We start from the raw sequence: 230,686 nt of genomic DNA on the forward strand, positions 1-230,686 counted from the left end.
GAGGTAGTAGCCCAGGATGGTGACCATGCCGTAGAACGAGAACCGTTCCCACAGCTCGACGCCGAACAGATTCGCCAGACCGATGGGATGACCGAACAGGGTCCGTTCGGAGACCGGTTTCGCGTGGTGAGCTACCTCTGACATGAACCAGACCCTCCCATATTGGGCAATCTGACAGCAACCTCAACTGTTGACCCGCGTCACAAACTCCAGAGCAAATGCACAGGTCAAAGCACCCTTGGCAAGGGTCTTCAGTTTGCCAGGCAATGGCCCCGCCAAGGACCCTGACCAGCGGCGAGTCGCTCTCGAACGGGATATGCCCGGTTTACCAGCTTCGAATCGGAAGCCCGCACGGAAATGCCGTCAGCCCGAATCCGAAAGCGGGCCGCGGTGATACGACCAGCCACTCGGTACCCGCCGAGATCGCGCGGCCGCATACGCCAGCTTCCGTCGGCCGGACCGCCCGAGCACCGCGACCGAGGTTGGATGCGGGTCAGACGATGGAGAGGGCGATGCCGTCCAGGATGTCGTGCTCGCTGATGATCAGCTCGGAGACTCCGGCTCGCCGCGCCAGCTCATCGGCAAGTACCTCGGCGATCACCGCACCGCCGCCGATCACATCGACCCGGCCGGGATGCATGGGACCCAGTGCGGCCCGCTCCTCGTGGCTCATGCCGATCAGCAGATCGCTGACCCGGCGCACCTCGCTCAGCGGCAGGCGGGTGAGATGCACCTTCTCCGAATCATATTCGGGCAGGTCGAGTGCGACCGCGGCCAGCGTGGTCATGGTGCCGGCCACGCCCACCCAGGTGCGCGCCCGCTCCACCGGCACCACGCCGAAGGCCTGCGCCAAACGCTCGGAGGCGAAGAAGCGCGCCGACGCGACCTCTTCGCGTGTAGGCGGATTGCCGAGCAGGCAGCGTTCGGTGATCCGCACACAGCCGATATCGGCCGAATACGCGGACTGCACGCCGTCACTGTCGCCCAGCACCACCTCGGTGGAACCGCCGCCCAGATCCACAACCACGAAAGGGCCGTCTTCACTGGACAATTCGCCGACCGCACCGGCGAAGGACAGCCGCGCTTCCTCATCGCCGGTAATGACCTCGGCCTGCGCACCCTCCACGACCCGGCCGAGTTCGACGCCCGTCATGGTGAAGAAATCCTCGCGATTGCTCGCATCCCGGGTCGCGGAGGTGGCGGTCATCCGCACCCGCGTGACACCGTGCTCGATCATGAGATCCACATAGTCGTGCAGTGCGACCCGGGTGCGCTCGATGGCTTCGAGATTCAGCGCACCGGTGGCGTCCACGCCCTGGCCGAGCCGGACGATCCGCATTTCCCGATGCACATCGGTGAGATGCGCGCCGCGCGTCTCGTCCCGGGTGGCATCGGCGATCAGTAGTCGAATGGAGTTGGTGCCGCAATCGACGGCGGCGATCCGTTCACTCATTACGCACCTTCTGAGTTCGCCTCGTGGTCCGCACCGGCCGGGTACTTCGGCCAGTCTGCCGGAATCGCCTTGCCGCGCAACCCGTGTTCGGCGGCGGCGGCCACCGCCTCGTCACCGAGCGGATTCACCCCCGGCCCCTTGGCCAGCGCATGGGCGATGAGGACATGCAGGCATTTGACCCGATCCGGCATACCGCCACCGGCGAAATCCGTGCCGAGATCCTCGATGGCATTGCGCTCGGCCAGGTAGCTCTCGTACGCGGCGCGGTATCCGGCCGCCAATTCGGTGTCGCGGGTGAGCCGTTCGGTCATATCGCGCATGAGACCCGTGGTCTCCAACCGGCTGGCCTCGGCGGTGAGCCGCGGGTCGGTCAGGTAGTACAGGGTCGGAAAGGGCGTGCCGTCGGGCAGTTTCGGCGCGGTCTTCACGACCGCGGGCAGCCCGTCCGGGGTGTGGTACGCAATGGCGAGTACGCCGCGCGGCTCCCGGCCCAGTTGCTTGGCGACGATCTCGAGATCCCGCTCGCTGGGCTGACCGGGGTTCTCGGATGTGGTCACCTGGGTTGTCCTTCCTCGACTGGGGCAGGCGGATTCGGCGGTGGTGGCGCCGGATCCGCGGGTGGGGCGGCGGCGGGTTGCGGCGCGGAAATACTGCGCCACAGCTCCGTGTACCAGGGATCTGGTTCCCGCGCCTTCGCGGGCTGGGTCGGAATGGCCGGCTGGTCTATGCCGGGGATCTGCACGATATAGGGGGTCTCGCCGGGCATGACCAGCCGCAGCCGGTCGCGCGCCTCGGACTTGATGTAGGCCGGATCCTGTTGCTGCGCACGGCGATCGCGCAGGCGCGCCACATCGTCCTGCAATTGCTCACGCTGCGAGGCGAGTTCGGCGGCATCGGCGCGCTGGGTGAAATACGTGCGCAGCGGCACCGCCAGGGTGAGTGCGAGCCCGCACAGCACCGCGGCCAGCAGTACGGCGCGACCGGTGGACATGCCGAGGATCTGGCGTTCGTGCCGTTCCGTTTTCGCCCGCGCGGTGCGCTTCGAAGTGGCCGCCTTCGCGGCCGAACGCCGCTTGGGAGCGGCGGCACCGGTGGCGGACGCGGCGGACTCGGCCCGCTTGGTACTGGTTCGAGGCTTGGCGGTGCGCGACGGGCGGCGGTCACCGCGTCCTGCCGGACTGGTACCGCGCGCCCGTCGCTCCGTCATTTCACACCCCGAAACTCAGCCGATTGTCCCAACCTTCGGGGATCGATTATTCAGCCTTCGAACGCGAAACGCGGGAAGGCGACATCTCCGGCGTAGCGCGCCGAGTCACCGAGCGCGTCTTCGATGCGCAGCAGCTGGTTGTACTTGGCAACCCGCTCCGAGCGCGCCGGGGCGCCGGTCTTGATCTGACCGGAGCCGACGGCGACCGCCAGATCGGCGATGGTGGTGTCCTCGGTCTCGCCGGACCGGTGGCTCATCATCGTCTTGTAGCCGTTGCGGTGCGCGAGATCGACCGCGTCCAGCGTCTCGGTCAGCGTGCCGATCTGGTTGACCTTCACCAGCAGCGCGTTGGCGGCGCCCTTGGCGATGCCCTCTTCCAGGCGCTCCGGGTTGGTGACGAACAGATCGTCGCCGACCAGCTGCACCTTGTCGCCGATGGAGTCGGTCAGCGCGACCCAGCCGTCCCAGTCGTCCTCCGACAGCGGATCCTCGATGGAGACGATCGGGAACTGGGTGATGAGCTCGGCGTAGAACTCGTTCATCTCGGCGGCGGTGCGGACCGCGCCCTCGAACTTGTAACCCTCACCGGCGGTGTAGAACTCGGTGGCGGCCACATCGAGCGCGAGCGCGATATCGGTGCCCAGCTTGTAGCCGGCCTTGTCGATGGCGATGGCGATCAGATCCAGCGCGGCGCGGGTGCCCGCGACGTCCGGCGCGAAGCCGCCCTCATCGCCCAGACCGGTGGACAGGCCCTGCGCCTTGAGCACCGACTTGAGCGAGTGGTAGACCTCGGTGCCCCAGCGCAGCGCCTCCTTGAAGGTGGGCGCGCCGATCGGGGCGATCATGAACTCCTGGACGTCGACGCCGGTATCGGCGTGCGCACCACCATTGAGGATGTTCATCATGGGAACGGGCAGCACATGGGCGTTCGGTCCGCCGATGTAGCGGAACAGCTCCAGGCCCGAGGATTCGGCGGCGGCGCGCGCCACGGCGAGCGAAACACCCAGCAGGGCATTCGCGCCCAGGCGCGACTTGTCCGGGGTGCCGTCCAGATCCAGCAGGGTCTGGTCGACGGTGCGCTGCTCGACGGCGTCCAGGCCGATCACGGCCGGCGCGATCTCGTCCAGCACGGCCTCGACGGCCTTCTGCACACCCTTGCCGTTGTAACGGTCACCACCGTCACGGAGCTCCACGGCCTCGTGCTCACCGGTGGACGCACCGGACGGCACGGCCGCGCGAGTGAGGGTGCCGTCGTCGAGAGCGATCTCGACCTCGACAGTGGGGTTGCCACGCGAATCCAGGATCTCGCGAGCTCCGACCTGTTCGATGATGGCCACGAAACGACACTCCTTTGGCTGCTTACCCGGCAGGTCGCACGGCAGTCCCGTGCGATCCCGAGCCTAACGTGTAGATGCTGATGGGACACATCCCCCCGTCAGCCTCGCACCCCCACACGCGGCCTCGCACTCCCGGTGACCGCGTGTCGCGGTGTGAGCGACCCGAATTCGAGGTCAGGCCCGGCGGCCGACGCTGTACGCGGCGGCGCGGTAGCGGACCGTGCTCATGTAAGTCGTGGACTGGTTGTAGGTGAGCAGCGCCTGCTGCCAGCCGGGGGCGCCGGTGAGGTCACCGCCGCTGGCGCAGAGGTAGCGCGCGGCGGTGAGCGCCGCATCGTCGATATTGTCCGGATCGGCAATGCCGTCACCGTTCGCGTCCATGCCCCAGCGCTGCCAGGTCTCGGGGATGAATTGGAACGGGCCCATGGCCCGGACGGGATTGCCGTCGGCGTCCACGATCTTGGCGACGCCGGGCGAACCGTCCAGGGCCCGGCCCCGGATCGGCGGCGTCACCTTGCCGTCGTCGGCGACGTGCGCCCCGCTGTGCGTGCCGTGCTGACTCTCGACACTGGCGATGGCGGCGACGGTGGTCCACCCGATGCCGCATTCCGGGCGTGAGCGCGCCATGAGCGCGGCGGCATATCCGTAGGCCTCCAACGCGACCACGCCGATGCCGAGCGAGCCGGACTGCTCCTGCGCCCAGGAGTGCAGCTGAATCGCGCTGCGCCCCGGCGCATCCAGATCGATGAGCGGCAGCGGCGCGCCCGCACCGGGCGGCATGCTGTCCGGGACAGGCGTGAGATTGACTGTGCCGCAACCCGCCAGCAGCACGAGAGCGGCCGCCGTGACCATCAGGCCGGCGCGGTTCAGAGTGGCGCCGACACCGGCCTGTTTGGAACGCACTCCATACATCATCCAGGTAGTTCGGATTTCCTTCCACGAACGTGAACGGACGCTTGTTCGAGTCGCCCGGATCGATATGGGTCGGTTACCCTCCCGGCTAGTCTTTGATGCTTATCAGCTATCGTCGAACACACCCATTAGGTAAGCCTTGCCAAATTTCTCGTGGCCGGATACCTTCCCTCGGGAAGCTGAAACCCGCATGTCACCCCTGAAGCCAGGAAGGCATCCCCTTGGTGAAAAGCGTTCTCTCTGAACGTAAGACGTTTCACCCTTCGAAACTCGAACGACGCGAACTCCCGGACTCCGCCGGACACGCGGTCCGCGCGCTGGCTGATGAGATCGCCGTCACACTGGGTCCCAGCCCGGCGATAGCGACCACGCTCACCGACCCGGACCTGCTGCACCACATCGACGCCCGCTATCTCGAACTCCCCGAGGCCGTGCACCGGGCCATGCGCGCGCCCGCCACCGATGCGGGCGTCACGGTTGTCGGCCGGCTACCGCTGCGCGACGACGAACTCGGGCATACGCCCCTGGATTGGCGGCAGGCCGCGGCCTGGGCCGGGGACCCCGGGCGGCGGTCCTCCTCCTATGCCCTCGACATCACCATGCTGCTGCTGGCGCGCTGCGCGGGTGAGCCCTTCGGCTGGCAGGGGCAGCAGGGCGGACGGCTGGTCAACAACATCGTGCCCTCCCCCGGACACGAGCACGAGCAGTCCGGGGCGAGCAGTACCGCACTGCTGAGCCCGCACTCCGAGGACGCCTTCCATCCGCGGCGCGCCAATCTGCTGATGCTCGGCTGCCTGCGCAATCCGGATGAGGTCGGCACCACCGTGTCCTCGGTGCGGCAGGTGGAACTGGATGCGGCACAGCGGGAACGGCTCAGCCGGCGCGAGCTGCCGATCCTGCCGGACGTCTCCTACGGCGCCGATTTCCCGGACGAGCCCGCGCCCCCGATCGCCACCCTCGGCGACGAGGACGGACGGCTGACCCTGCGCTTCGATCCCGCGTACACGCCGCTCGACGAGGCCGATCCCGAATTCCGTTCCGCCTACGACCATTTGGCGGTGGAACTCGAAAGGGTGTGCATCACCGCCGCTTTGGCCCCCGGAGAACTGCTGCTGGTGGACAATGACGTGGTGGTGCACGGCCGGGTGCCGTTCACCCCCCGCTACAACGGCACCGACCGCTGGCTCAAGCGCGTGAACATCCGGCTGCCGCAGCGTCGTCGCGCTGCGGCCGAGGCCGCCGAGAGCGGCTACGGCCAGCGGGTGGTGGCGCCATTCCGGACGATCCGAGGTAACCGCAGGTGAATACCCGACCGACCCCGCTGCGCGTACTCAGCCGCAGCGATCTCGCGGATGTGCCGATCAGTCCCGCCGAGGTGGTGCGCGCCGTCGAGGACGCGTATCTCGCCTTCGCGGCGGGAGATTCGGATAATCCGCGCAAGCTCAGCGTCGCGCATCCGGACGGCTGGTCCGTGGCCTACGCCATGCTCGGCCGGGACGGCCGCCGCCGGGTGGTCGCCATGAAGACCTCGTACAAGTTCGATCCGCACCACGACCGCAGCACCAAGCGGTACTACACCACCATCACGCTCTACGACGACGCCACCGGTATGCCGCTGGCCATGATGGATTGCGCGCGCGTCGGAGCGCTGCGCACGCCGGCGGTATCGGCGCTGCTGGTGCGCGAGACGGCCCGGCCCGGGGCGCGCAGTGTGCTGCTCATCGGCACCGGCACCCAGGGGCGCAATGCGCTGCCGCATCTGCTGGCCGCCAATCCGCAGCTGAATCGGCTGATGCTGTACGGCACCCATCCCGAGGGGCTGGAATCGGTGTATCAGCAACTGCGACAGCATCATCCACAGGCCGAGCTGGAACTGGTCAGTGACCCGCACGCCGCCGCCCGCACCGCCGATGTCGTGCTGGCGACCGCCGGGCCCGGCACGCGGGTCAGCATCGAGGCCAAGGATCTCGCACCCGGCGCGACCGTGGTGCTGGTCGGTTACGGCCTGGCGCCCTCCACGCTCACCGAGGCGGATCGCGTAATCGCCACCAGCGCTGAGCAAATGACGCTGACGGGCACCGATATGGCGGGCCCGGACGGGCGGCTGCGACAGGTCGACGCCGAGCTACCGCAGATCCTCGATCGCCGCGCCGTCGGCCGCCGCACCGACGACGAACGCATCTTCGTCTACAACAGCGGTCTGGTGCTCACCGATATCGCGGTCGCGCACGCCCTGGCCACCCGCGCCATTGCCGAAGGCCGCGGAACGGAGGTGCCGCTGTGGGACTGACCGGCCTGCAGCCCGGCATCTCCACCATAACGGCGGCGCCCATGCCCGCCCATCGCGACGAGTGGGAAGAGCGTTTGCTGGCACACCCGACACTGCTGCGCGATATCGCCGAAAGTGTCGGCGGACCGTTCCACCTCATGTATCCGGCCCGAGTTGCCATGAATATCAAAGCCTTTCAACAGGTATTCGCCGGTAAAGGCGTGGTGGGCGCCATCTACTACGGCAAGAAGGCCAATAAGTCGCCCGCCGTGGTGCGCGCCTGCGCGGAAAACGGTGCGGGCGTGGATGTCTCCAGTGCGGGGGAATTCCGGGCGGCGCTGGCCGGGGGCGTACTCGGTCGCGACCTCATGGTCACGGGCCCGGCGAAATCGCAGGAATTGCTTTTACTGGCCGCACGGCACCGCGCCCTGGTCGCCATCGACGATCTCGACGAACTCGCCCGGCTGAGCGCCCTCGGGAGTGCTCATGGCGCCCTCGGCGGCGCCCAGGCGGGCGCTCGCGCGCTATTGCGGGTGCTGCCGCCCGGGTCGGCAAGTCGCTTCGGCATGACCGGCGATGAACTCGATCTGGCGCTGACCCTGATCGATGCCGATTCGATTCGACTGGAGGGCTTCAGTTTTCATCTCCGGGGCTATGCGGTCGCCGATCGCGCCGCACTCGCCTCGACGCTGATCGCCCGCTGCCGGGAGGCCCGCGGCCTGGGCCACCCCGTCACCACGCTGTCCATCGGCGGCGGTTTCGGAGTGGACTATGTGCCCGCCGCCGCGTGGGCCGCCTTCCGCGAGGGAGTGAATCCGCGCTGGTTTCACAGTGACCGTGCGCCGCAACCGGATTCGTACTACCCGTATCACTGCCCGGTGCCGGGCCCGGCCATGCTGGCGGCCATTCTCGAGTACGAGGATCTGGGAGATCGGCTGCGCGCGGCCGGGATTCGGATCGCCATCGAGCCCGGCCGGGCTCTGCTGGATCGCGCCGGCAGCACCGTCTTCCAGGTGCAGGGCGCGAAAACCCGTACCGCACACGGTCACCCGTACCGCATCCTGACCGTGAACGGCACCAGTCTCAGCCTCTCCGAGCAGTGGTTCGACAGCGAATACCTGCCGGATCCGGTGCTGTGGCCACAGCGCCCGGGCAGTGTGAGCCCGACCTGTGTCGGCGGCTCCTCCTGCCTGGAGGAGGACATGCTCAGTTGGCGGCGCATTCCGCTCCCCCGGCCCGCAGTAACGGACGATCTACTCATTTACCCCAATACGGCCGGTTATCAGATGGACAGCAATGAATCGGCCTTTCACGATCAGCCGATTCCCCCTAAAGTCGTATTGCATAACGTCACCGGGGAGCGGCATTTCGAATGGGAGCTCGACTCCCCCAACTGAAAAGCTGCGCTTTCCGGACATCGCTCAATCGCCCGAAATCGGGTGGACTATTGTTGCGCTGAGCTTCGATCGACTGCGTTGAACAGCACGTATCCGCATAACACCGATCGCGAGGAGATACTTTCATGCCGGTTGTCACGACGCGCGTGACAGACCTTATCGGCCACACCCCACTGTTCGAGCTGGCGGCCACGGACACCGGCACCCGGCTGTTCCTGAAGCTCGAGAACATGAACCCCACCGGTGCCGCGAAAATCCGAATGGCCAAGGCCATGATCGACGATGCGGAAGCGCGCGGATTGCTGCGCCCCGGTGGGCACATCATCGAATCCACTTCCGGGAATACGGGTCTGGGGCTGGCGGTTATCGCCGCCGAACGCGGGTACCGCTTTACCGCGGTGGTGGACCATCACGCCTGCCGCGACAAACTACGCACAATGAAAGCCATGGGCACGGAACTGATTTTCGTCTCCGGAGGCGATGCCGACGGCCTCTCCACCTCGGCGCGGGAAGACCTCGCCGAGCACATGGCGCTGGACGAATGCGCGGCGGCATTGCGGGAGGGCCGCGAGCCCAACACGTACTTCACCGAGCAGCACAACAACGATGCCAATCCGCTCGGGTACTACGTGCTCGCCGAGGAATTGCTTGCCGATCTCGGGCGCGTGGATGCGCTGATTTCCGCTGTGGGGACCGGTGGTTCGCTGTTCGGGACGGCGCGGCGGCTGCGCGAACTGGGCCGCGAGCCGCTGCTGTACGGGGTCGAGCCGGTGGGTTCGATCGCCTTCGGCGGGCCGGGTGGGCCGTACTGGCAGTCGGGGACCGGGACGCCGGAGGGCGCCGATCCGGGCAAGACCGTCGCCGAGGATCTGAGCATGCTCGAGGACGGGGTGAAGGTCTCCGATGTGGAGGCGTTCGCCGCCACCCGGGTGCTGGCCACCAAGCTCGGACTCATGATCGGCGGTTCCGCGGGTGGTTCCATCTACGCCGCGCTGGAGCGGATGGACGAATTCCCGGCCGGGTCCACGGTGGTCACCATTGTGGGCGACGGCGGGGAGAAGTATCTCGACACCGTCTTCGACGACTTCTGGATGAGCGAGCGGAATCTGCTCGATCCGGCCACCGAGACCAAGGTCGCGGAGATGCTGGATCGCTACGCGCCGGCGCGCGGCCGCCGGGCTGCCACGCCGCCTGCTGACGGTACGCACACGATTCTGGTGCCGGAGCCCGCCGAGGCGTTCGCGAGCGGGGCCACGGCCAAATGATTTACGGCCCTCGGCAATCCGATGGGCGGCAGCTGACCTCGCTGGCCATTCCCATCGCCTTGACGCAGCTCGCCCAGGTCGCGGTCTCGACCACGAATATCGCGCTGATGGGCACGCTCGGCGTGCGGCAGGTGGCGGCGGGCGGCCTGGCGCTGGTGCTGTTCAACCAGATTCGCACCATGTGCGTCGGATTGATCACCGGCACCGGCAATCAGGTCGCCACCGTGGTCAGTCACGCCGGCAAGCGCACCGGCGGCCGGGCCGCGGCCGCGGACGAGGTCCGGGAGGTGGTGCGGTCCAGCTTCCTGATCGCGACCATTGCCGGAATCCTCGGCGGCGCACTGCTGATCGGACTCGGCTGGGCCTTGCGCTGGCTCGGTCAGGACGCCTCGGTGCTGGCCGAGGCGCGGCCCATGATGGTCGCGCTGGCGCCGGGGTTGTTGCCCTGCCTGTGGTTTCAGGTGCTGCGGCAATACACCGTCGGCATGCAGCGGCCGCAGGCCCTGCTGCTGGTGACGCTCGGATCGGTGGCGCTGAATGTGGCGCTGGCGCTGGCCTTCATGCACGGCTGGGCGTTCCTGCCGGATCTCGGGCTGACCGGTGTCGGCGTCGCCACCTCACTGGTCTTCCTGATCACCTTCGGGGTGTTCTGGACCATGGTGCACCGGGATCCGAAACTCGGCGCCACACTGCCGGTGCGGATGTGGCCGGTGCAGTGGGCGACCGTGCGCGATGAACTGCGGCTGGGTACACCCATCGCGCTCACCTACGGTTCCGAGGCCGGCATGTTCTCGGTGCTGGCGCTGGTGATGGGCAGTCTCGGCGCGGCAGCGCTGGCGGCGCACAATGTCGTCTACCAAATCGTCTACATCGTGTTCCAGGTGGCGATCGGGTTGTCGCACGGCGCTTCGATTCTGGTGAGCATGGCGGTGGCGCGCGACGAATTCGGGCATGCGCGCTCGGTGGCGTGGCTGGCGCTGCGCTATGCCGCGGTGGTCGCGGCGCTCACCGGCATCGTCTATGTGGCGGCGCCGGACTGGGTGCTCTGGCCGTTCCTGGACGACACCGATGCCGCGACCGTCTCGCTGGCGCACGGGCTGCTGCTCATCGCCATCGTGCTGCAGTTCTTCGACGCCGCCCAGAACATCGGCGTGGGCCTGCTGCGCGGCCTCAAAGACACCCGGGCAGGTTTCCGGCTGTCGCTGGTGGGGTATTGGATTGTGGGATTGCCCACGGCATTGCTGCTCGCCTTCCCCTTGCATCTGGGCGCGGCGGGCGTGTGGTGGGGCCTGACCGCCGGTCTGGCCACCACAGCTGCCCTGATGCTGCGCCGCTACTTCACGCTGCTCCACGCGCGTGAGCAGGAGCATCCCCGAGTGCTGGCGGGTAGCCTCGGACACTGAGTTGACACATAAACCTCACCTCCCCGCAAGCATGCCGTCATTGACCGTGGGCACTCTGAACTAAAAGGCTTCGCTATTCTGGCGGACGGAATCAGCAAGCTGAGGGCACACACCATCCGGGGAGGATGTCCGTGTACATCGCGAGAGTCGCTGAGCACCCGAGGGCGGACCATGTTCTGTTCCACTTCAGTGACACCCATCTGATCGCCGCCGACGCCGATCTCTACGGGGACGTCGACGCGGAAGCACGGCTACGCCAGCTCCTCGACGAGGCCGAGGCCAGCCGCATCACCCCCACCGCCATCGTCTTCACCGGCGACCTCACCGATCAGGGTGAGGCAGGCGCCTATCGCAAGCTGCGCGCACTGGCCGAACCCTGGGCCGCGCGCATCGGCGCACCCCTGATCTGGGTGGCCGGCAATCACGACAGCCGGGCCGTACTGCGCGAAGAACTGCTCGATGAAAAGGGTTCTGCCGCACCGCTGGACGCTGTGCACATGTTCGACGGGCTGCGCATCATCGCCCTCGACACCACCGTGCCCGGCCACCACTACGGCGAGATCACCGACGCGCAGCTGCAGTGGCTGCGCGATGTGCTGGCCGAGCCGGCGCCCTTCGGCACCATCCTGGCCATGCACCACCCGCCCATCCCCTGTGTGATGGATCTGGCGGTGACGGTGGAGCTGCGTGATCAGCGCCGCCTCGCCGATGTGCTGGACGGCACCGATGTGCGCACCATTCTGGCTGGGCACCTGCACTTCTCGACCAGTGCGACCTTCGCCGGGATTCCGGTGTCGGTGGCGTCGGCCACCTGCTACAGCCAGGATCTGGCGGTGCAGCAGGGCGGGCAGCGGGGCCGGGACGGGGCGCAGGCCTTCAACTATGTGCACGTCTATCCGGACACCGTGGTGCATTCGGTGGTGCCGCTGGGTGCGGGACCGACGGTCGGCGAACCGGCGACCCCGGAGCAGGCGGCCGAGCGACTCGCCGAAGCCGGGATCGTGATTCCGGAAGCCGCCCGCATCCCGCACGTCATGCGGCGGCGGGACAGCGCCACGGAGTCCGACGGGGTGCTCTGACGGTGGATCCCGGCCGAAAGCACGCCGGGATGACGGGGCGGACCACCCGCTGACGTGGCCGCCCGATGATGACGAGCCGGGCCACCGATAGCGCGGCCCGCCCAGCCGCCGTGGACCTGGAAATCGGTTCAGGCAGCGCCTGATTCGAATGCGGCGATGGTGTCGGCGACCGTTTCGGGCTTCTCCCAGGGCGCGGCTTCGGGGAAGTAGGTGTCCAGGAACTCCGATACCGCGCGCACCCGCTCCGCCTCCGGGACCTCCGGGAAACTGCCGTCATTGAGGCAGAAGAAGTCCACATTGCGGCGCTTGGCCAAACCGTCGAGCAGTGCGAGGCCGGTGTACATGGTGGTGTCCACGTAGCGGACCTTCGCCGCCTCCTGCGCGACGGCGCGCCCGGTGAGCAGCGCGTAGTAGTGGTAGAGCGAATTGGTCACCGAGATATCGGTGGCCGCGCGGAAGCGGCTGGTGCGGGTGCGGGCGAAATCCTCCGGGAAAGCCTGCTCCATCTCATGAAGCACACTGCGGCGCAGCGGAACCGGGGTGTGCTCCAGATGCCGGGTGATGATGTGCCCGAAGCGCCTGGTCAGCAATTGCCGGTTCATTCGGGCGGCGTTCTCGAAGCCGCTGCGGCGTTCATTGTTGGCGCCCGGGCCGATTCGGGTGCCCGCCTCGATATAGCGGCTGATCCCGGCCGGGGTGAAGAACATGGACGGCCGCACCGGACGTGCGAAGAACATGTCGTCATTGGAGTACAGGAAGTGCTCCGAGAGCCCTTCGATGTGCTGCAGCTGGCTTTCCACCGCATGCGAATTGAACACCGGCAAACCGCTCGCATCGGCGAAGTGGTCGATCGCCCGCACAACGGTCACCTGCGGATCGTCGGCCAGCCACTCCGGCACTCTGGAATCGGTGGCGATGAAGATGCGTCTGATCCACGGCGCGTTCTTGTGCACCGAGCGCAGCGCGTAGCGCAGTTCGTCGATCTGGCGGATGCGGGCATCGGCCTCGTCGCCCTCGCCGACCACCACCTGTGCCAGCATTCCCGCACGGCGAGCACGGAATTCGGGATCGGTGCCGTCCACCCAGGAGAAGACGATATCGATATCGAAGCCGACATCGGTGGAGTGCGGGGTGAACATGCCCTCCAGCGTCGGCCAGCTGGTGTCGTACAGCAGCACGGTGGAGAACTCCACGTCGGCGAGGTCGAAGACATTGCGGGTCAAGGCATTCGGACGCGGGCACTCCACGGTGTCGCCGTGGTACTCCCACAGTTCGACATCCACGTGATGGGCGGTGTCCAGGTCCCGGCCGAGCCGGAAGACATTGTGCTGCTTCTCATTGAATTTGAATCCGGACACCATGGCGGCGCCGAGCACGCGCCGCAGCGCCGCCCGATGCTGGGTGTCGACCGCCAGAACCAGACGGTGATCGGAGTCACGCACCAGCAGGTACGGGACTTCCGCCACTGTCAGTTCCCCACGCAGATAGCGCAGGTCAGCTATCACCGCATGGGACGCCACGAGATTGGCCACCGTCGCGCCTCCCACCGTTGCCACCATGTCCGACTGCTGCTGCGCCGACCCGAAATCCACCATCACCGTCTCCGCTCTCTTCGTGCTCGCACCTCACACTGACTTCACACACGGCGACCCAACGCGTCTACGCGGCGCGCTGCCGACCTGAGCTGCAGGTATGGGCGCGTGCCGCGAAAACTGTTGGGCGCATTCAGAAGAACGGGGCGGACAGCAGAATGCGCGGGATGCTCCACGGTCGTCTCGGGTACGGCCGGAACCCCATACGCACTCACCTCACTCGCTCGCCGGGACGCCTGAGCGTCATGTTTGACGCCTGTGCGTCATGTTTTTCGATGCTGCTGCGTTCGTCGACGCCGAGGGGCGGACGGACTTCACCGGGCGTACATTGGCCGGTTACTCGCATGACCCCGAATGAACGGGGGACTGTAACGAATGATGCAACCGTTATCGCTTCTCGTCAATCCATTACCTCGCAGGTCCAAAGGTGTTTTCACACCTGTAACCGACGAGCATCACGAGCCGGGCGCTCCGAACGCCCGCGACGGACGCCAGCGCACCAGGGGGGCAACGGCATACACTTGCGGGCAACACAGTCCAGCCCGCTGTGTTGGTACCCGATCGTGAGGTGACGCAGATGGTAGCCGAAGCGCGGGAACGTCAGGAGCCCTCGACGGAAGGCCCGGAGACGGAACACCCCGAACTGAGCGTACTGCCGGAGTGGCCGCTGGACACCATCGCGGTGTTGGTGACCACAGATCCCGCCCCGCACGCCATCCCGGTCTCGTGGCCGGTGCGTGCCGGAGATCGGCGGATTCTGCTCAGTCTCAAATCGGATCGCGGCTCGCTGGCGCGGCTGCGGGAGCGGCCCGATGTGGCGCTGCTGATCCTCGGCGGCGGCAATGTGGCGCTGTGCGCCCGGGGTCGCGCGCAGATTCTGGCCGACCCCATGCCCGGTGCGGACGATTACACGGCGGTATCGATCGAGGTCGAGGTGATCGATGATCATCGGCAGTCGGCATTCGCGGTGCTGTCCGGGATCCAGCGCAATGTGCTCGACCCCACCGAATTGCGGTATCTGGAGAAGCGGGTCGCGACGCTGAAATCGATGGCGGCCGAACGTAACTGAGCGCTGTCCCCGCGCGACGTATTCGGACATTTCAGACACTGTTTCGGTGGGTGCCGCCCGCCGCCGAAATGAATGCCCGCAGCAGGTCTGGACTTCGACCATAATCGGGAAGGGATGCGGTGTGAATGCACCGCGGGGAAGGAGAGATGTGAGCGTCAGTCTGGCCAAGGGCGGAAATGTATCGCTGTCCAAGCAGGCCCCGAACTTGACCAAGGTCGCCGTATGCCTCGGTTGGGATGTCCGGACCACCACGGGTGCGGACTACGACCTGGATGCGAGCGCCATGGCCACGGGGCCGAACCAGCGGGTGCTGTCGGATGCGCACTTCGTGTTCTACAACAACCTGCGTTCGCCGGAAGGCACCATCGAGCACACCGGTGACAACCTCACCGGCGCCGGCGACGGTGATGACGAGGTGATCAATGTCGATCTGGCAGCCATGCCCCCGACGATCACCAATATCTTCTTCCCGGTATCGATTCACGAGGCAGACATCCGCCGCCAGTCCTTCGGACAGGTGCGCAATGCCTACATTCGCGTGGTGGACGCGGTCACCAGCGCCGAGCTGGCCCGCTTCGACCTCACCGAGGACGCCTCCACCGAAACCGCCATGGTCTTCGGCGAGCTCTACCGCAACGGCGCCGAATGGAAATTCCGCGCCATCGGCCAGGGCTACGCCTCCGGCCTCGCCGGCATCGCCCGCGACTACGGCGTCAACGTGTAGGACGCAATCACCTCATGTCCTGATGTCCTCAGTTTAGAGACACTCCGCAGGAATATGTCCTAAGATTGAAGACATCAGGACAGGAGGACGCGCGTGCTCTACTCCACGCCCGAGCTCGACGACACCGACACCGCGGTGCTGGCCGGCATCTACCGCCGCCGCGATGCCATCGCGTCCGAAATGCGCGTCCCCAAGCGCTGGCCGGGGCTGTTGCGACGCAATCTCATGGCCAGAGCCATTCGAGGGTCGAACAGCATAGAGGGCTATGTGGTCGAGACCGACGATGCCGCCGCGGCCGTGGACTACGAAGAAGCGCTCACCGCCGACGAACGGACCTTTGCCGAGATTCGAGGTTATCGACAGGCCCTCGGCTACGTCCTGACGATGGCCCAGGACGCCGCGACGATCGACGAATCAACGCTCAAGGCACTGCATTTCATGATGCTCGGGCACGAGTTGACCAAGAACCCGGGTCAGTACCGCACCGGTCCGATCTACGTGCGCGACGACCACAGCGGCGACACCGTGTACGAGGGCCCGGGGTCGGCGATGATTCCGGCATTGATGGCGGAACTCGTGGCAGCGCTGGCCTCGGATGCCGATCCCATTGTCGCCGGAGCGATGGCACATCTGAATCTGGTCATGATTCATCCGTTCCGTGACGGCAACGGTCGAATGGCTCGCGCCCTGCAGACGCTCACGGTATCGCGCGGAGGTCTTGCGGAGCCGACCTTCTGCAGCATCGAAGAGTGGCTCGGAGTGAACACCGACGACTATTACCGGGTGCTGGCCCGCACCGGCGCGGGAACCTGGAGCCCGCGCCGGGATGCCCGGCTGTGGATGAAGTTCAACCTGCGCGCTCACGACATCCAAGCCCAAACCGTCGAGGGACGCCTGCGCCGCACGGCGCGGGCCTGGTCACGCCTGGATGATCTGGTTGCGGCACAGCGACTTCCGGACCGGGCCACCGATATCCTCTACGACGCCCTGATCGGATTCCGGATCCGGCGGCACGGCTATCTGACCCGCGCCGGTATCGACGAACGGACAGCGTCCCGAGACCTCAAGGCGCTCACCGATATCGGGCTACTGTCCGCGCGCGGTGAAACCCGCGCCCGGCACTACGTCGCCGGCGACCAGCTGCTCGACCTCAAAATGCATCTGCGCGAGGATGTCCCGCGAACCATCGTCGACCCGTATCCGCGCCTGCGCGCGGAACTCCTCGAACCCTGAGTGCGGCTGATTCAGTTCAGTTGGCGGATTTTGGCGGCTATGCGGTCAGTGATGACGGCTGAGGTGCGGGCGTCGGCGTAGGCGCAGCTGGAGACTTCGATGATGGCGTTGCCCTGGGTGCGCATGGTGTCGGAGCAGACCCAGGTGCTCCCCGTGGAGGAGACGGTCCAGTCGGCGGAGACTGCGGTGGGGTCGCTGTTGTGGGTCACCGCATTGACGTGCAGGACGCTGGCTTTGTCCTTGGTGGCGTCTTTGGGGGTGTTGGTGACGTCCTGGTCCTTGCACTGGGCGAGCACGCCCTGGTACTGGTGCACGAGGGATTCGGCGACGAGGAAGTTCTTGAAGGTGGCCACCGTCTCGTAGATGGCGTGCTGATAGTTGTCGCCCGCCTCCTGCAGCGAACGCAGGCGGAAGCCGTTCCACTTGTCGCCGTAGGTATCGGAATCGGCGGTGTACATCATGGGTGCGCACTGGGTCGGCGCGTAGGTGAAGTTCGGGGCGGTCGGCACCGTGTTCTCGAACTTCTGCGTGAGGGTGGTGGAGGCGACGATCTTGCCGACCTCATCGGTGGTCAGCAGCACATCGGAGATCTTGTCGGGTGTCAGCCGCGGCATCTTGGCCACCACCGGATCCGGCGCGGGCACACCGCTGACCACCCGGCCACAGCCCGCGACCGCGAAAAGCACGGTCAAGCATATGGCGATAGTTCGCCCCCGCATTGGTCCTCCTCTGAACCCGAAACAGCAGAAGCATAACGGGCAGAGGCGGGGTACCGCCCGGCGTCGGTGCTGCGATCGGGTCACGACGAACGTGTCACGGGCCTGTCGGTCAGCTGCCGGGCCAGTACCGCAGCCACTCCCCCGGCGCGAGCGCGCGACGTTCGCCGCGCTCGGATTCGGCTGTGTCCTCGGCGGTTCGGATGGCGGCGGCGAAGGCGAGCGTGGCTTTGCGGAGGCGCTCCTCGGCACTGTCGGCGCCGCCGAGGTGGATGACGCGCAGGTCTTCGGGGATCAGCTCATCGGGGAGTCCGGCCTTGGCGCTGCGGGAGCGCACCTTCTCGGCCAGGGCCAGGGCGGGCTGTGCCATGGCGATGCCGTCCAGGCAGGAGCGGCGGGACTTCTCGGCGGTCTTGCGCTCCTCCCAGGCGGCTTCCTGGGCGGCGATCTTGTCGGCGAGCGCGGCGGCGGGGTCGATGCCGTTGTCGATCAGGTGCGGGCTGCGGTGCGTCAGCTTGGCGACCAGGGCGGCGGCCACCTCGGCGACGGTGAATTCGCCTGCGGCCTCGGCGATCCGGGAGTGGAAGAGCACCTGCAGCAGCAGATCGCCGAGTTCCTCCCGAATGGTTTCCCCGTCACCGGCCTGGATGGCGTCGAGCAGCTCGTAGGTCTCCTCGAGCAGATACGGGCGCAGCGAATCATGCGTCTGGGTGACCTCCCAGCCGCCGAAATTCCACAGCCGATCCATCACATCCACGGCCTCGCCCAGCGCCTCGGTCATGCGCGCGGTATCGGCCACCACATCGCGCCCGGCACCGCCCGCCACCTCGGTCGTGTGCGCGGCATCGGCCGCCACATCGCGCCCGGCACCGCCCGCCACCTCGGTCGTGTGCGCGGCATCGACCACCACATCGCGCCCGGCACCGCCCGCCACCTCGGCCGAGCGCGCAGTAGTACCCACCACTTCGGCCGAGCGCCCGGTGTCGGCGATGGCATCCCGCTCGCCCGCGGCCGGAGCTACGCCGCGCTCCGGATCTGCCACGCCATGGACCCCGGTCCCGCCCGAGGCCGGGCCGTGCGCGCTGATGTGGGGCCCGCTCATCGGGCGGCGGCCGCCTGTGGTGCAGGCCGCACATCCACTGCGCCGGGGGCTTTTCCGTCGAGGGCCAGGAGTAGATCGGCGACGAACTGCAGCACTTCGATATCTCGGACGCGGGCCGCGCCGACGCTGTCCTCCACGCGCGGCAGCGGCAGCTGGACGATGCCGGTGGCGGGGCGGTAGGTGGCGTTCGGGTACAAACGCTTGAGGCGCAACTGCTTCGAATCGGGCAGTTGCAGCGGCGCCACCTTGAGTGTGGTTCCGGTGACTGCGATTTCGGCGATCTTGTACTCGCGCGCCAGCAGGCGCAGCTTGGCGACCGACACCAGTCGCAGCACCTCCACGGGCAGCGGGCCGTACCGGTCGACCAGCTCCTCGACCACCGCGGCCAGACCCGAATCATCCTGGGCGGCAGCCAGTTTGCGGTAACCCTCCAGCCGGAGGCGATCGGAGGCGATGTAGTCCGGCGGAATGTGCGCATCCACCGGGAGATCGATGCGGACCTCGCGCACCTCCTCGTCCACGGTGATGGGCCGGCCGTCGGCGGCGGCGCGGTAGGCCTCCACCGCCTCGCCGACCAGGCGCACGTACAGGTCGAAGCCGACACCGGCGACATGTCCGGACTGTTCCGCGCCGAGCACATTGCCCGCACCGCGAATCTCCAGGTCCTTCATGGCCACCGCCATACCCGCACCCAGATCCGAGTTCTGCGAAATGGTGGCCAGGCGGTCGTAGGCCGTCTCGGTGAGCGGCTTCTCCGGCGGGTACAGGAAGTAGGCGTACCCGCGCTCGCGACTGCGGCCGACGCGGCCACGCAGCTGGTGCAGCTGCGAAAGGCCCAGGGCGTCAGCGCGTTCCACGATCAGCGTATTGGCGTTCGAGATATCGAGGCCGGTTTCGATAATGGTGGTGGAGACCAGCACATCGTATTCGCGCTCCCAGAAGCCCTGCACGGTCTTCTCGAGCACGTCCTCGTTCATCTGGCCGTGCGCGATGGCGACCCGCGCCTCCGGCACCAGATCGCGAATCCGCTTGGCGGACTTCTCGATCGAGGACACCCGGTTGTGCACGTAGAACACCTGGCCGTCGCGCAGCAGTTCGCGGCGAATGGCGGCGGCGACCTGCTTGTCGTTGTACGAACCGACATAGGTGAGCACCGGATGCCGCTCCTCCGGCGGCGTGAGAATGGTCGACATCTCACGAATGCCGGCCAGGCTCATCTCCAGGGTGCGCGGGATCGGGGTGGCGGACATGGTGAGCATGTCCACGTGCGTGCGCAGCGCCTTGATGTGCTCCTTGTGCTCGACGCCGAAGCGCTGCTCCTCGTCGATAATGGTGAGGCCCAGGTCTTTCCAGCGAATGCCGGTCTGCAGCAGCCGGTGCGTGCCGATGACGATATCCACCTCGCCGGTGGTCATGCCCTCCATGGTTTCCCGCGATTCGCCCGGATCGGTGAAGCGGGACAGACCCTTCACGGTGACCGGGAAGCCGGCGAGCCGCTCGGTGAAGGTCTGCAGATGCTGTTGTGCCAGCAGCGTTGTCGGCACCAGCACCGCGACCTGCTTACCGTCCTGCACCGCCTTGAATGCGGCGCGCACCGCGATCTCGGTCTTGCCGTAGCCGACATCGCCACAGATGACGCGGTCCATCGGGACCGCCTTCTCCATATCCGATTTCACCTCGGCAATGGCGGTGAGCTGATCGATGGTCTCGGTGAAGGCGAAGGCATCCTCCATCTCCACCTGCCACGGTGTGTCCGGGCCGAAGGCGTGACCGGGCGCGGCCTGCCGGGCGGCATAGAGCTGCACCAGCTCGGTGGCAATCTCGCGAACGGCCTTGCGCGCCTTGCGCTTGGTGTTCTGCCAGTCGGAACCGCCGAGCTTGGACAGACTCGGCAACTCGCCGCCCACGTAGCGGGAGAGCTGATCGAGCGAATCCATAGGTACGAAGAGCCGGTCACCGGGCTGCCCGCGCTTACTGGGCGCGTATTCGATGACCAGGTACTCGCGTCGGGCGCCGCCGATGGTGCGCTCGATCATCTCCACGAACCGGCCGATGCCGTGCTGATCGTGCACGACCATGTCACCGGCGCGCAGCGCCAGCGGATCGACCTGATTGCGGCGGCGGGCCGCCATCTTCTTGCCGTCGCCGGCAGTGACGCGATTTCCCGTGAGATCGGATTCGGCGATCACCACCAGTTTCGCGTCGTCGAAGACGATGCCGTCGTGCAGTGACCCGCAGAGCACGCCGACCAGCCCGCGCACCGGTTCGGCACCCGATTCCAGGGTGGCGGCGGGCACCTCGGCATCGGCGAGACGTTCCAGAATGCGTTGCGCCGTACCGTGTCCCGCGACCACGATGACCGCGCGGCCACCTGTGGTGACATGTGCGCGCAGCGACGCGAAGATGGTGGCGACCAGTTCCTCGGAGCCGCGGGCGGACGGGGCGGACAGCACCGGCAGCACGATCTCGTCCGGATGGTCGGCGACCAGCGGGCTCAGCGTCCACCAGGGCAGGCCGCGTTTGCGGGCATCGGCGTGCACCACATCCAGACCGCGATAGCCCGAGGCCGCGAGATCGAGGCCGTGCGCGCCCAGCGGCGCGGCGCCACCGAAGGAGGCCGCCGTCCAGGACGCCTCCAGGAACTCCTCGCCGGTGCGCACCAGATCGGCGGCGCGGGTGCGGACCTTCTCCGGATCACACAGCAGCACATGCGATCCCGCGGGCAGCAGCTCGGTGAGCAGCTGCAGCGAACCCGGCTGCAGGACCGGCAGCAGCGCCTCCATACCGTCCACCGGAATGCCCTCGGCGAGCTTGGCCAGCATTTCCAGCAGTGAGGCGTCGGCCGGATTCTCCTCGGCCACCTCCACCGCCCGCGCACGCAGCGCCGGGGTGAGCAGCAGTTCGCGGCAGGGCTGGGCCACCGCCAGTTCGATCGGCACCTCGTTGATCGAGCGCTGATCGGCGACCGAGAAGGCGCGCAGCTCGCTCACCTCATCGCCCCAGAACTCCACGCGCACGGGATGATCCGCGGTGGGCGGGAAGAGGTCGAGAATGCCGCCGCGCACCGCGAACTCACCGCGCTTGCCGACCATATCGACCCGCTCGTAGGCGAATTCCACCAGCCGCTCGAGCAGTTCCTCGAAGTCGAACTCGGCGCCGGCGCGCAGCACGATCGGCTCGATATCGCCGAGACCGCGCGCCATCGGCTGCATGAGCGAGCGCACCGTGGTCACCACCACTCGCAGCGGCTCCCCGTAGACCGGATCCTCCGGATGCGCCAGCCGCCGCAGCACCTGCATGCGCTTGCCGACCGTATCCGCGCCGGGCGAGAGCCGCTCGTGCGGCAGCGTCTCCCAGGACGGGAACAGCGCCACACCCGGGCCCAGCATCTCGGTGAGTTCGGCGGCCAGATCATCGGCCTCGCGACCGGTGGCCGTAACCACCACCAGCGGGCGCTGCCCGGCAATGGTCGCGGCGACGAACGGGCGGACCGCCGAGGGCGCCACCAGCATGGCCGAATCCCGCCCGATCAGCTTCTCGACCTGCTGTAGAGCTGTATCGGCACCGGCCACCGCGGCCAGTCCCGCTAGAGGTGGACGTTGGCTCGACATGAGGCGGACTCCTGGGCGCAGATCAGCGGTTCGGACAGCTCATCGAGTCTAATGGCCCGTGCCGACAGCCCAGCGCATGGACAGCCATTCCGCCGTGATCCCGCCACGATCACCCTTCCTCGTGCTTCGATGTCCTCATGTCCTTTGTGGCTGATCCGCGAGTGGATGCGTACATCGAGACCCTGCCGCCATGGCAGCAGGCTGTCTGCCGTCAGGTGCGCGACCTCGTGCACGAGGCGGATCCGGACGTCACCGAAACCGTCAAGCGGCGGGTGCGGCCGTACTTCGTGCTCGACGGAAACATCTGCGCACTGCTCGGCACCAAGCAGGCCGTCGACATCTTCCTCTACGACGGCGCGATGGTGCCCGATCCCGAGGGCATCATCACCGGCGGCCACGACAACAAGACCGCACGGATGATCGCGGTGCACGAGGGCGAAACCCTCAACGCACCAGCGCTTCTCGCCATGTTCCGGCAGATCGTCGCCGACAATCGCGCGGGCGGCTGGCGAAAACTGCAGCGCGAGGGCTCGCAACCATAGCGACGGCGCGAGTTTGCCGTGGTAACAATGGTCCCCACGGGTACGGGTTCCGGGGAGCCGATCCGTGTGCTCCGAACCGGCCCCGGGTCTAGGGGATGTTTTGAGTACACAGCCGCCGACCTTTTCGCCCAACGGGTATCAGCCCGCGTCCGGACAGCCCTACGGGCAGCCGAGCTACGCCGGGCAGCAGCCCTATGCGGGGCAGCAGCCGGAGGGCCAACTGGGTTACGCGCCACAGGGTTACGGGCCCGGCCGCGGGCTTTCGTATCCGCAGCAGCAACCCGCGGCGCAGCAGCCCGTGTCGCAGCAGCAGTTTCTGCGGCAGTTCGGGCAGCGGGGGCAGCAGTTTCCCCCGCCGCCGACGGGCCGGGACCGGTGGAAGCTGGTGGGGCTGGCCGTACTTGTCGTGGTGCTCGCGCTGGGCGCGGTGGTCGCGATCGTGGCGAGCAGCGCCGACGGCGAGAAGACCCGGGCCAGCCCGGCCACCACACCGGCGAACGTCCCCCTGGCGCCGCCCGTGACCACGGTCGCACCCACGACCACCGTCGCGCTTCCCGCGGGGCCGACCGCGGCCGACCTCATGCCGCTCGTGCTGGCCGACTCCGATGTGCCGGTCTCCTGGCAGGAGGCCACCGATAAGGAGACCGACGACGACGGCATCACCGATGCCGACAAGGTCTCCGGCGAAACGCCGGAATGCACTGCGGCGCTGCGGCAATACGTGACCCCGTCCGCGGAGAAGGCGCTGGCGAAGGTGAAGACCGTCTTCGCCCGCACCGGCCCGCACGGCGGCCCCTCGGTGAAGACCGTGGCGGAAGCGGATTCGCTCGCGAAGGCGACCTCGGATTTCGCGGCGGAGATGTCCACCTACGACAGGTGCCCGACGGTGATCTACGACGGCACCCGCATCACCTACACCCCGATCGCCGGACTGCCCGTGGTCGGTGACGAGATCCTCGGCTACAAGGTCGTCGCGACCACGCCGGGCGGCGGTCAGGCCAAGGGGCTCGAGTACGTCGCCCGCTCCGGCGGCAAGGCCTGGACGTTCGAGTACAACGCCAATGTCAACGACTACGTCGACAGCGAGGCGAACCTGCTCTACACCAAGGCGCTGGCGAAGTGGACCGCCGGGATCAAATAGCCGACACCTCCGATCCGCCTCTGCCCCTGGCGGATTGGCGCCCTCGAGACTGCCGGCGCCCAGCCGCCACCCGCGATCGCTACACGTAGCGGCGCAGGCGGCGAGCCGCGAATTCGCGGAAGTAGGCGACCTTTTCGTCCGGAACGATGGACGGGAGCAGGAAGTACCAGGCGCGTTCCATGCGGGTGGCCATCTGGTCGATGGACTCGGTGCTGACCGCGACCATATGGACGCCGGTCGTCATCTCCTGCAGCAGTAGGCCGATGGTCTCCGGATCCAGTTCCGGCTCCAGATCACCCTGTGCGATAGCACGTTCGGCGAGCAGACGATGTGTCTCGCCCCAGGTCTTGGCGATATTGTCGCCGCCCGCCCCGCGATAGTCGCCGATCTGGTGGGTCAGCTTGAGCATCGCACCGACCATGGCGTCGTTCATGGTCAGATCGGCCACCACATAGGTGATTCCGATGCACGCCTCCAGCGCGGGCACCCGCGGATCGAAGAAGCCCTGGCAGGCGCTGATCAGTCGCTCATTGCCCTGATCGACCACCGCGCGCGCCAGCTCTTCCTTCGAGCCGAAGTGAAAGTACAAGGCGCCCTTGGTTACATTCGACTGCGCGATGATCTCGCTCAGGCTCGCGTTCGCATAGCCAAGTCGCAGAAAGACATCGGCAGCGCCCGCGAGCACGGAATCGCGAGTGATCTCCGCACGCGCTTGCCTAGCCATCAGATCCGCCTGTCATCAAACCAGCCATTCCTGAAGTAGACCGACATCCCGAAGTTGACCGACATCACAGTTCGAACACCACTCGAAGGATGGGTGAACCGTACCACCCGGCTGCCGGATGCCAGTCGATTCGAGCATTCAACCCGTCCTCCTTCGCAATTCGCTAGTTAACTGTCCAGTTCCACCCCTATACGACCAATATTTCAGACCGTTAGGTCTCAGACTCCTTTGCCGCTGGGCCATTCCGACGCCAGCTTGGGTTCCGCCTCCAGATGTGTGAGGCCGTTCCAGCACAGATTCACCAGGTGCGCAGCGACCACTTCCTTGGACGGCTGACGCTCGTCCAGCCACCAGGTGGCCGCCGTCGCGACCATGCCCACCAGCGCTTGTGCGTACAGCGTCGCCAAACTCGTATCGAACCCACGGCGCTCGAAATCCCCGGCGAGTATGTGCGCCACCTGATTCACCGCCTCGTTCAGCAGACTGGAGTAGGTACCCACCGCCGCGGAGACCGGTTGATCACGCATCAGGATGCGGAACCCGTCCGTGCGCTCCTCCATATAGGTGAGCAACGCCAGCGCCACCTGCTCGAGACGCACCCGCGAACGGTTCTGCGCGAGCGATGCGGTGATCATCTCCAGCAGTGCGGACATCTCCCGGTCGACGACAACGGCGTACAAACCCTCCTTGCCGCCGAAGTGTTCGTACACCACAGGTTTCGAGACCTGCGCCCGCTGCGCGATCTCCTCCACCGAGGTGGCGTCGTACCCGCGCTCCGCGAACAGGGTCCGCCCGATCTCGATGAGCTGCTGCCGCCGTTGGGTTCCCGTCATACGCGGACGCGACACCCGGCTGCCATCACCCGAAGTCATCGATCCCGCCTTCCCCTGTATGCCGTACAACCGTCCTGTAACTCTTTCAGACCGGAGACCCACTGTGCTCGAGCGCCCCGCCGACACACGAGGTTCGATCACGTCCGGTTCACGGCATCCGCCAATGTGAAATGGAGAGGTGCAACATCAAGTTCCGGCATTCACTTGCAAAAATCGCGGAATGGCCACCCCATGTGCGAGTATCTACACGCGCATGCCATAACCAGCAGAGCGGCGTACCGTACGGTCCGCCGGGTTGCAATCCGCCGTAGTGTAATGGCAGCACCACTGATTTTGGTTCAGTTAGTTCAGGTTCGAGTCCTGGCGGCGGAGCTCGCGAACGGGGTCACTATGGTTGGCCCCGCACATCGCTGACGCAGCACAACTGTGGCCCAGCGCAACCAAAGAACTCAGCACGATGACGCGCAGCCGAGGGAGATCCATGCCACAGCAGACCGCCGTCGTCGTTCTCGCCGCCGGAGCCGGAACCCGAATGCGGTCCAAGACCCCCAAGGTGTTGCACCCACTTGCCGGCCGCAGCATGCTCGCTCACGCGTTGCATGCGGCGAACGAGATCGACCCCGCGTTCCTCATCACGGTGGTTGGCCACGACCGCGAACAGGTCGGTGCGGCCGTCGGCAAGGTCGCCGCCGACCTCGGCCGGGACATCACCCTGGCGGTCCAGGAGGAACAGCTCGGCACCGGGCACGCGGTGCAGTGCGCACTCACCGCCGTGCCGGAAGATTTCGACGGTGACCTCTTGGTCACCTCCGCGGATGTGCCTCTGCTGGACGGGCATACGGTCTCCGCACTGCTCGACGAGCACCGCAGCTATCCGGAGCGATCCGCGGTCACGGTGCTGACCTTCGAGCCCGATGATCCGAACGGCTACGGCCGCATCATCCGCGATACGCACAATCACGTGCTCGAGATCGTCGAGCACGCCGACGCGACGCCGCTGCAGGCCGCCATCACCGAGGTCAACTCCGGTGTGTACGTCTTCGACGCGACCGTGCTGCGAATCATGATCTCCCAGTTGACCACTGCGAACGCCCAGCACGAGCTGTACCTCACCGATGTGCTGAAGCTGGCCCGCGAGGCCGGGCATCCGGTGCACGGCGCGCGCCTGGTCGATTCCGCCAAGGTCACCGGCGTCAACGATCGGGTGCAGCTGGCCGGTGCGGCCGCCACGCTCAATCGCTACATCCTGGAGCGGCATATGCGCGCCGGGGTCACCATCATGGATCCGGGCACCACCTGGATCGACGGCGAGGTGCGCATCGGCCGCGACGCGATCATCCGGCCGGGCGTACAACTGTTGGGCGACACCGTGATCGGCGAGGACGCCGAGGTCGGCCCGGACTGCACACTCACCGATGTGGTGGTCGGCGACGGCGCCCACGTGGTGCGCACGCACGGCGAGCGGGCCACCATCGGACCCGGCTCCACCATCGGACCGTTCAGCTATCTGCGCCCGGGCACCGTGGTCGGCGACTCCGGCAAGCTCGGAGCGTTCGTCGAGACCAAGAACGCGAATATCGGCGCGCACTCCAAGGTCCCGCACCTCACCTATGTGGGTGACGCCACCATCGGCGAGCACAGCAATATTGGCGCGTCGAGCGTTTTCGTCAACTACGACGGCGTGAAGAAGCACCACACCGTAGTCGGCTCGCATGTGCGCACGGGCAGCGACACCATGTTCGTCGCCCCGCTCACCGTGGGTGACGGGGTATATACGGCAGCAGGTACTGTACTGCGCAGAAACGTTCCGCCAGGTGCGCTTGCGGTGTCGGGCGGAGCGCAACGAAATCTCGAGGGCTGGGTGCAGCGCAATCGCCCCGGTACCGATGCCGCCCTGGCGGCCGAGGCTGCCATCGCGGCAAGTGAGAAAGCGGCCCTGGAGGCCGATGAGATATCCGACGAGCAAAAGGATGGCGAACGTCCGTGACCGCGTTCTCTACCGAAAACCACAAGAACCTGATGCTGTTCTCGGGACGCGCTCATCCCGAGCTCGCCGAGGCGGTGGCCAAGGAACTCAATGTCCATGTGACCCCGCAGACCGCGCGCGACTTCGCGAACGGCGAGACCTTCGTCCGGTTCGAGGAATCGGTCCGCGGCTCCGATGCCTTCGTGCTGCAGAGCTTCCCGGCCCCGCTGAACCAGTGGGTCATGGAGCACCTCATCATGATCGACGCGCTCAAGCGCGGTTCGGCCAAGCGCATCACCTCGGTGCTGCCCTTCTACCCGTACGCCCGCCAGGACAAGAAGCACCGCGGTCGTGAGCCCATCTCGGCTCGCCTGATCGCGGATCTGCTCAAGACCGCGGGTGTCGATCGCATCATCACCGTCGACCTGCACACCGATCAGATCCAGGGCTTCTTCGACGGCCCGGTCGATCACATGCACGCGCAGGTGCAGCTGGCCGAGCACATTCGCAACAACTACGCGCTCGACAATATCGCCGTGGTCTCCCCGGATGCCGGTCGTGTGAAGGTCGCCGAGAAGTGGGCCAACTCGCTGCAGGACGCGCCGCTGGCGTTCATCCACAAGACGCGAGATCCGCTGGTGGCCAACCAGGTTGTGGCCAATCGTGTGGTCGGTGACGTCGAGGGACGCACCTGCATCCTGATCGACGACATGATCGACACCGGTGGCACCATCGCCGGCGCCGTCAAGGTGCTCAAGGAGGCGGGCGCGGGCGATGTGGTCATCGCCGCCACCCACGGCATCCTCAGCGCCCCGGCCGCCGAGCGGCTGGCGAACTGCGGTGCCAAGGAAGTTGTGGTCACCAATACGCTGCCCATCGACGAGGCCAAGAAGTTCCCGTCGCTGACCGTGCTGTCGATCGCGCCGCTGCTGGCGCAGACCATTCGCGAGGTCTTCGAAAACGGTTCGGTCACCGGCCTTTTCAACGGCAACGCGTAGCACCTCGGCACTTGCGCAGCGCGCCCCTTCCGATTCGGGAAGGGCGCGTTCGTATATATGGGTGGCGCAATGGGTGCTCCCTCCCGAGCACAGCGGTAGCGTTGACTCGAAGTCACGCGGGTTTGCTAAAGGTGCGCTGTAGCGCGGAGAGGTGTGGTTCCGTATGGACGACCGGCGCAACGATGATGAAGACCAGCTCATCGACGAGGTGCTCGACACCGATGACGTCGAGGATCTCGACTACGACATGGGCGACGACGATCAGGCCGACGAGGTCCGCGAATATGAGCGGGCCATTGCCGACCCACCGGAAGACCTCATCATCCGCAACCGCGAGAACGACGACACCGGGCGCCTGGGTATAGGAGAAGAGCTCGACCAGGAGTGGACCCGCCGCCGGCAGCGCGATGAATACAAGGCGGAGGACGACCGGCCCGCCGAAGTCGCCGCCATGGAAATCGTCGACGAACCCCGCGACTGACACGTTCCGCCGCGGACCGGTGCGTGTTTACGCATCGGCCCGCCATTGTGATACCCATGGGGACGGTCCGACACCACCCACCGAGAAGGGCGCGACATGAGCACGCCGCCGAACGAACCGCACGCCGGCGCCGACCCGGGCGACATGTTCAAGAAGAAGCCCGAGGGCACTTCCGGACAGGACGCCGCGGCAGCCGAGCAGCCGCAGGATCCGGCGGCGACCGAGTACAACGCGGGCGCCTGGGGACAGGATGCCGCGACCACCCGATACAACCCCGGCACGCCGGCGCAGGATGCGCCGCCGATCACCCAGTACTACCCGGGCACAGCGGGTTCGGACGTGCCGCCGCTGCAGTATCCGCCCGCGCAGGCTTATCCACAGGGTTCCGCGCAGGCCTATCCACAGGGGGAGGCCTACCCGGCGGGTGGGGTGCACAACTATCCGCCGATGGGCGGGCAGCCGCAGGGTGGTTATCCGGCCGGTGACCAGGGCGGATACCCCGGCGGGCAGCCGCCTTACGGCCAGCAGCCCTATCCGCAGCAGCAGTACGGTCAGCAGCAGCCCTATGGCCAGCAGCCCTATGCGCAGCAGCCGTACGGCCAGCCCTATGGACAGCCCGGATATCCACCGATGGGATACGCGCCGCCGACGAGCACCAACGGTCTGGCCATCGGCGGGCTCATCACCTCGCTGGTCGGATTCGTCACCTGCGGTATCGGCTCGATCATCGGGATCATCCTGGGTGTGGTGGCGCTGAACCAGATCAAGCAGTCCGGGCAGCAGGGACGCGGTATGGCGCTGGCGGCCATCTGGGTCGGCGTCGGCGTGATCGTGCTCTACCTCCTCTACGTCCTCATCATGGTCGTGGCCGTCGGCAATTCATCGACGTAGGAGCGCAACAGCAGTGCCACAGTTCACCGGATTCCCCCTGACCGGCCTCGACTTCTACGAAGATCTCGAGGCCGACAACTCCAAGGCGTTCTGGACCGCGCACAAGCAGGTCTGGGAGACGTCGGTCCGAGATCCCATGCAGGCCTTGATGTCCGAGCTGGAACCGGACTTCGGGCCGGCCAAGATGTTCCGGCCGTATCGGGATGTCAGGTTCTCGAAGGACAAGACCCCGTACAAGAATCATCAGGGTGCGGTGGTGCACACCTCGGCCGGTGCGGGGTTCTATGTGCAGATCGGCGCGGCCGGACTGTTCATCGCCGTGGGGCTCTACGGGCCGACGCCCGCGCAACTCGCCCAGTTGCGCACCGCCATCGACAACGAGGTGCGCGGCGTCGAGCTGGAAAACCTGCTGGCCGGACTGACCGCCGCCGGGTACACCCTGGGCGGCGACCGGCTGGTCACACGGCCCAAGGGGTATCCGGCCGACCATCCGCGCATCGAACTGCTGCGGCACAAATCTCTCACCCTCAGTAAGGATTTCGGCGCGCCGGCGTGGCTGGAGAAGCCGCGCGCGGCCGTCGAAATCCGCAAGGCGTGGGAGGAGCTGCGGCCCGCCGCGGAGTGGATCGCCGCCGTAACCGGTTGAGCGTCTGCCGATCCGGAGCCGAGCGCCTGCCGGTTCCGGGGTTTGAGCGCCTGCCGGTCCGGAGCCGAGCGGCTGTCAGTCCGGAGCCGATCTGCGGAGCGGCCGTCGCAGCGTGCGGCTGCTCAGCGCCAGAGTCACCAGGGCGGCGGCCGCGACCACGCCGATGGTCTCCAGGCGCGCGGTGGTATTGCGGTCGCAGTGCACATGGAAATCGGGTGCGATGCAACCGGGTTCGAAGCAGAGCTGGGAACCGTTCCATTCGTGGCGCGGGCTGATCACGGTGCCGCAGTCCACACTGCCGGCGGGGTGCGGCAGCGGCAGGAACAGCAGCGCCACCGCCCCGGTCAGCAGGAGCAGGCCGCCCAGAAACCACAGACGGTCCCGGCTCCAGCCCAGCAATGGCGGCAGCACGATACAGAAGGCCGCGACGCCAAGGACGAGGCCGAAAATTTCCCACGGCTTCACTGTTTTCTGATCCTATGACGCGAATACTGCCGCTATTGCCGGAATTGACTGTTTACGGCGACATCACGGTCTGATTATCGCGGTACCGGACATCGCTGTTATCGGCGTTCGGCCAGCCAGAGGGCGAAGCGCTCCTGCGGGTCGGTCCACCTGCGCTCGGTCGCGAAACCCGCTGCGGCGAGCTCGTTCTCGAGGCCATCACGCCGGAACTTCGCGGAGATCTCGGTGCGCAATTGCTCACCGGCCGCGAAATCCACCGACAGCTCCAGGTCCGCGATGGTGACGGACATGGCCTCGGTGGCCTCCAGGCGCATTTCGATCCACTCGTTCTCGGCATCCCAGAGCGCGACGTGCGCGAACTTCTCCGGGACGAAATTCGCGCCGAGGCGGGCGTTGAGCACATGCAGCACATTGCGATTGAATTCCGCGGTGACTCCGGCGGCATCGTCGTAGGCGGGCACCAGCACCGCCGGATCGATGACCAGACCGGCGCCGAGCAGCAGCTGCTCACCCGGTTCCAGCACATCGTGCACATCGGCCAGGAACTGCGCGCGTTCGGCCGGAACCAGATTACCGATGGTGCCGCCGAGGAAGGCGATCATGCGGCGGCCGCCGCGCGGCAGATTGTCCAGCGTGGCGGTGAAATCGCTGACCACCCCGTGCACGCTCAGCCCCGGGAACTCGGTGGCCACCTCGTTCGCCGAAGCGCTCAGTGCAGCCACCGAAACATCCTGCGGCACATAGGTTTTCAGCGGGCCTTCCGCCGTCAATGCCTCCAGCAGCAGCCGGGTCTTGGCGGCCGATCCGGCGCCCAGCTCCACCAGCACCTCGGCCTGGGCGATCTTGGCGATCTCCCCCACCACCTGCTCCAGCAGCGCGCGCTCGGTGCGCGTGGGGTAGTACTCGGGCAGCTGCGTGATCTGCTCGAAGAGTTCACTGCCCCGCGCGTCGTAAAACCACTTGGGCGGCAACCATTTCGGTTCCGCCGTCAGCCCGCGGCGCACATCCGATCGCAAACCCGCGGTCAGATCGTCGTCGGTCAAATGGATCTCCAGCGTCGCCGAAGTCATCGAGAAGTCCTTCCATTTTCGAAATCCAGCGGTTTCACCGTCAGCCGCCCGGGCCGCACCACCACCAGGTGCCGATCAGCGATCGACTGCCAGCGCGGATCATCGTCGTACGGCTCCGAGGCGACCACCGCGAAGTCATCGGCCACCAGCACCGACAGCGCGTGCTGCCACGTGGTGGCCCACACCGTTTCGCCATCCCCCAGCAGGAGGTTCAATCGCGCCCGCGGCGACAGTTCGTACACCGCGCGAACCACCGCCGTCAGCGCGATCTCCGGGTCGAATACCGTCCGAATCGCCGCTGTCAGCGCAACTTCCGGCTCGATATCCGCGCCGGACGGCGGCGTTTTGTTCTCCAGCAGGCTGCGCAGAATCACCCAGAGCAGGGCCGAATCCGTCAGCGACTCGGCATCGAGCAGCGAGGGCGAATCGAACTGGGCGGCAACGGCGGTGAGGGCATCGCGCCAGTCCGGGATCGCCCCGTTATGGCTGAAAGCCCAGCGGCCGTGGGTGAACGGCGCGCACGCCGCCTGCTCGACCGGTAGGCCGACCGTGGCCGAGCGGACCGCGGCCAGCACTGCCGATGAATGCAGTTGCGGCAGCACCTCCTCCACGGCCGGATCGGTCCAGATCGGGGCCGCATTGCGATAGCGCGACACCGTCGGCTGCTCGGCCGGGGCTGGAATCCACCAGGCGACGCCGAAGCCGTCGGCATTGATGGTTCCGCCGCCGCGCATATCGCGCGGGGCCCAGGACTGGGTGCGGAGGGAGTGCGGGCCCCGAGTGAGGATGTCTCCCACGGGAACCGGCGGGCCCAGGTAGGCGAGGTGGCGGCACATCAGAGTTCCTCCGGGCGGAGGTCTCTGGCCAGGCGGAAGCCGGCGAAGATCTGGCGGCGAATGGGATGGTCCCAATTGCGGAAGGTGGCGCGGCAGGCGACATCGTCCGCGCCGAAGGAACCGCCGCGCAGGACTCGGTAGTCGCCGCCGAAGAAGACCTCGGAGTACTCGCGATAGGGGAACGGCTGGAAGCCCGGGTACGGCGTGAAACCGGAGGAGGTCCACTCCCAGACATCGCCGATCAGCTGGTGCACACCCTGCGGTGACACACCTGCGGGATATGCGCCCGCATCCGCCGGTTCCAGGTGCCGCTGACCGAGATTCGCGGTATCGGCGGTGGGGTCGGCATCACCCCACGGGTAGCGGCGGGAGCGGCCGGTGGCCGGATCGAAGCGGGCGGCCTTCTCCCATTCCGCCTCGGTCGGCAGGCGTTTGCCCGCCCAGTTGGCGTAGGCCTCGGCCTCGAACCAGCAGACGTGCACCACCGGCTGATGCGGGCGCACGGGCTGCATGACGCCGAAAACCCTTCGCCACCACCGGCCGCCGCCGTCCCGCTCCCAGAATTGCGGGGACACCAGACCTGCCTCACGGCGGTGCGCCCAGCCCGCTTCGGACCAGAGCTCGGGGCGGTCGTAGCCGCCGTCCGCCATGAATTCGAGGTACTGCTCATTGGTGACCGGAGCGGTATCGATGGCGAAGCCGGGCACGTGGACGGGGTGCGCGGGGCGCTCATTGTCCAGCGCCCAGGGATCGCCGTCGGTGCCCATGGTGAATTCCCCTGCGGCAATGACGACTTCGCCGCGCACGGGGGTGCGCACCACCGGAGCGGCGGGCGCCGACAGCACCGCTTCGCCCTGCCGCAGCTGATGGGTCGCGAGCATGGTTTCGTCGTGCTGCTGCTCGTGCTGCGCGATCATGCCGAAGGCGAATCCGTCCGCCACCAGCGCGTCACCGCGTAAGGGGCTGTGCTCCAGCACATCCCACACCTTGCCCCGCACCTGGCCGACGTACTGCTTGGCCTGCGCCGGATTCAGCAGCGGCAGCGCGGGCCGATTGGCGCGCGCATGTTTGAACGCGTCGTACAGCTCGTCGATATCGGCGCGCACGGCCTCGCGGCCGCCCACATCCCGCACCAGCCAGAGCTCTTCCTGATTGCCGATATGCGCGAGATCCCACACCAGCGGGCTCATGATCCGCGAATGCTGCGCCACCAGCTCGGCCTCGTCCAGGCAATCGGTGAGCCCGGCGGTGCGCCGCCGCGCCCGCTCCAGCACCTGCGCGATCCGCTCCCGCAGCCGATCCGTCTCGGCCCGGTCAGTACCCGGTAGCTGAACAGTCATGAGAGAACTCCGAATTCAGGAAGTCGAACAGGCAGGGGCTTTCCGCGAAACCGGCGGCAGGCTGCGCACTCATGCGCCACCCCCGGATTCGGGAAATGCCGCGGGCGCATGTCCCTGGCGGCAACGCGCCGCGGCGGCGGCCAATTCCGCTGCGGCAACCGGAGTTGCGGCGTGCGCGGTGGCGAGCTCCAGCAGAGCCACTGCGGCCGTGCGGATTTCGGGGTCGGCCAGCCCGTAGCGAGCAGCCTCGGACCAGCGGCCGACCGTCGAACCCGCCAGCGCCGTCGCCTCGGCCACCACGGCGGGCGTGGCGAGCAGGGCGTCGATGGCATGCACCGGGACCGTCCAGGTATTGCCCGGCTGGGCGTCCAGATAGCGCACCTCGAGATGCCCCGAGGCGCGGACCGGCGGAAAGACCGTGGTCAGGTGATAGTCGAGATCGTCGCGAGTGGGCCGGCGGCCGATCTCTTCGTCGAGCGCGCCGCACAGCCAGTCCGCGAAGGTGGCGCCGGGCGGAGCCGTCCAGTCCGCCACCCCCGCGCTTTCGGGTCGCACGCACAGCAGTGGCACATCGAGCGCCCAGCGGGCGTAACCGGTGATCGGGTCGGACCAGTCGTGCACGGGCGGCCGGGTGCGCAGATGGTCCAATCGGAGCCAGGTACGCATGCGCTGGGAGGCCCAGGTGCCGGGGGGCGCGCCACTGAGGTCCGGGGAGCAGGCGAAAGCGGCCAGCAGGGCCGGGCCGATGGCATAGAGGGCGGTCCAGCGGGCCGCGATATCGGCGGCATCCACCCCGGCATCCACGCTCACCTGGGCGGCGGCGGTATTGCACATCATCAGCGCACCGAACGGGCCGATACCGGCGAACGAGGATTCCATGGCGCGATAGCGCGGCAGTTGGAGCAGGCGCTGCGGGCTGCGCACCGGATCGGCGGAAGCGGAGATGATGTGGATATCGCGGGTATCGAGTAGCTCCCGTAGGCGGCCGGTATCGGCTAGCAGGCGCTCACACAATTCGGCGGCGGTGCCGAACGGGGCGCTGGAGAGTTCGATCTGACCGCCGGGCTCGAGGGTGACCCGGCTGCCTCCCGGCAGCGGATCGGCCGGGGAATCAGGAGAAATGGACTGTGGCGCATAGGATCCCAGCGCGTCTGCCAGCACAGTCAGCTGCGGACGCGGGGCGGACGCCGACGGCTCTCCCTGCGCGGTAAGCCACTCGAGTTCGGCGCCGATAAGCATCGGTGGGCCCTGTTTGAAACAGACCTTTCCGATGTACGCCTCGGCCGCCGCCCGCGTGGAGAACTCGGTTCCCGGCCCCAGTTCGGCGCGGCCCGTCTGCACGGCGCCGGGCACAGACCCACGCCCGGCAACTCGCGGCAACTCGCTGGGGGACGTCGTGACCACCATGCCAACCTCCGCTCGACCGCTCCGGCACCGCCCGATGCGAAGGGCGATCAAACCAGAGTAGCGAGGTATACCGACAACAAATCTGACGAAATGGAGAACACACCAACCGATATGGTCGTTCCCATGGTGAACATTGCCCGGTTGCGCGCCGATACACCCGGTTGCGAAGGTCAGATTTTTCTCGACAGCGCGGGTTCCTCACTACCCCCGCGGATCGTCGTCGAGACCGCCATCGCGCATCTGCGCCGGGAGGCCGAGATCGGTGGCTATCGTGCCGCCAACGAGCGGCTCGACGATCTGCACGCCGTCAAGACCGCGATCGGGCAACTCATCGGTGCCGAGGCGAGCTCCATCGCGCTCAGCGACAGCGCCAGCCGATCGTGGAGTGATTTCTTCTACTCGGTACCGCTGCGGGCCGGAGATCGGATTCTCATCTCGGGCGCCGACTACGCCAGCAATGCCATCGCCGCCCTGCAGCGCGCCCGGCAGACGGGGGCCGTCGTGGAGACGATTCCCAGCGACAGCAGTGGGCAACTCGATCTGGACGCGCTGGAATCCATGATCGACGAACGGGTGAAACTCGTCTCGCTGGTACATGTTCCGACCAACGGCGGCCTGGTGAATCCGGTCGCCGAGGCCGCGCACATCGCCCGCCGAGAGGGTGCGCTGGTACTGCTCGACGCCTGCCAGTCGGCGGGTCAGCTGCCCCTGGACGTCGCGGAGCTCGGCGTGGACGCGCTGTCGGCGACCGGCCGCAAATGGCTGCGCGGCGCGCGCGGCACCGGCTTCCTCTACGTGCGCCCCGAACTGGCCGCCACCATGGAACCCAGCCGCCTCGATCTGCACAGCGCGGTGTGGACCGGGCCCGCCGAATACACCCTCGCCCCGGGCGCCGAGCGCTTCGAATTCTGGGAGTGCGATATCGCCGGACGCCTCGGCCTGGGCGCGGCGGTGCGCTATCTGCTCGAGGCCGGGCCCGCCGAGATCTACGCCGCGATCGCCGAGCGCGCGGAGTACCTGCGCAAGCTGCTGCAGGCGCTCCCCCGCGTCACCGTGCGCGACCGCGGCACCCAGCACGCGGGCATCGTGTCCTTCACCGTGGACGGTCTCGCGCCGCTCGAGATCCGCGATCGCCTCGCCGCCGAGTCCATCATCGTCACGGTCAGCCACGCCTCCTCCACCCTGCTCGATATGACCGCCCGCGACCTGGACTCGGTTGTCCGCGCCTCCCCCCACTCCTTCGTGAGCTTCGAAGACCTCGACCGCTTCGCCGAAGTGGTGACCGCACTTCGCTGAGCAACATCGCGAAACGGTTAACAGGGCGGCGCGGCGGCGGGATAGTTGAGGTGTTGGCCAGCGTTTGAGGAGTCGATCGTGAGCCGCTTCACCGATGAAATGTATGCAACGGCGCGAACATCCGGGCACGGGCTGGTGACCGGGGAGCCGGACTCGCCACTGCGGCAGACGTGGGGCGAGATTCACACGATCGCCCGGCAGATGGCCGGCGGGCTGGCGGACGCCGGCATCGGCCACGGGGATGCGGTGGCTGTGCTCGCCGGCATGCCGGTGGACATCGCGCCCGCCTGCCAGGCCGTGTGGATGCGCGGCGCCTCGATCACCATGCTGCATCAGCCCACACCGCGTACCGATCTGCTGATGTGGGCGCACGACACCGAAACCGTGCTGCGCATGATCGACGCGCAGGTCGTGGTGCTGGGCGCGCCGTTCGAGGCGGCGGCCCCGCTGCTGGCCGAACGCGGTATCGCGGTGGTGACCATCGATCGGATGCGCGGCGGTCGCGATATCTCGCCGCTGCCGACCGGTGAGGCCGATATCGCCCTGCAGCAGTTGACATCCGGGTCCACCGGATCACCGAAGGCGGTGCGGATCACGCACGGCAATTTCTTCGTCAATGCCTACGCCATGTTCGATCGGGTGAAGTTCCAGCTCGACGACGATGTGATGATCAGCTGGCTGCCGCTCTTCCACGATATGGGCATGATCGGATTTCTGAGCGTGCCGATGCACCTCGGTGCGGAAGTGGTGTGCGTGACGCCGCTGGACTTCCTCGTGCGCCCGATCCTGTGGGCCGAACTGATTTCGAAGTATCGCGGAACAGTCACGGCCGCACCGAATTTCGCGTATTCACTGCTCGCCCGCAGGCTGCGCAACGCCGAGGAGGGCGCGCTCGATCTGAGCAGCGTCCGGTACATGTGGAACGGTGCGGAACCGGTCGACGCCGACACCATGGAGGCGCTCGCCGAGGCCGGAAAACGGTTCGGGCTCAACCCGATGGCGCTCACCCCCGTCTACGGCATGGCCGAAACGACTCTGGCCGTGTCCATTCCGGACCCGGGGCTCGGGCAGATTCTCGATGTGGTCGATGCCGATCTGCTGGAGGCGCTCGGCAAGGCGGTGCCGGTCAAGAATCCCGATCACCATCACGGTGCGGTGCGCCGCCTGCCCACGCTCGGCTATCTGGTCGACAATCTCGAGGGCCGGATCGTCGACGCCGACCGGCACCCGCTCCCGGTACGCAGCGTCGGTGTGATCGAATTGCGCGGCCCCGCAGTGACTTCCGGCTATGTGACCGTCGAGGGCTTCCGGCCCACCCTGGATGCCGAGGGCTGGCTCGACACCGGCGATATCGGCTACTTCACCGAAGACGGACTGGTGGTGGTGTGCGGCCGCATCAAGGACGTCATCATTATGGGCGGCCGCAATATCTATCCCACCGATATCGAGCGAGCCGCCTTGCGCATCAAGGGAGTTCGCCCCGGCAATGCCGTGGCCGTGCGCTTGGACGCGGGACAGAAACGCGAAAGCTTCGCGGTCGTGGTGGAGAGCAACGACTTCCAGAACCCGGAGGAGGTGCGGCGCATCGAACACGACATCGTCCACACGGTGTTCTCCGAAGTAGGCGTCCGCCCCCGCAGTGTCACCATCCTCGGCCCCGGCGCCTTGCCGAAAACCTCGTCAGGGAAGCTCCGGCGCTCCGCCACCCAGGCCAACCTCGGTTGAAACGAACGAACCCCCGTCCGGAAATCCGAACGGGGGCACGATGTTTGCGTTGTCAATGCAGTTGGTTCTGCGCCGTTTCCAGCCCGACTCGGAGCAGCAGCTCGACCGCGTCCGCAGCCTGCTCGACGATCACCGGAACCTCTTTGCGCTCCGGTGCGGAAAAGGGCTTCAGCACATAGTCGGCGGGGTCCTGGCGGCCGGGCGGACGCCCGATGCCGAACCGGACCCGCAGATAATCCTTGGTGGTCAGCGCCTGCGACATGGAGCGCAGGCCATTGTGCCCACCCTCGCCGCCGCCCTGCTTCAACCGGATTACGCCGAACGGCAGATCCAACTCGTCGTGCACGGCGATCACCTCGGTCGGCGGCACCGAGAAGAATTTCGCCAGTGCGGCGACCGGGCGGCCGGACAGGTTCATGAAGCTGCGCGGCTTGGCGATCAGCACCTTGCGCCCGTCCAGGCGGGCCTCCAGCAGGTCCGCACCGGACTTCTTGTGCACGGTGAAACGGCCGCCGACGCGCTCCGCGAGCACATCGGCGACCATGAAACCGACATTGTGCCGGGTGCGCTCGTATTCGGGTCCGGGGTTACCCAGTCCGACCACGAGCACGGGCCCGGCCGTTGCCTCGGTCATTGAAAACCGTTAGCAGGCAGTATTACTCGGCGGCTTCGGCGGTGCCGTTGGCCTCGGCGGCGGCATCCTCGGACTCCTGCGCGGAGGCCGGGGCGGCGATGATGTTGACGATCAGCGCCTCCGGGTCACCGGCCAGGGTGACGCCCGCGGGCAGCGTGATGTCGCCGGCGTTGATCTGGGTACCGGCCTCGACGCCCTCGATGGAGACGTCGATGAATTCCGGCAGGCTCATGGCGTCGGCCTCGACGGACAGCACGGTGACGTCCGAGGTGACCAGGGTGGCCGAGGCGGCCTCGCCGACCAGGTTCACGCGCACATCGACGACGACGCGCTCGCCACGGCGGACGATCAGCAGGTCGGCGTGCTCGATGTAGCGGCGGATCGGGTGCACGACCACGGACTTGGTCATGGCCAGCGCCGGGGTGCCCGCGATGTCCAGGTTCAGGATGGCGTTGGTGCCGTGCTCACGCAGCACCGCGGCGAACGCGCGGGCGTTGATGGACAGGTGCTGCGGCTCTTCGTTGTGGCCGTACAGCACGGCGGGCACATTGCCGTCGCGGCGGGTACGACGCGCGGCACCCTTGCCGAACTCGGTGCGTACGGTGGCTTCCAGAAGGTTGGCGTCGGACATGACTGTCTACTCCTACGGCTCGGTCCGGGCTGATATCAGCGTGCTGGCCAGGGGAAACTGCCGCCCTGGCGCAATATTGGTCTGCTAGTCGGGCGAAAAACCGAACAGCGACGGCCGGGAGCCGAGCCGCGTCGATCACGGTGGACATTTTGGGGTGTCGCACCCTCGCCGAGACAACCCGAAGACTTTAACACGCGGCCCTAACCGCTTTACACAGCCCCCACCTCGAGCTATGCCGCTTCGGCATGTCTTTCGAATGTGGCTGCGTAGCAATCCACGTACTGGCGACCGGAGCGGCGCACCAGGTCGGCCATGAGCTCATCGGTTGCCTGTCGTACAGCGTACCGATCGGCCGGTACGAAGTAGCGCGGGCGGCCGATCGAAATGCGCACCTTGGCCGGACGCAGGAAGCGGCGGTCGCGCGGATTCACCCGATCGGTTCCGGACAGCACGACCGGCACCACGGGTGCGCCGGTCTGCATGGCCACGCGGATGACGCCGGTGCGGCCGCGATAGATGCGGCCGTCCGGGGATCGGGTGCCCTCCGGGTGGATTCCCCAGATGCCGCCCTGCTCCAGAATCCGGGCCGCCGCCGTGAGCGAATCGCCGCCGGCCTTGCCCGGGGTGCGATCCACCGCCACCTGACCGGTCGCGTTCATGACCCACCGGTTCAGCCTGCCGCGCCACCCGCCGGTGGTGAAGTACTCCTGCTTGGCGATGAAGGTGACCTTCCTGGGCAGCACCAGGCACAGGTACAGCGAGTCCACGACGGCCAGATGATTGGCCGCGATGATGACCGGACCGTCTGCTGGAACATGCTGCAGCCCTTCTACTTTCGGGCGGCCGAGCAGCCACAGCAGCGGGCCGATCAGCACATGTTTCAACAGCCAGTACGACATGACCTACCTCCCGGAAAAGATGCGTAGACACTGTCTACACCACGCGGGTAGACAGTGTCTATGACGAATCGCGGGTGATCTGTTGGGAGGATGTGCGGCATGAGTGTCGTTGAGCCGCTGCGTGAGCGGTTGGTGAGCGCCGGCGTGGACATGCTGGAACAGGTGGGGGCGGAACAGCTCGGCTTGCGCGCCATCGCCCGGGAAGCGGGGGTATCGCACGGCGCGCCCCGGCGCTGGTTTCCGACCCACAATGCCCTGCTCGCGGCCATCGCCGCCCGCGGCTACGTCGATCTCGGCGCCAGACTCGAAGCGGTACAGGGCAATACACCCCGGGCACGCATCGAGGACAGCTGCCTGACCTATGTCGAATTCGCCGCTCGGCGCCCGCAGATGTTCGCGCTCATGTTCCGGCACGACCTCCTGGAGGGCGCCGGCGAGAACCTTCGAGCCACCATCACCCTCCCCATGTTCCGGCGCTGGCGCGACCTGGTCGCCGCAGGTCTCACGCCCGGCAGCACCACGAGCGCAGACGAATTGGCCCTGGGCCTGTGGACCAACCTGCACGGCATCGCCTCGGTCGTGGCCAACCGCAGCATCGAAGCCATCGCCCCCGGCACCGACATCCCCCGCCTGGTAGCGCAGGCCATCGCCCGCCACCTCCCCGAATCCCGCTGACCCGACGGACGCTCGGCGGGGAACCGGCTGGTCGGGCACAGGAGGGCTTCGCGTAACCTGGACAGGTTGCCTCGTCTGCTAAGGAGTCCCCCGTTGAGTTCCCCGACCGCCAGCGCGACCAACGCACCCAGTTCCGGGCGGTTGGCCGGCGAGGTAGCCCGGCGGCGCACCTTCGCGGTGATCTCCCATCCGGATGCCGGTAAGTCGACGCTCACCGAGGCGCTCGCACTGCATGCGAAGGTCATTTCCGAGGCCGGCGCCATTCACGGCAAGGCGGGGCGCAAGTCGACCGTCTCCGACTGGATGGAGATGGAGAAGGCGCGCGGTATCTCCGTCAGCTCCACGGCGCTGCAGTTCGAGTACGGCGACTGCGTCATCAATCTTGTCGATACGCCGGGCCACTCCGATTTCTCGGAGGACACCTATCGGGTACTGACCGCGGTTGATGCGGCCGTCATGCTCATCGACGCGGCCAAGGGCCTGGAACCGCAGACGCTCAAGCTCTTTCAGGTCGCGCGCGATCGCGGCATTCCGGTGATCACCGTCATCAACAAGTGGGACCGGCCGGGCCAGGCGCCCCTGGAACTGCTGGACGAGATCACCGATCGCATCGGCCTCACCCCCACCCCGCTGTTCCTGCCCGTCGGCATCGCCGGTGATTTCCGCGGTCTGCTGCGGCGCGGCGCGGAGGGCGCACCGGTCGAATACATCCACTTCACCCGTACCGCGGGCGGTGCGACCATCGCCCCCGAGGAGCACCTGACGCCCGAGGAAGCCGCCGAGCGCGAGGGTGCTGAATGGGTGACCGCCGTCGAGGAGAGCGAACTGCTCTCCGCCGCCGGCCAGGACCACGATGAGGAACTGTTCCTGGCCGGGCACACCTCACCGGTGATCTACGGGTCCGCCATGCTGAATTTCGGTGTGCGGCAGATACTCGAGACCCTCATCGAGATCGCCCCGCCGCCGCGCGCCCGCATCGATATCAACGAGAAGCCGCGCGAGACCTCCGATCCGTTCAGCGCCGTCATCTTCAAGGTGCAGGCCGGTATGGACACCGCGCACCGCGACCGGCTGGCGTTCATGCGCATCGTGTCCGGCGAATTCGAACGCGGCATGGTCGTGACGCACGCGCAGACCGGGCGCCCGTTCGCCACCAAGTACGCGCTCACCATTTTCGGGCGCGAGCGTTCCACCGTGGACACCGCGTACCCCGGTGATGTGGTGGGCCTGGTCAATGCGACCGCCCTGGCCCCCGGCCACACCCTGTACGCGGACAAGAAGGTGCAGTTCCCGCCGATCCCGTCCTTCGCCCCGGAGCACTTCGCCACCCTGCGCGCGCAGAGCGCCGGCAAGTACAAGCAGTTCCGCAAGGCCATCGACCAGCTCGACTCCGAGGGCGTAGTCCAGGTGCTGCGCAATGACATTCGCGGCGACGCCTCCCCCGTGCTCGCCGCCGTCGGCCCCATGCAGTTCGAGGTCGTCACCGCCCGCATGCTCGGCGAGTACAACGTCGAAACCAACCTCGACAACCTGCCGTACCAGCTGGCCCGCCGCACCGACGCCGAATCGGCCGCGGAACTGAGCCGCCAGCGCGGCGTAGAGGTCTTCACCCGCACCGACGGCGTCATGCTCGCCCTCTTCGGCGACAAGTGGAAACTGGCCTACGTCCAGAAGGAACACCCGGGCCTGACCCTCGAGCCGCTGGTCGCCACCACCGACTGAGCAGCCCTATCACCGCTTGAGCAACCCTCTCCGTCGTCCCGGCGTGCTTGTGGCCGGGACCTATGGTGAGCCAGTCGAATCCAGTGGATTCCGGCCGAATACATGCCGGAATGACGGGGTGATTGTCGGGTTCAGGCTCAGCCCATTCAGGCTCAGCCCATTCAGGCTCAGCCCATAGTTCCGGTGGAATCCGGCGGCATGGGTTCGGTGCGGGGGGCGTCGGCCGGGTCGCGGGCTATCAAGCCCCAGCGGCTGGAGGTGAGCCGCAGGCTCGGGAGGTCGGAGAGGGACATGACGACCTCGTAGGTGCGCTCGTAGCCGGTGTGGGCGATGCGCCATTTGCCGTCATCGCATTTGACGTACTGGTCGGAGTAGAAGGCCGCACCGCGCAGGAGCATATTGTGGCCGGGGATCAGGACTGTGTCGGCCAGGTACCAGGTGCCGACGGCGGTATCGCCGGTGACGTCGATCTCGGGGTGGTCGCAGCGGTGTTCGGTGATGACGTGCGGGCCGAGGGTGTTGCGCATGAAGGCCAGGAAGGCATCGCGCGATTCGAATTGGAGGTACTCACTGTAGGTGGCGGTCGCCTCCGGAATCATGGTGTCGGCGAACTCCTCCCACGACTTGGTGTCGAGGGCACGCAGATACCGGAACTTCAACCGGCTGATCGCGGTGACCGCATCGGAATCCATACCTCCCACAATCCCATCAGGACTGCGGGATACCGCACCATTGGCGCAGATTTGTACCGGATCGCTATCAGTCGGACACACCCCCGCCCCCTGCGCGGCGAGGCGCGGGAGTCGCTCAGCCCTGAATGCTGAAGCAGGTGGTGCAGAAGTCCTCGCCGAATTCGGTCAGTCGCAGGCTCTTTCGCACGATCTTCGGCACGCGCCCGGCCTTCTTGAGCGCCGTCTCCACCACCGGCTGCACCTCCAGCACCATGTAGCGCGACAGCACCACCGGATCGTCGGAGGTGGTGGTGAGCCCGAGCCGGTTCAGATTGATCAGATAGTGCCGGGAGCGGTCCGGGTAGCGCACGCCCGCCTGCTCCGGCACCGAGGTGAGATCGCCCTGCACCAGTTCCGAACCGATGCCCAGCGGCCGGTTGGTGCGCACATCGACCGTCGGCTGCGGGCCGTTCAGCGCCATGAAGCGCAGGATGCGGGCCTCATCGGGCGCGAGCTGATCGAGAATGCGGTCGTAGGCCGGATGCACGTCCTCGGTGAAGTAGACGTCCGCCGAACGGGCCAGCAGTGAGTCGCCCCGGCGGCGCAGCTCCTCGCTGCTGGCCGAACGCAGCAGGCTGCCCGCCCCGATGGCATGCTGATTCGGGCCACCGACCGGCGTCGGCACATAGCTGACGATCTCGCGCACCGAACCCTCGGTGACGCCGAGTGCGCTGCGCGCGATGGACCGCAGCGCCGCACCCGTGCGCTCGGCGATATCGGCCGACGATTCGCCGTCCAGCGCGGCCTGGGTCAATTGCTTGGTGATCTCGAAGCTGGTGCCGACCGCCCACTGGCCGCTGCGGGCCGCGGTGCCGACCGCCAGCCCGGCTGCCCGGAACACGCCGCGGATCAGTCGTGCCTCATTGCTGATCTGCCGCTGCTCGGCGTCCGAACTGCGTTCCACTGCACGAGAACCCGGACGGACCACCTCCGCCGCACCCCCCGGCGCCTGCACGGTCCTGTCCTCTGCCACGTCCATCTCCGAATATCGCCAGGTGAACTATTCGTCCACGATTATTGCCGCCGACAGACCCACTGGCATGTCGAACCCGGAAAGCCATCCGAAGGTTACCGCGTTCACTTAGCACAACACGCGCCCAACATGACCCTCAACGCCCCCGCACTGCATGCAAGTTGGATGTGCTTCCCGCCATTCTCGTGGTCCCAACGTGACAGGGGAACAGCGGGGTGGAACAGTGTGACCGAGATCTCCGACCCAGACACTCCTTCGCTGGACTCGATTCCTGGACGCACAGTAAGGTCCGAGTCGCCGAGGGGTATCTATGCCGGCGGCGGTTCCGGTATGGATCGGCAGGAGGGTGAACGTTGCTAGAGAGTCTTTTCGGAGTCCACCCGACAATATTGCTGGAACTGATCACGATTCCGTTGTTCACGGGTGTCATCGGCTACATCACCAACTGGACCGGCGTGCTCATGCTGTTCAAGCCGATCAGTTTTCACGGCGTCCGGGTTCCGGGGCTCGCGGCCTTGTTTCCGTTCCTGCCCAAGCGGATTCAGGTGCTGCCGCTGCTGCAGTACGACGGCCGTATGGGCTGGCAGGGGATTGTGCCGTCGCGTGCGGACAAGATGGCGAGTATCGCGGTCGACAAAGGATTGGCGAAACTCGGAAGCGTCTCGGACTTCTATCGGGAACTCGAACCCGACAAGCTCGCCGAACATCTCACCGAAATAGCGGAACTCCAGATTCGCGACATCGTCGAAGACATCCTGAAACGCGAACATCCGCAACTCTGGTACAACCTGCCCAATGGCGTTCGCGAGATGGTGCACTCGCGCGTGGCCGAACAGCTCCCCACAATTCTGCGTGAACTGACCGATGAACTCGGCAACAACATCGACCAACTGCTCGACGTCAAGCAGATGGTGATTCGCTACTTCCAGGCGCGGCCGCAGTTGCTCAACAGCCTGTTCCAGGTGCTGGGCGCCAAGGAACTCCGGTTCATGCAGAACTTCGGTTTCTACTTCGGCGCGCCCATGGGTCTGGTACTGGTCGGCATCCTGCACTGGACCGGATGGTCGGCGCTGGCGGTGCTGCCGATCGGCGGCATCGTCATCGGCTGGGTGGTCAACTGGGTCGGCATCAATATGATCTTCGCGCCCGCCTATCCGAAGTGGTGGGTGCCGTGGCGGCAGGGGCTGCTCGTCAAGCGGCAGCCCGAGATCACCGAGGGCTATGCGGACATGGTGGCCAGCCAGATCATGACGGTCGCCAATATCGGCGACGAACTGCTCAACGGGCCGCGCTCAGACCGCACCATGCAGATGCTGGCGGACACCCTCAAGCCGGCGGCGGACCAGGCGCTCGGGCCCGCCCGCGGCGCGGTGAAGTTCCTGCTCGGCAATCGTGAATACGACGAGCTGCAGGACAGTTTCACCGCCGAGTCCATGAAGATCGCCCCGATCGCCTTCGCGGACCCGGCGTTCAACGTGCAGCAGGGCAAGCAGGTCCAGGAGTACATCGCCAAACAAATGTCGGCACTGCCCCCGCCGGACTTCGTGGACATGCTGCGATCGGCCATCAAACAAGATGAATGGCTCTTGTTTGTCCATGGCGGCGCGCTGGGGCTCATCGCCGGTTACGCTCACCTCCTGATCTTCGGAACAGGAGTGGCTACCTCATGGATATGACCGAAACCGACTCGGGCGAAGGGGAACCCGCAGATACCTCCACCGCGCTGGTGGTGCGCCCTGCCGCACCGCTGCCGGTTCCGGTACCCGGGTCCGCCTACCCCGCCGGACCGGTGCGCACCGCGACCGGCGTTGTCCGGGTTGCCATGTCGGCGGCCGTGGAGGCCGGAGTCTGGAGCCTGAGCACCGCGCTCGGCGTCACCTCGGTGGTGCTGCGGGGCAGTATGGCCGGGCACCCGCCGCGCGATATCCTCTCCGAAGCCGGTGCCCAGGTGCGGCATTCGGTGCTCCAGGTGCTGGGAGTCGCCGCCACCGATGTGGCCGAGACCGACGCCCCCGCGCCCTCCCCCACCACCGTCCTGCGGGCGCGCGGCGCCGAATTACTGCGCCGCTCAGCTGATTTCCATACCGAGGACGATAATCACCACCCCGCCTACGCCCGCATTCTCGGTGAGCTCGCTCCCGACGAAGCGCGCATAGTGCGCCACCTCTACCTGGACGGCCCGCAACCCGCCCTCGAGGTACGCGGCGGGCGCGCCGCCGCCGGTGGGCAGTTCAATCTGCTGGGTGACGATGCCGGTCTGCGCTATCCGAATCGGGTCGAGGAATACCTCATCAATCTCGATCGCCTCGGCCTCATCGACGTCACCCGCGAGCCGCTCGGCAACCCCAACCGCTATCAGCTGCTGGAAGCCCTCCCCGAGGTCCGCCGCCTGCTCAAGCGCACCAGCTTCGGCACCAAAGTCCTCTACCGCACAGTCGAACTGACCTCCTTCGGCGCCGGTTTCGTCCGGACCTGCCTCCCGGTCCCGTCCCTCGACCACCCTCCCCTAGAACACCACGGCTGACCCCGATCCGTCCGAACAGCCCGCGTCGGCACCGAACAGCACCCGTACAGGCTGTGCCGTCCGGCTGCAGGCTGCGCCATCCGGAGGCAGGCTGTGCGGTGCCGAACAGAGGCTGAGTGATACCGAACAGCCCGCGTCCAGACCGAACAGCTCCTGTGCAGGCTGTGCGATGCGGATACGGGCTGCGGCGCGCGAACTCGAGCGGTGCGGACAGTACGGGCTGTGCCGTGCGGAGTTGGGCTGAGCGGTACCGAACAGCCGGTGTCCGGACCGAACAGCTCTTGTAGAGGCTGTGTGGTCCGGATACAGGCTGTTCGGTCGAGAGGGCGGGCGGGGCCGTTAGTAGTCGGCCAGTTCGAGCCAGCGCTCTTCGGTGGATTCCTTCTCGGCTTGGACCTGCTTCAGTTCGGTGCCGAGGGCGATGAGCTTGTCGGGGGTGGTCGCGGCGTCGGCGAGGGCGGCGTGCAGTTTCGCCTCGCGTTCGTCCAGTTTTTGGATGGCACGCTCCAGCTTGGAGAGTTCCTTGCGGGCGGCGCGGTGGGCGGCGGCATCGGTGACGGGTGCGCCGGCATTCGAGGAGCTCTGGCCGCCGACCTTGGCGGCCGACATGGCGGCGCGCTTCTTCAGGTATTCGGTGATGCCGCCGGGCAGGTTGGTGAGCTTGCCGTCGCCGAACAGCGCCCAGGTGGAATCACAGATGCGCTCCACCAGGTACCGGTCGTGGGAGATGACGACCATGGTGCCGGCCCAATTGTCGAGCAGGTCCTCCAACTGCTGGAGGGTGTCGATATCCAGGTCGTTGGTGGGCTCGTCCAGGAGCAGGACATTGGGCTCGGCCATGAGGATTCGGGTCAGCTGCAGGCGGCGGCGCTCACCACCGGAGAGATCGCGGATCGGCGTGCGCTGCTTGGCGGGCGTGAAGCCCAGGCGCTCGGCCAGCTGGCTGGCGCTGATCTCCTTGCCGCCCAGCATGGTTCGCATGGCGACGTCCTGAACCGCTTCCAGCGCACGCATATCCAGCGGCAGGTCGTCGAGTTCCTGTCGCAGCCAGCCGATCTTGACGGTCTGGCCTTCGATGCGCTTGCCGACCTTCAATTCCGAATCACCGGCGAGGGCGCGCAGCAGTGTGGTCTTGCCGGAGCCGTTCACGCCGACCAGGCCGACGCGCTCACCCGGGGCGAGCCGCCAGGTCAAGTCCTGCACCAGTTCCCGGCCGTCCGGGGTGGCGAGGGTGGCGTCCTCGAGCTCGATCACCACGCGGCCCAGGCGTTTACGGGCGAACGAGGCCAGTGCGACGCTGTCGCGCGGCGCGGGCACATCGGCGATCAGCGCCTCGGCGGCCTCGATGCGGTACTTCGGCTTGGAGGTGCGCGCGGGCGCACCGCGGCGCAGCCAGGCGAGTTCCTTGCGGGCCAGGTTCTGGCGGCGCGCCTCGGTGGCATCGGCCTGCCGGGTGCGCTCGGCGCGGGCGAAGATCCAGTCGTTGTAGCCGCCCTCGTAGGTCTCCACCTTGCCGCCCTGCACCTCCCAGGTGCGGGTGGCGACGGTATCGAGGAACCAGCGATCGTGGGTGACCACGACCAGTGCGCTGCGCCGGGCCACCAGATGCTCGGCCAGCCACTGCACCCCCTCGACATCGAGGTGGTTGGTGGGCTCGTCCAGCACCAGCAGGTCCAGATCGCGGACCAGCGCGGCGGCCAGCGCGGTACGGCGGCGCTCACCACCGGAAAGATTGGAGACCAGGGCGTCCATGCCGAGGTCGGCGATGCCGATGCCCTCGACCACCGTGCGGATGCGGGTGTTCGCGGCCCATTCGTGCTCGGCGACGCCATCGGTCATCTGATCCTCGGCCAGTCCGGCGAGCACCACCTCGCCTACGGTCGCGCCGTCCGGCAGCACCCCGCGCTGGGTGACCACGGCGATGCGCAGACCGCCGACCCGGCTGACCCGTCCGCTGTCGGCCGGTTCGAGCCCGGTCAGCACCTCCAGCAGCGTCGTCTTACCGCCGCCGTTGAGCCCCACCACCCCGATACGTTCCCCGGCATGCACCCCGAGCGAGACATTGTCCAGCAGCGGCGTGATCCCGAAGCTCTTCGAGACCTGTTCCAGATTGATGAGGTTGGACATGAATCCTTCTGTATCGCGTCGACGGCGCAAACGGTGATCGCCCCGTCTAAGCCTACCGAGCCCGCCGCGACAGCCCCTGGCCAGTGCGGTGGGGCTCACAGGCTGCTGCCCTCGGTGGGGCCCTCCGACGCCGCGACCGATGCCGGGGAGATGACTCTTGCGCCGCCAAACATGTTGTGGTTGAGTCGAAACCACTTCGGATAGTGGTTCCCTAGAAGTACGTCGCAGAATGGGAGCCCCTCATCTCGTCTGATCGAGATGACGAAGGGGCGGCAGTGTATTTGCTCACCCCTTTTTTACGGAGGTCTTCTCATGCAGTTCGGTATCGGCCTGCCCATTTCCGCTCCCGCCACCCTGCTCGATTGGGCTCGGCGCGCCGAAGCGGGTCCATTCGCCAGTCTGGGCCTGCTCGATCGGCTGGTCTGGGACAACCCCGAGCCGCTCGTCGCGCTCGCCATGATCGCGGGCGCCACCAGCCGCGTCCGGGTGCAGACCGAGGTGCTGATCGCCCCGCTGCGCGATCCGGCGCTGCTGGCCAAGCAGGCCGCGACGCTCGATGTCATGTCCGGCGGCCGCCTGGTGCTCGGGCTCGGCGTCGGCGGGCGCGAGGATGACCACATCGCCTCCGGCACCGACCTGCGCACCCGCGGCAAGCGCCTCGACGAGCAGCTGGAGATCATGCGCCGCCTGTGGTCGGGCAAGTCCTTCAACGACGATTGCGGACCCATCGGCCCCGCACCGCTGCGCCCCGAAGGTCCGGAGATCCTGTTCGGCGGCTTCAGCCCCGCCGCCGTCGACCGGGTCGGCCGCTGGGGTGGCGGTTTCCTCGCCGCCGCCGCGCCGAGCTGGGCCGGCGGCCTGTTCGATACCGCCCGCAGGTCCTGGACCACGCACGGCCGCACCGGTTCCCCACGCATAGTCGCCCAGGTCAATGCCGCACTCGGCGCCCAGGACGTGATCGACGACGCCCGCGCCGCCCTCGGCGCCTACTACGAGTTCTCCGGTCGCGCCGAGTACATGCTGGACGGAATCCTCACCACCCCCGACCAAATCCACACGGCCATAACCCAATTCACAGATCTGGGCGCAGACGAGGTCATGTTCTACTGCTACGGCCGCGACGCAGACCAGATCGACCGCATCGCCGACGCGATCAGCTGAACTCAGCGTTTGACGGAATCGGCCGAGCCGCTGAGGATGCGAGCGCCGGGGACGGGGCCGTAGGCGGTGCGAACGCTGCGGCAGACGCCCGCGCCGGAGAGTTCGGCGGCTACGGCTACGGCCGCGTCTTCGCTTTCGCAGAGGAAGGCGCAGGTTGGGCCGGAACCGGAGACTATCCCCGCCAAAGCCCCGGCTGTGACGCCCGCACGCAGCGTGCGGCGGAGTTCGGGGGCGAGGGAGAGTGCGGCTGCTTGCAGGTCATTGCCCAGTAGCGGAGCGAGCTGCTGCGGGTCGCCCGAGGCGAGGGCCTGCAGCAGTGCTTCGGGGCTGCCGAGGCGGGGCGGGTCGCCCACTTCGCGCAACCGGTCGAGTTCGTGGAACACCGAGGGGGTGGACAGGCCGCCCTTGGCCAGCGCCAGCACGAAGTGGAAGGTGTTGCGGCACAGCACCGGGAGCAGTTCCTCGCCGCGACCGCGACCCAGTGCGGTCGCACCGTGCAGGGCGAACGGGACATCACTGCCGAGTTCGGCTGCGATATCGGACAATTCAGCGCGCCCGAGGCCGAGTTCCCACAGATCGTTCAGGCCGACCAGGGCCGCGGCGGCATCGGCGCTGCCGCCTGCCATACCGCCCGCCACCGGAATGCCTTTGGCGATCGCGATTTCCACCAGCGGCGCGCGCCCGCCGAGGTGGGCGAGGCGGACCGCCGCCTGCCACACCAGATTGCCGCGATCGGTGGGGACCTGGTCGGCGCCCTCGCCGCTCACCTTCACCGCGAGGGCGGCGGCCGGTGCGATCTGCAGATCGTCACCGAGTGAGAGCGCCTGGAAGACCGTGGTGAGGTCGTGATATCCGTCCTCGCGAAGATCGCCGACCCCCAGGTGCAGATTCACCTTGGAGGGCGCGCGCACGACGAGGGGACTAGGCACAACAGACAGCACGGTGCCAGAGTAGTTGGCTCTACAGGAGCGCGCCGCCGGTGGCATCGATCCACTGCCCCGTCACCCAGCGGGAGTCGTTGGACGCCAGGAAGGCAACGATGTCGGCGACATCGGCGGCTCCGGCGACCCGTTTGAGCGGCGACAGGGCGGAGACCGCGGCCCAGGCCTCGTCATTGCGCAGCCAGTCGGCGTTCATATCGGTGTCGATCACGCCGGGAGCCACCGCATTGACCGTAATACCCCGTGCCCCAACCTCTTTGGCGAGCACACCGGTCAGCGAGTCGATGGCGGCCTTGGTCATGGTGTACGCGATGAGCTCCGGCATCCGCGCACCCCGCGTCAGACCGGTGGAGACATTCACAATGCGGCCGCCGTCCCGCAGCCGCTCCAGGCCGAGCTTGGTGACGAAGAACGGGGCCTTGGCATTGACGGCGAACACGCGGTCGAAGGATTCCTCGTCGGTGCCGGCGATGGGTTCGCGGATGCCGTCGGTACCGGCATTGTTGACCAGGATGTCGAGACCGTCGGCGTGCGCGTCGAAGGCCTCCCAGAGGGCCTGCGCATCGCCGGGTACGCCGAGCGGCGCCGCAATGGCGAAGGCCGATCCGCCCGCGGCCTCGATGGCCGCGACCGTCTCCTTTGCGGCGGCGGTATTGCCGTTGTAATGCACGGCCACCCGGGCCCCGTCGCGGCCGAGGCGTTCGGCAATGGCCCGTCCGATACCGCGGCCGCCGCCGGTGACCAGGGCGGTCTTGCCTGCGAGTGCGCTCATGAGTCAGCTCCCTTTATCTAGTGATCGTTACAGAAAGGGACCGTAACACATTATCTAGCGAGCGCTATAAAATGGCAGGCATGGCCACACCGACCCGGGGCCGGCCCCGGAAATTCGATCGAGATGCCGCGCTGGACAAGGCATTACGCCTGTTCTGGCAGCAGGGCTACGAGGCCACCTCCATCAGCGACCTGACCTCCGCGCTCGGCATCGGCGCGCCCAGCCTCTACGCCGCCTTCGGCGACAAGCAGAAGCTGTTCAACGAATCCATCGCGGTCTACGGGGCCAATTACGCGGGCTTCGCGGAGCGTGCGCTCGCCGAGGAGCCGACAGCCCGGGCCGCCATGGCCCGCACGCTGCGGGAGGCGGCCGTCGAATACACCAAACCCGGCCAACCCGGCGGCTGCATGGTGATCAGCGCCGGGCTCAATACCACGAACACCGAGGTGGCAGCCGCGCTCGAGCAGATGCGCACGGCGAATGTGGACGCCTTCGCCGCGCGGATTCGCACCGATATCGACACCGGACTGCTGCCCGCCGATACCGATGCGGCCGTCCTGGCCCGCTATATCGGGACCGTCATGCAGGGCATGTCACAGGGCGCCCGCGACGGCGCGCGGTGCAGTGAACTCCAGCAGGTCGCTGAGCTGGCCCTACGCGCCTGGCCGGAGGACACGCCGGTAGATCGCTGAAATTCCACGCCGAACCGCTTGCGCCAGGTACCCATGGGGGGTATGTTTCTGGATGTCGGGGATACCCCCACACCGTATAGAGCGCGAGCCGAGGAGCAGACATGGCCACCAGCACCTACACCGTCACCGGAATGACCTGCGGGCACTGCGCCGGATCGGTCCAGAAGGAGATCGGCAAGATCGACGGCGTCACCAGTGTCGATGTCGACCTCGCCTCCGGGCTGGTCAAGGTCGAATCCGCCGCCCCGATCGCCGACGCCGATGTGACCGCCGCCGTCGACGAGGCCGGATATCAGGTGGCGAGCTGAATGAACGATCGACTGAGATTCGCAGCCTTCGGCGGCGGACTGGTCGTACTGTTCGGGGCCGCGCTCGGGATCGGCGCCCTGGTGGGCGATCCGGCCGGGCCGGCCGCCGGCGCGACCTCCGCACACGGTGCGCACACCGAGAGTGATGCGGCCCCCGGGCTGAAGGACAGCGAGTCCGGCTACACCCTCGCCGATATCACCGCCCCCGCGACCGCGAATCAGCAAGGCGCACTGCGCTTCCGGATCACCGGCCCACAGGGCCCGGTCACCCGATTCGACAGCCTGCACGAGAAGGACCTGCACCTGATCGTGGTCCGCTCGGATGCGAGCCAGTTCCGGCACGTCCATCCCCAACTCGCCGCCGACGGCACCTGGTCCATCGACTGGACCTGGGCCGCACCCGGCGCCTACCGAGTCTTCACCGACTTCTCCCCCACCGGCGGGCCCGGTGAACTGACCCTGAGCCGGACCGTGCACGTCGCCGGCAGCGCCGCGGACACACCGTTGCCGCCGGTATCCAAGACCGCCGAGGTGGACGGTTACCGGGTCACCATGACCGGCGATATGTCTACTGCCGGAAGCGAATTGATGTTCAGCGTGACCCGCGGCGGTAAGGCGGTGACCGATCTGCAGCCCTACCTGGGCGCGTACGGACACCTGGTGGCACTGCGCGCGAGCGATCTCGCCTACCTGCACGTGCACCCGGAGGGCGAGGTCGGCAAGACCGCCCCGGGACCTGACGTAGCATTCCACGCACAAGCGCCCAGTGACGGCACCTATCGCCTGTACCTGGACTTTTCACACAATGGCGCGGTACACACCGCCGAATTCACCGACGAGACCACAACCGCCGCATCCGCCTCGGATGCGACTTCGCAGCACGGAGGAGGTCACTGATGAGCGCACCGGCACCGGAGCGGTCGATCGAGCTGGAAATCGGCGGGATGACCTGCGCCTCCTGCGCGTCTCGAATCGAGAAGAAGCTCAATAGGATCGACGGCGTCACGGCCACGGTGAACTACGCCACCGAGAAGGCGAAGGTCAATTTCCCGGAGTCGGTGAGTACGGATGATCTGATCGCCAAGGTGGTCGATACCGGGTACACCGCCGCCGTGCACAGTACGGAGCCGGTGAAACCCACTGATACCGAGAGCGATTCGGCTCCCAGCGCCACCCGGCAGCTGCGGCACCGCCTGCTGGTGACACTCGCGCTGGCCGTCCCCGTGGTGGCCATGGCCATGATCCCGGCCCTGCAGTTCACCAATTGGCAGTGGCTCTCGCTGACACTGACCGCACCCATCGTGGTGTGGGGCGGCGCGCAATTCCACCGTGCCGCCTGGGTGAACGCCAAGCACGGCGCGGCCACCATGGACACGCTGATCTCGCTCGGCACCCTTGCCGCCTTCAGCTGGTCGGTGTACGCGCTGTTCTTCGGCGATGCGGGCATGGCCGGCATGAAACACCCGTTCAGCTTCGCCATTGTGCGCGGTGACTCGTCCTCCGCCCTCTACTTCGAAGTGGCGGCGACGCTGATCACGGCCATTCTGGCGGGCCGGTATTTCGAGACCCGGTCCAAGGAGAAGGCCGGATCCGCACTGCGGGCGCTGCTGGAGCTCGGCGCGAAAGATGTTGCGGTACTGCGCAATGGTGTCGAGACCCGGATTCCGGTGGGCGAACTGCGGGTCGGCGAGGAGTTCCTCGTCCGCCCCGGTGAGAAGATCGCCACCGACGGTGTTGTGGTGCACGGAAATTCGGCATTGGATATGAGCATGCTCACCGGCGAATCGGTGCCGGTCGAGGTCGGCCCCGGTGATCCGGTGGTCGGTGCGACCGTGAATGCGGGCGGTCTGCTGACCGTGCGGGCCTCCCGGGTCGGCGCGGATACCCAGCTGGCGCAGATGGCTTCGCTCGTGGAGGAGGCGCAGAACGGCAAGGCGCCCGTGCAGCGGCTCGCGGATCGGGTGGCCGGGGTTTTCGTGCCCATCGTCATCGCGATCGCCATTGCGGCACTGGGCTTCTGGCTCGGCACCGGCGCTGCGGTCTCGACCGCCTTCGGTGCGGCGGTGGCGGTGCTGATCATCGCCTGCCCGTGCGCCCTCGGCCTGGCCACGCCCACCGCACTGCTGGTGGGCACCGGCCGCGGTGCGCAGCTGGGCATTCTGATCAAGGGCCCGCAGGTGCTGGAGTCGACCCGCCGGATCGACACCGTGGTGCTGGACAAGACCGGCACCGTCACCACCGGCAGAATGAGTCTCGCCGAGGCGATTCCGAGTACCGGAGTCGATGCCGATGAGCTGCTGGCGGTCGCGGCCGCGGTGGAGCACGGCTCCGAACATCCGGTCGCCAAGGCCGTGGTGGCGGGAGCGGTCGCCCGCGGACTCGACACCGAACAGGTGCAGCAGTTCGTCAGCCACGGCGGCAAGGGTGTGCAGGGTCTGGTCGGTGACCGCGCGGTGGTCATCGGGCGCACCGAACTGCTCGACGACTGGTCGATCCGGCTGCCGGAAGCGTTGGCGGAGGCCAAGACTCGCGCCGAGCGGGCGGGCGGCACCGCCGTCGTGGTGGCCTGGGACGGGGTGGCGCGCGGGGTGCTTGTCATTACCGATGCCGTCAAACCCACCAGCGCACAGGCGATCTCGGAAATGCGGGCGCTCGGTCTCACCCCGATCATGCTGACCGGTGACAATGCCGCCACCGCCCGCACGGTCGCGGATCAGGTCGGCATCGACGAGGTCATCGCCGAGGTGCTGCCCAGTGACAAGCTGGATGTGGTGAAGCGATTGCAGGCCGAGGGCAAGGTGGTCGCCATGGTCGGCGACGGCGTCAATGACGCGGCCGCGCTCGCCCAGGCCGATCTCGGCCTGGCCATGGGCGCCGGGACGGATGTGGCCATCCAGGCCGCGGATCTGACCCTGGTGCGCGACGATCTGCGCTCGGTGCCGACGGCCATCAAACTGTCTCGGGCCACCCTGCGCACCATCAAGAGCAATCTGTTCTGGGCGTTCGGCTACAACGTGGCAGCCATCCCCCTGGCCGCCGCCGGACTGCTGAACCCCATGCTCGCCGGGGCCGCCATGGCGCTGTCCAGCGTCTTCGTGGTCAGCAACAGCCTGCGCCTGCGCCGCTTCCGCAGCTAGGCCGGAACGAACAGGCGATACCCGTTGCCGCACCGGGCCGTTCGGATCCCCGATCCGGGCGGCCCTTGCGCACGGGTAGGCGGGTGCACCGGCCGCCCGGCAACTCGTGTTCAATGGCGAAGGACTGCGGTGGGGACCGCCTCGCCCGCGTAGCCGAGGAGCAGACTTCGTGACCACCATTGCCGAGTACCTGGTCGCAGCGGATATCGAGATCGCGCCCGTGGAGCGCGGGAGCGAAGGGACGCCCGAGGTCTCCATCGCGCTGTCGGAGGATTGGCAGACGATCGACGCGGCCATGTTCCCGGGGGCCTACGGCGTCTTCACGCGGCCGCCGCAGGACGGGTGGGCCGACAATGTGGTGCTGCTGGTGGGCAAGCTGTCGAAGCCGGTGAATGCCGCGGAATTGCTGGAATCGGCGTTCACCGATGCGCGGCAATTGCCGCAGTGGCAGGAACTCGGCGCGGAAATCGGTGACTACCAGGGTTACCCGTCGGCGGCGGTGACCGGCACCTACGCCATGGACACCCTGGTGCTGTGGGTGCACACCCGCTACGTCATCGTGGCGGTCGGCACCGACGAGTTCCTCATCCAGCTCACCGTCACGGCCAAGGCCGATCAGATCAGTTCGGAGGCCGGCATTCTCGGCGGCCTGGAAATCCGCGTCTAGCCGGATCAGGCCTGCGCCGCCAGGCGCACGAACGCGGCGGTATCGAGGGTTTCACCGCGGGCGGTCGGAGCGATTCCCGCTGCGACCAAACGCCTTTCGGCCTCGACCGGAGATCCGGCCCAACCGGCCAGTGCGGCGCGCAGGGTTTTGCGGCGCTGCGCGAAGGCGGCGTCGACCACCTCGAAGACCTTCTTGCGATGGTCCTCGTCGATGGGCCAGGGAGCTTCCTCGAAGCGGTCGATGCGCACCAGCCCGGATTCGACCTGCGGTACGGGCCAGAAGATTTGGCGGCCGACGGTGCCCGCACGGCGGACGGTGCCGTAGAAGCCCGCCTTGACGCTGGGGATGCCGTAGATGCGGCCGCCCGGCTTGGCGGAGAGGCGGTCGGCGACCTCCAGCTGCACCATGATGAGAGTGGTTCGGATGCTGGGCAATTCGGCGAGCAGGTGCAGCAGGACGGGGACCGCCACGTTGTAGGGCAGGTTCGCGACCAGCGCGGTGGGGGCGGCCGGAAGATCTTCGGCCCGCACCCGCAGCGCATCGGCCTGCACAATGCTGAGGCGGTCGGCCAGTTTCGGCGCCCGATCCTGCACGGTGCCCGGCAGATGCCCGGCCAGATTCGGATCGATCTCGACGGCGATCACCCGGTCGACCACATCGAGGATGGCGAGGGTCAGCGAGCCGAGCCCGGGACCGACCTCCAGCACCACATCCTCGCGCCCCACCCCGGCGGCGGAGACGATGCGGCGCACCGTATTGCCGTCATGCACGAAGTTCTGTCCGAGCTGCTTGGTCGGGCGCACCCCGAACCGCTCGGCGAGCACCCGCACTTCGGCAGGGCCCAGTAGGGCGGCTTCTCCACGACCAGCGTTTTCGGATTCGGACACCCTGCGAAACTACCGTGTCTAATTGCCTCCGCTTCGCTCCGGCGGGTTCGCGGCCCCCTTTGTCTCGTTCTTCCCTCCCTCCGCTCCACTCGGTCCAGAGCCGAGGCGGGCCGCGAACTCGGGAGGTTTGGTGTGGTCGGCTTGGCCAGAATGCGGTCGCTATGACCGAGACCTGGTGAGCTGCGGACCTAGCTGAACCGGCGGACAGGGGTTGGTCAGGACTGGACAGGTGTGGACAGCACGCGGGCGGTGAAGTTGTCGATGGCGGCCCACATCTGTGGGTTCAGCTGGCAGTGGGTGCCGGTGCCGACGACGGTGCCGAAGTCCACGCCGTTCGCGGCGAACTGCGCGACGAGGGCGCCGTGCAGCGGTGACGGGACCGTGGTGTCGGTCGCGTTGACCAGCAACAGGATCGGCGCGTCATAGCCACGGACGGGAACGGTCATGTAGTCGTTCAGCACGCCGGGGAACGGGCCCTGCGACAGCGGGCGGGAGAGCAGATCGCCGATCGAGACACTCGCCATGCGCTTGCTGATGGCGGGCAGGCATTCGGTCCCGATGTCGTCGAGCAGCTGCCGGCCGCGGTCGGTCAGATAGCTGTCGACCTGTGCGTCCGGACGGGCGGCGCGCACACCGGCCAGAATGCTGGCGCTGAAGCTGCCGACGCCGGTGCCGATCGCACCCGGCAGTTCCGGCACCCACGGGCCCGCGATCGGCAGCGCCTTCTCCACATCGGTGGCGGGATCGATGGCGATGGTGCCGCGGAAGTCGAGATCCGGCGCATCGCTCACCTGCAGATTGGAGGCGCCGAGCGAGGCATGACCGCCCTGCGACATCCCGCTCACCGCCCAGGTGCGCGACAGTCCGGGGTTGGCGGCACGTGCGGCGCGGACCATATCGATGGTGGCGGTCGCCTCGGTGCGCAGTTCCAGATACGGATGCGGGCCGGTGTCGAAGACGCCCAGCCCGAGATGATCGGGGGCGACAACAGCGAAGCCCTTCGAGACGAAGTACTGCATCAGTTCTTCGTCGGCCTTCAGCGGTACCGCCAGCGGCGCGGTCGACGGATCGGACTGCCCGCCGCAATTCGCGCCGAGTCCGGTGGTGCCGTGGTTGTAGGCCATGATCGGCCAGCCGCCGGCGGGCGCGGGACCTTCGGGGACGAAGAAGGCGCCGCTGGCCTGAACGGCCTCACCATTGGATCGGGTCGTCCAGTAGGTGAGGACCGAACCGTTCCCGGTGTTGTGGTGCCAGCCGGCGGCTTGCGCGGTCTGGGCGATCGGCGCGCCCGCCGGGTCCGCGTGCGCGGCGCTCACGGGGACGACGAGCAGGGCGCCCGCGGCGACCGCCGTCGCGATCAGACCTCTGCCAAATGTGCTTGTAAATCCCATGATTCCTCCACCGATGCCGCCCCGACACCGGGCCGAACTTTCGAAGACATTTCCGACCAATGTATTTGCTACAAGATAGCCGTGGTCACTCGGGGCGGCGCGATGGACAAATCAGGACTTGGTCGGCGTGGCCAGAATGCGGTCGCTGAACGCCCCGATGGCATCCCACATCCGCGGATTCAATTGAGTGTGCGTGCCGGTGCCGATCACCGCCTGGAAATCGACGCCACCGGCCGCGAACTGAGCGGCCAGCGCGGCATGCAGCGGGGACGGCACCGTGATGTCATTCGTGTTGAGCAGCAACAGGATCGGCGCGTCGTAGCCACTGGTCGGCACGGTGATGTAGTCGTTGAACGCGGCCATGAAGCGGGCGTTGTTCAGCGGGCGCGAGATCATATCGCCGATCGAGGTGCCGTCGATGACTTTCGTAATGCCCTTGAAGCACAGGCTCGAGGCCTGGTCCACCACCTCACGCCCGCGCGGTGTCAGGTAATTCGCGTTCAGGTCGAGTTCCGGGTGGGTAGCGCGCAGGCCCGCGAGCATGCTGACCACAAATCCGCCGACACCGTCGCCTGCCTCGCCCGGGATGGCGGGCACGTAGGGGCCGACGAACGGAGAGACCTTCTCGATATCCGAGGCCGGGTCGACGGCGATGGTGCCGCGGAAGTCCAGATCGGGAGCGTCGGTGTGCTGCAGATTGGCAGCGCCCAGTGCCGCGTGACCGCCCTGGGAGACTCCGGTCAGCGCCCAGGTGCGCGACAGCTCCGGATCGGCGGCACGTGCGGCGCGGACCATATCGATGGTCGCGGTGGCCTCGGTGCGGATTTCCAGATACGGGTGCGGTCCGGTGTCGAAGCGGCCGAGTCCGAGGTAATCGGGGGCGACAACAGCGAAGCCCTTGCCCAGGAAGTACTGCAGCACACGGTCTTCCGCGGGACGGTTCACCTGCGTGGTATCGGTCTGGCCGCCGCAGCCGGGTCCGAGACCGGAGGTGCCGTGGTCGTAGGCCATGATCGGCCAGCCACCGGCGGGCGCCGTGCCGTTCGGGACGAAGAGCGCGCCGCTGGCCTTGACCGCTTCACCATTGGAGCGCGTGGTCCAGTAGTCGATGATGGAGCCGTTCGGCATGCCGCGGAAGCCGTCGGGTGCCGCGGTTGTCGCGATAACCGCGCCCGGCGCCTCCGCCTGGGCCGGTGCTCCCGGAATTATCAGGAACGCACCCGCGGTCACCATGGACGCGGTGAAAATCCGCGTCCGCCAACCCAAAACCCTCATCAGTCCTCCATAAAACACCGACCCACAAACTCATTGCGTGCGCGAATGAGCTTAGCTATTAGATCGACCGTCCAGTATGAGAAATCTCTGTGATCGGGCGGCCGCCGATCAGCCATTGACGCCGAGTGAAACTTGTTCTAATTTCGCGCCATGCTGAGCAGATATGAAGGACGCCGAGTAATCGTCACCGGAGCCGGTTCCGGAATCGGCCAGGGCATCGCCCTGCGCCTCCTCTCCGAAGGCGCGCAGCTGGTCGCCGCCGATATCAACGACGCCGGGCTGACCGCCACCGTCGAAGCCGCTCCCGCCGACCAGCGGGACCGGCTGCGCACCGTGCACCTGGACGTCTCCGATCCGGAGTCGGTGCACACCGCCACCGCCGACGCCTTCGAAACCCTCGGCGGCCTGGACGTTCTCGTGAATGCCGCCGGCATCATGCGCGCCGGGCACACCCACGAGATGCCCGTGGAGGTCTGGAACCAGGTGCTCGCGGTGAACCTCACCGGCACCTTCCTGATGATCCAGTCCGCTATCCCCCAGCTCATCGAATCCGCGCACGGCGGCGTGATCGTGAACTTCTCCTCCACCGCGGCCTTCGGCTCCAACCCCTACATGGCCGCGTACGCCGCATCCAAGGCCGGCGTCAACGCGCTGACCCACTCCATCGCCCTCGAATACGTGAAAAAGGGCCTGCGCGCGGTGAATATCGTCCCGGGCGGCATCAGCACCGGCATCACCTCCGGGCTCTCCCTCCCCGCCGACGCCGACTGGTCGCTCATGGCCCGCCTCCCCGGCTGGATCGACGGCGGCGCCCTGGGCAAGCCGGAAGACATCGCCGGTGTGGTGGCAATGGTCGCCTCCGATGACGGCCGCTACATGACCGGCACCGAACTCCGCGTCGACGGCGGCGCGCTGATGTAATCCCAAGCCGCCCAGCTGTAATCCCAAGCCGCACAGCTCGCGCCGCGCCAACACAGCCCGCGCCGCACCGCACAGCCCGTGTCTGCACCGCACAGCCCGAACAGAGGTTGTGCGATATGGACATGGGCTGTGCGGGTGCTACAGGTGCTGTTCGGCGGACGACAGGGTCGGAAGGCCGGCTTGGCGTGAGGCGTTCGGGCTGAACAATTCTCGGGGGCTCTAGCTGATGCCCAGGCGGCTGGTGCACGCGGGCCAGGCGCCCCAGCCCTGGCGGGCGCGGGTTACCTCGGCGATGGCGATCTGTTCTTCGCGGGTGGCGAGGTCGGCGCGGGGGGCGTAGCGGGTGCCGCCCTGGCGCTCCCAGGTGTTCTGGTCGAATTGCACGCCGCCGTAGAAACCGTTGCCGGTATTGATCGCCCAGTTGCCGGTGGATTCGCATTTGGCGAGGGCGTCCCAGGTGGCGCCGTCGCGGACGTCGGGGACCTCGGTACCGGGTTTGGCGCCCTTGCGAATGGTCTTGGGTGCGGCGGGGACGATCACGGTGGAGTGGATCGGATCCCGGCCCGCCTCTTTGCCGTTCACGATGGATACCGCGAAGGTGACGTCCTGAGTGCCTGGTGTGCCCTGGTTTTCGACAATGGTCCGGCTCATATTGAGCGTGGGGTCGTCGATGATGTTCTCGGGCGGATCCAAAGGCACGCGCTCGGTGCGGTTTTCGACGACCTTGCGGGTGACCACGATTTTCATGCCGTCGGTGAGCGGGGTATCAGCGGCCGGGACGACAAAATCCTGATTGATGAGCGGGCGGCCCTGCACCTCGAGCAGCTGCCCGACCGTGGGGGCGGCCAGACGCACCAGTGAAGCGGCACTGCCGTTGTCGGCCAGCTCCACGGTGCGCGGATTGGTGATGAGCAATTGCGCCCCCACCAGCGGCAGCGGCGTCGGGCGCGAGGGCGAGGTGAACACATCGCCGGGCAATTTCAGCTGCACGATCGCCTGCGCGACGGTGAGCGCGGTGGTCCAGGCCTTGGACGGGGTGCCGTCGGTGATGAGCGAGACCTCACGGGCCCGGTTCAGCGTGATGGTGTCGCCGTCGTGGACTCGTGAACCGGCAGAAGGGGATACGTCATCGCGCGAGCTGATGTCGTACCCGGCGTCCTTGAGCACGCCGCGCACATTCAGGTACATGGTGCTGCGGCTGGTGGATTGGCCGTCGATCACGACGGTGACCACCTTCTTGTTCATGATGGCCAGGCCCGCGCCGACAATGAGCGTGGCAAGCATCGCCGCGATGGCGCCGTACAGCAACGGCGAGCGCGACGAGTTGATCTTCGCCAAAGCGTTCACAGGAAATCCCGGCATGGTCACAGTACGATAACGAGGGGGTCAGCGATTGACAACCGATCCACCGGAACTGCGCGTATCAAAATTACGAACGGATATCGAGCCGCAGGTGAATCAAGATCACGCTGGATCATAGTGAGCCAAGCCACAAACCCAAAGCCGGGGCCGCAATCAGATTCCGTACACCCGCCGGGCATTCGCCGTGGTGATCTTGGCCAGCGTCACCGGATCCTGTTCGCGCACCCCCGCCAGCGCGCGCACCGTGTACGGCAGCACGTAGGACTCGTTCGGCGCACCCCGGAACGGATGCGGGGTGAGGAACGGCGCGTCCGTTTCGACCAGAATGTGGTCATCTGGAACGAGTTTCGCCGCCTCCCGCAATTCATGGGCATTCTTGAAACTCACGGTGCCCGAGAAACTCAGCACGTACCCCTGATCCACGCAGGCCTGCGCCATGTTCGCATCGGAGGAGAAGCAGTGGAAGATCACGGTTTCCGGCGCACCCTCGTCCAGCAGCACCGCCAGCAGATCGTGATCGGCCTCGCGATTGTGGATCATGAGCGGCTTGCCCAGCCGTTTGGCCAGGTCGATATGCCAGCGGAAACCTTCGACCTGCTCCTCGATATCGGCGCAGCCCTCCAGTTTTCCGGGCCAGTAGTAATCGAGCCCGGTCTCACCGATCGCGACCACGCGCGGGTCGGCGGCCAGGCGCTCGAGCTCCGCCTTGGCCGCATCGTCGAGTGCGTTGGCCCGGGTCGGGTGCAGGGCGACGGCCGCGTACACCCGCCGATCCCAGTGCGCGGCCCGCACCGCGAACTGTGCGGCGGCCAGATCGTCGGCCACCGTCACCACCTCGCGCACACCGACCGCTTCGGCGCGATCCATAATGGCCGCAACCGATTCCGCATCGGTCGCACCGCAGGCATCCAGATGGGTGTGCGCGTCGATGAGCGGCGCCAGCGGCTCCGGTGGTTCGGGCGCGGGCCGGCTGCTACTCATGGACGACACCTGCCACGGGGATATTCACGCGAGCGACTAGAGGCACGCAGATTAGAGTAGACACACCATGAGCGCATCCGAACGCCCCGCCTTCTATGTCACCACGGCCATCGCCTACCCGAACGGCGCGCCGCACATCGGCCACGCCTACGAGTACATCTCCACCGATGCGCTGGCTCGCTTCAAGCGGCTCGACGGGTTCGATGTCTTCTTCATGACGGGCACCGACGAGCACGGCCAGAAGGTGCAGCAGGCCGCCAAGGCCGCCGGTGTTCCGGAGCACGAATACGCCTCCGGCAACTCCGATGTGTTCGAGCGCATGGACAAGGCCCTCGACATCTCGTTCGACCGGTTCATCCGGACCACCGACGAGGACCACCTCGCCGCGTCCGCCGCCATCTGGGAGCGGATGGTCGCCAATGGCGATATCTACCCGGACACCTACTCCGGCTGGTACTCGGTGCGCGACGAGGCGTTCTACACCGAGGAGGAGACCACCCTCCAGGCGGACGGCACCCGCATCTCCACCGATACCAAGACGCCGGTGGAGTGGACCGAGGAGTCGAACTACTTCTTCCGGCTGTCCAACTACCAGGACAAGCTGCTCGAACTGTACGAGACCAAGCCGGAATTCATCGCGCCCGCGACCCGGCGCAATGAGATCGTCTCGTATGTGAAGGCCGGTCTGAAGGATCTGTCGATCTCCCGCACCACCTTCGACTGGGGTGTGCCGGTGCCCGGCGATCTGGCGCACGTCATGTACGTGTGGGTGGACGCGCTGACCAACTACCTCACCGGTGCGGGCTTCCCGAATACGGATTCGGCTGCCTTCCAGAAGTTCTGGCCCGCCGATCTGCACATCATCGGCAAGGACATCACCCGCTTCCACACCGTGTACTGGCCGGCGTTCCTGATGTCGGCCGGAATCGAGCTGCCCAAGCGCGTTTTCGTGCACGGGTTCCTCTACAACAAGGGCGAGAAGATGTCGAAGTCGACCGGCAATGTGGTCGATCCGACGGAGCTCGTCGACACCTACGGGCTCGATGCCGTGCGGTTCTTCCTGCTGCGCGAGATCTCCTACGGGCAGGACGGCTCCTACAGCCACGAGGGCATCGTCAGCCGGATCAATACCGATCTGGCCAATGAGTACGGCAATCTGGCGCAGCGCACGCTGAAGATCTCCGCGCGCGATTTCGGCCCGGTGGTGCCGGCGCCCGGTGATTTCACCGACGAGGACAAGGCGCTGCTGGAGCTCGCCAACGGGCTGCTGGAGCGGGTGCGGGCCGAATTCGACCAGCAGCAGCTCCATTTGGGCCTGGAGGAGCTGTGGATCGCGCTGCGCGAGACCAACCGCTACTTCTCCGCGCAGGCGCCGTGGACCCTCGCCAAATCCGGCACGCCGGAGGATGTGGCCCGGGAGGCCACCATTCTCTACGTGACCATGGAGGTGCTGCGCATTGTGACGATCCTGGTGCAGCCGGTGATTCCGGCCTCCGCGGAGAAGATCCTGGATCTGCTCGGCCAGACCGGGCGCACCTTCGCCGATATCGCCACCCCGATCCAGCCGGGCACCGCCCTGCCGGAGCCGGAGGTCGTCTTCCCGAAGTACGTGGAGCCCAAGGTCTAGCCACTCTCGCCAATCAACCGACGGCCCTGAGCAATTCGCTCGGGGCCGTCGTTGCTGTGCATCGGATGTTCACGCACCCCACAGCCCGCGAATTCCGGTGCGACGGTTGCCGTTCATCGATGTCCGGGGCGAAACCCGCTGCCGCTCAGACAGTTTCAAACGGAAATACACGTAACTACAGGTTACATCTTTTGTTCCCGGCGACAGAGGTGAAGTCCCTCACAGGCCCGAATGATAGGCCAATGCTCTCACCGGCGAAAACCTTTGCCGAACAAGATGTCTCAGACAATGCACGGGCGTCCGTCCGGTCGCAGCCGTGGTTACCGTCGAGTAGTCTCAGTTCGTCACCGATTCAGATTGCAATTCTTCGCACTTTCAGGAGTCCCTGTGTCGCATTCTCGATTCGAGTCGATAGGCGCCTACCTGCCATCGAAACGCGTCACCACCGAAGAGCTCGTCTCGCAATTGAAGGAGACCCCCGGCTTCGATCTCGAAAAAATCACAGGTGTTAAGGAAAGACGCTTCCGCGACACTACACCCGAAAACCACGAAGACTCGTACATTCTCGCGATGAATGCCGCCCAGGACTGTTTGTCCAGGTCACAGTATGCGGCGTCCGATCTCGACGTGATCATCTCCACCTCGATCACGCGCAGCCGCGGCACGAAGATGTACATGCAGCCCTCCTTCGCCGGCACGCTTGCCCGGGACCTCGGAGCGCGCGCCGACACCATTTCCTTCGACCTTTCCAATGCCTGCGCCGGAATGATGACCGGTACCTACATTCTCGATCGAATGATTCGTTCGGGTGCGGTGAAGCGCGGCATGGTCGTGAGTGGTGAAGCAATTACTCCGATCGCCGAAACAGCGGTCGAGGAGATCACCGAGAAATACGATCTACAATTCGCATCGCTCACCGTCGGCGATTCCGGCGCGGCCGTCATCATCGATGAGGCCGTCGACGACAACGATAAAATTCACTACATCGAACTGACCACCGCGTCGGAATTCTCGCACCTGTGCCTGGGCATGCCCAGTGAGAAATCCCAGGGCGTCTCGCTGTACACGGACAACCGGAAGATGCACAACGAGTCGCGGTTCCTGCTCTGGACCGACACCCAGGGCAACTTCATGGCCGATCGCGGCACCACGTTCGAGGACGAGGGCTTCGACTACATCATCCACCACCAGTTCGGCGCCGGCGCGATCCCGTTCATGAACGCGATTGCCGCACGCGAGTTCGGCCACCCGATGCCGCCGGACCTGAATGTGATCGAGAAGTACGGAAATACTTCCACCACTTCACATTTCATCGTGCTGCACGATCAGCTGAGCCAGCAGAACATCGCATCCGGATCCAAGGTCCTGATGGTCCCCGCCGCCTCCGGCGTCGTCGGGGGATTCCTGTCCACCACGATTTCATCTCTGAAGGTCTGACATGGGCGTGCGTATCAAATCCACCGGAATCAGCCGGGCCGGAGACACTTTCAGCATTGTGGAGCTCAGCGGGGCCGCTGCGCGCCAGAGCATGGAGCGGGCCGGGGTGCGCCCCGACCAGGTCGGCGTGCTGATCAACGCGGGCATCTTCCGTGACTCGAATACGGTCGAACCGGCCGTCTCGGCGCTCATTCAGAAGGCCGCCGGCATCGGGCTCGACTATGTGAAGGAAGACCCGCGGTCGTTCTCCTTCGACCTGATGAACGCCGGTGTGGGCGTGCTCAATGCGGTGCAGGTGGCGCAGTCCATCCTCGCGACCGGCAGTGCCGAGCATGTGCTGATCGTCTCCGGCGACACCCACCCGTCCATGAAGCGCGGTGCGGGCGATGACGAATTCCCTTACGCCACTTCGGGTGCCGCGCTGCTGCTGGAGAACACCGACGAGCCCGAGGGGTTCGGCCGGGTGCACACCGTCGCCGGTAGCGGCACTCCCGCCATCGAGTCCTACGTGGATCTGAACACCATGGGTACGCGCGGTCGCGGACTCATGACCGTGATCCGCGAACCCGATGCCGAGGACCGGCTGCTCGCCGTCGCCGCCGACGCGGCCCGGCTGGCGCTGTCGGAGGCCGATCCGGAGCAGGCCACCACCGCCCTGATCGCGTCCACCCCGAGCGGCGACTTCCCGGAGCGGCTCGCGGCCGAACTGGGTATCGCACCGAACGCGGTCTTCGGACCCGATCTGTCCCAGGGTGATCCGCACACCGCCGCGCTGCCGCTGGCGTACGACGCGGCCATCGCGGACAAGGCGCTCGACGGCTTCACCCATGTGCTGTTCGTCGCGGCCGGCGCGGGCCCCTCGGCCGCCGCCGTGCTCTACCGGCTCCCCGCCCCCGTCGGAGCCGCGGCGTGACGACCGCTACGTACTGGCAGGCCATCGACCGCTTCCGCGCGGTCGTGGCCGACCAGCCCGACCGGGAAGCGGTGATCTTCCCTGCCGGTACGGCGGCGACCGGCCTGCCGGACTACCGCCACCTCACCTACCGCGAGCTCGACACCTGGTCCGACACCATCGGCGGCCACCTGGCCGCCGCGGGTGTCGGCCGCGGTACCCGCACCATCGTGCTGGTGCTGCCCAGCCCCGAGCTGTACGCGATCATGCTGGGGCTGTTGAAGATCGGCGCGGTCCCGGTGGTCATCGACCCCGGTATGGGCCTGCGCAAAATGCTCAACTGCCTGCGCGCCGCCGACGCCGAAGCCTTCATCGGCATCCCCCAGGCGCACGCCGCCCGCGTCCTGTTCAGCCGCTACTTCCGCGATGTCCGCGTGAAGATCACCGTCGGCCCCCGCTGGTTCTGGGGCGGCGAAACCCTGCAGAGCTGGGGTACACCCTGCGGCTCGGAAGCCACTGCGGCACCACTGAATACAGTCACCCCAATATCGAGCGACAAGTCCGGCACCACGCGTGATGTGTGGACCGCCGCTGTGGCCACCCAGAGCGCGGCCGCGACCGACGCACCCGGCGCGATCGTTGACCAGCACGACGCCGAAGCGGCTGCCGGCTCGGACAGCGAGGCCGATACGCCCGCGACCGCGGACGAGGCCCGCACGGCTACGGCGAGTGTGGACGACGGACTCGGTACTCCGCATGCTCCGGACAATGTCGCCGACGGCGCGGTGGCGGCGCGAAACACCCTCGGCGGCAAGCCATCCCCTGCTGGGGCGATGAGCGTTCGACTGCACACGCTGCTCGAGTCGCTCGAGCAGAACGCGCCTGCCGGACGCGGGGGTGCGGCGATCGCCAAGGCTGCCGCGACCGCGGACCGTCTCAGCCCGGTGGTGGGTTCTCGTCTGCGTACCCTGCGCTCCACCGCAGTGGGCGCGCGCGCCCGCTGGGAGCGGCGGGCGACCGGGGCAGGCACTGCCGGCGCCGGCGCCCGGGACACCATCGCTCTCGGAACCGGTTCGCTCGCCGATCGGGTGCCCGCGCCCGATGGGGAGCTGCTGCTGATCGCGTTCACCACAGGCAGTACGGGTCCGGCCAAGGCGGTCGAGATGACGCACGGGAATCTGTCGGCCATGGTCGATCAGGTCGATGCGGCGCGGGGGCGGGTCGCACCGGACACCTCGCTGATCACGCTGCCGCTGGTGGGGATTCTGGACATGCTGCTCGGGGCGCGGTGTGTGCTGCCGCCGCTGGTGCCGAGTCAGGTCGGGTCGACCGATCCGGCGCATGTCGCCGATGCCATCAATCGGTTCGGGGTGCGGACCATGTTCGCCTCGCCCGCCGTATTGATCCCGCTGCTGCGGTATCTGGAGAGTTCGAAGACGGAACTTCCTACGCTGCACAGCATTTACTCCGGTGGCGCACCGGTGCCGGACTGGTGCATCGCCGGGCTGCGCGAGGTGCTGCCCGCGGACTCCGAGGTGCATGCCGGATACGGCTCCACCGAGGCGCTGCCCATGTCGACCATCGAATCGCGGGAACTGCTCGGCGGTTTGGTCGAACGCGCCCATCACGGTGAGGGCACCTGCATCGGCCGCCCGGCCGAGGGCGTCCGGGCGCGACTGGTGGCCATCACCGATGATCCGATCAAGCTCTGGCCCGATGCCGAGGCCCGCGAGGCCGAACTGGTCGCGACCCGCGGCATCGGCGAGCTCGTGGTGGCGGGGCCGAATGTGAGCACCCGGTACTACTGGCCGCGCGAGGCCAATCGCGCCGGCAAGATCATCGACGGCGATACCGTGTGGCATCGCACCGGCGATCTGGCCTGGATCGACCAGGAGGGCCGAATCTGGTTCTGCGGGCGCAAGAGTCAGCGTGTGCACACCGCCGCCGGGCCCATGTTCTCGGTACAGGTGGAGCAGGTCTTCAATACGCTGCCCGGCGTCGTCCGCACCGCCCTGGTGGGCGTCGGACCGCGCGGCGCGCAACAGCCGGTGCTGTGCGTGGAGGCCGAGTCCGGTGCGGACACCGTGCTGCTGGCGGCGCAATTGCGTACGCGGGCCACCGAATTCGAGGTGACCGCACCGGTGGCGACCTTCCTGTTCCATCCGAAGTTTCCGGTCGATATCCGCCACAATGCCAAGATCGGCCGCGAGCAGCTGTCCCTCTGGGCGACCCAGCAGCTCGGAGAGGACAAGTGACATGCTGAAACCGACTGCCCTCCGGGCGATTCCGATTCTCGGCTGGCTGTACCTGGCCGCCGGGCTGATCGCCGCCCTGACCGATCGCGCACCGGCCAACCGGCTGCTGCGCGCCGTCTGGTGGATCGACGTCTTCCTGAGCACCGTGGTGCACGCGGCGCAGATCCCGGCCGCACTGCGCGCCGCGGCGGGCACCGGCCGATCCCCCGTCGAAACAGCCGTACTGACCCAGGTTTTCGGAGCCACCTGGTGGAAGACGCAGGAGGCCGCCTGATGCCCGCAGCGAGCAATAATATGAAGGCGCTGGTCACCGGCGCATCCGGTTTCCTCGGCGGCGCGATCGTGCGCCGCCTGGTCCGCGACGGACAGTACAACGTGGTGATCCTGGCGCGCGCCACCAGCAATCTGCGCGATCTCGGCGATGTCATCGATCAGGTGGAGGTCGTCACCGGCGACCTCACCGACGCGGCCTCCCTGGATTCCGCGACCAAGGGCATCGATGTGGTGTTCCACAGCGCCGCCCGCGTCGACGAGCGCGGCACCCGCGCCCAGTTCGTGGCCGAGAACCTCACGGCCACCGAACATCTGCTGAAGTCCGCCCGTCGCAACGGCGCCTCCCGCTTCGTCTTCATCTCCAGCCCCAGCGCGCTCATGGATCGCGACGGCGGCGACCAGATCGATATCGACGAATCGGTGCCGTATCCGAGCCGCTACCTGAACCTCTACTCCGAGACCAAGGCCGCCGCGGAACGCGCTGTGCTGGCGGCGAATTCGCCCGGCTTCTCGACCTGCGCACTGCGGCCGCGCGCCATCTGGGGTGCGGGCGACCGGTCCGGGCCGATCGTGCGGCTGCTGAGCCGGGCCGCCGCGGGCAGCCTGCCGGATCTGTCGTTCGGCAAGGACGTCTACGCCTCGCTCTGCCATGTCGAGAATATCGCCGCGGCCTGCACCTGGGCGGCAGCATCCGAGAAGTCCGGCGGCAAGGCGTATTTCATCGCCGACGGCGAGCAGACGAATGTCTGGGGCTTCCTCGGCGAGGTCGCGACCGACCTCGGCTACGAGCCGCCCAGCCGGCAGCCCAATCCGCGGGTACTGAATGCGGCGGTAGCGATCATCGACACCATCTGGCGCATTCCGGCCGTCGCCACCCGCTGGTCGCCGCCGCTCTCGCGGTATGTGGTGGCGCTGATGACCCGTACGGCCACCTACGACACCGGCGCCGCCACCAGGGATTTCGGGTACCGGCCGGTCATGGATCGCGAGACCGGGCTCGCCACCTTCCTGGCCTGGCTCGAAACCCAGGGCGGCATTGTCGAATTGACCAAAGAACTGCGGTAATTCGCGGTCACCCCTGCAGGAGACGCACGTATGAGCACCTTCCGCCGCCCCATCTCCCCCACCGAGCTGATGTACTTCCCCATGCGGGAACTGGCTCCCCCGTTCCTCATGCAGCTGGCCATCGAGGGCACCGGCGGCCTGGACGCGGAGGAACTGCGGCGGGCCGTAGCCGTAGCGTCCGAGGCGAATCCGGGTGCGCGACTGGTCCGCGAGGGTAAGTACTGGGTGGACAGCGGGCAGGCGCCCGCCGTGCGAGCGGTGCCTCATGTGCTGGAATACCCTGCGCTGGAGGGCGATCCGGTGCTGAACAGCCCGATCGGGCCGACGTCCGCGGCCACCACCGAGGTGCTGCTGCTCACCGCCGATCCGGTCACCGTGATCTTCCGGGTGTTCCACGGCGTCATGGACGGTATGGGCATGGTCATGTGGGCCACCGATGTGCTGCGGGCGCTGCGCGGGCAGGAACCGATCGGTGCGGCCGACCCCATTGCCGACGAGGAATTGGTGCGCAAGGTCGGCGCGCCCGGCCGTCCCGCGCTCATGCTGCCGCGCTGGCGCTCCGCGCTCGGCACCGGCCGGCAGGATGCGGGTCAGCCGCGACACCTGTTGCGCCACCGCACCATCAATGCCACCGGACCCGGCGCCATGGTGCGCGTCGCGGCGATTCTGGCCGATGAGGGCGGGCCGGTCTCGCGCATCATGATCCCGGTCGATCTGCGCCGCCACGATCCGGAACTGCGCTCCACCGCCAATCTGGCGCTGCCGCTGTTCCTGGATGCGAGTCCCGGCGTCGACTGGAAGCAGCTCAACGCGGACAAGAAGATCGGCCTGCAGGAGCGCCGCGAACTCAATCAGATGGAAGCCGCGCGGCTGTCCAATGTGCCGCCCGCCGCCGGTAAGGTCCTGCTGCGCTCGCTCAATTGGGCGGGCGCCCGCCTGGGCCGGAACCTGGCCTCCGCCACCGTCTCCCATATGGGCCGCTACGACTTCGAGGACATGGCCGTCCCCGGCTTCACCCCCACCTCGGTCCGCGTGCTCCCCCAGCACAGCGTCGCCATGCCGCTGCTCTTCGGGCTCACCGAAGGCGGCGGCCGCACCGAACTCACGGTCTCCGCCCGCAGCGGCCGCGGCATCCCCGCCCGCCTCGACGCCCTCCTGGACCGCATCGTCACCACCCTGGAAACCGAATTCGCCCCCTCGGACTCCACCGCATCATGATTACGGGGTGGGCGCGGATTGTGGTGGCGCGGCCGAAGACTGTGCTGGTGGTGGCGGTGTTGTTCGCGCTGGCGTGCGGGCTGTTCGCCACCGGGCTGGCGAGCAAGGTCAGTGCGGCGGGGTATACCGATCCGGGCAGTGAATCCAGTGCGGTCGACGACTGGGTGAAACAGGCGGTGGGGCCGCAGAATCCGGATGTGGTGGCTATTTACACCGCACCGGAGGGGCAGACGCTGGCCGATATCGGGCCGCAGGTGCAGGCGGCGGTGGCGAAGGTCGATCCGAAACTGCTGGATCGGCCGGTCGAAAGCTATTGGAACAGTACGCGATCGCAGTATCTGCGCTCCGCCGATGGGCGGGAGGCGGTGGCCGTGGTGTTCGCGGCCGGTGACGAAAACCATCGCATTGCGGTGTATCCCCAGATCGCGGACGCGCTGCGGCTGCCGGGCCTGCAGACCAAGATGACCGGGTACAGCGCGCTCGCGCAGGCCATCAGCGACCAGTCCCGGCACGATCTGATTGTGGCCGAATCGATTTCGATTCCGCTGACCGCGCTGGTACTGGTGCTCGTCTTCGGCGGCATCGTGGCGGCCTCGCTGCCGGTGATCGTCGGTTCGCTCGCGGTGATCGGCGCGCTGGGCGCCGTCGGCATCATCGCCCAGTTCACCGAAGTCAGCGTGTTCGCGATGAACGTCGTCTCACTGCTCGGGCTCGGATTGGCCATCGACTACGGGCTTTTCATCGTCGGGCGATTCCGTGAGGAACTCGTGCAGGGCCGCTCCACGGAGGCGGCGGTCGCCCGCGCGCTCGATACCGCGGGCCGCACCGTGCTGTTCTCCGCGGTCCTGCTGATGTGCGCCTTCGCGGGCACCTTCGTCTTCCCGCAGGCGGTACTGCGCTCCCTCGGATTCGGCGCCATCGCGGCCGTCGGCCTGGCGGCGCTCCTGTCGGTGACCGCACTCCCCGCCGCACTCGCCCTGCTCGGTCCCCGGATCGGCAAATGGAGTTGGCGCGCAGACGCTTTCGAACGCTCCGAGGAACGCGCACACCGGTTCTGGGGCCGCGTGGTCACCGCGGTCATGCGCCGCCCCGGCGCGGTCGCCATTGCGGTCGGCGCCCTGCTGCTGGTGCTGGCCGCCCCGCTGACCGGCGTCCGGCTCGGCGATATCGACCACACCGCACTGCCCGCGGGCAATGAAACCCGCACGGCCGTAGAGGAATTGTCGGCCCGCTTCCCCGCCGCGAACAGCGGTGCGACCGTGCTCGTGCGCGAATCCGACGGCAGCGCACCGACTCCCGCCGCTATCAGCACCGCGCTGCGCGAGCTGGGCGCGGTTCAGGGCGTCAAACAGGCGCTGCATCTGGAGACCCGCGACAGTGTCGCCATCATTCACACGGTGCTGGTCGCGCCCGACCGCTCACCGGCCGCGCAGCAGACCGTGCACCGCCTGCGCGACTTACAGCTCGACGGCCTTTCCCTACAGGTCGGCGGCGAAAGCGCCGCCACCGCGGACAGTGTCACGGCGGTGCTGTCCAATCTCCCGCTGATGATCACCGTCATGGTGCTCGCCACCCTGCTCATGCTCGGCCTCGCGTTCCGGTCCGTGGTGCTGCCGGTCAAAGCGGTGCTCATGGCCTTCCTCAGCCTGGCCGCCACCTTCGGCATACTCACCTGGATCTTCGACAAGGGCCATCTGGCGGGCATTCTGGGCGTGAGCGTCGGCCCGGTCTCGGCCAGCATGATGGTGCTGATCATCGCCGTGGTCTTCGGGCTCTCCACCGACTACGAGGTCTTCCTGCTCTCCCGCATGGTGGAAGCGCACGAGGCCGGAGCCGATACCGAGGAAGCGGTCCGCACCGGCACGGTCCAGACGGCCCGCGTAATCACCGCGGCCGCAGCCCTTCTCGTCCTCATCACCGGAGCCTTCACCCTCTCGCCCCTCACCCCGATGCGCTTCCTCGGCCTCGGCATGGTGATCGCCCTGATCATCGACGCCACCCTGGTCCGCATGCTCCTGGTCCCGGCCCTCGTCAAACTCATGGGCCCCGCCAACTGGTGGACACCCCTGCGCAGCAGAGTAAAACCGCTGCCGCACAACGAAATCGACGCCGAGAGCGCTCTCCCGCAAGAATCCAGGAGCGGGTAAACCCACCCGTCATCCCGGCATCTTTGGCCGGATCCGCCTAGCGAGTGTGGATCCCGGCTAAAAGCGCACCGGGATGACGGGGTTGGGCTCGCAGACCAGCGGTACGTCAGTCGGCGGTGCGGGAGGAGAGGACCGCGTCGTAGAGTTCGCGGCGGGAGGCGCCGGTGGCCGCGGAGACCTCGGCGCAGGCGTCCTTGAGGCGCAGGCCGCCGGAGATGAGAGCCTCGACCTGGCTCACCAGATCGGCGGGTTCCTCCGAAACCGGTTGCGCGCCTTCGAGAACCACGGTGATCTCACCCCGCGCCCCATCGGCGGCCCAGGCGGCCAGCTCGGCCAGGGTGCCGCGCCGAACCTCCTCGTAGGTCTTGGTGAGTTCGCGGCAGACGGCGGCACGCCGGGTGGGCCCGAGAATCTCGACCGCATCGGCCAGGCAATCGCCCAGGCGGTGCGGGGCCTCGAAGAAGGCGACCGCGCGCTGTTCCGAGGCCAGCGTCCGGAACCACTCCTTGCGCTGACCGGATTTACGCGGGGCGAAGCCGTCGAAGCAGAAGCGCTCGACCGGGAGACCGGACAGTGCCAGCGCGGTGGTGACCGCCGAGGGACCGGGCAGGCAGGTGATGGGGAGACCGCGCTCCACACAGGCGGCGACCATGGTGTACCCCGGATCGCTGACCGAGGGCATGCCCGCATCGGTGACCAGCAGCACGGTGCGACCGGCCCCGATCTCGTCCAGCAGCATGGGAATCCGGGCCGTCTCGACATGATCGTAGAAACTCACCACGCGCCCGGTGATCTCCACCTCGAGCGCCTTGGCGAGCGAGCGGGTGCGGCGGGTGTCCTCGGCGGCGACGATATCCGCCGAGCCCAGCGCATCCCGCAGTCGCTGCGACGCGTCGCCGATATCGCCCATCGGTGTCGCCGCGAGCACCAGACGTCCGGCCGCGATCGGCTCGCCGCTCATTGCACTCCTGTTCGTAGATGGACTACATCGCCCCCGACAGTGTTGTCCTCGAGAACCCGGCCGCATCGCTCCGCGGCTGCCGCGGACGCATGCCGCGATCCGGACCGTGCCAGCATACGGGCGCAGTCACCGGGCCCCGCCGGACCGATCGACCGCCGCTGCGGTAGCCCCGGTCGGGAACACAAGCGCTGCTGCCCCGATCGGCCGGCGCCGCCGCCGACAACACGCCAGCCGGAACGGCCACGAGGTGGGCAGACGACACGTAGCGCGAGGTGGGGCGGCAGGGCCCGGGCGATGCGGCGCTTCCCGGGGCGCGACCTCAGGCCGCTTACCGCCTAACATCAACGGCGTGACCCAGGTGACCGACGCGCGACCGCCAGCTACGGAGGCGGGGGTGGCGCTGTCCAGCCCGGCGCCGCTGCGACCCTCACCGGATTTCGGGCCTACCGACCGGGCGCGCGGATGGGTGGTCACGCTCTTCCTCACCGCCGTGGCCGGACTCACCCGCTTCATCCAGCTCGGATATCCGACCGACGGCAAGACGCCCGTCTTCGACGAGAAGCATTACGCGCCGCAGGCCTGGCAGATCCTCACCGGCGGCGGCGTCGAGGACAATCCGGGCTACGGGCTGGTGGTGCACCCGCCGATCGGCAAGGACATGATCGCCCTGGGCGAGGCCCTCTTCGGCTATACCGGCTGGGGCTGGCGCTTCTCGGCCGCCGTCTGCGGAACCCTGCTGGTGTTCCTGGTGATTCGCATAACCCGGCGCATGACCCGATCCACGCTCATCGGCGCGTTCGCCGGCATTCTGCTCATTGCCGACGGCGTCAGCTTCGTCTCCTCGCGGCTCGGAATGCTCGATATCTTCCAGGCCATCTTCGTGCTCGGCGCCTTCGGCTGCCTGATCGTGGACCGCGATGAGATGCGGGCGCGCATCGCCCTGGTCTATGCCGAGGGACGCATCGACGACAGCGAGTACGGCCCGCGCTTCGGCGTGCGCTGGTGGCGCTTCGGCGCGGGCCTGCTGCTCGGCCTGGCCTGCGGAACCAAATGGTCCGGAATGTATTTCGTGGCCGCCTTCGCCGCCATGAGCCTCGCCTTCGATCTGGCCGCCCGCCGCGGCTACCGGGTGCGGCGGCCGTGGGCCGGCACCGCGGTCCGCGATCTCGGGCCCGCGTTCTGGTCGCTCACGGTGGTGCCGTTCCTGGTCTACATGGGCACCTTCTGGGCCTGGTTCGCCAATGAGACCAGCTACGACCGATACGCGGTGGGCATCCACGTGGGTCGCGGCGGCGCCTTCGACTGGGTGCCGACCGCACTGCGCTCGCTCTGGTACTACGGCGGCGAGGTGCTGACCTTCCACGAGGGCCTCACCAATTCCGCGGGCAATCACCATCCGTGGGAATCGAAGCCGTGGACCTGGCCGATGGGACTGCGGCCCATGCTCTACTACTACGCCGACAGCGGGGTGGGCGGCTGCGGGCAGGCGGTGTGCGTGAAGGCCGTCATGCTGATCGGCACGCCTGCGCTCTGGTGGGTGGCCTTCCCCATGCTGGGCTGGGCGGTGTGGCGCAGCTTCGTGCGGCGCGACTGGCGGTACGCGGCCATGCTGGTCGGCTACTGCGCCGGACTGCTGCCGTGGTTCCTGCAGCTGGACCGGCAGATGTACTTCTTCTACGCCGTCCCGATGGCGCCCTTCCTGGCCATGGGTGTCGCGCTGGTGCTCGGCGATGTCCTCGGCCACGCCCCACCGAGCGGGCGGCGACTATCGGGCGCGCCGGGCTGGCAGCAGTTCGCGCCGCAGAGCGAACGGCAGGGGCTCGGGCTTCTACTGGTCTGCCTGTACGTAGCGCTGGTCATCGCCAATTTCATCTGGCTCTGGCCGATTCTCACGGGCATGCCCATCACCACGGGCAGCTGGCACGACCACCTGTGGTTACCCAGCTGGCGCTGAGCCGATCAGTGCCGGATCTCGCCCAGCGCCGCACGTAGATAACGCACCGCCGCTTCGTCATCCAGCCCGAGCCGCCGGATCACCGCCACGTATTCGGTGGCGGCGCGACCGGCCACATCCCGGGTCGGATCACCCGACGAGGCGATGAAAGAGCCCAGGCGGCCGCGGGTTTCGAGCACACCGTCCTGTTCGAGCTCGCGGTAGGCGCGCGCCACCGTATTGGGCGCGAGCGTCAGCTGCGCCGCCAGCGCGCGCACCGTGGGGATCTTGGTCCCGGCGGCGAGCTCCCCGGACCGCACCCGGGCGACGATGCCCTGGCGCAGCTGTTCGTACGGCGGCACCGTCGAATGGTGGTCAACCGGGATGTCGAGCATGGTTTTTCACACCTCGTCACGCGACAGCGGGCAGGACAGACAGCGCGGACCGCCTCGGCCGGAACCCAATTCGGAACCCGGAATGGCCAATACCTCGATACCGGCGTCGGCGAGCCGCGCATTGGTCATCTCATTGCGTTCGTAGGCGACGACCACGCCCGGCGCGAGGGCCAGCGTGTTGTTGCCGTCGTCCCACTGTTCCCGTTCGGCGGCAACACCATCCAGGCCGGTATCGATGACCCGCAGCTCACCGATGCCCATGGCCTTCGCCGCGGCCGGCAGGAAGGGGTCCGGTCCCAGCATATGCACCGTCCCGTCCACCTCCTTGCGAATGGTGAACGCGCACAGGGAATCCTGCAGATTCGGGTACATGACCATGGCATCGGTGTCGACCATGGTGCAGACCGTGTCCAGATGCATGGTGGCCCGGGTCTGCGCGATCGGCACCGCCAGCACGGTATGCGCGAGATCGTCCTCGAAGAGGCTGCGCGCCAAGGCTTCCGCACCGGCGGGCGTGGTGCGCTCCCCCACGCCGACCGCCACCACGCCCTTGGCCAGCAGCAGCACATCGCCGCCCTCGATGGGCGCGGTATGCGATTCGTAGGCCCGCCGCACCCCCAGGAAACGCGGATGGAAGGCGTAGATGAGATCGGTCAGCGAGGTCTCCCGCGCCCGCGCGGGCAGCGCGAGCGAGGTGATGGCCACCCGCGGACCCACCCAGAATGACGAATCCCTGGTGAAGAGCAGATTCGGCAGCGGGTCGATGACAAAATCGTGCCCGTGGTGCATGCGCACCACCAGCGAGGTGTGATCGGGCCCGAAGGGCAGCTCGTCGAAGGTCATGCCCGCCATCAGCAGCTGCGCCAGATCCGGCGCGGGCACCGTGCGCAGATAGGCCGCCAGCTCGTCGGCGAGCGCATGCCCGAGCCGCCGCGCGTCCACCGCACCGGAGATGCCCTGTATCCGGGCCGCCCCGCTGACCGCGATGGTCTCGGTGAGCAGATCGGCCAGCAGCAGTACCTCGACCCCGCGCTCGCGCAACACCCCGGCGAAGAGGTCGTGCTCCTGCTGCGCCCGTTCCACCCACGGAATGGCGTCGAAGAGCAACTGATCATTGTTGCGAGGGGTGAGCCGGCGCAGTTCGTCACCCGGCCGGTGCAGCAGCACCGTGCGCAGTGCGCCGACTTCCGAGGTCACGGAAAACGGTCGCGCCGTGGGCGCAGCCTTTGTTCCCATATCCTGACGGTAGTTCCCCGCGGCACAGAAGGCATGCAATTCGCGCGCGGGAAAAACCTCGACTAACCTTCAGGTATGCAGACCGCGTCATGGCAGGCGAAGGAATTGACGCCGGGCCAGCTGGCACAACGCGCCGGAGTTACGGTGTCCGCCTTGCATTTCTACGAACGTGAGGGCTTGATCACAGCCCGCCGAACCAGCGGCAATCAACGCCGCTACCCCCGGGAAACCCTGCGCCGGGTGGCCTTCATCCGCATCTCACAGCGTGTCGGAATTCCGCTCGGCGAAATCCGCCAGGCCCTCGACAATCTGCCCGACGGCCGCAACCCCACGCGGCGCGACTGGGAGGCGCTGTCGACGGCGTGGCGATCCGATCTCGACGAGCGCATCGAACAGCTGATTCGCCTGCGCGACAGCCTCACCGGCTGCATCGGCTGCGGCTGCCTGTCCCTGGGGACCTGCAAAATCGTCAATGCGCACGATCACCTCGGCGACGAGGGTCCGGGCGCACGCGTGCTGGACGTGCACGCCGCCGAATCCTGCGGCAAGCACGAGAGCGCCGACCATGCGGGCTGCGAACTGCCGCTGGCGGAAACTTCCTGAGCTGCACCTCGGGAGAAGACCCCCGTCATCCCGGCGCGCTTTTGGCCGGGATCCATCGGACCCAGCGAGATCCCGGCCGAACGCATGCCGGGATGACGGGGTCTAGGCCTCGGGCGTGAGCTCGGGCTTCGGGGCCTTCACGGGCTCGGGCTCGGATTGGGCTTTCGGGAGTTCCGGCTTCGGCGGGATCTCCGCGACCTGCACGCGCGGCAGGAACGTCGTGAACAGCGCATTGGCGCGGCGCATGGCGAATTCGTACGGCCAGGCGAACTTGCGCACCCACCAGTAACCGAAGCGGATATCGAACTGGGTGTGAATCAGGTACCGGCCCTTCTGCACTCCCGACAGAATCGACTGCGCCACCTCGTCCGGATTCTTGGCATGCCGGCGGAAACGATTGATCCAGGCCTGGATTCGCGGATCGTCCCGATCCACGCCGACAATATCCACGCTCTGCACCAGCGGGGTGTCCACCGCACCCGGCACCACCAGGTGCACGGAGATATCGTGCCGCTCCAGATCGAACCGCAGCACCTCCGAAACCCCGCGCAGCCCGTATTTGCTCGCGCTGTACGCCGCATGCCAGGGGAAGGCCATCAGCCCGGCCGCCGAGGACACATTGACCAGCGCCCCGCCGCGTCCCGCCTTGATCATCGGCGGCACGAAGTTCTCGATCACATGGATGGGACCCATGAGGTTCACATCGACCATGCGCTTCCAGTGCTTGTGCTCGAGGTTCTCGACCGTGCCCCAGGTCGAGACACCGGCGATATTCATCACCACGTCGAGCGCGCCTACCTGCTCGTGCACCTGCCCGGCGAAGGCGGTGACGGCGTCGTAGTCGCTGATATCGAGGGCCTGCGCGAAGTCGACCACCCCGCCCGCGGCGCGGATCTCCGCGACCGCCGTATCCAGGCCGTCGGAATTCACGTCCGTCAGTATCAGCTGCGCCCCGCTACGGGCCGCGGCGAGGGCGGTGGAGCGCCCGATGCCGCTGGCAGCTCCGGTGATCAGAGTCTTCTTGCCGCTGAAGCTTCGCTCGCGCACGCCGGTCCACATCCCTTGATCGCCCCTTTAGTCCACGAACGTACTACGCGCTCAGGTGCGCTCGCGAGCAGCGCGACCCCCAATCGAGCCCCTATTTTCAGGGGGTACCCATCCGACCGGTACCCGGTAGATCCAGGTCGAGGGCGATGCGCCCGGCGGCCAGATGCTGCTCCACCTCATCGGCGGGCATGGGTCGCGCGATCAGAAATCCCTGCGCACGATAGCACCCGAGAGCCACCAGGGTGCGCGCCGCGACGGTCGTTTCCACACCCTCGCCGACCACGCCGAGACCGAACGAACCTGCCAGTCCGACAATCGATTTCACAATGGCCAGATCGTCCGCGCTGGCGCCCAGGCGCTGCACGAAACCACGGTCGATCTTGACCGCGTCGACCGGCAGCGCCTTGAGATGGGAGAGCGAGGAGTAGCCGGTGCCGAAGTCGTCGATGGCGATCTGCACGCCCATGCGCTTGAGCCCGCGCAGCGTCACCTGGGTGCGCGCGAGATCCTGCACCACCACATGTTCGGTGATCTCCAGGCAGACCGAACTGCCGTCGATGCCGTAGCGGCGCAGAATCCCCTCCATGGTCTCCACGAAGTCGAGACTCACCAGCTGCACCGGCGACACATTGATACGGATGACCACACTCGAGGCCAGGCCCCGCCGGCGCCACGACGCGAACTGCTCACACGCCGTGCGAATCACCCAGCGCCCCAGCTCACCCGCGAGATTGGTGGCCTCCGCCACGCCGACGAACGCGCCCGGAGGCAGCAGTCCGCGCGTGGGATGCTGCCAGCGCACCAGCGCTTCGAGCGCCACCACCCGGCCGGTGCGTAGGTCCACTTCCGGCTGATAGTGCAGGATCAGCGAACCATCCGACACCGCGCCGCGCAGATTCAGCTCGACATCGTCCTGCAGTTCGAACTGGGCGCGCATGGCATCGGTGAAGACCGCGACGCCATTGCCGCCGCTCGACTTCGCGGACAGCAGTGCGTGATCGGCGCGGCGCAGCACATCGGCGACCGTGGTCTCCCCCGGAATGCCCACGGCCACACCCACACTCGCGCCGCGGCTGACCGTCTCCCCGCCGACCGTCACCCGCCGGGCGATCAGCTGCTGGATCCGGGTGGCCTCGAGATCGGCCGCACCGGCGTCCATCGGCTTGGCCGGGACGATGACGAACTCGTCGCCGCCCAGCCGCGCGATCATGTCGCCGGGATCGAGGTGATCACGCAGCCGCGTGGCCAGCGTGCGAATGAAATTGTCCCCCGCCGTGTGCCCGAGGAAGTCGTTGAGCGCCTTGAGCCGGTCCAGATCCAGGAAGAACGCCGCCACCGGACCGGGAGCTCCCGTCCGCAGTCGCTCCTCCATATGCTCGAGCAGCGCGCGCCGATTGGCCAGCCCGGTCAGATCGTCGTGCATGGCGATATAGCGCAGCCGCTCCTCGGCCACCACGCGCGCCTGCAGCTGCGCGAACAGCGCGGCAATCGCCTTGAGCACATTGAGCTCTCGCGTACTCCATTCGCGATCGCCCTCCTTGACGAAACCGAGCACACCGGTCGATTCGCCGCGCGATACCAGTGGCACACACGCCATCGACACCTGCGGGATCCCGGAGGACAGATGGATGGTGTGCTGATAGTCGGCGTGTTCGGGGATCGGCCGCACGATCAGCGGTTCGGTGGCGTTCTCCAGCTTCGCGAACACCGAATCGGCGCGATCGAAGTAGGTGACGCGCAATGGGTCCGGTTCGATGGTGACCGAACGGCTCGGCCATTCCGCAATGAGCACGGAGGCACGTCGTTCCCGGTCGGTGTGGCGCAGATAGCTGAAGTCGACATCGAAGTGCTCGACGAGCCAGGACAGCACGCGCTCACTCGCCGCCACCATCGTGGTGGCGTCGACACCCATCAACTCCGAGGCAACCTGGGTTACCAGTGAGTCGAGCGTCTGCCGAGGCACCTTGTCTCCGATCCCATCAGCGGTCTTCCGCACCCGGCGTGGGAAGGCGCCGGCTCCGGACCGTGACCTCCGCCGCATAGCTCAGGCGAAGTACCAACGCCACGGTCTCGTGCTCGGGCACTCCCAGCAAGTCCAGGAAACGGCCTTGAAGTGACGTTAGTGTATCGGCGAACTCGGTGGAAACCGTGTTCAGATCAGCAGCCTGTCGGGCGTACAGAAACACGGGAGAGACCGGCTGCACCGCCAGGCCCTGCCGCTGCGCCTCGATCCACACCCGCTGCAGCGTCTCGCCCGCGCGGGCGTAGGCGGTCAATTCTTCCGGGTCGTGCAGTGGCGGGGCCGGGAAGGTGACCACCGCGAGCGCCGAGGCGGACAGCACCCGGTCGCGGGTGTACTCGCCCAGTGCGATGCCGCCGTTCCAGTCCCGAATCCGGTCCATCACATCGGCGCGCCCGGCGATATCGAGCTTGGCCAGTTCGTCGGGCGCCAGTTCCATCGTCCGCAGGTCCAGGCCGGTGCGCAGATCGCCGCTGGGCCAGCGCAGTTCGGAGAACATCTCGGCATGCAGGGTCGGGGTCAGATAGCGCGCCTGATCGGAGGCGGCGAGCAGGGTCGCGGCGGTCGCCAGATCGTCGGCCTCGGTCACCCAGCGCAGCCCGCCGCCCGCCTTGGCCGCGGTGGTGCCGAGTGTGTCGAGCACGGCCGGGTCCAGCGGTTCGCCGCTGCCCAGCCTGCGATTGGTGACGCGGTTGAGCAGATCCGGGTAGTCGCGGGCCAGCTCGGGCTCACTCCAGTCGCTCAGATGCAGGACGGCGGTGAGCGGTGCGGTGCGGCTGTGCCGTCCGGTACCGCCGGTGAACAGGTCGGACTCGCCGAGCACACCGCGCGCGGCCGCGGCGGCACGGGCGTTGTAGAGGGCCGCGCCGACCGCCACCGCACTGCCGCGGTAGCCGATGTCCATGCCCGACGAGCGCTGCACATCCAGTTCTATGACGATCGCCGAATTCTCCTGGCGCAGTGACCAGGGCTGCACATTGCCGCCCGAGGGGGCGAGCTGGGCAGCCGCGAGCACGGCTTCGGCGGCGCTGCCGGGCTGGTCCGCGAGCGCGGGCTCCGCGGGCCACCGCAGCTCGGTGACGGCCGCGGGTTCGGCGATCGCATCCAGGCTGGCGGCCAGGTCCACGCGGGTGCGGCCGGACGGCAGCACACCGCCCAGTCCGATGCGGCGGACCGCGGCGGCCACGGTGGCGCCGCCGAGTTGCACATCGCTGGCCAGCTGCGGCCAGCTGTCGAGGGTCTGATCGATTTCCACGAGGCTCGCGGCAAAGCGGTCGGAAAGGCCGTGCGCGTCCAGGATTCGCACCACGAATGGCGCTTTCTCGCGCGTGCTGAGGCCCCGGAGATCGGCGCGCGTCGCACCGCCGAGTAGTCCGTGGAAAGGCTCGCGATCGGGTTCGAGGTCATAGCGCTCGATATCGAGCAGGCCGCGATCGCTGGTCTCCATGAGCAATGGGATCCGATAGCGGCGGGCGGCCTCCCGAACGGCCAGCTTGATATCGAGGGAGTCGCACTCCTCCACCACCAGGGTGAGGCCCGCGAAGAAGTCGTCGACGTTCTCGTCGGTGAGTCCGGCCTCGAAGATCTCCACCGGTAGGTACGGGTCGATCTCGGCTATCCGGCGGGCGGTGACCACCGCCTTGTTGACGCCGATATCGAAGAGCGAGCCGGGAATCCGGTTCAGGTTGGCCAGTTCGATGGTGTCGAAATCCGCCAGCTTTATCCGCCCGCAGATGCCCTCCATGGCCAGCGTGTGCGCGATGGCGTGCCCCACGCTCTGCCCGACCACACCGATCGTCAGCTGTGCCAGCTTTTCCTGCTCCGCGCGGGTCAGCTTGTTGCGATTGCGGTCCAGCCGGACGGTCCGCAGCAATTCCGGGCCGGGCAGAGCTACCGCCGCGTGCCGCCACGGATAATAAATCCAGCGATCCGCTTCCGGACCTTCCGACAATTCCGGCGGCGCTACCAGATCATTGAATTCGGTGCGCAGCAAATCCCGCAGATCGGTGAATTCGATACCCGGTTCGGCGCGCAATTCATTTATCCGGCGCGCATCCTCCGGATCGGATTCATCGAGAAACAGCGGTCGATATTCCGCGGCCGCTTTTTTGTCGGGATTCATTGTCAGGCAAGCCCTCCGGTGCCGGTGAGGTCCGCCGGCAACTCGGTATCGCCGGCCGCGAGCGCGAGCTGCTCGGCTTCGATCAAAGTCAGCTGTGATTCTGCGGCTACCGAGCGATAGGTCCGCATATCCCACCACAGCGGAACCGTTCGATAGCGATGGTCGGGAAAGGGCACCGCGGGAATCCACCAGTCGGAGCGGGCGCCGCTGGTGCGATAACCCTCGGCAGCGTGCTCACCTGCGGTGACAAAGCCGTAGCGGGCACGCAGTAAGGAGGTGACGTGCACAACGCAGCGGTCGAGGGCGGCACCGAGAGCGCGGCGCTTGCCGCGATCCAGGCCACGATCGGCCCAGACGGCTTTCACCTCCACGACACCCTCTGGTATCCGGTCGGCCACCCGCTTACGCAGGGCCGATTCGCCTGGCCGACCAGCCCAGGCGGCGAGGGCATTGACCTCGTCCACATGGGTGTACGGACCTTGCACCCGCATACCGGCTACCACGTCTCCGAATGGATCGATGGCGGCCACGAAGAGTGCGCTGGAACGTCCGTCAGCCGTTTTGTCGTATTCGAGTACTGCATCAACTCCATAGCGTCGGTAAGCACGCAATGCGCCGGTGATGTTGCGGCGCCACAGGCCCGGGTGCGCTTGCGGTGTACCCACCCAGAAGGTGCACCCCGATGACGCATCCTGGAATCGCAGCAAGTCCTCATCAGCTGAATCCGACGGGACGACTGCGACCACTTCCACAGCCATACAGTTCCTACTCCGTTGCTGCGCGGGCTCCCGCGCGACTACCGAGCCCCCGCCCGATACGGTCGTGTATCAACCGTGCCCGGTACAGGCACCCAAGGGAGTATCCGCCAGCCGGAGAAAATTGTCCAGGCGTCCGGCAAATCTTCCGAAACCCGAATGGACGTCTAGAAATCCCCCCTGGTCAAACCATTGCTATCAGGTATGAAACACAACCACAAGACTGGTTGGTTTCCATTTAGCTAACAGATGGCTATCAGATCAAGATCGAGATGAACAACTCCAGTTCGGACGGCCCCGACCAGATCTCGATCTCCTCGCGGTAGGCCCGGGAAATCTCCGCCGAGGCGGTCGCATCGTCCACCTGAGCCCACACATCCTCGGCCGGATCGTGATAATCACCATTCGGCTGGAAGCGGGCGTAGACACCCTTGGGAACCCGGATCAGCACATCGCCGATCGGTGCCTGCTCGGGCGTCGGGTACTGGTAGGAGACGAGCACGTTGTAGTTGCCGGCCGGATCCGGCACGTACACGGTGGCCAGGGGAAGTTCGTCGCTGTCGCGGTCGCGCAGCCGGTCGCGCAGGAATTCGATGAGCTCGCTGTTGCTGACCTTGAAGCTGGGCCGCACCCGCGGCACCACCAGACCGCCGTACACACCGCCCGGCCGCACCACGATCGAATAGGTCATGAAGGCTCGACCGCCAGGTACAGCTCGATCTTGTAGGCGTGCGGGTAGCACTCGAAATCACCGCTGTGCGTGCGCCGGATGTGGTTGTGCTCCTCGGCGTACGCGATCTGGGTCCAGAGATCGGTCATCACCTGCGGAAAGCTACCGACCGAAGAGAACCTGGCATAGGTACCGCGCGGCAGCCGCGCCACCACGTGACCGCGGGTGACCTCGTCGAAGGATTCGCACTGGTATCCGACGATCTGCGTGTTGTAGGTGCCGAGTTCGGCGGCGTAATCGGTATAGGCCGAGGCGAGCGGGCCGCCGAGTTCCTGATGCAGGACCGCGGCCCAGGCCACTTCCAGATCGTGATCGCGCAGTTCACCGAGAGCACGTTTGGGGCTGCGCACCGGCAGTCCGGCGACCCACGTCTCGTCCCGCTCGACGATCTCAAACTGCATTGGTAGGAACTCTCTCTGGGTGTGATGCACAGCCCGCTGGCCAACCTTCGCCATGCTATCAACCATGTTCGGAGTGCTCGGGCAACACGACTGGGGCGCGGTCACCGCGCGCCCGGAGGTCACGCCGGATCGCGCCTGCGGTGGGGCCGGGCCAGCGGTGCGCGCCAGTGCCGCCAGAGCGCGAGGAAGCGGAGTGCCACCGCACCCGCACCCGCCAAACCGCCCGTCCAGTAGGTGTATTGGCCGTGGTGCAGCAGTACAGCGGTCGCAGCCGAGCCGAGCAGTGCGGGCACCGCGTAGAGCTCACCGTCACTCAGCACGCTGGGTGTGATTCCGGCCAGCACGTCCCGGACCACGCCGCCGCCGACCGCGGTGACCACACCCAGCGCCGCCGCCGAGGTAGCCGGAAGTCCGTGCTGAAATGCGCTGACAGTGCCGGTCACACAGAAGATCCCGAGCCCGACCCCATCGGCCAGCAGCAGCGGGGTGCGGGTGACTCGATGCGGTGGATGCCAGAAGAAGATGAGAGCAGCGGCCAGTAGGGCCGTGGCCGCATAACTGACGTGCACGAAGGCCGTCGGCGGAGTCTCACCGATAATGAGATCGCGCAGGATGCCGCCGCCCGTCGCGGTGCAGACGGCGAGCACCGCAATGCCGACCACATCGAAATTCCGGCGCACCGCGAGCAGCGCACCCGACACGCCGAATGCGAACACGCCCACCATATTTCCGACCTTCTGGGCCGTCCCGACTGCATTGCCGAGCTCGACGAGATCACTCACGGCACCGGTTCCTTTCACTGTCGCAAACAGTCGGCTACCGGGGCACAGTATGCCTCGCCGCCACGCCGCGCCGACATCTCCCGCTCGACCGGGCGATGTGGTTGAGTCACCCACGTGTGCCGGACAATTGCGGAGCTCGAAGCGCAGCTCACAGCCTGTCGCGCCTGCCCGCGACTGGTCGAATGGCGGGAACAGGTCGCGCACGACAAACGCGCCGCATTTCGTGACGAAAATTACTGGGGCAAACCGGTTCCCGGACTAGGCCCCGCCGACGCCCGAATCCTCATCGTCGGCCTGGCCCCAGCCGCCCACGGCGGCAATAGAACTGGCCGCATGTTCACCGGAGACCGCAGCGGCGACGTACTGTTCGCCGCCATGCACGCCGCCGACCTGACCAACCAGCCCCAGAGCACCCACCTCGGCGACGGCTTGGAATTGCTGGGAACCCGCGTCACCGCCCCGGTGCACTGCGCCCCACCCGACAACAAACCAACCCCCACCGAACGCGACACCTGCCGCCACTGGCTCATCACCGAACTGGGCCTGATGGCATCCACCGTCCGCTCGATCGTGGTCCTAGGCGGCTGGGGCTGGCAGGCCCTACTCCCCGCACTGTCCGAATCCGGCTGGGAAATCCCGAAACCCAAGCCGCGCTTCGGACACGGCGTGCACTACGAACTCGCACCCGCGCAGGACGATCGCGCGCCACTCCACCTGTTCGGGAGCTATCACGTAAGCCAGCAGAACACTTTCACCGGACGACTCACGCCCGCGATGCTGGAAGCCGTACTGCTCGAAGCCAAGACCGCCGCCGACCTGGATAACGACTGAAGCGCAGGCTTCCCGTACTTCAGCGGTAGCCCCGTTCGCTGACCACGAACTCACGTCGGACGAAACCGCAACGCACGAGGTATAGTGATTACTATACTCACTCCGGTGGCCGACCAGGACTGGGACATCTATGTAGTCGATGAAGTTCGGGAATGGATCGAGCAATTGGAAGGATCCGACTTCGATCGGGTGGTTCAAGCCATCGACATACTGGCCGAGTTCGGACCCGGCCTCGGGCGGCCGCTCGCGGACACCATCGCGTGTTCGAAGATCCCGAACCTGAAGGAGCTGCGCCCAGGCACCGTCCGCATCCTGTTCGTGTTCGATCCCTGGCGATCGACTGTTCTCTTGGTTGCCGGCGATAAGCACAAAAGGTGGGATTCGTGGTACCGCACAGCGATTCCGCTAGCCGAACAACGTTACGAGACATACTTGACGGAACGACGAGAGGAACTGGAGGGGCCGCGATGAGCGGACACTCGCGCTGGCAAGACATTCGCGCCGAGCTCGTCGAACGCGCGGGCGGCGAAGAAGCTGTTGCTGTCGGCAGGGAGGAATTGCTGGCCGAGATGATCGGCCATCGTCTCGCCGAGATCCGCCTGTCTCGCGGGCTGACCCAGCTGCAGATCGCCGAACGCATGGGAGTCACCAAGGGGCGGATCTCGCAAATCGAGCGCGGCAATATCGCGGGCTACGAACTGCTGGCCCGCTACGCGACTGCGCTCGGCGGCCGACTCCAACAGTCGATTCACTTCGACGATGGGGAGACAGCGGCCATCGCTTGATCCTGTATGGGCGTCGCAGACCTTGTCGCCCCGGCCTGAGCGGTCAAAGATCGGCCGGGACATGCAAAATTTGCCGCTCTGATGCGGTCTTTGACCGCTCAGGCCGGATACCCCTGTGAACCGGTGTGTGCTCGCGCCCTGCTGTATCTCGCACCGCACCCGATACGATGCGGTCGTGAGCAGGGCCGATAACTCCCCCACCGGCGATGTGGTCGGCCCACTGGTGGGCACCGCCGAGACAGCTGTGCCGGTGAATCGCCGCGAACCGTCGCGAAGCGCGGGTTCCGGCGGCGAAACGCCGGTCAAGCGGCGGCGGTCGCAGACTCGGCAGCGGTTGCTCGATGCGGCATTCGATGCTTTCGCCGAAGACGGGCTGGGTCGATGCACTGTCGAGCAGATCTGTGAGCGGGCCGGATTCACGCGCGGCGCGTTCTATTCGAACTTCACCTCATTGGAGGAGTTGTTCCTCGCCATGTGGGAACAGCGCTCGGCGGCAATGCTCGAGCAGGTGACCGCGGTGCTGGACACCGACCTCCCCGTCGATGATCCGCAGCAAGTGGTAGAGCATGTGCTGGCCGCAGTCCCCGTGGACGACAAGTGGTTTCGCATCACCTCCGAATTCACCGCCCACGCCCTCCGCAACCCACCCCTGCGCCGAGTCATGGTCGCCCGCGAGGAAGCCATCAGCGCCGCCCTCACCCCGGTCCTCACCCGCCTCCTGAAGCGCGCCGGCCGCCAAGTCCCCGACCCGGTCGCCCTGAGTCGAGCCCTGATCGCAGTCCACGACGGCACCATGGCCCAATGCCTCCTGGAACCCGACAGTCCCTCCCTCCGCACCTACCGCCTAGACCTCTTCCTCCGAGTCCTCGACTCCTACACCACCCCCACCGATCCCCCCTGAGAAATGGCCCCCAACCAGCCGATTCGGCGACACCCCCGTCCACCTGCTAAAGTTTTCCACCGCAGGCCGGTAACGGTCAGCGGCTGGGGCTATAGCGCAGTTGGTAGCGCGTCTCGTTCGCATCGAGAAGGTCAGGGGTTCGATTCCCCTTAGCTCCACTTTCACCGATCGCCGGTGATCTCAACAGAGATCACCGGCGATCGCCGTTTCCGGGCTACATGGACCCGGTCGGGCCGGGTTGGACCTGGACGGTGAAGGTATCCAGGTCGGCCCCGTTGCAGAACGCGCTCACCGTGTGGGGGCCGCCCATGATCGGGGACACTGTCTTCGAGGCGACGCCTGGATCGGCGAAGACCAGAAACTGTGAATTCGGAACGATATTGCCGTCCACTCGGACATCGCAGTTGGCGCCCGCGCCATCCGCTTGCACTGTCACCGTTATCTGCCCGACGCCGCCTTCCGCGCTGGAGCCGGTCGCCTGGGCCTGGGCCGGCTGGCCTCCGGCCATCATCATCGAGCCCGCAATCCCCACCACCACGAACGCATGGATTCGTTTCATGGCCAGGCACCCTACGCGGTGTGTGACGCCGAGGAGCGCTTGGACCGGGGTGAGCGAGGCCCTCATCGGATGGCTTCTGTAATGCGTTCTGCCATAGGCTCTCTCGCTATTGCTACGGAGGCCGTGTCGTTGCCACCGCAGCGCCAATCGGCGCTGTCGCATTTACATGGCTTGCCATGTACTCTCGAAGGCGGCTGCGCACGCAGTATCGATGGAGGGTGAGAATGGAACCATCTGAGGCACTCTCGGTCGACCGGCGCACCTCACTCGGATATGTGATCAATCATCTCGCTCGGCTCATGGAACAGGCGCTGCGCGATCGAATAGCCGAATACGGTGTGGTGCCAGGACAATTCGCGCAACTGCTCGCACTGTACGAGAAGGACGGTATTGCGCAGAACGAGCTCTGCGAGAAAGTGCGCATCGATCAGTCGACGATGGCCCACACGCTCAAGCGGATGGAACGTGACGGGTTGATTCTGCGCACTGCCGATCCCGCGGACGGGCGACGGGCGCTGATCCACCTCACCGATCGCGCCCGGGAACTGCAGGGCCCGCTGGTCGCGGCTGCGCTCGACGTGAATGCCATTGCCACTGCGGGTTTTCCGGATGCGCAGGAAGAACATTTCCTTCGCATGGCTCGACGGGCGATCGGCAATCTCGACGCCGATCGGGCCGGATGACCGCCGAAGAGAGGTGAACCATGCTCTCCCGCATTCATCCCTTCGCGGGTGCAATCGGACTGACCACCATCGCGACCTTCTGGACCTCGACCGTGGCGACGGAGATCTTCGGATCGACGCAGGATGTCACCACGCTGAAGCAGACAATTCCGTTTGGACTGCCGATTCTGATCCTCGCCCTGGCGATCACCGGAGCGAGCGGCTTCCGTATGTCCGCGGGATCGACAGCACCACTTGTCCTCGCGAAGAAACGTCGGATGCCGATCATCGCCGGCAACGGTCTGCTGGTGCTGATTCCGTCGGCGATCACACTGGACGTACTCGCCGGGCACGGTCACTTCGGTGTCGCGTTCTATTGCGTGCAGGCCCTGGAGCTCATCGCGGGCGCGACCAATATCGCATTGATGTCATTGAATATTCGCGACGGCCTCCGGCTCACCGGCCGGCTCCGCCCAGTCGCAGGTGGCCGGAGCGGTGTGAATTCACCCGCGACCGGCCCCTCCCTCGAATAGGAAGGCTGTCTGGAATCAGTGCTCGTGGTCGTCTTCGCCGTGCGGGTGGCCGTGGGCGAGCTCGTCCGCGGTGGCATCGCGGACGTCGACGACGCGGACCTGGAAGGTCAGGCGCTGACCGGCCAGCGGGTGGTTGGCGTCGACGGTCACCTCATCGCCGTCCAGTTCGCGGATGGTGATGATCTGGACGTCGCCGTCGGGGGTCTCGGCGTGCAGTTCCATACCGACCTCGAGCTCGTCGACGCCTTCGATATCGCCGCGACTGACAATGCTGACCAGCTCGGCCTCGTATTCGCCGTAGCCGTCCTCCGGCTCGATGACGACCTTCAGCTCGTCACCGACGGCCTTGCCCTCCAGCGCGCCTTCCAGCCCGGGGACGATGTTGTCGGCGCCGTGCAGGTATTCGAGCGGTTCGGCGCCGGTCGAGGTGTCGATGACGTCGCCGTCGTCGTCGGTCAGGGTGTAGTCGATGGAGACAACCTTGTTGGCAGTGATCGACATGGGGTAACCCTTTCGGAGAGGAACACTGAACGAGCAAATGTATATGGCCGCTATGCCCCCTGTGTGCTCAGGTGGAAGTCCTCGGCGTCGGGGTCGGTGAGCATGGTTTCCATGGTGTGGCGGTTGAAGGGCAGCAGGTCGATATGGCCGCCCTCGGTGAAGTACCAGGAGTTGCAGCCGGTGTTCCAGACCGTGGGCTCCAGCGCCTCGGCGACGTGCGCGCCGAAGCGGTCGGTGGCCGCTTCGGTGACCTCCATGGTGTCGAATTCGCCTGCGCTCCAGCGGTTTATCCAGGCGGCGATGTAGCGCGCGGTGACTTCCGCGGCGTGGTGCAGAGGGATGGAACCGGTGGGCGAGTTGGGGCCGAGCACGGTGAAGAAATTGGGGAAACCGGGGATCGCGGTCATGCGGTAGGCGCGGGGACCCTTGGCCCAGGCCTCGTCGATGGAGATTCCGTCGCGGCCGGTCAATCTCATCGGGCGCATATAGTCGTGCGCGCGGAAGCCGGTGGCGAAGACGATCGTATCGACCTCGTGGTGGCGGCCGTCGGAAGTGCGAATGCCCGTCGGGGTGATCGCCTCGATGCCGGTGGTGACGAGTTCCGCATTGCCGGCGCGCAATGCGCGATAGTAGCTGCCGGACAACACCTGTCGCTTGCACAGCGGCTGGTAGTCGGGGGTGAGCTGCTCGCGCAGTTCCGGATCGCCGACCTGGGTGCGCAGACTCAACCGCGCGTACTGCTGCACGGCGCGCCGCCGCCAGCTCGGGCGGGTGACCACATCGGTGAACAGCTTCGCGCCGGTCATTCCGGCCTGGTAGAGCGCCCGGTTGAGAGCCGGTAGCCGGTCCAGTACGGCGCCGACGAACGCCGGCTGCGGCAATTGCATCGGGGCCCAGATCACCCACTGCGGGCTGCGGACGAAGTGGGTGATCTGCCGCGCTTTCGGCTGCAGTGCCGAAACTACTTGCACCCCAGTGGATCCGGTGCCGATCACGGCGATCCGCCGCCCGGCGGTCGGCAGGGAATCATCCCAGCGGGCGGTGTGCACCACGGTGCCGGTGAACTCGTCCAGGCCCGCGATATCGGGCCAGGCCGGATGATGCAGGACGCCGGTGGCGGCGATCACGAAGTCGGCGTCGTAAGTCTCACCGGCACCGGTCTCGACCCGCCACCCGGAGCCGGTGAATTCCGCCGCGACCACCTCGGCATCGACCCGCAGATGCGGGCGCAGTCCGAACTGGTCGACAATATCGGCGAGATAGCGCTGGATCTCCGGGCCGGGTGCGAACACATGCGACCAGTCCGGCTTCGGCGCGAAGCCGAACTGGTACACCTGTGACGGCACATCGCAGGTCAGTCCCGGGTAGTGGTTCCAATGCCAGACCCCGCCGACGTCGGACCCCTTCTCCAGTATTAAGAAATCGTGGAAACCGTTGCGCTGCAGCGTAATCGCACTCGCGATACCGGACACACCCGCGCCGATGATCACGACGCGGGGTTGACGAGACGCAGACATGCCGCACACATCCTTCACTTTGATACCGCAAGAATTCGAATACCGACGGTATTTCGGTTTGGTGAGGATGTCAACGAAGGATCGGATCAGGCCCAGGCGCGACGGGTGCCGGGCATGCCGGTGCGGCCCTGCGGGTCGGGGACTACGCCGAGGACCTGGTGCAGCCCGATGCCGCCGTCTTCGAAGCCGAGGGCGGAGGCCGCCATGTAGATGCGCCAGATGCGGGCCCGGCCCTCGCCCGCAAGGGAAACCGCTTCGTCCCAGGCGTTTTCGAGGTTGGCCACCCATTGACGGAGGGTCAGCGCGTAGTGCTCGCGCAGGGCTTCCACATCGCGGACCTCGAATCCGGCGCGTTCCATTGCCAGGGTGACATCGCCGACGTCGAGCAGTTCGCCGTCGGGGAAGACATAGCGGCCGATGAACGAGCGGGCCGTGATCTTGGAACCGCCCTTGGACGAGATCGCGTGGTTGAGCAGGCGGCCCTCGGGATGCAGTAGTGCGCGCAGGGTTTCGAAGTACGCGGCCATGCGATTCGCGCCGACGTGTTCGAACATGCCGATCGAGGAGATCGCGTCGAACTCCTCGCCACGCAGGTCGCGGTAGTCGGAGAGGCGGATTTCGACACTGCCGGAGAGACCGGCGTCGGCGACGCGTTTACGCGCGGCCTCGGCCTGCTCCTTGCTGATCGTGACGCCCACGACCTGCGCGCCGTAGATCTCGGCCGCATGCATGGCCATGGAACCCCAGCCGCAGCCGACATCCAGCAGGCGCATACCGCGACGCTCGGACAGGCCCAGCTTGCGGCAGATCAGATCATGTTTGGCAGCCTGGGCGTCTTCCAGGGAGACGTCGGCGTCGGCAGCCCGTCGGCCGTCATCATCAGCGGCGACGAAGCGCGCACACGAGTAGGTCATGCTCGGCCCGAGCACCAGTCGGTAGAAGTCGTTGCCGACGTCGTAGTGGTGACTGATGGCCGCCGCGTCACGTCCGCGCGTATGCAGCCAGCCGCGCGGGGCCGGGGCCTCCTCGGGCGGCGGCTTCGGACGATGGCTGAGCGCGCCGAGCTGCCGCGCCGCACCGGCGGCCTTGACCGCACCGCTCAGGCCCAGCCGCGCACTGTCCGGCACCGCGGTCTGCAGCGCACGCAGAATCTTGAAGATATCGCCGTCGAGGTCGACGCTGCCGGAGACGAAAGCACGGCCCAGGCCCAGCTCACCCGGCGTCCAAACCATATGGCCCAGAGCGTCTTTCGAGCGAATGCGCATGGTGCCGGGAGACTCACCGGCGGGTTGCACCGAGCTGCCGTCCCAGAACTCGAACCGTAGCGGCAGCTGTGTGCCGAAGGCGGCCTGCAGAAGAGGTTCGAACGCGGCCGCGACTGTTGCGTTGTTGCCCATACAACCACTATTGCCTGTCACACGCGGCTGCGTGCGGAGGTCAGCGCCCGAGGGCGTTGCCGAGTTTGTCGACCGCGCGTGCGGCATTACCGCTGGCGCGGTCGAGGCCGCCCTGGTTCCGCAGGCGGGTGTCGCCGATGGCACGGCCGATGAACTGCTTGATCGTGCCGCGCGCGATCTTGGCCCTGTGGGCGATCGCCCTGCCGATGCTCATCGCGGTTGTCCCTTCCTGCGCTTGATTACTCGAGCCGGTCACGCCAACTCGGGTGGGTGCGAATATGCCGGGAGCCACCGGCGTTTTCGCGGAGGTCACGACCCGCGGCGGTGACCCCCGGGCGCGTGCGGCGGCCCAGCAACGCCATTCCGATTGCGCCGATGAGGATTCCGGCGCACAGCGCGATGATGACGATCATCGAGACTCCTCAGGGGTGCTTACGCCCGGATCGCTGTCGATCAGTAGTAGTGGCTGCGGCCGCCGACGGCGTGCCCGGTGCGGCCCGCGATCATCAGCACTGCGCCGATGATCAGCAGGATGATCCCGATGGTGACGAGGAGGTGGAAGCCCAAGAGGAATCCCACGACTAGCAGGACCAGTCCGAGAGCGATCATGAGTGGATACCTAATTTCTCTGGTGGTCTTTCCAGTACACGCCTCTGCCACCGGTATGTCAACGCTGTAGACCTACACTTGCAACCTACAGTGAATTTTCCGAGAGAAGGGCCGCTCCACCAGGGCCGCGGATTAAGCTGGCGCAGTCACCCTGCCCCGCACAGCGAGGTGTATGGAATGTCGGATCACGTCATGCGAGTCGCCCGGCTGCTCACCGCCGCGCTCGGGGTAGCCATCCTGGTGGGCGCCTGCACCGCGAGTACCCGGACCAGCACGCCCGCCACGACCTGGCCACCGGCCGCCGGGCGCGGGGACTGCGCGGTCGACAAGCAGGCCGATGTGCCCGCGACCATGCGCGACGGGACCGTCCTGCGGTCGGATGTGTACCGCCCCAGGACAACCGATCCCGTTCCGGTGATTCTCATGCGTACCCAGTACGGCAAATCGGCCCCGCAGATCCAGCCCTCGCGCTATCAGAGCCCGGACTGGTTCGCCTCGCACTGCTATCTGGTGGTCATCCAGGATGTCCGGGGGCTCGGGACGTCGGACGGCGTCTTCTCCGAGTTCGGCAATGACATCCAGGACGGGTACGACTCCGTGGAATGGGCTGCGGCACTGCCGGGTTCCAGCGGCAAGGTCGGCATGTACGGCTCGTCGTATGTCGGTGCGACCCAGTGGCTGGCCGCGGTCGGCGCTCCCCCGCATCTGACCACGATCGTGCCCGCCAATACCGCCTCCGATTACTACGACGGCTGGACCTATGAGGGCGGCGCCTTCCGGCTGGCCTTCGTGGAGCCGTGGGCGATGGGCACCATCGGCACCGAGGCGGCGCAGCATCGGCACGACGGTCCGGTGGTCACGGAGCTGACCGATGCCGTCTCGAACTTCACGTCCTGGATGAAATACCAGCCGTACAAAGACTTTCCGCCGATGCAGCCGGGCAATCCGGCGGTCGCGCCCTGGTTCTTCGACTGGATCCGGCATTCGACCCGCGACGACTACTGGAAGCAGTGGAGCATTCGAGAGCACTACCCGCAGGTGAAGATTCCGGTGCTCGACGTGGAGGGCTGGTACGACGCCTTTCTCGCCGGCGGGACCGAGAATTTCACCGGAATGGTCGCCCACGGCGGGACGCCGGAGGCACAACAGAACCAGCGCTTGGTGATCGGGCCGTGGGATCACGTCGGCTGGGGCCGGCCGGACTCACCGTTCGCGCCCCGGCTGAAGCAGATCGGACCGGCCGGGAACAGCCCGATCAATGATCTGATGCTCGATTGGTTCGACCAGTTCTTGAAGGGCAAGAGCAACGGCGTATCGGGCAGCCCCCGCGTCGACTACTTCCTGATGGGCGCGAACCGCTGGAAGTCGGCGACGAATTGGCCACTGCCGCAAACACAGTGGCACGATTACTACTTCTCGGGCAGTGGCGCGAACGGTATCGCCGGTCGCATGGGAAAGCTGACGGCGCAGGCGCCCGGCGCCGCCGATCCGGATCGCTATGTCTACGACCCCGCCGATCCGGCGCCCAGCAGCGGTGGCCATTCCTGTTGCGGCGCTTCCTCGGGACCGCAGGGACCGTTCGAACAGGGTGCGGTGGAACAGCGTTCGGATGTGCTGACCTACGACACCGATCCGCTGAGCGCCGATACCGAGGTGACCGGACCCGTCACCGTGCAGCTCTGGGCGTCCTCCACCGCGCCGGATACCGATTTCGTGGCGCGGCTGGAAGTCGTTTCGCCCGACGGCACTTCGGTCAATCTGAACAATGGCATCCTGCGCGCCGCCTTCCGCGACTCGCTGTCGGATCCCAGCCTGCTGGTCCCGGGACAGCCGTACAGGTTCACCATCAAGATCTGGCCCACCAGTTATCAGTTCAAGGCGGGTGATCGCATTCGCATCGCCGTCAGCAGCAGCGACTATCCCCAGTACGCGCCGAATCCCAATACCGGCGACCGCTTCGGCGACAATGCCCGCACCCAGCCCGCGACCCAGACCATCTACAAGGATGCCGCGCACCCGTCGTCGGTGACGCTGCCCATCATCCCGGCCGGGGCAGACGGCTCCAGCACCTTCGATCTCCGGCCGGGGAAATAGTCAGTTCCAGAGGGCCGCGATCCGGTCCGCCACGGACTTGCCTTGATCGCGACCGGCATTAGCGGACGGCACGCGGGAGACGGTGTCCAGCGGATTCGCCCCGAAGGCCGTGAACGAGGCCTCGTCGGGACTGATCACCTCGACCCGGGCGCCCTTCTCGGTGAGGGTCGAGATCTGCTGTTCCAGCTCCTCGTCCGGGAGCGGGGCGATGATCAGCACACGCTCGTAGCCGACGGCCAGGTCCGCGTTCACGGAGGTGCGCACGCCGCCATCGGTGTAGTGCACCCCGTCGATGAGGTGGCAGGGCCAGACCAGCGGGACGGCCGAGCTGGCGGTCACCGCATCCACCAGTGCGATACCCGAATCGCGGTCGAAGACCTGCGGCTCACCGGTTTCCGCGTTCACCACGGTGACCAGCAGCGCTTGCCGCGGCCATTCGTGCGCCGGCAGCCGGGATTCGATGACCGCCCGGCGGGCCGCCACGGGCACCGAATGCACGGTCCTGGCCAATGCGCAGAGCCGCCGCCGCGCCTCGGCCGGATCGCCCTCGGTCGCCGCCTGAATATCGAGAATCTCCGCCCAGACGCTCTCGACCGAATTGCCCTCCGGCACCAGCTCTTTGCTCTGCAGGGCCGGATCCACCTGGCGCGCGAACAGCTCCTCCGGTGTCAATCCGCTGCTGACCTGCGCGGCGACATTGGCGCCCGCCGAGGTGCCCACCAGCACATCGGCAGTGCGCACATCGACGCCGTTCGCGGCCAAGCCCGCGACAATCCCGTTCGCCCAGGCGATTCCGGCGACGCCACCGCCGCCGATGACCAATGCCCGTTTGTCCGCCATCTACCCGCTCCTCTGTCATACCCCTGCGCCCACTGTCCGTCCTCACACTTCCGGACAGTGGGCACAGGGGCAATGGGAGCGCTGAACCGGGTCAGAGGGCGGACCGGCCGGCTCGGGCGAGCCCGCCGCCTATGCGAGCCGCGCTCGTACCCAGACCGGTCGGTCGCAGGAAGGGCAATGCGGGGGTCGGTTCGGCCACGACGGGTGCCGCCGGTTCACCGCGGAATCGCTCCTGCAGTTTCGACTCGGTGTAGCGGCCACAACCGATGTGCCAGTTCAGGATTGCCGCCATCCAGTCCTGTAGTTCGACCGCACGCTGGTCGAGGACGCGGCGGGCGGATTCGTCGAGTTGGTACTCCTCGTACAGCGTGGGCAGTTCGTGTGCGACCACGCGCTCGAACTGCTGCAGGCGTGCGGTCATGAGGTCGTTGACGATCTCGACGGCTCGATCACGGTCGCAGCTCAGGAAATTCTGAATGACGCTGACGCCATTGTGGAAGTCGCCTTCGAACTGCGTCTCCTTCTGATAGGAGAACAGATCGTTGAGCAGGATCGCGTAGTCGGCGGCGGTGTTCTCCAGGTTCTTGAGGGTCTGGGTGCGATAGACCTCGGGCGGAACCAGATTGCCGTGCGAGAGCCGGGACAGCGCCTTGGTCAGATCCGAACCGAAGGTATCGCGGCGCATCTCCACATAGTCGATGGGATCGGGGACGCGGTGCAGCACGTGATTCAGCACCTCCCATTCGCACGCGGAGATGAAACTCCGTACGGCCGTGCGGAATTCGCGCTTCTGGGCGGCGTCCATCACGCCGGTGGTACGTGCCCAGAGATCGGCCAGGCCTATCTCGATGGGATTGGCGGCGGGCGGGATCGCCGCCGGGTCGAGCGGCATGAAGTCCAGCATCCGGCGGCCCTGGAGTTTGGCGCCGAGCAGGTTCTTGGTGGGGAAGAAGACCGCCGGATAGTAGTCGTCGACGTAGGTGCCCCAGGTCAGCCAGTGCGTCGCCAGATCCAATTCGGTTTCGGTCGCGTCCGGGTCCAAACCCGAAGAGCAGAGCGCGAAGTCGAACTCGCGCAGATCGTTTTCGCTCCACAGGGTCAGCTCGGTATCGGGCACCGCGCCGAGCATGCCCATCCCCCGGGCCCAGGCGACCGCATTCTCGCGCGCGGCGTCCAGGTGCGGATTCAACTGGAGGGTGAAGGGCATATAGATCTCGGGCAGCGGGGTGGGCCCGACCTCCGCATACGGCACATGCAGGAAGCTGTTGAATCGCTTGAGCCCCAGGCTGCTCGGGCTGATCCGCAGGGCGGACATGCCCAGACCGCTCGGCGCGAGCATGGCGAGCAGCGGATTCGCCGTGGACTTGCGCCCCTTGTTCATATAGCGGCTGGACCGCAGATGCCATTCGTGACCGCCGGCCTGCCAGTCCTGTAATCCCTTGGCGTACAACGCCACATCGGCCTGCTCCTGCGGGCTGACGCCGAATTCGGCGAAGAGCAACGGCAATTCGGTGACGGCGGTGTACTCGAACTGCTGGACCCGCGAGGTCAGCAGGTCATTGACCACCTCCGCGGCCGGCTGGGTATCGAGGCCGAGGAAACGCTCCAGTACCAGAATGCAATTGGCGTTCTCACCCTCCTCCCGCACCTCGCGCTCATAGGAGAAGATGTCGTTGCGCAGATGCACGCCGTCGGAGAAGGTGTCGCGCAGCACGCACAGCGGCCGGGTGGCGGCCAGCTCGGCGGGGACTTCCGCCTGCACGGCGTGCTCCACCAGATTCGCCGACCACGGCGCGCCGCCGACCTTGCGGCGCATCTCGATGTACTCGATCGGATTGGCGATCCGGCCCTCGGTGATATTGGCCAGCTCCCAGCGCGATTCCTCCAGCAGCGCCTGAGTGGTGACAGCGAAGCGGCGGCGCCAGTCCAGCGACATGCTCGGCACCGTGCGCGGCCACAGATCGGCCAGCCCGCGTTCGACCGGATTGGTCGGCTCGGGCATTTCGGTGCCGGTGAGCGGCATGAATTCCCGGAGGCGGTGCAGGTAGTCGCGCGCACCCTCGGAATCCTGGGTGCGCTTGTAGAGCTCCAGGAAATGGTCGTCGAAATAGAAGACCCAGACATACCAGTCGGTAATCAGATCCAGTTCCGCACCATCGCATTCGGGATGCGTATAGGCGCACAGCAGGCCGTAATCGTGACGTTCCAGGTCCGTTTCGTCCCAAATATGGTGACCCTCTTGGGTTTCGAAGAATCCCATCTCCGCGGCCCACTCCCGGGTGTGCGCCCGAGCCTGGTCGACATGGGGATTCAGCCGCGCCGGATAGGGCATATAGAAATCGGGAAGTTCGAACGGCTGCACAGCACAACCCCCTGGGACTCAACCGAAAAGACTGACGAGCGAGACAAGCCGTTATGCGGTATCTACGGTACGACCCGAACCTGGAACCATCACGAAAATCGGTGAAGGTGATCAGGATGCCCGGTGCGTCGCGCGCAGACGTGCGGCGAGTGGCACACCCGCGCCGTGCAGCACGACACTGCCGAAAACGGTGAAGACCATGGTGATCAGGGCGAAATCGGCTGGCTCGCCGGACAATCCGTTGTAGGCCAGCAGCGCGAAGACGATCGAGGTGGTGCCGCGCGGGCCCAGCAGGCCCAGCCGCAGCCGGTCGCGCCAGGAGAAGGTGGAGCCGAGCATGGCCACGAAGGTCGGCAGAATTCGCACAATGGTGAGCGCGGCCAGGCTGAAAAGCAGGGTCCTCCACATGTGCGGACCGACCAGTACATAGACCGCGACACTGCCGAAGACGAACCACATGACCACGGTGAGCAGGAAGCCGATGTCGTCCAGCAGCTCGAGCTCGTGCCGGAAGTTCGAGGAGCGACGCCAGTAGTTGAGCGCCAGCCCGCAGACGAACGCGGCGACAAAGCCATTGCCGTGGATGCCGACCGCCACGGCGTAGGACAGTATCGGCGCGGCGACCAGCAGCATCCGTTTCGACTGATGGCTCATCAGCTTTCGCTCATCGGCGGCATTGGTCGCCAGGGCCAATGCCGCACCGGCGACCAGGCCGACCAGTATCGCCTTGACGGCCTGCGGCAGCGCATCCCCGAGCGCCTCGAGCGGTGTCTTCGCATGCTCGCCGACACCCGACAGCCCGAGCGCGAAAATGAAGATCGGGGAGACCAGTCCGTCGTTGTAGCCGCCCTCGACATTGAGCACATTCCGCACCCGCAGCGGAATCCACCTGTCCCGCACCACGGATGGCGCCGGCGCGAAATCGATCGGTACGACAATGCAGGCAATCAACAGCAACACCGGCCAGGACAGCCCCGGCAACAGCCACGCCCCGAGCAGCGTCGACAATCCCAGCCCGAGCGGCAGCGCGATGAACAGCATTCGCAGAGCCGGGCGCGGGCTGGGCCCGAGCATGCCGCCGCGCACCTCGGTGGCATCGATGAACAGCAGCACCGCGAGCACGATCTCCGCACCGAACTGCGCGAAATGCGTATTGAGCGTCTCGCCGATGGTGTTCCGCGTGGTGAATCCGACGGCTATCCCGACCAGCACGACCGCAATCGGCGCACTGATATGCCACCGCTCCAACCGCGCCGCGAGCAGTGCCCACCCCGCCACCACCGCCGCGATCGCGATCAACGACTGAATCACCTGCGCATCCTCTCAGAAGCCGGATGCATGCAATAGCAACACGCAAGCGAACATTCGAGGACATCGCTTCGTCATCCCGGCGCGTTTGGCCGGGGTCCACGAGGACTCGCCACATGCTGTCTGTGTGGATCCCGGCCAAACGCATGCCGGGATGACGGGGGGTTGGTCAGGTGTGCGGATTCGCGTGGCGGTGCTGGATGGCCCACCAGACGCGGATGGCGCTGTGCGGTGCGCGCAGGTCGGTGCCGGTGAGGTCTTCGAAGCGAGCGAGACGGTAGCGAACGGTGTTCTGGTGCACTATCAGTCGCTCGGCGGTGGCCTCGATGCGCAGGCCGGATTCGAGGTAGCGCTCGAGGGTGTCGATGACCGTGCGGGCCTGCTCGCCGGCGCCCAGCGGATCGAGGTAGCGGGCGGCGAGTTCCTCGCCGAGGTCGGTGTCGGCGACGATCGCGGGCAGCAGGCCGAGGCGGTCGAGATCGGCCGCACCGGTGAGATCGAAGCGGTGCGCGGTGGCGAGCATTCGGCTGGCCAGCCGGAATGATCGCGGCAGATCGGCCAGGTGGGTCGCGGGACCGAAGCCTATGGTGCCGGCGCTCTCGATCAGATCGCTCCCGAGCACGAACCCGGCGAGGTCGCCGTCCATGGCCGTGGAAAACCCGCGTATCGCCTGCGGACCCGGCCGGAGTAGTCGACGTAGATCGGCAGCGGCGAGTGGATCGTCGCCGCGGGCGCGAAAGGCGCGGTAGACGCCCTCCACATCCAGCCCGTACCGCTGCGCCTGAATCTGAATATCCGCGGGCGCGAGCCCGCCCAGCAGCAGACCGCGCGCGAATTCGGCCCGGAACTGCTGATCGTGCCGCGCGAGCTCGATCTCCACATCGCGGTGCCCGGCGCTGTAGGCCTGATTGGCCTGATCGACAATATCGAGCAGATCGTGCGTGAGGGCCAGCACGGCGCGGTCGGCAATGCGGCCGCTGCGGCCGGAGGTGATGAGATCCGCCAGGATTTCCCGCACCGCGATGCGCCAGCCGTTCTGCACATCGGACAGTGAAACACCTTGCCGCGCACGAGTTTCCCCGAACTCACGCAGCGCGGCCAGATCGTCCGCGGTGAGTGCGCGCTCGGCGCGGAGCGCGGCGAGCAGCCGATCCACCATGAGCGCGGTCGTCGCGGCGATCTCCGCATCCGTGAGCGCGGAATAGCCGGCCATCTCCGCCCGCGCGCGGGCGACGATACGGCCGACCAGCTGGTCGGCCTGCGCGAGCACACGATTCAGCAGCCGACTGCGTGCGGTCGGCGACGCGGAGTCGCGGGAATCGGTCATCTCGGGTTCGAGGCTACGGCCGGGATTTGGAAAAACCAACAAACCCGGCGGTCGATAGTCCGGTGCCCGCTCCATGGCCCAGGTCACAGTCCCCTGCCGATACTTGTGACGTCCGACACCGCCGTTCGACAGAGGATTCGCCCCATGTACCTGACTCAGGGACTGCACCGCGCCGCACAGCAAACCCCCGACGCCGTCATGACCATTTTCGGGGACCGCACCCGGACCTTCCGGGAGGGCCTGGATCGGGTGGCCCGGCTGGCGAGCGCATTGCGTGACCTCGGGGTCGGCGACGGCGACCGGGTGGCCATCCTGGGCCTGAACTCCGATCGATATCACGAATATCTGCTGGCCGTGCCGTGGGCGAATGCCGTGCTCAATCCGGTCAATATCCGCTGGAGCCCGGCCGAGATCAGCTATTCGCTGCGCGACTCCGGCACCACGGTGCTGCTGGTCGACGATGCCTTCGCACCCATGCTGCCCGCACTGCGGCAGGAGCATCCCGAACTCGCCACGGTGATCCACTGCGGCGAGGGACCCACGCCCGAGGGCATGCTCGGCTACGAGGAGCTGATCGCCGCGGCGGCGCCGATCGCGGACGCCCGGCGCGGCGGTGACGCGCTCGCCGGAGTGTTCTACACCGGTGGCACCACGGGTTTCCCCAAGGGCGTCATGCTCAGCCACACCAATATCGCGACCTCCGCCCTGGGCGGTGTCGCCAGCGGTGAGTTGTTCACCCCCGGTGTGCGATTCCTGCACGCCGCGCCCATGTTCCACCTCGCCGATCTGGCGGGCTGGTACGGCACCCTGCTGCTGGGCGGCACCCACGTCATGATCCCTGCCTTCGATCCGGTGGCCACCATGGCCGCCATCGAAACGCACCGGGTGACCGGAACAGTATTGGTACCGGTCATGATTCAGCTGCTGGTCGATCATCCGGCGGTCGCCGAACACGATCTCTCCAGCGTCCGGCAACTCATGTACGGCGCATCACCCATTTCGGCCGCGCTGCTCGAGCGCGCCATGAAGGCTTTCAGCGCAGCGGGTTTCGTGCAGGCGTACGGCATGACCGAACTCGCGCCCATCGCCACCCTGCTCGGCGCCGCGGATCACCTTGCGGGACACCTGCGTTCGGCGGGGCGCGCGATGCCGCACAGCGAAGTGCTGATCATGGATCCGGACGGCAACGAGGTGCCGCGCGGCACGGTCGGCGAAATCGTGGTCGGCGGTGCGCATGTCATGCTCGGCTACTGGAACCGGCCGGAGGAGACCGCGGCCGCGGTGCGCGACGGCTGGATGCACACCGGCGACGGCGGGTATATGGACGAGCACGGCTACGTCTACATCGTCGACCGGATCAAGGACATGATCGTCAGCGGCGGGGAGAACGTGTACTCCGCCGAGGTCGAGAACGCGGTCGCCGCCCACCCCGCCGTCGCCGCCTGCGCGGTAATCGGTGTGCCCGACCAGGATTGGGGTGAGCGCGTGCACGCGGTCATCGTCTGTCAGCCCGGGCAGCAGGTGACCGTCGAGGAGATCCGCGCGCACGCCAAGAACCTCATCGCCGGTTACAAGGCGCCCCGCACCATCGATGTGGTGACCGCGCTCCCGGTCTCCGGGGCGGGCAAGATCCTGAAACGCGATCTCCGCAAACAGTATTGGGACGCCGACGCACGTCAGGTGAACTGATTCGGCTCACTTGAGGCTGAAGTAGGCGAGACTGCCGACGCCGACCACCAGGCAGTAGATGGCGAACGGCGTCAGCGTCTTGGTCTCGAAGTAGCTGACCAGGAACTTGACCGAAATGTAGGCGAGCACACCGGCCACCACACTGCCCGCCAGGGCGGGACCCAGAATGTCGTGGTTCTCGGGCTTGAACAGCTCCGGTGTCTTGAGCACTCCGGCCGCCAGGATCACCGGCGTGGCCAGCAGGAACGCGAAACGCGCCGCATCCTCGTGCCGCATGCCCTTGAACAGGCCCGCGACAATGGTGCTGCCGGAGCGGCTGATACCGGGGAAAAGCGCTGCGATCTGGGCGGATCCGATAATCAGCACGGACTTCACGCCGAGCCGGGACAGCCGCACATCGGAGGCGTGGTCCGGGTCGGTCGTGGGCAGCACCAGGGTGTCCTCCGCGGACAGATCCACCGTGCGGGCGGTGGGGCTGGAGAGCACCAGATTGCGCTCGGTCTCCCGCTTGCGCAGCAGTTCCGCCGACAGCAGCACCACGCCGTTGAGCGCGAGGAACGCCGAGGTGGGTATCGGCGTGCCGAGATAGTTGCGCACCGCCTTCTCCAGCACCAGCCCGGCCAGTCCGACCGGGATGGTGGCGATGATCAGCAGCACCCCCAATTGCGCCTCGGGAGAACGGATCTGACGGGTGCGCGCGACATCCCACAGCCCGCGGAAAATGCGCACCCAGTCGCGCCAGAAGAACACGACCAGCGCGATGGCGGTGGCGACGTGCATGGCGACCAGCAGTGCCAGGTACGGCGAATCCTTGGCCGACATATTCAAGTCATCGGCCCACTTTCCGCCCACCAGGGCGGGCAGCAGAATGCTGTGCCCCAGACTCGATACCGGGAACAGCTCGCTCACCCCCTGGAGCGCGCCGACGACGATCGATTCCACGTAGCTGATGGCCATACGAATTCCTGTCGGGGAGCGGCGAGCGGTCGGGCCACCTCGAAACCGGTCGAGGCTACTCGCTCCGGGAGGCTACTCGATCACCCGGGCGACTGCTCAAAGGCGGTGGATGAGGTCTGGTCAAGCCTCGGTGCGGGAGATGTTCGGCCCGGCTACCAAGCCCACCGACGACGAGATGCGGGTGCTGCTGGAAGTCCTGTTCCACAACCGCGGCCGGTTCGTCTCACACCTGGTCGGACGCTTCATCGACGAGCGTGTCACCTTCCGCGACCGCCGGGACGAACCGCTGGTGCACGCGACGGTGCCGATGCGCATGATCAACGGCTTGCTCGACCCGAACTCGGGCGCGCATATGGCGGCCCGGTACCGCGAAATCGCGCCGAACCCCGATATTGTCAGCCTCCCCGAAATCGGCCACTGGCCGCAGCTCGAAGATCCGCGTGGCGTATTCGAGGCGGCACATGCCTTCCTGCAACAGAACTCGGGTGACTGATCGGCGGTTCGCGGGCGAACGCAAACCATTCAGGCAGCATGGACGGTATATGCGTGGAATACTTCGGCAATATGCAGACCAGGGGGTCGAGCGGCCGTAAGGTCCTCCCGAACCGCATGATCCGAGGAAACCGTGTTCGATAGCTACGATTCCGCCGACGATCCGGAATTGGCGCAGGCCAGAGTCTTCTTGTCAGAGCTGGAAAAGCATGCGGTAACTCTCGCCCGAAGACTACAGACGGCGGGCACGCTGGATATGCGGCAATCGATCAATGCCGATCTTGCGGTGGTCCGCCGGTGCGTAGATCGAATTCAGCGCCGGTTCCCCGGAATTGCGGTACCGCGGATCGCGGGCGCGCCACCGGCCGGGCCGCCGCCCTGAGGTCTCACCCTCGAACAATCCCCGCGATCAAAACCATCAAAGCCGTCTGAGCCTGCTCCCGGGCCGCCTCGGGATCATCGGCATGGGCGACAATCAATGCCGCCTCACTCAACGCACTGATCAGCAATTGCGCCAACACCGCAATCGGAACCTCGGCAATCAATCCCGCCGCCCGGGCCCGCTCGAGCTGTGCGGTGATCAATCCCAGACTGTGCGCCGTCTCGAACTCCCGCCAGGCACTCCACCCGAGCACCGCCGGAGCATCGGTGAGCACGATCCGCAACATGGCCGGCCGTCGGCAGATCTCCAGAAAAACACTGAGACCGACCGCCATCCCGCCCAGAATATTGCCGGGATCGACTGTCGCGATGGAACTTTCGATTTCGTCCGTGGTCTCGTTCTCGATCTGCTCGAGCACGACCAGGAACAATCCGCGCTTATCACCGTAGTGGTGATGCAGCGCGCCCCGGGTGACGCCCGCGGCGGCGACCAGATCCTCCGCCGAGGTACCGGCAAAGCCGCGCTCGGCGAAGAGCCGGCGTCCGGCCTCCTCGAGCGCGGCCCTGGTGGCGCGCGAACGGTCCTCCTGGCTACGGCGTGGCATGCAGCCGAGTGAACTCCAGGATCGCGGCGGAGAGCAACTCGGGCTGATCTTCGGGGAGGAATGCGTAGGAATCGTCGATGAGCCGCAGCGTCGCCCCGGGCAGATCGCGGACCAATCGTTCGGCATTGGCGACCGCGAAGATCTTGTCCTCGGCGGCCCACACCACCAGGATCGGAAGGTCGATCTCGCCGAAGTGCTCGGCCGCCGCCAGGGTGTAGCTGCGGTTCAGCGTTTTCAGCACCCGCCGCACGTCCTGGCGGATGGCGGCGGAATTGCGGCTCGGCAGCAGATACGAGTCGGCGATCTCCCGGGGCACCGGGCGCTTGGCGACCCAGCCGAAGGCGATCGGCAGGCGATGCAGTGCGCGGATGCGCATGGTCTCGGTGAGCAGACGGACGGATCCGGGAATGCGCGCGATGATCGGCAGCGCGTTCAGCGGTTTCGGCAGGAAGTCCTCGTAGCTGTCGCAGGAGGTCAGCACCACCCTGCCGATGCGAGAACGGTTGCGCGCCAGCAATACCTGGGTGATCGCGCCGCCGGTGTCGTTGGCCACCAGGGTGACATCGCGCAGATCGAGTCGCTCCAGGAAGGCGGCGATCAGATCCGCCACGCCCGTCGGCGTGAGATCTGCTGCGGGAACCGGGATTTCATGGGCGCCGAGCGGCCAGTCCGGGGCCAGGCAGCGGTATCCGGCGGCGGCGACCGCCGGCACCACCTTGCGCCACAGATCGGCGTTGACGAGCAGGCCGTGCACGAAGACCACCGGCGGCCCCTCCCCCGTGTCGTGATATCTGATGCGACCGCCGGGCAGCTCCACCTCGTGGGTACGGCCGAGTGATGTGCTTGTTGCCATCGTTTCTCCAATGCCTGTGGGACCCCTCCACTTTTACATACATACCGTATGTATGTCTATGGCATCGGCGATATTCACCGGCGGCGGATCACCCCTCGAGCTGCGCCCGCCAGCGCTCGGCGGAGCGGACCATATCGAGCCCGACCTTCTCCAGGTACTCGCTCATGCCCAGCAGCCGGCTCCCCGCGGGCGTGGTCGCACCGAGGGAGTCGGCGCCGTCGCGGGCCTTCGCCGCCAGCAGCTCATTGGCCCGCGCACCGGCGAGAGTGGTTCGGTACCAGGCAGATTCATCAACGAAGTAGCGGTCGCGGCGGGTGCCGCCGTCCCGCTCGCGGCGAATGAGCTCCTGATCCTCCAGATAGCCGACGGCGGCGGAGACCGTGGCGGGGCTGACGCGCAGATGCCGTACCAACTCACCGGCGGTCACGCTGCCGGAATCCGCGGCGTACAGGCGGGCCAGGACGGCGGCCGGCATGCGGGGAAAGCCGGTGCGGGCGAAGAGCTCGGCGAACTGGGCGCTGAAATCGGCGACCAACTCCGGAGCGCGGCCGTATTCATCTGTCCCGACCGGCTTTTCGACGCGTTTGGGGCGCGGCACCCGGCGCCGCGAGCGGACAACGGTGGCAGCGTGCGCGGCCTCGGCGCGATAGCTGCCCGGGCCGCCGTTGCGCGTCACCTCCCGGCTCACCGTGGAGGTGGGCCGGCCGAGTTGGCGGGCGATCTCCGCATACCCGAGACCCTGCGCCAGACCTGCGGCAATACGCCGGCGGTCATCCGGGGTGAGTCGTCCACCAGGCATCGGGACACCTCCTTCGTCCCTGTTATTGCAACACAGGGACCACCCAATTGCATTGGGATATAACGCCACTGGCGGAGGTGTACCGAATTGCGTTGGTATTATCCAGTTTTCGAGTGCATTCGGCGATTATCCCGGTTGCGAACGCAACGTAGCGTTCGCCCCGCCCCGAATACGGCTCCGGAGCCCGGTTGCCGAGGTCACGGTGTCGGGGTCACGGCATTCGGGTCGAACCCGCCGGGAATCTCGTAGACCAGGCCGGTGAAGGTGATGCCGAACAGCCGGCCGGCCGAAAAGCCCTGGCCGCCACGGCCGTAGATGACCTCACTGGTCAATTGCGGGCCGAAGCCCAGTGCGCAGTACTGCCCGGGGGCATCGATCCGCACCACCTGCCCGGACGGATTGAACGGCACTACCGGGCGCTCCAGGGAATCGAGCGTCAGGCCGTCCGGTGCGTCGAGCGGGCCGAGATCCAGCAGGGACTGCGGCGCCCACGGGGCCGCCGTGGGTATCCGGCTCACCCCGGGATTGACGAATGTCCGCGAGACATAGAGGAACTGGTTGTCCCGGCTGAGCACCGCGCCGTTCGCACTGGGGAAGTTGCCCCAGTCCGCCTGCACCACACCGTTCGGGTAGACCCGGCCCACCAGGCTGCCGAAATCATTGGTGGCGTACACGGTTCCGTCATGAGCGACATCCATGCCGTCGGCGGCGCTCAATCCAGCGGCGAAGGGCTGCACCGCACCGGTATCCGGATCGACCTTCACGATTCCGGACTGCCGCAGCGTATCGTCGACCACCGCTCGGGCGTCGGCGCCGTATCCGACCAGGAGCTTGCCATCGGTGCTCCAGGCCAGTGCGCCGCCGCCGCCACTGGGCACCGTGGCGATCGGCACCGGTGGCGCGCCCGGTGCGTCGATCCGGAAGACCCGGCCGCTCACCAGATCGGTGACGAACGCGCGCCCGCCGCCGTCGACCGTGATGCCCTCCAGTGCCGCGCCCGGCACCGAGGCCGCCGGAACGGTCGGCTGGCCCGCGCCCGCACAGACCGGCGCGGCATTCGCTGGGGTGGCCGCGATCGTCGAGAAGGCGGAGAAGGTGAACGTCGCAAGCGCGAGCGCCGCTGACTTTCGCTTATTCATTTCGCACCTCGCATCTTCCCGCACAACGAGATTCTCCCGCCGCATTCGGGGGCATTGCCCTACATCCTATGACGTAGCACTCGCGCGACAGGTTCAATTCAGAACCTGCGGGCTCCCGTCACCGGCATATTGTCCATGGGCGAGATCTTCACGCCGGAGCCGTAGGTGCTGGCATGAATTACCTGGCCGTCGCCGACATACAGCGCGGAGTGGCCGCCGCCGTAGAAGGACACCAGATCGCCGGGCTCCAATTCATCCACCGAAACCGGGGTGCCCGCCGACAGCTGCGAATAACTCGTGCGCGGCAATTCGACACCGGCCTGACGGTAGGACCACTGCACCAGACCCGAGCAGTCGAAGGCGTCGGGGCCGACCGCGCCGGAACTGTAACCGGCGCCCAATCGCGTGCGGGCCGCATCCACTGCGCGCTGGCCGACGGACTTCTTCGGCATAGCGGCGGGCATGGGTGCGGACTGCGCGACGGCAGCATCGGTCAGGCCGGGAATGCCCGCCAGCGGGGGCAGAAAGTTCGGTACGGAGAAATCACCCAGACCGGCCAGCGTTATCTGGCGGGAATCCGCGGCGGGCGCGGGAACGGGGGCCGAAATCTCCGGGGCCTGAAGCAGTTCCGGAACCGCGGCCGGAGCGGCCGCCTGCGGAATGACGATGACGGCGGGTACCTCTGCGGTACGCACACCCGGAATCGTCACAGGACGGAATTCGAAGGTCTCGAGCACCGACTGCTCCGCGGCCGGAGCTTCGGCCGGCGCGAGCTGGGGTGCGCTTTCGGGTGCGAGTTCCGGAGCGGCGGCGGGAATTCCGAGCTGCGCGGCGAGTGCGTCGGCGATCTCGAATTGCCCGATACCGGGAACGTCCACCGGCGTTGCGTCCGCCCGGCCCGCTGTGTACAGCAGGGCCCCGCCCATAGCGGCGGCACAGAGCAAGCCTGTTGCCAAACCCTTCCACGTCAGCAGAAGGGGCCGAACCACCTGTTTGTCACCGATACTTTCCATGATGCGGTCCTCCGATCAAGCGTTAGCTATCCGGTTTCCGTCACGAACATCTCGGTACTGCGAGTGGATCCACATTGCATAGTTCGCCCGATCGACAACCGCGCAACGAATGACACGCGTGTTATTCATAACGGAATCGTAAACATCGGCCTCTGAGTCCAATTGGACACAGCCCGATTTCACGCTGTTTCCGCGTCGATTTCGCACCGTTTTCATGAAACAGCGAAACCAATCCGGGGCCTGAACAGCGACTCGTGTGAGACTGGCCGCACGAGCTCCCTCCTCATAATCCGGAGGATTGTCCATGACCGATTCCATTGCGCTGCCCCCACTTCCCGAGCCGCTGGTGGTCACCCTGGGGAATCTCAAAGGCGGCGTCGGCAAAACGACGTCGGCCTTTTTCCTCGCCTCGTATTTCGCCACCGTGCACCCACTCAGAGTCCTCGTCATCGATGCCGATCCACTGAGTCAGACCGGCTACTCCTGGTATCGGCGATTACAGAAGGAGGATGTCGACATCCCCTTCGAGCTCATCGCCTTCCCCTCCCGGCACGTCAACGACTGCATTACCGACAATGCCGCGAAATATGACGTCATCATCGTCGACGCCGGCGGGGAATCCGCCGATATCTTCAAGGCCGCCGTGCCGGAGAGCGATGAATTGATCCTGGTCACCAGCGTGAGCCCCTCCGAGGTCAAACGCGTGCCCAGTACCTATCGCGCCGCCGAGGAAGCCGCGGCGGAGAGCTCACGGGCCATTCGCGTCCGCGTGCTGATGACCAAGGTGCCGGTCACCATGAAGAACGGCGTCAATGTCTCCACCGAATACCGTTCGCAGCGCGGCAATCTCGAAGACGCGGGATACGACGTATTCGAGTCCTATGTGAGCGCCTGGAAGTGGTATCGGGAGGCCGCCGACGGCGAAGTCGGCGACGGCGCGGAGAACCCCATCGCCGATCTCGGTGAATACCGGCAGGTCGGCGAGGAACTCCTCCGGCCGTACCTGGAGGCCACGGACAGCGATCGCACCATTCCCAGCGCACTGGAGGTACCCGCCTGATGCCCCCGCAACGACGCAAGAGCTCCATCGGCGGCGGACCGGCCGCACCCACCCGCAACCCCCTGGCGGACGAGGCCGAGCACACGCCTCCGGTCTCCCCGCTGCGCGACGCCGAATGGCACAGCACCGCAGTGGGTTCGGCCCGGGCGACGAGTATGCCTCCGAAACAGGCGGTCACCGCCATGCCTGCGGCATCCGCGACGGCAGCGACCGCCGTGGCAGATCGGCCCACGGCCATGCCGGATCCTCCTGCGCCCGTGCCGGATATGGGCGCGGCCACCGCTGATTCGAGTACGGCTGCGGCGAATTCGGGTGCAGCGGCAGCAGATCCAGGTCCGGCGGCGGCGGCAGCAGCAGCAGATCCAGGTCCGGCGGCACCGGGTTCGCCTGCGGCCGCTGCGGACCCCGCGCCGCCGACCGTCACACCGGACCCTGCGCCACGTGCGGACGCTCAGAAACCGCGCGGCATCGATCCCGCATTGCGCAGTGTGGGGTCGACCCTGCGCGGGGCGGCGACCGCCTCGCCGAGTGTGCTCACCATGCCGCTGCCCGCCGCGGGTGATGGACCGCTCAATGCGGGGGAGCTCGAACAGCTCGATCTGTGCGAGTCCTCCATCGACGCACTGCGAGTGGCGTTCTGGGTGGCCGGGCGGGCACTGCAGATCGTGCGGGACGGCCGGCTCTATCGGGCCGACCACGCCACCTTCGACGAGTATGTGGAGAAGCGCTGGGATATGCAGCGGTCCTACGCGCACAAGCTGATCCGCGCCTGGCCGCTGGCCGCCCGGCTGCATCCGCTGGCGCCGTCCATCAACGAGGGGCAGATTCGCGAGCTGCTGCCCATCGTGGCCGCGCACGGGGAGGATGCGGCGGTGACCGTGTACACCACCCTCGCCGCCGATCTGAAGGTCACCGCCGGCAAACTCCGGGAGGCGGTGGCGGTGCTGCCCGCCGCCTATGACCGGAGTGCGGTCGTCGAACTGCTGCAGTCCTGGATGCGCGGCGATCTGACCGAGGAGCATCCGCACACTCCCGATGTCTTCAGCACCGCCGAATCACGACTGGCCGCGCTCACCCCGAAGGTGGTGCAGGGCTCCAGCGGTGATCCGATAGCCGCTCGCGAATTCGCGGCGAAGCTGCGCACCCTCGCCGAACTCATCGAGAAGCAGCTGCCGATAACTACGCGAATGCCTGTGAACCACTAGCGGTTCGCCCGGACGAACAGGAAGGGCCCGGCAGCTGCCGGGCCCTTCCTGTGTAACCGCGCTCGGTCTTCGGTACCGCTATTCGCCGACCGCGTGGCGGACACGCCCTGCGGCGCGTTCCCGGGCGGCCCGGGCGGTGGCGGCATCGAACAGTTCGAGATTCTCGAAGACCGGGTCTTCATCGTCCGGTTCGACCAGGACTGCGCGGCGCAATTGCGTGCGGGTCTCTTCCCGATCGGGGCGCGGGCGTTCGGGCTCCGGCGCCGCCTCCGGAACGGCCTCCTCCTCGGGCGACCGGGACAGCCGGGCCATGCGGCGGCGGCGAATGTCCTCCTCCAGGCGGACCTGCTTGCGTAGGTACGCGAGGTAGCCCACCAGCACGATGCCCGCGAGCGCGCACAGCGTCCACATGGCGGCCGAAATGGCCAGCGCGCCACCGGCGAAGATCAGTGTGCTCAGCACCAGCCCCAGCACCGCGCGCTGACGGAAGGTGTAGCGCGCGGCACGGGCGATGGCATCTGCCTCCGGGTCGTAACCACCGCGGCCACGCCGGGAGGGAACGAAATCCGGGTCGTCGGAATCGACTTCGTCGTCCCACTCCCGCAGCGCGGGGACCTTGGTGCGCTGCGGCGGCTCCGGGCGGCGGCGCTGCTTCGCGGGCGGCATGTCCTCGGCCGCGATATCCGCCGCGACCTTACGGCTCCCGGACCGAGGGGCGGCGCGCTCCGCCGTCCCGGAACCCACCGGCTCCGCATCCTTCTCGGAATCTGTTGTCTCGGAATCGAATTCAGCCTCGACGGGCTTCTCGGCACTTTCCTGCGCGGCTACCGAATCCGCCTTCGACTCGGTCTCGGCGTTCAGTTCGGTATCCGCAGGCACGGATGTGGCGCTCTCCGTATCGCGTTCGCGGTCGGTGTCGAAATCCTCGTCGTCCGATTCAGCTGTGGTGCTGTCGTCCGATCTGGTCATCCGATCCTCCGGATCATCGTGGTGATGCTTCCTGCGAACCGGCACGTAGTCCGGATCGGTGTCGTGTCCGGAAGCCGGACCTTTTCTGGTGCGTGGTTCGGCGTCCCCGCGATGCAGTACCCGAGTGGCCAGTGCGGCGTCGGTGTGCTGGCGGACCCGCGGATGGCGGTTGGCCAGCATGGGGAACAGCACGAATACCCAGAGCACGACAAGACCAATCCACAAGATCGAATTCGGCATCGCGCTCTACACCTCCGTCCCCGCCTGGCTCTCTTCCCTTCAGCACTTACCGGTGGTACGAGGACGCACCACCGACGTCCGTAGGCTAGTTCGGCACCTCAGTGATCACCGGCAGGCGCGCCGTCAACACCTGCCACAGTAGTCACACAAGTTACGGGAAAAGCGGATCTCACAGCGACCCCTCAGGTCTGAGAGGCGCGCCCCGCACGAATCAACTTGTCCACCACGGTCCCCGACACCTCTTCAACCGTCAGGCCCACCAGCAGGTGATCGCGCCACGCCCCGTCCACATCGAGGTAGCGGCGCAGCATTCCCTCCTCGCGGAAACCCACATTGCGCAGTACCGCCTGGCTCGCAAGGTTTTCCGGCCGCACGGTGGCCTCCACCCGATGCAGTCCGACCTCGCCGAAGCAGTGGTCCAGGCCCAGCGCCAGCGCGGCCGTCGCCACACCCTGACCGCTGATCTTCTCCGACACCCAGTAGCCGATCCAGGCCGACCGCAGTGCGCCGCGCACAATATTGCCGATCGTGAGCTGTCCGGCGAAATAGCCGTCCACCTCGATGACCAGCGGAATCATCGCGCCCCGACGGGCTTCCGCCTTGAGACTGGACCACAGCGAGGGCCAGTTCCCGGAATGATTGCGCGCCTCCCAGGCCCCGCGGCCGGTCGGCTCCCACTTCTCCAGATACTCCCGATCGCGGGTGCGGATCTTGCTCCACGCCCCGGCGTCCCGCAATCTGATGGGCCGCAGGGTCACCACGCCGGCGCCGACCCGTACCGGTCCGAGATGTGCGGGCCAGCCCGGATGCTGGGCCGACCGGAATACATTCATGTCCAAGGCCTCACCCTCGCTGTGCGAGGAAAGCGACCCGTACCTCGTCACCGGTGCGTACCTCGGTGATATCCGGATCGATCACGATAAGACTGTTGGCCTCCGCCATGGTGGCGAGCAGGTGCGAGGACGCCCCGTTCGGCCCGCCGAGGGGCTGCACCAGATAGTCGCCGGTCTGCTCATCGCGCATGAGCTGCGCGCGCAGATAGCCGCGACGCCCCGGAATGGAGGCGATCGGCAGAATGGTGCGGGCCCGCACCACCCGCCGCATGGGATGGCGGCGGCCCAATGCGATGCGAATCAGCGGCCGCACCATGACCTCGAAAACCACCAGTGCGCCAACGGGATTCGACGGCAGCAGGAAGGTCGGCACCTCATCGCGGCCGAGCAGGCCGAAGCCCTGCACCGACCCCGGATGCATGCCGACGCGGGTGATCTCCAGCTCGCCGAGACCCTCCAGGGCCTCCCGGATCTGCTCGGACGCCCAGCCGCCCACCGCACCCGCGATCACCACGACCTCGGAGCGAACCAGCTGGCCCTCCACCACATCTCGCAGGCGCTTGGGGTCACCGCTGACAATGCCGACCCGGTTCACATCCGCGCCCGCATCACGCGCCGCCGCCGCGAGGGCATAGGAGTTCACGTCGTAGACCTGGCCGGGGCCGGGCGTTCGGTCGATATCGACCAGTTCGCCGCCGACCGACAGCACCGACAGGCGCGGGCGCGGATGCACCAGCACCTTGTCGCGGCCGACCGCCGCCAGCAGCCCGACCTGCGCCGGGCCGATGATCGTGCCGGCGCGCACCGCGAGATCACCCGGCTGCACATCGTCGCCGATGCGGCGCACGTAATCGCCCGAGCGCACCGACTCGTACACCTTGACGCGCGCCCGGCCGCCATCGGTGAAATCAAGCGGCAGAACGGCATCCGCCAGCGTCGGCAGCGGTGCGCCGGTATCCACCCGCACCGTCTGGCGCGGCTGCAGCCGGATCGGCTGCCGGGAACCGGCCGCCACCTCGCCCACCACCGGCAGCGTCAACTCGACGGGCTCGCCGTCCTCACCGCGAATATCCGCGCCCGCACCGGACACATCCACACTGCGCACGGCATAGCCGTCGATGGCCGCCTGATCGAAGCCCGGTAGCGGGCGTTCGGTCACCACGTCCTCAGCGCACAGCAGTCCCTGGGCCTCCGAGATCGCGACCCGGACGGGCCGCGGCGCCACAGCCGCCGCGGTCACCTTGATCTGCTGATCCTCAACCGAGCGCATGCCGCCCTTCCCTGGTCTCGCGCATTGCACACCTCGTCACGGTATTGGTCACTCGTACGAGGTCAGCTGCGGATTCCAGCTCGGGCTGAGTCGCTGTTCGAGCCACTCACGCAGAGCCGGGCCGTATTCCTCTCGTTCCAAAGCGAAATCCACCGCAGCACGAAGATATCCGCCCGGGTTGCCCAGATCGTGGCGCGACCCGCGATGGACGACCACGTGCACCGGATGTCCCTCCGCGATCAGCAGCGCGATGGCGTCCGTCAACTGCAGTTCGCCGCCCGCTCCGGGCGTGATCCGGCGCAGTGCGTCGAAAATGGCGCGGTCCAACAGATATCGGCCGGCGGCCGCGAAAGTGGAGGGCGCCTCGTCCAGGGCCGGCTTCTCCACCATGCCGTTGACCTTGAGCACATCCGCGGACGCACCCGGCAGCACCTCGACATCGAAGACGCCGTACGCGCTGACGAGTTCCTTCGGCACATCGATGGCGCACAGCACCGAACCGCCGTAGATCCGCCGCACGCGGGACATGACCGTCAGCACACCGCTCGGCAGCACCAGATCGTCGGGAAGCAGCACCGCGATGGCGTCCTCATCGGCGTCCAGCACCGATTCCGCCTGTGCCACCGCATGACCCAGGCCGAGCGGCTCCTCCTGCACCACCGAGGTGACATCGAGCAGCCCCGGCGCCTTGCGCACCTTCTCCAGCAGATGGAATTTGCCGCGCTCCTCGAGCGTGCTCTCCAGCACCAGATCCTCGACGAAATGCGCTACCACACCGTCTTTTCCGGGCGAGGTGACGATCACCAGCCGAGTGGCGCCGGAATCCGCGGCCTCGGCGGCGACCAATTCGATGCCCGGGGTGTCGACCACCGGCAGCAGCTCCTTGGGGACCGTCTTGGTCGCGGGCAGGAACCTCGTGCCGAGTCCCGCCGCGGGCACCACCGCGGTGCGGAAGCACGACTCGGTTCCGCCGCCGTTAGCTGTCATGAACTCACCCTATCCATCCGTCTCATCTATCGATGCGCCCCGAACAGCGCCCCGACATCCACGAGAGCCTAAGCGTCCGCAGCGCGGGTAGCGCACCGAACGCCCGACCGAGGCCATGGCCGCGCACCCGTCACGCCGCAGCGAACCGGTTGCTATCGGCGCGAACTGCGTGAAGTACGGAACACCCCGGCGATACCGGGGCTATCAGTTCGTACCCGGTGCGGGGGCACGCAAACCGTGTACACCGCCACCCGCGCAGCGCACCGGGCCCGCCGACGTGTTCACGTATCGTTCGCCGCGCCGTGGCTTGTCGCGAACCCGGCCGAGGTTAGCTGGCAGCCATGAGCGAGCGTGAGGATTCCCACAGCAGCGGTCCCGACACTCCCGGGGGCGGTGGCACTCCCGGCGCGGCGGCGGGTGGCGTCAGCCGGCGGCGGCTCTTCGGCGCGTCCGCGGGTGCGGCGCTGGCAGGGCTCGCGGTCGGGGCGGGCGGGGCGGTCGCCCTGCGCGGCAACGGATCCGGCGCGGCGGCCTGGCCGCGGTCGGCCGAATTGGTGATCGCGCCGGATCAGGCTGCCGCGCCGCGGGTTTCGGGACTGCACCTGCAGTACGGCGCGGATGCCGCGCGCGAGGCCGTGGTGTCCTGGCATACCGCCGGCTCGGTCAGCAAGCCGGTGGTGCGGTACGGGACCGCCGCCGACGGCTTCGGCAAGACCGCGGACGCCGAGACACGCACCTATCGGGATGCCAAGGCCGGCATCGAAATTCAGGCGCACCATGCCCGCCTGACCGGACTGAGCCCGGATACCGACTACATCTACGCGGCCGGGCACGACGGTGCGCCGCCGGAGCTGGGCACGCTGCGCACCGCACCCGGCGGACGGGCGAAGTTCCGGTTCACCAGCTTCGGCGATCAGGGCACGCCGACGGTCGGCAAGGCGGTGAACGGCACCTGGGTCAACGACAATCTGGGCTCACCGTTCGCCGGTGACGTCACCGGCGGCATCGAACAGCTGGCGCCGCTGTTCAACCTCGTCAACGGCGATCTCTGCTACGCCAATCTGGCAACCGACCGGCTGCGCACCTGGAACGACTGGTGGGCCAACAACTCTCGCTCGGCCCGCTACCGGCCCTGGATGCCCGCACCCGGCAACCACGAGAACGAACTCGGCAACGGGCCTATCGGCTACGCGGCCTTCCAGACGTACTTCACCGTGCCGGACTCCGGCAGCGAGGAGCACGCGAAGGGACTCTGGTACTCCTTCACCGCCGGCGGCGTGCGCGTGATCGCGGTCGCCAATGACGACATCTGCTACCAGGACGCGGGCAACAGCTACATTCGCGGCTACTCCGGCGGCGCCCAGAAGCGCTGGCTGGAAAGCGAACTGGCGAAGGCGCGCGGCGATCGCGGCATCGACTGGGTGGTGGTGTTCATGCACCAGACCGCCATCTCCTCCGCCGACAAGTTCAACGGCGCCGACCGCGCCATCCGCGAGGACTGGCTGCCGCTGTTCGACAAATACCAGGTCGATCTGGTGCTGTGCGGGCACGAACACCATTACGAGCGTTCGCATCCCGTCCGCGGCACACTGGGCACCGAAACGCTGACACCCAAGCCCGCCGACACCCGCAAGGACGTCATCGACACCACCAAGGGCACCGTGCACCTGGTGATCGGCGGCGGCGGCACCTCGGCGCCGTCCAACGCCCTGTTCTTCCCCGGCGACAAATGCCGGGTCATCACCGCCGTGGGCGATGTCGACCCCGCCACCGGCAAGAAGACCCCCGTCTACGTCATGGAGGACGCACCCTGGTCCGCCTTCAAAGACGCCGAACACCCCTACGGCTTCTGCTCTTTCGACGTCGACCCCGGCACCCCCGGCGGCAACACCACCATCACCGCCACCTACTACGCCCTCACCGGCCCCACCAGCGACCTGAAAGCCATCGACAAGTTCACCCTCACCCGCCCCCGCTCGGATCGCTAGGCAGCACCCTCGTCGCCCCCAGCGCGCTACACCCTCGTTATCCGGCGCGCTGCACATCGTCATCCCGGCACGCTGCACATCGTCATCCCGGTGCGCTTCTTGGCCGGGATCCCACCGGCGCGTGCAGATCCCGGCCAAAAGCACGCCGGGATGACGAGGAGGCTTGCCGGGCGACCAGGGGCCGAGAGCGCGGTTGCTTCAGCGGCGGCGCTTATCGTGAGGGCGTGAGCGGTAGCGGCGGGTGGGACAAGCGGGCGTGGCGGGAGGAGATTCTCGCGCGGCGGAAGGCAGTGCCGGAAGACGTGCGGGAGCGGGAAGCCGCGGCGCTGGCCGAGGGGGTTCGGCAGCTCGGGGGGAGCGGGTGGGTGTGCGCCTATGTGGCGGTCGGGGGTGAACCGGGGTCGCTTGCCATGCTGGACGCGCTGCGGGTCGCAGGGGCGCGGGTGCTGCTGCCGGTTACCGGTGAGCCCGGTCCCCTGGAGTGGGCGGAATACACCGGGGCGGAGGGGCTGCGGCGCGGGCGGTTCGGGCTGCGGGAGCCGGAGGGCGACCTCGTGCCGGACGCCTTGGCGGGAGCCGAAGTGATTCTGGTGCCCGCCCTGGCGGTGGATCGGCGGGGTGTGCGATTGGGGCGCGGAGCGGGCTATTACGACCGCAGTCTGAGCGCGGCGCGATCGGATGTACGGTTGGTCGCGGTCGTGCGGGACGATGAACTCGTGGACCATTTGCCGGAGGAGCCACACGACCACCGAATGGGGTGGGCGCTGACTCCGTCCGGCGGGCTGTACAAGCTGGAAGAACGCGCCGGGAATTGACACCCGATTGGCAGCGTTGGCACTGCCAGCTGTAGAGTGCTAATTCGACAAAGAGCGTGGAGGATAATCCCGATGCCTACTTACTCGTATGCGTGCACCGAGTGCGACAACAAGTTCGACATCGTGCAGTCCTTCTCCGATGATGCGCTGACCACCTGCGACCGCTGCAACGGCAAGCTGCGCAAGCTCTTCAACTCGGTCGGCATCGTCTTCAAGGGCAGCGGCTTCTACCGCACCGACAGCCGCAACGGCTCCACCTCGAGCGAGCCCGCCAAGGCGCCGTCGGGTGAGAACGGCTCCGGTAGCGGAAGTACTCCGGCGAGCACCCCCGCGAGCACCGCGACGCCGTCGGCCCCCGCCAAGCCGAGCACGTCGAACAGCACGTCCGCCGCCTGATTCGCGTTCTGCACCAGGCGATTTCCACATAGTTTTCGTTATCCACAGCCGACCCTTTTCCGGGGTCGGCTGATCCTCGCGCGGCCATAGTCTGGCCGCATGATCCGATTCCGCACGGCCGGCGGCCCGGACGCCGAGCTCGGCCACGATTCCCGCTTCGAGTTCGCCGCGCGCCTGCGCCCGCCCTGGGCCGACGGCGCCCTGGTGCGCCGCATCGCGGCGGTCGCGCTGCTGGCATTCGCCGCCGTACTGGCGGTGCGCGGCGACCCGGCGGCCCGGCACACCGACGTCCTCGTGGCCACGCGGGAGCTGCCACCCGGGCATGTACTCGGCGACGACGATCTGCGCGCCGCGCCCCGCGAGAGCGCCACCCTGCCCGACGGCGTGATTCGCGAACCCGATCGATTGCGCGGCGCCACCCTCACCGGCGCGGTGACCGCGGGCGAGGTCCTCACCGAACTGCGGGTGGTCGGCCCGCGGCTGGCGGCCGTCGCCGCCCACTCCCCCGATGCCCGCATCGTTCCGATCCGGCTGGCGGACAACGGCCTTGCCGACATACTGCGCGCCGGCGACCGGGTCGATGTGGTGGCCGCCGAGGAACCGGGCGCCGGCGGGCGTCCGGCCCGGCTGCTGGCCGCCGACGCCGCGGTCGTCCTGGCTCCCGGCGCGAGCACCGTGCGGGGACGCGAGGAGCGGCTGGTGCTGGTGGCGCTGGACTCCCGGCGCGCGACCGCGGTGGCGGCGGCCTCGCTGCGTACGGCGCTCACCGTGGTTTTCCACTGACCGGCAACCGGTCCTGCAACACCGGTACGGATGTTCCACAACCTCACGTGCCCGTGAACTACCATCGCCCGATAACCGCATGGTCATGAACTACCACCGGATGAACTTCGCCCGACTCGCTATCCGGCCCGCGCTCGCGCGAGCCAATCACGTAGAGGAGTTTTCGGCAATGCTCAAGGGTTTCAAGGAGTTTCTACTTCGCGGTAATGTCGTCGACCTGGCGGTCGCCGTTGTCATGGGTACCGCATTCGTCGCGATCGTCACCGCGTTCAGCGATGGCATCATCACTCCATTGCTCGCGGTGTTCGGCAACACCGGCAACCTGGGCCTCGGCTTCCAGCTGATCGCCGATAAACCGGCGACCTTCATCGCCATCGGCCCGATCATCACGGCGGCGCTCAATTTCGTCATTATCGCGGCGCTGCTGTACTTCGTCCTGGTGATGCCGGCGAACCGGGCCAAGTCGCGCTGGGGCGCCAAAGAGACACCGCTGTCGGATAACGAACTGCTGGTACAGATTCGGGACCTGCTCGCCGAGGGCGGCAATGGCGCCGGCGGGGGCAAGCACGAAAGCTGAAGTTGCACAGAGATATTCGAAGTGTACGGAAACGAAAGCGGGCCCGGCGCGAAATGCGCCGGGCCCGTTCGTCTTACGATCACACAATCAGCCGAGGCCGAAACCCGATCAGCCGAGGCCGAATCCGATCAGCCGAGGCTGAACGGTGCGCCCCACAGCGTGGTCCAGGTGATCACATTGTCGGTCTCGATTTCGACGTTCACGAAGGCACGCGCCTGGGCGTAGCCGGCGCAACCGTTCAGGCCGATGGTCTCGTCAGCCCAGGTGACCGAGCCGCTGGAACCCTTGAAGGTGTTCTTGGTCTTGTGGGTCGGGTTGCCGAAGTCATCCGGCATTTCCCGGTCCAGGATGTAGAACGACTGAGCCTGGCCGGGGCCGAGGGTCAGGTTGCCGCCGCCGGTGGCGCCGGCGCTCGGGGTGACATTGCCCGAGCTGTCCCAGGAAGCGCCGCCGCTGACGCCGCCATTGGTGTTGGCGCCATCGATGGTGACCTGGCAACCGACCACGTAACCGGGGTAGATGTTGCCGCCGACATCGGTGTTGTTACCCGAGATCTGGACCTGCGCCGAGGCGGAAACCCAGGCATTGCGGTGCAGCGGGGTGTCACCCATGGACGGGTTGATGTTGGCGGACTCGCCGACGAGGTTCACCGTCACCACGGTGCCGTCGGAGAGGGTCTTGGTGAGAGATCCGCCCGGCAGCGGAATCACGGTATCGGCGTTGGCAGCGCCGGTCGAGGAGAGCAGGCCGAGGGCGACGGTTGCGACAGCGCCGACACCAGCCACCCGAGCCACAGTCTTACGGATGTTCATTACAATTGTCCCTCAGGGTTGAGTTCGCTTACGCGAGAAGTGATCTGGCGGGGGGTTACCACTCAGCCGACGCTGAACGGCTGGCCGTACAAGGTGGTCTTCGAGTAGTTGTCGCCGATGACCTCGACGGTTGTGTACGCCCGCGCCTGCGCATAGCCCGCGCAACCCTGGATCTGGATTTCGGCATCCTGGTACTCCACCGAGTAGGTACCCGGCTTCTTGATGTCCTTGTAGTCGATCTGTACGAACGTCACCTGACCGGGGCCGATGTTGACGCCGATCGAGCCACCCAGGTTCGCGTCGCTGAGGCTGACGCCACCGGAGATTCCGGCGGAGACGGCGTCTTCGCCGATGCTGACCTGGCAGCCGATGATGTAACCGGTGCTCAGCTGCGAGGCGCCATGGGTGGAGGAGTTGTTGGATCCCGGACTGTTCAGCGGACCGTTGTTCGGACCGACTGTGCCGTCGGGAGTGTCGGTCACATCGGCAACAGCGTTGCCCGTGACCCATACGACGCGGCCAGCGCCGTTGGCCGCCAGCGACGGCGAAATGACGGCGTGCTCACCCGTACGAGTGATGGTGACTGTCCCACTCGGAGACACCTTCTGACCGTCCGGCAACGGTGCGAAGACATCGGCAGTAGCTGCCCCAGTCGAAAAAAGGCCGATGGCCACGGCCGCGGCCGCGCCGATACCCGCAATGCGGGCACCACGACGCAGACCGTGGGTGCGGTTCTCGCTCATACTTCCCCTCATCAGGTTTCTAGCGATCAGCCTCGACCACCGAGGCTGAAAAGGGTTCCGGCGAACCCAGCATGTGGGTCCTTGCGAACCCCGGTAAGTTTGTCGCCGCATTGTTGCCACTGTGTTACTGCTTACAATTTCTTTCATGCTGCGACGCTGGGCACTTTACATCACCGTTGTGAGCCATGAGGTGTGAGAGAAGAGGATCCAGTGCAACTACACAAGATGGAGTACCTATGTCGAGAATGCTATCGATAGCAAAAAGGGCCCGGCGCTAATCGCGCCGGGCCCCTGGGGTTCTGCTGAAACGAACGAATCAGCCGAGGCTGAAGGGCTGTCCCCACAGGGTGACAGCGGTGATGACGTTCGGAGTCTCGATCTGCACGGCCACGAAGGCGCGGGCCTGAGCGTATCCGCCGCAACCGTTCAGATTGACGGTCTCGTCGGACCAGGTCACCGAGCCGTTCGAACCCTTGAAGACATTGCGGGTGTAGTGGTCCTCGTTGCCGTAGTCATCGGGCGCCTCCTCGTCGAGGAGGTAGTAGGCCTTCGCCTGCCCGGGGCCGAGCGTCAGGTTGCCGCCCGCGGTGCCGCCGGTGTTGCCGCCGTTCACGGTCGGTCCGTTCGCACCGAAGTCGGCGCCGCCGGTCGCGCCGCCATTGGCGCCGCCACCTGCGATATTCACCTGGCAGCCGACAACGTAGCCGGGGACGATCTTGCCGCCCACGCTGCCGTTGGTGCCGGACAGCTCGACCTGCGCGCTACCGGAGACCCACGCATTGCGGTGCAGCGGAGTGGCGCCCATCGACGGGTTGATGTTCGCGGACTCGCCGACGAGGCGGACCGTCACCACGGTGCCGTCGGACAGGGTCTGGGTGAGTGTGCCGCCCGCGAGGGGGACGAAGGTGTCGGCATTGGCCGCGCCGGTGGACAGCAAACCCAGAGCGGCGGTAGCGGCGACGCCGATACCGGCGGCCCGGGCCATGGTCTTTCGAAGGTTCATCGTTCTTTCCCTCTAGGGTCGAATTCGCTTATGCGAGGAATGAATTGGCGTTCACGGCGCGGTGCCGCGACATGCAGCGTCAGCCGAGGCTGAACGGCTGCCCGTAGAGGGTGGTCTTCGAGTAGTTGTCGCCGATGATCTCGACAACGGAGTAGGCACGTGCCTGGGCATAACCGGCGCAACCCTGGATCTCGATCGGCACATCCTGGTACTCGACCGAGTAGGTGCCCGGCTTCAGGATGTCCTTGGAGTTGATCTGAACGAGCTTGACCTCACCCGGGCCGACATTCAGGCCGACCGAACCGCCCAGACTGCCGCCGGACAGATTCACGCCGCCGGAGACGCCGGCCGAAATGGCATTGTCGGCGAGACTGACCTGGCAGCCGATGACGTACCCGGTGTTCAGCTGCGAGGCGCCGTGGGTGGAGGAGTTGTTGCTGCCCTGGCCATTCGCAGGTCCGTTGTTCGGGCCGACGGTGCCGTCCGGGGTCGCGGTGACGTCGGCGAAGGTCTTGCCCGAAAGCCACGCGGTACGGCCTGCGCCATTGCCCGCCATCGAGGGCGAGATGACGGCGTGCTCGCCGATCCGGGTGATGGTCACGCCCGCCGGACTCGTCTTCTGACCGTCCGGCAACGGTACGAAGGTGTCGGCACTGGCGGCGCCGGTCGACAGCAGACCGAGCGCTAGGGCGGTGGCTGCGCCGAAGCCCGCGATGCGGACGGCGCGACGGACACCGCTGGTGCGGTTCTCGCTCATTCTTTCCCTCATCAGGTTGTCTCGCATTCAGCTCCGACCACCGGAACCGACTTGGTCGCCGCATGCCCAATCTCCCAAAGCGAGCAAAACTCAAGCAGCCTGCTCAAACTTCTTGGACACGTGGTTTTATCGACCCGCGGGAGACAATAGCCACAGTGGTTACTATTTGGCAACACAGCTGCGGCATGCGAATACCACGATGATTTGTCGCAAATGTGATTTATGCCGCCGAGCGGCGAGAGGCCGCCGAAAAGAGTTGCGAATGCGATTATGAGCGCACTCAGCGCTGAGCGAACTCAGCTGTGACGCCGGGCGAACTCAGCTGTGATGCCGCGCCGACTCAGCCGTGATGCGGGGGCACCTGGGAGCGCAGCCAGTCATCCCCCGACTGCCCCGAATCCGGTTCGGGTGTGCGCTCGTCACCGGTGGTGCTGGGCAGCGCGTCACCGAAGACGGCCGCCAGTTTGGCGGCCTCGGCCGCCGATAAACGACGAGACCCCGCTCGGCGCGCTGCCGGGCGGGGTTCGTCGGAAGAACGGTCGGACTCGGAAGTCATTCCGCCAGACCGGAGAGCTCGTCGATGACCTTGCTCGCCAGCGGGCCCAGGGTCGCCATGCCGTCGCGGATCGCGGCGCGCGAACCAGGCAGGTTCACCACCAGCGTGCTGCCCGAGACGCCGGCCAGACCGCGCGACAGGCCGGCCTCCAGCGAACCCGACGACAACCCGGACGCGCGCAGCGCCTCGCTGATGCCCGGGAGCAGCCGGTCCAGCACCTCCTCGGTGGCCTCGGGCGTGACATCGCGCGGCGACATACCCGTGCCGCCGACCGAGATCACCAGATCCACACCGCCGATGACGGCGGTATTGAGCGCATTGCGAATCTCCACCTCATCGGCCTGCACCGATACCGAAGCGTCGACCAGGAACCCCGCCTCGGTGAGTAGTTCGGTGACCAGCGGACCGAAGGAGTCCTCGCCACCGTGGGCGGTTCGGTCGTCGACGACCACGACAAGAGCACGGCCCGCCACTGCGGCATCGATTTCCATGGTGCTCACCGTAGCGTCCCCGCCCGACAACACGTCGCCCGTGCCCGACAACAGAGCGCCCTTGTCGGACAACAGCTCCCAGCCGCCCTCCGCGGTCACTCGAATCGCGGGCATCGGGGTCGGTCCGGTCTCGTGCTGCATCAGGATGCCGCCTCTCCCAGGGTCACGTCGACGGTCTTGGCATTGTTGCCCTGATCGTCGGTGTAGGTCAGCTTGACCTTGTCGCCGGGCCGGTGCGAGCGCACCGCGGCGATCAGCGCATTGCCCGAATCGATAAGCTGGTCATCGAGTTTCGTGACGATCACATTGTTCGGGACGGCGGCCTTGGCGGCCGGACCGTCGGCGGTGACCTCGAGGATGCGAGCCCCGTTGGCATCGTCCTGCGCGCGGACCTTCACACCGAGCTGCGCGTAGGTGGCCTTGCCGTTCTTGATCAGCTCATCGGCCACCCGGCGCGCGGTATCGACCGGAATGGCGAATCCGAGACCGATGGACCCGCTCTGCGCACCCGCGGCCTCCGACGTCCCGAGGGTGGCGATGGCGGTATTGATGCCGATCAGCTTGCCGTTCATATCGACCAGCGCGCCACCGGAGTTGCCCGGATTGATCGCCGCGTCGGTCTGGATGGCATCGATGACCGTGCCCTGCGAACCCGGCTCACCGCTGGTCGACACCGGGCGGTTGAGCGAGGAGACGATGCCCGTGGTCACCGTGCCCGCCAGTCCGAGCGGCGAACCGACCGCCACCACCGACTGACCGACCTGCAGGCCCGCGGACGCGCCGAGGTCGATCGGGGTCAGGCCCTGCTTACCGTCGACCTTGACGACCGCCAGATCCGAGACCGGATCCGCGCCGACCAGCTTCGCGGGCACCATGCTGCCGTCGCTGAACGCCACCTGCATCTGGGCGTTCGGCCCGGCGCCGCTGACCACGTGATTATTGGTGAGGATCAGGCCGTCGGTGGACAGGATCACACCGGACCCCTCCCCCTCGGCCTTACTGCTCGCGACCTTGATCATGACGACACTCGGCAGCACCTTCTGCGCGACGGCCTGCACCGAACCGGCGGGCGCATTAGCCACCGTGTTCACCTTCGGCTGCGGAGCGTCGAGCGCATTGGTCAGCGAGGAACCGTTGTTGTCATGGGTGGCCAGCGCACCGACCGCGCCGCCGATGCCACCGCTCAGCAGTGCCAGCGCCACCGCGCCCACGACCAGGCCGGTGCGGACGGGCCGCTTGGGCGCGGGGCCACCGGGCGCACCGGGGTAGCCGGGACCTCCCGGCGGACCACCCGGGCCGACCGGCCCGCCGAAGATCGGCTCGGTGGGCGGATGCCCGCCCGCGTACCCGGACGCCGCGTACGACTGCCCGTAGGCGCCGGCCGGGAGCTGTTCGGTGCCGGAGGCCGGAAACTGTTCTGTGGCATGCACTCCCGAGGGATCCACACCGCCGTAGCCGGCCGGAGCCGCACCGTAGGGCTGACCGCCGAAGCCCTGGGCGGGATAACCCTGGGGCGCGGACGCGCCGGGCCCGTAGCCCGGACCGCTCGAGCCCGGACCGCCCGGGGCGCTCGGAGCGCCGTAGCCGGGAGCGGACTGGCCCGCCTGATAGCCCGAGTAGGGCGCGCCGGAGCTCTGGCCGCCGCGCGCCCAGGCCGAATCCTGATGCTGCGGTGCCGAGGCTCCCGGATACGGCTGTGCCGGTGCTTCCGGATTGGGCTGTGCCGGTGCTTCCTGATTCGGCTGTGCGGGTGCGCCGGGGGCCGCGGCAGGCTCCGCGGCGGAACTCTCGGCGGAAGCGCCGGTCGGTGTGGCCGATTCGACGGGCTGTGCGGAGGCGCCGGAATCGGATCCACCATGAGCCGGGGACGCGGGAGAGGCGGACGGGTCGACGAACGACCGATCGGCATCGCGGGGGTCGGGCTGCACATCGCGGTGGTCGGGCTGCGCAGAGGAGGCGCCTGGTTCGGTGCCCCGCTTCGAATCCTCGGTCATGTTTCTCGTTTCTCCTCGAGTCTCGTAGCCAAGAGTGGCGGTGACGACTGAGAGCGGACTGAGACCGTGCTGGTTTTTTCCGGAGGCTTTCCGGAAATCAGGTCTCGGGGACCGCGAAGGGTGTGCCTTCTCCAGGCAGCACGATACGGATCAAAGCGCCGCCGCGTTCGGAAGTATCGATGCTGATGGTGCCGCCGTGCTTGGTCACCACCTGTTTCACGATGGCCAGGCCCAGGCCGGAGCCGGGCATGGAGCGCGAGGTCATGGTCCGATAGAAGCGTTCGAACACCAGCTCGCGCTCGGCCGGCGGAATACCGGGACCGGCATCGTCGACGGCCAGCTCCAGCAGTCCGCGTCCGGCCTCACGCATGGTGACCCGCACCGTGCCGCCCGCCGGACTCCATTTGGCGGCATTGTCGAGCACATTGAGGATGGCACGCTCGAGCCCCGCCTCGTGGCCGAAGACGAACCAGGGCAGCAGCTGGGCATCGAATTCGACGCCGCTGCGCCGCCGCCGCGCCCGCTCCAGTGCGCGCTCGGCCACCTCGCCGATGTCGACCTGCTCGTAGACGAGATCGGGGGCGTCCTCGCGAGCCAGATCCACCAGATCGCCCACCAGCGTGGACAATTCCTCGATCTGCGCCATCACATCCGAACGCAATTCGACCATGTCCTCATCCGGAATACGCGGTGCGCCCGGACGCGAGGAGGCGATCAACAACTCCATATTGGTGCGCAAAGACGTCAGTGGCGTCTTCAGCTCATGACCGGCATCGGCCACCAAACGCCGCTGCCGCTCACGGGATTCGGTGAGCGCGCGCAGCATGGTGTTGAAACTCTCAGTGAGCCTGGCGAGTTCATCATCACCCGTCACCGGAATGGGAGTGAGGTCATCGGTGCGAGCGACTCGTTCGGTGGCCGCGGTCAGCCGGGCGATGGGTCGCAAACCGGTGCGGCCCACCGCGGTTCCCGCGGCCGCGGCGAGCATGACCCCGCAACCGCCGACGACGAACAGCAGCCACGCCAGCCGGTCCAGCACCTCCCGGGTGGGCTGCAGTCGCTGCGAAACCACCAGCGTGGAACCGGAATGCGTGCGCCGGGCCAGCACCCGCTGATTGTCGACGGTGCGCAGCGAGAAGCCGATCTCCCCGCGCGCCACCGCCAATTCCTGTTTGCCCACCGGCGGATTGGTGGTCTGCGGCGGCACATACGGGGACAGGTCCGGAAAGATCAGCGCCACACCGACATCATTCGAATACAGCCCTGCCAGCACAATCGACTGGAAGCCGAGCGAATCGAAGTTGTTGTCGATCATCAGCGAAGCCCGCGCGCGCAGTTGCGAATCCACATCCGCGTACAGCGAACGCGCCACCATCGCATAGGCGGCGATGGAGGTGAATGCGACCGCGACGGCCACCACCGAGGCGGCCAGCAGCGTCACCCGCCAGCGCAGTGATACCGAACGCGTCAGCGGCATCGGCGGGCGCATATCGGGTTCCGGCGAATTGCCGAGTCCGGCGACCAGCGGCCGCCGCGGAATACTCCTGCCCACGTACCCGGCCCCTACGGCGGCGTCTCGCGCAGCACGTACCCGACGCCGCGCACGGTGTGGATGAGTCGAGGCTCACCCTCGGCTTCGGTTTTGCGGCGCAGATATCCGATATAGACCTCCAGCGCATTGCCGGAGGTCGGAAAGTCGTAGCCCCACACCTCTTCGAGAATTCGACTGCGGGTGAGCACCCGGCGCGGATTGGCCATCAGCATTTCCAGCAGTGAGAACTCGGTGCGGGTCAGGCTGATCGACCGTTCGCCGCGCAGCACCTCGCGGGTGACCGGATCCAGCGACAGGTCGGCGAACTGCATGGCCTCCGACCCCTCCATCTGGTCGACGGTGGTGCGGCGCAGCAGCGCCCGCAGCCGGGCCAGCAGCTCTTCCAGGGCGAACGGCTTGGGCAGGTAGTCGTCGGCGCCGGCATCGAGTCCGGCTACCCGCTCGGAGACCGAATCCCGTGCCGTGAGTACCAGAATCGGCAGATCATCGCCGGTGCTGCGGAGCCGGCGACACACCTCGAGCCCGTCCATGCGGGGCATCATCACGTCGAGTACCAGCGCATCGGGTCGCGAGCTGGTGGTCTTCTCGAGGGCGTCCACACCGTCGACCGCGAGGTCGACGGTATAGCCGTTGAAGGTCAGCGAGCGACGCAGCGATTCCCGGACCGCGCGGTCGTCGTCGACTACCAGAATGCGCATGGCCTCCAGTCTGCCCACAGCGACTGAGAGGCGACTGAGAGGGCCCCTTCGACACGCCGGACAGGATCAGCCGGTGACCAGCGAGTTTCACCGGGCCCGAGGGATACGGGCTCCGCGGCCCGCTTTCGGTATTCGAAAAACGTTGCGCGCGGCTGTATTCGGAGTCATGTACAGCGAGTTGCTCGAATTGCCGATACACAGCCCGCGCGGTATGTTGCAGGCCGGAAAAGAAGACCTCTAGTTGGTTCCGCGCGGGGTTCTGCCCTACGTCGCACAACCGCATACGACCTGGGGGTCACTCGTGAAAAGCGGAGGCGACGGAAGCGGGATGGAAGCGACACCCCGGTCCTGGCAATTGAGCCTGTCCAACTGGCCCGTCACACGCAAGGTCGGCATCGTTCTGGTGCTCCCGGTGTTGCTCGCCTCGACCTTCGCGGTCTTGCGCATCAACTCAGAGCTGCAAACGATCAACAACCTGAGCGCCGGTACGGAACAGGCCGCCGTAATGGGCCCAACAATCAAATTCGAGTCCGCAACACAGGAACTCGCCGTACAGACGATCGACGGCTGGGGAAACCCGGACGCTGATCCCGCCATCGACGCCGCCGCCGGAAAGTTCGATCAGGCCGCCGCCGACCTCGATACGCTGCTGCGCGCCTCCAAGGTGGACGTCAGCATCGTGCAGCAGCTCGATCAGGCCATCACGATGGCCAAGACCATGCGCAACAATCGGCACAGCGGCTCCGCGCAGGCGATGGCCGATCAGTCCGAGGCGGTCTCGCAGAAGATCCAGGCCGCGCTCTCGACCTCGCAGTCGGTCTCGGATCTGCGTGTGCAGCAGCTGTTCCTGCAGCAGGGCACCCTGATGACCGCGGGACGCCTGCTCACGCAGGAACGCACCATGCTCGCCACCCCGGGGCTCGGCACGAACCAGGGTCTGCGGGTCCGGCTGCTCACCTCCATCGGCGCCGAGATGACGCTGCTGCAGGTGTATCAGAGCCTGTACGCGAATTCGGCGCAGGGCGACGGCGGACTCCGGGACGCCGCGAACGTCCGTATCGGCATCCTCGCTCAGGGTGTGCCCGATCCGGCCGCGGTCCCGGCCATGAACGACGCGGTCAATACCAGCCTCAACGGCTACCACTCGGTGATGGCCGATATCGGAGTCGCGCTGGACGCCAAGCTCGCTCAGCTCAGCACCGATGCCCGCAATACGGTGCTGCGCGATACCTCCATCGTTATCGGCATGCTGCTGGCCGGTCTGGCGCTCGCCCTGGTGGTGGCGCGCTCACTGGTCGTGCCGGTCCGGCGCCTGCGCCGCGACGCGCTCCAGGTCGCGCACATCGATCTGCCGCAGGAACTCGAAGTGGTGCGCGCCGGTGGCGCCACCCCCGAGATCACCCCGGTCGACGTGCACACCACCGAGGAGATCGGGCAGCTGGCTCGCGCCGTCGACGATATCCACACCCAGGCGCTGCACCTCGCCGCCGAACAGGCCCGACTGCGATTGCAGATCGGCAATATGTTCGAGACCCTTTCCCGCCGTAGCCAATCGCTCGTCGAACAGCAGTTGACGCTGATCGAGGAGCTGGAGCGCGACGAGGACGACTCCGAGCGACTGCAGAGCCTGTTCCGCCTCGATCACCTTGCCACCCGCATGCGCCGCAACGGCGACAACCTGCTGGTGCTGGCCGGAACCGCGCTGCGCCGTGGACATCTCACGCCGGTGCCGCTCTCCGACATGCTGTGGTCCTCGGTCTCGCAGGTGGAGGACTATCAGCGCGCCGAGATCGGCACCGTGCCCGACGGCATCGTCGCCGGTGAGCCGGCCGTCGATATCGAGCACCTGCTGGCCGAGTTGATCGACAACGCACTGCGCTACTCGCCGCCGTCCACTCCGGTGGCGGTGTCCGTGGCGCGCGCCGTGGACGGGGGCTACCTCATCGAGATCACCGACCGGGGTCTCGGCATGAATGCCGAAGACCTGCAGTCCATCAACGACCGGCTCGCCTCCGGTGGTGAGGTCAATGTCGAGACCGCCCGCCGCATGGGCCTGTTCGTCGTGGGCCGGCTCGCCAAGCGGCACAACATCACCGTGAGCCTGCGCCGCACCTCCGCCATGGTGCAGCAGCCGGGCATCACCGCCAGCGTCCACCTGCCGGGCACCCTCGTCTCGCCCGCGCCGGAACGTGGCGGCGACAGCGGCAATACCGGTCAGTTCCCGGTCACCGCGGCACTGCCCGTGGCGCCCGGCGCGGTGGCTCCGGTCGCCACGGTCTCGACGCTGCCGCAGTCTCCGGCGTCCGCACCGCAGCCGGTGGTCACACCGCCGCGGCTGATGCCGGTGCCGAACGCACCGGAGGTTGTGACCACCGGCCGGTTCGGGGTCACCAGTTCCGGCCTGCCGCAGCGCAAGACGCCCGGCGGCGATACCGGCGAACAGCCCGCCCTCACCGGGTTCGGTGCGGAGCAGCCGTATACGGACAACTTCGTCGATGCCTTCGCGGGCGCCGGCGATCCCACCGCGACCTACAACGTGGTGGGTCCGCAGACCCAGCCGCCGGTCGACTTCTGGGGCGATACCGGACAGCACGAGGTCCAGCAGCCCGAACCGGCTGCCCTCGTGAGCCCGGCCGTACCGGTGGGCAACGGCGGCAATGGGAACGGCGGCAACGGCTATGACGCCGGCGCTACCGGCGACGACGATACGGGCAGCTACTTCCCGAACGGGTACAGCGCGTTCGGGAACGACAGCGGCAACCCGGCAGGCAGCGGTCCGGCCGGGCCGAATGCCAACGTGCCCAACGGAAACGGTCTGACCAGCGGCGATACCTACCGCGAACCGGTCGGCAATGGCAACGGCGCCACTGTGAACGGCCTCGGAAGCAATTTCGGCAACGGCAACAGCCACGGTTTCGGCAATGCGCCCGTGGCCGCCCCGCTCCCGCAGCGCGGGCAGGCTCCGCAACAGCAGCAGCCGCAACAGCAACCGCAGCCCGCGCAGCGCCCGGCCGGTGACTCCGTCATGTCGGGCAGCCCGATCTATCAGCGCATGGTCTCGGAATGGCTGGTGGAACCCGCCTCCGGTGCACAGGACGACAGTGCGGAATGGTCGTCGACCTCGGACGCCGGCTGGGCCGCCGCCGCGGAAGCCGCCAATCCGACCTCCAGTTCCAAGACGCAGGGCGGGTTGCCGATCCGGCGGCCGGGGGCGCAGTTGGTGCCCGGCGCGGTGGCGCAGGAGGACGAGACCGGTGCCCGCAATCCGGATGAGATCCGTAACAGCTTGACGAGGCACCTCAGCGGCGTTCGCTCTGGACGCGCAGACTCGCAGTACACAGACGGAGGGCATGCATGACCGACTCCCAGCGCACCACCACCGATGAGAATCTGAACTGGCTGGTCACCCGCTTCACCCGCGAAGTGCCCGGTGTCTCGCATGCGGTCCTGGTTTCGGCCGACGGACTTATGCAGGCGACCAGTCCGCATCTGCCGGCCGATCGGGGCGAGCAACTCGCCGCGGTCACCGCCGGTCTGGCCAGCCTCTCGGCCGGTGCGGCACAGCTTTTCGACGGCGGCAAGGTCATGCAGTCCATCGTCGAAATGCAGCGCGGCTACCTGCTCGTCATGACCGTCGGCAACGGCTCGCACCTGGCGGTGCTGGCCAATAAGCAGCACGACATCGGCCGTATCGGCTACGAGATGGCGCTGCTGGTCGACCGGGTCGGGTCGGTGGTGCAGGCCACTGCCCGAACGGCCTGATGAGCCGCCGATGACATCTCCGAACGGGGGAGTCGGAGGCACTCGGCCCACCAGCCGTGTCCGGCCCTATGCGTTGACCTCCGGTCGCACCGAACCGGCAGTTGATCTGCCACTCGAGGCGGTCGTCGAAACACTGTCCTACACCGCCCATTTCGACTGGCCCGCGGGTGACATCCGCACCGAGATCCTGCGGCTGGGCACGGCCCGGCTGTCGGTCGCCGAGATCGCCGCGCATCTGCAGCGACCTCTGGGAATGGTCCGGGTGGTGATCGGTGATCTCGTCGTCGCCGGGACCCTCCGCGTGCATTCGACTCTGAGCGACCAGGCGACTTTCGACGAGCGCCGCTCTTTGATGGAGAGGACCCTGCATGGACTCCGCGCCCTTTGACGGCGGGAGCTACAACGGGGGTGCGCCGCAGTACCCCAACGGCGGGCCCCAGTATCCCGGTCAGCAGTTCGCGAATCCGGGTGTAGCGCAGCAGCAGTACCCGCCCCGTCCGGGCGAGGAGTTCCGGGCCGTCGCCTCCACCAAGATCGTGGTGGCGGGCGGCTTCGGCGCGGGCAAGACCACCTTCGTCGGCGCGGTCTCGGAGATCGTGCCACTGCGCACCGAGGCCATGGTGACCGCCATGTCGGACGGGGTCGACGACCTCGCCGCCACGCCGGGCAAGGAAACCACCACGGTGGCCATGGATTTCGGGCGCATCATCCTGCCCGGGAACATGGTGCTGTACCTCTTCGGCACGCCCGGCCAGCGCAGGTTCTGGTTCATGTGGGACGACCTCATCAAGGGCGCCATCGGCGCGGTGGTGCTGGTCGACACCCGTCGCATCGAGGACAGTTTCGCCGCGGTCGATTTCTTCGAGGCCAAATCGCTGCCGTTCCTCATTGCGGTGAACCGCTTTCCGAACGCGCCGCGTTTCCCGGTGGCCGAACTGCGCGAGGCCCTCAGCGTGCGCGAGGGGGTGCCGATCGTCGATATCGACGCGCGGGACGCGGGCGAGGTCCGGCGGACACTGGCGGCGGTCACCGAGTACGCGATCGAACGGCTGATGAACGCACAGCGCGAAACAGCGCGCCGCGGCTAGACATTCACGTTCACAGCTGGAGATTACGCAGGTAGGCAAGGGGTTTCGGGTGATCTATTTCTCGATGGGCTACTGGGTCATCGGCTTGGCACTGATCGTGTCGGTGGCCGGTGCCTCATGTGGGCTGGCATGTATTCGCCAGTCCACCAAATCGGTCACGCTCCGATTCCGGTTGCTGTGGCTGTTCGTGGCCGCCAGTTCCATCGGCGGCGTGGGCATGGCCATGCCGGTGTTCGTATCGATGCTCGGCTTCAGTGTGAAGGGCAGTCAGGTCCGCTATGACAGCCTGCTGACCACACTGTTCTCGGCACTGTCGGGTTTGACGGTGTTCGCGGGTCTGGTGATCGCGGGCAAGGTCCTGAACTGGTGGCGACTGACCGCCGCCTCGCTGGTCACGGCGGGCGGACTGGGATCGGTGCACCTGCTGCTGCTTTCGGCGGTGCGCGTACAGGGCACCACCGATCGCAGCCTGGTATCGGTGATCGCGGTGTACGTGATCGCGGCCCTGCTGTCGGCGCTGCTGCTGTGGTTCAGCCTGTGGGCGAAGTCGGTGCCGGTGCTCATGGCCGGATCGCTGGCCTACGCCATTCTGGTGACCGGTATGCACTACGCCGGGCTCACCGGACTGCAGGTGCATGTGGACACGACCGCACCGCTGCCCAAGGGTGACGACCTCTTCAACTTCTTCGTGCCGTTCTTCATCATCGGCTCACTGTCGCTTGCCGTTCCGATCACGGCGATCCTCGTCGCGCCGGACCGGCGGGAAGCCCGGCAGGCGCCGCTGGGCTCCGATATCGATCTGTCGCACAGCGCTTCGCTGGCGGTCTCGTCACGAAAGAGCGGTCGCGCCAAGGTGTCCGCGCGCTGACGCCCGCCACCACCGTCCTTCGGGCCGGGTCGCCTCGTTTCCGACGAGGGACCCGGCCCGAGGCGTTCGGCGCGGTTCAGCCCTCGGGTGCGGACAGCTCCCCCACCGTCACCGGTTCGAGCAGTGCGAACATCTCCCCCTGCGGCGCGGCCAGAATCGCCATGCGGCCGAACGGTCCGTCCTGGGCGGGCACGAGCACGGTGGCGCCCAGTTCCGCGGCGCGGCGCAAACCCTCGTCGAGTCCGTCGAATTGGAACCAGGTGAGCCAGTAGGGCTGCTCGGGTGCGGCGCCGTCGACGGTGTCGTCATTGATGCCGGCGACCGGCTCGGTCGCACCCGGCGGCACCAGCGTCCCGTAACGCATTGCACCGTCCCCGAATTCGGTGACGGTGAAGCCGAAGACGCTGGAGTAGAAGGCCTTTGCGGCCTCGTAGTCGCCGGTGTGCAGATCGTTCCAGACGTAGGCCCCGTGCTCGTTGTGCACGGCCGCGCCATTGTGCGCTCGCGCCTCCCACACCGCGAAGGGTGCGCCGGAGACGTCGGCGGCCACGAACATGCGGCCGAATTCCATGACGTCGAAGGGCGGCACCAGTATTCGACCGCCCGCGGCGGTGATCCGCTCCGCCGTGGCGTCGGCGTCCGCGACGGCGAAGTAGGTGGTCCATACCGAGGGCACGCCCCCTTCGGGTTTGGGCCCGACGCCGGCGATGGCCTGTCCCTCCCGCAGGGCCATCAGATACCCCCCGGCATCTTCCCCGGCGCCGCGGACGTCCCAGCCGAACAGTTCCGCGTAGAACTCACCGGCCTTGGCCGGATCGTCGACCTGGCAGTCGATCCAGCACGGTGTACCCGGGGACCACGCCTCGTTGCGAACAGGCATCGGTTATCTCCGTTTCTGAAGCAATGCAAAGACATTTGTAAGTGCAAACGACAAGGATGACGTGACGCCGCTCACACAACCGCACCCAGTCAACCACTCCGTCTCGACAAATTCAGAGAGTTCGGCCGGGTCGATGACCCCCGACTTCGGGAATGCGGCACCCGCGGCACGGCTCGCGAATTACAGTGACTGTCATGCGTTTCGGGTTGGATTACGCCGCAGGACGGCCCCCCGCGAGCGCCATCCGGGCGGCCGGTTTCGATTTCGTCATCCGCTATCTCTCCGATGGCGGGCCCACGCTGCCGGGCAAGCTGCTCACCCCCGCCGAGGCCGACGATCTACGCGCGCACCAGGTGTCGATCGTGTCCAACTGGGAGACCACCGCCGCCCGCATGCTCGACGGATTCGGCGCGGGCGTCACCGATGCGCGCGCCGGTCTGGCCGTGGTGCTGCGCTGCGGCGGACGGCCGGATCGGCCCATCTACTTCTCCGCGGACTTCGACGCGTCACCGCAGCAGCAGGCCGCCATCAATGCCTATCTCGATGGGGCGGCCAGCGTGCTGGGGCGGGCGAATGTCGGTATCTACGGCGGGTATTGGCCGGTGAGCCGGGCCTTGGATGCCGGGTCGGCGACCTGGGCGTGGCAGACGGTGGCGTGGTCGGGCAGTAATCGGGAGTCGCGCGCGCAGCTGCTGCAGACCGGGGCGCAGGTCACGGTCGCCGAGGTGCAGTGCGATGTGAACGAATCCGACGACGTGGATTTCGGCCAATGGGACTTCGAACCGGAGGAACAGGACTTGACGCCCGAACAGGACCAAATACTGCGCGATATCCAGACCCAGCTGCGCGGCCCCGGACTGGCCGGCTGGCCGCAGCTCGGCAACGATCCGGCAGGACAGCACAATACGGTGGTGGACGGCCTGGCGGCCGCACTCGCCAAGATCGATGAACTGCGCACGGAGATCAGCGATCTGGAGGCGACGACCCACGAGCTGACCAGTGAGGTGACCCGGCTGTCCGGGAATCACTGGCCTTTCCCGCTCTCGCTCATCGAGGGACCGGCCCTGGCGGTCGCCGATCAGCTGGCGCGACTGGAACAGCTGCTGCCGGCGCTACCGCTGCCCGGATGGGGTGAAAGCCCGAAGAACGGACAAAACACCACAGCGGCCAGTCCTGTTGCCACAGTGGACAACCGAATTGGTTGATTTGTCGGAATTTCTCCGGCAAGTAATGCGGTAGAACTCCCCCAGAAGTGGCGATGAGCGGGTTCTTCTGTTGTCAGAAGAACCCGCCCTCGGCCACGAGGATACCGTCGCAACAGCACGAATTCACAACTTTGAGAAGACTTTTTCGACCCACCGCACAAAGGCAGCCCACCTGCCCTTACGCAACACGTGAGCAGATCTATGGTGGCGCAGCGACATTCCCACTATCGTCGGCTGGGTCCGAACGTGCTCTATCGAAGGAGGCTCAAGTGGCCGTCAACGTGGTACTCGACAAAGCTCTCGACAAGGCGTACGAAAACAAGACTCTCGCGGAGATCCTCGCGGCCCCGCCGTCGGCGCTGGCCGGACTCACCGAGAAGCACGATGTGCAGCTGCTCGAGGCCCTCGGTGTGAAGACCATCGCCGACCTGGCCAAGAACAAGTACTTCCAGCTCGCATCCACCCTCGCGGACCTGGCAGCCAAGGAGGGCTAACCCCTCCACGCGGGCGCCGGGTGCACGCGCGTGCACCCGGCGCCGCGGCGTCGTCCCTGCTCGGGACCGCTCAGAGTTTGTCGAGATCGATCACTCCGCGCTGCACCGCGCGCACCAGTTTGCGCGGTACGCGATGCACCACACCGGCCACCGTGACCGGAACAAGATCGGGCGGAGTGGCCTTCCATTGCGCGCGGCGACTTCGGGTATTGGAACGCGACATCCGCCGCTTCGGAACAGCCATGTCAGTTCTCCTGTCCGGCAGTCGAATTACTCGCGCCGCGTATGCGTTTGCCGTATCGGCGTTCGAACTTCTCGACGCGGCCCGCCGTATCGAGGGCTCGCTGCGAACCCGTCCAGAACGGATGGGAATCGGAAGTCACATCGACGATCATGTGCGGATAGGAATTGCCGTCCTCCCATTCCACCGACCGGTCCGAAGTTGCGGTCGAGTGGGTCAGGAAACGCTTTCCGGTACTCGCGTCCTCGAAGATCACCGGATGGTAATCGGGGTGGATTCCTGCTTTCATCGCATCACCTTTCGTGCTGTCGGGAACCGCCGTCGCCGGTCGCCGGCGTGGATCGGGTTGTGTCGCAAGGTTCCTCGTGCTGTTCGCCGAACGGGTCCGCCCAGCCGGCCACCCGATCGGGCGCGAAACGCACCTGCCGCAGTTCGTCGTCGTCCACCAGCGCCCAGTGCAGGGCATGCCGGATCTCCTCGGTATCGGCCTCGTGGACCAGGATCACCAGCGAGGTATGACGGTCGCCGAAATGCTCGTGCCAGCGCAGCGCGGCCATGAGATCACGTTCGGGGTCGACCCCGGCGCGCTCCTCGGAAGTCATGGCGGCCAGCCACTTTCCGGCGCCGCCGACGCGCATGCCGCCGCCCGCCGACTCCAGCCACACCACCTCCTCGGGCTGGGTGGCCAGCCACACTCGGCCGCGCGCGCTCACCACACCGTCCAGCAGCACATCGATGGCCGAGTGCAGGCGGTCGGGATGAAAGGGGCGGTCGGTGTCGAATTCCATTAGTGCCACACCGCAATCCGGCTCCAACGGCGGTTGACCACGCAGCAGGGACATGTGCGGATCGAAACCCGCGCCCCGGCGCGCATCCGGGGGAATTCGGTCGAGCAGTCCGAAAAGCGCATCCGCGCGCAGCATTTCGGAGGGTGCGTACCCGGCGAGCGAGGCGGGCTCGTCCAGCCACGCGATCGGCGCGCCCGGCGCCAGGCGGGCCAGCACCGCGGCCGTCCGCATGCGCTCGTCCGGATCCGCGCCACCGTCGAAACCCAGTAGGGCATCGGCGTATTCGACCTGGCCGACCGCCAGCTGCGCCATGGTGCGATCGTCGTCGACGGTGGCATGGCCGCGCTCGGCGAGGGTTTCGTCGCCGGTGGCGTCGGCGAGCCAGTCCCGGGCGTCCAGACAGGTGAGCACGGCTTCGATGCGCACATTGCGGGCGGCCGGTCCGTCGACCCGGCCGATCACGCCGGTGACCACCACATCGCGGATGGCCTGGCAGACGGCCTCGGCTTCGAAGGCCGGATCCAGCGCAAGCACTATGCGCCGCACCGAATCCCGCTGCGCGAGCACGCACAGGTAGGGCAGCAGATCGGCGCGCAGCGTGCAGGAGACGCAGCCGTGCGCCAGCTCGAGCACGGTCACATCCTCGCGTCCGTTCAGCTGCACCGTGCGGCGCACCACGCCTTCGCGCAGTTCGGTCAGATCGTGACGGACCACGACGGTGCCGGGCTCCGCGCCCAGCCGGCGGGCCGCCTGCCGCACGCCGTCCGCGGCCCGGCCGGGGAGTCCCGCAATGACCAGCACGGGTGTGGGAGATGGCACCGGTACCCCTTTCGACAATGATTTTCATTTACCGAGGGCTCAGCGTACATTGGAATAAACCCGTTGTCGAAAACGATTGTCATCATCAGGAAGGGGCGTCCATGTCGGCCATCTGCCAGGTCACCGGTCGCAAGCCGGGGTTCGGCAAGTCCGTATCGCACTCGCACACCCGGACCAACCGGCGCTGGGACCCCAATATCCAGCGCAAGACCTACTACCTGCCCAGCGAAGGCCGCCGCATCACGCTCACCGTCTCCGCCAAGGGCATCAAAACCATCGACCGCGACGGCATCGAAGCGGTCGTGGCCCGGCTGCGTGCTCGCGGCCAGAAGATCTGAGGAGAGACCGATGGCATCGAAATCGACCGAACTCCGGCCGATCGTCAAACTCGTATCCACCGCCGGGACCGGGTACACCTACGTCACCCGCAAGAACCGGCGCAACAACCCGGACCGCATGACGCTGCGCAAGTACGACCCCGTCGTCCGCAAGCACGTCGAATTCCGTGAGGGCCGGTGACGTGGCCAAGAGATCCAAGATCGCCAAAAACGAAGAGCGCAAACAGATCGTGGCCCGCTACGCCGAGCGGCGCGCGGAACTGAAGGAGATCATCCGCAAACCCACCAGCTCAGCGGAAGATCGGGCGGCCGCACAGGCCGCCCTCGCCCGGCAGCCGCGCGATGCCAGTCCGGTACGATTGCGCAATCGGGACGCCACGGACGGTCGCCCCCGTGGTCACCTCCGGAAGTTCGGCCTCTCACGAATACGCGTACGCGAGATGGCCCACCGCGGAGAATTGCCCGGTGTACACAAATCGAGCTGGTAAGCATCCACAGATCTCGTGAGTAAGGAACCGCTGATATGGCAGTGAAGCGAGCACCGTCGAAGAAGGTCCGGGCCGAAGCGGGCCGCAAGCCCAAGAAGAACCCCCTCATCGCGGCCGGCATCGAAGTCGTCGACTACAAGGATGTGAACCTGCTCCGCACGTTCATCTCCGACCGCGGCAAGATCCGCAGCCGCCGCGTGACGGGCCTGACCCCGCAGCAGCAGCGCCAGGTCGCCATCGCGGTGAAGAACGCTCGCGAAATGGCACTGCTGCCGTTCACGAGCCGGTAGCGGCTCGCCTCGCTGGACGAAAAATGAAGCGCCCCAGATGCTTTCGCATCCGGGGCGCTCTGTTCAGCTGGTGTGACGCATCCGCGATTTACGGGATGGTCAGGACCTGGCCGACGTCGATGGCGTCGGGGTTGGCGATACCGCTGGCATTGGCGATGTCCTGGAAGCGGTTGCCGTCGCCGTAGAAGCGCTCGGCAATGGCCCAGAGGGTGTCGCCCGGCTCAACCGTGTAGGTCTGCGCGGCCGGCGGAGCCTCGACCGGAGCGGGAGCCGGCTCCTCGGCCGCGGCGGCGACCGTCTCGGCCTCGGCCTGGATCGGGCTGTCGGTATTGGTGCCGGTCGACCAGACGCCGCTGCCGTCAGTGCCGTAGAGCACCACATTGCGGTCCGGCTGCACGACGAGGCGCTCGACGCCCTTGCCGTCGGTGCTGGTGGACCACTCGGCGCCGCCGTCTTCCTTGTACAGGACGAAGTTGCCGTCGGCCTGCAGCGTGGCGCGGGTGACACCCTTGCCGTTGGTGCCCGAGGCCCACTCGACCTTGCCGCTGGGGTCCGACAACACCAGGTTGCCATCATCTTGCAGAGTCAGGGAATAAGCGCCGCCCTTGAGCGACTGTCCGAGACCGAGTTCTTCGCCAACCTTCAATGCGTCGCCCACGGTGTGTCCTTTCCGGAAGGGGAGATCATGAGATAAGTCGATGGCGCGTAAGTGCATTCGCACATCTGATACCGAGGTTACTGGTCCGCCCCCGGTCCTCGTGGTGATTACGCGCCGAGTCCTCGGATAATTTGGCTCACTGTCGCTGGGTGTTCGCCACGCGGACATATCCGCCCCGACCGGTCGGACCGTTAGGGTGGTGGCCATGTACGGGACCTGGGGCCGCCGCGCCCTGATCGCCACCACCGCCGCCGCACTCCTGAGCGGGACCGTGGCCGCCTGCGGAGACACCGGAAAGACTGCCGACCAGCCGAAAACGAGCACCGAGACCTCGGCCGTCCCCGACCCGGTGGAAGCCCCGCAGGGCCAGCCGGGCCGCCCCTTCACCGCCGATCCGACCATTGTGAACACGCACCCCCTGCAGTTCGACAGCTGGACCCGGGTCGGCGACAACAAGGTCGCGGTCAACTTCACCACCGGCTCCCCCGAGTGCTACGGCGTGGACGCCACCACCACCGAGACCGACAAGACCGTCACCGTCAACCTGCGCTCGGGCACCCTCCCCGACGCGGTCGGCCGCATGTGCACCATGATCGCCGTCTTCGGCACCCTGGAAGTCCAGCTCAAAGCCCCGCTGGCGGACCGGAAAGTACTGAGCGGCAAATAGTTCCGTACCGGTAGTCCCGAAAACAACGGAGCCGGTTGCCGATCGCAGCAGCGACCGGCAACCGGCTCCGAAATTCTTTGTGCCGCAGTGCGCGACGCGCCTCAGTGGGCGAAGTGGCGCGAACCCGTCAGGTACAGCGTGACACCGGCCTCGCGGCACAGCTCGATGGTGTCCTTGTCGCGAATCGACCCGCCCGGGTGCACGATGGCGCGCACGCCCGCGTTCACCAGAATCTGCGGACCGTCCGAGAACGGGAAGAACGCATCAGAGGCGGCCACCGAACCGGCGGCGCGCTCACCGGCCCGCTCCACCGCCAGCTTGCACGAGTCGACCCGGTTGACCTGCCCCATACCGACGCCGACGGCAGCGCCGTCGTGAGCCAGCAGAATGGCATTCGACTTCACGGCACGGCAAGCGCGCCAGGCGAATTCGAGATCGGCCAGGGTCTGCGCATCGGCGGCTTCACCGGCCGCGAGCGTCCAATTGGCCGCGCTGTCGCCCTCGGCGTGCAGGATATCGCGATCCTGCAGCAGCAGGCCGCCGCTGATCGGGCGCAGCTCCGCACCCCGCCGCTGCGCGGGGGTGGCGACGAGCACGCGCACATTCTTCTTGCGCTGCAACACTTCCACCGCGCCATTGGCATAGCCGGGCGCGACGATGACCTCGGTGAAGATCTCGGCAACCTGCTCGGCCATCTCCACACTCACCTCGCGGTTGGCCGCGATGACGCCGCCGTACGCGCTGACCGGATCGGTGGCGTGCGCCTTGCGGTGCGCCTCGGCGATATCCGCGGCCACGGCCACGCCACACGGGTTGGCGTGCTTGATGATCGCCACGGCGGGCTCGTCGAAGTCGTACGCGGCACGCCAGGCGGCATCGGCGTCGGTGTAGTTGTTGTACGACATTTCCTTGCCGTGCAATTGCTCCGCCTGCGCCAGACCCGCGGGACCGGCCTCGCTGGTGTACAGCGCGGCGCCCTGGTGCGGGTTCTCGCCGTAGCGCAGCACCGAGTCACGGTTCCAGGTCGCGCCGACCCACTCCGGGAAGTGCTGTGCCGCATTGGATTCCACGCCCTCGGCGACCTGCGCGGCCGGAACGGCCACACTGGTCATCCAGCTCGCGACGGCCACATCGTAGGTGGCGGTGTGCTGGAAAGCCTTGGCCGCCAGCGCGGTCCGCTCGGCGAAGGTGAAGCCGCCGTCCTGCACGGACTTCAGCACGCGGTCGTACTCGCCCGTATCGACGACCACCGCGACCGACGGGTGGTTCTTGGCGGCGGCGCGCACCATGGAGGGCCCGCCGATATCGATCTGCTCGACCGACGCGTCGATGCTCGCGCCACTGGCGACGGTCTGCGTGAACGGGTACAGGTTCACCACGACCAGCTGGAAGGCCTCGACACCGAGCTCGACGAGCTGATCGAGGTGCTCATCCTTGCGGGTGTCGGCGAGGATGCCGGCGTGCACGCGCGGGTGCAGGGTCTTGACCCGGCCGTCCAGGGTCTCCGGAAAACCGGTCAGGTCTTCCACTTTCGTGACCGGGATACCGGCATCGGCGATCTTGCCCGCGGTCGAGCCGGTCGACACCAGCTCCACACCCGCGGCGTGCAGACCCGATGCCAGTTCGATCAGACCGGTCTTGTCGTAGACGCTGACCAGGGCCCGCTTGATGGATTTACGCTCACTCACCGGAGAACCTCATCTGGGATAACTGCCTTTCGTCCATCGGAGACAATGCCTCGATTCGCGACCGCGGCGACAACCTCCGCCAGCAGCCGCCGCTCCACAACCTTGATGCGCTCGTGCAGGGTTGCCTCGTCATCGGAGGGCAGCACCGCCACCGCCTCCTGCGCGAGGATGGCACCGGTATCGATACCCGAATCCACCAGATGCACGGTGGAACCGGTCACCCGGACCCCGTAGGCCAGCGCGTCCCGCACCCCGTGCGCGCCCGGGAAAGCCGGCAGCAGCGCGGGATGGGTATTGATGATGCGACCGTCGAACCGCTTCAGGAAACGCGGACCGAGGATCTTCATGAAACCGGCGGACACCACCAGATCCGGCGCGAAGGCATCGACGATCTCGGTCAGCGCCTGATCCCAGGCATCACGATCCTCGAAATCGCTCAGCTCGACCATGAACGACGAAATATCGAAGGCCTCGGCATGATCCATGGCCGCGCACTCGCGATCCACTCCGACGGCGACGACCCGGGCCGGATAACCGGGCTTCCGAGTGGCTTCGAGCAGTGAACGCAGCAGCGAACCGGTACCGGAGGCGAGCACGACAACCGTCGCGGGCGCGCTCGGCGGTAGCAGCTGGGCAGGCGAGGAACTCAGCGCACTACTCCCTGTGTATCGGGCGGAAAGGGGACGGCGGGATGCGGCCCCGCTTCCCTGAAGCCTAACGACCGTCCACTTCGGATCTGTCAGTGGTCGCCCTCTACTACTTCGGCGTCGAGAATTTCGGAGTCGTCGTCGGGTGCCCGATGTAGTTCCGGGGTGGGTTCGGGGTCGTCGTCGAGGAGTTCACCGTCGAGCTCGACCACCTGGCCGGGGTCGTCGTCGTCGTAGTAGTCGTCGTACTCGTCGTCCTCGTAGTAGTCCTGTTCGTATTCGGTGTCGTCGTAGGTGTCGTCCTCGTACTCGGCGCTGTAGTCGGGCTCGTCGTAGTCGTATTCGGCGGGCGGGGCGGGCGCGAACCAGCGGGCGGCCAGGACGCCGGCGTAGCCGGGCACCGCGAGCCAGAGGAAGGCCAGCGCGGCCGCGACGGCGACGTTCGGGCCGATCCAGCCGAAGGTGCCCAGGTCTCCCCCGGCGACCATGCCGAGGATCGTGAGCAGTACGGCGGCGACGCCGGCGGAGGTCAGGGTCGCCCAGGGGGCGCGGGGGTGATCGCCGGCATTGCGGCCGCAGTCCAGGCCGCCGAGCACGCCCACCGCGGCGGGAGCCACCAGCAGTACGAACCACCACGCGGCGGCCGGGCCGGACGGTACGGCCGCGACCAGCGGCACCGCGGGCACGGGCGCACCGTCGACACCGAAGACGCCCAGTGATCCGGCGCCGATGTGGACCTCACCGCCGAGCAGCACGCTCACCGCGCCGACCAGGGCGTTCGGCAGGTAGGCCAGCGACAGCAGCGTCAAACCCAGTGCGCCCCAGAAATTTCCGGCATTGTGATAGGTATCGCCGATCCGCGACCAGTGCACCAGGAACGACACCAGCGTGAGCGCCGCCGCGACGGCGAGCAGTCGCCACACCGCGCGCAGTCCGGCCCGCACGCCCGGAACCACCCAGTGCGGCAGCGGAATCGGCAGCAGATCGGTGTAATCCCGCCAGTGCCGCAGGCCCACACCCGCGATCACGGCCAGCAGTTGCAGGCCGATCACCCAGGCGAAGGCGACCGAGGTATTCGGCGGCTGCAGGGCCACCACCGCCGACGCGTCATCGGCCACGGCCAGGCATACCGCCGTCACCAGCAGCGGACCACCGACCGCCGCACCCGCGATCCAGGCCAGATCGGTCGGCGTGCAATCCCCGTCGGCCGCACAGTGATCCGCGGCCCGCGCACAATCGCGCGCCACCAGCCACAGCATCAACCCGGTGGGCAGCAGCGGCCACAGTCCGATGGCCGTCCGGCCGATCGTCAGCGGAACCTGATGCACCGCAAGCCAGCTCGCCGCAATGGCTCCGGACGCCCCGGACAGCCCACTCCCCGCCGCGAACAGCGTCCCGAACACCACCGCGAAAATCAGCAGCAGCGTAATGGCCGACGCGCGCGCCGCCACGAAGAACAACACCCGGGCCCGCTCGGGTGTGAGCGACCCGAACCCGCCCCCACCCGCCGAGACCGGACCACGCGGCACATCCCGCAGATCGTCAGTCACGCGAGCCAGGGTAGTTCTCGGGGCACTCATGGAAAACCAGCGTGGCAGCTCACACTGGCCGAGAGTGGCAGGCGCGCCGGATAACTCACACGGTAATCGCAGGTCAGCCACGCCCAGTCAACAAAAGCAGCACCTCGTCATCCCGGCGCGCTTTCGGCCGGGATCAGGCTGCGAGATGCGAAACGGCCCCCGGTGTGTCCGGGGGCCGTTGTCGTATTCGTCTGTCGAGCGCTACTGCTTGTCGTCCTGACCCGGGCGGAACGAACGGGTCGCGTCCGCGGACGGGTCGGCGGCCTGCTCGCCGCCGAACGGCTGCGCCGGACGCGCGGCCGGCTGGGCGCCGAAGTGCTGCGTCGGAGCGGCGTCGCCACCGGCGGGCTGCTGCTGGCCGTACTGCTGCTGGCCGTAACCACCGCTCGGCTGCTGACCGTAGGACGGCTGCTGCTGGCCATAGGTCGGCTGCTGCTGTGAACCGGTGCCGTATCCGGCGGGCTGCTGCCCGTAGGACGGCTGCTGCGGGTACTGGCCACCCGTGCCGTAGCCCGGCTGCTGACCACCCTGCTGCGCCGGCTGCCCGAACGCGGGCGGCTGACCCGGCTGGCCGTAACCGGCCTGCTGGCCGTAACCGGGGTACTGCTGCCCACCGGTCTGTCCGAACTGCTGCTGACCGTAACCCTGCGGCGCGGCCGGCTTCGGCGCCGGCGGCTTGACGATGCCCGCCTCGAAAAGCACTGCCAGCACGGCGATCACGGCCTGCACGAAGGACAGGAACACGATCACCCAGCCACCCCACTTGGTGGCCAGATCACCGGTGAAGGAGTTGAACAGGATCGACAGGAAGCCCGCCACCGAGGCGGCCGCGATCACTGCGTTCAAGTTCTGCTTGGGCAGAATCAGCGACAGACCCGCGAGCAGACCCGCGAAGAGCAGGATGCCGACGAGCAGCGGATCCGATTCGAAAAGGCTGTAGGTGAGGCTGAGTTCCTTGCTGCCCTTGTAGGGCGCCCACCCGAGCAGGAAGTTGATGACACCGAGGGCGGCGATGCCGACGGTGAGGAAAAAGGGAAGTCCCTTGCCTGGTGCGGCCGTCGTACTCGACCCTGCTGCGGGACCACCCGTGGGCTGCGAGCCATATCCAGGCGTGTTGGAAGGCGTCTGCGCGGGCCCGTTGTATCCCGAGCCCCCGGTCGGGTATGACATGTCGTCGTCTCCTATCGAGTCGTTCACGAACTCCCACCGACGCTACTGCACCGCACCGCCGAGAGCACCACCTACCACCGGCCGTGCCCATTCCGCAATAGCCGAAACCCCCTGTCCGCACAGTCGGATTCGCCCCCCGCCGCCCCCACAACCCGAATACGACGAGGGCCGCCTCCCCAGCGGGGAGGCGGCCCTCGATGCTCATATAGCGATGGCGACACCTGATTTCGCGAGTTCGGGGTAACTCCCCGGGTACCCCCGAAATCGGTGTCGCACCGGAACCGCACCACGCGTCCCCAACCCCAACGGCTCCCAGCCGGGCGCCAAAGGTCCGGAGAGGCGGACAGCCAGCTCAGGCGGTGATGCTGGCCTTCTCCAGGATTTCGCGCGCCAGGGCGGCGGTCTCGGACGGGGTCTTGCCGACCTTCACGCCCGCGGCCTCGAGGGCCTCCTTCTTGCCCTGCGCGGTGCCCGCACCGTCGGAGACGATGGCGCCGGCGTGGCCCATGGTCTTGCCCTCGGGAGCGGTGAAGCCCGCGACGTAGCCGACGACCGGCTTGGTGACATTGGCCTTGATGTAGGCCGCGGCCCGCTCCTCGGCGTCGCCGCCGATCTCGCCGATCATGACGATGAGCTTGGTCTCGGGGTCCTTCTCGAACGCCTCGATGGCGTCGATGTGGGTGGTGCCGATGACCGGGTCGCCGCCGATGCCGATGGCGGTGGAGAAACCGAAGTCCCGCAGCTCGAACATCATCTGGTAGGTCAGGGTGCCGGACTTGGAGACCAGGCCGATCGGGCCCTTGCCCGCGATGGTGGCCGGGGTGATGCCGACCAGCGACTCACCCGGGGTGATGATGCCGGGGCAGTTCGGGCCGATGATGCGGGTCTTGTTGCCCTTCTCCACGTTGTAGGCCCACGCGTACGCGGAGTCCTGCACCGGGATGCCCTCGGTGATGACCACGAGCAGCGGGATCTCCGCGTCGATGGCCTCGAGGATGGCGTCCTTGGAGAACGCGGGCGGCACGAAGGCGATCGAGGTGTCGGCCCCGGTCTTCTCCATGGCCTCGGCGACGGTCGCGAACACCGGCAGCTCGACGGGGTTGCCGTCCTTGTCGGTGTGCGACACGGTGGTGCCGGCCTTACGGGCGTTGACGCCGCCGACGACCTGGGTGCCGGCCTTCAGCATCAGTGCGGTGTGCTTGGTGCCCTCGCCGCCGGTGATGCCCTGGACGATGACCTTGTTGTCCTTGTTGAGGAAGATCGACATGTTGGTTCGTGTCCTTACTTGGCGGCGGCCAGTTCGGCAGCCTTGTCGGCGCCTTCGTCCATGGTCTGAGCAAGCGTCACCAGCGGGTGAGCAAAGTCGGCGAGGATCTGGCGACCCTCTTCGACCTTATTGCCGTCGAGCCGGACGACCAGCGGCTTGTTGGCCTCGGCGCCCAGGGTGTTCAGCGCGCCGACAATGCCGTTCGCGACCGCGTCACAGGCGGTGATGCCACCGAAGACGTTCACGAACACGGACTTGACCTGGGCGTCGTTCAGGATGACGTCCAGACCGGCGGCCATGACGGCAGCCGAGGCGCCGCCGCCGATGTCCAGGAAGTTGGCGGGCTTGACGCCGCCGTGGTTCTCACCGGCGTACGCGACGACGTCGAGGGTCGACATGACCAGACCCGCGCCGTTGCCGATGATGCCGACCTCACCGTCGAGCTTCACGTAGTTGAGGTCGTTCTGCTTGGCCTTGAGCTCCAGCGGATCGGTCGCGTCGATATCCGCGAACTCCGCATGGTCGGGGTGGCGGAACTCGGCGTTCTCGTCCAGCGTGACCTTGCCGTCGAGGGCCAGGATCTGGTTGTCGGGGGTGCGGACCAGCGGGTTGACCTCGACCAGGGTGGCGTCTTCCTTGACGAAGACCTCCCACAGCGCCTGGATGGTCACGGCCGCGGCGTCGAGGATGTCGGCGGGCAGGTGGCCCTGCTCGGCGATGGAGCGAGCGAACGCCAGATCCACGCCCTTGACGGCGTCGACCGGAATCTTGGCCAGCATCTCGGGCTTCTGAACGGCGACCTCTTCGATCTCCATGCCGCCCTCGACCGAGCACATGGCCAGGTAGCTGCGGTTGGAACGATCGAGCAGGAAGGAGATGTAGTACTCCGAAGCGATGTCCTTGGCCTCGGCGACCAGGACCTTCTTGGTGATGTGTCCCTTGATGTCCAGGCCCAGGATGTTCGTGGCGTGGGTGAAGGCGTCATCGGGGGTGGCGGCGTACTTCACGCCACCGGCCTTGCCGCGTCCACCGGCCTTGACCTGTGCCTTGATCATGACAGGCTTGCCGATTTCTTCCGCGATCGCGCGCGCGTCCTCGGCCGTGTCGGTGACGCGGCCCTCCGACGAAGGCACTCCGTGCTTCACGAAGAGTTCCTTCGCCTGATATTCGAAGAGATCCATGTACTCACCGTCTCGTCTGCGTTGTTGTGACAACGTCTGTGTTGGTGGCCCGTGGTCGGCCCGTAGCGACTTGCTTGCATGTCACTCGAAAGGGCCAGGGGGTCGGGTCGGACTCTAATCAGTCACACGGAGCCGAAATCAGCCGCATACAGCCTAAGTGGCGCAGGTCACGGTACTGTCTCTGTGCTTACAAAACGCCTTGTCAATGCTACTCGCGGGTAGCTTGTTGACGGTGCGCCAGGTAGGACACTCGAATCCCGGAGAGTGACCGGGAGTACTACGTGTTGTCGTTGACAAGGCGCACTTGGTTACCCAAAGCACAGTGTGGAAATTCCGACCCGTAAGGTGATGAATGTCACACACGCGCGCCGAACCATGTCCATCGCTTGCTGACCCGCAATCGTTTCGTTACCGTCGATGCGGTCGATGTCACAACCCGGTCACGACAGGAGGACGGCAGGCTTGACGCAGCACAGCGCTCCGCAGGTAGAGCTTCGCTCCGCAGGCACTCCGTCAGCACCGCGGCTTCACCAGGGTCAGCTCCGATGAGCGACGGCCCGTTCCCCGAAACTCTGCGCGCCAACCGCGGCCACCGCTATCGCGATGAGGCCGAGAACATCGGCGGCGCAACACATTCCGCCACAGCCCAGGCCACTCGCGGGCAGGTCTCGCACGGCGACTGGGAGGCCACCCGCTCCTGGCACGCGCCCGCGGTGAGCCGGCAGCCCCAGCCTGATTGGCAGGCGGCGCAAGCCAAATGGGAGCCCCGCGCCGATACCGGCACCGCCGACAATTGGTCGGCTCCCGCCGCCGACGGCTGGGCCGCGCCCGAGCCGGCCGGGCAGTCCCGGGCCGAGTGGGATGCGCCGGCCGATCCGGCGCCCTCCGCCGATTACCGGCCGGTCTACAGCTTCCGCACCGCCTCCGGCGCCCGCCTCGATTTCTCCGGTGACGGCGCCCGTGTCGATCAGCCCGCCCCCGAGAACGATTCGGCCGAGCCGGCCGCGGCCCGCTCCGGCGGTCGCCGCCGCGCGACCGGTACGCACCGCGTTCCCAGCCCGCCGCACTCGCTCAAGGGTCGCGCCGCAGTGGTGGCCGTGGCCGCCGGCGCGGTTGTCGCCGCCGGGCAGAGCGGTCTGGAGACCAGCGCACCGCACGCCGACAATGTCGAATACCAGGCTGCCTCCCAGGTTCGCGATCTCGCCGCCACCCAGAACCTCGCCTCCGACGCACCGAGCGGCGCCCCGCAGGTCCTGAATGTCGGCACCGCGGCGGATATCAACCAGTTCAACGACATTCTGCAGAAGGGCCAGAAGTACGCGGCCGATCTGACCGCGGCCGCGGACTCCAAACTCCGCCCGCTGTTCACCAAGTTCGCCAGCGGCACCTTCACCTCCGGCTTCGGTACCCGCTGGGGCGTAGAACATCTCGGCGTGGACGTGGCCGCCCCCATCGGCACCCCCATCTACGCCGTAGCCGACGGCACCGTCCTCGACGCCGGTCCCGCCTCCGGTTTCGGTATGTGGGTGCGCCTGATGCACGATGACGGCACCATCACCGTCTACGGCCACGTCGACACGGCCGTCGTCTCGGTCGGCCAGCGCGTCCTGGCAGGCGACCAGATCGCCACCGTAGGCAACCGCGGCTTCTCCACCGGCCCCCACTGCCACTTCGAAGTCTGGCTCAACGGCTCCAACAAAATCGACCCCCTCCCCTGGCTCGCCTCCCGGGGCATCTCCCTCGGCATCGAGCGGGACTAGAGACAACAAAGCGAACTGCCCACCAGATTGAATTCTGGTGGGCAGTTCGCGTTTCCAGGGCACGTCCCCCTTGCCATCCCGGCCACGTCCCCCGACATCCGACACTCCGTCATCCGGGCCCATCCTCCGTCACCCGGGCGCATCCTCCGTCATCCCGGCGCATCCTCAGTCATCCCGGCGCGCTTTTGGCCGGGATCCACAGAAGTGGTTGCAGCACTGCCCATGTCGCATCCCGGCCCAAAGCATGCCGGGATGACAGGGGCGACCGCATTGGCAGCCGACCCGAATTCCGGTGCTGTCCTTGGCAGCCGACCCGAATTCCGGTGCTGTCCTCAGAGTTTGACGATGGTGCGGCTGTAGCTGGGGATGAGGCGGATTTTGCCGGCGGTGCCGAAGTCGATGGTGACGGTGGCGAGGGCGCCGAAGCCTTCGGCGGCCACTACTCGGCCGAGGCCGTATTTGTCGTCGCTGACGCGGTCGCCTACGGCGAGGACCAGGCCGGAGTTATTGCGTTTGCCGGTGCCGCCCGCGGCCGAAGGGGCGGGGCGGCGTTCGCCGCGGACGCCGGGGCGCGGTTCCCAGCCGTCGCCACGGGTCCAGTCGCGGTCGAGGCCGTCGTCGTCACCGCGGCGGCGCAGGCTGCGGCCGGTTTGGGAGACGACGGGCTCGAGGCGGCGCCAGTCCATCAGGTGGCCCGGGATTTCCTGCAGGAAGCGGGATTCGGGGTTGGAGACGGGCTGGCCCCAGCCGGAGCGGACCACGGCGCGGGTGAGGTAGAGGCGCTTGCGGGCACGGGTGATGCCGACGTAGGCGAGGCGGCGTTCCTCGGCGAGTTCGGTGGGGTCGCCGAGCGCGCGCATATGCGGGAACTGGCCGTCCTCCCAGCCGGTGACGAAGACGACGGGGAATTCCAGCCCCTTGGCGGTGTGCAGGGTCATCATGGTGACCACGCCGGTGCCCTCGTCCGGAATCTGGTCACTGTCGGCGACCAGGGACACGCGCTCGAGGAACGCGGCGAGCGTTCCCGGATCGGGCTCGCCCTCGGCCTGCTCGGGCACGATGCCCTCGGCCGCGGCGGCCTCCACATTGTTGCGGGCCTCGGAGCTGAACTCGCGTGCCACACTGACCAATTCATTGAGGTTGTCGAGCCGCGCGCCGTCCTGCGGATCGTCGGAGGCCTCGAGTTCGCGGCGGTACCCGGTGCGGTCGAGCACGGCTTCGACGATATTGCCCACATCCGGGAAGTCGAGGTCGTCCTGCGCACCCGCGGCCCGGATCTCGTCGAGCAGTTCCACGAACCCGGCGATGGCCCGCTGCGCGCGGGTATTGAGCAGCGCCACCGTGCCGCCGGCGGCATCCCGAAGCGCCTGTGCGAAGCCGATATTGCGCTGTTCGGCATGCACGGCGACACAGGCTTCGGCGCGATCACCGATGCCGCGGCGCGGCGTATTGAGAATGCGGCGCAGGCTCACCGCATCGTCCGGATTCTGCAGCACGCGCAGGTAGGCGACGATATCGCGGACCTCTTTGCGCTCATAGAAGCGCACGCCGCCGACAACCTTGTACGGCAACCCCATTCGAATGAAGATCTCTTCGAGCGCACGGGAGTTGTTGTTGGTGCGATAGAAAACCGCGACATCGTTGTAGTTGGCGTCGCCCGCATCCACCAGCCGGTCGATCTCGCGCGCCACGAACGAGGCCTCGTCGTGCTCGTTGTCCGCGACGTAGCCGACGATCAGGTCGCCGTCACCGGCATCGGTCCAGAGCTTCTTGTCGCGCCGGTTCTCGTTGCGCGAGATGACCGCGTTGGCGGCGGCCAGAATATGCTGGGTGGAGCGGTAATTCTGTTCCAGCAGAATGGTTTCCGCATCGGGGAAGTCACGTTCGAACTCCTCGATATTGCGAATGGTCGCGCCGCGGAACGCGTAGATGGACTGGTCCGCGTCACCGACAACACAGAGTTCGCTGGGCGGCACCGCATCCGGCCCGTCCTGGGTCAGGGTGTCATCGTCACCCCATGCGGTCCGGTGATGCCCGACCAGTTCGCGCACGAGGGTGTACTGCGCGTGGTTGGTGTCCTGGTACTCGTCGACGAGCACGTGCCGGAACCGCCGCCGGTAGTACTCGGCCACCTGCGGATGCCGCTGCAGCATGCCGACCGTCTCGCCGATGAGGTCGTCGAAGTCCATGGCATTGGCCGCGCGCAGCCGCCGCTGATACTCGTCGTAGACGCGGGCGACCAGGCGCGGCAGTTCGGCCTCTTCGCTCTCGGCGTCGGAGGCGGCCTGGGCCGGGTCGATGAGCTCGTTCTTGAGGTTGGAGATGGCGGTGGCGAGCAGGCGCGGCGTGTACTTCTTGGCGTCGAGATCGAAGTCGCGGCTGACCATGGCCAGCAGCCTGCGCGAGTCGTCGGCGTCGTAGATGGAGAAGTTGGAGTTGAGCCCGGCCACCAGCGAGGCCTGGGTGCGCAGAATGCGGACGCAGCTGGAGTGGAAGGTGGAGACCCACATTCCGGCCGCGCGCGGACCCACCAGCCCGGCCACGCGCTCCCGCATTTCGGCCGCGGCCTTGTTGGTGAAGGTGATCGCCAGGATTTCGCCCGGGCGGACGCCGCGGGCGTCCAGTAGGTAGGCGATGCGGCGGGTGAGGACAGCCGTTTTGCCGGATCCGGCGCCCGCCACGATGAGCAGCGGAGTTCCGGTGTGCACCACCGCCGCGCGCTGTTGCGGATTCAAACCTTCGAGCAATTGCTCGGTCTTCTGCTCGTCCTGCGCCACCGTCGTCTTCATCGCCCAACCACGCTACCGGCGACCACCGACAGGTACGCAGTCCGGCGGCAGAAGGTGTCCGATAAGTGCCGGTGCGGCGAACTCCAGGAGAACCGCGGGGGCTGAAAAACTCAGGAGATTCACAAACGATCATGTTTTGGTTTGCCTGCCCCACATGGCACACTGGCCTCATGACCGGCGCTTTGGCGACTGAATACACCTGAGCGCGCCCCGCGGGGGACAATGTAGGGCGCAAGAGGTCACATTCTTGGTGAAGAACCGATCGGTAACGGGTCGGGGCCGCCTGCCGATCGACGTTCTGGACCACGAGGAGTTGAAAGTATGAGCATCTCGACGACGGGGCAATCCGAACCTGCCACCGGAGCGGACTCCGCCAAGCCCGCCGAAGCCGCGCCCACCCCTACTACGGCGCTGCTCCCGGAAGCGGAGATCGACAAGCTGCGCAAGGAAATCGACAAGCTCGACGCCGAGATTCTCGCGGCAATCAAGCGCCGTACGGAGGTCTCCCGCATTATCGGGCGGACCCGCATGGCCAATGGCGGCACCAAGCTCGTGCACTCTCGCGAGATGAAGGTGCTGGAGCGTTTCAGCGAGCTGGGCCAGGAGGGTCACACCCTCGCCATGCTGCTGCTGAGACTCGGCCGCGGCAGACTGGGCCACTGACAGCCCAATCCGCTCATCGCGTTCTCCGTGGCGGAACCACCGGTTCGCCACAGACCCAACGCTGAGAATTCGCCGGTCGGCCACCAGTTCGGCACTCGGTGCTAACGCCGGGCACCTCTCGTGCCGATACAACGGTCGGTGTGCCGTACAGGCCACCACACAAACCACGCGACACTCGTGCGAGCGAGTCGAGCTTCCCAAGAGGCCGCCCCGGGTGTCATACCCCGGGGCGGTTCTTCATTTTCCGGTCAGGACGGCTTCCGGTCAGGGCAGCGCGATGTACTTGGTGCTGAGGTACTCCTCGATGCCTTCGGAGCCGCCTTCGCGCCCGAAGCCCGATTCCTTCACACCGCCGAAGGGCGCGGCCGGATCGGAGATCACGCCGCGATTGACACCGACCATGCCGGTCTCGAGTCCCTCGGCCACGCGGAGCGCGCGGTCCAGACTCTGCGTGTAAACGTATGCGACCAGCCCGAATTCGGTGTCGTTCGCCGCGGCCAGGCCTTCCTCCTCGGTATCGAAACCGATAATCGGGGCAACCGGCCCGAACACCTCTTCGCGCAGGATGCGGGCCTGCGGCGGCAGCTCCGTGAGCACGGTGGCCGGATAGAACCAGCCGGGTCCACCAGGCGCTTTGCCGCCCAACTCGATTCGCGCACCGACCGAAACGGCATCGTCGACCAGTGCGGTGACGGTCTCCAACTGGTCCTGATTGATGAGGGGCCCGAGCGTCGTGGCCGGATCGGTGCCCGGTCCGAGCTGGTATTCGCCCATGGCGGACACCAGTTTCCGAGTGAACTCCGCGCGCACCGAGTTGTGCACATGGAAGCGATTGGCCGCCGTGCACGCCTCGCCGCCGTTGCGCAGCTTGGCCAGCACCGCGCCCTGCACGGCCGCATCGATATCGGCATCGTCGAAAACCACGAAGGGCGCGTTGCCGCCGAGTTCCATGGAGGTGCGCAGCAGCCCGTGCGCGGACTGCTCAACGAGCTTCTTACCGACCGGAGTGGACCCGGTGAAGGTGAGCTTGCGCAGCCGCGGATCGTTCAGCAGCGGGCCGGTGACGGCACCGGAACGACTGGTTGTGATCACCGACAGCACACCGTCCGGCAGTCCGGCGTCACGGCAGAGCTGTGCGAGCAGCAGCATGGTGAGCGGCGTCTCGCCGGCAGGCTTGACGATCATGGTGCAACCGGCCGCGAGGGCGGGCCCGATCTTGCGGGTGCCCATGGCCAGCGGAAAGTTCCACGGGGTGATGGCCAGACACGGCCCGACCGGCTGTTTGGTCACCAGAATGCGGCCGGTGCCGCCCGGCGCGGACTGATAGCGGCCGTGGATGCGGCTGGCCTCCTCGCTGAACCAGCGGAAGAATTCCGCGCCGTAGCGGACCTCATTGCGACTTTCGGGCAGCGCCTTGCCCATTTCGAGCGTCATGAGGAGCGCGAATTCCTCGGCGCGCGCGGTGATGGCCTCGAAGACGGCGCGCAGGATCTCCCCGCGCTGCCGGGCCGGGGTGGCGGCCCATTCGGCCTGCACGGCGACGGCCGCGTCGAGGGCTCGAACCGCGTCCTCGGGACTGGCGTCGGCGATCTCGACGAGGATCTCCCCCGTCGCCGGATTGCGCACCGGGAACCTCGCGCCGCCGGTCGCGTCGACCGGCCCGCCGATCCAGAGCTGGGTGGGTATGGAGTCGAGTAGTTCGCGTTCGGAAACCATGCCTGCCAGCGTAAGCCCGGTAGATCCCCGATGAGCCCACCGCGAGTTACCTGGCTTACCTGCGCGTAGCGACGGCGGGTTGTAACCTCGGCGGACGTGAGCAGCGACATCACCGCATCGGCGGCCTGGCGGAAACTGCACGACCATCATGCGTCCGTCGCCGGACGTCATCTGCGCGAATTCTTCGCCGAGGACCCAGCGCGCGGGCGTGAGCTGACCGTGCAGGCTGCCGACCTGCACATCGACTACTCCAAGCACCGGGTCACCCGCGAGACGCTCGATCTGCTGATCGAATTGGCGGAAACCGCTGGGGTGCAGGGCCATCGCGATGCCATGTTCGCCGGTGCGCACATCAATACCTCCGAGGACCGCGCGGTCGAGCATGTGGCGCTGCGGGTTCCGGCCGGGCAGGTGGTGCCGGTGGACGGCGCCGATGCCGGTGCACAGGTACACGAGGTGCTGGACCGCATGGGTACGTTCACCGATGCGGTGCGCTCCGGGCAGTGGCGCGGTGCGACCGGTGCACGCATCACGACCGTGGTGAATATCGGTATCGGCGGTTCGGATCTGGGTCCGGCCATGGTGTATCTGGCGCTGCGGCACTATGCCGATGCCGGGATCTCGGCGCGCTTCGTCTCGAATGTCGATCCGGCGGACCTGGTTTCGAAGCTGGCCGGTCTGGATCCGGCGACCACGCTGTTCATCGTGGCGTCCAAGACCTTCTCCACGCTGGAGACGCTGACCAATGCCACCGCGGCGCGCCGCTGGCTGGTCGCGAGCCTCGGCGAGGAGGCGGTGGCCAAGCATTTCGTCGCGGTCTCCACCCATGAGCAGCGGGTGTCGGAGTTCGGTATCGATACCGCGAATATGTTCGGGTTCTGGGATTGGGTCGGCGGCCGCTATTCGGTGGATTCGGCCATCGGCCTGTCGGTGATGACGGTGATCGGCAAGGAGCGGTTCGCCGAATTCCTCGATGGCATGCACCGGATGGACGAGCACTTCCGCACCGCGCCGCCGGCCGAGAACGCGCCGCTGCTGCTGGGCCTGCTGGGCGTCTGGTACTCGAACTTCTTCGGCGCGCAGTCGCGGGCGGTGCTGCCGTATTCCAATGATCTGGCACGCTTTCCGGCGTATCTGCAGCAGTTGACCATGGAGTCCAACGGCAAATCGGTGCGCTCGGACGGCACCCCGGTGACCACGTCGACCGGTGAAATCTTCTGGGGCGAGCCGGGAACCAACGGCCAGCACGCGTTCTATCAACTGCTGCACCAGGGTACGCGGCTGGTGCCCGCCGATTTCATCGGATTCGCCCAGCCCACAGACGATCTGCCGACCATCGACGGCACCGGCAGCATGCACGACATCCTGGTCAGCAATCTGGTCGCGCAGACGAAGGTGCTGGCATTCGGCAAGACGGCCGAGGAGATCACCGCCGAGGGCACCGATCCGAAGCTGGTGCCGCACAAGGTGATGCCGGGCAATCGCCCCTCCACCGCCATTCTGGCGCCGAAGCTCACACCGTCCACGCTGGGCCAGCTCATCGCGCTCTACGAGCACCAGGTGTTCGTGGAGGGCGCCATCTGGGGCATCGACAGTTTCGATCAGTGGGGCGTGGAGCTGGGCAAGCAGCAGGCGCTCGCCGTGGCGCCGCTGCTGACGTCGGCCGAAGAGCCTGCTCCGCAATCGGATTCGTCCACCGATGAGCTGATCCGCTGGTACCGCGCTCGCCGGCTCACCTAGCCGTCGGCCCACCAGGTGCGATCAGACCGCGATCGCCAGCCCCAGCGAGGCGATCGCGAAGGCCAGGAACAGCACCGGGAAGGCGATATTGTGGACCACCCGGGTCCACAGGTGCACGATCACCGCGCACACGAAGAACACGGTCAGACCCGCCGCCGCGGCGATTCCCAGCGGCCGCAGGCCCAGCAGTCCGGCCAGCAGGCCGAGCGCCCCGGCGGCCTTGGCCGCGCCGAGCATCGGCAGCCAGGAGACGGGCACCCGGACCTCGGCGATGTTCTGTTTGACGAAGTCGGCCTTGATGATGGTCGCGACACCCTCGAAGGCATTGGCCACGAGGGTGACGAGTGTGACGACGATGTAGGCGATAAACATGCCCACAGCCTGGTCAACCTCACAGAAACCCGCCAATACCTGTTGCCATAACCAGGGGTTATGACTACTTCGCCTTCTTCGCCCGCTCCGGAAGCAGATCGGTCAGCGCCTCGTCGAGGGTCGGGTACCGGAAGCGGAATCCCGCCTGGCGCAATACCTCCGAGGTGGCGTGGCGTCCGGTGAGACCCAGCGCCGCATCGGTGCGCAGGAAGACCGCGCCGATGGCGAGCGCCGCCGCGGGTGTGGGCGGTGACCAGGGGCGGCGCAACTGACGGCGCAGGGCCGCCATGAGCTCCCGATTGCGCACCGGGAAGTCGGTGGCCGCCACCACGATTCCGTTCGGCAGCGCGACGGCCGGGTCGAGGCCGAGGGCCGCGCGGACGATGCCGAGCCAGTCCCCGAGGTGAATCCAGCTGAACCACTGCGTGCCCGGGCCGACGCTGCCGCCCATACCCGCCTTGGTCAAGGTCACCAGCCGCTTCATGGCCGGTGCGTCCGGATCGAGCACGATCGAGGTGCGCAGGATCGTCCAGTGCGTGGCATTCGCGGCCACCTTGCCGCCCGCTCCCACAGCGCCGCCCGCGCCGGCGCCGCGACTCTCGACCTCGCCGGCGGTCTCGATGGCGGTACCGCTCTCGCCCGCAGCGGAGTTCATGCTCCCCCGCTCGCCGGAGAACGCGCGCTCCCAAGGCTCGGCGACCCCCGTCATCTGCGGCAGCCCCGGGTCCGGCAGCGGAGTGGTTTCGGTGCAACGGATTTCGCCGGCATCGGCCCAGATGGCGGTGGTGCTGGCCTGCACCCAGTAGTCGACGGGCCGCTCCAGGGTCTTCGAGGCCTCGACGAGCGCCTGCGTGGAATCGACTCGGCTGCGGCGCAATTCGGCGACATTGCGGGCGGTGGGCCGACAGTCGACCAGCTTGCCCGCGAGATTGATCACCGCGGTGCGCCCCGGATTCCGCAGTGCGGTAACCCATTCGCCGACGGTGCGGCCATCCCATTCGAACTGCGCATAGGGCAGCTCCGGCACCGCGTGGCGGGTGAGTATGCGCACCCGCTGCCCGCGGCAGGTCAGATCGGCGGCCAGGGTACGCCCCAATGCCCCGGTGCCACCGGCGATTACAACGGTGAGCGCATCCTCGACCGGCCGCAGTCCGGCGAGCCGCGCCAGCCGGGCGAAGCAGGTGTGCGCATCGGTCTGCAGCAGCTGACCGACCACCTTGCGCGCGACCGCCGCCGACCCGCCGCTGAAGGTGAGCCGCTGCACCAGTTCGGTGCCGCCGTCGCGCGGAGTCAGGGTCCAGCGCAGTCGCATGAGACCCGCGGGTTCGGGCTGTTCGAGGGTGAGTTCGCGTTCGGGCACGAAGGTGGCGATGGTGAAGGGTGCGGCGAGCCGCCCGTGCACCGCCTCGTTGACGCGCCCGCGCGGCAGGTAGTCACCGGTGACGCCGGCACCCGGTGCGGCATGCAGGGTCACCGCCGTGACGGCCGGATTCCAGTCGGGCCAGCGGGCCGGATCGCCGAGCACCGCCCAGAGCCGCTCGGGCGGGAGGGCGATCCATTGGGTGTACGTCGTTGTACGAGGCATGCAGTGACGCTATAACCGCTCCGCCCCGACCGGAACGTGGGCTTGGTCGCACCCGCCCGCTCCCACCCCGGATATGAACCGCGACACCGCGTAGCACGGAGCCCTCGTGCATCGATAATTCGCACTTCTCAATGGCGGGGAATTCTCCCGTTGACAGTGTGGGAGCGTGCGGCGGATGCTCGGCACGACCAGGTGACTGGCCGGGTCCTGTGCGAGCGAAGAGAGATACCCATGACCGCGAAAACCCGTGTCGAAGCAGTGATTACGGTTCACAAGTACGAGCCGTCCGTCTACGAGGAGCCCGCCGCGGGCCCGGTGCTGAGCAAGATCCACGTGGAGGAGAGCTTCAGCGGCGGCATCGAGGGCGACGGCGTTGTCGAATTCCTGCAGTCCGGCAATGCCGACGGGACCGCCAGTTTCGTCGGCATCGAGCGCATCACCGGCTCGGTCGACGGCAAGTCCGGCACATTCCTGCTGCAGGACAATGGAACCGTCGCCGACAACATCGTGAGCGGCGACTGGTTCGTGGTGCCGGGTTCGGGCACCGGCGATCTGACCGGACTGCGTGGCACGGGCGGCTTCCGCGCCAATCTCGGTGAGGGCGCACAGGTGTGGCTCGAGTACTGGTTCGAGGGATGAGCCTTGTCCTCTGACGCGGTGTCGCCCCAGAAAACCGCACTGATCACCGGCGCCGCCACCGGAATCGGTCGCTCCATCGCGGAAACTCTTGCGGCACAGGGTGTCCGGGTAGCCATCAATCACCCGCACACGCCCGAGCTCGCCGACGAAGCGGTCGCGAAGATCGTGGCGGACGGCGGGCAGGCGCTCGCGCTGGCCGCGGATGTGCGCGATCGGGACGAGTACACGGCCATGATCGACCAGCTGCTCGGGACCTGGGGGCAGTGGGACATCCTGGTCAACAATGCGGCGGTGGCCATTACCAAGCCGTTCGCCCAGATCACCTCCGAAGAGTTCGATCTGAGCTACGCCGTGAACGTCAAGGGCGTCTTTCACGGTATGCAGCTGGCCTGGCAGCATATGGCCGACCGGGGCCGGATCATCACCATCTCCAGCTCCACCACCGCGCTCATGCTGCCCGGTTATGCCGTGTACGACTCCACCAAGGGTGCGGTCGAGCAGCTCACGCACATTCTGGCCCGGGAGTTCGGGCCGCGCGGGATCACCGTGAACGCGGTCAGCCCGGGCGCCACCGAGACCGAAACCTATCGCCTCGGCAAGAGCGATGAGTTCCTGTCCCGGCTCGAGGACATGAGCGTCTTCGGACGGCTCGGGCAGCCGAGCGAAATCGCCGCCGTTGTAGCGTTTCTCGCCACCGATGCCGCGGGTTGGGTTACCGCGCAGAACATTCGGGTCAACGGCGGTACCGCCTAGCGATCGTGCCCGCTTCCGCTACGCCCAGACCTCGCTTATCGGGGTGAGGTCGGTCGGCGCGGGGGCGGGGACGGCCGCGGGCGTGCGCGAGAAGCGGGGCGCGGGGGCGGGCTGGCGGATGCCGTCCACGTCGACGAGGGAACCGCGGGCGTGCAGGTGCTCGTCCTCGGCGGCGTCGGTCCAGCTGCGCACCGGCGTGACGCAGGCGTCGACCTCGTCGAAGAGTGCACACCACTGCGCCTGGGTCTTCGACGCGAACTTATCGGTGAAGGTCTTGCGCAGCATCTCCTGCCCGGCCGGATCCATCTGCTGCGGAAGCGATTCCGGGTCCAGCTCGAGCACCCGCAGCAGCTCCGCGAAGAACTGGGGCTCGAAGGCGCCGACCGCCATATGCTTGCCGTCGGCGGTGGAATAGGTGTCGTACCAAGCCATTCCGGTATCGAGCAGATTGGTGCCGCGCTCATCGGACCAGTGCCCGCCCTGATGCAGGCTCCAGATGGAGTGCGCCAGCGTCAGTACGCCGTCCACCATGGCGGCATCCACCACCTGACCCTGGCCCGAGCGCTGCCGCTCGAGCAGTGCGGCCATGATGCCGAGGACCAGGAAGACCGAGCCGCCGCCGTAGTCACCGAGCAGATTGATCGGCGGCACCGGCCGCTCACCCTTGCGCCCGATGCCGTGCAGCGCGCCCGTCAGTCCGATGTAGTTGATGTCGTGCCCGGCTCGCGCCGAGCGCGGACCCTCCTGGCCCCACCCGGTCATCCGGCCATACACCACGCGCGGATTGCGTGCGTGCACCTGCTCCGGCCCGAGTCCGAGCCGCTCGGCCACGCCCGGCCGGAAGCCCTCGATCAGCACATCGGCCTTGTCGATGAGCCCGAGCACCTCCTCGACCGCGGCAGGATCCTTGAAATCGGCTGCCACGAAACGGCGTCCGCGCATCTGCGCCCGCATGGGCCCGAATCCCGACCGATCCCCCGGCCGCTGCACCCGGACCACGTCCGCGCCCAGATCGGCCAGCATCATCCCAGCATGCGGACCGGGCCCGATGCTCGCCAGCTCGACGACCCGAATTCCCTCCAGCGGACCCCGCGATGCACTCAACGTCTACCCCTCTGCGGTTCTACGACGAACATCCCTGGAGTAGAACACGTGACAGATTTATCTGCCACCCCCGACCACTCCGGCTGGTAGAGCCACCAAATATCCGACTGAACACACAGCAGTCAGCACAACCGGCGCGGTGGTCCGGCCCGCACCTGCCCGGACGCGGATAGGCTCCCGGCATGAGTGATTCGAACCTCCCGCGCGGCATCGGAGCCCCCGCGACCCGAGCCCTCACCGCCGCCGGATATCTCCAGCTCGAACAGCTCGCCGGAGTCTCCGCCGACACACTGCTCGCCCTGCACGGCGTGGGACCGAAGGCGATTCGCCTCCTGAAGGAGGCGCTGTCAGCCCAGGGACTCGACCTGAGCTGACGGCGACCTACCCGCGTCAGTCGACGTACGCGCGCTCGAGGATCGCCTCGGTGTCGATTCCGGTCGGCAGGGTACCGAAGGCAATGCCCCAGTCGCCGCCGAATCGAGTGGCGCAGAAGGCATCTGCGACGGCCTGGTTGCCGTGCCGGACCAGCTGTGAGCCCTGCAGCACCAGTGCCATGAGCTCCACGACGCGGCGGGACCGGTATTCGATATCGCTCAGATCGGTGAGTTCCTTGCCGATCCGGTCGATGGCGGTATCCAGATGCGCGTTCGCACCACGCGCCAGCGACACCTCGTCGAAGTACGCCTGCACGCTTTCGGGCTGACGGGCCATGGCGCGCAAGGCATCCAGCGCCGCCACATTGCCAGAGCCTTCCCAGATGGACATGAGCGGCGCCTCGCGGTACAGCCGCGGCATGCCGGACTCCTCCACATAACCGTTGCCGCCCAGGCATTCCAGGGCTTCGGCGGCATGCGCGGGCGCGCGCTTGCACACCCAGTACTTGGTGACCGCCAAGGCAATTCGGCGCAGTGCCGCCTCGGCCGGATCGGTGGCCGCGCGATCGGTGGCGCCTGCCAGCCGCATCATGACGGTGGTGGCGGCCTCCGATTCGACCACCAGATCGGCCAGCACATTGCGCATGGCGGGCTGGTCGATCAGGGTGGCGCCGAAGACATTTCGATGCCGGGCGTGATGCACGGCGTGCACCACTCCGGCCCGCATGCCGGTGGCCGAGCCGATGACGCAGTCCAGCCGGGTCATATTGACCATTTCGATAATGGTCTTCACGCCCGCGCCCTCGGCGCCGACCAGCCAGCCGATCGCGTTCTCGTACTCGATCTCCGAGGAGGCATTGGACTTGTTGCCCAGCTTGTCCTTGAGCCGTTGCAGCCGAAGGGCATTGCGCGATCCGTCCGGCAGCACGCGCGGCAGCAGGAAGCAGGACAGGCCGCCGGGGGCCTGCGCGAGGGTCAGGAACATATCCGACATGGGCGCGGAGGTGAACCACTTGTGGCCCACGATCCGGTACGTCCCGTCGGGAAGCGGTGTGGCCGTGGTGGTATTGGCCCGAACGTCGGAGCCGCCCTGCTTCTCCGTCATCGACATGCCGGCGATCAGACCGGCCTTGGTCGACGGTTCCCGCAGCCCGTAGTCGTAGACGCGAGAGGCCAGCAACGGCTCGAACCGAGCCGAGAGCTCCGGATTGTGCCGCAGCGCAGGCACTACCGCGTAGGTCATGGAGATCGGGCACATATGCCCGGCATCGGAGGAACCCCAGACGGAGAACTTGGCCGCCCGCGCCGTATGCGCGCCCGACCGCTCCTCCTGCCACGGCGAACCGTGCAGCCCGTGTGTCACAGCCACATTCATCAGCTCGTGCCAGTACGGATGGAATTCGACCTCGTCGATGCGATTGCCGTAGCGGTCGTGGGTGTGCAGGATCGGCGGGTTCTCATTGGCCACCCGCCCCCACTCCTGCGCCTCGACTCCGCCTGCGAGAACGCCGAGTTCGCGCACCTCCCCCTCGGCCCAGCCCGCGCCTTCCCGGTGCAGCCCCTCGAGCAGTGCGGGATTGCGGGAATTGTCGAAGGGCACCAGGTTCGGCACCTGATTGAACACATCATGCGTATGCATGCGAGGGACTCCTTATTCCTGGGGCACGCCGAGCGCACGCAGCGCGAAGGCGACAAGTTCGGGGACCACCGATTCACTCTCCAGCTGTTCGGCGAGCGGGCCGACCAGCACCTCACCGATGGCGCCGACCAAGGCGGTGGCACTGGTACGCGGATCCTGCGGGGGTAGTTGGCCGGTGGCCACGCCTTCGGCGACGGCGGATTCGAAGGTTTCGGCGAAGGCCCGCCGGAACCGCAGGCGCTCCGTGTCGACGGCGGCGTCCACCGGTTCCGCGAGCAGTACATAGGCCAGTTTGGGGTTCTTGAGCGCGCGCCCGGCGAAGGTCTCCACCGCCGCCGTGACCCGCTCCCGCGCGGTCTTGCCCGCGCCGTCGGTATTGCCCGCCGCGGCGACGGCGGCGACCTCACCGGTGACGACCTCGCGGAACACCGCGGTCACCAATTCGGCTTTGCCACTGAAGGTTTTGTACACCGTGCCGGTGGCAACAGCGGCCTCGGCGGCGACGGCCGCCATGGAGAGTCCGGCGAAGCCGTCGCGAGAAAGCACAGTCATGGCGGCCCGCACGATCGACCCGGCCTGGGCGTCGAGGCGGGCCTGTACAGCAGGGGTTCTGCGATAGGCCACGCAAGAAGTGAACCACTAATTCATTTCTTGACGCAAGGCCCAATATACGGCGTATGGTCGAGCCCGTGAGCGTACGAGTCGAACGCAATGGCCCCGTGACCACCGTGATCCTGCATCGCCCCCAGGCCCGCAATGCCGTCGACGGCCCCACCGCCCAGGCCCTCGCCGACGCCTTCCGCGAATTCGATGCCGACCCCACCGCAGCGGTCGCCGTGCTCTGGGGCGACGGCGGCACCTTCTGCGCCGGCGCCGACCTCAAGGCCCTCGGCACCGAGAACTCCAATCACGCGGCCGAGGACGGCGACGGCCCCATGGGCCCGACCCGCATGCAGCTGTCCAAACCGGTGATCGCCGCCGTCTCGGGCTACGCGGTCGCGGGCGGCCTGGAACTCGCCCTGTGGTGTGATCTGCGAGTTGCCGAGCAGGACAGTACCTTCGGCGTCTTCTGCCGCCGCTGGGGCGTCCCCCTCATCGACGGCGGCACCGTCCGCCTGCCGCGCATAATCGGCACCGGCCGCGCCATGGATCTGATCCTCACCGGCCGCGCCGTAGGAGCCCCCGAGGCGCTACAGATCGGCCTGGTCACCCAGGTCGTTCCCAACGGCGAATCTCGCAGGGCCGCAGAGGAACTCGCCGCCCAGCTCGCGGCACTCCCGCAAACCTGCCTGCGCTCGGATCGCATGTCGGTCCTGGAACAGGACGGCCGCACCGAAACCGCGGCCATCACCAACGAATTCCAGCACGGCCTGAAGGCCCTGATGGACGGCGCCCTCGACGGCGCCCAGCGCTTCGCCTCCGGCGCGGGCCGCCACGGTCAGGCCACGTAGGTAGCCGGCGTAGGCGCGCCGACCGCCGGCCGATCGCCGATCAGCGGTTGATCGATCCGATTCAGGACCGGTCGGCCGCGACACCACCGAGCACAAACCCGAAGCGGACCCTGCCCTCGCTCACGGCCTGCGCGGCGCACAGGCGCGGCCGGTAGTCTGCCCTGCAATGAATCGGCTGAGTGTGGTGGACGAAATGTTCCTGCGGGCGCATCGGGGCATGGGTACCCCGATCGCTCTGCAGGGGCTGTGGCGTACCGCCGATCCGGTCGATACGGAGCTGGTCGAGCGGATTCACGAGGCTTTGCGAGTCGGGCCGCTGGGGCGGCGGGTCCTCAGGGCCAGGGTGCCCGGGGCGCGACCGCGCTGGCAGCAGACGGCGTGGGCGCATCCGCTCCGTATTTCGGAACAGCCGATTCCGGCTGCCGCGCTGCCGGATTGGGCCGATGCGCAGGGCGGCGATCTCGATCCGGCGCTGGGCCCCGGCTGGCGATTGTCGGCCACGGCCCTGCTGGATGGCGGCTCCGTGCTGTCACTGACGTGTTCGCACGCGCTGGCGGACGGCCGCGCGCTGACCCTGGCCATCGACCATGCGCTGGCGGGCACACCGCTGGCGGCGCCGACTGCGGGGCAGTCGGATTGGGCCGATGCCCGGCGGCAGTGGGCGACCGTGCTCGGCGGTACGGCCCGCGCGCTGCGCCGCGGTCTGCCCGCGCGCCCGGCCCCGGCCACCGAGCGGAACGTCGTGCTCGCAGCCGATTACACCGGCCCGGCCACCCGCAGCGCCATCCTGCAGGTCCCGGCCCGGGAATGGAACCGGGTGGCGGTCGCCCACGACGGCACCGCCAACAGCCTCTTCGTCCACCTGATCGCGAATATGCTGTGGGACAGCGGATTCCCGTCCCCCACCCTGGCCGCCAGCCTGCCGGTGGACACCCGCGACGAACCGCGTGTCGACAATGACATGGCCATGACGGAGATCGCGATCACCCGCGCCGACACGCCCTCCACCCTGCGGCGCAAGGCCCGTGCCGCCTATGAGCACCGCATGACCAGCCCCGGCGGCATCCCGGAGGAACTCCTGCAGGTCCTCCCCGACCGCTGGGCGCATGCCCTGGCCAAGGGCGCGGGCGAGCGAGACATCCTGTGCTCCAATATAGGAACACTCCCGGACTCCCTGCTCTCCCTCGGCCCGCACCCCTGCACCGGCGTGGCCGCCCGAGCCATCCACCCCGGCCTGCGCGCCGACACCCTCCCCCGCACCCGCCTCTCCGGCTACCTCACCCGTATAGCCGACACCTACACCCTGTCCCTGGTGAGCCTCGACCCCGAAGCCATCCCGACCGCAGCCGCCCTCACCGGCCTGGCCCACAAGTCCCTGGCAGAACTCGGCCTCGACGCCACCAACTGGTAAGCGCTACCGGGCCGTCGCAGTTTCGGTACACCGTGCCAGAACATGTTCGGGCACTTCAATTCCCGCTTCCAGATCCGCCGAGGAGATCGGCGCATCCCACACCTGCCGCAGCGGCAGCACACCCGCCCACACGCCACCGGCATCGATGTCGGCGGCATCGTCGCGCGGATCACCGGTGCGGATCTTCACCGACGCTTCGGTGAGGTCGAGCGCCAGCACCATCGTCGCGGCCATTTCCTTCTTATTGGGCGACCGCACCGCATCCCAGGCGCCGGGAGCGGAGTGCTCGACAATGATGCGCAGCGCGCGCATGCGTTCCGCCTCATCGGTGAGTTCCACCGGGCGCGCGTGGATTACGGCCGATCGGTAGTTCATGGAGAAGTGCATGGCCGCACGGGCGTAGACCAATCCATCCACCTGTGTGACGGCGATCGACACCGCACCGGTCATGGCGGCACGGAGATTGCCGGCGCCGGTGGAGCCGTGCAGGTACAGGGTGTCACCGTCGCGGCCGTAGATCGTGGGAATGACGACCGGGCTGCCGTGCAGCACAACGCCCAGGTGGCAGAGCATTCCGGCATCGAGGATCGCATCCAGCTCGGCGCGGTCGGTGGCTCCGCGCTCCTTCGCACGGGTGAGCGCACTGCGCGAGGTGGGCGACAATGGGGTCCGTTCGACGGATGAATCGGTCATACGACCAGCTTTGTCGGCACAATGGCATTACTGAATAGCCAATTCCACACAAGTTTCACAGACCACTTCTCCGGGGGAATATTTCGGTGCCATTCACACTCGCCCACCCCGCCGCCGTACTCCCGCTCCGCCGAGCGCTCTGGTTTCCCGGGCTGGTCGCAGGCAGTATTGCACCGGATATTCCGTACTACATCCCGATCGGAGTCGACGCCGAGCGCACCCACTCCCTCCTGGGATTGCCCATCGATCTGGCACTCGGAGCAGCCCTGCTGATACTCGCCTGGCTGGTCCACCGCCCGCTGCTGGCCCTCCTCGGCAGGTCCGCGACAATCCCGGGAACCACCCTCCCGCGCGCAGCACTGGCCACCACGGTCGGCGCCCTCACCCACCTCGCCTGGGATTCCTTCACCCACACGGACGGTATTGCGGTGCAGCACTGGGAAATACTGCGGGAGTCCGTCACCGGACCACACCGCGTCTACAACGTATTCGGCTACCTCTCCTCCGCCGGCGGAGTTCTCATCCTCGCCTGGTACGCCATCCGCTGGTACCGCACCGCCACCCCGACTCCACCAGCCCCACAGCGCAATTGGATCCTGATCGCCCTCCTCCTGGCAGCCGTGATCAGCGCCCTGCTCGCAAGCACCGACCCCATCGTCCACACCAGCCTCTACGACTGCGTCCGCCACCTACTGGTCGCCGCCACCCAGGGCGCCCTCCTGACCTTCACCGCCTGGGCAGCAGTGCATACCGCCGTCGAGCGCACCCGCTGACAATCTCAACACCAGCGATCGCTGTGTCGCAGGGCCATGAAAACGCTGCAATATCATGCGTTTTGAACATTGCCGGGAGAATTGTTCACAAGACCCCTCGAACCCACCCACCCGCACGAGCTCATACTGTCGGGTTTCCACCCGGCGAACGAATGGCCAATACGTCGGAGCCACAATCGATCCGGGCGATCGGATGGATGGGGACCAGGCTCGCGGTCCGCAATCTTCGCCCACACCTACAGTGCCGCGATATTCGATGAGTTCCTTCGCGATCACGTCGGCAGCCCGGCCGGCAGAACCCGGCCGAACCGGAAATCAGCGGACCGAGCCGGTTTCCGCTTCGGCCGCGTGAGGCCGGAAAGGTCCGGATCGAGTGGCAAGCTGTATATGTCCAGTTTCCGGACTTGAAGGAGGCCACTTCGATGGAAACCGGCTCGAAAAACTGGGGGGCCCGCGCCGATTCTGCCGCGCGGGCCTCGAACGGACCGGCGGTCCTGGTCGACGATTTGCCGTTCGGGGTCGATCGGGAGTCCGTGGTGCCGTTGGCCGTGCAGGTGGCGGACGGGCTGCGGGGGGCGGCTACGACGGGGACGCTGCGGGGTGGGGACAGGTTGCCTTCGTCTCGGGAGTTGGCCACCCGGCTGGGGGTGAGCCGGACGGTGGTCACTGCCGCGTATGACCAATTGCATGCGGAGGGGTGGTTGCGCGGGCGGCACGGGTCGGGGACGTATCTGACGGCTTCGCCGCAGCCGGTGGCCGAGCGGGCGACGGCTGGTCAGCGGGCGAATCCGCTCAGTGGGCTGCTGGATCTGGGTGCGGGGGCGCCGTGTATCGAGACGATCGATCGGGCGGCCTGGCGGCGGGCGTGGCGTACGGCCTCGGATCGAACTCCCCTGGTGCGCAAGGATCGCGCCGGTGAGCCCGACTATCGGGAGGCGGTGGCCGAGCATCTGCTGCGGCATCGCGGGCTGGGCGCGGGCGGCAGTAGCGCGGTACTGACCACCTCCGGAACCAGTTCCGCGGTAGCCGAACTCGCGGCGGCCATGCTGCGGCCGGGAGATGTGGTGGCCTTCGAGGATCCGGGGTACACCCGCGCCGCGGGCGCCTTCACCGCGGCGGGAGTGCGGCTGGTCCCCATTCCCGTCGATGCGGACGGACTGCGGGTGGATCTACTGCCACCCGATACCAAAGCGGTGTATTGCACTCCAGCACACCAGTTCCCACTCGGCGCGCGTATGCCCGCCGCCCGCCGCATCGAGCTCATCGAATTCGCCCGCCGCACCGGCGCTCTCGTCATCGAGGACGACTACGACGGCGAATTGCGTTACGACACCGCCCCTTTGCCGCTGCTCGCGACCCTCGCGCCGGAGTACGTCGTACATCTGGGCACCACCAGCAAGATCCTCACCCCGACCCTGGGCATCGGCTGGCTGGTCGCCGCCCCGAACGTGGTCGATGCCGTGCTCACCCATCGTGAACTCACCGGCACCGGCCCAGCCCCCGCGGGTCAGCAGGTGGTCGCCGCCCTCGCCCGGCACGGCGATCTGGCTCGCCACCTGCGCCGGCTGCGCCGGGAGATGCCACTCCGCCGCGCCCTCGTCGTCGAGGAACTGCGCAGCCACGGCCTGCGGGTGAGCGGCGATGACGCGGGCTCGCACCTGGTGGTCCCGCTGGCCTCGGCCACCCAGGAGGACCGGGCCATCGCCGCCGCCCGCGAGGCGGGCGTCTATCTGGACGGCCTGGGCCGCCACCACCTCGGCACCCGACACACCTTCGGCATCGCGCTCGGTTATGCCGCCCTGTCCAGGGCAGACCTGCCGGTCGCGGTGCGCTCGGCGGGGGCAGCGCTGGCGCGGGTCGTACACTCGAGCCCATGAGCGAACAGGACATCCTCGCGCGTATCAAAACCCTGGTAGATCAGGAGCATGAGCTCCGTTCCCAGAGCAGTCAGGGCGAGATCGACCCGGAGACCGAGCGTCGCCAGCTCGCCGAACTCGAGGTCATGCTGGACCAGTGCTGGGATCTGCTGCGCCAGCGCCGCGCCCGCCTCGACCAGGGCCGCAACCCCAACGAGGCGCAGCCCAACTCGGCGCATCAGGTCGAGGGGTACCTGCAGTAGGCAGCGCACGGCCGCCCGGCCGGGCCGAATTTGTCATATTGCCCGGCCGCACGCACCGCTACCATCGGTAAATGGTGGCAACGACAGACATCACGACCGCTGACGGTGTCGTCCGCGGTTCCGAGGGCCGCCGCGTTTCACGCTGGCGGTCCATTCCTTTCGCGGCGCCCCCGGTGGGCGATCTCCGATTCCGGGCGCCGCAGCCCGTCCAGCCGTGGAGCGGGGTGCGCGATGCCACCGAATTCGGTTTCGCCGCAATGCAGCATCGCCGCGGCGCGCAGATCGGCCCGCGGCAGCAGCAGCCGACCGGCGAGGATTGCCTGACCCTCAATATCACCGCGCCCAAGACGCCCTCGGCCAAACCGCGACCGGTCATGGTGTTCATTCACGGCGGCGGATATTTCATCGGCACCTCCGCGCTGGGCTTGTATTCCGGCTCCCGGCTGGCGCTGCGCGGCGATGTGATCGTGGTGTCGATGAACTATCGGCTCGGCGCGTTCGGATATGTCGATTTCAGCGAATTCGCCACGGCCACACACCCATTCGACACCAATCTGGGCTTGCGGGATCAGGTCGCGGCGCTGGAGTGGGTGCAGCGCAATATCGCGGCCTTCGGCGGCGATCCGGCCAATGTGACGATCTTCGGCGAATCCGCCGGTGCGCACGCGGTACTCGCGCTCATGGCCGCGCCCGCCGCCGCGGGACTCTTCCACCGGGGCATCTCGCAGAGTCCGCCCGCCGATTGGGGCCCCTCGCAGGCCGATGCGAAACTCTTCGCACGCCGCTGCCTCGACAAGCTCGGGGCGGCCCCCGGCGATGCCGCCGATGCCCTGATTTCGGCCCGCCCCAACGATATTCGCCGTGCGGTCGATACCGCCCTCAACGAGGTGATGCACACCCAGCCCGGCCTGTTCCCCGCCGCGCCGCAGGTCGACGGCGACTTCCTGCCGCAATCGATCACCGACGCGTTCACCAGCGGCAGCGCACATTCGGTGCCGTTGATCATCGGCACCAATCGCGACGAGGCCACGCTCTTCATCCGCTTCGACGACACCCTCCCCACCACCCCCGACCGCATGCGCTGGCTGCTCCGACAGGCGGGCGACGGCGCCGAATCCCGGGTCACCGCGGCCTATCCCGGCTTCCCCGGCCGTAAGGTCACCGTCCGCATGGGCGGCGATTTCACCTTCTGGCGGCCCTCGCTCGCGATCATGGAGGGTCACAGCCGCTACGCCCCGACCTACGCCTACCGCTTCGACTTCGCCCCGCGCGCAATGCAACTCGCGGGTTTCGGGGCCACCCACGCCCTCGATCTGCTCCCCGTCTTCGGCGCCACCGACACTCCGGTCGGCCGGGCGCTCACGGCGGCCGGCGGCGGCCGCGGCTTCCGCGCGGTCACCCGGCAATTCCAGGACAACTGGCTCTCCTTCGCCCGCACCGGAGCGCCCCTGTCGAACTGGCCCGCGTACACCGAGGACCGGCGCGCCACCATGATCATCGACAGCCCGCAGCGCGTGGAGAACGACCCCGAGAAGGCGAAACGCCTTGCCTGGCAGGGAGTTCACGTCCCCGCACTGGTCTGAACCACTCGAGGCCGGTCCGAACTACTTGAGCAGCCGCGACATCCGGCGGTCGGCGAGGATCTTGCCGCCGGTCTGGCAGGTCGCGCAGTACTGGAACGACTTGTCCGCGTAGGCGACCTCCCGGACGGTGTCGCCGCAGACCGGGCAGGGTAGGCCGGTGCGCCCGTGCACCTGCATACCGGAACGCTTCTCGCCCTTGAGCCGAGCCGCATCCTGCCCGACCGAGCGTGCGATGGCATCGGAGAGCGCGGCGCGCATGGCCGAGTACAGCCGGACCACCTGCTCCGGATCCAATCCCGAGGATGTCGCGAACGGCGAGAGTTTGGCGGTGTGCAGAATCTCGTCGGAGTAGGCATTGCCGATGCCCGCCAGCACCGTCTGATCGGTGAGCGCGTTCTTGATCCGCTGTGAGGTTCCCTTCAGCAGCTCCGCGAATTCGGGCTCGCTCACCGCCATGGCATCGGGCCCGAGCCGCGCGATGCTGGGCACCGACTGCGGATCGGCAACGATCCACACCGCCAGCCGCTTCTTGGTCCCCGCCTCGGTGAGATCGAATGCCGGGGTATCCCCCTCCGGCGTGAAGAAGTGCACCCGCAGCGCCAGCGGGCCCTTGCCCGGCTTCGGCGGCGCGGCGCTGGGCTGATCGATCCACCGCAACCACCCGCCCCGCGACAGATGGGTGATCAACCAGAGCCCGTCACAATCCAACCCGAGATGCTTGCCCCAGTGCCCCGCCCCCGTGACGTCACGGCCCGACAGCGCGGTCACCGGCGGATCGAAAGTCTTCAGCACACTGAGCGCCGACACATCGACCCGTCCCACAACCGCGCCCACCGCATGCTCGGCCAAGAACTGCTCGAGCGCCACGATCTCCGGTAATTCGGGCACCCCCGCAGCCTACCCACGCCCCCCGACAACCTCGATCAGCCACAGCGCGACGTGTTCGTGAAATCGCGGTCGCCGCACGCTGCGGAACGTGTGCTCGAAACTGTGGCAGCCCGCCTGATCCGGCAGCCCTACCCGTTGCGCCGCAGCAGGTAGGTATCCATGATCCAGCCCTTGGCCTCCCGCAGCGCGGCGCGCCGACGCGTGATGCGTCCCTCGACGATTCGCAGCGGGCCCTCGATGACGGTCTCGTCGGGCATCCCGAGGTAGGCGCCCCACCAGATATAGATGTCATCACCCGGCACCTGCGTGAAAGAGCAGTCGCTGTCCAGCATTACGAGCGTCGACTGTCCCGAGGCCAGCCCCTCGTCGCGCAGCCGCCGCCCGGTGGTGATGTGCAGCGGCTCGCCGATCTCGTGCAGCACCATGCGATGTGCGGCGGCCAGCGCCTGCACGCTGGTAATCCCCGGAATCACCTCGTAGTCGAAGCCGACCCGCCCGCGTTCGAGCACCCGCTCGACCACCCGCAGCGTGCTGTCGTACAGCGACGGGTCGCCCCAGACGAGAATCGCGCCCGCCCCGTCGGTTTCGGCGAAGGCCTGTTCGAGCAGCGCGGCGCGCGCCTCGTGCCAGTCCTCGACCACACCCCGGTAGGCCGTATCGGCTCCGGTCCCCGGCACGCTCCGATCCCGTGGTGGATCGGGGATCTGCACCATCCGGTGGGGTTGGTCCGCGTACTCGGCCACGATGGTGGCGCGCACATCGGCCAGTTCCTGTTTCCCGGCGCCCTTGCCGATGAGAAAGAACACGTCCGTCCGGCGCATGGCCTTGACGGCCTGCACCGTCACCTGGTCCGGATCGCCGGCGCCGATTCCGATCACATAGAGCTTCCGCACAGCGCCTCAGCATGCCAGGCGCGGTGATGCGTAAGCTTGTCAGGCGTGAGCAGCGACCCTCGAGACCCGCAGAGCACGGCCCCCCGTGACACCCAGTACGAGGATCTTCTGAAACTGGTGCTGGAATCCGGCACCCCGAAGGCGGATCGGACCGGTACCGGCACCCGCAGCATTTTCGGGCACCAGCTGCGGTACGACCTGTCGCGGGGTTTCCCGCTGATCACCACCAAGAAGGTGCATCTGAAATCCATCGTCTACGAGTTGCTGTGGTTCCTGCGCGGCGATTCGAATGTGGGCTGGCTGCAGGAGCACGGGGTTTCCATCTGGGACGAATGGGCCGACGCCGACGGCGATCTGGGCCCGGTCTACGGCGTGCAGTGGCGGTCCTGGCCGACGCCGGACGGCACCCATATCGACCAGATCTCGCAGGTGCTGCAAACGCTGCGCACCGATCCAGATTCCCGCCGCATGATCGTATCCGCCTGGAATGTGGCCGAATTGAATCGGATGGCACTGGCCCCGTGCCACGCCTTCTTCCAGTTCTATGTGGCCGACGGCAAGCTGTCCTGCCAGCTGTATCAGCGCAGCGCGGACCTGTTCCTGGGTGTGCCGTTCAATATCGCGAGTTATGCGCTGCTGACGCATATGGTGGCGCAGCAAACCGGGCTGCTGCCCGGCGATTTCGTGTGGACCGGCGGCGATGTGCACATCTACGACAATCATGTGGCGCAGGTTCGCGAACAGTTGACCCGTGACCCGTACCCGTTCCCGAAACTGGAACTGCGCCCGGCGCCGACCCTCTTCGATTACGCCTACGAGGACGTGGAAATCCAGGATTACCAGCATCATCCGGCCATCAAGGCCGCGGTGGCGGTGTGAGCCGGACGATCGGGCTGATCTGGGCCCAGACCCCGGACGGGGTGATCGGTCTGGACAACACCATTCCCTGGCGGGTGCCGGAGGATATGGCGCATTTCAAGGAAGTCACCTGGGGCCATCCGGTGGTCATGGGCCGGCGCACCTGGGATTCCCTGCCCACCAGATTCCGCCCGCTGGACGGCCGCCGAAATATTGTCGTGACCAGACAAACAGACTGGTCCGATGAGGGCGCTGACCGGGCGGGCTCCCTCGAGGATGCGCTCGAGACCAGCGGAACCGGCACGGTGTGGATCATGGGCGGCGGCGAAATCTACCGCGCCGCAATGCCGTTCGCCACCGAACTCATGGTCACCGAGGTCGATTCGAATGTGGCCGGTGATTGCTATGCGCCCGGCATCGGCCCGGAATGGTCGGCCGGCGAAGACCTGTGGCGCGAGTCCTCGACAGGTCTGCGATTTCGCTTCCGCCGTTATACGCGGCACAGCGGATAACGCGAACATCCCGCGTCCAGTAATTCCTCGGCACGAACGGCGAATCTGCCGATCACGCCGGAAGGTGTCCGGCATACTCACGGATACCCCGGCGAAAGGCAGTCCATGGACAAGAAATCGCTGACCGCGGTCGCGCGCCAGCAGCTGAAGCTGGCCGCAACCGCCTCGAGCGGACGCAGTTCGGTGACCATCTACGGGGGCCACGCACACAGCCTCCGCCAGACGGTGATCGCCATGACGGCGGGGCAGAGCCTCGCGGAACATGAGAATCCGGGCGAGGCGACCATGGTCGTGCTCAGTGGCGTGCTGGCTCTGATCAGCGGCACCAACGAATGGAAAGGCTCGGCGGGAGATCTTCTGGTGATCCCCGACGCGCGGCACAGCGTGAAGGCCATCGACGATGTCGCCTTCCTGCTCACGGTGGCCAAATAGCGCACATCACGCGCCGAATAGCAGACACAGGGCTACCGGGCGACCGGTATGTCCGGTGCGGCCTCTAGGCTGGAGCCCATGGGTGAGCCGCAGCCGCTTCTCGATCCGCTTACGCCCGCCGCGCTCTTCCTCGTCGCGACAATCGATGAGGGCGGCGAGGCGGCGGTACGCGATCTACTCGCAGAACTACCCGGTCTGCGCCGCTCCGTCGGCTTCCGGGTACCCGGCGCGGGGCTCGGGTGTATCACGAGCATCGGTTCCGCTGCCTGGGATCGACTCTTCGCCGGGCCCAAACCCGCTGAGCTGCACGAGTTTCCGGGGTACGTCGGGGACAGGCATCAGGCTCCGGTCACACCGGGCGATCTGCTGTTCCATATCAAGGCCCAGAACCAGGACGCGTGCTTCGAACTGGCGATGGCTGTGGCAGACCGGCTTTCCGGCGCCGTCACCATTGTCGATCAGACCGTCGGCTTCCGATATTTCGAACAGCGCGATCTGCTCGGATTCGTGGACGGCACCGAGAATCCCGAGGGCCGGCTCGCGGTGTCGGCCGCGCTGATCGGCGAGGCGGATGCCGAGTTCGCCGGTGGCAGTTATGTGATCGTGCAGAAGTACCTGCACAATCTCGCCGACTGGAAGGCCCTGTCCGTCGAGGAGCAGGAGCGGGTGATCGGCCGCACCAAGGCCGATGACTTCGAACTCTCCGATGCGGCCAAACCGGCGAATTCCCATGTGGCCGTGAATGATCAAGATGACAATGGAACCATCCTGCGCGCGAATATGCCGTTCGGCAGTGTGATGGACGGCGAGTTCGGCACCTACTACGTCGCCTACGCCGCCACCCCGGCCGTGACCGAGCTGATGCTCGAGCGCATGTTCCTGGGCACGCCCGACGCCGCGTACGACCGCATCCTGGATTTCTCCACCGCCGTCACCGGCACGCTGTTCTTCACCCCGCCCGCGGGGTTCTTCGACGCGCTGCCGGACGCACCCGCGCCGGCGGCCGTGCAGGTCCCGGCATCCGTGGCAACCAATGGCGTTGTTTCCCAGGCTGGTTCCCTGGGTATCGGCACGTTGAAAAGGAGCTGAAATATGAATAATCTGCACCGCGAACTCGCGCCGATCACCGCCGCCGCCTGGACGGCGATCGAGCAGGAGGCGACACGCACCTTCAAGCGGCACATCGCCGGTCGCCGCGTGGTCGATGTCTCCGGCCCGCACGGCACCGACTACTCCGCGGTCGGCCTGGGACGCACCACCGCCATCGGCTCACCCGGTGAGGGGGTGCAGGCCCGCCAGCGCGTGGTGCTGCCGCTGGTGGAACTGCGTGTCCCCTTCAAGCTTTCGCGTGCGGAGCTCGACGATGTGGAGCGCGGCGCGCAGGACACCGATCTGGAGGCCGTGAAGGACGCGGCCAAGAAGATCGCCTTCGCCGAGGACCATGCCATTTTCGAGGCCTACCCGGCCGCGGGCATTGTCGGCGTCCGCGCCGCCACCTCCAATGAGCCGGTCAAGCTGCCGACCGATCCGCGCCTGGTTCCGGAAGCCGTGGCGCAGGCCCTGAGCGAGCTGCGGCTCGCGGGTGTGGACGGCCCGTATTCGGCGCTGCTGTCGGCCGATCTCTACACCGCGGTCAGCGAGACCTCCGATCACGGCCACCCGATCCGCACGCATATCGAGCGGCTGATCGACGGCGACATCATCTGGGCCCCGGCGATCGACGGCGCCTTTGTGCTCTCCACCCGCGGTGGCGATTTCGATCTGCAGATCGGCCAGGATCTGTCCATCGGCTACCTGTCGCACGATGCCGAATCGGTCGAGCTGTACTTCCAGGAGAGCCTGACCTTCGTGGTCTACACCGCCGAAGCCGCAGTCGCACTGGAGGCATGAGCGCCGGTACATCCGCCGGTAACCCGTATCGCTGGAGGCAAGACCACACCGAGAGGTACGGTGACGCGCAGCAACGTGCGGGAGGCGGGTCGACGATGGTGCGCGGGGAATGACGATGGTGCGGGCCGGCGTGGTGCCCGGGCGTCGTGCCATGTTCTACGGAATCGCGGGACTGCTGGTGACGTCCGGGATCGTGGCGGCCACCGTCGGGGTATTCGGGCTGAACCGGCTGTTCACCGGGATTCTGCTGGGCGTCGCGGCCGGAGTGGGACTGCTGTTCCTGCTGTTCGCGCGGGACGGGGTGGTGCTGACCGATCAGTCGATCGTGCGGCGGACGCCGTGGGGCGCGGCCACCATCGACTGGGATCGGGTGGTGGCGGGCCGCTTCGCGCTGGACGAAAAGTCGCGCTGGTCCCTGGCTTTGGATCTCAACGGCGGCGACGAACAGCACGGTGAACTGGTACTGCTGTCCATTCCGCCGGTGCAGCGGCCCATTGCGAATGCCTACGACATGCGGAAACGCGAGCAGGTCAATGAGATTCGGAGCATTCTGCGCCGCAAGCAGATTCCGGTGATCCTGCTCCCGGAGATCGCCGAGGCGCTCACCCAGCATTGGCGGCTGGCTCCGCCCACCCGCTGAGGCGCCGCGCAACGGCTGGGTAGGGTGTTGGCCGTGATTCGCACAGCGGCACTGGCACATATCCGGGATCGTCGTCTGCTGCAGACCAGGTCCACCGGCAAGGATGTCTTCTACATGGCGGGCGGCAAGATCGATCCGGGCGAGACCCCGGAATCGGCGCTGCACCGCGAGATTCGCGAGGAGCTCGGCGTCGGCGCCACCGAGGTCGCCGAACTCGGCGTCTTCGAGGCGGAGGCCTTCGGCCATGCGCCCGGCACCCGGCTGCACATGACCTGCTTCCTCGGTGAGCTCACCGCAGACCCGTTCCCCTCCGGCGAGATCGCCGAGCTCCGCTACTTCACGCTCGCCGAATACGCGGCCATGCCGCACGTCGCGCCCGGTTCGCTGCTGGTGTTCCAGCGCCTGCACACGCTGGGCCTCATCGACGCCTAGTCGTTCCTGATCGACGCAGAGCAACCACGCATCTACGCAGAGCCGGCCCGCCGACGCAGAGTCGTTGCGGCGCAGCCACTTACTCGTCCGAGGGCACGACCTCCGAGTCGGTGATCGCGGAAGCTTCCGGAGCCCGGTAGGGGATGCGGGTGGCGGCGGCCAGCCCGAGCATGAGGAAGATCGCCGCGGCCAGCAGGGTGGTGCGCGTGGCATCGGTGAAGCCACGGGCCAGCGCGTCCACGACCGCCGTCGCGCCTTCGTGATCGCGCAGGCCGGAGATGGTGCCACCGGCGGATTCGCGGGTGGCCGTCGAGAGGGTGTCGGCGGATTTGGCGGGCAGATCCTTGACCTCGGCCAGCCGCTTGGGCATTTCGTGGCCGAGTCCGACCGAGAGCAGCGCGCCGACCACGGCGATACCGAAGGCCGAGCCGATCTGCCGGACCGTGCTCTGGGTGGCCGAACCCTGCCCGGAGTTCTCCGGCGGCACATCGGCCAGCACCACACCGGTCAGCTGCGCGGAGGCCAGGCCCAATCCGACGCCGTAGACGGCCAGCAGCAGCGCGAGCCACCAGGCGGAGATGTGCGGGGTCACGAACAGCGCTGTGAGCGCCACAGCGACGGCCTCGAAGCCCAGACCGAGTTGCACGATCCGCACCGCGCCGAGCCGCCGTACCAGGCCCTCCGCGATCCCGGCGGCGAGGAAGGCGCCCGCGGCCATGGCCGCCAGCACATAACCGGCCCCGAGGGTCGAGAGTCCGAGCACGTTGACCAGGAACAGCGGCAGTACGAACAGCAGCCCGAATTCGCCGAGGGCCACCGCGAATGCGGTCACATTGCCCCACCGGAAGCTGGGGATCCGGAACAGTCCTGGATCCAGCAGCGCCGAGCGCCGGATCAGATTGCGGTGCTGCTCCCACTGCAGGAAGAGCACCAGCGCCAGCACCGCGAGCGCCAGAATGACCGGGATCGGCGAGATGATCGCGGTCTTCGACCAGGTGAAGCCGGCCAGCGGGAATTCCCGCAGCGGCCGCCACCAGCCGTAGGTCGAGCCCTCGATGAGCGCGAACACCAGCAGGGCGAAACCGACCGCGCTGAGCAGGAATCCGTCCACATCGAGTCCGGGCGCGGTCTTGCCCATCTTGGTCTCGGGCACGAACAGCAGCAGTCCGATGAGCACCACCGCGCCCAGCGGCAAGTTGACCAGGAAGATCCACGGCCAGGTGTAGTAGGTGGTGAGCCAGCCGCCGAGCAGCGGACCGATGGCGGCGACGCCGGAGATGACCGAGCCCCACACCGCGAAGGCGATGATCCGATCGCGCCCGCGGAACAGGGCGTTCATGGTGGCGAGCGTGCCGGGCATGACCGCGGCCGCGCCGACACCCTGCACGATCCGGCCCCACAGCAGCGGCCAGGCGCTGGTGGCGGACGCGGCGAGCACGCTGCCCACGAGGAATACCAGCACGCCGAGCGCGAACATCTTGCGCCGTCCCAGCCGATCGCCCAGCCGCCCGGCGGTGATCAGCAGGGCCGCGAGCACCACCGCGTAAATGCTGGTAACCCATTGCGCCTGAGTGAAATTGAGGCTCAGGTCGGCAATGATGACCGGCAGTGAGACGGAGACGATGGTGCCGTCGAGCACCACCATGGACAGGCCCAGAGCCAGTACGCCGAGCGCGAGCCATTTCTTACGACCCAGGTCGAGCTGCACTTCCGTCATCCGTCGCTCCTGCCGCACAGGGACAGCTGTCCGAAGAATCCGGTCTCTCTAGATAGCCGTTCGGGTGCCGAACAACCGTTACTCAGTGTAGGTCGAAGGGTGTGGGCAGCGACTCGAGGTAGCCGAACCGGCCGGAGAATCGCAGATACCCCCAGGTCTGAATGAGGATATTAACTCAGCCAGACCTACCCGATACGGCGCGTCTACACAGCCCTGCCCTGCCGCTGAATATTTGCTGAACAAGAGAAGGGGTGAGCGGCGAACAACTGGCACAATTCTCCGCGTCGCAGTCGGCACGGCAACGAGGTCCCGTCCCCCACAGGTCCGGCGACCACTCGGGACGGCCGTTCCACGCCGTATTGCGAGTTGCTCTCACCGGTATCGAAGCGGGACAGCCGATGTCCGAATCGGATACGTTTGAAGCTGTGTCGATGATGAAGGGTTCCAACGTTCCGGTGGCGGCCACCGCGGTACGGGTCGAGCTGGGGTGGCAGTCGGGTCCCGGCGTTCCGGACGCCGATGCGTCAGCATTGCTGCTGGCCGGAGGCCGGGTGCGGTCGGACAGCGATTTCGTCTTCTACAACCAGCCGATGCACGGATCGGGGGCGGTGCGGCACGAGGGGAAGCAGCAGGGCCCGCAGGTCACCGATGCGCTCTCGGTGAATCTGGCGCAGGTCGAGCCGCAGATCGAAACCATCGTCATCGCCGCCTCCTCGGACGGCGGCACCTTCGCCCAATTGCCCGGACTGCACGTGCGTTTGGTCGATGCCGGCAGCGGCGCGGAGCTCGCCCGCTTCGACAGCACCGACGCCTCCTCGGAAACTGCCTTCGTCCTCGGCGAGCTCTACCGCCGCCAGGGCGCCTGGAAGTTCCGCACCGTAGGCCAGGGCTACGCCACCGGACTGGCAGGCCTCGCAAGCGATTTCGGCATCACCGTCGACGACGGCCCAGCCCCGCAATCATCGACGTCCCAGCCCGCACCCCGCACTCCCCCACCGCCCGCCGCACCGCAGACCACACCCCCCGCATTCCCGCCCGCCGCACCCCCGCTGCCGCCGCCGACCGGTTCGCCGTCCTACGGCACTCCCCAACCCACCGGTTCGCCGTCGCACGCCGCGCCGCCGTCAACCGGTTCGTCACCGTATGCCGCTCCGCCCCAACCGAATTACGCAGCGCCGCAGGGCCACAACCCGCAGCAGCCCACGCCGCCGACCCAATTCGGCCAGCCCGCCCCAGGCCAATACCCACCGCCTCCCGGACACTACGACTCACCGCCGCCCGGCCAATACGCGGATCCTGCAGGACAATACGGTTCGCCGCCGCCCGCCGGGCAATATCCGGACCCCGCGGCACAGTACGGTTCCCCTCCTCCGGTAGGGCCGCCCGCCGGGCAATATCCTCCGCCTCCCGGGCAGTACCCGGATCCACCTGCCGGTCAGTACGGATCGCCCGCCGGTCAGTACTCGCCACCGCCGGGGCAGCACCAGGACCTCGCACCGGGGCAGTTCCCACCCCCTCCAGGGCAGTTCCCGGACCCGTCCGCCGCGCAGTACCCAGCACCTCCCGCCGGGCAGTACGGGGCAGCCGGAGGGCAGTACCCGCTCCCTCCCGGGTACTCGGAACAGCCTGCGGGCCAGTACCCGCCCGCTGGTCAGTACCCACCGCCGGCCGGGCAATATCCACCACCGACCGGGTACGCGGATCCGTCGTATTCGCCTGCGCCGGGCGGCTATCCGGCTCCGCCGCCGTACGCGCCACCGCCGAATCAGTCGGGCGCGAATCCCATTCCGCCGCAGCCTTATCAGCAGGGTGGGGGGCAGCCGCCTTATCAGCAGGGTGCGAATCCGGTTCCACCGCAGCAGTTTCAGCAGCCACAGGGGCCCGGCGCGGCGCCGCGGGTGAATCTGGGCAAGATTTCGCTGACGAAGGACGCGCCGGCGGTCTCGCTGACCAAGCAGGGTGCGACCGGCGGGATTATGCGGATCAATTTGAATTGGTCGGTGCCGGGCGCGACGAGCGGGTTGTTCGGGCGTAAGCGCGGCGGCAATGGCGGGCTGGATCTGGATCTGTGCTGCTTCTGGGAGCTGACCGACGGTTCCAAGGGCTGCATCAGCCCGCTCGACACCATGGGCAAACTGCAGCGCGCCCCGTTCATCGAGCTGGATCAGGACGATAGGACCGGGGCGAGCGCGACCGGTGAGAACCTGTCCATCAATCTCGATCACACCACCCAGTTCCGCCGCATTCTGGTCTTCGCCTCGCTGTACGAGGGCGCAGAGGATTTCCGGGGCGTGCACGCCACCGCAACCCTCTACCCGCGCAATTCCCCGCCCATCGAAATCGAGGTCAGCGGCTGCGTCGACGACTCCCGCGAGATGGTGCTGGCGCTGATCGAGAACATCAACGGCGAGTTGGTGGTTCGGCGCGAGGGCACCTTCGTGCGCCCGCCGGACGGCCACCGCTTCTGGGGCAAGATCGCTGTGGATCAGGCTTACCGCTGGGAGCTGAAGTGGGGCACGTCGAAGGGCAAGTCCTAGCTGCTGTGCATCCCGGCCGAAAACATGCCGGGATGACAGGCCCGCCCCGGGATGCAGGCGTGGCCCAGGATGCAGGCCCGGCCCGGGATGATGGGTCTAGCCCGGAATGGCAGACCAGGTCACATCAAATGGGCTGCGGCGGTGCGGGTTTCGGCGAGGTCACCCTTCCAGCCGAGGAGCGGGAGTACCGCGTCGGGGATGAGCTGTTCGGCGTACTCCGGCGGCGTGCCCTCGTCCGAGCGGATATTGATGACGGATTCGACCAGCCGGAACGGCAGCAGTTCGGCACCGGGCACCGCCGTCGCCCCCGCCTCGGCAATGACTGCGACAGCGAGGGTTTCGTAGTGCCCGCGCAATTCGTCGCGCCGGGCGCGGAAGGCCGCGAAGCGCTCACTGCGCAGCTCCGGTAGCAGGTAGAGCGCGCCCAGATTCCAGCGCGCCGCGCAGAGCTGGCTCACATCGAATCGCGCCAGCGCGTAGAGCCGCACGGCCGCCGATTCCGGCGCCGCGGCCAGTCGCTCCGCCAATTCCAGTGGTGCGGTGATGGTTCCCGCGAGCAGTGCGTCCAGGATGTCGTCCTTGGACGCGAAGTGGTGGTACAGCGAGGCCTGCCGAATGCCGACGGCATCCGCGATCCCCCGGGTGGAGGTGCTGCCGTACCCATTGGTGGTGAAGAGTTCGGCGGCGGCGTCGAGGATCTCGGCGCGCGGCGTCTGCCCCTGCCGGCGGCGGGGTTCGAGGCGGGGACGTCCGGGTCCGAGTTGGGTCACGGGATTCATTCTGCACTGCCGATCCCCATGACCCGCTGGTCTATCAACGCTGCTGACAGCCGCTGACCACGCCGGGTGAGGTTTCTGTCATTCGATAGAAATACCGGCAATGCAGAAGTTACGGCGCGCCATCTGACGGATACATCGACGTCATCGCGCGAGCGATCGCACTGGGAAAACTTTCAAGCGATAGATATTCACCGCTCGCGAAGGATTAGCCATGGTTGCCTCCGCCGATTCCATCGTCCCCAACCACCCGCCGAACAGCGCCCTGAGCACTGTCAATGCCGACAGCGCCGATCTGGAGGGCTTCGGCTACCAGCCCGTTCTGCATCGCAAGCTCGGCCGGTACGCCTCCTTCGCCGCGGGCTTCTCCTTCGTGTCGATCCTCACCACGATCTTCCAGTTCTTCGGCTTCGGCTACTCGTTCGGCGGCGCCGCCTTCTTCTGGACCTGGCCGATCGTCTTCGCCGGCCAGTTCCTGGTGGCACTGAATTTCGCCGAACTGGCTGCCCGCTACCCGATTTCGGGCTGCATCTACCAGTGGTCGCGACGCCTGGCCGGTGAGCTGGTGGGCTGGTTCGCGGGCTGGATGATGATCATCGCGCAGATCGTCACCGCCGCCGCGGCCGCCATCGCACTGCAGGTGGTGCTGCCCTCGATCTGGAGCGGCTTCCAGATGGTGGGCACCGACAGCGCGCTGACCTCGCACGACGGCGCGGTGAACGCCGTCCTGCTGGGCAGCATTCTGCTGGCGCTGACCACGCTGATCAATGTGGTCGGCATCGACTGGATGTCGCGCATCAATTCGCTCGGCGTCACCATCGAGATCATCGGCGTCATCGCGGTGATCGCGGTCTTCTTCACCCATGCCGATCGGGGACCGGGTGTTGTCATGCACACCGATCAGGCCGCGGCCGGGCCGTACTGGGGCGCCTTCCTGGTCTCCGGACTCATGGCCGCCTACGTCATGGTCGGATTCGATTCCGCCGGTGAGCTTTCCGAGGAGACCAAGAATCCGCGGCAGGTGGCGCCGCGCACCATTCTGACGGCGCTGGCGGTCTCGGCCCTGGGCGGCGGACTGATTCTGCTGGGCGCGCTCATGGCCGCACCGAGTCTCACGGACGGTTCGCTGAGCAGCGGCGGCCTCGCCTATGTCATCGAAGCCAAGCTGGACAGCCCGGCCGGCAAGGTCGTACTGGCCTGCGTCGCATGCGCTATCACGGTGTGCACCTTGGCGATTCAGACCGCCGGTTCGCGCCTGATGTTCTCCATGGCCCGGGACGGCCGTCTGCCCTTCTCCGAGCGCCTCGCCGCCGTGCACCCCCGCTTCGGCACTCCAGTGCTGCCGTCCGTGGTGATCGGCGTCCTCGGCATCGGCCTGCTGGTGCTGAACCTCGGCAATGCCGCCATCTTCGCGACCCTGGCCAGCGTCTGCATTGTGACGCTCTACCTCGCCTACCTGCTGGTGACGGTGCCGCTGCTGGTGCGCCGCATCAAGGGCTGGCCCGCCGAGGACCGCACCAGCGAGTCCGGCGCCCCGCTGTTCGCCCTGGGCCGCTACGGAATTCCGATCAATGCCCTGGCGGTGGTGTGGGGCATCGCGATGGCGGTGAACCTGGCGTGGCCGCGTCCGGAGGTGTACACCCCCGCCGGCGGCAGCTGGTGGATGCTCTGGGCCGCACCGCTTTTCGTCCTCGTGACCATCGGTGCGGGCGCGGTCGTACACCGCTTCGTCACCCCCGCGACGCCGAGGGAGAGCGCCGGTCCGCTGGCCCAACCCGCCTGAACCACAAGCCATCCGAGATACCCATCGGCCGCTGGCAGGCGGCGCATGGAAGGAGTAGCAATGACGAACACCGCGGATACCTCGAGCGCGCGGGCGCACGCACGATCACAGGCTGCGGGGGCGGCCATCAGCGGCCCCGAGCTGCCGGAAGGCGTGGATTCGGCGAAAATCACCTTCGCACAGCGGATTCCCGCCGGCGGGTATGCCAATATCGTGCTCGCTCGCGGCACCCGGGTGCGCCTGTCCGATCCGAGGGGTGCGGCGTGTGCGCATCTGCTGCTGCTGCGCGCCGAATCACCTTGGGAGCGGCTGAATGTCGCCGATACCGTGAAGGTTCCGTGGCAGGCGTACCTGGGCGCCGGGCATCCGCTGCTGTCGGATCAGGGCCGCGTGCTCGCCACCGTCGTCGCCGATTCCTCCGGTCATCACGACACCCTCTGCGGGACCTCGGCACATGCGCGGGACCGGCTGCGGATGGCGGGAGTCAAACAGGGCCTGGAGCCCCGCGATATCGGGCCGACCGTGTCCTTCTTCCGCGGTGTGCGAGTGGATTCGGACGGCGGGCTCGTCTCCACGGGCAGCGCCGGACCGGGCGGCGCGGTCGAGCTGCTCATCCAGCTCCCGGTCACGGTGCTGGTCGCCAATGCCGCGCATCCCCTCGATCCCACTCCCACCACGGATCTCGATCTGGTGGCGTGGTCCGCCCCCGAAGAGCTGGCGCAGCAGCTCGGCACCGACCCGGAATACCTGCGCGCGGTGCAGAACACCGAACTGGATTGGCACGCCCGCACTCTGGAGGCCCTCGCATGATCACCTCGTCCCGCACCATCGTCCTCGACGAGACCGTCCCCGCCCGCGCACCCTGGTCGACCGTGGTGCGCGCCGGTGAGCAGCTGGAGATCATCGATCTGCACGGCAATCAGGCGGTGGACTGCCTGCTCTACGCGGCCGATGATCACACCGAGCGCTACAGCGCGCAGGCCACCGTCGCGGCGCAGCGCAATATCTTCCTCACTACGGGCAGTGTGCTGCGCACCGATGCCGGAACCGCGCTCATGACCGTTGTCGCCGATGAGGTCGGCAATCACGACACCGTCGCCGGTGCGTGCTCGCAGGAGTCCAATACGCTCCGCTACGGCCACCACACCCGGCACCAGCACGCCTGCGTGGAGAACTTCCTCGCCGAGGGCATGAAGTGGGGCCTCGGCAAGCGCGACCTGGTCTCGAATATCAACTGGTTCATGAATGTCCCGGTCGAGGCTGACGGCACCCTCGGCATTGTCGACGGCCTCTCCGCGCCCGGCAAGAAGATCACCCTGCGCGCCGATATCGACACCCTCGTCCTGGTCTCGAACTGCCCGCAGATCAACAACCCCTGCAATGGTTTCGACCCGACCCCGGTGCGAATGGTGGTGACACGATGACGACAACGCTCCCGGAGAACACGGTCGCCGCACCGGCACCGCAGCAAGGCCCCGCAGTCGACGCCGCGTTGCGCGGCCTCACCCCCGCGGAACACGCTGCGGTAGTGAGCGTCTCCGGCACAGCGCACACCCCCGCCACGGCAGGCACTTCCGGCGCGGTGAGCGGCTCCGGCACGGCGCAAGCCCCAGCCGCAGCAGGCATTTCCGGCGCGGTGAGCGGCCTCGGCGCGGAGGGCATTCTCAGGTCGGTCGGTCATTCCCCCACCGCGGATCTCGCCGCAGTGGACCGCACCGCCACGGTGCTCGAGGACGAGCCGGTCTCGCCGACCGACGGCGCGCCCGCCGCCCGGACGGTTCATGTCGTTCGCCCCGGTATGCAGACGACCGTGCAGGATTGGCCCGGCCGCGTCGGGTATTGGCATGTGGGAGTGCCGCCCTCAGGTCCGATGGATGATCTGTCGTTCCGCCTGGGCAATCGCGCGCTGGGGAATCCGGAGGGTGCGGCCGGGCTGGAATGCACGCTCGGCGGACCGGCGCTGCGGTTCGACGCACCGACCTGGGTGTGTGTCACCGGTGCTCCGGTACCCGTCACCGTGAACGGCCGTCCGGTGCGGCAGTGGCGCAGCGTGCTGGTTCCGGCCGGCGGCGTACTGGATGTCGGCGCGGTGCGCGGACCGGGAATGCGCAGCTACATCCTGGTGGCCGGTGGCATCGATGTGCCCGAATACCTGGGTAGCCGTGCGACTTTCACACTCGGCAAGTTCGGCGGCGGTACCGGTCGGGCGCTCGCGGTCGACGATGGGCTGGCGCTCGGCCTGCCCGGAAAGGTGAGCGCGGGCGTGCCCGGCGATGATCAGCCGGTGCTCACCCGGCGCTGGGAGCTGGCCGTCACCGAGGGCCCGCACGGTGCGCCGGAGTTCTTCACCCGCAGCGACTTCGACACCATTGTCGGCACCGATTACGAGGTGCACTTCAACTCCGATCGGACCGGTGTCCGCCTCGTCGGCCCGAAACCGCAGTGGGCGCGACAGGACGGCGGCGAGGCGGGCCTGCACCCGTCGAATATCCACGACACCGCGTATTCGATTGGTGCACTGGACTTCACCGGCGACACCCCGATCCTGCTCGGCCCCGACGGCCCGAGTCTGGGCGGCTTCGTCTGCCCCGTCACCGTGGTGGCCGCCGATCGCTGGAAGCTGGGCCAGCTCACCCCCGGTGACAGCGTGCGCTTCGTCCCGGTCCGCGCGGACCGCGCGGCCTCGCTGCGAGAGCTGGGCGCCGCACGCCGGGCCGCCTGGCCGATCGTGCTGTCCTCCGGCGGCGACGGGGACGACGGCATCGTGGCCCGGCGCGAGGGCACGGAAACCGCCGTCACCTATCGCCGCGCGGGCAATGACGGCCTGCTCGTCGAATACGGCGATATGACACTGGATCTGGAGCTGCGCGCCCGCGTGCACGCCCTGCACCAGGCGCTGCTCGAACGCGCGGAGCCGGGTGTCACCGAGCTCACCCCGGGCGTGCGCTCGCTGCAGGTGCGCACCGATCCCGATCGCCTGCCCACCGGCAAGCTGCTGGACCTGCTCGGTGAGGTGGAGGCCGAACTGCCCTCCGCCGACGAACTGGTGGTGCCCAGCCGCACCGTGCGCCTGCCGCTGTCCTGGGACGATCCGTCGACGCGGGAGGCCATCACCCGCTACATGCACGGTGTGCGCGCCGATGCCCCCTGGTGCCCGTGGAATATCGAGTTCATCCGCCGCATGAACGGATTGCCCTCGGTGGACGATGTTTTCGATACCGTCTTCGCCGCCGAGTACCTCGTTCTCGGCCTCGGCGACGTCTATCTCGGCGCTCCCGTCGCTACCCCCACCGACCCTCGGCACCGCCTGGTGACCACAAAATACAATCCGGCCCGCACCTGGACGCCGGAGAATGCGGTCGGCATCGGCGGCGCGTACCTGTGCATCTACGGCATGGAGGGTCCCGGCGGTTACCAGTTCGTCGGCCGCACCACCCAGGTGTGGAATCACCGCTCCACCGGTGTGGGCGAAGATCCTTGGCTGCTGCGGTATTTCGACCGCATCAGCTGGTATCCGGTGAGCGGCGAGGAGCTGCTGGATCTGCGCTCCGATGTGGCCGCCGGTCGCGGTGAACTGCTCGCGGCGGACGGTGAGTTCCGGCTGGCCGACTACCGCCGCTTCCTCACCGACAATGCCGATTCCATCGAGGAATTCCGCGCCAAGCAATCGGATGCCTTTACCGCCGAACGTAATTCGTGGCGAGAAGCCGGCGAGCTGACCGAAACGCCGTGAAGTCGAACCACTGACAGGAGACCCGAGCATGACTGTGTGGATCCACCGCCGCCCCGAGGCCGAGGTGATCGCCGAAACCGCCGACGCGACAGGACCGTTGGCGGGTCTGCGGCTGGCGGTCAAGGACAATGTGGATGTCGCCGGAGTGCCGACCACCGCGGGCTGCCCCGATTACGCCTATCTTCCGGACCGGGATGCGGCCGTCGTTGCCGCCCTGCGGGCCGCCGGTGCGGTGGTGGCGGGCAAGACCAATCTGGATCAATTCGCCACCGGCCTGGTCGGCACCCGCTCGCCGTACGGCGCGGTCGAGAATGCGCTGCGTCCCGAATACATCTCCGGCGGTTCGAGTTCCGGGTCCGCGGCGACCGTGGCGCGCGGCGAGGCCGATATCGCCATCGGTACCGACACCGCCGGTTCCGGCCGGGTCCCGGCGGCGCTGCACGGCCTCGTCGGCATCAAACCGACGATCGGCGTGGTCTCCACGGACGGTGTGGTTCCCGCCTGCCGCTCCTACGACTGCGTGACCATTTTCGCGGCCGACCTGGCACTGGCGAACCGCGCCATGGGTGTCATGGCGGCGGGGGCACCGCACCGCCCGTGGCCCGCCGATACGCGATTGGCCGCCCCGCCCGCGCCCGTCGTGGCGGTCTTCAACGCTCTCCCCGATCTGGATCCCCTGTGGCACAGCGCTTTCGAACGCACCGTCGCCGCTCTTCGGGAGAGCGGCGCGACCATCGTCGAGATCGATCCCGAACCGTTCCTCGCCGCAGCCAAACTCCTGTACAACGGCGCACTGGTTGCCGAGAGATACGCCGCGGTAGGCGATTTCGTCGACGCCCATCCCGGCTCCACCGACCCCACCGTGGGTTCGATCATTCGCGCCGCCCGCACCATCCCCGCCCACCGATTGGTCACGGACCTGGCCGAATTGGAGCGCCTGCGCACGCTGGCCATGGCGAGTCTGGCAGGCGCCGATGCCCTGCTGACCCCCACCGCCCCCACCCATCCCACCCTCGCCGAGGTGGCGGCCGACCCCATCGGCGTGAATTCCCGCATGGGCACCTACACCAACTTCTGCAACCTCTTCGACATGTGCGCCGTCGCCGTCCCCGCGGGCACCGCCGGCGATTCCCCCTTCGGCGTCACCGTCCTGGCCCGAGCCTTCGAAGACGCCGTCGCCTACGACATCGCCACCCTCATTGCCGCAGCACCGAATTCATCCACAGCCGTCCCCAACCCTCTCGGCCCGAACAGTCACGAGGCATCCGCACCGGCTACCGAATCAGCTCCACTCGAGGATCCGGCCTGGCCCCTCCGCGTCGCGCCGCACATGGACCTGATCGTCTTCGGCGCACACCTGCGCGGCCAGCCCCTCGAACACCAACTCACCACCCTCGGCGCCCGCTGGGCGGGTGAGGTCCACACCTCCCCCAACTACCGCCTGGCAGCCCTCACCACCATCCCACCCAAACCAGCCGTAACCCGCCTCCCCGAAGGCACCCCCGGCGCAACCATCACCGCCGAACGCTGGCTCCTCTCCCCCGCCGCCCTCGGCCAATTCCTCGCCAACCTCCCCACCCCCATGCAACTGGGCTCCATAGAACTCTCCGACGGCACCTGGCACCCCGGCTTCAGCTGCACCGGCGCCGCCGCCGAATCCGCCAAAGACCTCAGCGAATACCCCGGCTGGAAAGCCGCCCTAGCCGCCGACGCCGTCGGCTGACAGGTCACCCCGCAAAGCACCCACCAGCGGTATGCCGCCACAATAGGTCAACATCCGAGGTAGTGTGGATGTCATGAGTGCTGCCTACGATGTCGTCCCTTTCAGCGAGCTGCTACACAAGCCCGCCGTCACCACAGGTCGCCTCGACCAGGTGCGCGCTCTGCGCCTGCGCCGCCGCGACGCCGGAGATCTGGCCCTGATGCGGGTTGAGCAACTGGACGCAGAGGGCGCGGTGGTCGATTTCACCGCGCGCCTGCTCGCCGGCGTCGTCCGCAAATTCGGGGCCGGCGCGGTACGGGAAGTACTCCCCGACGCCGTCCCGTGGATCACCTTCCTGCCCGATAAGGACGTCGATCAGTTCGTCACCGAACTCGTCGAAGTAGCAAGGGGCGCAGCCGCACTCGAAAACCTCGCCCCGCTGGCCACACTCCTCACCCAGTGGCGCAACACCGCCGAAATCCATGCCGATCCCGCATTGCTGAAACTGGTCACCCAGGATCCTGAGGGCGATCTCGGCCCGGCATCACCACCGGGAGCCGACGAGTGAGCCCGAAGCGCGGCGACCGCGCCGCACCACCACCCCTGCACACGGAGTTCGAAATCCGCTTCGCCACAACGGAAGCCGCCACCGGCTGGGACCAGCTCGCCCAGCAGGCCCCCGCCAACCTCCGCCGGGCCTTCGACACAATCCGCGCCGACCCGAGAGATGCAACCAACCCGGACCGCCACCACCGCCTGAAAGGCTCCCTCGGATCAGCCAACTGGAAGGGAGCCGCACTGGAACGCTGGCAATACGAGGTAACCAGCGGCGGCCGGATCTGGTACCTCGTTGATGACGAGAGGCGAACTGCGTGGATCGTTTACGCCGGTACCGGACATCCCAAGTCGACAGAGTGATGACAGTTGCGCACAGTCGGCCGATTACGGCTCATGGAGCCTGCTTGGTCCAGGTGATCGAGCAGCGCCAGTAGACGTGGCGGCGGTAGCAGGAGCCGGGGAGGGTGCGGTGGGTCACGGAGCGGATTTCGGAGTAGGTGTGGAGTGGGAGCAAGGAGGGCGAGTGCGCCTCCTGGGGTGAGTAGTTCGGCCATTCGGATGGGGGCGGGCTCCCTGCGTGTTGGAGGGCCGCTACCGAGACGACGGCGTCGAAGGAGGCGGGCAGGAAGGGGCAGGTCAGTCCGTGGTGTGGGTGGCTTCCGGATTGGCGGTGTCGCGGACGATGCGCAGTGCGGAGGTGAGGGCGTCCAATTGCTCGGGGGCGAGCAAGCCGGTGAACCAGCGCTCGACGCCGTCGAGGTAGGCGGGGAGGACGCGGGCCACCCGGGTCGCGCCGGCGGCGGTGAGCACAGTGTAGGAGCTGCGGCGGTCGCCCGGATCGGCCTCGCGGCGGACGAATCCATTGCGCTCCAAGCGATCCACCAGTCTGGTGACACCGCTGGTGGACAGATTGGTCTGGGTCGCCAGATCGGTCATCCGCAGCTTGCGCCCGGGCGAACGACTCAGCCGCATAAGCGCATTCAGGTCGAGCGCGGAGAGCCCGCTGGCCTTCCAGGTCGGCCCGAGCCGGGCGATCACGCCGTCGTGGGCCTCGAACAGCAGGCCGACGGCGGTCAGGCGCGGGTCATCGAAGAGATGCTTGGGATCCACGGGGACCAACCTAGACCAGACCATTGCCTTGCGGATAGTTGACACGCGGAACAAATCGAGTAGATTCTTGTCAACGCAATATTCCGCACCGCAACTAAATCGAGGTTCCCATGAGCACAGCACGCTGGGTGGCCGTTTTCCGTGCGCCACTGGTGAATCCGGCCGAGCAGATCCGGCTGGCCGAACCCCGGAGCTTCGCCGACGAGACCCTGCGGCAGGTGCTGCGGGTGGCCGGCGGCGGCACTCGACTGCGGGTACACCTGACCAATCGCTACTCCGAAAACGAGCTGGTGATCGGTGCCGCGCGCCTCGCGCGGCACAAGACCGCGGATGAAATCGTCGCCGAGACCGATACCGCCGTGCGCTTCGCCGGATCCACACAGGTGCGTATTCCCGCTGGAGCCACCGCAATCAGCGACCCCGTCGACCTGCCGGTGACAGCGGGCGCGGAACTGGCACTGAGCCTGTACCTGCCCGAGGACACCGGCTTGGCCGCCTTCGCCCACATTCCGGCACAACCGGGCTGGGTAGTCGCAGGCGATCGGACGAGCGCCGCCGCCCTGCCGGCCCCCGAGGAGATCGGCTCACGCTTCTTCCTCACGGGTGTCGATGTGCTCACCACCGCTGACGCCCCCGTGCTCGTGGCCTTCGGCGACTCCTGGTTCGAAGGCGTCGGTTCCACGCCCGGCGCCAACCGCCGCTCGGTGGATGCGCTCAATGCGCGACTCCCCCGCGGGTGGGCAGTGAACCAGGGCATCGGCGGAACCCGTTTGCTCACCGATGAAATCGGCGAGCACGGCCTGTCCCGATTCGAGCGCGATGTGCTGTCGGTGCCCGGGGTCACGGGCGTGTGGGTCAACTTCGGTATCAATGACCTGATCCTGTCGGGAACCGCGACGGCCGAGCAGCTGATCGCCGGCTTCACCGAGCTGGCACGGCTGGCACACCAGGCGGGCCTGCCCATCTACGCCGATACCATCGGACCGTTCGCCGGGGCCATCTACCCGGGTCTCAGTGTGGCCGAAGGCATTCCGGTGCGCCGTGCGGTGAACGAATGGCTGCGCGGCACTCCGGTCTTCGATGCGGTATTCGATATCGCTGCGGCAGTGCAGGATCCGGATCGCCCCGACTTCATTCGCGCCGAATTCGACAGCGGCGACGGCATGCACCTCAATGACGCGGGTGCACAGGCCATGGCGAAGACGGTGGATCTCACCGCGCTCGCGGCGCACTCCTGACTCAGGGCAGCCGCGGCCCGGCGGCTCGGTCCTGCTTCAACCCACCGGTCCAGAGATTGTCCGCCACATCCCGCCCGAGCCGCACACCGCCGATGTTCTGCGACAGATCCATCATGCCGCGGGCATCGGTGGCGTATGCGTCGAAAGCCCAATGCACACCGAGGAATACGCGACTGCGCGCATTTTCCTGCATCATCTGCCAGAGTCCGTCGAGGAACATGCGCACGTGCCGGGCGCGCACCACACCGCGATTGTCGGTGCTGACGCCGTCGAGTTCATCGGAGATGAAACCCGTACCGTCGGTGAGAGAGTCGGGCCCGGCACCCACAGCGCCGTAGCAGCGCCGCAGCATCTGGAAGGCCGCTCCCCCGAACGCGGCATGCCCGGAGGGATAGGACGGGAACGGCGGCGTGAAGTTGACGGCCGTCTCATTACTGCGCGGCGCGCCGTGCGGCTGCCAGAACGGATCGCAGTCCGGGTCGAGATCGTGGCCGGGGACGGCCTCGGGTCCGATGGCCGGATCGTACTCCCGGATACCGAGTATCGGCCGCCACAGATTGTGCCGGTATTTCTCGTCCCAGCACAGGATTCCGGCATCGGCAAGCGCCGTATTGACCAGCGCGAACAGGCGGGCATTCTGTTCGACGGTGTTTTCCCGCGCGGCGGCCAGCGTCCGGGCGATCTGGTTGTAGAACCGCGGCGGAGTTCCGATCTGCCGGGCCCCGTCATAGGCCCAGAACACCGCGATGAGAGTCTCGTCCGGCGTGCGGGCCGCGGAGCGAGGTGGCCCGGCCGCGGCCGATTCCAGCGTGATGCCCTTGGCCCGCACATCCCGCAGCGCCGCCAGATAGCGCGGATCACTGCGCTTCGGCGGCGCATCCAAGGTGTACCGCCGCGATACCGCGAAGCACCGCGACCGCGCGCCGTAATGCGGTGCGTAGTAACCCTGTTTCGGGTTGACCGGATCGGGCCGATGATTGGGCGGCACGATATCGGACAGATAATCACCGTCAAACAGGCTCGGATCCCCGGCGCGGGCTTTGAGCACCGCGCGCCCGACGGCCTGCCCGTGCGCACCGCCGCGCCCCGTACCGGGCCCGCGCAATCCCGCCTCCCGCAGTGCGCGGTCCAGGCGCGCGTGCTGCGCCGGATACAGCGCGGTCAGCGTGGTATGCGCGGCTACCGCAACGGCGGATTCGACGGCGGACCCATTGGCCGCCACCGGCGGCTCCGTCAGCCAGGTCCCGTGCGCCGCACCGAAAATGCTGAAGTAGGCGTCGTGCATGGCAAGGTGCACGATCGCGAGCGCCCGCGAACTGCCCACCGGCCCGCGTGACCCGCGTTCCGCGGCGGCGATGTCGGTGTGCGCAATGCGGTCCGACTCCAGCGCCACCGCGTTCCAATACAGGATTTGATCCACTTCCGCTGTCTCCCAATGCCGTTCGAGCTGTACGCGAGCGGCTTGGGGCGCCAGACGCCCCGGCGTACCGCCCGCCGGCTCCAGAGTGCGGGATCGCGGAGCGAATATCGGCAGTAGTGGGCTACCCGATTCGCGGCGCACAAGCGATTTCGGTGCAAGTAGCGGCGAGTCCTCCTGCCGGGAAAGGGAAATCGCGGTTCAACGAGGCTTGACAGCCACCAGAATCTCCGGCCCCTTGCTCTCCAGCCTGGTCGTCGCGAGGCGGATTCCGATGCTTGCGGCTAACCCGCCCAGCACCAGACCCAGCGGCAGCGCCAGCCATTGCACCCAGGGATTGTCCAGCGCCGTACCGACACCCAGAATCACCAGCACCGGCACCGATATCAGCAACTGTCCGAGACCGACGGACAGCTGCATGAGTAGCTTCGCGCAGCCGGGATTCCCGGAGCCGGAGAAAGGGTTACCACGTTGCGGCGGAAGGGAAAACGCCGCATAGGCGGAGAGGAAGACCACCGCGCCGATGCCGACGCCCAGTAGCACCGGCAGCGTGGACAGCGCCCACGGATACAGGCGCGTCTGCCCGAGTATGCCCGGCAGAATCAGCGTCGCCAGGAGGGCCACCGGTGCGACCAGCATTGCCCACGCGATGGCCCGCCCGCGCACATCGGCCCGCGCCGCACCCGGCGTGACAATCGTCTGCCAGATCGCGGTGCCGTCGAATCCGTACAGATTGGTGCCGCCCATGGTTGCCAGCCATACGACGAAAGCGCCTGCGAACGGGATGGTTCCGGTATTCCCGTTCTTGATGGCCAGAAAGACCGGCAGCGCGAATCCGATGAGCAGCAGCGGCAGCAGCGAGGCCCGCCGGCGACTGTCCCGCCACCAGGTGCGCAGCTCCTTGGTGACTACCGCGCCGACGGGTGTCGCCGGTATGAAGCGTTCGAGCAGGCCGTTCTCGCCGTCGAGCACCTGCCCGGCGGAGACGGGCGGCAGGGTGAGACGCCGGTGCAGCAGTACCGCCCACCCCTGCCACAGCACCAGCGACAGCGCTGCCAGTCCGAGCAGCGGCAGCACCGTCCACAGCACGTCCCCGCGAGCGGCGGCCTCCACGGCGGCGGGCGCCCACCCCGAGGGCACGGCGCGCAGTGGAGTGGCGAACCCGCTCGACGCCTTCTCCAGTGTCGGACCGAGATTCGAGACGAGCAGGTTGATCGGGTAGTACGCCAGACCGAGCAGCGCCGCCAGCAGCACGCCCAGATCCTTACCGCGCCGCGAGCGCATGGCCGCGCCGAGCCAGGCCATCACCACACGGGACAGCAGCACCACGAAGATCAGTTGCAGTACCACCCCGACGATCGCGACCAGTGCGGGTGCGATGCCGTGCGGCGCGGCCAGGATGATCAATCCCGCGAACGCCACCAGGTTGATCACCGCCGCGGGCCCGGCAAAGGCGGCCGCCGCCAGCCCGTATGCCAGCTGCCGATCGGTCAGCGGGAGTAGCCGGAACTGCTCCGGCTGCAGCGTCTCGTCACTGCTGCCGGTGAGTATCGGCCCGCAGATCCAGCCGAGCGTCCAGGCGCCGAACAGCGCGGCCGCAATCGTCACGCCGGAGTGCAGGGTGTCGTGCCCGAACCCGATGATGCCGGCCGTCACCAGCGCGGCGGCCAGGCCGAACAGGCTGCCGATCCAGAAGTTGAGCGCGGCCCGGCCCTCGCGCATGGCTCTCGCGGTGAGCCGCAGGCGCATTCGAATCAGGACGCCAACCATGACAGCCCCTCTTCCCCGCCGACATGCCCGCCGACAAGTCGCACGAATGCCTCTTCCAGCGTCCCCGCCCCGCGCACCTCCGCGACTGTCCCGCCCGCGACGACCTTTCCTTTATCGATGACCGCCACCCGGTCGCAGATGTTCTCCACCAGCGCCATGACATGACTGGACAGCACCACCGCGCCTCCGGCGGCCACGAAGCGCTGCAGGATTGTGCGAATAGTGCTGGCGGACACCGGATCCACCGCCTCGAACGGCTCGTCCAGCACCAGTAGTTTCGGCGCGTGCAGCAGCGCGGTGGCCAGGCCGATCTTCTTCCGCATACCTGCCGAATAGTCCACCACCACAGTGTTTTCCGCGCCGGTCAGCTCGAGCACGCTGAGCAATTCCGCCGCCCGCTCCCCCACGGTGGTCTTGTCCATTCCGCGCAGTAATCCCGTGTAGGTCAACAACTCCCGCCCGGTGAGCCGCTCCGGCAAGGCCAATCCATCCGGCAGCACCCCGACCACAGTCTTGGCCCGCACCGGATCTGCCCACACATCGGTTCCGAATATCCGAGCCGCCCCGTGATCCGGCCGCAGCAGACCCACTGCCATCGACAGCGTGGTCGTTTTTCCCGCCCCATTGGGCCCGACCAGCCCGAAGAACGATCCGGGCGGCACCGCCAGGCTCACTCCCTCGACCACCCAGGGTCCCCCGAAAGCCTTGAACAGCCCATCCAATTCGAGCGCCAACTGCCCACCAGCCGTCATAACCCCTCCAAGCAGCGCCAGAGTCGATGTCCTCAACCACGATACGTACGGCAGTCCCATCCGGTTCGACGGTGATTCCGGGCCGGGCATCGTGTCAGCGGGCGTATCAGGCCGGCGTCAGGTCGGCATCAGCCGTGCCCGCGAAAGTAGTTCCTGTCAGCAAACAGCAGCCGCGGCCCCCGGGTCGCGAATACCGCAGGAGTACAGGTCATGACTACTTTCCAGACCCAGGAACCGATCGCCATCACCGTCGACACGCTGTCCGGCAATGTCACGGTCATCGCCTCCGACCGCACCGATACCGTCGTGGAGGTCCGGCCGGCCGATGCCTCCAAGAAGGCCGATGTGCACGCCGCCGAGCAGACTCGGGTCGATTTCGCCGCGGGCGCGCTGACGGTGCAGGCCCCGAAGGGGTGGCGCACGCACTCCCCATTCGGCAGCAACCAGTCGATCGAGGTGATCATCAAGGCGCCCAGCGGATCCCGATTCACAGCGACCGCCGGAGAAGGCAAGCTGCGGGGCACCGGCGAACTCGGCGAGTGCGATCTGGCGGTGTCGGCCGGCGATATCGACATCGCCAGCACGCGTGGTTCGGTGACCGCGAAGACCGCCAAGGGCGACATCCGCATCGGTGCGGCCTCGCACGGCGTGGTCCGCTTGGAGACCTCCATGGGCAATCTGGAGGTGGGCATCCGCCCGGGCAGCGCGGCGCGGCTGCAGACCAATACCCAGAACGGCACCGTGCAGAATCAGCTGGGGCCGGTCGGCGGAGCGGACGAGGACATCGTGCAGGTATTCGCGCGAACCTCGTTCGGCAATATCACCATCGGGCACTCCACCGCTGTGTGACGCGTCTTGCCTTCGAGGTGGCGACAGCTCCGATCCGAAGGCCCCGAATCCTCGGGGCCTTCGGCGATTCGGTCTTCGCGGCTATTCGATTGCGGTGAGCCGCACGTTCACCAGGTCGACGACCCGATCCGTGGGCATGATCTCGACCATGGCGTTCGTGTCCGTACCCGATGCGATCATGCCGTCGATGAAATTCGCCAGTGCCGAACACGGCCGGGCCGAACACCGTGCCACTGTTCCGGGAGTTGCCGGGTGGATCACCTGCACGCGATAGCGGCCCGGTGGAATCGAATGCTCGGCTTCGGTGCCGGCGGCATCGACGGTCAGTACGTCGTCACCCGACCAACTCGCCTCCGGTAGCGCGGTGACCACGCTCCCCGAGCGTCGCCCATCCGGCACGGTGTGCGGATCATGCCCGCCGCGCACGACGCCGGTCGCAACTCCCAGCGTTGCGGCAATGCCGGCGCAGGCGACTCCGGCGATCTTCAGCCCGCGTTTCACTGATCGACCGCCCCCTGCGAATTCGGGCGGCGGTGTCGAGACTCATGCGATTCGGTCATGTTTCCCTCACTGGAATTCGTTGCCGCCGTGACCATACGGCCACAATTCCGCGATTGTCAGACTCTGACCAGAATTCGCACGAATCGTCAGTAGGACATTTCGGTCAATTCCGAAAATTACTCCGCCTGTTGCAGGCCGGAGGAGTGTGCGAGCGCGTTGTACACCCAGTTGTGGGCCTGTCCGACGGTGATGCGCGCTCCGAGGAACTGCCCGGTCAGAGCCCAGTAGCGATGAATCCGGCGGTCGGCGTCGGTGGCGTCGAGCAGCAATTGCTCGCGGAAATTCGGAGAATCGCACTGCCCTCGCGCACCGGCATGGGCATTGACAAATCGATCGAGCTCTTTGCCACCGTGCGGCCGTACGCCTTCCGATACGAGTGGCACCACATCCGTCATCAATTCGCCCACATCGACATACAATTCGCGAGGGTTCCGGATCAGCTCCGGCTGATTCCGCCAGAGTTGCTGTCGCACAGCCCGGTTGAATTCGGGATCAGCGGCAAGCGCGGCCAATTCGGCGTAGGCGACAACCTCGTCGACGGACGGATCGGCGGGCGGCTCCGGGACATTCCAGCCCACATAGATATCGATATCGGACCGAGGTATCGGTGCGAGCATGCGCCACCAGAACCGCTGCAGGCAACCATGTGCCGCACCACCGTCCTGCGCGGCGGCCAGCAGGGCCAGTCGCCCGGCCCGCTGCGCCGGAACAGCCGTCTCGACCGCCCGCAGTGCCGCCCGCCGCCACCCCAGCGACCTGAATTCGATATCGAGCCGCGCACTTTCGGCAGCGACGGCCTCATCGATCGACCGTTCCCCCTGCAGCACACCGATAATCGAGTCCAGCCCGAGTCCGAGCGCCCGCAACCGCCGCACCAGCAGCAGCCGTTCAGTGGCGCTGTCGGCCTCGAACATCCGATGCCCGCCCGCACTGCGCCGCGACTCCACAATGCCTTCGTCGCAATAGAACCGGATCGACCGTCTGGCGCGCGCTGACGGAGCCGGATCTGCTGGAGCGCTGGCTGCTTCGTCCGACCGGATTCGCCGCAAGGGCCGGAACCCGCTTCCGATTCACCACCCCGGACTCATCGATCGATGAAATCGCCTGCGAAGTGCTGGCGGCCCGGCCTGGCGACCAGTTGACCTACAGCTGGATGTACTCGCGGGCCGAATACCCCGCCAGGTGGATCGTCGACTGGACGATGCGTCCACAAGGCCGCGGTACCCGGCTTCTCTTGACGCAGACAGGTTTCGACATCACAGACCGTCGGCAGAAGATGGCCCGCAACGCCATGGAGCGAAGCTGGAAGCGTCTCATCCTGCCGCGCCTCGGCGAGGTGATCCACCTCTGAAGGAATCGAGAACTATATGTCTCACACGAAAAGGCTGATCCCGTTCGTGTTGTGAACCCCGCCGAAATCAACTGCGCCCCTTCTCATCCCGCACCAGCACCCCTCTTATGCCAAGACGTCGGCGGGCGCCGAACGTTCGCCTCGTCGTGGCGGACTGCTCGCCTCGTCGTGGCGATGGGGGCCGTCGGCGCGGGTCAGCCGCTGACGTGGGCGGTGTTGTCGAGCCAGTGCTGGGCGAGGTCGATGTCGCCGTCGACGCTGATGTCGGCGGCTTCGCGGTCGGTGAGAGGGAGTCGGCGGGTCAGGGTCAGCAGCAGCGATTGTGCTGGGCCGCTCACGGTCACATCGGCCGGCTGGGTGCCGTGCTGCCAGGTCGGACCGTCCGGCTGCCGTTCGATGATCCATGCGCCCTTGTCATCGGCGATGTCGGTGGCCAGCCACTGCAGAGTCTGCCCGGTCCCCCGAATGGCGTCTGCGGACTCGGCCCGCTGCATCTTCCACGTGGGCGAGATGAGCATCGCGAAGTGGTTACCGATCAGCGCGGCTGCGATATCGGCGTCGATATCGACCGGCCGGTTCGCCGTGACGGCAGCATCGAAGCCGTGCACGACCGCCTCGTTGAGGAGGCTGGAAATCCAGAATCGCACCCCGGACCGCTCGTCCCCGGCGGGATTGAACACCGGCGCGTCGAGCGCCTCATCGGAGCATGCGCTCACCACCCGCTGCGCGGACTCCGACAGCCACGCCGACCACTGCTCAGGGTCCGCGGGAAGCACAGCCATCTCCATCGGCAGCTGCATAGGATCGGTAATCCGCTGCTCGATGATCGACGCAACCCAGTTCTGGGTCTGACCCACATGCTCGACCAAGTCTCTGATGGTCCACTTCGAGGCAGTCGGCACCGCAGCGTCCGGCCCTGCCGCAGCAGCCGATTCCGCCAGTCCCCGAGTATGTTCGACGATCGCCCGCCGCACAGATTCAGTATTCAGCTCGGTCATTGGATTACCCCTTCCGCAGGTTCGTTTCGCTGGATATGACCGGCCATGACGATCAAACTCATCGGTGCCCCACCAACTTCTCATCGGCAAACACCCGCACCGTCACTGAACCCGCCTCCGACAACACCCTTTCGGATCTCCCGCCGAATGCACAAGGGACACCAGAACCAGGCCGGGAACGACCCGATCGACCACTGCCGATACCCGGCGCGGCCCGACTGCGGTGCGTCGGGCCTTCGCCAGATCGAAACTGTGGATGTCGCGCTGGTCAGCCGGGTTGGGGTGGGTCTTCTGGGGTGCGCTCATCGAGGGCGTGTTGGAGGTTGGCGTTGATGCGCTGGGCTTCGGCGAGTTGGTCTTCGAGGATGACTATGCGGCAGGACGCCTCGAGGGTGTTGCCGGCATCGACGAGTTCGCGGACGCGGGAGGCGATTCGGAGTTGGTAGCGGGAGTAGCGGCGGTGGCCGCCTGCGGACCGCTGCGGGGTCAGTAGGTGGGCGGCGTCGAGGCCGCGCAGGAAGGATTGGGTGACGCCGAGGATTTCGGCGGCCCGGCCCATGCTGTAGGCGGGGTAGTCATCGTCGTCTAGCTTGTCGTCGGCGCTGGCGCCATCGGCGGGGTTCGGGTTCGGTTGCTGCACAGCACCTCTCATGATTCAACGCCGTCAGGCCCCGGCGCACTGTGCGCCGGGGCCTGGAGATTTACGTATCGGAAATTGACTGCTCACCGACCCATAGGGCCGATCTCGTACACCGCCCCCGATGCTTTCCGGGACGCGGAACCGGTATGGGACTACTCAGTGACCACCACCTCCTGAAACGCCGGTCTTGCGAGCTACTGGATCTTTCAATTCGAACGACAGTGAATGTATACCGCCTCGCGACGAATGTCTACACCCGTCACCGCAGATTTTGTTCGTCACTTGAACGCGTTTACCTCTTGTCGCTGCTGTCGAAGAGCCCCATAATCTCCCCCGTGACCGACACCGTTTCGCACACTGGCGCCCGCCAGCCGAGCCTGGCGCAGATCGCCGCGGGCAGTCCGTACCTGATCGGAAGCTTCTGGTTCAGGTTCGCCGACCAATGCTGGGCATGGTCCGATCAGGTCGCCGCCCTGCACGGCTACGAACCCGGCACGGTGGTCCCGACCACGGAACTGCTGCTCGCACACAAGCATCCCGATGACCGTGACACGGTCGCCGAAACCCTGGCCGCCGCGGTCCGTCACGGCGAGGCGTTCTGCTCCCGGCACCGCATCATCGACACCGCCGGCGTTGTGCACCACGTCCTTGTCGTCGGCGACCGCATGCACGACGACACCGGCGCCACCGTCGGAACGACCGGCTACTACATCGACCTGACGGTCCCGCTGGATCAGAGCAGACGCGATGCCCTCACCGACGCCCTACCCGACGTGGTCGAGGCCCGCTCGGTGATCGATCAGGCCAAGGGCGTGCTGATGTTCGTCTACGGCATCGACGCCGAACAGGCATTCCGAGTGCTGCAGTGGCGCTCCCAGGAGACCAACACCAAATTGCGCACCCTGGCAACCAAACTCATCGCCGCGGTCAACGCCTTCGACGGTGCCCCGGTCAAGGTCCGCACCCAGTTCGACCACCTGCTGCTCACCGTGCACGAACAACCCGACCCACCAACCGATCTCGCCGATCCAAGCAGGTAGCCCACTCCACAGCGCGGGCCTGGCAAGGGCCCGGCCGACTACGGCAACAGTGCCCCTGGATCGCCGGTGACGCACAAATTCTGCGACGCCACCGGCGGGGTTGCGGCTAGTCGGGGATGATGCGGACTTCTTCGGGAGCCTCATCCGTCTGATCTGCGGCGGTGGTGAACCAGTGGGTTACTTCACCCTCGTCGAGATCGGTGGCGAGGTCCTCGGTCGGGAGGACCGAGAGGGCGCCGGCGGTGGCGGAGGTGAGGAATTCGTCCACGGCGGGCAGGCCCGCTGTCGCGGTGGTGAACGTCGTCGATTCGTAGTCGATTTCATGATCGGCGCGCAGGGTGGTGGCGCGGTCGAGGGCTTCGGTCTGGGTGAGGGTGGCCCAGGCGCCGGAGGGAGCGCGGTAGACGAAGGCCGGGTCGGATTCGGCGAGGGGGCGGACCCGGTCGGTGTAGGTGACCGGGTGCGCGGGGAGAGCGGTCAGATCGGCCTGGACCTTGGGGTCGGAGGGGACCAGCCAGCGGACCGAACTGGCCGCCGGTTCCTTGGCTATGCCGAAGTTGGCGCCCGCCGCGAGGATATCGCCGAAGGACATGCCGTCGGCGAACAGCGCTGCGGCGCCGGACTTCTGGATCGCCCACACCGCGACCACCGCATCGACCGAGCGCGGCAGCGCGACGGCGACAATGTCACCGGGGCCCGCCCCGCGGTCGATGAGCAGTCGTGCCAGCTGGGAGGAGCGGCGGTCGAGGACGTGGTACGCGGTTTCCTGACCGTCCCGCAGGAGAGCGGGGGCCTGCGGATCCTCTTCCACCACTTCGGCCAGCACATTGGCCACGGTGCGCGCACCGACCCGAGCCGGTTCCACCGCGGAATCCGGTGCGGTGACCGCACTTTCGGCGAGGATGCGAGCGCGCTCGGTCTCATCGAGGATATCGATGTCACCGACCAGCGCCGACGGCTCGCCCAGCAGCGAGTCCAGCACCCGATTCAACCGCGCCGCAAGGGTTTCGACCTCATCGGCGGTGAAGCGGGTATCGAGATAGCGCATGGAGATCTCGATGGTCTCGCTGGCCATGACCACCAGCGTCATCGGGTAGTGGGTGTCGTCGTTCATGCCGACACCGTTCACCGACATACCGTCGATGGAGCTGGCCGCGGCGATCGCGTCCTTGTCCACCGGATAGGACTCGAACACCACGAGAGTATCGAATTCCGCTCCGGCACCGGCCAATTGCTGAATCTCGGTCAACCCGATGTAGTGGTGATCCAGCAGATCTGCCTGCTCGACCTGCACCCGCTCCAGCATGCCGCCGAGGGTGAGGCGGTCATCGATGCGAATGCGCACGGGCACCGTGTTGATGAACAGCCCCACCATGGATTCCACGCCCGCCAGATCGGCCGGACGTCCGGAAACGGTGGCGCCGAACACCACATCGCCACGCCCGGTGAGGCGTCCGATGAGAATGGCCCACGCCGTCTGCACCAGCGTATTGACGGTGACGCTGAGTTCCGCGGCCCGCTTGCTGAGCTGACGGGTGCGTTCGGCATCGACCTCGAGGACGTGCCGCCCGATCTCGTACTGCTCATCGGCACGACCGGCGGGTGCGAGCTGGGTCGGCTCGGACACACCGGCGAGCGCGCGGGTCCACGCCCGCAATGATTCCTGACGATCCCGCCCGGCCAGCCAGGCCAGGTAGTTCCGGTAGGACGCCACCCGCGGCAGCGCGGACAGATCCCCGCGCACCGCGTACAGCACCAGCAGATCGCGCATGAGCAGCGGCATGGACCAGCCGTCCACCAGAATGTGGTGGGTGGTGATCACAAGGTTCCACTGATCATCCGCGGTGCGGAACAGCGTGAACCGCATGAGCGGCGCGGCCGCCAGATCGAAGTGCTCGGCGCGATCGGCGTCGATCAGCTCCCGCATCCGCGAAACGCGTTCCACCTCCGGCATATCGGTGAGATCGACAATCCGCCACGGCGCCTCGACCCGATCCATCACGACCTGATGCGCCTGACCCGCGGCATCGGTGACGAACGCCGTCCGCAGGCTCGGGTACCGGTCGACGATGGCCTGTGCGGCCGCGTGCAGTCGCTCGGTATCGACAACGCCGTTCAGATCCAGGACCGCCTGCATGGTGTAGACGTCCACGGCCTGCCGGCTCTGCGACATCATGGCCTGGAACAGCAGACCGGACTGCAGCGGCGAGAGCGGCCACACCTCGGTCATGGCCGGATAGGTCCGCTCCCAGCCTTCGATATCGCTCTGAGTCACCTTGACCAGCGCCATATCCGACGGTGTGAAGCCACCGGCGTCGGGCCGCCGGGCATGCTCGGCCAGCGCCGTCAGCGCCGCCACGAACAGATCGGCGAACTCCTGCACCCGCTCGCGGGTCAGCAGTCCGGTCGGGAAGGCGAAGGCCGCGCCCAGCTGCGGGCCGTCCTCGCCGTCGGTGACGATGGCATTGATATCGAGGGTGGCATTGGCGGGCATGTCCAGATCCATCTCCGCGTCCAGCTGCCCGAGATCGGCCACCGGCACCCAGCCCAGCTCCGAAAGCTGTTCGGGCACTTCACCGGTGGATACGCGACCCAGGTAGTTGAAACTGATCTGGCCGACACTGCGCAGCTGCGGCGCCGTCTCCGGGTTCAGATAGCGCAGCAGACCGTAGCCGAGACCCTTGTCGGGCACGGCGAGCAGCTGCTCCTTCACCGATTTCACAATGTCGCCCAGGGCATTTCCACCCGCGAAGGCGTCATCGAGATCGGCCCCGGCCAGATCTAACCGCACCGGATAGGCACTGGTGAACCAGCCGACCGTGCGCGAAAGATCCGCGCCCGCGACAACTTCCTCTTCACGGCCGTGACCCTCGAGCTTGATCAGCGCGGCATCATTGCCGTTGCCACGCCAGCGCGCGACCGCCATGGCCAGCGCCGACAGCAGACCGTCATTGACGCCACCCCGGTACCGACCCGGAATCGAGGTGAGCACCGCATCGGTGACCGCGGCGGGCACCGTGACCTCGACGCGTTCGACGGTGGCGAAGGTATCCACCGCCGCATCGAACTCGCGAGCGCCCAGCAGCGGATCCGCGGTCTCCACCACGCCCTGCCAGAACGACAGTTCCGCAACACGTTCCGGCGCGACGGCCGCATCGACGAGGGCATGCGCCCAGCGCCGCATGGAGGTGCCGTTGGCGGGCAGCGCGACCGGCTGATCGAACGCCAGCTGCGACCACGCCACCGCGAGGTCCGGAATCAGAATGCGCCAGGAGACGCCGTCGACCACGAAGTGGTGCGCGGCGACGAGCAGCACATCCGGCCGGCCCGCGCCGAACGCGAACCAGACGAACTGCATCATGGAGGCCTGCGCCGGATCGAGACGACCCAGAGCCGCATCGAGTTCGAGGCTGGCAACGCGAGACAGCTCGGCATCGGTGATATCGGCGGCGACCTCGACGCGGTGCACCAGGGCATCCACATCGACGCCACCGCGCGGCAGCGCCTCGAATTCCCAACCGGCGCTTTCGCTTCCGCGCAGTCGCGACCGCAGCACATCGTGGTGATCGAAGACCGCCGCGAGCGTGCCGACCAGCACCTTGCGATCGATGCCGTCGGGCAGGCGCAGCGCCATGGACTGCGAGAACCGCTGGTACGTCGAACCACTCGACAGAATCGCCGTCATGATCGGCGTCAGCGGAATATCGCCGACCCCGCCGCCGGGCAGCTCTGCCAGCCGCTCCTGCTCGTTATCCCCGCCCAGCACAGCGACTTCGGCCAGCCCGGCCACACTGCGCTTCTCGAAGACCTCACGAGGCGTGAACAGGATGCCGCGTGCCTTGGCCCGCGACACCAGCTGGATCGAGAGAATGGAGTCGCCGCCGAGCGCGAAGAACGAATCGTCCGCGCCGACCTGATCCACACCCAGGACCTCGGCGAACACCTCGGCGATCAGGGCCTCGATATCGCTGACCGGAGCCCGGAATTCGCGCGGTGCGAGCACCGGTTCCGGCAGTGCGCGCCGGTCCAGCTTGCCCGCCGGGGTCAGCGGAATCTGGTCCAGCACCGTAATGGCGGTCGGCACCATGTATTCCGGCAACCGCGCCGCGGCATGCTCGGTCAGCGCCGCGATATCGATGACCGCACCGTCGACCGGCCGCACATAGGCCGCCAGCATGGTAGTGCCGATATCGGTCTTGTGCCCGACCGTGACCGCGAAGTCCACACTCTCGTGCGACATGAGCGCCGCGTCGATCTCGCCCAGTTCGATACGGAAACCGCGCACCTTGACCTGGAAGTCATTGCGGCCCACGTACTCCACCACGGCGCTGCCCTTGGCGTCACGACGCCAGCGCACCACGTCACCGGTGCGGTACAGGCGCTGACCCGGCTCACCGTACGGATCGGCGACAAACCGCTCCGAGGTCAGACCCGGCCGGGCGTGGTAGCCCCGCGCCAGTTGCAGACCGGCCACGTACAGCTCGCCCGCGACACCCTCGGACACCGGGTGCAGGCGTGCGTCCAGCACCATGGCCCGCATACCGCGCACCGGACCACCGATGACAACGGTGTCCCCGGGCGCCAGCGCCGCACTGATATTGGTGGCGATGGTGGCCTCGGTCGGACCGTAGGCATTGTGGAAACGGCGCGGCCCGGCCGGATTCACCGACCACTTGGCGACGAGGTCCGCCGAGACGGCCTCGCCACCGGCGATGATGACCTCCATGCTCGCCAGCTGCGACGGCTCCAGCGAAGCCAGGACCGACGGCGTGATGAGGCCGACCGTGACCCGCTCGCGGGCGATCAGCTCACCGAGCTCGTCGCCGCCGTAGGTACCCGGCGGGACCACCACCAGCGTGCCGCCCGCGCCGAGCGCCAGCAGCAGCTCGAGCACCGAGGCGTCGAAGGACGGTGACGCGAATGCCAGTGCGCGCGAAGTGGAGTCGAGGCGATAGCGCTCGACCTGTTCGCGGCTGAAGTTGGCCAGACCCGCATGGGTCACCACAACACCCTTGGGCAGACCCGTCGAACCCGAGGTGTAGATGACGTACGCCGCATGTGCGGGCCGGATCGGGGCCCACCGCTCGGCATCGGTCACGGCCGCAGGCGAATGCGATTCGATCTCGGCGATGACCAGCGGGTCGTCGAGCGAGATCCACCCGGCCAGGCTGACCACCGGCGGCAGCGCCGCCAGCTCGTCACTCAGCGTAAGACCCAGTACCGCACCGGAATCGGAGATCATATGCGCGATGCGATCGGCCGGATAGGCCGGATCGACCGGTACGAACGCCGCACCCGACTTGGCCACGGCCCACACCGCGAGCACCGATTCGAACGAGCGCGGAATGGCCACGGCCACCCGCACATCCGGTCCGGCGCCCCGCTCGATGAGCATGCGCGCCAGGCGGGAGGAGGCCGCGTCGAGTTCGGCGTAACCGAGCACCTGACCGTCGAAGACCACGGCCTCGCCGACCGGGTTGGCGGCGACCGCATTGCCCATGATCTCGGGCAGGGTCAGCGGCTGCACGGCCGGTCCGCCATTGCGCGACAGCAGATCCGCGCGCTCGGCGGCCGACAGCAGCTGCAGATCGCCGACCGGCAGCTGCGGCCGCGCGGTGATCTGCTCCAGCAGCCTGGTGAAGCGCTGTGCGAAGCGTTCGACGGTGGCGTCGTCGAACAGGTCACGGGCGAAGGCGAATTCGGCGTACATGCCCTCGCCGGCCGCGCCCGCCTCGGTAATCGTCAGCGACAGATCGAACTTGGCCGTCTCGTTCTCGAAATCGACGGCGGCGACCCGCAATCCGGGCAGTTCGAAGGTGCTGTCCGGCAGGTTCTCGAACGACAGCACCACCTGGAACAGCGGGTGGCGCGCGGTCGAGCGCTCCGGATTGATGACCTCCACAAGCCGCTCGAACGGAATATCCGCGTGTGCGAAGGCCTGCAGATCCGCATCCTTGGCACGCGCCAGCAGCTGCGCGAAGGTCAGATCCGCGTCCACCTCGGTGCGCAGCACCAGGGTATTGACGAACATGCCGATCACATTGTCGAGTTCGGCCTCGCCGCGACCCGCGATCGGGGTGCCGATGGCGATGTCCTCGGTGCCCGACAGGCGCGAGAGGAATACCGCCAGCGCGGCGTGCACCACCATGAACATGGTCGCGCCCTGTTCGCGGGCAATGCTCTGCAGGCCGCGGTGCAGTCCGGCCCCGATGGGGAAGTGCACCTTGCCGCCGCGGAAGGACTGCGCGTTCGGCCGCGGACGGTCGGACGGCAGATTGAGCTCATCGGGCAGATCCGCCAGCGCGGTGCGCCAGTAGTCGGCCTGCGCGGAGATGAGGCTCTCGGGATCCTGTTCGGAACCGAGCACCGCCCGCTGCCAGATCGAGTAGTCGGCGTACTGCACCGGCATCGGCGCCCAGCCGGGCGTGACGCCATTGGCGCGCGCCGCGTACGCGATCATCACATCGCGGGTGAGCGGGCCCATGGACCAGCCGTCCGCGCTGATGTGATGCGCCACGAACACCAGGACGTGCTCGATGACCGGCTCGGCCGGGACCGGAGTCCGGACCATGCCCAGCGCGACGGCCGCATGTGCGCCGACGGCCCGCAGGGTGGCGGCCTCGAAGGCGTCCGCCACGTCCAGGAACGCGGCCTCGTGCGCACCGAGCGACTCCGCGACAGCGGGGGTCTCGACGCGGAACAGCTTGGCGCGCAACGGCACCTCCGCCGTCACGTCGAAGCCGGTGGAGATGAGCTCGGCAATCCGGTCACGCACCGATTCGGCGGTCACCGTGATCGGCGTGAGATCCGGAATCGCCTGTGCGGCGGTCACGATCACCTGGGTGGCGGCGCCGTCGGCCTGCGGGTAGATGGTCCGCAGCGTCTCGTGGCGGCCGATCACATCGGCGACGGCCTGCTGCAGCGCGTCCGTATCCAGTTCGCCGGTGAGGCGGACTGCGACCGGAATGTTGTAGGCCGCCGAGGTGATGTCGAACTGGTTGAGGAACCACATGCGCTGCTGTGCCAGCGACAGCGGCACCGAGGCCGGGCGCTCCTGCGCGACCAGCGGACGGCGATCACCGGAACCGGCGTGCAGTTCCAGCTTGATGGCCAGTCCGGCGACCGTGGAGGCCTCGAACAGGGTCCGGACCGGAACCCGGCTGTCCAGCGCCGCGCCGAGGCGAGCGGCGACCTGCGTTGCCAGCAGCGAGTTTCCGCCGAGGGCGAAGAAGTCGTCGTCCGCGCCGACCCGTTCGGCGCCGAGGACCTCGGTGAACACGCCGGCCACGATCTCTTCGATCGGGGTGGACGGGGCACGGAAGGCCTGGGTCTCGAACTCGGGCTCCGGCAGGGCCTTTCGATCCAGCTTGCCGTTGACGTTCAGCGGCAGGGCGTCCAGGACCACGAACGCCGACGGCACCATGTACGACGGCAGCGCCGCCGACAGGACAGACTTCGCCTGTGTCACTTCCACGCTCGCGGCGAGGTCGGACGGTACCAGGTAGGCGACCAGGCGATCGCCGGTGCGCTGATCCGACTTGGCCAGCACCGCAACCTGCGCGATCTCCGGCATGGCCAGCAAAGCCGCCTCGATCTCACCGAGCTCGATACGGAAGCCGCGGATCTTCACCTGGAAGTCGGTACGACCGCGATATTCGAGCTCACCGTTCGCTGCCCAGGCGACGAGGTCACCGGTGCGGTACATGCGCTCGCCGTTGCCGAACGGGTTGGCCACGAAGCGATCAGCTGTCAGATCCGCACGGCCGAAGTAACCGCGCGCCAGCTGCGCACCCGCCAGATACAGCTCACCCGAGACACCTGCGGCAACCGGGTGCAGGCGTGAATCGAGCACGTAGACCTGGCTGTTCCACTCCGGCGCACCGATGGAGACCGAGCCCTGATCGGCATCGGTGACCAGGTGCGAGGTGATGGACACCGCGGCCTCGGTCGGGCCGTACAGATTGAACAGCTGCGCGGACGGGTTGGCCCTGCGGAAGCGCTGGGCCACGGTCGCGGGCAGCGCCTCACCGATCGCCAGCACCCGCCGCAACGAACGCGTCAGCGCACCACCGGATTCGGTCAGCAGCGCGTCCAGCATCGACGGCACCGCATGCAATGTGGTCACCAGCTCACGAGCCATCAACTCGTTCAGATACGCCGGATCCCGATGACCATCGGGAGAGGCGATGACCAGACGACCGCCACACACGGCGGCCGACCAGAACTCCCAGACCGAAAGGTCGAAGGTGGCGGCAGTCTTCAACAAGACCGCGTCGTCGGCGCCGAGGCCGAATTCGGCGGTCTTCCACTGCAACTGGTTCGCCACCGCAGCATGCGGCAACGCCACACCCTTCGGTCGACCGGTCGAACCGGACGTGAAGATCACGTACGCGGTATGCGACGGCAACAGCGGCGACACCCGCTCCGCATCGGTAATAGGCTCGACCGCAAGCGATTCCAACGCCAGCTGATCCAAGCGCACCAGCGGCGCGGCCTCGGTACTGAAGCGGGCTTCGGCATTGGTCAGCACACACACCGGAGCAGCGGTCTCGAGAATGTAGTCCGTGCGCTCGGCAGGCTGGTCGGGATCCACCGGCACATACGCACCACCGGCAGCCGACACCGCGTACATCGCGACAACCAGATCCACCGAACGCCGCAGCGCCAGCGCGACCCGCGACTCCGGGCCGACACCGATCGAGATCAGGTGCCGGGCAAGACGATTCACCCGGATACCGAGCTCGGCGTAGGTGAGCACCTCACCATCGGGCCCGATCAGCGCAACAGCGGTCGGAATGGCCGCCACCGTCGCATCGAGCAGCGATACCAGCGTCGCGGCCGAATCCGTCTCGTGCGCAGTCGCATTGCGATCGCTCAGCAGATCGGTGCGCTCGGCCGCGGCCAGCAGCTCGATATCGCCCACCGCCGTATGCGGCGCGGCGGTGATCGCACCGAGCAGTCGCACGAAGCGGTCGACGAAGCCCTGCACGGTCGCATGGTCGAAAAGATCGGTCGCGTAGGTGAACAGACCGGTGATACCCACCGGCGTGCCCGCCTCTTCGTACCGGTCGGTGGCGATCAGATGCAGATCGAACTGCGAGATCTGGGTATCGATATCCAGACCGGAGACGGTCAGACCAGGCAGTTCGAGGTTGGACTGCGCCAGGTTCTGGAACGACAGGCCCACCTGGAACAGCGGATGCCGTGCCGTGGAACGCACCGGATTGAGCACCTCGACCAGGCGCTCGAACGGCACATCGGCATTGGCGAACGCCTGGATGTCGGTCTCGCGCTGGCGGGCCAGCAGCTGGGTGAACGCGGCATCGGTGTCGACCCGGGTGCGGAAGACCAGGGTATTGACGAACATGCCGATGAGGTCGTCGAGCACGGCCTCGCCGCGACCGGCCATCGGGGTGCCGATGGCGATGTCGTCGGTGCCGGACAGCCGGGCCAGCAGCACCGCGAGCGCGGTGTGCACGACCATGAACAGCGTCGCACCCTCGGCCCGGGCCAGATCGACCAGCGCACGGTGCATTTCGGCATCGATGCGCAGTTCGACCTTGCCACCGGCGAAGGACTGCACCGCCGGGCGCGGACGATCGGACGGCAGATCCAGCTGATCCGGCAGCTCGGCCAGCGCCGACTTCCAGTAGGCGACCTGCTTGGTCGACAGCGATTCCGGATCGTCCTCGCTGCCCAGCAGATCGCGCTGCCAGATGGAGTAGTCGGCGTACTGCACCGCGAGCTTGGACCAGCCCGGACGCTGCCCGATGGAGCGGGCGGCGTAGGCCATCATCAGATCGCGGGTCAGCGGGCCGACCGAGGAGCCGTCACCGGAGATGTGGTGAATCGCCAGGGCCAGAACGTACTCGGTGGATTCGTCATCGCCGATGCGGAACAGCGCCACCTTCAGCGGCACCTCGGTGGTGACGTCGAAGACCGTGGAGGTCAAAGCCACCACGGCGGCGGCGACCTCGTCGGCGCCGACGGTGCGCACCTCGAGCTCGGGCACGGCCTGTGCGGTCGACAGGATGACCTGCACCGGACCGGTCTCGGTCTGCGGGTACACGGTCCGCAGAATCTCGTGGCGGGCAACAACATCCACAATCGCGGCGCGCAGCGCGTCCACATCGAGGGCGCCGGACAGGCGCACCGCGACCGGCACGTTGTAGGCCGCCGACTGATTGTCGAAGCGGTTGAGGAACCACATGCGCTGCTGCGCCAGCGAGAGCGGAATGCTGTCGGGGCGCGGCCCGGCGGTGAGCGCCTTGCGGCCGCCCGCACCGGCATCGTGCTCCACCCGCGCCGCCAGGGCGGATACGGTGGTCGCCTCGAACATCAGGCGCACCGGCACCCGGGTGTTCAGCGCCTCGCCGAGGCGGGCCGCGACCTGGGTGGCCAGCAGTGAGTTACCGCCCCAGGCGAAGAAGTCGTCATCGAGACCGATGCGACCACCCTCGATGTGCAGCACGTCCGCGAACACGCCGGCCACGATCTGCTCGATCGGGGTGACGGGTGCGCGGAAGACCGCCTTCTCGAAGCTGGGCGCGGGCAGCGCCTTGCGATCGAGCTTGCCATTGGCGTTCAGCGGCAGCGCGTCGATCTGCATGAAGACCGACGGCACCATGTACGACGGCAGCTCCGCCGACAGCGCCGATTGCATTGCCTGCTTGTCGATTTCGCCGCCGGCGGGAGCGACGGGCCCGGAGGCGGCAGCCTGCGTAACCATGGAGGGACCCGTGGACGCCGTATTAGGCGCAGCGGCGACGACGTAGGCGACGAGGCGGTCACCGAGCGCCGGATCCTGGTGTGCGACAACGGCAGCGGAGGCGATGGCCGACTGGCGCAGCAGCGCCGATTCGATATCGCCGAGCTCGATGCGGAAGCCGCGGATCTTCACCTGGAAGTCGGTGCGGCCCCGGTACTCCAGCTCACCGGCGGCATTCCAGGCCACCAGGTCACCGGTGCGGTACATACGAGCACCGCCGGTACCGAACGGGTTCGCCACGAACCGATCCGAGGTCAGATCGGCGCGGCCGTAGTAACCGCGCGCCAGCTGCGCACCGGCCAGGTAGAGCTCACCGGACACGCCCACCGGCACCGGCCGCAGGCGCGAATCCAGTACGTACACCTGGCTGTTCCACTCGGGCGAACCGATAGATACCGACATCTCGTCGGCATCGGTCACCCGGTGGCTGGTGATCGAGACCGCGGCCTCGGTCGGGCCGTACAGGTTGAACAGCTCGGTACGCGGCCGCTCGGCACGGACCCGCTGTGCCAGCGGAGCGGGCAGCGCCTCACCGATGGCGAGAATGCGCCACAGCGAATCCGGCAGGCCGTCGGCCAGCAGTGCGTCCAGCATGGACGGCACCACGTGCAGCGTGGTCACCCATTCCCGGGCGATGAGCTCGTTCAGGTACGCCGGATCCCGATGCCCGTGCGGCTGCGCGATGACCAGGCGGCCACCGCAGGCGGCGGCGGACCAGAATTCCCACACCGAGAGGTCGAAGGTCGCAGCGGTCTTGAGCAGCACCGCATCGGCCGGATCGAGGCCGAATTCGGTGGTCTTCCACAGCAACTGGTTGACCACGGCGCCGTGCGGCAGCGCCACACCCTTCGGGCGACCGGTCGAACCGGACGTGAAGATGATGTACGCCGTATTGGCGGCCGTCAGCTCCCGCACCCGCTCGGCGGTGGCGATCGGCTTATCGGAGTAACCCGACAGCTCCAGCTCGTCGATGGCCAGCACCTCGATCGCGCCGATACCGGCGGCGTCACCCTCGGCAGCGATGACGAACCCGTCACGGCTGGTGGTGAGCACGCAGGCGGGGGCGGCGATTTCGAGAATGTAGTTGGTGCGGTCGGCCGGCTGATCTGGATCGATCGGCACATACGCCGCGCCGGACTTGGCAATGGCGTACATGGCGACGACCAGGTCCGCGGAGCGCCGGATGGCAAGGCCCACACGGTCTTCCGCGCCGATGCCGCGGACGATGAGCTCGCGGGCCAGGCGGTTGACTCGCGCGTCGAGCTCGCGGTAGGTCAGCGTTTCGACCCCGTCGGCGGTGTCCGCCACCAGGGCGACGGCCTTCGGGTCGGCGGCGACGGCGGCGTCGAGCAGCGTGACCAGGGTGGCGGTCGCGCCGTCCGGGAACACCTCGGCGACATCCTGTGCGGTGTTGTTCCACTGCAGCAGGATTCGGTCGTTCTCCGCGGCATCGAGAATATCGATCTCGCCGACCGTGGCGGTGGCGTCCTCGAGGACGGCATCGAGCACCCGCAGGAACCGGTCGGCGAATCCGCGCACGGTGGATTCGTCGAACAGGTCGGTGGCATAACCGAATTCGGTGAGGATCTCGGCCGGCGCGCCGTCATCGGTGTACCGGTCGTAGAGCGTCACATGCAGATCGGTCTTGGCCAGCTGCGATTCGAACTGCACCGCGCTGACGTGCAGGCCCGGCAGTTCGAAGGCGGTCTCGGCCAGGTTCTGGAACGAAAGACCCACCTGGAACAGCGGATTGCGCGCATTGGAGCGCACCGGGTTGAGCACCTCGACCAGGCGCTCGAATGGCACCTCACCATTGGCGAAGGCTTCCAGATCGCGTTCGCGCACCTCGGCGAGCACATCGGCGAAGGTCACCGCGCGATCGATGCGGGTGCGGAACACCAGCGTGTTCACGAACATGCCGATGAGATCGTCGAGTTCGCGCTCACCACGGCCCGCGATCGGGGTGCCGACGGCAATATCGTCACTGCCGGACAGGCGCGACAGCAGTACCGCCAGCGCCGCGTGCACCACCATGAACAGCGACGCGTTATTGGCGCGCGCCAACTCGTGCAGCCTGGCGTGCCGTCCGGCGTCGATGTCGAAGCGCAGCGCCTTGCCGTGGAACGACTGCGCGGGCGGGCGCGGCCGATCGGTCGGCAGTTCCAGCTGATCGGGCAGTTCGGCGAGCGCCCGGGTCCAGTAGCCGACCTGCTGTGCGGCAAGCGATTCCGGATCCTCTTCCGAACCCAGCACCGTGCGCTGCCACAGCGCGTAGTCGCCGTACTGCACCGGCAGCGGAGCCCACTGCGGGGCTTCGCCATTGGCGCGCGCCACATAGGCGGCCATGACATCGCGCGCCATCGGGCCCATGGAGGAACCGTCGGCGGAGACGTGATGGATGGTGAAGGCCAGCACATGCTCTTCGGTATCGCTGTCGGAAGCGCCGAGAGGGGGAGCGATGCGGAACAGCTTCACCGCGAGCGGCACCTCGACGGTGACGTCGAAGGTGGTCATGGCGAATTCGATGACCTTGCCCAGCAGATCGTCCTCGGCGACCGCCTCGGGAACCAGCGACAGATCGGTCTGCGTCGCGGGCAGGATGACCTGGTGCGGGCCGTCGGCCGAACGCGGGTAGACGGTGCGCAGCACCTCGTGCCGGTTGATCACATCGCCGATGGCCAGCTTCATGGCGGTGAGATCGAGCGCGCCGATGAGCCGCACCGCGAGCGGAATGTTGTCCACCGCTGAGGTACTGGTGTCGAACTGGTTCAGGAACCAGTAGCGCTGCTGCGCCGGGGAGAGCGGCAGATTGTCCGGACGCTCACCGGCGACCAGGCGCGGACGGGCCCGGCCGGAACCGGCGGCCCGCTCCACCCGGGCGGCCAGCGCCGCCACCGTGGAGGCTTCGAACAGATCGCGCACGGCCAGCTGGATGTCCAGGGCCGCGCCGAGGCGCGCGGTCACCTGGGTGGCGATGAGCGAGTTGCCGCCGAGCTCGAAGAAGTCGTCGTCGACACCGACGCGGCCGACGCCGAGCACATCGGAGAAGGTGCCGGCCACGATCTCTTCGATCGGGGTGGACGGGGCCCGGAAGACCTTGGCCTCGAAGACCGGCGCGGGCAGCTTCTTGCGATCGAGCTTGCCGGAGGCATTGAGCGGGAAGGCCTCCAGCACTACGAAGGCGTTCGGCACCATATAGCCGGGCAGGGCATCGCCGAGTTCGGCGCGCACGCCCTCCACGTCCACCGCCAGACCCGCGGCGGGGATGACATAGGCGACAAGCTGATCGCCGAGACGATCGTCGCTGCGCACCACGACCACCGACTGGGCAATGGAGTCGACGGCGGTGAGGGCGGCTTCGATCTCGCCGAGCTCGATGCGCAGACCGCGCAGCTTCACCTGGAAGTCGGTGCGGCCCAGGTATTCCAGCTCGCCCGCGCCGGTCCACTTCACTAGGTCGCCGGTGCGGTACATGCGCGCGGCGTGGTGGAACGGATCGGCGACGAAGCGGTCGGCGGTCAGTTCCGGACGCGCGACATAGCCGCGCGCCAGCTGGACGCCCGCGAGGTACAGCTCACCCGCGACACCCGGCGCGACCGGGTGCAGGCGCGCATCCAGCACGTAGACACGGGTATTGAAGACCGGGCGGCCGATCGGCACCGAGACGGTGTCGGCCGCCGTCACCTCGTGATAGGTGACGTCGACGGCGGCTTCGGTCGGGCCGTACAGGTTGTGCAGTTGCGCGCCGGTCAGCTCGAGCAGCTTGTGCGCGGTCGGTGCGGGCAGCGCCTCACCCGAGGCGAAAACCTGTCGCAGCGACACACATTCGGCGGCCTTGGGTTCAGCCACGAAGACCGACATCATCGACGGCACGAAATGCGCTGTGGTGACGTCGTATTCGGCGATGAGATCGGCCAGGTAGGCCGGATCGCGGTGACCGTCCGGCTTGGCGACGACCAGCTGCGCACCGACCTGCAAGGGCCAGAAGAACTCCCAGACCGACACGTCGAACGTCGCCGGGGTCTTCTGCAGGATCACATCGTCGTCGAACAGCCCGTACTCGGTCTGCATCCAGACCAGGCGGTTGACGATGGCGGCATGGGTGACCGCCACCCCCTTCGGGCGCCCGGTCGAGCCGGAGGTGAAGATCACGTACGCGGTATGCGATTCCCGCAGCGGCGCAGTGCGATCCGCGTCGGTGATCGGCGCGTCCGAGTACTCCGACAGGTCGATCTCGTCGATACGCAGTGTGCGCGTACCGGATTCGAAACCGTCGCGGGTGGTGGTGAGCACGCACACCGGCTGGGCGGTGTCGAGCACATACCCGTTGCGCTCCTCCGGATGATCCGGATCCAGCGGCACGTACGCGCCACCGGCGGCGATGACGGCGTACATGCCGATCACCAGATCGAGCGAACGGCGCATGCCCAGGGCGACAAACGAATCCGGTCCGACACCCTCGGCGATCAAGTGCCGCGCCAGCTGGTTGACGCGGGAGGCGAACTCACCGTACGAGAGGGCCGTCCCCTCGAACACCACGGCGGTGGCCTTCGGCGTCTGCGCGGCCTGGGTCGCGAACATGGACGCCAGGGTCACATCGGCCTCGGACTTGCGTCCGGCCAGAGCCACCCGGGTCACGTCGTACTCGGTGGCGTTCCAGGACCGCAGCACCTTGCGGCGCTCGGCATCGTCGAGCACCTCGATATCGCCGACCAGCGTGCTCGGCTCCGCGACCACGGCGGTCAGCGTGCGCACCAGGCGAGCCGCGAAGGCGGCAATGGTGGAGGCGTCGAAAATATCGGTGGCATAGGCGAATTCGGCGGTCATACCGTCGATGACGCCGTCCGCGCCGAGCCGCTCGGTAAGGTTCAGGTGCAGATCGAACTTGGCGGTGACCACATCCAGCGGTACGCCCGCCACTTCCAGACCCGGCAGCGTGAAGCTGGCTTCGCCGGTGTTCTGGAACGACAGCATGACCTGGAACAGCGGATGCCGGGCCTGCGAGCGGGCCGGGTTGAGAATCTCCACCAGGCGCTCGAACGGCAGATCGGCATGGCCGAAGGCCGACAGGTCGGTGTCCTTGGTCCGGGCCAGCAGTTCGGTGAACTTCTCCCCCGAATCGATCGGCGTCCGCAGCACCAGGGTATTGACGAACATGCCGATGGCATCGTCGAGCGCGGCCTCACCACGGCCGGCGACCGCGGTGCCGATGGCGATATCGTCGCCGCCGGACAGGCGGGCCAGCAGTGCCGCGAAGGCGGCGTGCACCACCATGAACAGGCTCGCGCCGTGCTCACGGGCGAGGTTGTTCAGTCCGTTGAGCAGTTCGGCGTCGACCGAGAACTCGTGCACGCCACCGCGGTTGGAGGCCACGGCGGGGCGCGGGCGATCCGAAGGCAGGTCGATCTGGTCCGGCAGACCGGCCAGCGCATCCGACCAGTAGCCGACCTGCTGGGAGATCAGCGAGCCGGAATCCTCTTCCGAACCCAGGGTCTCGCGCTGCCACAGTGCGAAGTCGGCGTACTGCACCGGCAGCGGAGTCCACTGCGGTGCGGCACCGTTCGCGCGGGAGGCGTAGGCGAGCATGACGTCGCGGGCCAGCGGACGCACCGACCAGCCGTCACCGGAGATGTGGTGCACCACGAAAACCAGGACGTGCGTGGGCTGTTCGGCGTCTTCGACCTGGAACAGTCCGGCGCGCACCGGAGGCGCGACGGTGACGTCGAAGCCGGTGAGCACCAGTTCGGCAATGCGTTCGCGCAGTTCCGATTCGGTGACAGCGATGGACGCGAGGCCATTACCCGCGACGGCCGGGAGGGCCGAAGCGCTCTCGGTCTCGCCCGATTCGGCGTTGCCGGTCTCCTCCGCGGTGGTCGCATCGCTACGCAGCAGGGTGTCGAGGCGAACCTGGTCGGCGGGCAGGATGACCTGCACGCCACGGCCTTCGGTGTTCTCCGGGTAAACGGTGCGCAGCACCTCGTGCCGCTCCAGCACATCGCCGACGGCGTCCAGCAGCGCATCCACGTCGAGGTCGCCGGTGAGGCGGACCGCGAGCGGGATGTTGTTCACAGCCGAAGCCGTGTCGAAACGGTTCAGGAACCACATGCGCTGCTGCGCCAACGACAGCGGAATCTCGTCCGGACGCTCCTGCGCCACAAGTTCGCTGCGGCTACCGGTGCCCGCCTGCGCCTGCACACGGGCCGCCAAAGCGGCCACAGTCGGGGCATCGAACAGCGTGCGCACCGGCACACGGGTATCAAGAGCCGCACCGAGTCGAGCGACAACCTGAGTCGCGATGAGCGAGTTGCCACCCAGCTCGAAGAAGTCGTCCTCGGCACCCACCGGGAGCTCGAGACCGAGCACCTCGGTGAAGACCGCAGCGACAATCTCCTCGGCACGGGTGGCCGGAGCACGGAACTCGCGAGCAGCGAACTCCGGCTCGGGCAGAGCACGACGATCGAGCTTGCCGTTCGCATTGAGCGGGAACGCATCCACGGCCACGAACGCAGCCGGAACCATATACGAGGGCAGCTGCTCCGACAGGTGGGCGCGCAAGGCATCCACCTCCACCGAACCATCGGCCGGAACGACATAGCCGACCAGCTGATCACCGGTACGAGCATCCGAACGCAACACCACAACGGCCTGCGCGACCGACTCATGGGCCGTGAGCGCCGACTCGATCTCACCGAGCTCGATCCGCAGACCACGCAACTTCACCTGGAAATCGGTGCGGCCCAAGTACTCCAGCTCACCGGCGGCGGTCCAGACCACCAGGTCACCAGTGCGGTACATCCGCTCACCCGGGGTGAACGGGTTCGCCACGAAACGATCCGAGCTCAGATCCGCACGCGCCACATAACCACGGGCCAACTGCACACCCGCGAGGTACAGCTCACCCGCCATACCCGGCGCCACCGGGTGCAGACGCGAATCCAACACGTAAACCTGGGTATTGAACACCGGACGACCGATCGGCACCGTCTCGGTATCGGCATCGACGACCTGGTGGTACGTCACATCGACGGCAGCCTCGGTCGGACCGTACAGGTTGTGCAACGCCGCACCGGTCACCGCACGCAACTGCTGAGCAGTGGTCGCCGGCAACGCCTCACCGGAAGCGAAAACCAGACGCAGACTCGTGCACCGGGCCGCAGTCGGCTCGGCAACGAATACGGCCAGCATCGACGGCACGAAGTGCGTGGTCGTGACACCTTCTGCGGCAATGACCTCCGCCAGGTACACCGGGTCGCCATGACCGTCGGGCTTAGCCACGACCAGGCGCGCACCGACCTGCAAGGGCCAGAAGAACTCCCACACCGACACATCGAAAGTGGCCGGAGTCTTCTGCAACACCACATCATCAGCGGTCAGCCCGTACTCGGACTGCATCCACACCAGGCGGTTGACGATGGCTTGGTGGGTGACCGCCACACCCTTCGGGCGACCGGTCGAACCTGACGTGAAGATGACGTACGCGATATTCGACGACCGCAGCGGCGCACGACGATCCGCATCCGTCACCGGAGCATCGGAGTAGCCGGACACATCGAGCGCATCGACCGCGAGCACCGAGACACCCTCGTGGGTGAACCCGTCGCGCTCGGTGGTCAGCACGCACACCGGATCGGCGGTATCGAGCACATACGCAATGCGATCAGCCGGCTGATCCGGATCCAGCGGCACGTACGCGCCACCGGCCTCCAGCACCGCGTACATGGCGACCACCAGGTCCAGCGACCGGCGAATACCCAGTGCGACCAGGCTGTCCGGGCCGACACCGGCCTCGATCAGCTTGCGCGCCAACTGATGCACACGACCGGCGAACTCGCCGTAGGAGAGCTCTGCCCGTGCCTCGCTGCGCTCGGGTGTCCCCTCGAACGAGAGAGCTGTGGCGTCCGGAGTACGCGCGGCCTGGGCCTCGAACAGCGCGACCAGCGTATTCGCCGCATCGCCGGTCCAGGCCACCCGCATAATGTCGCCGCGCGCCTTCTCGGCGTCCTCGGAGGCAATGGCGTCGGCCCGATCGGCGAGCACATCGCCGACCCGGAAGCCGGTGCGGTTCCAGGTGGAGGTGACCAGGGACCGCTCGGCATTGTCGAGCAGATCGATATCGCCGACCGCGCGATCCGGCTGTGCCGTTATGGCTTCCAGCAGGCGGCCGAAGCGCTTGGCGAAACGCGCCATGGTCGCGTTGTCGAACAGGTCGGTGGCGTAGATGAGTTCGGCGGTGATGCCGGACGGAGTGCCGCCGAAACCGTTGCCGGACACATTGTGTGCGGCGTTCTGTTCGGTGAGCACCAGCTGCAGGTCGAACTTGGCGGTGTCGAGCGGCAGATCGACGCCGCTGACGGTCAGGCCGGGCAGCTCCAGTTCGGCCGGGCCGGTGTTCTGGAACGACAGCATGACCTGGAACAGCGGATGCCGCGCCTGCGAACGGGCCGGGTTGAGGATCTCCACCAGGCGCTCGAACGGCAGGTCGGAGTGCCCGAAGGCCGCGATATCGGTGGCGCGCACCGATTCCAGCAGGGTGTTGAAGCCCGCGCCGCTGTCGATCGGGGTGCGCAGCACGAGGGTATTGACGAACATGCCGATGAGGTCGTCGAGCGCACGCTCACCACGACCGGCCACCGGGGTGCCGATCGCGATATCCGATTCACCGGACAGGCGCGCGAGCAGGGTGGCGAGTGCCGCGTGCGCCACCATGAACAGTGTGGCGCCGCGACGGCGGGCCAGCTCCAGCAGCTTGCCGTGCACCTCGGCGTCGATGGTGAAGACGTGTGTGCCACCGCGGCCGGAGGCGACCGCCGGGCGCGGCCGGTCGGACGGCAGCTCCAGCTGATCCGGCAGCCCGCGCAGCGTCCGGTCCCAGTACGAGATCTGCTGTGCGATCACCGATTCCGCATCGGCCTCATCGCCGAGGACCGCGCGCTGCCACAGTGCGTAGTCGGCGTACTGCACTTCCAGTGGCCGCCAGGCGGGTTCGCCGCCCTCGACCCGAGCGCCGTAGGCGGTCATGACATCCCGGGTGAGCGGGCCCATGGAGAACCCGTCGGCGGAGATGTGGTGCACCACCAGCGCGAGCACATGCTCGGTGGGGCTGACCTCGAACAGGCGGGCCCGGAACGGCACATCGACGGTGACGTCGAAGCCGGTCAGCACCAGCTCCGAAAGGGCCTGCGGCAGTTCGGCTTCGGTGACGTCCACCGGGGTCAGATCGGGGATGACCTGGCCGGTGGGGACGATCTCCTGGTACGCGGTCCCGTCGACCTCCGGGTAGCGGGTGCGCAGTGATTCGTGGCGCGCCAGCACATCGGCGACGGCGATCTGCAGGGCCTGGCGATCCACCAGACCCGAAAGCCGCACGGCCGCGGGGATATTGTCCACAGCCGATTCGGGATCGAACCGGTTGAGGAACCACATGCGCTGCTGTGCCAGCGACAGCGGGAGCCGGTCGGGGCGCTCCTGTGCGGTCAGGGCCTGACGCGCACCCGCACCGGAGTGCGATTCACCGCGCGCCGCCAGTGCGGCGACGCTGGAGGCCTCGAAGATCTCGCGCACACCCAGCTGGGTGTCCAGCGCGACGGACAGGCGTGCCGCCACCTGGGTGGCGATGAGCGAATTGCCGCCGAGGGCGAAGAAGTCATCGTCCAGGCCGACCCGGTCCAGGCCGAGGACCTCGGCGAAGATACCCGCCACGATCTGCTCGATCGGGGTGGTCGGGGCGCGGAACACCGCGGCCTCGAAGACCGGAGCGGGCAGGGCGCGGCGGTCCAGCTTGCCGGAGGCATTGAGCGGGAACTCGTCGAGCACCATGACCACCGACGGGACCATGTACGCGGGCAGCCGCTCGGCGAGCTCGGCCCGCGCGGACTCGATCTCCACGGTGCGACCGGGGGCGGCGACGACATACGCGACGAGCTGATCGCCGGTGTGCTGATCACCGCGCACCACGACCACCGACTGCGCGACCGAACCCAGTGCGGTGAGCTCGGCTTCGATCTCACCGAGCTCGATGCGCAGACCGCGCAGCTTCACCTGGAAGTCGGTGCGGCCGAGGTATTCGATCTCACCGCCGGCATTCCAGACGACGAGGTCGCCGGTGCGGTACATGCGCTCGGACGCGCCGAACGGGTTGGCCACGAAGCGATCCGAGGTCAGATCCACCCGGGACACATAGCCGGTGGCCAGCTGATCGCCCGCGAGGTAGAGCTCACCCGCGACACCCACCGGAACGGGGCGCAGGCGCGAATCCAGCACGTAGACCTGGGTATTGAAGACCGGGCGCCCGATCGGCACCGTATCGACGTCGAGGGCGGTCACATGGTGGTACGTGACGTCGACGGCGGCCTCGGTCGGGCCGTACAGGTTGTGCAGCTCGGCGCCGGTGATCTCGCGCAGGCGATGGGAGGGCTTGGGCGAGAGCGCTTCACCGGAGGCGAAGACCATGCGCAGGCTGGTGCACTGCACGGCCGCGGCCTCGGCGACGAAGACCGCGAGCATGGACGGCACGAAGTGCGTGACCGTCACACCCTCGCGGGCAATGAGTTCCGCCAGGTAGGCCGGATCGCGGTGACCGTCGGGCTTGGCGACGACCAGCTTCGCGCCGATCTGCAAGGGCCAGAAGAACTCCCACACCGACACGTCGAAGGTGGCCGGAGTCTTCTGCAGCACGATGTCTTCGGTGGTCAGCCCGTACTCGGACTGCATCCACACCAGACGATTCACGATCGCCGAATGCGGTACGGCCACACCCTTGGGACGACCGGTCGAACCCGAGGTGAAGATGACGTACGCGGTATTCGATTCCCGCAGCGGCGCAATGCGTTCCGCGTCGGAGATCGGCGCTGCCGAGTAGCTGGACAGCTCCAGCAGATCGATGCGGACCTGCGCGGTGTCCACGGGCAGATCCGCGCCCGAGGTCAGCACGGTCACCGGATCGGCGGTGGCCAGAATGTATTCGGTGCGCTCGGCCGGGTGCTCCGGGTCCAGCGGCACGTACGCGCCACCGGCCGCGGCGACGGCGTACATGCCGACCACCAGATCGATGGAACGCCGCATACCCAGCGCCACAAAGGATTCGGCTCCCACGCCGCGTTCGATGAGCCAGCGCGCCAGCCGGTGCACCCGCTCGGCGAACTCGCCGTAGGTCAGACTCGCCCCCTCGAAACTGAGAGCTGTCGCGTCGGGAGTACGCGCGGCCTGCGCCTCGAACAGCGCGACCAGCGTGGCTGCCGCATCGCCCGAGACGGTCCGCACCACGCTGCGCGGCGCGACGGCGACAGCACCACTCCCCGCGACGACGTCGGCGGTGGCCACCTCGTCATCGATCAGTGTTCCGTCGGTGAGCACGGCAAGCACCGTGTCCACGTCATAGCCGGTGTCGTTCCACTCGGTGACCACGAGCTCGCGCTCGGCGGCTTCGAGCAGTTCGATATCGCCCACTGCCGCAGCGGGTTCGGTGGTGATGGCGGTCAGCACCCGTACCAGGCGGTCCGCGATATGCCGCACCGAATGCTCGTCGAACAGGTCGCGCAGGTAGCCGGCGCGAATGCGCAGGCGGCTGTCGAGTTGGGCGATGAGGGTGAGCGGGTAGTGGGTGGCGTCGGCGGCCTCGAGGTCGGTGACGCCCATGCCGTCGATATCGGCGGCCTGGGCCCGAATGCCGTCGGCGTCGACCGGGTAGGACTCGAACACCACGAGGGTGTCGAAGAGTCCGCCGATGCGCGCCGCCGACTGGATATCCGCGAGCCCGATGTAGTGGTGATCCAGCAGATCCGCCTGCTCGCCCTGGGTGCGGGTGAGCAGCGACTGCGCCGATTCGGCCGGATCGAAGGCGACCCGCACCGGCACGGTGTTGATGAACAGGCCGACCATGGATTCGACGCCGGACAGCTGCGCCGGACGGCCGGAGACCGTCGTGCCGAACAGCACGTCCTCACGACCGGTGAGGCGGCCGAGCAGAATGCCCCACGCCACCTGCAGCACGGTATTGGGCGTGACGCCGAGGTCGGCGGCGACGCGGGTCAGGCGCGCGGTCGCCGCCTCGTCCAGCTCGAAGAAGTACTCGCCGGACAGCGCGGTGATCTCATGGCTCGGATCCGGGCGGGTGAGCAGGGTCGGCTCGGAGACCCCGCGCAGCGAGGTCTTCCAGGCCTCCAGCGATGCCGTACGGTCCTGCTGCGCAACCCATTCCAGGAAGTAACGGTAGGAACGCACCGGCGGCAGCACGCTGGTATCGGAGTGCGTGGCGTACAGCACCAGCAGGTCCTGCATGAGCAGCGGCATGGACCAGCCGTCGAGCAGGATGTGGTGATTGGCCACGGCCAGCTGCCAGCGATCGGCGGCCACCTGCACCAGGGTGTAGCGAATGAGCGGCGGCTCGGTCAGGTCGAACCGCTGGACGCGATCGGCCTCGAGAATATCGCTCGCATCACCCGTCTGCGTGCGGTCGTACTGCGACCAGGCCACGTGGATACCGTCGAGCACCAGCTGTACCGGAACGCCATTGGCGTCGGAAACATATGCGGTGCGCAGGATTTCGTGCCGCTCCAGCAGCGCCTGCGCGGCGGCGCGCAGGCGATCGGCATCCACTCGGCCGGTGAGGGTGAGCACCGCCTGCGCGGTGTACACATCCACCGAGGTGGCAGCCAGTTGCGCGTGGAAGAGCAGACCGGACTGCAGCGCCGAGAGCGGCCACACCTGGTCGACTCCGCCGAAACGCTGTTCCCAGCCGTCGATATCAGCCTGGGTGATATTCACCAGCCCGAAGTCGGATGGGGTGTGCCCGCCCGCCTCGGCCGATTCGGCATGGTGCGCAACGGCTTCCAGCGCAGTGGTCCACAGTGCGCCGAATTCGGCGACCGCCGCGGCGTCGAGCAGCGTGCTCGGGTAACCGATATTGGCGGTCAGCTTGTCGCCGGTCACGATGGCATTGATATCGATCGGCGCCATGGCGGGCATATCGGCGTCGTACGCACCGCCCAGATCGCCCAGCTCCGCCGCGGGAATCCAGCCGAAACCGCGCAGCGCCTCGGGCACATCGCCCTCGTTCACGCGGCCCAGATAGTTGAAGCTGACCTGGCCGGGCTGCTGCTTGGGCAGCTGATCGGCGGTGGCCTGGTTCACATAGCGCAGCAGGCCGTAGCCGAGGCCCTTGTCCGGCACCGCCAGCAACTGCTCCTTGACCGCCTTGATGGCGTGACCCATGGCAGGTCCGCCGGTGAGCGCGGCATTCACATCGAGCTGCGAGAGATCGAAGCGGACCGGGAAGATGGCGGTGAACCAGCCGACGGTGCGCGAGAGATCCGCGCCGGGCACGACCTCTTCCTCACGACCGTGGCCTTCGAGCCGGACCAGGGCGGACTTCTCCCCGGCAATCCCCCGGTCCGAGCGCCACTTCGCGACAGCGAGTGCCAGCGCGGTCAGGAGACCGTCATTGACGCCGCCGTGGAAGAGCGCGGGCACGGTGGTGAGCAGCGATTTGGTGACCTCGGCCGAGACCTCGACCCGGTGCACCTCGATCACGGCGGTGACATCCACCGCCGGGTCCAAGGGCCGCTCGGTGAGCAGCGGATCCGGACCGTCGACGACACCTCGCCAGAAGTCGAGTTCGGCGACCCGCTCCGGGGTTGC

Annotated in this window: 201 protein-coding genes, 2 tRNA genes and 1 pseudogene (2 of these 204 running past the window's edge); 101 read left to right on the top strand and 103 right to left on the bottom strand. The window is 67.2% G+C overall.

The annotated features are described in order from the left end of the window. The 6 genes from ABZX86_RS03130 to ABZX86_RS03155 all read right to left on the bottom strand — a co-directional run. A protein-coding gene (locus ABZX86_RS03130) for a peptide MFS transporter (RefSeq protein ID WP_355119434.1) crosses the window boundary here: on the bottom strand, nucleotides 1-144 show its beginning. 1,323 nt of this gene lie to the left of the window's left edge; the window shows 144 of its 1,467 coding nt (coding positions 1-144); it begins with the start codon at nucleotides 142-144; its stop codon lies off the left edge, out of view. 349 nt (nucleotides 145-493) lie between these two features. Continuing rightward, nucleotides 494-1,453, bottom strand: a complete 960-nt coding sequence (locus tag ABZX86_RS03135; protein ID WP_355119436.1) for a Ppx/GppA phosphatase family protein — start codon at nucleotides 1,451-1,453, stop codon at nucleotides 494-496. Further along, the gene (locus ABZX86_RS03140; RefSeq protein WP_355119438.1) at nucleotides 1,453-2,010 is read right to left on the bottom strand and encodes a DUF501 domain-containing protein; all 558 of its coding nucleotides are present in this window, start codon (nucleotides 2,008-2,010) and stop codon (nucleotides 1,453-1,455) included. The genes ABZX86_RS03135 and ABZX86_RS03140 overlap by 1 nt, the downstream gene beginning before the upstream one ends. Further along, nucleotides 2,007-2,660, bottom strand: coding sequence for a septum formation initiator family protein (locus tag ABZX86_RS03145; RefSeq protein ID WP_355119440.1), 654 nt, complete (start codon nucleotides 2,658-2,660; stop codon nucleotides 2,007-2,009). The genes ABZX86_RS03140 and ABZX86_RS03145 overlap by 4 nt, the downstream gene beginning before the upstream one ends. Before the next feature lie 50 nt (nucleotides 2,661-2,710). Next, nucleotides 2,711-3,997 (bottom strand): phosphopyruvate hydratase, encoded by a 1,287-nt coding sequence (eno, locus tag ABZX86_RS03150; RefSeq protein ID WP_355119442.1) that lies wholly within the window; start codon nucleotides 3,995-3,997, stop codon nucleotides 2,711-2,713. A gap of 174 nt (nucleotides 3,998-4,171) precedes the next feature. Next, on the bottom strand, nucleotides 4,172-4,849 hold the full coding sequence (locus ABZX86_RS03155; RefSeq protein ID WP_355119842.1) for a lytic transglycosylase domain-containing protein: 678 nt from the start codon (nucleotides 4,847-4,849) through the stop codon (nucleotides 4,172-4,174). Nucleotides 4,850-5,133: 284 nt separating this feature from the next. Between ABZX86_RS03155 and ABZX86_RS03160 the strand changes: the two genes are divergently transcribed. The 6 genes from ABZX86_RS03160 (at nucleotide 5,134) to ABZX86_RS03185 (ending at nucleotide 12,322) form a co-directional block, all read left to right on the top strand. Further along, nucleotides 5,134-6,213: a TauD/TfdA family dioxygenase gene (locus tag ABZX86_RS03160; protein ID WP_355119444.1), complete on the top strand. Its 1,080-nt coding sequence runs from the start codon at nucleotides 5,134-5,136 to the stop codon at nucleotides 6,211-6,213. Further along, nucleotides 6,210-7,199 (top strand): ornithine cyclodeaminase family protein, encoded by a 990-nt coding sequence (locus ABZX86_RS03165; RefSeq protein ID WP_355119446.1) that lies wholly within the window; start codon nucleotides 6,210-6,212, stop codon nucleotides 7,197-7,199. Before ABZX86_RS03160 ends, ABZX86_RS03165 begins: the two co-directional genes overlap by 4 nt. After that, nucleotides 7,190-8,575: a Y4yA family PLP-dependent enzyme gene (locus tag ABZX86_RS03170; protein ID WP_355119448.1), complete on the top strand. Its 1,386-nt coding sequence runs from the start codon at nucleotides 7,190-7,192 to the stop codon at nucleotides 8,573-8,575. The genes ABZX86_RS03165 and ABZX86_RS03170 overlap by 10 nt, the downstream gene beginning before the upstream one ends. 125 nt (nucleotides 8,576-8,700) lie before the next feature. Continuing rightward, nucleotides 8,701-9,840 (top strand): cysteine synthase family protein, encoded by a 1,140-nt coding sequence (locus ABZX86_RS03175; protein WP_355119450.1) that lies wholly within the window; start codon nucleotides 8,701-8,703, stop codon nucleotides 9,838-9,840. Beyond that, nucleotides 9,837-11,243: an MATE family efflux transporter gene (locus ABZX86_RS03180; RefSeq protein WP_355119452.1), complete on the top strand. Its 1,407-nt coding sequence runs from the start codon at nucleotides 9,837-9,839 to the stop codon at nucleotides 11,241-11,243. The genes ABZX86_RS03175 and ABZX86_RS03180 overlap by 4 nt, the downstream gene beginning before the upstream one ends. A gap of 131 nt (nucleotides 11,244-11,374) precedes the next feature. Further along, nucleotides 11,375-12,322 carry a phosphodiesterase gene (locus ABZX86_RS03185; RefSeq protein WP_355119454.1) on the top strand — a complete coding sequence of 316 codons (948 nt, stop codon included), beginning with the start codon at nucleotides 11,375-11,377 and terminating at the stop codon, nucleotides 12,320-12,322. A 128-nt stretch (nucleotides 12,323-12,450) separates the two neighbouring features. Here the strand turns inward: ABZX86_RS03185 and ABZX86_RS03190 are convergent, their stop codons facing one another. Beyond that, the gene (locus tag ABZX86_RS03190) at nucleotides 12,451-13,881 is read right to left on the bottom strand and encodes a stealth family protein (RefSeq protein ID WP_355119844.1); all 1,431 of its coding nucleotides are present in this window, start codon (nucleotides 13,879-13,881) and stop codon (nucleotides 12,451-12,453) included. Nucleotides 13,882-14,491: 610 nt separating this feature from the next. Here ABZX86_RS03190 and ABZX86_RS03195 point away from each other — a divergent pair. From ABZX86_RS03195 to ABZX86_RS03205, 3 genes are all read left to right on the top strand, one after another. Continuing rightward, on the top strand, nucleotides 14,492-14,983 hold the full coding sequence (locus tag ABZX86_RS03195) for a hypothetical protein (protein WP_355119456.1): 492 nt from the start codon (nucleotides 14,492-14,494) through the stop codon (nucleotides 14,981-14,983). A 148-nt stretch (nucleotides 14,984-15,131) separates the two neighbouring features. Then, the gene (locus ABZX86_RS03200; RefSeq protein ID WP_297616081.1) at nucleotides 15,132-15,707 is read left to right on the top strand and encodes a TerD family protein; all 576 of its coding nucleotides are present in this window, start codon (nucleotides 15,132-15,134) and stop codon (nucleotides 15,705-15,707) included. 93 nt (nucleotides 15,708-15,800) lie between these two features. Beyond that, nucleotides 15,801-16,940, top strand: coding sequence for a Fic family protein (locus ABZX86_RS03205; protein WP_355119458.1), 1,140 nt, complete (start codon nucleotides 15,801-15,803; stop codon nucleotides 16,938-16,940). An 11-nt stretch (nucleotides 16,941-16,951) separates the two neighbouring features. Here ABZX86_RS03205 and ABZX86_RS03210 read toward each other — a convergent pair whose 3' ends face one another. The 3 genes from ABZX86_RS03210 to mfd form a co-directional block, all read right to left on the bottom strand. Then, on the bottom strand, nucleotides 16,952-17,626 hold the full coding sequence (locus tag ABZX86_RS03210) for a sensor domain-containing protein (RefSeq protein WP_355119846.1): 675 nt from the start codon (nucleotides 17,624-17,626) through the stop codon (nucleotides 16,952-16,954). A gap of 142 nt (nucleotides 17,627-17,768) precedes the next feature. Beyond that, a complete protein-coding gene (locus ABZX86_RS03215; RefSeq protein ID WP_355119848.1) occupies nucleotides 17,769-18,437 on the bottom strand; it encodes a MazG family protein in 669 nt (222 codons plus the stop codon). Between the two features lie 317 nt (nucleotides 18,438-18,754). Further along, the gene (gene mfd / locus ABZX86_RS03220) at nucleotides 18,755-22,369 is read right to left on the bottom strand and encodes a transcription-repair coupling factor (RefSeq protein WP_355119460.1); all 3,615 of its coding nucleotides are present in this window, start codon (nucleotides 22,367-22,369) and stop codon (nucleotides 18,755-18,757) included. Between the two features lie 137 nt (nucleotides 22,370-22,506). Here mfd and ABZX86_RS03225 point away from each other — a divergent pair, with 137 nt between their 5' ends. Both ABZX86_RS03225 and ABZX86_RS03230 read left to right on the top strand, forming a co-directional pair. Further along, nucleotides 22,507-22,911, top strand: a complete 405-nt coding sequence (locus ABZX86_RS03225) for a DUF1801 domain-containing protein (protein ID WP_355119462.1) — start codon at nucleotides 22,507-22,509, stop codon at nucleotides 22,909-22,911. A 100-nt stretch (nucleotides 22,912-23,011) separates the two neighbouring features. Beyond that, nucleotides 23,012-24,052, top strand: coding sequence for a hypothetical protein (locus ABZX86_RS03230; protein ID WP_355119464.1), 1,041 nt, complete (start codon nucleotides 23,012-23,014; stop codon nucleotides 24,050-24,052). Nucleotides 24,053-24,131: 79 nt separating this feature from the next. Here the strand turns inward: ABZX86_RS03230 and ABZX86_RS03235 are convergent, their stop codons facing one another. Together ABZX86_RS03235 and ABZX86_RS03240 are read right to left on the bottom strand one after the other, a co-directional pair. Then, nucleotides 24,132-24,776 carry a TetR/AcrR family transcriptional regulator gene (locus ABZX86_RS03235; protein ID WP_327142124.1) on the bottom strand — a complete coding sequence of 215 codons (645 nt, stop codon included), beginning with the start codon at nucleotides 24,774-24,776 and terminating at the stop codon, nucleotides 24,132-24,134. A gap of 218 nt (nucleotides 24,777-24,994) precedes the next feature. After that, complete coding sequence (locus tag ABZX86_RS03240) at nucleotides 24,995-25,609, bottom strand: TetR/AcrR family transcriptional regulator (RefSeq protein ID WP_327146729.1); 615 nt, start codon at nucleotides 25,607-25,609, stop codon at nucleotides 24,995-24,997. 301 nt (nucleotides 25,610-25,910) lie between these two features. Between ABZX86_RS03240 and ABZX86_RS03245 the strand changes: the two genes are divergently transcribed. The 6 genes from ABZX86_RS03245 (at nucleotide 25,911) to ABZX86_RS03270 (ending at nucleotide 30,591) form a co-directional block, all read left to right on the top strand. After that, a tRNA-Gln gene (locus ABZX86_RS03245) sits at nucleotides 25,911-25,981 on the top strand. Nucleotides 25,982-26,090: 109 nt separating this feature from the next. Next, nucleotides 26,091-27,596, top strand: a complete 1,506-nt coding sequence (gene glmU, locus ABZX86_RS03250) for a bifunctional UDP-N-acetylglucosamine diphosphorylase/glucosamine-1-phosphate N-acetyltransferase GlmU (protein WP_355119466.1) — start codon at nucleotides 26,091-26,093, stop codon at nucleotides 27,594-27,596. Continuing rightward, the gene (locus ABZX86_RS03255; RefSeq protein ID WP_355119468.1) at nucleotides 27,593-28,573 is read left to right on the top strand and encodes a ribose-phosphate diphosphokinase; all 981 of its coding nucleotides are present in this window, start codon (nucleotides 27,593-27,595) and stop codon (nucleotides 28,571-28,573) included. The genes glmU and ABZX86_RS03255 overlap by 4 nt, the downstream gene beginning before the upstream one ends. A 163-nt stretch (nucleotides 28,574-28,736) precedes the next feature. After that, the gene (locus ABZX86_RS03260) at nucleotides 28,737-29,054 is read left to right on the top strand and encodes a hypothetical protein (RefSeq protein WP_327142127.1); all 318 of its coding nucleotides are present in this window, start codon (nucleotides 28,737-28,739) and stop codon (nucleotides 29,052-29,054) included. 96 nt (nucleotides 29,055-29,150) lie between these two features. Continuing rightward, complete coding sequence (locus ABZX86_RS03265; protein ID WP_355119471.1) at nucleotides 29,151-29,945, top strand: DUF4190 domain-containing protein; 795 nt, start codon at nucleotides 29,151-29,153, stop codon at nucleotides 29,943-29,945. Nucleotides 29,946-29,958: 13 nt separating this feature from the next. After that, entirely contained in the window at nucleotides 29,959-30,591 is a 633-nt protein-coding gene (locus ABZX86_RS03270) for a DUF2461 domain-containing protein (RefSeq protein WP_355119473.1), read from the top strand. 75 nt (nucleotides 30,592-30,666) lie between these two features. On the opposite strand, the gene ABZX86_RS03275 is transcribed toward ABZX86_RS03270, so the two are convergent. From ABZX86_RS03275 to egtA, 5 genes are all read right to left on the bottom strand, one after another. Further along, a complete protein-coding gene (locus tag ABZX86_RS03275; RefSeq protein WP_355119475.1) occupies nucleotides 30,667-31,056 on the bottom strand; it encodes a hypothetical protein in 390 nt (129 codons plus the stop codon). A gap of 98 nt (nucleotides 31,057-31,154) precedes the next feature. Beyond that, the gene (gene egtD / locus ABZX86_RS03280; RefSeq protein WP_355119477.1) at nucleotides 31,155-32,126 is read right to left on the bottom strand and encodes an L-histidine N(alpha)-methyltransferase; all 972 of its coding nucleotides are present in this window, start codon (nucleotides 32,124-32,126) and stop codon (nucleotides 31,155-31,157) included. Next, the gene (gene egtC, locus ABZX86_RS03285; RefSeq protein WP_355119479.1) at nucleotides 32,123-32,962 is read right to left on the bottom strand and encodes an ergothioneine biosynthesis protein EgtC; all 840 of its coding nucleotides are present in this window, start codon (nucleotides 32,960-32,962) and stop codon (nucleotides 32,123-32,125) included. The genes egtD and egtC overlap by 4 nt, the downstream gene beginning before the upstream one ends. Then, nucleotides 32,962-34,302: an ergothioneine biosynthesis protein EgtB gene (gene egtB / locus ABZX86_RS03290; protein ID WP_355119481.1), complete on the bottom strand. Its 1,341-nt coding sequence runs from the start codon at nucleotides 34,300-34,302 to the stop codon at nucleotides 32,962-32,964. The genes egtC and egtB overlap by 1 nt, the downstream gene beginning before the upstream one ends. 69 nt (nucleotides 34,303-34,371) lie before the next feature. Next, nucleotides 34,372-35,709: an ergothioneine biosynthesis glutamate--cysteine ligase EgtA gene (egtA, locus tag ABZX86_RS03295; RefSeq protein ID WP_355119483.1), complete on the bottom strand. Its 1,338-nt coding sequence runs from the start codon at nucleotides 35,707-35,709 to the stop codon at nucleotides 34,372-34,374. A gap of 123 nt (nucleotides 35,710-35,832) precedes the next feature. Between egtA and ABZX86_RS03300 the strand changes: the two genes are divergently transcribed. Continuing rightward, nucleotides 35,833-37,005: an aminotransferase class V-fold PLP-dependent enzyme gene (locus tag ABZX86_RS03300; protein ID WP_355119850.1), complete on the top strand. Its 1,173-nt coding sequence runs from the start codon at nucleotides 35,833-35,835 to the stop codon at nucleotides 37,003-37,005. A 78-nt stretch (nucleotides 37,006-37,083) separates the two neighbouring features. Next, complete coding sequence (locus tag ABZX86_RS03305) at nucleotides 37,084-38,730, top strand: fatty acyl-AMP ligase (protein WP_355119485.1); 1,647 nt, start codon at nucleotides 37,084-37,086, stop codon at nucleotides 38,728-38,730. Between the two features lie 52 nt (nucleotides 38,731-38,782). On the opposite strand, the gene pth is transcribed toward ABZX86_RS03305, so the two are convergent. The 3 genes from pth to ABZX86_RS03320 form a co-directional block, all read right to left on the bottom strand. Next, on the bottom strand, nucleotides 38,783-39,364 hold the full coding sequence (gene pth, locus ABZX86_RS03310) for an aminoacyl-tRNA hydrolase (RefSeq protein WP_327142136.1): 582 nt from the start codon (nucleotides 39,362-39,364) through the stop codon (nucleotides 38,783-38,785). Nucleotides 39,365-39,386: 22 nt separating this feature from the next. Then, nucleotides 39,387-39,995 (bottom strand): 50S ribosomal protein L25/general stress protein Ctc, encoded by a 609-nt coding sequence (locus tag ABZX86_RS03315; protein ID WP_327142137.1) that lies wholly within the window; start codon nucleotides 39,993-39,995, stop codon nucleotides 39,387-39,389. Nucleotides 39,996-40,225: 230 nt separating this feature from the next. Then, nucleotides 40,226-40,894, bottom strand: a complete 669-nt coding sequence (locus ABZX86_RS03320; RefSeq protein ID WP_355119488.1) for a lysophospholipid acyltransferase family protein — start codon at nucleotides 40,892-40,894, stop codon at nucleotides 40,226-40,228. 99 nt (nucleotides 40,895-40,993) lie between these two features. Here ABZX86_RS03320 and ABZX86_RS03325 point away from each other — a divergent pair, with 99 nt between their 5' ends. Beyond that, nucleotides 40,994-41,569 (top strand): TetR/AcrR family transcriptional regulator, encoded by a 576-nt coding sequence (locus tag ABZX86_RS03325; RefSeq protein WP_355119490.1) that lies wholly within the window; start codon nucleotides 40,994-40,996, stop codon nucleotides 41,567-41,569. A 141-nt stretch (nucleotides 41,570-41,710) separates the two neighbouring features. Next, nucleotides 41,711-43,291 carry a peptide chain release factor 3 gene (locus ABZX86_RS03330; protein ID WP_355119852.1) on the top strand — a complete coding sequence of 527 codons (1,581 nt, stop codon included), beginning with the start codon at nucleotides 41,711-41,713 and terminating at the stop codon, nucleotides 43,289-43,291. A 167-nt stretch (nucleotides 43,292-43,458) separates the two neighbouring features. Here the strand turns inward: ABZX86_RS03330 and ABZX86_RS03335 are convergent, their stop codons facing one another. After that, nucleotides 43,459-43,983: a nuclear transport factor 2 family protein gene (locus tag ABZX86_RS03335; RefSeq protein ID WP_297628458.1), complete on the bottom strand. Its 525-nt coding sequence runs from the start codon at nucleotides 43,981-43,983 to the stop codon at nucleotides 43,459-43,461. 115 nt (nucleotides 43,984-44,098) lie between these two features. After that, nucleotides 44,099-45,001, bottom strand: coding sequence for a DUF4393 domain-containing protein (locus tag ABZX86_RS03340; protein ID WP_355119492.1), 903 nt, complete (start codon nucleotides 44,999-45,001; stop codon nucleotides 44,099-44,101). Nucleotides 45,002-45,348: 347 nt separating this feature from the next. Here ABZX86_RS03340 and ABZX86_RS03345 point away from each other — a divergent pair, with 347 nt between their 5' ends. Both ABZX86_RS03345 and ABZX86_RS03350 read left to right on the top strand, forming a co-directional pair. After that, nucleotides 45,349-46,671 carry a hypothetical protein gene (locus tag ABZX86_RS03345; RefSeq protein ID WP_355119494.1) on the top strand — a complete coding sequence of 441 codons (1,323 nt, stop codon included), beginning with the start codon at nucleotides 45,349-45,351 and terminating at the stop codon, nucleotides 46,669-46,671. Continuing rightward, complete coding sequence (locus ABZX86_RS03350; RefSeq protein ID WP_355119496.1) at nucleotides 46,662-47,519, top strand: Abi-alpha family protein; 858 nt, start codon at nucleotides 46,662-46,664, stop codon at nucleotides 47,517-47,519. The genes ABZX86_RS03345 and ABZX86_RS03350 overlap by 10 nt, the downstream gene beginning before the upstream one ends. Before the next feature lie 339 nt (nucleotides 47,520-47,858). Here the strand turns inward: ABZX86_RS03350 and ABZX86_RS03355 are convergent, their stop codons facing one another. Beyond that, complete coding sequence (locus tag ABZX86_RS03355; RefSeq protein ID WP_355119498.1) at nucleotides 47,859-49,646, bottom strand: ABC-F family ATP-binding cassette domain-containing protein; 1,788 nt, start codon at nucleotides 49,644-49,646, stop codon at nucleotides 47,859-47,861. A 312-nt stretch (nucleotides 49,647-49,958) separates the two neighbouring features. Here ABZX86_RS03355 and ABZX86_RS03360 point away from each other — a divergent pair, with 312 nt between their 5' ends. After that, nucleotides 49,959-50,807 (top strand): LLM class flavin-dependent oxidoreductase, encoded by an 849-nt coding sequence (locus ABZX86_RS03360; RefSeq protein ID WP_355119500.1) that lies wholly within the window; start codon nucleotides 49,959-49,961, stop codon nucleotides 50,805-50,807. Nucleotides 50,808-50,809: 2 nt separating this feature from the next. On the opposite strand, the gene ABZX86_RS03365 is transcribed toward ABZX86_RS03360, so the two are convergent. Then, nucleotides 50,810-51,748 (bottom strand): 4-(cytidine 5'-diphospho)-2-C-methyl-D-erythritol kinase, encoded by a 939-nt coding sequence (locus tag ABZX86_RS03365; RefSeq protein ID WP_355119502.1) that lies wholly within the window; start codon nucleotides 51,746-51,748, stop codon nucleotides 50,810-50,812. Between the two features lie 19 nt (nucleotides 51,749-51,767). Continuing rightward, nucleotides 51,768-52,520: an SDR family oxidoreductase gene (locus ABZX86_RS03370; protein ID WP_355119504.1), complete on the bottom strand. Its 753-nt coding sequence runs from the start codon at nucleotides 52,518-52,520 to the stop codon at nucleotides 51,768-51,770. 80 nt (nucleotides 52,521-52,600) lie between these two features. Here ABZX86_RS03370 and ABZX86_RS03375 point away from each other — a divergent pair, with 80 nt between their 5' ends. The 5 genes from ABZX86_RS03375 to ABZX86_RS03395 all read left to right on the top strand — a co-directional run bounded on the left by ABZX86_RS03375 (nucleotide 52,601) and on the right by ABZX86_RS03395 (nucleotide 57,324). Beyond that, entirely contained in the window at nucleotides 52,601-53,212 is a 612-nt protein-coding gene (locus ABZX86_RS03375; RefSeq protein WP_355119506.1) for a TetR/AcrR family transcriptional regulator, read from the top strand. 101 nt (nucleotides 53,213-53,313) lie between these two features. After that, the gene (locus ABZX86_RS03380; RefSeq protein ID WP_355119508.1) at nucleotides 53,314-53,520 is read left to right on the top strand and encodes a cation transporter; all 207 of its coding nucleotides are present in this window, start codon (nucleotides 53,314-53,316) and stop codon (nucleotides 53,518-53,520) included. Further along, on the top strand, nucleotides 53,521-54,417 hold the full coding sequence (locus tag ABZX86_RS03385; RefSeq protein WP_355119510.1) for a hypothetical protein: 897 nt from the start codon (nucleotides 53,521-53,523) through the stop codon (nucleotides 54,415-54,417). It abuts the gene before it with no gap. Continuing rightward, nucleotides 54,417-56,657, top strand: coding sequence for a heavy metal translocating P-type ATPase (locus tag ABZX86_RS03390; protein WP_355119512.1), 2,241 nt, complete (start codon nucleotides 54,417-54,419; stop codon nucleotides 56,655-56,657). Before ABZX86_RS03385 ends, ABZX86_RS03390 begins: the two co-directional genes overlap by 1 nt. A gap of 169 nt (nucleotides 56,658-56,826) precedes the next feature. After that, entirely contained in the window at nucleotides 56,827-57,324 is a 498-nt protein-coding gene (locus ABZX86_RS03395) for an LpqN/LpqT family lipoprotein (protein ID WP_355119514.1), read from the top strand. A 5-nt stretch (nucleotides 57,325-57,329) separates the two neighbouring features. Here ABZX86_RS03395 and rsmA read toward each other — a convergent pair whose 3' ends face one another. The 3 genes from rsmA to ABZX86_RS03410 form a co-directional block, all read right to left on the bottom strand. Further along, nucleotides 57,330-58,211, bottom strand: a complete 882-nt coding sequence (gene rsmA, locus ABZX86_RS03400; RefSeq protein WP_327142152.1) for a 16S rRNA (adenine(1518)-N(6)/adenine(1519)-N(6))-dimethyltransferase RsmA — start codon at nucleotides 58,209-58,211, stop codon at nucleotides 57,330-57,332. A gap of 215 nt (nucleotides 58,212-58,426) precedes the next feature. Beyond that, entirely contained in the window at nucleotides 58,427-59,602 is a 1,176-nt protein-coding gene (locus ABZX86_RS03405) for a lipase family protein (protein WP_355119517.1), read from the bottom strand. Between the two features lie 111 nt (nucleotides 59,603-59,713). Beyond that, the gene (locus ABZX86_RS03410) at nucleotides 59,714-60,877 is read right to left on the bottom strand and encodes an alpha/beta fold hydrolase (protein WP_355119519.1); all 1,164 of its coding nucleotides are present in this window, start codon (nucleotides 60,875-60,877) and stop codon (nucleotides 59,714-59,716) included. 153 nt (nucleotides 60,878-61,030) lie between these two features. On the opposite strand from ABZX86_RS03410, the gene ABZX86_RS03415 reads away from it, so the two are divergent. Continuing rightward, a complete protein-coding gene (locus ABZX86_RS03415; RefSeq protein ID WP_355119854.1) occupies nucleotides 61,031-61,798 on the top strand; it encodes an SDR family oxidoreductase in 768 nt (255 codons plus the stop codon). Between the two features lie 219 nt (nucleotides 61,799-62,017). On the opposite strand, the gene ABZX86_RS03420 is transcribed toward ABZX86_RS03415, so the two are convergent. Both ABZX86_RS03420 and ABZX86_RS03425 read right to left on the bottom strand, forming a co-directional pair. Then, the gene (locus ABZX86_RS03420) at nucleotides 62,018-63,145 is read right to left on the bottom strand and encodes a transglycosylase family protein (RefSeq protein WP_355119521.1); all 1,128 of its coding nucleotides are present in this window, start codon (nucleotides 63,143-63,145) and stop codon (nucleotides 62,018-62,020) included. A gap of 168 nt (nucleotides 63,146-63,313) precedes the next feature. Beyond that, on the bottom strand, nucleotides 63,314-64,141 hold the full coding sequence (locus tag ABZX86_RS03425; RefSeq protein WP_355119523.1) for a TatD family hydrolase: 828 nt from the start codon (nucleotides 64,139-64,141) through the stop codon (nucleotides 63,314-63,316). A 67-nt stretch (nucleotides 64,142-64,208) separates the two neighbouring features. Here ABZX86_RS03425 and metG point away from each other — a divergent pair, with 67 nt between their 5' ends. The 8 genes from metG (at nucleotide 64,209) to ABZX86_RS03465 (ending at nucleotide 75,055) form a co-directional block, all read left to right on the top strand. Further along, nucleotides 64,209-65,768, top strand: coding sequence for a methionine--tRNA ligase (gene metG, locus ABZX86_RS03430; protein WP_355119525.1), 1,560 nt, complete (start codon nucleotides 64,209-64,211; stop codon nucleotides 65,766-65,768). A 387-nt stretch (nucleotides 65,769-66,155) separates the two neighbouring features. Continuing rightward, a complete protein-coding gene (locus ABZX86_RS03435; RefSeq protein ID WP_355119527.1) occupies nucleotides 66,156-67,205 on the top strand; it encodes a 3-oxoacyl-[acyl-carrier-protein] synthase III C-terminal domain-containing protein in 1,050 nt (349 codons plus the stop codon). 1 nt (nucleotide 67,206) lies between these two features. Further along, nucleotides 67,207-68,118, top strand: coding sequence for a hypothetical protein (locus ABZX86_RS03440; RefSeq protein WP_355119529.1), 912 nt, complete (start codon nucleotides 67,207-67,209; stop codon nucleotides 68,116-68,118). Beyond that, on the top strand, nucleotides 68,115-70,352 hold the full coding sequence (locus tag ABZX86_RS03445) for an AMP-binding protein (RefSeq protein WP_355119531.1): 2,238 nt from the start codon (nucleotides 68,115-68,117) through the stop codon (nucleotides 70,350-70,352). The genes ABZX86_RS03440 and ABZX86_RS03445 overlap by 4 nt, the downstream gene beginning before the upstream one ends. A gap of 1 nt (nucleotide 70,353) precedes the next feature. After that, nucleotides 70,354-70,626 (top strand): hypothetical protein, encoded by a 273-nt coding sequence (locus tag ABZX86_RS03450; protein WP_355119533.1) that lies wholly within the window; start codon nucleotides 70,354-70,356, stop codon nucleotides 70,624-70,626. Continuing rightward, nucleotides 70,626-71,690, top strand: coding sequence for an NAD-dependent epimerase/dehydratase family protein (locus ABZX86_RS03455; protein ID WP_355119535.1), 1,065 nt, complete (start codon nucleotides 70,626-70,628; stop codon nucleotides 71,688-71,690). Before ABZX86_RS03450 ends, ABZX86_RS03455 begins: the two co-directional genes overlap by 1 nt. Before the next feature lie 30 nt (nucleotides 71,691-71,720). Then, nucleotides 71,721-72,908, top strand: coding sequence for a peptide synthetase (locus tag ABZX86_RS03460; protein WP_355119537.1), 1,188 nt, complete (start codon nucleotides 71,721-71,723; stop codon nucleotides 72,906-72,908). Continuing rightward, a complete protein-coding gene (locus ABZX86_RS03465; RefSeq protein ID WP_355119856.1) occupies nucleotides 72,908-75,055 on the top strand; it encodes an MMPL family transporter in 2,148 nt (715 codons plus the stop codon). The genes ABZX86_RS03460 and ABZX86_RS03465 overlap by 1 nt, the downstream gene beginning before the upstream one ends. A gap of 106 nt (nucleotides 75,056-75,161) precedes the next feature. Here ABZX86_RS03465 and rsmI read toward each other — a convergent pair whose 3' ends face one another. Beyond that, a complete protein-coding gene (rsmI, locus tag ABZX86_RS03470) occupies nucleotides 75,162-76,016 on the bottom strand; it encodes a 16S rRNA (cytidine(1402)-2'-O)-methyltransferase (protein ID WP_327142163.1) in 855 nt (284 codons plus the stop codon). Between the two features lie 349 nt (nucleotides 76,017-76,365). Between rsmI and ABZX86_RS03475 the strand changes: the two genes are divergently transcribed. Next, complete coding sequence (locus ABZX86_RS03475; RefSeq protein ID WP_327142164.1) at nucleotides 76,366-77,970, top strand: phospholipid carrier-dependent glycosyltransferase; 1,605 nt, start codon at nucleotides 76,366-76,368, stop codon at nucleotides 77,968-77,970. Between the two features lie 5 nt (nucleotides 77,971-77,975). Here ABZX86_RS03475 and ABZX86_RS03480 read toward each other — a convergent pair whose 3' ends face one another. Continuing rightward, the gene (locus tag ABZX86_RS03480; protein ID WP_327142165.1) at nucleotides 77,976-78,344 is read right to left on the bottom strand and encodes a GntR family transcriptional regulator; all 369 of its coding nucleotides are present in this window, start codon (nucleotides 78,342-78,344) and stop codon (nucleotides 77,976-77,978) included. A gap of 6 nt (nucleotides 78,345-78,350) precedes the next feature. After that, entirely contained in the window at nucleotides 78,351-79,580 is a 1,230-nt protein-coding gene (gene arcA, locus ABZX86_RS03485; RefSeq protein WP_355119540.1) for an arginine deiminase, read from the bottom strand. Nucleotides 79,581-79,655: 75 nt separating this feature from the next. Here arcA and soxR point away from each other — a divergent pair, with 75 nt between their 5' ends. Continuing rightward, a complete protein-coding gene (gene soxR / locus ABZX86_RS03490; RefSeq protein ID WP_355119542.1) occupies nucleotides 79,656-80,183 on the top strand; it encodes a redox-sensitive transcriptional activator SoxR in 528 nt (175 codons plus the stop codon). Nucleotides 80,184-80,285: 102 nt separating this feature from the next. Here the strand turns inward: soxR and ABZX86_RS03495 are convergent, their stop codons facing one another. The 7 genes from ABZX86_RS03495 to ABZX86_RS03525 form a co-directional block, all read right to left on the bottom strand. Then, on the bottom strand, nucleotides 80,286-81,230 hold the full coding sequence (locus tag ABZX86_RS03495) for an SDR family oxidoreductase (RefSeq protein ID WP_355119544.1): 945 nt from the start codon (nucleotides 81,228-81,230) through the stop codon (nucleotides 80,286-80,288). A gap of 97 nt (nucleotides 81,231-81,327) precedes the next feature. Beyond that, on the bottom strand, nucleotides 81,328-83,193 hold the full coding sequence (locus ABZX86_RS03500) for a sensor domain-containing phosphodiesterase (RefSeq protein WP_355119546.1): 1,866 nt from the start codon (nucleotides 83,191-83,193) through the stop codon (nucleotides 81,328-81,330). Nucleotides 83,194-83,209: 16 nt separating this feature from the next. Then, nucleotides 83,210-85,372 carry an Rv1355c family protein gene (locus ABZX86_RS03505; protein ID WP_355119548.1) on the bottom strand — a complete coding sequence of 721 codons (2,163 nt, stop codon included), beginning with the start codon at nucleotides 85,370-85,372 and terminating at the stop codon, nucleotides 83,210-83,212. 2 nt (nucleotides 85,373-85,374) lie between these two features. Then, entirely contained in the window at nucleotides 85,375-85,863 is a 489-nt protein-coding gene (locus ABZX86_RS03510) for a hypothetical protein (protein WP_355119550.1), read from the bottom strand. A 520-nt stretch (nucleotides 85,864-86,383) separates the two neighbouring features. Further along, complete coding sequence (locus ABZX86_RS03515) at nucleotides 86,384-86,818, bottom strand: AraC family transcriptional regulator (RefSeq protein ID WP_355119552.1); 435 nt, start codon at nucleotides 86,816-86,818, stop codon at nucleotides 86,384-86,386. After that, complete coding sequence (locus ABZX86_RS03520) at nucleotides 86,815-87,258, bottom strand: GyrI-like domain-containing protein (RefSeq protein WP_327142173.1); 444 nt, start codon at nucleotides 87,256-87,258, stop codon at nucleotides 86,815-86,817. Before ABZX86_RS03520 ends, ABZX86_RS03515 begins: the two co-directional genes overlap by 4 nt. A 119-nt stretch (nucleotides 87,259-87,377) precedes the next feature. Next, entirely contained in the window at nucleotides 87,378-88,040 is a 663-nt protein-coding gene (locus tag ABZX86_RS03525; protein WP_355119554.1) for a TRIC cation channel family protein, read from the bottom strand. A 114-nt stretch (nucleotides 88,041-88,154) separates the two neighbouring features. On the opposite strand from ABZX86_RS03525, the gene ABZX86_RS03530 reads away from it, so the two are divergent. From ABZX86_RS03530 to ABZX86_RS03550, 5 genes are all read left to right on the top strand, one after another. After that, a complete protein-coding gene (locus ABZX86_RS03530) occupies nucleotides 88,155-88,871 on the top strand; it encodes a uracil-DNA glycosylase (RefSeq protein ID WP_355119556.1) in 717 nt (238 codons plus the stop codon). A 105-nt stretch (nucleotides 88,872-88,976) separates the two neighbouring features. Beyond that, on the top strand, nucleotides 88,977-89,342 hold the full coding sequence (locus tag ABZX86_RS03535; RefSeq protein ID WP_355119558.1) for a type II toxin-antitoxin system RelE/ParE family toxin: 366 nt from the start codon (nucleotides 88,977-88,979) through the stop codon (nucleotides 89,340-89,342). Further along, entirely contained in the window at nucleotides 89,339-89,656 is a 318-nt protein-coding gene (locus ABZX86_RS03540) for a helix-turn-helix transcriptional regulator (protein ID WP_355119560.1), read from the top strand. The genes ABZX86_RS03535 and ABZX86_RS03540 overlap by 4 nt, the downstream gene beginning before the upstream one ends. 250 nt (nucleotides 89,657-89,906) lie before the next feature. Further along, nucleotides 89,907-90,557: a TetR/AcrR family transcriptional regulator gene (locus ABZX86_RS03545; protein ID WP_355119858.1), complete on the top strand. Its 651-nt coding sequence runs from the start codon at nucleotides 89,907-89,909 to the stop codon at nucleotides 90,555-90,557. Between the two features lie 85 nt (nucleotides 90,558-90,642). After that, nucleotides 90,643-90,715: transfer RNA gene (locus ABZX86_RS03550), tRNA-Ala, on the top strand. 56 nt (nucleotides 90,716-90,771) lie between these two features. Here ABZX86_RS03550 and ABZX86_RS03555 read toward each other — a convergent pair. Then, entirely contained in the window at nucleotides 90,772-91,116 is a 345-nt protein-coding gene (locus tag ABZX86_RS03555) for a hypothetical protein (RefSeq protein WP_355119562.1), read from the bottom strand. A gap of 224 nt (nucleotides 91,117-91,340) precedes the next feature. On the opposite strand from ABZX86_RS03555, the gene ABZX86_RS03560 reads away from it, so the two are divergent. Both ABZX86_RS03560 and ABZX86_RS03565 read left to right on the top strand, forming a co-directional pair. Then, the gene (locus ABZX86_RS03560; protein WP_355119564.1) at nucleotides 91,341-91,799 is read left to right on the top strand and encodes a MarR family transcriptional regulator; all 459 of its coding nucleotides are present in this window, start codon (nucleotides 91,341-91,343) and stop codon (nucleotides 91,797-91,799) included. A 20-nt stretch (nucleotides 91,800-91,819) separates the two neighbouring features. Then, a complete protein-coding gene (locus ABZX86_RS03565) occupies nucleotides 91,820-92,311 on the top strand; it encodes a hypothetical protein (protein ID WP_355119566.1) in 492 nt (163 codons plus the stop codon). Nucleotides 92,312-92,326: 15 nt separating this feature from the next. Here ABZX86_RS03565 and ABZX86_RS03570 read toward each other — a convergent pair whose 3' ends face one another. The 6 genes from ABZX86_RS03570 to ABZX86_RS03595 all read right to left on the bottom strand — a co-directional run bounded on the left by ABZX86_RS03570 (nucleotide 92,327) and on the right by ABZX86_RS03595 (nucleotide 96,335). Beyond that, nucleotides 92,327-92,812: a peptidylprolyl isomerase gene (locus ABZX86_RS03570; protein WP_355119568.1), complete on the bottom strand. Its 486-nt coding sequence runs from the start codon at nucleotides 92,810-92,812 to the stop codon at nucleotides 92,327-92,329. A gap of 50 nt (nucleotides 92,813-92,862) precedes the next feature. Continuing rightward, complete coding sequence (locus tag ABZX86_RS03575) at nucleotides 92,863-94,329, bottom strand: NAD(P)/FAD-dependent oxidoreductase (RefSeq protein ID WP_355119570.1); 1,467 nt, start codon at nucleotides 94,327-94,329, stop codon at nucleotides 92,863-92,865. A gap of 86 nt (nucleotides 94,330-94,415) precedes the next feature. Beyond that, nucleotides 94,416-95,726: a cyclopropane-fatty-acyl-phospholipid synthase family protein gene (locus ABZX86_RS03580; protein WP_355119572.1), complete on the bottom strand. Its 1,311-nt coding sequence runs from the start codon at nucleotides 95,724-95,726 to the stop codon at nucleotides 94,416-94,418. Between the two features lie 40 nt (nucleotides 95,727-95,766). Next, a complete protein-coding gene (locus ABZX86_RS03585) occupies nucleotides 95,767-95,940 on the bottom strand; it encodes a CsbD family protein (protein ID WP_355119574.1) in 174 nt (57 codons plus the stop codon). A gap of 25 nt (nucleotides 95,941-95,965) precedes the next feature. Further along, nucleotides 95,966-96,139 carry a hypothetical protein gene (locus ABZX86_RS03590; RefSeq protein ID WP_355119576.1) on the bottom strand — a complete coding sequence of 58 codons (174 nt, stop codon included), beginning with the start codon at nucleotides 96,137-96,139 and terminating at the stop codon, nucleotides 95,966-95,968. A 40-nt stretch (nucleotides 96,140-96,179) separates the two neighbouring features. Continuing rightward, nucleotides 96,180-96,335 (bottom strand): DUF6131 family protein, encoded by a 156-nt coding sequence (locus ABZX86_RS03595; RefSeq protein WP_355119578.1) that lies wholly within the window; start codon nucleotides 96,333-96,335, stop codon nucleotides 96,180-96,182. A gap of 177 nt (nucleotides 96,336-96,512) precedes the next feature. Between ABZX86_RS03595 and ABZX86_RS03600 the strand changes: the two genes are divergently transcribed. Then, nucleotides 96,513-98,429, top strand: a complete 1,917-nt coding sequence (locus ABZX86_RS03600) for a CocE/NonD family hydrolase (RefSeq protein ID WP_355119580.1) — start codon at nucleotides 96,513-96,515, stop codon at nucleotides 98,427-98,429. On the opposite strand, the gene ABZX86_RS03605 is transcribed toward ABZX86_RS03600, so the two are convergent. The 4 genes from ABZX86_RS03605 to ABZX86_RS03620 all read right to left on the bottom strand — a co-directional run bounded on the left by ABZX86_RS03605 (nucleotide 98,430) and on the right by ABZX86_RS03620 (nucleotide 104,266). After that, nucleotides 98,430-99,269, bottom strand: a complete 840-nt coding sequence (locus ABZX86_RS03605; protein WP_355119582.1) for a patatin-like phospholipase family protein — start codon at nucleotides 99,267-99,269, stop codon at nucleotides 98,430-98,432. Nucleotides 99,270-99,360: 91 nt separating this feature from the next. Further along, on the bottom strand, nucleotides 99,361-101,631 hold the full coding sequence (locus tag ABZX86_RS03610) for a germacradienol/geosmin synthase (protein WP_355119584.1): 2,271 nt from the start codon (nucleotides 101,629-101,631) through the stop codon (nucleotides 99,361-99,363). 111 nt (nucleotides 101,632-101,742) lie between these two features. Further along, the gene (locus tag ABZX86_RS03615; RefSeq protein WP_355119586.1) at nucleotides 101,743-102,942 is read right to left on the bottom strand and encodes a cation:proton antiporter; all 1,200 of its coding nucleotides are present in this window, start codon (nucleotides 102,940-102,942) and stop codon (nucleotides 101,743-101,745) included. A 166-nt stretch (nucleotides 102,943-103,108) separates the two neighbouring features. After that, entirely contained in the window at nucleotides 103,109-104,266 is a 1,158-nt protein-coding gene (locus ABZX86_RS03620) for a helix-turn-helix domain-containing protein (protein WP_355119588.1), read from the bottom strand. Between the two features lie 144 nt (nucleotides 104,267-104,410). On the opposite strand from ABZX86_RS03620, the gene ABZX86_RS03625 reads away from it, so the two are divergent. Then, the gene (locus ABZX86_RS03625; RefSeq protein WP_355119590.1) at nucleotides 104,411-105,955 is read left to right on the top strand and encodes a long-chain fatty acid--CoA ligase; all 1,545 of its coding nucleotides are present in this window, start codon (nucleotides 104,411-104,413) and stop codon (nucleotides 105,953-105,955) included. A gap of 6 nt (nucleotides 105,956-105,961) precedes the next feature. On the opposite strand, the gene ABZX86_RS03630 is transcribed toward ABZX86_RS03625, so the two are convergent. Next, complete coding sequence (locus ABZX86_RS03630) at nucleotides 105,962-106,918, bottom strand: undecaprenyl-diphosphate phosphatase (protein ID WP_355119860.1); 957 nt, start codon at nucleotides 106,916-106,918, stop codon at nucleotides 105,962-105,964. Nucleotides 106,919-107,021: 103 nt separating this feature from the next. On the opposite strand from ABZX86_RS03630, the gene ABZX86_RS03635 reads away from it, so the two are divergent. Next, nucleotides 107,022-107,405 (top strand): alpha/beta hydrolase, encoded by a 384-nt coding sequence (locus ABZX86_RS03635; protein ID WP_355119592.1) that lies wholly within the window; start codon nucleotides 107,022-107,024, stop codon nucleotides 107,403-107,405. A gap of 132 nt (nucleotides 107,406-107,537) precedes the next feature. After that, nucleotides 107,538-107,786 carry a hypothetical protein gene (locus tag ABZX86_RS03640; RefSeq protein WP_355119594.1) on the top strand — a complete coding sequence of 83 codons (249 nt, stop codon included), beginning with the start codon at nucleotides 107,538-107,540 and terminating at the stop codon, nucleotides 107,784-107,786. A 4-nt stretch (nucleotides 107,787-107,790) separates the two neighbouring features. On the opposite strand, the gene ABZX86_RS03645 is transcribed toward ABZX86_RS03640, so the two are convergent. The 5 genes from ABZX86_RS03645 to ABZX86_RS03665 all read right to left on the bottom strand — a co-directional run bounded on the left by ABZX86_RS03645 (nucleotide 107,791) and on the right by ABZX86_RS03665 (nucleotide 112,194). Further along, a complete protein-coding gene (locus ABZX86_RS03645; RefSeq protein ID WP_355119596.1) occupies nucleotides 107,791-108,390 on the bottom strand; it encodes a TetR/AcrR family transcriptional regulator in 600 nt (199 codons plus the stop codon). Further along, complete coding sequence (locus tag ABZX86_RS03650; protein ID WP_355119598.1) at nucleotides 108,377-109,243, bottom strand: alpha/beta hydrolase; 867 nt, start codon at nucleotides 109,241-109,243, stop codon at nucleotides 108,377-108,379. The genes ABZX86_RS03645 and ABZX86_RS03650 overlap by 14 nt, the downstream gene beginning before the upstream one ends. 88 nt (nucleotides 109,244-109,331) lie before the next feature. Then, nucleotides 109,332-110,042, bottom strand: coding sequence for a helix-turn-helix domain-containing protein (locus ABZX86_RS03655; protein WP_355119600.1), 711 nt, complete (start codon nucleotides 110,040-110,042; stop codon nucleotides 109,332-109,334). Between the two features lie 197 nt (nucleotides 110,043-110,239). Beyond that, nucleotides 110,240-111,181, bottom strand: coding sequence for a hypothetical protein (locus tag ABZX86_RS03660; RefSeq protein WP_355119602.1), 942 nt, complete (start codon nucleotides 111,179-111,181; stop codon nucleotides 110,240-110,242). Between the two features lie 98 nt (nucleotides 111,182-111,279). After that, nucleotides 111,280-112,194, bottom strand: a complete 915-nt coding sequence (locus ABZX86_RS03665) for an NlpC/P60 family protein (RefSeq protein ID WP_355119604.1) — start codon at nucleotides 112,192-112,194, stop codon at nucleotides 111,280-111,282. Between the two features lie 304 nt (nucleotides 112,195-112,498). Here ABZX86_RS03665 and ABZX86_RS03670 point away from each other — a divergent pair, with 304 nt between their 5' ends. Both ABZX86_RS03670 and ABZX86_RS03675 read left to right on the top strand, forming a co-directional pair. Then, on the top strand, nucleotides 112,499-113,254 hold the full coding sequence (locus ABZX86_RS03670) for a ParA family protein (RefSeq protein ID WP_355119606.1): 756 nt from the start codon (nucleotides 112,499-112,501) through the stop codon (nucleotides 113,252-113,254). After that, nucleotides 113,254-114,459, top strand: coding sequence for a hypothetical protein (locus ABZX86_RS03675; RefSeq protein ID WP_355119608.1), 1,206 nt, complete (start codon nucleotides 113,254-113,256; stop codon nucleotides 114,457-114,459). The genes ABZX86_RS03670 and ABZX86_RS03675 overlap by 1 nt, the downstream gene beginning before the upstream one ends. A gap of 78 nt (nucleotides 114,460-114,537) precedes the next feature. On the opposite strand, the gene glpR is transcribed toward ABZX86_RS03675, so the two are convergent. The 4 genes from glpR to ABZX86_RS03695 form a co-directional block, all read right to left on the bottom strand. Then, on the bottom strand, nucleotides 114,538-115,668 hold the full coding sequence (gene glpR / locus ABZX86_RS03680; RefSeq protein WP_355119610.1) for a gephyrin-like molybdotransferase receptor GlpR: 1,131 nt from the start codon (nucleotides 115,666-115,668) through the stop codon (nucleotides 114,538-114,540). A gap of 182 nt (nucleotides 115,669-115,850) precedes the next feature. Next, nucleotides 115,851-116,501, bottom strand: a complete 651-nt coding sequence (locus tag ABZX86_RS03685) for a GNAT family protein (RefSeq protein ID WP_327142213.1) — start codon at nucleotides 116,499-116,501, stop codon at nucleotides 115,851-115,853. A gap of 10 nt (nucleotides 116,502-116,511) precedes the next feature. Beyond that, nucleotides 116,512-117,771 (bottom strand): gephyrin-like molybdotransferase Glp, encoded by a 1,260-nt coding sequence (gene glp / locus ABZX86_RS03690; RefSeq protein WP_297613443.1) that lies wholly within the window; start codon nucleotides 117,769-117,771, stop codon nucleotides 116,512-116,514. 48 nt (nucleotides 117,772-117,819) lie between these two features. After that, on the bottom strand, nucleotides 117,820-118,758 hold the full coding sequence (locus ABZX86_RS03695; RefSeq protein ID WP_327142214.1) for a UTP--glucose-1-phosphate uridylyltransferase: 939 nt from the start codon (nucleotides 118,756-118,758) through the stop codon (nucleotides 117,820-117,822). Nucleotides 118,759-119,099: 341 nt separating this feature from the next. On the opposite strand from ABZX86_RS03695, the gene ABZX86_RS03700 reads away from it, so the two are divergent. From ABZX86_RS03700 to mscL, 5 genes are all read left to right on the top strand, one after another. Continuing rightward, on the top strand, nucleotides 119,100-120,746 hold the full coding sequence (locus ABZX86_RS03700; RefSeq protein ID WP_355119612.1) for a metallophosphoesterase family protein: 1,647 nt from the start codon (nucleotides 119,100-119,102) through the stop codon (nucleotides 120,744-120,746). Between the two features lie 224 nt (nucleotides 120,747-120,970). Then, nucleotides 120,971-121,561 (top strand): 5-formyltetrahydrofolate cyclo-ligase, encoded by a 591-nt coding sequence (locus ABZX86_RS03705; protein WP_355119614.1) that lies wholly within the window; start codon nucleotides 120,971-120,973, stop codon nucleotides 121,559-121,561. Nucleotides 121,562-121,633: 72 nt separating this feature from the next. Then, the gene (locus ABZX86_RS03710; protein ID WP_355119616.1) at nucleotides 121,634-121,957 is read left to right on the top strand and encodes an FmdB family zinc ribbon protein; all 324 of its coding nucleotides are present in this window, start codon (nucleotides 121,634-121,636) and stop codon (nucleotides 121,955-121,957) included. Nucleotides 121,958-122,056: 99 nt separating this feature from the next. Continuing rightward, complete coding sequence (locus tag ABZX86_RS03715; protein ID WP_355119618.1) at nucleotides 122,057-122,740, top strand: SAF domain-containing protein; 684 nt, start codon at nucleotides 122,057-122,059, stop codon at nucleotides 122,738-122,740. Nucleotides 122,741-122,909: 169 nt separating this feature from the next. Further along, nucleotides 122,910-123,317, top strand: a complete 408-nt coding sequence (mscL, locus tag ABZX86_RS03720) for a large conductance mechanosensitive channel protein MscL (protein ID WP_355119862.1) — start codon at nucleotides 122,910-122,912, stop codon at nucleotides 123,315-123,317. A 128-nt stretch (nucleotides 123,318-123,445) separates the two neighbouring features. Here mscL and ABZX86_RS03725 read toward each other — a convergent pair whose 3' ends face one another. From ABZX86_RS03725 to ABZX86_RS03765, 9 genes are all read right to left on the bottom strand, one after another. After that, nucleotides 123,446-124,129 carry an MspA family porin gene (locus ABZX86_RS03725; RefSeq protein ID WP_355119620.1) on the bottom strand — a complete coding sequence of 228 codons (684 nt, stop codon included), beginning with the start codon at nucleotides 124,127-124,129 and terminating at the stop codon, nucleotides 123,446-123,448. 62 nt (nucleotides 124,130-124,191) lie between these two features. After that, nucleotides 124,192-124,872 (bottom strand): MspA family porin, encoded by a 681-nt coding sequence (locus ABZX86_RS03730; RefSeq protein ID WP_327142220.1) that lies wholly within the window; start codon nucleotides 124,870-124,872, stop codon nucleotides 124,192-124,194. A gap of 316 nt (nucleotides 124,873-125,188) precedes the next feature. Further along, nucleotides 125,189-125,875: an MspA family porin gene (locus ABZX86_RS03735; RefSeq protein WP_355119622.1), complete on the bottom strand. Its 687-nt coding sequence runs from the start codon at nucleotides 125,873-125,875 to the stop codon at nucleotides 125,189-125,191. A 79-nt stretch (nucleotides 125,876-125,954) separates the two neighbouring features. Further along, nucleotides 125,955-126,632: an MspA family porin gene (locus ABZX86_RS03740; protein WP_355119624.1), complete on the bottom strand. Its 678-nt coding sequence runs from the start codon at nucleotides 126,630-126,632 to the stop codon at nucleotides 125,955-125,957. 340 nt (nucleotides 126,633-126,972) lie between these two features. Next, complete coding sequence (locus ABZX86_RS03745; protein WP_355119626.1) at nucleotides 126,973-127,188, bottom strand: hypothetical protein; 216 nt, start codon at nucleotides 127,186-127,188, stop codon at nucleotides 126,973-126,975. Continuing rightward, nucleotides 127,185-127,679 carry a MogA/MoaB family molybdenum cofactor biosynthesis protein gene (locus ABZX86_RS03750; protein WP_297613539.1) on the bottom strand — a complete coding sequence of 165 codons (495 nt, stop codon included), beginning with the start codon at nucleotides 127,677-127,679 and terminating at the stop codon, nucleotides 127,185-127,187. Before ABZX86_RS03750 ends, ABZX86_RS03745 begins: the two co-directional genes overlap by 4 nt. Nucleotides 127,680-127,819: 140 nt before the next feature. Then, nucleotides 127,820-128,995, bottom strand: a complete 1,176-nt coding sequence (locus tag ABZX86_RS03755) for a trypsin-like peptidase domain-containing protein (protein WP_355119865.1) — start codon at nucleotides 128,993-128,995, stop codon at nucleotides 127,820-127,822. Between the two features lie 775 nt (nucleotides 128,996-129,770). Then, the gene (locus ABZX86_RS03760) at nucleotides 129,771-131,162 is read right to left on the bottom strand and encodes a HAMP domain-containing sensor histidine kinase (protein ID WP_355119867.1); all 1,392 of its coding nucleotides are present in this window, start codon (nucleotides 131,160-131,162) and stop codon (nucleotides 129,771-129,773) included. Nucleotides 131,163-131,236: 74 nt separating this feature from the next. Continuing rightward, nucleotides 131,237-131,923, bottom strand: a complete 687-nt coding sequence (locus ABZX86_RS03765) for a response regulator transcription factor (RefSeq protein ID WP_327142224.1) — start codon at nucleotides 131,921-131,923, stop codon at nucleotides 131,237-131,239. A gap of 328 nt (nucleotides 131,924-132,251) precedes the next feature. Here ABZX86_RS03765 and ABZX86_RS03770 point away from each other — a divergent pair, with 328 nt between their 5' ends. The 5 genes from ABZX86_RS03770 to ABZX86_RS03790 are packed head-to-tail and all read left to right on the top strand — an operon-like array spanning nucleotide 132,252 to nucleotide 137,641. Beyond that, on the top strand, nucleotides 132,252-135,281 hold the full coding sequence (locus ABZX86_RS03770; RefSeq protein ID WP_355119627.1) for an ATP-binding protein: 3,030 nt from the start codon (nucleotides 132,252-132,254) through the stop codon (nucleotides 135,279-135,281). After that, entirely contained in the window at nucleotides 135,278-135,685 is a 408-nt protein-coding gene (locus ABZX86_RS03775) for a roadblock/LC7 domain-containing protein (RefSeq protein ID WP_297613417.1), read from the top strand. Before ABZX86_RS03770 ends, ABZX86_RS03775 begins: the two co-directional genes overlap by 4 nt. Before the next feature lie 10 nt (nucleotides 135,686-135,695). Further along, the gene (locus ABZX86_RS03780; RefSeq protein WP_327142226.1) at nucleotides 135,696-136,073 is read left to right on the top strand and encodes a DUF742 domain-containing protein; all 378 of its coding nucleotides are present in this window, start codon (nucleotides 135,696-135,698) and stop codon (nucleotides 136,071-136,073) included. Then, on the top strand, nucleotides 136,054-136,773 hold the full coding sequence (locus ABZX86_RS03785; RefSeq protein WP_355119630.1) for an ATP/GTP-binding protein: 720 nt from the start codon (nucleotides 136,054-136,056) through the stop codon (nucleotides 136,771-136,773). Before ABZX86_RS03780 ends, ABZX86_RS03785 begins: the two co-directional genes overlap by 20 nt. Before the next feature lie 49 nt (nucleotides 136,774-136,822). Then, a complete protein-coding gene (locus tag ABZX86_RS03790) occupies nucleotides 136,823-137,641 on the top strand; it encodes a hypothetical protein (protein WP_355119632.1) in 819 nt (272 codons plus the stop codon). Between the two features lie 76 nt (nucleotides 137,642-137,717). Here ABZX86_RS03790 and ABZX86_RS03795 read toward each other — a convergent pair whose 3' ends face one another. Further along, entirely contained in the window at nucleotides 137,718-138,521 is an 804-nt protein-coding gene (locus tag ABZX86_RS03795; protein WP_355119634.1) for a VOC family protein, read from the bottom strand. Nucleotides 138,522-138,524: 3 nt separating this feature from the next. Further along, the gene (locus ABZX86_RS03800; protein WP_355119869.1) at nucleotides 138,525-138,596 is read right to left on the bottom strand and encodes a hypothetical protein; all 72 of its coding nucleotides are present in this window, start codon (nucleotides 138,594-138,596) and stop codon (nucleotides 138,525-138,527) included. Between the two features lie 119 nt (nucleotides 138,597-138,715). Here ABZX86_RS03800 and ABZX86_RS03805 point away from each other — a divergent pair, with 119 nt between their 5' ends. Together ABZX86_RS03805 and ABZX86_RS03810 are read left to right on the top strand one after the other, a co-directional pair. After that, nucleotides 138,716-139,726, top strand: a complete 1,011-nt coding sequence (locus ABZX86_RS03805; RefSeq protein ID WP_355119636.1) for a DUF1906 domain-containing protein — start codon at nucleotides 138,716-138,718, stop codon at nucleotides 139,724-139,726. Between the two features lie 269 nt (nucleotides 139,727-139,995). After that, entirely contained in the window at nucleotides 139,996-140,220 is a 225-nt protein-coding gene (locus ABZX86_RS03810; RefSeq protein ID WP_327142231.1) for a hypothetical protein, read from the top strand. Nucleotides 140,221-140,290: 70 nt separating this feature from the next. On the opposite strand, the gene rpmF is transcribed toward ABZX86_RS03810, so the two are convergent. The 3 genes from rpmF to ABZX86_RS03825 are packed head-to-tail and all read right to left on the bottom strand — an operon-like array spanning nucleotide 140,291 to nucleotide 142,008. Continuing rightward, nucleotides 140,291-140,464 carry a 50S ribosomal protein L32 gene (gene rpmF / locus ABZX86_RS03815; protein WP_355119638.1) on the bottom strand — a complete coding sequence of 58 codons (174 nt, stop codon included), beginning with the start codon at nucleotides 140,462-140,464 and terminating at the stop codon, nucleotides 140,291-140,293. 1 nt (nucleotide 140,465) lies between these two features. Then, the gene (locus ABZX86_RS03820) at nucleotides 140,466-140,750 is read right to left on the bottom strand and encodes a type B 50S ribosomal protein L31 (RefSeq protein WP_355119640.1); all 285 of its coding nucleotides are present in this window, start codon (nucleotides 140,748-140,750) and stop codon (nucleotides 140,466-140,468) included. A 4-nt stretch (nucleotides 140,751-140,754) separates the two neighbouring features. Beyond that, nucleotides 140,755-142,008 (bottom strand): GTP-binding protein, encoded by a 1,254-nt coding sequence (locus ABZX86_RS03825; RefSeq protein WP_355119870.1) that lies wholly within the window; start codon nucleotides 142,006-142,008, stop codon nucleotides 140,755-140,757. A gap of 161 nt (nucleotides 142,009-142,169) precedes the next feature. Here ABZX86_RS03825 and rpmB point away from each other — a divergent pair, with 161 nt between their 5' ends. The 4 genes from rpmB to rpsR are packed head-to-tail and all read left to right on the top strand — an operon-like array spanning nucleotide 142,170 to nucleotide 143,184. Then, nucleotides 142,170-142,406, top strand: coding sequence for a 50S ribosomal protein L28 (gene rpmB, locus ABZX86_RS03830; RefSeq protein WP_355119642.1), 237 nt, complete (start codon nucleotides 142,170-142,172; stop codon nucleotides 142,404-142,406). A gap of 10 nt (nucleotides 142,407-142,416) precedes the next feature. Next, a complete protein-coding gene (gene rpmG / locus ABZX86_RS03835) occupies nucleotides 142,417-142,587 on the top strand; it encodes a 50S ribosomal protein L33 (protein WP_297613398.1) in 171 nt (56 codons plus the stop codon). Between the two features lies 1 nt (nucleotide 142,588). Beyond that, nucleotides 142,589-142,894 carry a 30S ribosomal protein S14 gene (gene rpsN / locus ABZX86_RS03840; RefSeq protein WP_355119643.1) on the top strand — a complete coding sequence of 102 codons (306 nt, stop codon included), beginning with the start codon at nucleotides 142,589-142,591 and terminating at the stop codon, nucleotides 142,892-142,894. Nucleotides 142,895-142,929: 35 nt separating this feature from the next. Then, on the top strand, nucleotides 142,930-143,184 hold the full coding sequence (gene rpsR, locus ABZX86_RS03845; RefSeq protein WP_327142236.1) for a 30S ribosomal protein S18: 255 nt from the start codon (nucleotides 142,930-142,932) through the stop codon (nucleotides 143,182-143,184). 88 nt (nucleotides 143,185-143,272) lie between these two features. On the opposite strand, the gene ABZX86_RS03850 is transcribed toward rpsR, so the two are convergent. Further along, complete coding sequence (locus ABZX86_RS03850) at nucleotides 143,273-143,842, bottom strand: LysM peptidoglycan-binding domain-containing protein (RefSeq protein WP_355119645.1); 570 nt, start codon at nucleotides 143,840-143,842, stop codon at nucleotides 143,273-143,275. A gap of 205 nt (nucleotides 143,843-144,047) precedes the next feature. Between ABZX86_RS03850 and ABZX86_RS03855 the strand changes: the two genes are divergently transcribed. Further along, nucleotides 144,048-144,509 carry a hypothetical protein gene (locus ABZX86_RS03855; protein ID WP_355119647.1) on the top strand — a complete coding sequence of 154 codons (462 nt, stop codon included), beginning with the start codon at nucleotides 144,048-144,050 and terminating at the stop codon, nucleotides 144,507-144,509. Nucleotides 144,510-144,610: 101 nt separating this feature from the next. Here ABZX86_RS03855 and purH read toward each other — a convergent pair whose 3' ends face one another. From purH to sucC, 6 genes are all read right to left on the bottom strand, one after another. Then, entirely contained in the window at nucleotides 144,611-146,197 is a 1,587-nt protein-coding gene (purH, locus tag ABZX86_RS03860) for a bifunctional phosphoribosylaminoimidazolecarboxamide formyltransferase/IMP cyclohydrolase (protein ID WP_355119649.1), read from the bottom strand. Then, the gene (gene purN, locus ABZX86_RS03865) at nucleotides 146,194-146,847 is read right to left on the bottom strand and encodes a phosphoribosylglycinamide formyltransferase (RefSeq protein WP_355119872.1); all 654 of its coding nucleotides are present in this window, start codon (nucleotides 146,845-146,847) and stop codon (nucleotides 146,194-146,196) included. Before purN ends, purH begins: the two co-directional genes overlap by 4 nt. A gap of 89 nt (nucleotides 146,848-146,936) precedes the next feature. Beyond that, nucleotides 146,937-148,394, bottom strand: a complete 1,458-nt coding sequence (locus ABZX86_RS03870; protein ID WP_355119651.1) for a DUF6350 family protein — start codon at nucleotides 148,392-148,394, stop codon at nucleotides 146,937-146,939. A 231-nt stretch (nucleotides 148,395-148,625) separates the two neighbouring features. Continuing rightward, entirely contained in the window at nucleotides 148,626-149,594 is a 969-nt protein-coding gene (locus ABZX86_RS03875; RefSeq protein WP_355119653.1) for a DUF5336 domain-containing protein, read from the bottom strand. Between the two features lie 352 nt (nucleotides 149,595-149,946). Further along, complete coding sequence (gene sucD / locus ABZX86_RS03880; protein ID WP_355119655.1) at nucleotides 149,947-150,861, bottom strand: succinate--CoA ligase subunit alpha; 915 nt, start codon at nucleotides 150,859-150,861, stop codon at nucleotides 149,947-149,949. Nucleotides 150,862-150,875: 14 nt separating this feature from the next. Next, nucleotides 150,876-152,042, bottom strand: coding sequence for an ADP-forming succinate--CoA ligase subunit beta (gene sucC / locus ABZX86_RS03885; RefSeq protein WP_355119657.1), 1,167 nt, complete (start codon nucleotides 152,040-152,042; stop codon nucleotides 150,876-150,878). A gap of 545 nt (nucleotides 152,043-152,587) precedes the next feature. Between sucC and ABZX86_RS03890 the strand changes: the two genes are divergently transcribed. Further along, nucleotides 152,588-153,802 carry a peptidoglycan DD-metalloendopeptidase family protein gene (locus ABZX86_RS03890; RefSeq protein ID WP_355119659.1) on the top strand — a complete coding sequence of 405 codons (1,215 nt, stop codon included), beginning with the start codon at nucleotides 152,588-152,590 and terminating at the stop codon, nucleotides 153,800-153,802. 332 nt (nucleotides 153,803-154,134) lie between these two features. On the opposite strand, the gene pcrA is transcribed toward ABZX86_RS03890, so the two are convergent. Continuing rightward, nucleotides 154,135-156,591, bottom strand: coding sequence for a DNA helicase PcrA (pcrA, locus tag ABZX86_RS03895; RefSeq protein WP_355119661.1), 2,457 nt, complete (start codon nucleotides 156,589-156,591; stop codon nucleotides 154,135-154,137). Nucleotides 156,592-156,912: 321 nt separating this feature from the next. Here pcrA and ABZX86_RS03900 point away from each other — a divergent pair, with 321 nt between their 5' ends. Then, nucleotides 156,913-157,254 carry a chorismate mutase gene (locus ABZX86_RS03900; RefSeq protein ID WP_355119663.1) on the top strand — a complete coding sequence of 114 codons (342 nt, stop codon included), beginning with the start codon at nucleotides 156,913-156,915 and terminating at the stop codon, nucleotides 157,252-157,254. A 264-nt stretch (nucleotides 157,255-157,518) separates the two neighbouring features. On the opposite strand, the gene ABZX86_RS03905 is transcribed toward ABZX86_RS03900, so the two are convergent. Next, nucleotides 157,519-158,970, bottom strand: coding sequence for an NAD-dependent succinate-semialdehyde dehydrogenase (locus ABZX86_RS03905; RefSeq protein ID WP_355119665.1), 1,452 nt, complete (start codon nucleotides 158,968-158,970; stop codon nucleotides 157,519-157,521). 96 nt (nucleotides 158,971-159,066) lie between these two features. Between ABZX86_RS03905 and pgi the strand changes: the two genes are divergently transcribed. Next, a complete protein-coding gene (gene pgi, locus ABZX86_RS03910) occupies nucleotides 159,067-160,710 on the top strand; it encodes a glucose-6-phosphate isomerase (RefSeq protein WP_355119667.1) in 1,644 nt (547 codons plus the stop codon). Nucleotides 160,711-160,731: 21 nt separating this feature from the next. Here pgi and ABZX86_RS03915 read toward each other — a convergent pair whose 3' ends face one another. Both ABZX86_RS03915 and ABZX86_RS03920 read right to left on the bottom strand, forming a co-directional pair. Continuing rightward, nucleotides 160,732-161,082, bottom strand: coding sequence for a DoxX family protein (locus tag ABZX86_RS03915; RefSeq protein WP_355119669.1), 351 nt, complete (start codon nucleotides 161,080-161,082; stop codon nucleotides 160,732-160,734). A 64-nt stretch (nucleotides 161,083-161,146) separates the two neighbouring features. Continuing rightward, nucleotides 161,147-162,667 carry a DUF1731 domain-containing protein gene (locus tag ABZX86_RS03920; protein ID WP_355119671.1) on the bottom strand — a complete coding sequence of 507 codons (1,521 nt, stop codon included), beginning with the start codon at nucleotides 162,665-162,667 and terminating at the stop codon, nucleotides 161,147-161,149. 231 nt (nucleotides 162,668-162,898) lie between these two features. Between ABZX86_RS03920 and ABZX86_RS03925 the strand changes: the two genes are divergently transcribed. Both ABZX86_RS03925 and ABZX86_RS03930 read left to right on the top strand, forming a co-directional pair. Further along, nucleotides 162,899-163,306, top strand: a complete 408-nt coding sequence (locus ABZX86_RS03925; protein WP_355119673.1) for a DUF3224 domain-containing protein — start codon at nucleotides 162,899-162,901, stop codon at nucleotides 163,304-163,306. 18 nt (nucleotides 163,307-163,324) lie between these two features. Continuing rightward, on the top strand, nucleotides 163,325-164,059 hold the full coding sequence (locus ABZX86_RS03930; RefSeq protein WP_355119675.1) for an SDR family oxidoreductase: 735 nt from the start codon (nucleotides 163,325-163,327) through the stop codon (nucleotides 164,057-164,059). 18 nt (nucleotides 164,060-164,077) lie between these two features. On the opposite strand, the gene ABZX86_RS03935 is transcribed toward ABZX86_RS03930, so the two are convergent. Beyond that, the gene (locus ABZX86_RS03935; protein ID WP_355119677.1) at nucleotides 164,078-165,163 is read right to left on the bottom strand and encodes a CaiB/BaiF CoA-transferase family protein; all 1,086 of its coding nucleotides are present in this window, start codon (nucleotides 165,161-165,163) and stop codon (nucleotides 164,078-164,080) included. Nucleotides 165,164-165,345: 182 nt separating this feature from the next. Between ABZX86_RS03935 and ABZX86_RS03940 the strand changes: the two genes are divergently transcribed. After that, complete coding sequence (locus ABZX86_RS03940; RefSeq protein WP_355119679.1) at nucleotides 165,346-165,537, top strand: helix-hairpin-helix domain-containing protein; 192 nt, start codon at nucleotides 165,346-165,348, stop codon at nucleotides 165,535-165,537. 16 nt (nucleotides 165,538-165,553) lie between these two features. On the opposite strand, the gene ABZX86_RS03945 is transcribed toward ABZX86_RS03940, so the two are convergent. Both ABZX86_RS03945 and ABZX86_RS03950 read right to left on the bottom strand, forming a co-directional pair. Then, nucleotides 165,554-167,176: an acyl-CoA dehydrogenase family protein gene (locus ABZX86_RS03945; protein ID WP_355119681.1), complete on the bottom strand. Its 1,623-nt coding sequence runs from the start codon at nucleotides 167,174-167,176 to the stop codon at nucleotides 165,554-165,556. A 12-nt stretch (nucleotides 167,177-167,188) separates the two neighbouring features. Then, complete coding sequence (locus tag ABZX86_RS03950; protein ID WP_355119683.1) at nucleotides 167,189-167,800, bottom strand: TetR family transcriptional regulator; 612 nt, start codon at nucleotides 167,798-167,800, stop codon at nucleotides 167,189-167,191. A 53-nt stretch (nucleotides 167,801-167,853) separates the two neighbouring features. Here ABZX86_RS03950 and ABZX86_RS03955 point away from each other — a divergent pair, with 53 nt between their 5' ends. Next, nucleotides 167,854-168,627 (top strand): crotonase/enoyl-CoA hydratase family protein, encoded by a 774-nt coding sequence (locus tag ABZX86_RS03955; RefSeq protein ID WP_355119685.1) that lies wholly within the window; start codon nucleotides 167,854-167,856, stop codon nucleotides 168,625-168,627. 166 nt (nucleotides 168,628-168,793) lie between these two features. Then, nucleotides 168,794-170,038 carry a hypothetical protein gene (locus tag ABZX86_RS03960; RefSeq protein ID WP_355119687.1) on the top strand — a complete coding sequence of 415 codons (1,245 nt, stop codon included), beginning with the start codon at nucleotides 168,794-168,796 and terminating at the stop codon, nucleotides 170,036-170,038. 3 nt (nucleotides 170,039-170,041) lie between these two features. On the opposite strand, the gene ABZX86_RS03965 is transcribed toward ABZX86_RS03960, so the two are convergent. Continuing rightward, nucleotides 170,042-170,731 carry a pyridoxamine 5'-phosphate oxidase family protein gene (locus ABZX86_RS03965; protein ID WP_355119688.1) on the bottom strand — a complete coding sequence of 230 codons (690 nt, stop codon included), beginning with the start codon at nucleotides 170,729-170,731 and terminating at the stop codon, nucleotides 170,042-170,044. 86 nt (nucleotides 170,732-170,817) lie between these two features. Between ABZX86_RS03965 and ABZX86_RS03970 the strand changes: the two genes are divergently transcribed. From ABZX86_RS03970 to ABZX86_RS03985, 4 genes are all read left to right on the top strand, one after another. Continuing rightward, a complete protein-coding gene (locus ABZX86_RS03970) occupies nucleotides 170,818-171,504 on the top strand; it encodes a DUF4184 family protein (RefSeq protein WP_355119690.1) in 687 nt (228 codons plus the stop codon). 422 nt (nucleotides 171,505-171,926) lie between these two features. Next, the gene (locus ABZX86_RS03975; RefSeq protein ID WP_355119692.1) at nucleotides 171,927-173,381 is read left to right on the top strand and encodes a PLP-dependent aminotransferase family protein; all 1,455 of its coding nucleotides are present in this window, start codon (nucleotides 171,927-171,929) and stop codon (nucleotides 173,379-173,381) included. Next, nucleotides 173,378-173,623, top strand: a complete 246-nt coding sequence (locus ABZX86_RS03980; RefSeq protein ID WP_297613338.1) for a DUF2630 family protein — start codon at nucleotides 173,378-173,380, stop codon at nucleotides 173,621-173,623. The genes ABZX86_RS03975 and ABZX86_RS03980 overlap by 4 nt, the downstream gene beginning before the upstream one ends. 71 nt (nucleotides 173,624-173,694) lie before the next feature. Then, nucleotides 173,695-175,206, top strand: coding sequence for a carboxylesterase/lipase family protein (locus ABZX86_RS03985; RefSeq protein WP_355119694.1), 1,512 nt, complete (start codon nucleotides 173,695-173,697; stop codon nucleotides 175,204-175,206). A 21-nt stretch (nucleotides 175,207-175,227) separates the two neighbouring features. Here ABZX86_RS03985 and ABZX86_RS03990 read toward each other — a convergent pair whose 3' ends face one another. Together ABZX86_RS03990 and cobF are read right to left on the bottom strand one after the other, a co-directional pair. Further along, on the bottom strand, nucleotides 175,228-176,094 hold the full coding sequence (locus tag ABZX86_RS03990) for a DNA-formamidopyrimidine glycosylase family protein (protein WP_355119696.1): 867 nt from the start codon (nucleotides 176,092-176,094) through the stop codon (nucleotides 175,228-175,230). A 128-nt stretch (nucleotides 176,095-176,222) separates the two neighbouring features. Continuing rightward, nucleotides 176,223-176,987 carry a precorrin-6A synthase (deacetylating) gene (gene cobF, locus ABZX86_RS03995; RefSeq protein ID WP_355119698.1) on the bottom strand — a complete coding sequence of 255 codons (765 nt, stop codon included), beginning with the start codon at nucleotides 176,985-176,987 and terminating at the stop codon, nucleotides 176,223-176,225. A 45-nt stretch (nucleotides 176,988-177,032) separates the two neighbouring features. Between cobF and ABZX86_RS04000 the strand changes: the two genes are divergently transcribed. From ABZX86_RS04000 to ABZX86_RS04030, 7 genes are all read left to right on the top strand, one after another. Continuing rightward, nucleotides 177,033-177,866, top strand: coding sequence for a thymidylate synthase (locus ABZX86_RS04000; protein WP_355119700.1), 834 nt, complete (start codon nucleotides 177,033-177,035; stop codon nucleotides 177,864-177,866). Next, the gene (locus ABZX86_RS04005) at nucleotides 177,863-178,357 is read left to right on the top strand and encodes a dihydrofolate reductase (protein ID WP_355119702.1); all 495 of its coding nucleotides are present in this window, start codon (nucleotides 177,863-177,865) and stop codon (nucleotides 178,355-178,357) included. Before ABZX86_RS04000 ends, ABZX86_RS04005 begins: the two co-directional genes overlap by 4 nt. A 105-nt stretch (nucleotides 178,358-178,462) precedes the next feature. After that, entirely contained in the window at nucleotides 178,463-178,789 is a 327-nt protein-coding gene (locus tag ABZX86_RS04010) for a cupin domain-containing protein (RefSeq protein ID WP_297613326.1), read from the top strand. Nucleotides 178,790-178,867: 78 nt separating this feature from the next. Beyond that, on the top strand, nucleotides 178,868-179,878 hold the full coding sequence (locus ABZX86_RS04015) for a Dyp-type peroxidase (protein WP_355119704.1): 1,011 nt from the start codon (nucleotides 178,868-178,870) through the stop codon (nucleotides 179,876-179,878). 3 nt (nucleotides 179,879-179,881) lie between these two features. Further along, nucleotides 179,882-180,679 carry a family 1 encapsulin nanocompartment shell protein gene (locus tag ABZX86_RS04020; protein ID WP_327142268.1) on the top strand — a complete coding sequence of 266 codons (798 nt, stop codon included), beginning with the start codon at nucleotides 179,882-179,884 and terminating at the stop codon, nucleotides 180,677-180,679. A 109-nt stretch (nucleotides 180,680-180,788) separates the two neighbouring features. Next, a complete protein-coding gene (locus ABZX86_RS04025; RefSeq protein WP_355119706.1) occupies nucleotides 180,789-181,319 on the top strand; it encodes a hypothetical protein in 531 nt (176 codons plus the stop codon). 33 nt (nucleotides 181,320-181,352) lie between these two features. Continuing rightward, on the top strand, nucleotides 181,353-181,751 hold the full coding sequence (locus ABZX86_RS04030; RefSeq protein WP_355119708.1) for an NUDIX domain-containing protein: 399 nt from the start codon (nucleotides 181,353-181,355) through the stop codon (nucleotides 181,749-181,751). 79 nt (nucleotides 181,752-181,830) lie between these two features. Here ABZX86_RS04030 and ABZX86_RS04035 read toward each other — a convergent pair whose 3' ends face one another. Continuing rightward, the gene (locus tag ABZX86_RS04035) at nucleotides 181,831-183,468 is read right to left on the bottom strand and encodes an MFS transporter (protein ID WP_355119710.1); all 1,638 of its coding nucleotides are present in this window, start codon (nucleotides 183,466-183,468) and stop codon (nucleotides 181,831-181,833) included. 431 nt (nucleotides 183,469-183,899) lie between these two features. On the opposite strand from ABZX86_RS04035, the gene ABZX86_RS04040 reads away from it, so the two are divergent. Then, nucleotides 183,900-186,005 carry a TerD family protein gene (locus tag ABZX86_RS04040; RefSeq protein WP_355119874.1) on the top strand — a complete coding sequence of 702 codons (2,106 nt, stop codon included), beginning with the start codon at nucleotides 183,900-183,902 and terminating at the stop codon, nucleotides 186,003-186,005. Nucleotides 186,006-186,124: 119 nt separating this feature from the next. Here the strand turns inward: ABZX86_RS04040 and ABZX86_RS04045 are convergent, their stop codons facing one another. Continuing rightward, entirely contained in the window at nucleotides 186,125-186,775 is a 651-nt protein-coding gene (locus ABZX86_RS04045) for a helix-turn-helix domain-containing protein (protein WP_355119712.1), read from the bottom strand. A gap of 220 nt (nucleotides 186,776-186,995) precedes the next feature. Between ABZX86_RS04045 and ABZX86_RS04050 the strand changes: the two genes are divergently transcribed. From ABZX86_RS04050 to ABZX86_RS04080, 7 genes are all read left to right on the top strand, one after another. Beyond that, nucleotides 186,996-188,564, top strand: coding sequence for an amino acid permease (locus tag ABZX86_RS04050; protein WP_355119714.1), 1,569 nt, complete (start codon nucleotides 186,996-186,998; stop codon nucleotides 188,562-188,564). A 60-nt stretch (nucleotides 188,565-188,624) separates the two neighbouring features. Beyond that, on the top strand, nucleotides 188,625-189,374 hold the full coding sequence (locus tag ABZX86_RS04055; RefSeq protein WP_355119716.1) for a DUF1989 domain-containing protein: 750 nt from the start codon (nucleotides 188,625-188,627) through the stop codon (nucleotides 189,372-189,374). Beyond that, a complete protein-coding gene (locus ABZX86_RS04060) occupies nucleotides 189,371-189,988 on the top strand; it encodes an urea amidolyase associated protein UAAP2 (RefSeq protein ID WP_355119718.1) in 618 nt (205 codons plus the stop codon). Before ABZX86_RS04055 ends, ABZX86_RS04060 begins: the two co-directional genes overlap by 4 nt. Beyond that, nucleotides 189,985-192,297 carry a 5-oxoprolinase/urea amidolyase family protein gene (locus tag ABZX86_RS04065; RefSeq protein WP_355119720.1) on the top strand — a complete coding sequence of 771 codons (2,313 nt, stop codon included), beginning with the start codon at nucleotides 189,985-189,987 and terminating at the stop codon, nucleotides 192,295-192,297. Before ABZX86_RS04060 ends, ABZX86_RS04065 begins: the two co-directional genes overlap by 4 nt. 28 nt (nucleotides 192,298-192,325) lie before the next feature. Beyond that, the gene (gene atzF / locus ABZX86_RS04070) at nucleotides 192,326-194,020 is read left to right on the top strand and encodes an allophanate hydrolase (RefSeq protein WP_355119722.1); all 1,695 of its coding nucleotides are present in this window, start codon (nucleotides 192,326-192,328) and stop codon (nucleotides 194,018-194,020) included. A gap of 73 nt (nucleotides 194,021-194,093) precedes the next feature. Continuing rightward, nucleotides 194,094-194,567 carry a hypothetical protein gene (locus ABZX86_RS04075; RefSeq protein ID WP_355119724.1) on the top strand — a complete coding sequence of 158 codons (474 nt, stop codon included), beginning with the start codon at nucleotides 194,094-194,096 and terminating at the stop codon, nucleotides 194,565-194,567. Beyond that, entirely contained in the window at nucleotides 194,564-194,917 is a 354-nt protein-coding gene (locus ABZX86_RS04080; protein WP_355119726.1) for a hypothetical protein, read from the top strand. Before ABZX86_RS04075 ends, ABZX86_RS04080 begins: the two co-directional genes overlap by 4 nt. Nucleotides 194,918-195,193: 276 nt before the next feature. Here ABZX86_RS04080 and ABZX86_RS04085 read toward each other — a convergent pair whose 3' ends face one another. Next, nucleotides 195,194-195,667 (bottom strand): MarR family transcriptional regulator, encoded by a 474-nt coding sequence (locus ABZX86_RS04085; protein ID WP_355119728.1) that lies wholly within the window; start codon nucleotides 195,665-195,667, stop codon nucleotides 195,194-195,196. A gap of 110 nt (nucleotides 195,668-195,777) precedes the next feature. Between ABZX86_RS04085 and ABZX86_RS04090 the strand changes: the two genes are divergently transcribed. After that, nucleotides 195,778-196,905 carry a GDSL-type esterase/lipase family protein gene (locus ABZX86_RS04090; protein ID WP_355119730.1) on the top strand — a complete coding sequence of 376 codons (1,128 nt, stop codon included), beginning with the start codon at nucleotides 195,778-195,780 and terminating at the stop codon, nucleotides 196,903-196,905. 1 nt (nucleotide 196,906) lies between these two features. Here the strand turns inward: ABZX86_RS04090 and ABZX86_RS04095 are convergent, their stop codons facing one another. The 3 genes from ABZX86_RS04095 to ABZX86_RS04105 form a co-directional block, all read right to left on the bottom strand. Continuing rightward, nucleotides 196,907-198,325, bottom strand: a complete 1,419-nt coding sequence (locus ABZX86_RS04095) for a hypothetical protein (RefSeq protein WP_355119732.1) — start codon at nucleotides 198,323-198,325, stop codon at nucleotides 196,907-196,909. 198 nt (nucleotides 198,326-198,523) lie between these two features. Continuing rightward, complete coding sequence (locus ABZX86_RS04100) at nucleotides 198,524-200,092, bottom strand: hypothetical protein (protein ID WP_355119734.1); 1,569 nt, start codon at nucleotides 200,090-200,092, stop codon at nucleotides 198,524-198,526. Further along, entirely contained in the window at nucleotides 200,077-200,844 is a 768-nt protein-coding gene (locus tag ABZX86_RS04105; protein WP_355119736.1) for an ABC transporter ATP-binding protein, read from the bottom strand. Before ABZX86_RS04105 ends, ABZX86_RS04100 begins: the two co-directional genes overlap by 16 nt. Before the next feature lie 210 nt (nucleotides 200,845-201,054). Between ABZX86_RS04105 and ABZX86_RS04110 the strand changes: the two genes are divergently transcribed. Next, on the top strand, nucleotides 201,055-201,693 hold the full coding sequence (locus ABZX86_RS04110) for a DUF4097 family beta strand repeat-containing protein (protein ID WP_355119738.1): 639 nt from the start codon (nucleotides 201,055-201,057) through the stop codon (nucleotides 201,691-201,693). 81 nt (nucleotides 201,694-201,774) lie between these two features. Here ABZX86_RS04110 and ABZX86_RS04115 read toward each other — a convergent pair whose 3' ends face one another. Both ABZX86_RS04115 and ABZX86_RS04120 read right to left on the bottom strand, forming a co-directional pair. Further along, nucleotides 201,775-202,194, bottom strand: a complete 420-nt coding sequence (locus ABZX86_RS04115; protein ID WP_355119740.1) for a hypothetical protein — start codon at nucleotides 202,192-202,194, stop codon at nucleotides 201,775-201,777. Nucleotides 202,195-202,370: 176 nt separating this feature from the next. Beyond that, the gene (locus ABZX86_RS04120) at nucleotides 202,371-203,201 is read right to left on the bottom strand and encodes a hypothetical protein (RefSeq protein WP_355119742.1); all 831 of its coding nucleotides are present in this window, start codon (nucleotides 203,199-203,201) and stop codon (nucleotides 202,371-202,373) included. Nucleotides 203,202-203,239: 38 nt separating this feature from the next. Between ABZX86_RS04120 and ABZX86_RS04125 the strand changes: the two are divergent. Then, a pseudogene (locus ABZX86_RS04125) lies at nucleotides 203,240-203,605 on the top strand (SRPBCC domain-containing protein); the annotation flags it as partial. Nucleotides 203,606-203,799: 194 nt separating this feature from the next. Here ABZX86_RS04125 and ABZX86_RS04130 read toward each other — a convergent pair. Both ABZX86_RS04130 and ABZX86_RS04135 read right to left on the bottom strand, forming a co-directional pair. Beyond that, nucleotides 203,800-204,603 (bottom strand): maleylpyruvate isomerase family mycothiol-dependent enzyme, encoded by an 804-nt coding sequence (locus tag ABZX86_RS04130; RefSeq protein WP_355119744.1) that lies wholly within the window; start codon nucleotides 204,601-204,603, stop codon nucleotides 203,800-203,802. 268 nt (nucleotides 204,604-204,871) lie between these two features. Beyond that, complete coding sequence (locus ABZX86_RS04135; RefSeq protein WP_355119746.1) at nucleotides 204,872-205,243, bottom strand: helix-turn-helix domain-containing protein; 372 nt, start codon at nucleotides 205,241-205,243, stop codon at nucleotides 204,872-204,874. 377 nt (nucleotides 205,244-205,620) lie between these two features. On the opposite strand from ABZX86_RS04135, the gene ABZX86_RS04140 reads away from it, so the two are divergent. Next, nucleotides 205,621-206,283, top strand: a complete 663-nt coding sequence (locus ABZX86_RS04140; RefSeq protein WP_355119876.1) for a PAS and ANTAR domain-containing protein — start codon at nucleotides 205,621-205,623, stop codon at nucleotides 206,281-206,283. Between the two features lie 106 nt (nucleotides 206,284-206,389). Here ABZX86_RS04140 and ABZX86_RS04145 read toward each other — a convergent pair whose 3' ends face one another. After that, on the bottom strand, nucleotides 206,390-230,686 hold the 3' portion of the coding sequence (locus tag ABZX86_RS04145; RefSeq protein ID WP_355119748.1) for a non-ribosomal peptide synthase/polyketide synthase. The gene runs 20,316 nt beyond the window's last position; only the last 24,297 of its 44,613 coding nucleotides appear in the window; its start codon lies beyond the right edge, outside the window; the stop codon is at nucleotides 206,390-206,392.

This window comes from Nocardia sp. NPDC006630, from assembly GCF_040611495.1.
In the GTDB taxonomy this organism is placed as follows: domain Bacteria; phylum Actinomycetota; class Actinomycetes; order Mycobacteriales; family Mycobacteriaceae; genus Nocardia.

Excerpts from the sequence above, each read along its gene's own strand:
- ABZX86_RS03135 (WP_355119436.1), bottom strand. The coding sequence starts at position 1,453 with ATGAGTGAACGGATCGCCGCCGTCGATTGCGGCACCAACTCCATTCGA.
- ABZX86_RS03145 (WP_355119440.1), bottom strand. The coding sequence starts at position 2,660 with ATGACGGAGCGACGGGCGCGCGGTACCAGTCCGGCAGGACGCGGTGAC.
- ABZX86_RS03155 (WP_355119842.1), bottom strand. The coding sequence starts at position 4,849 with ATGGTCACGGCGGCCGCTCTCGTGCTGCTGGCGGGTTGCGGCACAGTC.
- ABZX86_RS03175 (WP_355119450.1), top strand. The coding sequence starts at position 8,701 with ATGCCGGTTGTCACGACGCGCGTGACAGACCTTATCGGCCACACCCCA.
- ABZX86_RS03180 (WP_355119452.1), top strand. The coding sequence starts at position 9,837 with ATGATTTACGGCCCTCGGCAATCCGATGGGCGGCAGCTGACCTCGCTG.
- ABZX86_RS03190 (WP_355119844.1), bottom strand. The coding sequence starts at position 13,881 with ATGGTGGCAACGGTGGGAGGCGCGACGGTGGCCAATCTCGTGGCGTCC.
- ABZX86_RS03195 (WP_355119456.1), top strand. The coding sequence starts at position 14,492 with ATGGTAGCCGAAGCGCGGGAACGTCAGGAGCCCTCGACGGAAGGCCCG.
- ABZX86_RS03215 (WP_355119848.1), bottom strand. The coding sequence starts at position 18,437 with ATGACCGAGGCGCTGGGCGAGGCCGTGGATGTGATGGATCGGCTGTGG.
- mfd (WP_355119460.1), bottom strand. The coding sequence starts at position 22,369 with ATGTCGAGCCAACGTCCACCTCTAGCGGGACTGGCCGCGGTGGCCGGT.
- ABZX86_RS03225 (WP_355119462.1), top strand. The coding sequence starts at position 22,507 with ATGTCCTTTGTGGCTGATCCGCGAGTGGATGCGTACATCGAGACCCTG.
- ABZX86_RS03235 (WP_327142124.1), bottom strand. The coding sequence starts at position 24,776 with ATGGCTAGGCAAGCGCGTGCGGAGATCACTCGCGATTCCGTGCTCGCG.
- ABZX86_RS03240 (WP_327146729.1), bottom strand. The coding sequence starts at position 25,609 with ATGACGGGAACCCAACGGCGGCAGCAGCTCATCGAGATCGGGCGGACC.
- glmU (WP_355119466.1), top strand. The coding sequence starts at position 26,091 with ATGCCACAGCAGACCGCCGTCGTCGTTCTCGCCGCCGGAGCCGGAACC.
- ABZX86_RS03260 (WP_327142127.1), top strand. The coding sequence starts at position 28,737 with ATGGACGACCGGCGCAACGATGATGAAGACCAGCTCATCGACGAGGTG.
- ABZX86_RS03265 (WP_355119471.1), top strand. The coding sequence starts at position 29,151 with ATGAGCACGCCGCCGAACGAACCGCACGCCGGCGCCGACCCGGGCGAC.
- egtD (WP_355119477.1), bottom strand. The coding sequence starts at position 32,126 with ATGACTTCGGCGACGCTGGAGATCCATTTGACCGACGACGATCTGACC.
- egtC (WP_355119479.1), bottom strand. The coding sequence starts at position 32,962 with ATGTGCCGCCACCTCGCCTACCTGGGCCCGCCGGTTCCCGTGGGAGAC.
- egtB (WP_355119481.1), bottom strand. The coding sequence starts at position 34,302 with ATGACTGTTCAGCTACCGGGTACTGACCGGGCCGAGACGGATCGGCTG.
- egtA (WP_355119483.1), bottom strand. The coding sequence starts at position 35,709 with ATGGTGGTCACGACGTCCCCCAGCGAGTTGCCGCGAGTTGCCGGGCGT.
- ABZX86_RS03300 (WP_355119850.1), top strand. The coding sequence starts at position 35,833 with ATGGTGAACATTGCCCGGTTGCGCGCCGATACACCCGGTTGCGAAGGT.
- pth (WP_327142136.1), bottom strand. The coding sequence starts at position 39,364 with ATGACCGAGGCAACGGCCGGGCCCGTGCTCGTGGTCGGACTGGGTAAC.
- ABZX86_RS03315 (WP_327142137.1), bottom strand. The coding sequence starts at position 39,995 with ATGTCCGACGCCAACCTTCTGGAAGCCACCGTACGCACCGAGTTCGGC.
- ABZX86_RS03320 (WP_355119488.1), bottom strand. The coding sequence starts at position 40,894 with ATGTCGTACTGGCTGTTGAAACATGTGCTGATCGGCCCGCTGCTGTGG.
- ABZX86_RS03325 (WP_355119490.1), top strand. The coding sequence starts at position 40,994 with ATGAGTGTCGTTGAGCCGCTGCGTGAGCGGTTGGTGAGCGCCGGCGTG.
- ABZX86_RS03335 (WP_297628458.1), bottom strand. The coding sequence starts at position 43,983 with ATGGATTCCGATGCGGTCACCGCGATCAGCCGGTTGAAGTTCCGGTAT.
- ABZX86_RS03340 (WP_355119492.1), bottom strand. The coding sequence starts at position 45,001 with ATGGACGTGGCAGAGGACAGGACCGTGCAGGCGCCGGGGGGTGCGGCG.
- ABZX86_RS03350 (WP_355119496.1), top strand. The coding sequence starts at position 46,662 with ATGGATATGACCGAAACCGACTCGGGCGAAGGGGAACCCGCAGATACC.
- ABZX86_RS03355 (WP_355119498.1), bottom strand. The coding sequence starts at position 49,646 with ATGTCCAACCTCATCAATCTGGAACAGGTCTCGAAGAGCTTCGGGATC.
- ABZX86_RS03360 (WP_355119500.1), top strand. The coding sequence starts at position 49,959 with ATGCAGTTCGGTATCGGCCTGCCCATTTCCGCTCCCGCCACCCTGCTC.
- ABZX86_RS03370 (WP_355119504.1), bottom strand. The coding sequence starts at position 52,520 with ATGAGCGCACTCGCAGGCAAGACCGCCCTGGTCACCGGCGGCGGCCGC.
- ABZX86_RS03375 (WP_355119506.1), top strand. The coding sequence starts at position 52,601 with ATGGCCACACCGACCCGGGGCCGGCCCCGGAAATTCGATCGAGATGCC.
- ABZX86_RS03380 (WP_355119508.1), top strand. The coding sequence starts at position 53,314 with ATGGCCACCAGCACCTACACCGTCACCGGAATGACCTGCGGGCACTGC.
- ABZX86_RS03385 (WP_355119510.1), top strand. The coding sequence starts at position 53,521 with ATGAACGATCGACTGAGATTCGCAGCCTTCGGCGGCGGACTGGTCGTA.
- ABZX86_RS03390 (WP_355119512.1), top strand. The coding sequence starts at position 54,417 with ATGAGCGCACCGGCACCGGAGCGGTCGATCGAGCTGGAAATCGGCGGG.
- ABZX86_RS03405 (WP_355119517.1), bottom strand. The coding sequence starts at position 59,602 with ATGGGATTTACAAGCACATTTGGCAGAGGTCTGATCGCGACGGCGGTC.
- ABZX86_RS03410 (WP_355119519.1), bottom strand. The coding sequence starts at position 60,877 with ATGAGGGTTTTGGGTTGGCGGACGCGGATTTTCACCGCGTCCATGGTG.
- ABZX86_RS03425 (WP_355119523.1), bottom strand. The coding sequence starts at position 64,141 with ATGAGTAGCAGCCGGCCCGCGCCCGAACCACCGGAGCCGCTGGCGCCG.
- metG (WP_355119525.1), top strand. The coding sequence starts at position 64,209 with ATGAGCGCATCCGAACGCCCCGCCTTCTATGTCACCACGGCCATCGCC.
- ABZX86_RS03440 (WP_355119529.1), top strand. The coding sequence starts at position 67,207 with ATGGGCGTGCGTATCAAATCCACCGGAATCAGCCGGGCCGGAGACACT.
- ABZX86_RS03450 (WP_355119533.1), top strand. The coding sequence starts at position 70,354 with ATGCTGAAACCGACTGCCCTCCGGGCGATTCCGATTCTCGGCTGGCTG.
- ABZX86_RS03455 (WP_355119535.1), top strand. The coding sequence starts at position 70,626 with ATGCCCGCAGCGAGCAATAATATGAAGGCGCTGGTCACCGGCGCATCC.
- ABZX86_RS03460 (WP_355119537.1), top strand. The coding sequence starts at position 71,721 with ATGAGCACCTTCCGCCGCCCCATCTCCCCCACCGAGCTGATGTACTTC.
- rsmI (WP_327142163.1), bottom strand. The coding sequence starts at position 76,016 with ATGAGCGGCGAGCCGATCGCGGCCGGACGTCTGGTGCTCGCGGCGACA.
- ABZX86_RS03480 (WP_327142165.1), bottom strand. The coding sequence starts at position 78,344 with ATGCTCGACATCCCGGTTGACCACCATTCGACGGTGCCGCCGTACGAA.
- arcA (WP_355119540.1), bottom strand. The coding sequence starts at position 79,580 with ATGGGAACAAAGGCTGCGCCCACGGCGCGACCGTTTTCCGTGACCTCG.
- soxR (WP_355119542.1), top strand. The coding sequence starts at position 79,656 with ATGCAGACCGCGTCATGGCAGGCGAAGGAATTGACGCCGGGCCAGCTG.
- ABZX86_RS03505 (WP_355119548.1), bottom strand. The coding sequence starts at position 85,372 with ATGAATCCCGACAAAAAAGCGGCCGCGGAATATCGACCGCTGTTTCTC.
- ABZX86_RS03510 (WP_355119550.1), bottom strand. The coding sequence starts at position 85,863 with ATGCGGGTGCAAGGTCCGTACACCCATGTGGACGAGGTCAATGCCCTC.
- ABZX86_RS03515 (WP_355119552.1), bottom strand. The coding sequence starts at position 86,818 with ATGACCTATTCGATCGTGGTGCGGCCGGGCGGTGTGTACGGCGGTCTG.
- ABZX86_RS03520 (WP_327142173.1), bottom strand. The coding sequence starts at position 87,258 with ATGCAGTTTGAGATCGTCGAGCGGGACGAGACGTGGGTCGCCGGACTG.
- ABZX86_RS03540 (WP_355119560.1), top strand. The coding sequence starts at position 89,339 with ATGAGCGGACACTCGCGCTGGCAAGACATTCGCGCCGAGCTCGTCGAA.
- ABZX86_RS03555 (WP_355119562.1), bottom strand. The coding sequence starts at position 91,116 with ATGAAACGAATCCATGCGTTCGTGGTGGTGGGGATTGCGGGCTCGATG.
- ABZX86_RS03560 (WP_355119564.1), top strand. The coding sequence starts at position 91,341 with ATGGAACCATCTGAGGCACTCTCGGTCGACCGGCGCACCTCACTCGGA.
- ABZX86_RS03565 (WP_355119566.1), top strand. The coding sequence starts at position 91,820 with ATGCTCTCCCGCATTCATCCCTTCGCGGGTGCAATCGGACTGACCACC.
- ABZX86_RS03570 (WP_355119568.1), bottom strand. The coding sequence starts at position 92,812 with ATGTCGATCACTGCCAACAAGGTTGTCTCCATCGACTACACCCTGACC.
- ABZX86_RS03575 (WP_355119570.1), bottom strand. The coding sequence starts at position 94,329 with ATGTCTGCGTCTCGTCAACCCCGCGTCGTGATCATCGGCGCGGGTGTG.
- ABZX86_RS03580 (WP_355119572.1), bottom strand. The coding sequence starts at position 95,726 with ATGGGCAACAACGCAACAGTCGCGGCCGCGTTCGAACCTCTTCTGCAG.
- ABZX86_RS03585 (WP_355119574.1), bottom strand. The coding sequence starts at position 95,940 with ATGAGCATCGGCAGGGCGATCGCCCACAGGGCCAAGATCGCGCGCGGC.
- ABZX86_RS03590 (WP_355119576.1), bottom strand. The coding sequence starts at position 96,139 with ATGATCGTCATCATCGCGCTGTGCGCCGGAATCCTCATCGGCGCAATC.
- ABZX86_RS03595 (WP_355119578.1), bottom strand. The coding sequence starts at position 96,335 with ATGATCGCTCTCGGACTGGTCCTGCTAGTCGTGGGATTCCTCTTGGGC.
- ABZX86_RS03600 (WP_355119580.1), top strand. The coding sequence starts at position 96,513 with ATGTCGGATCACGTCATGCGAGTCGCCCGGCTGCTCACCGCCGCGCTC.
- ABZX86_RS03605 (WP_355119582.1), bottom strand. The coding sequence starts at position 99,269 with ATGGCGGACAAACGGGCATTGGTCATCGGCGGCGGTGGCGTCGCCGGA.
- ABZX86_RS03620 (WP_355119588.1), bottom strand. The coding sequence starts at position 104,266 with ATGACCGATTCCCGCGACTCCGCGTCGCCGACCGCACGCAGTCGGCTG.
- ABZX86_RS03625 (WP_355119590.1), top strand. The coding sequence starts at position 104,411 with ATGTACCTGACTCAGGGACTGCACCGCGCCGCACAGCAAACCCCCGAC.
- ABZX86_RS03635 (WP_355119592.1), top strand. The coding sequence starts at position 107,022 with ATGAGGTCTGGTCAAGCCTCGGTGCGGGAGATGTTCGGCCCGGCTACC.
- ABZX86_RS03645 (WP_355119596.1), bottom strand. The coding sequence starts at position 108,390 with ATGCCACGCCGTAGCCAGGAGGACCGTTCGCGCGCCACCAGGGCCGCG.
- ABZX86_RS03650 (WP_355119598.1), bottom strand. The coding sequence starts at position 109,243 with ATGGCAACAAGCACATCACTCGGCCGTACCCACGAGGTGGAGCTGCCC.
- ABZX86_RS03655 (WP_355119600.1), bottom strand. The coding sequence starts at position 110,042 with ATGCCTGGTGGACGACTCACCCCGGATGACCGCCGGCGTATTGCCGCA.
- ABZX86_RS03660 (WP_355119602.1), bottom strand. The coding sequence starts at position 111,181 with ATGAATAAGCGAAAGTCAGCGGCGCTCGCGCTTGCGACGTTCACCTTC.
- ABZX86_RS03665 (WP_355119604.1), bottom strand. The coding sequence starts at position 112,194 with ATGGAAAGTATCGGTGACAAACAGGTGGTTCGGCCCCTTCTGCTGACG.
- ABZX86_RS03670 (WP_355119606.1), top strand. The coding sequence starts at position 112,499 with ATGACCGATTCCATTGCGCTGCCCCCACTTCCCGAGCCGCTGGTGGTC.
- ABZX86_RS03675 (WP_355119608.1), top strand. The coding sequence starts at position 113,254 with ATGCCCCCGCAACGACGCAAGAGCTCCATCGGCGGCGGACCGGCCGCA.
- glpR (WP_355119610.1), bottom strand. The coding sequence starts at position 115,668 with ATGCCGAATTCGATCTTGTGGATTGGTCTTGTCGTGCTCTGGGTATTC.
- ABZX86_RS03685 (WP_327142213.1), bottom strand. The coding sequence starts at position 116,501 with ATGAATGTATTCCGGTCGGCCCAGCATCCGGGCTGGCCCGCACATCTC.
- glp (WP_297613443.1), bottom strand. The coding sequence starts at position 117,771 with ATGCGCTCGGTTGAGGATCAGCAGATCAAGGTGACCGCGGCGGCTGTG.
- ABZX86_RS03695 (WP_327142214.1), bottom strand. The coding sequence starts at position 118,758 with ATGACAGCTAACGGCGGCGGAACCGAGTCGTGCTTCCGCACCGCGGTG.
- ABZX86_RS03700 (WP_355119612.1), top strand. The coding sequence starts at position 119,100 with ATGAGCGAGCGTGAGGATTCCCACAGCAGCGGTCCCGACACTCCCGGG.
- ABZX86_RS03710 (WP_355119616.1), top strand. The coding sequence starts at position 121,634 with ATGCCTACTTACTCGTATGCGTGCACCGAGTGCGACAACAAGTTCGAC.
- ABZX86_RS03715 (WP_355119618.1), top strand. The coding sequence starts at position 122,057 with ATGATCCGATTCCGCACGGCCGGCGGCCCGGACGCCGAGCTCGGCCAC.
- mscL (WP_355119862.1), top strand. The coding sequence starts at position 122,910 with ATGCTCAAGGGTTTCAAGGAGTTTCTACTTCGCGGTAATGTCGTCGAC.
- ABZX86_RS03725 (WP_355119620.1), bottom strand. The coding sequence starts at position 124,129 with ATGAACATCCGTAAGACTGTGGCTCGGGTGGCTGGTGTCGGCGCTGTC.
- ABZX86_RS03730 (WP_327142220.1), bottom strand. The coding sequence starts at position 124,872 with ATGAGCGAGAACCGCACCCACGGTCTGCGTCGTGGTGCCCGCATTGCG.
- ABZX86_RS03735 (WP_355119622.1), bottom strand. The coding sequence starts at position 125,875 with ATGAACCTTCGAAAGACCATGGCCCGGGCCGCCGGTATCGGCGTCGCC.
- ABZX86_RS03740 (WP_355119624.1), bottom strand. The coding sequence starts at position 126,632 with ATGAGCGAGAACCGCACCAGCGGTGTCCGTCGCGCCGTCCGCATCGCG.
- ABZX86_RS03745 (WP_355119626.1), bottom strand. The coding sequence starts at position 127,188 with ATGACTTCCGAGTCCGACCGTTCTTCCGACGAACCCCGCCCGGCAGCG.
- ABZX86_RS03750 (WP_297613539.1), bottom strand. The coding sequence starts at position 127,679 with ATGGAAATCGATGCCGCAGTGGCGGGCCGTGCTCTTGTCGTGGTCGTC.
- ABZX86_RS03760 (WP_355119867.1), bottom strand. The coding sequence starts at position 131,162 with ATGCGCCCGCCGATGCCGCTGACGCGTTCGGTATCACTGCGCTGGCGG.
- ABZX86_RS03765 (WP_327142224.1), bottom strand. The coding sequence starts at position 131,923 with ATGCGCATTCTGGTAGTCGACGACGACCGCGCGGTCCGGGAATCGCTG.
- ABZX86_RS03770 (WP_355119627.1), top strand. The coding sequence starts at position 132,252 with ATGGAAGCGACACCCCGGTCCTGGCAATTGAGCCTGTCCAACTGGCCC.
- ABZX86_RS03775 (WP_297613417.1), top strand. The coding sequence starts at position 135,278 with ATGACCGACTCCCAGCGCACCACCACCGATGAGAATCTGAACTGGCTG.
- ABZX86_RS03780 (WP_327142226.1), top strand. The coding sequence starts at position 135,696 with ATGACATCTCCGAACGGGGGAGTCGGAGGCACTCGGCCCACCAGCCGT.
- ABZX86_RS03785 (WP_355119630.1), top strand. The coding sequence starts at position 136,054 with ATGGACTCCGCGCCCTTTGACGGCGGGAGCTACAACGGGGGTGCGCCG.
- ABZX86_RS03795 (WP_355119634.1), bottom strand. The coding sequence starts at position 138,521 with ATGCCTGTTCGCAACGAGGCGTGGTCCCCGGGTACACCGTGCTGGATC.
- ABZX86_RS03805 (WP_355119636.1), top strand. The coding sequence starts at position 138,716 with ATGCGTTTCGGGTTGGATTACGCCGCAGGACGGCCCCCCGCGAGCGCC.
- rpmF (WP_355119638.1), bottom strand. The coding sequence starts at position 140,464 with ATGGCTGTTCCGAAGCGGCGGATGTCGCGTTCCAATACCCGAAGTCGC.
- ABZX86_RS03820 (WP_355119640.1), bottom strand. The coding sequence starts at position 140,750 with ATGAAAGCAGGAATCCACCCCGATTACCATCCGGTGATCTTCGAGGAC.
- rpmB (WP_355119642.1), top strand. The coding sequence starts at position 142,170 with ATGTCGGCCATCTGCCAGGTCACCGGTCGCAAGCCGGGGTTCGGCAAG.
- rpmG (WP_297613398.1), top strand. The coding sequence starts at position 142,417 with ATGGCATCGAAATCGACCGAACTCCGGCCGATCGTCAAACTCGTATCC.
- rpsR (WP_327142236.1), top strand. The coding sequence starts at position 142,930 with ATGGCAGTGAAGCGAGCACCGTCGAAGAAGGTCCGGGCCGAAGCGGGC.
- ABZX86_RS03855 (WP_355119647.1), top strand. The coding sequence starts at position 144,048 with ATGTACGGGACCTGGGGCCGCCGCGCCCTGATCGCCACCACCGCCGCC.
- ABZX86_RS03875 (WP_355119653.1), bottom strand. The coding sequence starts at position 149,594 with ATGTCATACCCGACCGGGGGCTCGGGATACAACGGGCCCGCGCAGACG.
- sucD (WP_355119655.1), bottom strand. The coding sequence starts at position 150,861 with ATGTCGATCTTCCTCAACAAGGACAACAAGGTCATCGTCCAGGGCATC.
- sucC (WP_355119657.1), bottom strand. The coding sequence starts at position 152,042 with ATGGATCTCTTCGAATATCAGGCGAAGGAACTCTTCGTGAAGCACGGA.
- ABZX86_RS03890 (WP_355119659.1), top strand. The coding sequence starts at position 152,588 with ATGAGCGACGGCCCGTTCCCCGAAACTCTGCGCGCCAACCGCGGCCAC.
- pcrA (WP_355119661.1), bottom strand. The coding sequence starts at position 156,591 with ATGAAGACGACGGTGGCGCAGGACGAGCAGAAGACCGAGCAATTGCTC.
- ABZX86_RS03900 (WP_355119663.1), top strand. The coding sequence starts at position 156,913 with ATGAGCATCTCGACGACGGGGCAATCCGAACCTGCCACCGGAGCGGAC.
- ABZX86_RS03905 (WP_355119665.1), bottom strand. The coding sequence starts at position 158,970 with ATGGTTTCCGAACGCGAACTACTCGACTCCATACCCACCCAGCTCTGG.
- ABZX86_RS03915 (WP_355119669.1), bottom strand. The coding sequence starts at position 161,082 with ATGTTTATCGCCTACATCGTCGTCACACTCGTCACCCTCGTGGCCAAT.
- ABZX86_RS03920 (WP_355119671.1), bottom strand. The coding sequence starts at position 162,667 with ATGCCTCGTACAACGACGTACACCCAATGGATCGCCCTCCCGCCCGAG.
- ABZX86_RS03925 (WP_355119673.1), top strand. The coding sequence starts at position 162,899 with ATGACCGCGAAAACCCGTGTCGAAGCAGTGATTACGGTTCACAAGTAC.
- ABZX86_RS03940 (WP_355119679.1), top strand. The coding sequence starts at position 165,346 with ATGAGTGATTCGAACCTCCCGCGCGGCATCGGAGCCCCCGCGACCCGA.
- ABZX86_RS03945 (WP_355119681.1), bottom strand. The coding sequence starts at position 167,176 with ATGCATACGCATGATGTGTTCAATCAGGTGCCGAACCTGGTGCCCTTC.
- ABZX86_RS03955 (WP_355119685.1), top strand. The coding sequence starts at position 167,854 with ATGGTCGAGCCCGTGAGCGTACGAGTCGAACGCAATGGCCCCGTGACC.
- ABZX86_RS03960 (WP_355119687.1), top strand. The coding sequence starts at position 168,794 with ATGAATCGGCTGAGTGTGGTGGACGAAATGTTCCTGCGGGCGCATCGG.
- ABZX86_RS03965 (WP_355119688.1), bottom strand. The coding sequence starts at position 170,731 with ATGACCGATTCATCCGTCGAACGGACCCCATTGTCGCCCACCTCGCGC.
- ABZX86_RS03975 (WP_355119692.1), top strand. The coding sequence starts at position 171,927 with ATGGAAACCGGCTCGAAAAACTGGGGGGCCCGCGCCGATTCTGCCGCG.
- ABZX86_RS03980 (WP_297613338.1), top strand. The coding sequence starts at position 173,378 with ATGAGCGAACAGGACATCCTCGCGCGTATCAAAACCCTGGTAGATCAG.
- ABZX86_RS03985 (WP_355119694.1), top strand. The coding sequence starts at position 173,695 with ATGGTGGCAACGACAGACATCACGACCGCTGACGGTGTCGTCCGCGGT.
- ABZX86_RS04010 (WP_297613326.1), top strand. The coding sequence starts at position 178,463 with ATGGACAAGAAATCGCTGACCGCGGTCGCGCGCCAGCAGCTGAAGCTG.
- ABZX86_RS04015 (WP_355119704.1), top strand. The coding sequence starts at position 178,868 with ATGGGTGAGCCGCAGCCGCTTCTCGATCCGCTTACGCCCGCCGCGCTC.
- ABZX86_RS04020 (WP_327142268.1), top strand. The coding sequence starts at position 179,882 with ATGAATAATCTGCACCGCGAACTCGCGCCGATCACCGCCGCCGCCTGG.
- ABZX86_RS04025 (WP_355119706.1), top strand. The coding sequence starts at position 180,789 with ATGACGATGGTGCGGGCCGGCGTGGTGCCCGGGCGTCGTGCCATGTTC.
- ABZX86_RS04035 (WP_355119710.1), bottom strand. The coding sequence starts at position 183,468 with ATGACGGAAGTGCAGCTCGACCTGGGTCGTAAGAAATGGCTCGCGCTC.
- ABZX86_RS04040 (WP_355119874.1), top strand. The coding sequence starts at position 183,900 with ATGATGAAGGGTTCCAACGTTCCGGTGGCGGCCACCGCGGTACGGGTC.
- ABZX86_RS04050 (WP_355119714.1), top strand. The coding sequence starts at position 186,996 with ATGGTTGCCTCCGCCGATTCCATCGTCCCCAACCACCCGCCGAACAGC.
- ABZX86_RS04055 (WP_355119716.1), top strand. The coding sequence starts at position 188,625 with ATGACGAACACCGCGGATACCTCGAGCGCGCGGGCGCACGCACGATCA.
- ABZX86_RS04060 (WP_355119718.1), top strand. The coding sequence starts at position 189,371 with ATGATCACCTCGTCCCGCACCATCGTCCTCGACGAGACCGTCCCCGCC.
- ABZX86_RS04065 (WP_355119720.1), top strand. The coding sequence starts at position 189,985 with ATGACGACAACGCTCCCGGAGAACACGGTCGCCGCACCGGCACCGCAG.
- atzF (WP_355119722.1), top strand. The coding sequence starts at position 192,326 with ATGACTGTGTGGATCCACCGCCGCCCCGAGGCCGAGGTGATCGCCGAA.
- ABZX86_RS04075 (WP_355119724.1), top strand. The coding sequence starts at position 194,094 with ATGAGTGCTGCCTACGATGTCGTCCCTTTCAGCGAGCTGCTACACAAG.
- ABZX86_RS04090 (WP_355119730.1), top strand. The coding sequence starts at position 195,778 with ATGAGCACAGCACGCTGGGTGGCCGTTTTCCGTGCGCCACTGGTGAAT.
- ABZX86_RS04100 (WP_355119734.1), bottom strand. The coding sequence starts at position 200,092 with ATGGTTGGCGTCCTGATTCGAATGCGCCTGCGGCTCACCGCGAGAGCC.
- ABZX86_RS04105 (WP_355119736.1), bottom strand. The coding sequence starts at position 200,844 with ATGACGGCTGGTGGGCAGTTGGCGCTCGAATTGGATGGGCTGTTCAAG.
- ABZX86_RS04110 (WP_355119738.1), top strand. The coding sequence starts at position 201,055 with ATGACTACTTTCCAGACCCAGGAACCGATCGCCATCACCGTCGACACG.
- ABZX86_RS04130 (WP_355119744.1), bottom strand. The coding sequence starts at position 204,603 with ATGACCGAGCTGAATACTGAATCTGTGCGGCGGGCGATCGTCGAACAT.